Origin of the sequence: Rhodococcus sp. AD45-ID (assembly GCF_003023755.1) — a bacterium.
GTDB lineage: Bacteria > Actinomycetota > Actinomycetes > Mycobacteriales > Mycobacteriaceae > Rhodococcus_F > Rhodococcus_F globerula.
This window is the reverse complement of record NZ_PYHL01000001.1, coordinates 230212-460897: the sequence shown is the minus strand read 5'-3', so window position 1 is coordinate 460897 and position 230686 is coordinate 230212. Positions and strand designations below refer to the sequence as shown.

Annotated in this window: 222 protein-coding genes, 2 pseudogenes and 1 riboswitch (2 of these 225 running past the window's edge); of the genes and pseudogenes, 126 read left to right on the top strand and 98 right to left on the bottom strand. The window is 62.4% G+C overall.

Going from position 1 to position 230686, the window contains the following annotated elements:
• On the bottom strand, positions 1 to 57 hold the beginning of the coding sequence (locus C7T36_RS02080) for an META domain-containing protein (RefSeq protein ID WP_045070426.1). The gene continues 723 nt to the left of window position 1, outside the view; 57 of the gene's 780 nt are visible here — the first part of the coding sequence; its start codon is at positions 55 to 57; its stop codon lies off the left edge, out of view.
• A gap of 36 nt (positions 58 to 93) precedes the next feature.
• Entirely contained in the window at positions 94 to 693 is a 600-nt protein-coding gene (locus tag C7T36_RS02075) for a TetR/AcrR family transcriptional regulator (RefSeq protein ID WP_033231103.1), read from the bottom strand.
• A gap of 107 nt (positions 694 to 800) precedes the next feature.
• Between C7T36_RS02075 and C7T36_RS02070 the strand changes: the two genes are divergently transcribed.
• Positions 801 to 1367, top strand: coding sequence for an NAD(P)H-dependent oxidoreductase (locus C7T36_RS02070; RefSeq protein ID WP_033231102.1), 567 nt, complete (start codon positions 801 to 803; stop codon positions 1365 to 1367).
• A 75-nt stretch (positions 1368 to 1442) separates the two neighbouring features.
• On the opposite strand, the gene C7T36_RS02065 is transcribed toward C7T36_RS02070, so the two are convergent.
• Complete coding sequence (locus tag C7T36_RS02065) at positions 1443 to 2282, bottom strand: siderophore-interacting protein (protein WP_045070424.1); 840 nt, start codon at positions 2280 to 2282, stop codon at positions 1443 to 1445.
• 302 nt (positions 2283 to 2584) lie between these two features.
• Between C7T36_RS02065 and C7T36_RS02060 the strand changes: the two genes are divergently transcribed.
• The 3 genes from C7T36_RS02060 to nrdE all read left to right on the top strand — a co-directional run bounded on the left by C7T36_RS02060 (position 2585) and on the right by nrdE (position 5538).
• Positions 2585 to 2815: a redoxin NrdH gene (locus C7T36_RS02060; RefSeq protein ID WP_033231100.1), complete on the top strand. Its 231-nt coding sequence runs from the start codon at positions 2585 to 2587 to the stop codon at positions 2813 to 2815.
• 102 nt (positions 2816 to 2917) lie between these two features.
• Positions 2918 to 3397 carry a class Ib ribonucleoside-diphosphate reductase assembly flavoprotein NrdI gene (gene nrdI, locus C7T36_RS02055; protein WP_033231099.1) on the top strand — a complete coding sequence of 160 codons (480 nt, stop codon included), beginning with the start codon at positions 2918 to 2920 and terminating at the stop codon, positions 3395 to 3397.
• Positions 3355 to 5538: a class 1b ribonucleoside-diphosphate reductase subunit alpha gene (gene nrdE / locus C7T36_RS02050; protein WP_033231098.1), complete on the top strand. Its 2184-nt coding sequence runs from the start codon at positions 3355 to 3357 to the stop codon at positions 5536 to 5538. Before nrdI ends, nrdE begins: the two co-directional genes overlap by 43 nt.
• Positions 5539 to 5608: 70 nt before the next feature.
• Here the strand turns inward: nrdE and C7T36_RS02045 are convergent, their stop codons facing one another.
• A complete protein-coding gene (locus C7T36_RS02045; protein WP_020969285.1) occupies positions 5609 to 5821 on the bottom strand; it encodes a hypothetical protein in 213 nt (70 codons plus the stop codon).
• Between the two features lie 12 nt (positions 5822 to 5833).
• On the bottom strand, positions 5834 to 6751 hold the full coding sequence (locus C7T36_RS02040) for an SPFH domain-containing protein (RefSeq protein ID WP_033231097.1): 918 nt from the start codon (positions 6749 to 6751) through the stop codon (positions 5834 to 5836).
• 171 nt (positions 6752 to 6922) lie between these two features.
• Here C7T36_RS02040 and nrdF point away from each other — a divergent pair, with 171 nt between their 5' ends.
• On the top strand, positions 6923 to 7888 hold the full coding sequence (gene nrdF / locus C7T36_RS02035; protein ID WP_033231096.1) for a class 1b ribonucleoside-diphosphate reductase subunit beta: 966 nt from the start codon (positions 6923 to 6925) through the stop codon (positions 7886 to 7888).
• Between the two features lie 89 nt (positions 7889 to 7977).
• Here nrdF and C7T36_RS02030 read toward each other — a convergent pair whose 3' ends face one another.
• From C7T36_RS02030 to C7T36_RS02020, 3 genes are read right to left on the bottom strand one after another with little or no spacing between them, the layout of a single operon-like run.
• Positions 7978 to 8454: an NUDIX domain-containing protein gene (locus tag C7T36_RS02030; protein ID WP_033231095.1), complete on the bottom strand. Its 477-nt coding sequence runs from the start codon at positions 8452 to 8454 to the stop codon at positions 7978 to 7980.
• 4 nt (positions 8455 to 8458) lie between these two features.
• A complete protein-coding gene (locus C7T36_RS02025) occupies positions 8459 to 9523 on the bottom strand; it encodes an iron-siderophore ABC transporter substrate-binding protein (protein WP_045070418.1) in 1065 nt (354 codons plus the stop codon).
• Between the two features lie 37 nt (positions 9524 to 9560).
• A complete protein-coding gene (locus tag C7T36_RS02020; protein ID WP_045070415.1) occupies positions 9561 to 10553 on the bottom strand; it encodes an ABC transporter substrate-binding protein in 993 nt (330 codons plus the stop codon).
• A gap of 359 nt (positions 10554 to 10912) precedes the next feature.
• Between C7T36_RS02020 and ctaD the strand changes: the two genes are divergently transcribed.
• The 4 genes from ctaD (at position 10913) to C7T36_RS30710 (ending at position 15597) form a co-directional block, all read left to right on the top strand.
• Entirely contained in the window at positions 10913 to 12646 is a 1734-nt protein-coding gene (gene ctaD, locus C7T36_RS02015; protein WP_072782333.1) for a cytochrome c oxidase subunit I, read from the top strand.
• A gap of 150 nt (positions 12647 to 12796) precedes the next feature.
• Entirely contained in the window at positions 12797 to 14017 is a 1221-nt protein-coding gene (gene serB / locus C7T36_RS02010; protein WP_033231092.1) for a phosphoserine phosphatase SerB, read from the top strand.
• Entirely contained in the window at positions 14014 to 14787 is a 774-nt protein-coding gene (locus C7T36_RS02005) for a peptidyl-tRNA hydrolase (protein WP_106939682.1), read from the top strand. The genes serB and C7T36_RS02005 overlap by 4 nt, the downstream gene beginning before the upstream one ends.
• 120 nt (positions 14788 to 14907) lie before the next feature.
• A complete protein-coding gene (locus tag C7T36_RS30710; RefSeq protein ID WP_308811201.1) occupies positions 14908 to 15597 on the top strand; it encodes a membrane protein in 690 nt (229 codons plus the stop codon).
• Between the two features lie 14 nt (positions 15598 to 15611).
• Here C7T36_RS30710 and glgX (C7T36_RS01995) read toward each other — a convergent pair.
• Positions 15612 to 17552, bottom strand: a pseudogene (gene glgX / locus C7T36_RS01995) (glycogen debranching protein GlgX); the annotation flags it as partial.
• Between the two features lie 33 nt (positions 17553 to 17585).
• Here glgX (C7T36_RS01995) and C7T36_RS01990 point away from each other — a divergent pair.
• The 5 genes from C7T36_RS01990 to C7T36_RS01970 are packed head-to-tail and all read left to right on the top strand — an operon-like array spanning position 17586 to position 22294.
• Positions 17586 to 18437, top strand: coding sequence for an ABC transporter ATP-binding protein (locus C7T36_RS01990; protein WP_033231090.1), 852 nt, complete (start codon positions 17586 to 17588; stop codon positions 18435 to 18437).
• An 11-nt stretch (positions 18438 to 18448) separates the two neighbouring features.
• Positions 18449 to 19276, top strand: a complete 828-nt coding sequence (locus C7T36_RS01985; protein WP_033231089.1) for an NUDIX domain-containing protein — start codon at positions 18449 to 18451, stop codon at positions 19274 to 19276.
• A gap of 10 nt (positions 19277 to 19286) precedes the next feature.
• Complete coding sequence (locus tag C7T36_RS01980) at positions 19287 to 20066, top strand: enoyl-CoA hydratase/isomerase family protein (protein WP_045070404.1); 780 nt, start codon at positions 19287 to 19289, stop codon at positions 20064 to 20066.
• A gap of 52 nt (positions 20067 to 20118) precedes the next feature.
• Positions 20119 to 21132 (top strand): class I SAM-dependent methyltransferase, encoded by a 1014-nt coding sequence (locus C7T36_RS01975; RefSeq protein ID WP_372472364.1) that lies wholly within the window; start codon positions 20119 to 20121, stop codon positions 21130 to 21132.
• Positions 21133 to 21136: 4 nt separating this feature from the next.
• Complete coding sequence (locus C7T36_RS01970; protein WP_045070402.1) at positions 21137 to 22294, top strand: hypothetical protein; 1158 nt, start codon at positions 21137 to 21139, stop codon at positions 22292 to 22294.
• A 19-nt stretch (positions 22295 to 22313) separates the two neighbouring features.
• Here the strand turns inward: C7T36_RS01970 and C7T36_RS01965 are convergent, their stop codons facing one another.
• The gene (locus tag C7T36_RS01965; RefSeq protein ID WP_045070399.1) at positions 22314 to 23621 is read right to left on the bottom strand and encodes a PQQ-binding-like beta-propeller repeat protein; all 1308 of its coding nucleotides are present in this window, start codon (positions 23619 to 23621) and stop codon (positions 22314 to 22316) included.
• Between the two features lie 117 nt (positions 23622 to 23738).
• Here C7T36_RS01965 and C7T36_RS01960 point away from each other — a divergent pair, with 117 nt between their 5' ends.
• Both C7T36_RS01960 and C7T36_RS01955 read left to right on the top strand, forming a co-directional pair.
• The gene (locus C7T36_RS01960; protein WP_045070397.1) at positions 23739 to 24500 is read left to right on the top strand and encodes an acyltransferase; all 762 of its coding nucleotides are present in this window, start codon (positions 23739 to 23741) and stop codon (positions 24498 to 24500) included.
• A 28-nt stretch (positions 24501 to 24528) separates the two neighbouring features.
• Complete coding sequence (locus C7T36_RS01955; RefSeq protein ID WP_045070393.1) at positions 24529 to 25158, top strand: maleylpyruvate isomerase family mycothiol-dependent enzyme; 630 nt, start codon at positions 24529 to 24531, stop codon at positions 25156 to 25158.
• Here C7T36_RS01955 and C7T36_RS01950 read toward each other — a convergent pair.
• From C7T36_RS01950 to C7T36_RS01940, 3 genes are read right to left on the bottom strand one after another with little or no spacing between them, the layout of a single operon-like run.
• Positions 25144 to 26388: a glycosyltransferase family 4 protein gene (locus tag C7T36_RS01950; protein WP_033231082.1), complete on the bottom strand. Its 1245-nt coding sequence runs from the start codon at positions 26386 to 26388 to the stop codon at positions 25144 to 25146. The two genes, C7T36_RS01955 and C7T36_RS01950, sit on opposite strands and share 15 nt — an antisense overlap.
• Positions 26385 to 27944: a glycoside hydrolase family 57 protein gene (locus tag C7T36_RS01945; RefSeq protein ID WP_045070391.1), complete on the bottom strand. Its 1560-nt coding sequence runs from the start codon at positions 27942 to 27944 to the stop codon at positions 26385 to 26387. The genes C7T36_RS01950 and C7T36_RS01945 overlap by 4 nt, the downstream gene beginning before the upstream one ends.
• A 29-nt stretch (positions 27945 to 27973) precedes the next feature.
• A complete protein-coding gene (locus tag C7T36_RS01940; RefSeq protein ID WP_045070389.1) occupies positions 27974 to 28783 on the bottom strand; it encodes a bifunctional 2-polyprenyl-6-hydroxyphenol methylase/3-demethylubiquinol 3-O-methyltransferase UbiG in 810 nt (269 codons plus the stop codon).
• 247 nt (positions 28784 to 29030) lie between these two features.
• Between C7T36_RS01940 and C7T36_RS01935 the strand changes: the two genes are divergently transcribed.
• The 9 genes from C7T36_RS01935 (at position 29031) to C7T36_RS01895 (ending at position 38748) form a co-directional block, all read left to right on the top strand.
• The gene (locus tag C7T36_RS01935) at positions 29031 to 29831 is read left to right on the top strand and encodes an electron transfer flavoprotein subunit beta/FixA family protein (protein ID WP_033231080.1); all 801 of its coding nucleotides are present in this window, start codon (positions 29031 to 29033) and stop codon (positions 29829 to 29831) included.
• A 48-nt stretch (positions 29832 to 29879) separates the two neighbouring features.
• Positions 29880 to 30836, top strand: a complete 957-nt coding sequence (locus C7T36_RS01930; RefSeq protein ID WP_045070388.1) for an electron transfer flavoprotein subunit alpha/FixB family protein — start codon at positions 29880 to 29882, stop codon at positions 30834 to 30836.
• A 135-nt stretch (positions 30837 to 30971) separates the two neighbouring features.
• Entirely contained in the window at positions 30972 to 31802 is an 831-nt protein-coding gene (locus C7T36_RS01925; RefSeq protein WP_045070386.1) for a GNAT family N-acetyltransferase, read from the top strand.
• The gene (locus C7T36_RS01920) at positions 31799 to 32656 is read left to right on the top strand and encodes a 1-acyl-sn-glycerol-3-phosphate acyltransferase (protein ID WP_045070384.1); all 858 of its coding nucleotides are present in this window, start codon (positions 31799 to 31801) and stop codon (positions 32654 to 32656) included. The genes C7T36_RS01925 and C7T36_RS01920 overlap by 4 nt, the downstream gene beginning before the upstream one ends.
• 44 nt (positions 32657 to 32700) lie before the next feature.
• Positions 32701 to 33930: a cysteine desulfurase family protein gene (locus C7T36_RS01915; RefSeq protein ID WP_033231476.1), complete on the top strand. Its 1230-nt coding sequence runs from the start codon at positions 32701 to 32703 to the stop codon at positions 33928 to 33930.
• A complete protein-coding gene (mnmA, locus tag C7T36_RS01910; RefSeq protein WP_033231077.1) occupies positions 33930 to 35042 on the top strand; it encodes a tRNA 2-thiouridine(34) synthase MnmA in 1113 nt (370 codons plus the stop codon). The genes C7T36_RS01915 and mnmA overlap by 1 nt, the downstream gene beginning before the upstream one ends.
• Positions 35039 to 36061: a methionine synthase gene (locus tag C7T36_RS01905; RefSeq protein WP_045070381.1), complete on the top strand. Its 1023-nt coding sequence runs from the start codon at positions 35039 to 35041 to the stop codon at positions 36059 to 36061. The genes mnmA and C7T36_RS01905 overlap by 4 nt, the downstream gene beginning before the upstream one ends.
• A gap of 105 nt (positions 36062 to 36166) precedes the next feature.
• The gene (ligA, locus tag C7T36_RS01900) at positions 36167 to 38206 is read left to right on the top strand and encodes an NAD-dependent DNA ligase LigA (RefSeq protein WP_373557475.1); all 2040 of its coding nucleotides are present in this window, start codon (positions 36167 to 36169) and stop codon (positions 38204 to 38206) included.
• A 53-nt stretch (positions 38207 to 38259) separates the two neighbouring features.
• Positions 38260 to 38748, top strand: coding sequence for a GNAT family N-acetyltransferase (locus C7T36_RS01895; RefSeq protein WP_033231074.1), 489 nt, complete (start codon positions 38260 to 38262; stop codon positions 38746 to 38748).
• 55 nt (positions 38749 to 38803) lie between these two features.
• Here C7T36_RS01895 and C7T36_RS01890 read toward each other — a convergent pair whose 3' ends face one another.
• On the bottom strand, positions 38804 to 39454 hold the full coding sequence (locus tag C7T36_RS01890) for an ACT domain-containing protein (RefSeq protein ID WP_033231073.1): 651 nt from the start codon (positions 39452 to 39454) through the stop codon (positions 38804 to 38806).
• Positions 39455 to 39708: 254 nt separating this feature from the next.
• Between C7T36_RS01890 and gatC the strand changes: the two genes are divergently transcribed.
• The 4 genes from gatC to C7T36_RS01870 all read left to right on the top strand — a co-directional run bounded on the left by gatC (position 39709) and on the right by C7T36_RS01870 (position 43412).
• Positions 39709 to 40008, top strand: a complete 300-nt coding sequence (gene gatC / locus C7T36_RS01885) for an Asp-tRNA(Asn)/Glu-tRNA(Gln) amidotransferase subunit GatC (protein ID WP_033231072.1) — start codon at positions 39709 to 39711, stop codon at positions 40006 to 40008.
• Positions 40005 to 41486 (top strand): Asp-tRNA(Asn)/Glu-tRNA(Gln) amidotransferase subunit GatA, encoded by a 1482-nt coding sequence (gatA, locus tag C7T36_RS01880; RefSeq protein ID WP_045070375.1) that lies wholly within the window; start codon positions 40005 to 40007, stop codon positions 41484 to 41486. The genes gatC and gatA overlap by 4 nt, the downstream gene beginning before the upstream one ends.
• 195 nt (positions 41487 to 41681) lie before the next feature.
• Positions 41682 to 42809, top strand: coding sequence for an NDMA-dependent alcohol dehydrogenase (locus C7T36_RS01875; RefSeq protein WP_033231475.1), 1128 nt, complete (start codon positions 41682 to 41684; stop codon positions 42807 to 42809).
• 72 nt (positions 42810 to 42881) lie between these two features.
• On the top strand, positions 42882 to 43412 hold the full coding sequence (locus C7T36_RS01870) for a hypothetical protein (protein WP_045070373.1): 531 nt from the start codon (positions 42882 to 42884) through the stop codon (positions 43410 to 43412).
• Here the strand turns inward: C7T36_RS01870 and C7T36_RS01865 are convergent.
• The 6 genes from C7T36_RS01865 to C7T36_RS01840 all read right to left on the bottom strand — a co-directional run bounded on the left by C7T36_RS01865 (position 43386) and on the right by C7T36_RS01840 (position 48588).
• A complete protein-coding gene (locus tag C7T36_RS01865) occupies positions 43386 to 44075 on the bottom strand; it encodes a hypothetical protein (protein WP_045070370.1) in 690 nt (229 codons plus the stop codon). The genes C7T36_RS01870 and C7T36_RS01865 overlap by 27 nt on opposite strands.
• On the bottom strand, positions 44072 to 44704 hold the full coding sequence (locus tag C7T36_RS01860) for a hypothetical protein (protein WP_052683624.1): 633 nt from the start codon (positions 44702 to 44704) through the stop codon (positions 44072 to 44074). Before C7T36_RS01860 ends, C7T36_RS01865 begins: the two co-directional genes overlap by 4 nt.
• A complete protein-coding gene (locus tag C7T36_RS01855; RefSeq protein ID WP_045070368.1) occupies positions 44701 to 45492 on the bottom strand; it encodes an ABC transporter ATP-binding protein in 792 nt (263 codons plus the stop codon). The genes C7T36_RS01860 and C7T36_RS01855 overlap by 4 nt, the downstream gene beginning before the upstream one ends.
• Positions 45485 to 46570 carry an iron ABC transporter permease gene (locus C7T36_RS01850; protein WP_045070365.1) on the bottom strand — a complete coding sequence of 362 codons (1086 nt, stop codon included), beginning with the start codon at positions 46568 to 46570 and terminating at the stop codon, positions 45485 to 45487. The genes C7T36_RS01855 and C7T36_RS01850 overlap by 8 nt, the downstream gene beginning before the upstream one ends.
• Positions 46551 to 47714, bottom strand: a complete 1164-nt coding sequence (locus tag C7T36_RS01845; protein WP_045070363.1) for an ABC transporter substrate-binding protein — start codon at positions 47712 to 47714, stop codon at positions 46551 to 46553. Before C7T36_RS01845 ends, C7T36_RS01850 begins: the two co-directional genes overlap by 20 nt.
• Before the next feature lie 187 nt (positions 47715 to 47901).
• Positions 47902 to 48588, bottom strand: coding sequence for a GntR family transcriptional regulator (locus C7T36_RS01840; protein WP_033231065.1), 687 nt, complete (start codon positions 48586 to 48588; stop codon positions 47902 to 47904).
• A 171-nt stretch (positions 48589 to 48759) separates the two neighbouring features.
• On the opposite strand from C7T36_RS01840, the gene C7T36_RS01835 reads away from it, so the two are divergent.
• From C7T36_RS01835 to C7T36_RS01825, 3 genes are read left to right on the top strand one after another with little or no spacing between them, the layout of a single operon-like run.
• Positions 48760 to 49668: a sulfurtransferase gene (locus C7T36_RS01835; RefSeq protein WP_052683623.1), complete on the top strand. Its 909-nt coding sequence runs from the start codon at positions 48760 to 48762 to the stop codon at positions 49666 to 49668.
• 42 nt (positions 49669 to 49710) lie between these two features.
• Positions 49711 to 50553, top strand: coding sequence for a hydroxyethylthiazole kinase (gene thiM / locus C7T36_RS01830; protein WP_033231063.1), 843 nt, complete (start codon positions 49711 to 49713; stop codon positions 50551 to 50553).
• Positions 50553 to 51662: an LLM class flavin-dependent oxidoreductase gene (locus C7T36_RS01825; RefSeq protein WP_045070360.1), complete on the top strand. Its 1110-nt coding sequence runs from the start codon at positions 50553 to 50555 to the stop codon at positions 51660 to 51662. Before thiM ends, C7T36_RS01825 begins: the two co-directional genes overlap by 1 nt.
• A gap of 17 nt (positions 51663 to 51679) precedes the next feature.
• Here C7T36_RS01825 and C7T36_RS01820 read toward each other — a convergent pair whose 3' ends face one another.
• Positions 51680 to 52501, bottom strand: coding sequence for a helix-turn-helix transcriptional regulator (locus C7T36_RS01820; RefSeq protein ID WP_233365294.1), 822 nt, complete (start codon positions 52499 to 52501; stop codon positions 51680 to 51682).
• Positions 52502 to 52557: 56 nt separating this feature from the next.
• Between C7T36_RS01820 and C7T36_RS01815 the strand changes: the two genes are divergently transcribed.
• Positions 52558 to 52950 (top strand): VOC family protein, encoded by a 393-nt coding sequence (locus C7T36_RS01815; RefSeq protein ID WP_045070355.1) that lies wholly within the window; start codon positions 52558 to 52560, stop codon positions 52948 to 52950.
• 29 nt (positions 52951 to 52979) lie between these two features.
• On the opposite strand, the gene C7T36_RS01810 is transcribed toward C7T36_RS01815, so the two are convergent.
• From C7T36_RS01810 to C7T36_RS01800, 3 genes are all read right to left on the bottom strand, one after another.
• Positions 52980 to 53297 (bottom strand): hypothetical protein, encoded by a 318-nt coding sequence (locus tag C7T36_RS01810; RefSeq protein WP_146153421.1) that lies wholly within the window; start codon positions 53295 to 53297, stop codon positions 52980 to 52982.
• Between the two features lie 78 nt (positions 53298 to 53375).
• Positions 53376 to 53822 carry a hypothetical protein gene (locus tag C7T36_RS01805; protein WP_045071120.1) on the bottom strand — a complete coding sequence of 149 codons (447 nt, stop codon included), beginning with the start codon at positions 53820 to 53822 and terminating at the stop codon, positions 53376 to 53378.
• A gap of 32 nt (positions 53823 to 53854) precedes the next feature.
• A complete protein-coding gene (locus C7T36_RS01800) occupies positions 53855 to 54085 on the bottom strand; it encodes a hypothetical protein (protein ID WP_033231472.1) in 231 nt (76 codons plus the stop codon).
• Between the two features lie 155 nt (positions 54086 to 54240).
• Between C7T36_RS01800 and C7T36_RS01795 the strand changes: the two genes are divergently transcribed.
• Together C7T36_RS01795 and C7T36_RS01790 are read left to right on the top strand one after the other, a co-directional pair.
• Positions 54241 to 54498, top strand: coding sequence for a hypothetical protein (locus C7T36_RS01795; protein WP_239654802.1), 258 nt, complete (start codon positions 54241 to 54243; stop codon positions 54496 to 54498).
• 171 nt (positions 54499 to 54669) lie between these two features.
• Positions 54670 to 55128, top strand: coding sequence for a DUF5994 family protein (locus C7T36_RS01790; protein ID WP_033231058.1), 459 nt, complete (start codon positions 54670 to 54672; stop codon positions 55126 to 55128).
• Between the two features lie 27 nt (positions 55129 to 55155).
• Here C7T36_RS01790 and C7T36_RS01785 read toward each other — a convergent pair whose 3' ends face one another.
• The 3 genes from C7T36_RS01785 to C7T36_RS01775 form a co-directional block, all read right to left on the bottom strand.
• The gene (locus C7T36_RS01785; protein ID WP_045070349.1) at positions 55156 to 56148 is read right to left on the bottom strand and encodes an alpha/beta hydrolase family protein; all 993 of its coding nucleotides are present in this window, start codon (positions 56146 to 56148) and stop codon (positions 55156 to 55158) included.
• A gap of 197 nt (positions 56149 to 56345) precedes the next feature.
• Positions 56346 to 56675, bottom strand: a complete 330-nt coding sequence (locus C7T36_RS01780) for a DUF3349 domain-containing protein (protein ID WP_080711566.1) — start codon at positions 56673 to 56675, stop codon at positions 56346 to 56348.
• An 11-nt stretch (positions 56676 to 56686) separates the two neighbouring features.
• Complete coding sequence (locus C7T36_RS01775; RefSeq protein WP_045070347.1) at positions 56687 to 57925, bottom strand: inorganic phosphate transporter; 1239 nt, start codon at positions 57923 to 57925, stop codon at positions 56687 to 56689.
• 116 nt (positions 57926 to 58041) lie between these two features.
• Here C7T36_RS01775 and C7T36_RS01770 point away from each other — a divergent pair, with 116 nt between their 5' ends.
• On the top strand, positions 58042 to 58440 hold the full coding sequence (locus tag C7T36_RS01770) for a PPOX class F420-dependent oxidoreductase (RefSeq protein WP_045071116.1): 399 nt from the start codon (positions 58042 to 58044) through the stop codon (positions 58438 to 58440).
• On the opposite strand, the gene C7T36_RS01765 is transcribed toward C7T36_RS01770, so the two are convergent.
• A complete protein-coding gene (locus C7T36_RS01765) occupies positions 58441 to 58788 on the bottom strand; it encodes a nitroreductase/quinone reductase family protein (protein WP_045070344.1) in 348 nt (115 codons plus the stop codon).
• Between the two features lie 122 nt (positions 58789 to 58910).
• Here C7T36_RS01765 and C7T36_RS01760 point away from each other — a divergent pair, with 122 nt between their 5' ends.
• Positions 58911 to 60113 (top strand): LppP/LprE family lipoprotein, encoded by a 1203-nt coding sequence (locus C7T36_RS01760; RefSeq protein ID WP_106939681.1) that lies wholly within the window; start codon positions 58911 to 58913, stop codon positions 60111 to 60113.
• 10 nt (positions 60114 to 60123) lie between these two features.
• A complete protein-coding gene (locus C7T36_RS01755; RefSeq protein ID WP_045070342.1) occupies positions 60124 to 60729 on the top strand; it encodes a transglutaminase family protein in 606 nt (201 codons plus the stop codon).
• A 44-nt stretch (positions 60730 to 60773) separates the two neighbouring features.
• On the opposite strand, the gene C7T36_RS29980 is transcribed toward C7T36_RS01755, so the two are convergent.
• Positions 60774 to 60926: a hypothetical protein gene (locus tag C7T36_RS29980; RefSeq protein WP_155276671.1), complete on the bottom strand. Its 153-nt coding sequence runs from the start codon at positions 60924 to 60926 to the stop codon at positions 60774 to 60776.
• A gap of 695 nt (positions 60927 to 61621) precedes the next feature.
• Positions 61622 to 61885 (bottom strand): cyclic-phosphate processing receiver domain-containing protein, encoded by a 264-nt coding sequence (locus C7T36_RS30705; protein WP_033231055.1) that lies wholly within the window; start codon positions 61883 to 61885, stop codon positions 61622 to 61624.
• Positions 61886 to 62605: 720 nt separating this feature from the next.
• On the opposite strand from C7T36_RS30705, the gene C7T36_RS29975 reads away from it, so the two are divergent.
• On the top strand, positions 62606 to 62782 hold the full coding sequence (locus tag C7T36_RS29975; protein WP_162487763.1) for a hypothetical protein: 177 nt from the start codon (positions 62606 to 62608) through the stop codon (positions 62780 to 62782).
• Between the two features lie 403 nt (positions 62783 to 63185).
• On the opposite strand, the gene glnA is transcribed toward C7T36_RS29975, so the two are convergent.
• The gene (glnA, locus tag C7T36_RS01740) at positions 63186 to 64622 is read right to left on the bottom strand and encodes a type I glutamate--ammonia ligase (protein WP_021344608.1); all 1437 of its coding nucleotides are present in this window, start codon (positions 64620 to 64622) and stop codon (positions 63186 to 63188) included.
• A 215-nt stretch (positions 64623 to 64837) separates the two neighbouring features.
• Between glnA and C7T36_RS01735 the strand changes: the two genes are divergently transcribed.
• Entirely contained in the window at positions 64838 to 65311 is a 474-nt protein-coding gene (locus tag C7T36_RS01735; protein WP_033231048.1) for an RDD family protein, read from the top strand.
• A gap of 67 nt (positions 65312 to 65378) precedes the next feature.
• On the opposite strand, the gene C7T36_RS01730 is transcribed toward C7T36_RS01735, so the two are convergent.
• The 5 genes from C7T36_RS01730 to sucB form a co-directional block, all read right to left on the bottom strand.
• Positions 65379 to 66134 (bottom strand): DUF4191 domain-containing protein, encoded by a 756-nt coding sequence (locus C7T36_RS01730; RefSeq protein ID WP_033231047.1) that lies wholly within the window; start codon positions 66132 to 66134, stop codon positions 65379 to 65381.
• Between the two features lie 76 nt (positions 66135 to 66210).
• Positions 66211 to 67251 carry a lipoyl synthase gene (lipA, locus tag C7T36_RS01725; RefSeq protein WP_230589957.1) on the bottom strand — a complete coding sequence of 347 codons (1041 nt, stop codon included), beginning with the start codon at positions 67249 to 67251 and terminating at the stop codon, positions 66211 to 66213.
• Between the two features lie 51 nt (positions 67252 to 67302).
• Positions 67303 to 68064, bottom strand: a complete 762-nt coding sequence (lipB, locus tag C7T36_RS01720) for a lipoyl(octanoyl) transferase LipB (RefSeq protein WP_045070338.1) — start codon at positions 68062 to 68064, stop codon at positions 67303 to 67305.
• A 29-nt stretch (positions 68065 to 68093) separates the two neighbouring features.
• A complete protein-coding gene (locus C7T36_RS01715; protein ID WP_033231045.1) occupies positions 68094 to 68981 on the bottom strand; it encodes a TIGR01777 family oxidoreductase in 888 nt (295 codons plus the stop codon).
• A 108-nt stretch (positions 68982 to 69089) separates the two neighbouring features.
• Positions 69090 to 70823, bottom strand: a complete 1734-nt coding sequence (gene sucB / locus C7T36_RS01710) for a 2-oxoglutarate dehydrogenase, E2 component, dihydrolipoamide succinyltransferase (RefSeq protein WP_045070336.1) — start codon at positions 70821 to 70823, stop codon at positions 69090 to 69092.
• A gap of 355 nt (positions 70824 to 71178) precedes the next feature.
• Here sucB and C7T36_RS01705 point away from each other — a divergent pair, with 355 nt between their 5' ends.
• A complete protein-coding gene (locus tag C7T36_RS01705) occupies positions 71179 to 71529 on the top strand; it encodes a hypothetical protein (RefSeq protein WP_033231043.1) in 351 nt (116 codons plus the stop codon).
• A 56-nt stretch (positions 71530 to 71585) separates the two neighbouring features.
• Here the strand turns inward: C7T36_RS01705 and C7T36_RS01700 are convergent, their stop codons facing one another.
• A complete protein-coding gene (locus C7T36_RS01700) occupies positions 71586 to 73103 on the bottom strand; it encodes a leucyl aminopeptidase (RefSeq protein ID WP_045071114.1) in 1518 nt (505 codons plus the stop codon).
• A gap of 133 nt (positions 73104 to 73236) precedes the next feature.
• On the opposite strand from C7T36_RS01700, the gene gcvT reads away from it, so the two are divergent.
• On the top strand, positions 73237 to 74337 hold the full coding sequence (gene gcvT, locus C7T36_RS01695; protein WP_045070334.1) for a glycine cleavage system aminomethyltransferase GcvT: 1101 nt from the start codon (positions 73237 to 73239) through the stop codon (positions 74335 to 74337).
• Between the two features lie 32 nt (positions 74338 to 74369).
• The gene (locus C7T36_RS01690) at positions 74370 to 75473 is read left to right on the top strand and encodes a branched-chain amino acid aminotransferase (RefSeq protein WP_033231041.1); all 1104 of its coding nucleotides are present in this window, start codon (positions 74370 to 74372) and stop codon (positions 75471 to 75473) included.
• A gap of 91 nt (positions 75474 to 75564) precedes the next feature.
• On the opposite strand, the gene C7T36_RS01685 is transcribed toward C7T36_RS01690, so the two are convergent.
• The 4 genes from C7T36_RS01685 to C7T36_RS01670 are packed head-to-tail and all read right to left on the bottom strand — an operon-like array spanning position 75565 to position 78731.
• Positions 75565 to 76332, bottom strand: a complete 768-nt coding sequence (locus C7T36_RS01685) for an adenosylcobinamide-GDP ribazoletransferase (protein ID WP_033231040.1) — start codon at positions 76330 to 76332, stop codon at positions 75565 to 75567.
• Positions 76333 to 76334: 2 nt separating this feature from the next.
• The gene (gene cobT, locus C7T36_RS01680; protein ID WP_045070332.1) at positions 76335 to 77489 is read right to left on the bottom strand and encodes a nicotinate-nucleotide--dimethylbenzimidazole phosphoribosyltransferase; all 1155 of its coding nucleotides are present in this window, start codon (positions 77487 to 77489) and stop codon (positions 76335 to 76337) included.
• Between the two features lie 31 nt (positions 77490 to 77520).
• On the bottom strand, positions 77521 to 78072 hold the full coding sequence (cobU, locus tag C7T36_RS01675) for a bifunctional adenosylcobinamide kinase/adenosylcobinamide-phosphate guanylyltransferase (protein ID WP_033231039.1): 552 nt from the start codon (positions 78070 to 78072) through the stop codon (positions 77521 to 77523).
• Positions 78073 to 78074: 2 nt separating this feature from the next.
• Entirely contained in the window at positions 78075 to 78731 is a 657-nt protein-coding gene (locus C7T36_RS01670) for a DUF3043 domain-containing protein (protein ID WP_045070330.1), read from the bottom strand.
• A 101-nt stretch (positions 78732 to 78832) separates the two neighbouring features.
• Here C7T36_RS01670 and C7T36_RS01665 point away from each other — a divergent pair, with 101 nt between their 5' ends.
• The 3 genes from C7T36_RS01665 to C7T36_RS01655 all read left to right on the top strand — a co-directional run bounded on the left by C7T36_RS01665 (position 78833) and on the right by C7T36_RS01655 (position 81481).
• Positions 78833 to 79894, top strand: coding sequence for a glycerate kinase (locus C7T36_RS01665; RefSeq protein ID WP_045070328.1), 1062 nt, complete (start codon positions 78833 to 78835; stop codon positions 79892 to 79894).
• Positions 79895 to 80037: 143 nt separating this feature from the next.
• Entirely contained in the window at positions 80038 to 80388 is a 351-nt protein-coding gene (locus C7T36_RS01660; RefSeq protein WP_033231036.1) for an iron-sulfur cluster assembly accessory protein, read from the top strand.
• Positions 80389 to 80506: 118 nt separating this feature from the next.
• Positions 80507 to 81481: a carbohydrate kinase family protein gene (locus C7T36_RS01655; protein ID WP_033231035.1), complete on the top strand. Its 975-nt coding sequence runs from the start codon at positions 80507 to 80509 to the stop codon at positions 81479 to 81481.
• A gap of 68 nt (positions 81482 to 81549) precedes the next feature.
• Here the strand turns inward: C7T36_RS01655 and asnB are convergent, their stop codons facing one another.
• Complete coding sequence (gene asnB / locus C7T36_RS01650; protein WP_045070326.1) at positions 81550 to 83475, bottom strand: asparagine synthase (glutamine-hydrolyzing); 1926 nt, start codon at positions 83473 to 83475, stop codon at positions 81550 to 81552.
• Positions 83476 to 83796: 321 nt separating this feature from the next.
• Between asnB and C7T36_RS01645 the strand changes: the two genes are divergently transcribed.
• The 4 genes from C7T36_RS01645 (at position 83797) to C7T36_RS01630 (ending at position 86706) form a co-directional block, all read left to right on the top strand.
• Complete coding sequence (locus C7T36_RS01645; protein WP_033231033.1) at positions 83797 to 84861, top strand: cytochrome c oxidase subunit II; 1065 nt, start codon at positions 83797 to 83799, stop codon at positions 84859 to 84861.
• Positions 84862 to 84900: 39 nt separating this feature from the next.
• Positions 84901 to 85317, top strand: a complete 417-nt coding sequence (locus C7T36_RS01640; protein WP_033231032.1) for a cytochrome c oxidase subunit 4 — start codon at positions 84901 to 84903, stop codon at positions 85315 to 85317.
• Between the two features lie 109 nt (positions 85318 to 85426).
• On the top strand, positions 85427 to 85735 hold the full coding sequence (locus C7T36_RS01635; protein WP_045070324.1) for an antibiotic biosynthesis monooxygenase: 309 nt from the start codon (positions 85427 to 85429) through the stop codon (positions 85733 to 85735).
• Positions 85732 to 86706 (top strand): hypothetical protein, encoded by a 975-nt coding sequence (locus C7T36_RS01630; RefSeq protein ID WP_033231030.1) that lies wholly within the window; start codon positions 85732 to 85734, stop codon positions 86704 to 86706. Before C7T36_RS01635 ends, C7T36_RS01630 begins: the two co-directional genes overlap by 4 nt.
• Before the next feature lie 83 nt (positions 86707 to 86789).
• Here the strand turns inward: C7T36_RS01630 and C7T36_RS01625 are convergent, their stop codons facing one another.
• From C7T36_RS01625 to C7T36_RS01610, 4 genes are all read right to left on the bottom strand, one after another.
• Entirely contained in the window at positions 86790 to 88412 is a 1623-nt protein-coding gene (locus C7T36_RS01625) for a cytochrome bc complex cytochrome b subunit (RefSeq protein WP_204369004.1), read from the bottom strand.
• A 59-nt stretch (positions 88413 to 88471) separates the two neighbouring features.
• Positions 88472 to 89614 (bottom strand): ubiquinol-cytochrome c reductase iron-sulfur subunit, encoded by a 1143-nt coding sequence (locus tag C7T36_RS01620; RefSeq protein WP_033231028.1) that lies wholly within the window; start codon positions 89612 to 89614, stop codon positions 88472 to 88474.
• Positions 89611 to 90462, bottom strand: coding sequence for a cytochrome c (locus tag C7T36_RS01615; protein ID WP_080711563.1), 852 nt, complete (start codon positions 90460 to 90462; stop codon positions 89611 to 89613). Before C7T36_RS01615 ends, C7T36_RS01620 begins: the two co-directional genes overlap by 4 nt.
• Positions 90463 to 90525: 63 nt before the next feature.
• Entirely contained in the window at positions 90526 to 91140 is a 615-nt protein-coding gene (locus C7T36_RS01610; RefSeq protein WP_033231027.1) for a heme-copper oxidase subunit III, read from the bottom strand.
• Between the two features lie 128 nt (positions 91141 to 91268).
• On the opposite strand from C7T36_RS01610, the gene C7T36_RS01605 reads away from it, so the two are divergent.
• Complete coding sequence (locus tag C7T36_RS01605) at positions 91269 to 91757, top strand: hypothetical protein (RefSeq protein ID WP_045070322.1); 489 nt, start codon at positions 91269 to 91271, stop codon at positions 91755 to 91757.
• Between the two features lie 109 nt (positions 91758 to 91866).
• The gene (gene trpD, locus C7T36_RS01600) at positions 91867 to 92958 is read left to right on the top strand and encodes an anthranilate phosphoribosyltransferase (protein WP_033231025.1); all 1092 of its coding nucleotides are present in this window, start codon (positions 91867 to 91869) and stop codon (positions 92956 to 92958) included.
• 16 nt (positions 92959 to 92974) lie between these two features.
• Here trpD and C7T36_RS01595 read toward each other — a convergent pair whose 3' ends face one another.
• Entirely contained in the window at positions 92975 to 93250 is a 276-nt protein-coding gene (locus tag C7T36_RS01595; RefSeq protein ID WP_033231456.1) for an Lrp/AsnC family transcriptional regulator, read from the bottom strand.
• Between the two features lie 40 nt (positions 93251 to 93290).
• Complete coding sequence (locus tag C7T36_RS01590) at positions 93291 to 95072, bottom strand: DEDD exonuclease domain-containing protein (RefSeq protein ID WP_375128076.1); 1782 nt, start codon at positions 95070 to 95072, stop codon at positions 93291 to 93293.
• A gap of 524 nt (positions 95073 to 95596) precedes the next feature.
• Positions 95597 to 95774, top strand: a riboswitch (cyclic di-AMP (ydaO/yuaA leader).
• A 14-nt stretch (positions 95775 to 95788) separates the two neighbouring features.
• Between C7T36_RS01590 and C7T36_RS01585 the strand changes: the two genes are divergently transcribed.
• From C7T36_RS01585 to C7T36_RS01570, 4 genes are all read left to right on the top strand, one after another.
• On the top strand, positions 95789 to 96364 hold the full coding sequence (locus tag C7T36_RS01585; protein WP_033231024.1) for a C40 family peptidase: 576 nt from the start codon (positions 95789 to 95791) through the stop codon (positions 96362 to 96364).
• 425 nt (positions 96365 to 96789) lie between these two features.
• Entirely contained in the window at positions 96790 to 97758 is a 969-nt protein-coding gene (locus C7T36_RS01580; RefSeq protein ID WP_106939680.1) for a C40 family peptidase, read from the top strand.
• A gap of 69 nt (positions 97759 to 97827) precedes the next feature.
• Entirely contained in the window at positions 97828 to 99198 is a 1371-nt protein-coding gene (locus C7T36_RS01575; protein WP_239654801.1) for a hypothetical protein, read from the top strand.
• 75 nt (positions 99199 to 99273) lie between these two features.
• On the top strand, positions 99274 to 100401 hold the full coding sequence (locus C7T36_RS01570; RefSeq protein WP_033231021.1) for a glycosyltransferase family 4 protein: 1128 nt from the start codon (positions 99274 to 99276) through the stop codon (positions 100399 to 100401).
• 69 nt (positions 100402 to 100470) lie between these two features.
• Here the strand turns inward: C7T36_RS01570 and C7T36_RS01565 are convergent, their stop codons facing one another.
• Entirely contained in the window at positions 100471 to 102282 is a 1812-nt protein-coding gene (locus tag C7T36_RS01565) for a long-chain fatty acid--CoA ligase (RefSeq protein WP_045070318.1), read from the bottom strand.
• A 161-nt stretch (positions 102283 to 102443) separates the two neighbouring features.
• On the opposite strand from C7T36_RS01565, the gene C7T36_RS01560 reads away from it, so the two are divergent.
• The 8 genes from C7T36_RS01560 (at position 102444) to C7T36_RS01525 (ending at position 109008) form a co-directional block, all read left to right on the top strand.
• Positions 102444 to 102836 carry a polyketide cyclase / dehydrase and lipid transport gene (locus C7T36_RS01560; RefSeq protein ID WP_033231019.1) on the top strand — a complete coding sequence of 131 codons (393 nt, stop codon included), beginning with the start codon at positions 102444 to 102446 and terminating at the stop codon, positions 102834 to 102836.
• 79 nt (positions 102837 to 102915) lie between these two features.
• The gene (locus tag C7T36_RS01555; protein WP_033231018.1) at positions 102916 to 103353 is read left to right on the top strand and encodes an SRPBCC family protein; all 438 of its coding nucleotides are present in this window, start codon (positions 102916 to 102918) and stop codon (positions 103351 to 103353) included.
• Positions 103350 to 104567, top strand: a complete 1218-nt coding sequence (locus tag C7T36_RS01550) for an ArsA family ATPase (protein ID WP_072782407.1) — start codon at positions 103350 to 103352, stop codon at positions 104565 to 104567. The genes C7T36_RS01555 and C7T36_RS01550 overlap by 4 nt, the downstream gene beginning before the upstream one ends.
• Positions 104564 to 104980, top strand: coding sequence for a hypothetical protein (locus C7T36_RS01545; protein WP_033231017.1), 417 nt, complete (start codon positions 104564 to 104566; stop codon positions 104978 to 104980). Before C7T36_RS01550 ends, C7T36_RS01545 begins: the two co-directional genes overlap by 4 nt.
• Positions 104981 to 105051: 71 nt before the next feature.
• Positions 105052 to 106050 (top strand): ROK family glucokinase, encoded by a 999-nt coding sequence (locus C7T36_RS01540; RefSeq protein ID WP_033231453.1) that lies wholly within the window; start codon positions 105052 to 105054, stop codon positions 106048 to 106050.
• Between the two features lie 108 nt (positions 106051 to 106158).
• The gene (locus tag C7T36_RS01535; RefSeq protein WP_033231016.1) at positions 106159 to 106974 is read left to right on the top strand and encodes a 1-acyl-sn-glycerol-3-phosphate acyltransferase; all 816 of its coding nucleotides are present in this window, start codon (positions 106159 to 106161) and stop codon (positions 106972 to 106974) included.
• A gap of 66 nt (positions 106975 to 107040) precedes the next feature.
• Positions 107041 to 107532 carry a polyadenylate-specific 3'-exoribonuclease AS gene (locus C7T36_RS01530; RefSeq protein WP_033231015.1) on the top strand — a complete coding sequence of 164 codons (492 nt, stop codon included), beginning with the start codon at positions 107041 to 107043 and terminating at the stop codon, positions 107530 to 107532.
• A 90-nt stretch (positions 107533 to 107622) separates the two neighbouring features.
• Positions 107623 to 109008 carry a class II 3-deoxy-7-phosphoheptulonate synthase gene (locus C7T36_RS01525; protein ID WP_033231014.1) on the top strand — a complete coding sequence of 462 codons (1386 nt, stop codon included), beginning with the start codon at positions 107623 to 107625 and terminating at the stop codon, positions 109006 to 109008.
• Between the two features lie 94 nt (positions 109009 to 109102).
• On the opposite strand, the gene pknB is transcribed toward C7T36_RS01525, so the two are convergent.
• Positions 109103 to 111154, bottom strand: coding sequence for a Stk1 family PASTA domain-containing Ser/Thr kinase (gene pknB / locus C7T36_RS01520; protein ID WP_084703063.1), 2052 nt, complete (start codon positions 111152 to 111154; stop codon positions 109103 to 109105).
• Positions 111155 to 111291: 137 nt separating this feature from the next.
• Between pknB and C7T36_RS01515 the strand changes: the two genes are divergently transcribed.
• Positions 111292 to 111660, top strand: a complete 369-nt coding sequence (locus C7T36_RS01515; RefSeq protein ID WP_033231451.1) for an Rv2175c family DNA-binding protein — start codon at positions 111292 to 111294, stop codon at positions 111658 to 111660.
• A gap of 158 nt (positions 111661 to 111818) precedes the next feature.
• On the opposite strand, the gene C7T36_RS01510 is transcribed toward C7T36_RS01515, so the two are convergent.
• Both C7T36_RS01510 and C7T36_RS01505 read right to left on the bottom strand, forming a co-directional pair.
• Positions 111819 to 113375 (bottom strand): alpha-(1->6)-mannopyranosyltransferase A, encoded by a 1557-nt coding sequence (locus C7T36_RS01510; protein ID WP_033231013.1) that lies wholly within the window; start codon positions 113373 to 113375, stop codon positions 111819 to 111821.
• Positions 113376 to 113563: 188 nt separating this feature from the next.
• A complete protein-coding gene (locus tag C7T36_RS01505) occupies positions 113564 to 114676 on the bottom strand; it encodes a polyprenyl synthetase family protein (RefSeq protein ID WP_080711561.1) in 1113 nt (370 codons plus the stop codon).
• Between the two features lie 172 nt (positions 114677 to 114848).
• Here C7T36_RS01505 and C7T36_RS01500 point away from each other — a divergent pair, with 172 nt between their 5' ends.
• Positions 114849 to 115838, top strand: coding sequence for a methylenetetrahydrofolate reductase (locus tag C7T36_RS01500; protein WP_033231012.1), 990 nt, complete (start codon positions 114849 to 114851; stop codon positions 115836 to 115838).
• 9 nt (positions 115839 to 115847) lie between these two features.
• On the opposite strand, the gene C7T36_RS01495 is transcribed toward C7T36_RS01500, so the two are convergent.
• From C7T36_RS01495 to C7T36_RS01480, 4 genes are read right to left on the bottom strand one after another with little or no spacing between them, the layout of a single operon-like run.
• Positions 115848 to 116585, bottom strand: coding sequence for an LppM family (lipo)protein (locus C7T36_RS01495; RefSeq protein WP_033231011.1), 738 nt, complete (start codon positions 116583 to 116585; stop codon positions 115848 to 115850).
• A gap of 23 nt (positions 116586 to 116608) precedes the next feature.
• Positions 116609 to 117430, bottom strand: a complete 822-nt coding sequence (locus tag C7T36_RS01490) for a carotenoid biosynthesis protein (RefSeq protein ID WP_045071107.1) — start codon at positions 117428 to 117430, stop codon at positions 116609 to 116611.
• Positions 117430 to 119010: an NAD(P)/FAD-dependent oxidoreductase gene (locus C7T36_RS01485; protein WP_045071105.1), complete on the bottom strand. Its 1581-nt coding sequence runs from the start codon at positions 119008 to 119010 to the stop codon at positions 117430 to 117432. Before C7T36_RS01485 ends, C7T36_RS01490 begins: the two co-directional genes overlap by 1 nt.
• A gap of 5 nt (positions 119011 to 119015) precedes the next feature.
• Complete coding sequence (locus tag C7T36_RS01480; RefSeq protein WP_033231009.1) at positions 119016 to 119657, bottom strand: N-acetyltransferase; 642 nt, start codon at positions 119655 to 119657, stop codon at positions 119016 to 119018.
• A gap of 181 nt (positions 119658 to 119838) precedes the next feature.
• On the opposite strand from C7T36_RS01480, the gene C7T36_RS01475 reads away from it, so the two are divergent.
• The 25 genes from C7T36_RS01475 (at position 119839) to C7T36_RS01355 (ending at position 147928) form a co-directional block, all read left to right on the top strand.
• Positions 119839 to 120396 carry an SAV_6107 family HEPN domain-containing protein gene (locus C7T36_RS01475; RefSeq protein WP_239654800.1) on the top strand — a complete coding sequence of 186 codons (558 nt, stop codon included), beginning with the start codon at positions 119839 to 119841 and terminating at the stop codon, positions 120394 to 120396.
• 238 nt (positions 120397 to 120634) lie between these two features.
• Positions 120635 to 121081, top strand: a complete 447-nt coding sequence (locus tag C7T36_RS01470) for a DUF3040 domain-containing protein (protein WP_033231008.1) — start codon at positions 120635 to 120637, stop codon at positions 121079 to 121081.
• 532 nt (positions 121082 to 121613) lie between these two features.
• A complete protein-coding gene (gene mraZ / locus C7T36_RS01465) occupies positions 121614 to 122045 on the top strand; it encodes a division/cell wall cluster transcriptional repressor MraZ (RefSeq protein WP_033231007.1) in 432 nt (143 codons plus the stop codon).
• 158 nt (positions 122046 to 122203) lie between these two features.
• Entirely contained in the window at positions 122204 to 123217 is a 1014-nt protein-coding gene (gene rsmH, locus C7T36_RS01460) for a 16S rRNA (cytosine(1402)-N(4))-methyltransferase RsmH (RefSeq protein WP_045071103.1), read from the top strand.
• Positions 123214 to 123882 (top strand): hypothetical protein, encoded by a 669-nt coding sequence (locus tag C7T36_RS01455; RefSeq protein WP_045070315.1) that lies wholly within the window; start codon positions 123214 to 123216, stop codon positions 123880 to 123882. The genes rsmH and C7T36_RS01455 overlap by 4 nt, the downstream gene beginning before the upstream one ends.
• A complete protein-coding gene (locus tag C7T36_RS01450) occupies positions 123879 to 125822 on the top strand; it encodes a penicillin-binding protein 2 (RefSeq protein WP_233365276.1) in 1944 nt (647 codons plus the stop codon). Before C7T36_RS01455 ends, C7T36_RS01450 begins: the two co-directional genes overlap by 4 nt.
• Positions 125823 to 125975: 153 nt before the next feature.
• A complete protein-coding gene (locus tag C7T36_RS01445; RefSeq protein ID WP_045071101.1) occupies positions 125976 to 127607 on the top strand; it encodes a UDP-N-acetylmuramoyl-L-alanyl-D-glutamate--2,6-diaminopimelate ligase in 1632 nt (543 codons plus the stop codon).
• Positions 127604 to 129103: a UDP-N-acetylmuramoyl-tripeptide--D-alanyl-D-alanine ligase gene (gene murF, locus C7T36_RS01440; protein WP_045070313.1), complete on the top strand. Its 1500-nt coding sequence runs from the start codon at positions 127604 to 127606 to the stop codon at positions 129101 to 129103. The genes C7T36_RS01445 and murF overlap by 4 nt, the downstream gene beginning before the upstream one ends.
• Positions 129100 to 130182, top strand: coding sequence for a phospho-N-acetylmuramoyl-pentapeptide-transferase (gene mraY, locus C7T36_RS01435; RefSeq protein WP_033231003.1), 1083 nt, complete (start codon positions 129100 to 129102; stop codon positions 130180 to 130182). The genes murF and mraY overlap by 4 nt, the downstream gene beginning before the upstream one ends.
• A 2-nt stretch (positions 130183 to 130184) precedes the next feature.
• On the top strand, positions 130185 to 131702 hold the full coding sequence (gene murD, locus C7T36_RS01430; protein ID WP_375128069.1) for a UDP-N-acetylmuramoyl-L-alanine--D-glutamate ligase: 1518 nt from the start codon (positions 130185 to 130187) through the stop codon (positions 131700 to 131702).
• The gene (ftsW, locus tag C7T36_RS01425; RefSeq protein WP_045070311.1) at positions 131699 to 133075 is read left to right on the top strand and encodes a putative lipid II flippase FtsW; all 1377 of its coding nucleotides are present in this window, start codon (positions 131699 to 131701) and stop codon (positions 133073 to 133075) included. The genes murD and ftsW overlap by 4 nt, the downstream gene beginning before the upstream one ends.
• Complete coding sequence (gene murG, locus C7T36_RS01420) at positions 133072 to 134262, top strand: undecaprenyldiphospho-muramoylpentapeptide beta-N-acetylglucosaminyltransferase (RefSeq protein ID WP_045070309.1); 1191 nt, start codon at positions 133072 to 133074, stop codon at positions 134260 to 134262. Before ftsW ends, murG begins: the two co-directional genes overlap by 4 nt.
• On the top strand, positions 134259 to 135767 hold the full coding sequence (gene murC / locus C7T36_RS01415) for a UDP-N-acetylmuramate--L-alanine ligase (RefSeq protein ID WP_033231000.1): 1509 nt from the start codon (positions 134259 to 134261) through the stop codon (positions 135765 to 135767). The genes murG and murC overlap by 4 nt, the downstream gene beginning before the upstream one ends.
• Positions 135764 to 136570 carry a cell division protein FtsQ/DivIB gene (locus tag C7T36_RS01410; RefSeq protein ID WP_084703025.1) on the top strand — a complete coding sequence of 269 codons (807 nt, stop codon included), beginning with the start codon at positions 135764 to 135766 and terminating at the stop codon, positions 136568 to 136570. Before murC ends, C7T36_RS01410 begins: the two co-directional genes overlap by 4 nt.
• Before the next feature lie 226 nt (positions 136571 to 136796).
• Positions 136797 to 137984, top strand: a complete 1188-nt coding sequence (gene ftsZ, locus C7T36_RS01405; protein WP_033230999.1) for a cell division protein FtsZ — start codon at positions 136797 to 136799, stop codon at positions 137982 to 137984.
• Positions 137985 to 138128: 144 nt separating this feature from the next.
• Positions 138129 to 138884, top strand: coding sequence for a peptidoglycan editing factor PgeF (pgeF, locus tag C7T36_RS01400; protein ID WP_045070304.1), 756 nt, complete (start codon positions 138129 to 138131; stop codon positions 138882 to 138884).
• A gap of 9 nt (positions 138885 to 138893) precedes the next feature.
• Positions 138894 to 139652, top strand: a complete 759-nt coding sequence (locus C7T36_RS01395) for a YggS family pyridoxal phosphate-dependent enzyme (protein WP_033230997.1) — start codon at positions 138894 to 138896, stop codon at positions 139650 to 139652.
• Between the two features lie 82 nt (positions 139653 to 139734).
• Positions 139735 to 140385, top strand: a complete 651-nt coding sequence (locus tag C7T36_RS01390) for a cell division protein SepF (RefSeq protein WP_045070302.1) — start codon at positions 139735 to 139737, stop codon at positions 140383 to 140385.
• 189 nt (positions 140386 to 140574) lie between these two features.
• Positions 140575 to 140862 carry a YggT family protein gene (locus C7T36_RS01385; RefSeq protein WP_033231443.1) on the top strand — a complete coding sequence of 96 codons (288 nt, stop codon included), beginning with the start codon at positions 140575 to 140577 and terminating at the stop codon, positions 140860 to 140862.
• 117 nt (positions 140863 to 140979) lie between these two features.
• Positions 140980 to 141810 (top strand): DivIVA domain-containing protein, encoded by an 831-nt coding sequence (locus tag C7T36_RS01380; RefSeq protein WP_033230995.1) that lies wholly within the window; start codon positions 140980 to 140982, stop codon positions 141808 to 141810.
• 49 nt (positions 141811 to 141859) lie between these two features.
• Positions 141860 to 142123 (top strand): hypothetical protein, encoded by a 264-nt coding sequence (locus C7T36_RS01375; RefSeq protein WP_033230994.1) that lies wholly within the window; start codon positions 141860 to 141862, stop codon positions 142121 to 142123.
• Between the two features lie 280 nt (positions 142124 to 142403).
• A complete protein-coding gene (gene ileS, locus C7T36_RS01370; protein ID WP_275586645.1) occupies positions 142404 to 145517 on the top strand; it encodes an isoleucine--tRNA ligase in 3114 nt (1037 codons plus the stop codon).
• Between the two features lie 59 nt (positions 145518 to 145576).
• Positions 145577 to 145924 carry a TfoX/Sxy family protein gene (locus C7T36_RS01365; RefSeq protein ID WP_045070295.1) on the top strand — a complete coding sequence of 116 codons (348 nt, stop codon included), beginning with the start codon at positions 145577 to 145579 and terminating at the stop codon, positions 145922 to 145924.
• A gap of 36 nt (positions 145925 to 145960) precedes the next feature.
• Entirely contained in the window at positions 145961 to 147313 is a 1353-nt protein-coding gene (locus tag C7T36_RS01360; RefSeq protein ID WP_045070293.1) for a DNA polymerase IV, read from the top strand.
• Between the two features lie 132 nt (positions 147314 to 147445).
• Complete coding sequence (locus tag C7T36_RS01355; protein WP_239654799.1) at positions 147446 to 147928, top strand: hypothetical protein; 483 nt, start codon at positions 147446 to 147448, stop codon at positions 147926 to 147928.
• Positions 147929 to 148000: 72 nt separating this feature from the next.
• Here the strand turns inward: C7T36_RS01355 and C7T36_RS01350 are convergent, their stop codons facing one another.
• The 6 genes from C7T36_RS01350 to C7T36_RS01325 all read right to left on the bottom strand — a co-directional run bounded on the left by C7T36_RS01350 (position 148001) and on the right by C7T36_RS01325 (position 154488).
• Entirely contained in the window at positions 148001 to 149392 is a 1392-nt protein-coding gene (locus C7T36_RS01350) for a glutamate decarboxylase (protein WP_033230992.1), read from the bottom strand.
• 118 nt (positions 149393 to 149510) lie between these two features.
• On the bottom strand, positions 149511 to 149846 hold the full coding sequence (locus C7T36_RS01345) for a hypothetical protein (RefSeq protein ID WP_141484460.1): 336 nt from the start codon (positions 149844 to 149846) through the stop codon (positions 149511 to 149513).
• 186 nt (positions 149847 to 150032) lie between these two features.
• Positions 150033 to 151799: an NAD(P)/FAD-dependent oxidoreductase gene (locus C7T36_RS01340; RefSeq protein WP_045070289.1), complete on the bottom strand. Its 1767-nt coding sequence runs from the start codon at positions 151797 to 151799 to the stop codon at positions 150033 to 150035.
• Between the two features lie 19 nt (positions 151800 to 151818).
• Positions 151819 to 152661: a mycofactocin-coupled SDR family oxidoreductase gene (locus tag C7T36_RS01335; RefSeq protein WP_045070288.1), complete on the bottom strand. Its 843-nt coding sequence runs from the start codon at positions 152659 to 152661 to the stop codon at positions 151819 to 151821.
• Between the two features lie 127 nt (positions 152662 to 152788).
• The gene (locus tag C7T36_RS01330; RefSeq protein WP_052683651.1) at positions 152789 to 153547 is read right to left on the bottom strand and encodes a sensor domain-containing protein; all 759 of its coding nucleotides are present in this window, start codon (positions 153545 to 153547) and stop codon (positions 152789 to 152791) included.
• On the bottom strand, positions 153547 to 154488 hold the full coding sequence (locus C7T36_RS01325) for a hypothetical protein (protein ID WP_045070286.1): 942 nt from the start codon (positions 154486 to 154488) through the stop codon (positions 153547 to 153549). The genes C7T36_RS01330 and C7T36_RS01325 overlap by 1 nt, the downstream gene beginning before the upstream one ends.
• 78 nt (positions 154489 to 154566) lie before the next feature.
• On the opposite strand from C7T36_RS01325, the gene lspA reads away from it, so the two are divergent.
• The 5 genes from lspA (at position 154567) to dnaE (ending at position 161409) form a co-directional block, all read left to right on the top strand.
• Entirely contained in the window at positions 154567 to 155259 is a 693-nt protein-coding gene (gene lspA / locus C7T36_RS01320; protein ID WP_052683620.1) for a signal peptidase II, read from the top strand.
• On the top strand, positions 155256 to 156182 hold the full coding sequence (locus C7T36_RS01315) for an RluA family pseudouridine synthase (RefSeq protein WP_045070283.1): 927 nt from the start codon (positions 155256 to 155258) through the stop codon (positions 156180 to 156182). Before lspA ends, C7T36_RS01315 begins: the two co-directional genes overlap by 4 nt.
• A complete protein-coding gene (locus C7T36_RS01310; RefSeq protein ID WP_045070281.1) occupies positions 156179 to 156823 on the top strand; it encodes a hypothetical protein in 645 nt (214 codons plus the stop codon). Before C7T36_RS01315 ends, C7T36_RS01310 begins: the two co-directional genes overlap by 4 nt.
• Entirely contained in the window at positions 156820 to 157773 is a 954-nt protein-coding gene (gene rarD / locus C7T36_RS01305) for an EamA family transporter RarD (protein WP_045070278.1), read from the top strand. The genes C7T36_RS01310 and rarD overlap by 4 nt, the downstream gene beginning before the upstream one ends.
• A 99-nt stretch (positions 157774 to 157872) precedes the next feature.
• Positions 157873 to 161409, top strand: a complete 3537-nt coding sequence (gene dnaE, locus C7T36_RS01300; protein ID WP_033230986.1) for a DNA polymerase III subunit alpha — start codon at positions 157873 to 157875, stop codon at positions 161407 to 161409.
• 86 nt (positions 161410 to 161495) lie between these two features.
• Here dnaE and C7T36_RS01295 read toward each other — a convergent pair whose 3' ends face one another.
• Entirely contained in the window at positions 161496 to 161726 is a 231-nt protein-coding gene (locus C7T36_RS01295; RefSeq protein WP_033230985.1) for a hypothetical protein, read from the bottom strand.
• A gap of 172 nt (positions 161727 to 161898) precedes the next feature.
• Between C7T36_RS01295 and C7T36_RS01290 the strand changes: the two genes are divergently transcribed.
• Both C7T36_RS01290 and C7T36_RS01285 read left to right on the top strand, forming a co-directional pair.
• A complete protein-coding gene (locus tag C7T36_RS01290; protein ID WP_033230984.1) occupies positions 161899 to 162333 on the top strand; it encodes a nitroreductase family deazaflavin-dependent oxidoreductase in 435 nt (144 codons plus the stop codon).
• A 15-nt stretch (positions 162334 to 162348) separates the two neighbouring features.
• A complete protein-coding gene (locus tag C7T36_RS01285; RefSeq protein WP_045070276.1) occupies positions 162349 to 164124 on the top strand; it encodes a pyruvate dehydrogenase in 1776 nt (591 codons plus the stop codon).
• A 1-nt stretch (position 164125) separates the two neighbouring features.
• Here C7T36_RS01285 and C7T36_RS01280 read toward each other — a convergent pair whose 3' ends face one another.
• Positions 164126 to 164836 carry an IclR family transcriptional regulator gene (locus C7T36_RS01280; protein ID WP_045070273.1) on the bottom strand — a complete coding sequence of 237 codons (711 nt, stop codon included), beginning with the start codon at positions 164834 to 164836 and terminating at the stop codon, positions 164126 to 164128.
• 83 nt (positions 164837 to 164919) lie between these two features.
• Here C7T36_RS01280 and C7T36_RS01275 point away from each other — a divergent pair, with 83 nt between their 5' ends.
• A complete protein-coding gene (locus C7T36_RS01275; protein ID WP_045070271.1) occupies positions 164920 to 166167 on the top strand; it encodes a phytanoyl-CoA dioxygenase family protein in 1248 nt (415 codons plus the stop codon).
• 54 nt (positions 166168 to 166221) lie between these two features.
• Positions 166222 to 167577, top strand: a complete 1356-nt coding sequence (ilvA, locus tag C7T36_RS01270) for a threonine ammonia-lyase IlvA (protein WP_033230980.1) — start codon at positions 166222 to 166224, stop codon at positions 167575 to 167577.
• Between the two features lie 19 nt (positions 167578 to 167596).
• Here the strand turns inward: ilvA and C7T36_RS01265 are convergent, their stop codons facing one another.
• Positions 167597 to 168118: a TetR/AcrR family transcriptional regulator gene (locus C7T36_RS01265; RefSeq protein WP_033230979.1), complete on the bottom strand. Its 522-nt coding sequence runs from the start codon at positions 168116 to 168118 to the stop codon at positions 167597 to 167599.
• 141 nt (positions 168119 to 168259) lie between these two features.
• On the opposite strand from C7T36_RS01265, the gene C7T36_RS01260 reads away from it, so the two are divergent.
• Positions 168260 to 169804 carry an MFS transporter gene (locus tag C7T36_RS01260; RefSeq protein WP_033230978.1) on the top strand — a complete coding sequence of 515 codons (1545 nt, stop codon included), beginning with the start codon at positions 168260 to 168262 and terminating at the stop codon, positions 169802 to 169804.
• On the opposite strand, the gene treZ is transcribed toward C7T36_RS01260, so the two are convergent.
• Positions 169801 to 171522, bottom strand: coding sequence for a malto-oligosyltrehalose trehalohydrolase (gene treZ, locus C7T36_RS01255; protein WP_045071093.1), 1722 nt, complete (start codon positions 171520 to 171522; stop codon positions 169801 to 169803). The two genes, C7T36_RS01260 and treZ, sit on opposite strands and share 4 nt — an antisense overlap.
• A gap of 86 nt (positions 171523 to 171608) precedes the next feature.
• Positions 171609 to 173600: an MFS transporter gene (locus tag C7T36_RS01250; RefSeq protein ID WP_033231434.1), complete on the bottom strand. Its 1992-nt coding sequence runs from the start codon at positions 173598 to 173600 to the stop codon at positions 171609 to 171611.
• Between the two features lie 174 nt (positions 173601 to 173774).
• Between C7T36_RS01250 and C7T36_RS01245 the strand changes: the two genes are divergently transcribed.
• The 3 genes from C7T36_RS01245 (at position 173775) to C7T36_RS01235 (ending at position 175083) form a co-directional block, all read left to right on the top strand.
• The gene (locus tag C7T36_RS01245) at positions 173775 to 173963 is read left to right on the top strand and encodes a DUF1918 domain-containing protein (RefSeq protein WP_033230977.1); all 189 of its coding nucleotides are present in this window, start codon (positions 173775 to 173777) and stop codon (positions 173961 to 173963) included.
• A 78-nt stretch (positions 173964 to 174041) separates the two neighbouring features.
• Complete coding sequence (locus tag C7T36_RS01240; RefSeq protein ID WP_033230976.1) at positions 174042 to 174671, top strand: TetR/AcrR family transcriptional regulator; 630 nt, start codon at positions 174042 to 174044, stop codon at positions 174669 to 174671.
• A gap of 55 nt (positions 174672 to 174726) precedes the next feature.
• On the top strand, positions 174727 to 175083 hold the full coding sequence (locus tag C7T36_RS01235; protein WP_045070268.1) for a PLD nuclease N-terminal domain-containing protein: 357 nt from the start codon (positions 174727 to 174729) through the stop codon (positions 175081 to 175083).
• A 34-nt stretch (positions 175084 to 175117) separates the two neighbouring features.
• On the opposite strand, the gene C7T36_RS01230 is transcribed toward C7T36_RS01235, so the two are convergent.
• A complete protein-coding gene (locus C7T36_RS01230; RefSeq protein ID WP_045070266.1) occupies positions 175118 to 175711 on the bottom strand; it encodes a TetR/AcrR family transcriptional regulator in 594 nt (197 codons plus the stop codon).
• 55 nt (positions 175712 to 175766) lie between these two features.
• Between C7T36_RS01230 and C7T36_RS01225 the strand changes: the two genes are divergently transcribed.
• Positions 175767 to 176186 carry a PaaI family thioesterase gene (locus tag C7T36_RS01225; RefSeq protein WP_239654798.1) on the top strand — a complete coding sequence of 140 codons (420 nt, stop codon included), beginning with the start codon at positions 175767 to 175769 and terminating at the stop codon, positions 176184 to 176186.
• A 16-nt stretch (positions 176187 to 176202) separates the two neighbouring features.
• Here C7T36_RS01225 and C7T36_RS01220 read toward each other — a convergent pair whose 3' ends face one another.
• The 5 genes from C7T36_RS01220 to C7T36_RS01200 form a co-directional block, all read right to left on the bottom strand.
• Positions 176203 to 177132 (bottom strand): NADP-dependent oxidoreductase, encoded by a 930-nt coding sequence (locus C7T36_RS01220; RefSeq protein ID WP_045070263.1) that lies wholly within the window; start codon positions 177130 to 177132, stop codon positions 176203 to 176205.
• Between the two features lie 79 nt (positions 177133 to 177211).
• Entirely contained in the window at positions 177212 to 178024 is an 813-nt protein-coding gene (locus tag C7T36_RS01215) for a mycofactocin-coupled SDR family oxidoreductase (protein ID WP_045070260.1), read from the bottom strand.
• A 110-nt stretch (positions 178025 to 178134) separates the two neighbouring features.
• Entirely contained in the window at positions 178135 to 180489 is a 2355-nt protein-coding gene (gene treY, locus C7T36_RS01210; protein WP_045070258.1) for a malto-oligosyltrehalose synthase, read from the bottom strand.
• Positions 180490 to 180499: 10 nt separating this feature from the next.
• Entirely contained in the window at positions 180500 to 182854 is a 2355-nt protein-coding gene (glgX, locus tag C7T36_RS01205; protein WP_045070257.1) for a glycogen debranching protein GlgX, read from the bottom strand.
• A 61-nt stretch (positions 182855 to 182915) separates the two neighbouring features.
• A complete protein-coding gene (locus tag C7T36_RS01200) occupies positions 182916 to 184202 on the bottom strand; it encodes an adenosylmethionine--8-amino-7-oxononanoate transaminase (RefSeq protein ID WP_045070256.1) in 1287 nt (428 codons plus the stop codon).
• A 38-nt stretch (positions 184203 to 184240) separates the two neighbouring features.
• Between C7T36_RS01200 and C7T36_RS01195 the strand changes: the two genes are divergently transcribed.
• Positions 184241 to 185386, top strand: coding sequence for an 8-amino-7-oxononanoate synthase (locus C7T36_RS01195; RefSeq protein ID WP_045070254.1), 1146 nt, complete (start codon positions 184241 to 184243; stop codon positions 185384 to 185386).
• On the top strand, positions 185383 to 186099 hold the full coding sequence (gene bioD, locus C7T36_RS01190) for a dethiobiotin synthase (protein WP_045070252.1): 717 nt from the start codon (positions 185383 to 185385) through the stop codon (positions 186097 to 186099). The genes C7T36_RS01195 and bioD overlap by 4 nt, the downstream gene beginning before the upstream one ends.
• On the opposite strand, the gene C7T36_RS01185 is transcribed toward bioD, so the two are convergent.
• A complete protein-coding gene (locus C7T36_RS01185; RefSeq protein ID WP_033230967.1) occupies positions 186055 to 186861 on the bottom strand; it encodes a FadR/GntR family transcriptional regulator in 807 nt (268 codons plus the stop codon). The two genes, bioD and C7T36_RS01185, sit on opposite strands and share 45 nt — an antisense overlap.
• 96 nt (positions 186862 to 186957) lie before the next feature.
• On the opposite strand from C7T36_RS01185, the gene C7T36_RS01180 reads away from it, so the two are divergent.
• From C7T36_RS01180 to C7T36_RS01160, 5 genes are read left to right on the top strand one after another with little or no spacing between them, the layout of a single operon-like run.
• Positions 186958 to 188133, top strand: a complete 1176-nt coding sequence (locus C7T36_RS01180; protein ID WP_045070249.1) for an acyl-CoA dehydrogenase family protein — start codon at positions 186958 to 186960, stop codon at positions 188131 to 188133.
• Entirely contained in the window at positions 188130 to 189155 is a 1026-nt protein-coding gene (locus C7T36_RS01175; protein ID WP_084703023.1) for an acyl-CoA dehydrogenase family protein, read from the top strand. Before C7T36_RS01180 ends, C7T36_RS01175 begins: the two co-directional genes overlap by 4 nt.
• Entirely contained in the window at positions 189152 to 189934 is a 783-nt protein-coding gene (locus C7T36_RS01170; RefSeq protein WP_045070247.1) for an enoyl-CoA hydratase/isomerase family protein, read from the top strand. The genes C7T36_RS01175 and C7T36_RS01170 overlap by 4 nt, the downstream gene beginning before the upstream one ends.
• Complete coding sequence (locus C7T36_RS01165) at positions 189931 to 191109, top strand: acyl-CoA dehydrogenase family protein (protein WP_033230964.1); 1179 nt, start codon at positions 189931 to 189933, stop codon at positions 191107 to 191109. Before C7T36_RS01170 ends, C7T36_RS01165 begins: the two co-directional genes overlap by 4 nt.
• The gene (locus C7T36_RS01160; protein ID WP_045070245.1) at positions 191109 to 192206 is read left to right on the top strand and encodes an acyl-CoA dehydrogenase family protein; all 1098 of its coding nucleotides are present in this window, start codon (positions 191109 to 191111) and stop codon (positions 192204 to 192206) included. The genes C7T36_RS01165 and C7T36_RS01160 overlap by 1 nt, the downstream gene beginning before the upstream one ends.
• A gap of 57 nt (positions 192207 to 192263) precedes the next feature.
• Here C7T36_RS01160 and C7T36_RS01155 read toward each other — a convergent pair whose 3' ends face one another.
• The 3 genes from C7T36_RS01155 to C7T36_RS01145 are packed head-to-tail and all read right to left on the bottom strand — an operon-like array spanning position 192264 to position 196192.
• Positions 192264 to 193964 (bottom strand): class I adenylate-forming enzyme family protein, encoded by a 1701-nt coding sequence (locus tag C7T36_RS01155; RefSeq protein ID WP_239654797.1) that lies wholly within the window; start codon positions 193962 to 193964, stop codon positions 192264 to 192266.
• A gap of 28 nt (positions 193965 to 193992) precedes the next feature.
• Positions 193993 to 195192: a MaoC family dehydratase N-terminal domain-containing protein gene (locus tag C7T36_RS01150; protein WP_045070242.1), complete on the bottom strand. Its 1200-nt coding sequence runs from the start codon at positions 195190 to 195192 to the stop codon at positions 193993 to 193995.
• A gap of 16 nt (positions 195193 to 195208) precedes the next feature.
• On the bottom strand, positions 195209 to 196192 hold the full coding sequence (locus C7T36_RS01145) for an MDR family oxidoreductase (RefSeq protein ID WP_033230961.1): 984 nt from the start codon (positions 196190 to 196192) through the stop codon (positions 195209 to 195211).
• A 337-nt stretch (positions 196193 to 196529) separates the two neighbouring features.
• Here C7T36_RS01145 and C7T36_RS01140 point away from each other — a divergent pair, with 337 nt between their 5' ends.
• Positions 196530 to 197930, top strand: coding sequence for a GGDEF domain-containing protein (locus C7T36_RS01140; RefSeq protein WP_045070240.1), 1401 nt, complete (start codon positions 196530 to 196532; stop codon positions 197928 to 197930).
• 18 nt (positions 197931 to 197948) lie between these two features.
• On the opposite strand, the gene C7T36_RS01135 is transcribed toward C7T36_RS01140, so the two are convergent.
• The 4 genes from C7T36_RS01135 to C7T36_RS01120 all read right to left on the bottom strand — a co-directional run bounded on the left by C7T36_RS01135 (position 197949) and on the right by C7T36_RS01120 (position 202805).
• Positions 197949 to 199241, bottom strand: a complete 1293-nt coding sequence (locus C7T36_RS01135) for an acyl-CoA dehydrogenase family protein (protein WP_239654796.1) — start codon at positions 199239 to 199241, stop codon at positions 197949 to 197951.
• Positions 199238 to 200377 (bottom strand): acyl-CoA dehydrogenase family protein, encoded by a 1140-nt coding sequence (locus C7T36_RS01130; RefSeq protein WP_045070238.1) that lies wholly within the window; start codon positions 200375 to 200377, stop codon positions 199238 to 199240. The genes C7T36_RS01135 and C7T36_RS01130 overlap by 4 nt, the downstream gene beginning before the upstream one ends.
• 125 nt (positions 200378 to 200502) lie before the next feature.
• On the bottom strand, positions 200503 to 201279 hold the full coding sequence (locus tag C7T36_RS01125) for an SDR family NAD(P)-dependent oxidoreductase (RefSeq protein WP_233365225.1): 777 nt from the start codon (positions 201277 to 201279) through the stop codon (positions 200503 to 200505).
• Entirely contained in the window at positions 201276 to 202805 is a 1530-nt protein-coding gene (locus tag C7T36_RS01120) for a class I adenylate-forming enzyme family protein (protein WP_258190564.1), read from the bottom strand. Before C7T36_RS01120 ends, C7T36_RS01125 begins: the two co-directional genes overlap by 4 nt.
• Positions 202806 to 202882: 77 nt before the next feature.
• Here C7T36_RS01120 and C7T36_RS01115 point away from each other — a divergent pair, with 77 nt between their 5' ends.
• The 4 genes from C7T36_RS01115 (at position 202883) to C7T36_RS01100 (ending at position 207563) form a co-directional block, all read left to right on the top strand.
• On the top strand, positions 202883 to 204031 hold the full coding sequence (locus C7T36_RS01115; protein ID WP_045070235.1) for a CaiB/BaiF CoA-transferase family protein: 1149 nt from the start codon (positions 202883 to 202885) through the stop codon (positions 204029 to 204031).
• On the top strand, positions 204022 to 205266 hold the full coding sequence (locus C7T36_RS01110; RefSeq protein ID WP_045070233.1) for an acetyl-CoA hydrolase/transferase family protein: 1245 nt from the start codon (positions 204022 to 204024) through the stop codon (positions 205264 to 205266). Before C7T36_RS01115 ends, C7T36_RS01110 begins: the two co-directional genes overlap by 10 nt.
• Positions 205266 to 206051, top strand: coding sequence for an enoyl-CoA hydratase/isomerase family protein (locus C7T36_RS01105; protein ID WP_045070230.1), 786 nt, complete (start codon positions 205266 to 205268; stop codon positions 206049 to 206051). The genes C7T36_RS01110 and C7T36_RS01105 overlap by 1 nt, the downstream gene beginning before the upstream one ends.
• A gap of 120 nt (positions 206052 to 206171) precedes the next feature.
• A complete protein-coding gene (locus C7T36_RS01100) occupies positions 206172 to 207563 on the top strand; it encodes an HNH endonuclease signature motif containing protein (RefSeq protein WP_045070228.1) in 1392 nt (463 codons plus the stop codon).
• An 85-nt stretch (positions 207564 to 207648) separates the two neighbouring features.
• On the opposite strand, the gene C7T36_RS01095 is transcribed toward C7T36_RS01100, so the two are convergent.
• The 11 genes and pseudogenes from C7T36_RS01095 to C7T36_RS01045 form a co-directional block, all read right to left on the bottom strand.
• A complete protein-coding gene (locus C7T36_RS01095; RefSeq protein ID WP_045070226.1) occupies positions 207649 to 208227 on the bottom strand; it encodes a carboxymuconolactone decarboxylase family protein in 579 nt (192 codons plus the stop codon).
• A 38-nt stretch (positions 208228 to 208265) separates the two neighbouring features.
• The gene (locus tag C7T36_RS01090; RefSeq protein WP_045070224.1) at positions 208266 to 209009 is read right to left on the bottom strand and encodes an SDR family NAD(P)-dependent oxidoreductase; all 744 of its coding nucleotides are present in this window, start codon (positions 209007 to 209009) and stop codon (positions 208266 to 208268) included.
• Positions 209006 to 209842: a TauD/TfdA family dioxygenase gene (locus tag C7T36_RS01085; RefSeq protein WP_045070222.1), complete on the bottom strand. Its 837-nt coding sequence runs from the start codon at positions 209840 to 209842 to the stop codon at positions 209006 to 209008. Before C7T36_RS01085 ends, C7T36_RS01090 begins: the two co-directional genes overlap by 4 nt.
• Before the next feature lie 109 nt (positions 209843 to 209951).
• A pseudogene (locus C7T36_RS30425) lies at positions 209952 to 210068 on the bottom strand (SDR family NAD(P)-dependent oxidoreductase); the annotation flags it as partial.
• 13 nt (positions 210069 to 210081) lie between these two features.
• The gene (locus C7T36_RS01075) at positions 210082 to 211512 is read right to left on the bottom strand and encodes an aldehyde dehydrogenase family protein (protein WP_045070218.1); all 1431 of its coding nucleotides are present in this window, start codon (positions 211510 to 211512) and stop codon (positions 210082 to 210084) included.
• A 69-nt stretch (positions 211513 to 211581) separates the two neighbouring features.
• Positions 211582 to 213288, bottom strand: coding sequence for a thiamine pyrophosphate-binding protein (locus tag C7T36_RS01070; protein WP_045070216.1), 1707 nt, complete (start codon positions 213286 to 213288; stop codon positions 211582 to 211584).
• Entirely contained in the window at positions 213278 to 214204 is a 927-nt protein-coding gene (locus C7T36_RS01065; protein WP_045070214.1) for an SDR family NAD(P)-dependent oxidoreductase, read from the bottom strand. The genes C7T36_RS01070 and C7T36_RS01065 overlap by 11 nt, the downstream gene beginning before the upstream one ends.
• The gene (locus tag C7T36_RS01060) at positions 214197 to 216050 is read right to left on the bottom strand and encodes an NAD(P)/FAD-dependent oxidoreductase (protein ID WP_233365756.1); all 1854 of its coding nucleotides are present in this window, start codon (positions 216048 to 216050) and stop codon (positions 214197 to 214199) included. The genes C7T36_RS01065 and C7T36_RS01060 overlap by 8 nt, the downstream gene beginning before the upstream one ends.
• 45 nt (positions 216051 to 216095) lie before the next feature.
• Complete coding sequence (locus C7T36_RS01055) at positions 216096 to 217472, bottom strand: SRPBCC family protein (RefSeq protein WP_045070212.1); 1377 nt, start codon at positions 217470 to 217472, stop codon at positions 216096 to 216098.
• Positions 217473 to 217500: 28 nt separating this feature from the next.
• Positions 217501 to 218361: an SDR family NAD(P)-dependent oxidoreductase gene (locus tag C7T36_RS01050; protein WP_033230943.1), complete on the bottom strand. Its 861-nt coding sequence runs from the start codon at positions 218359 to 218361 to the stop codon at positions 217501 to 217503.
• An 8-nt stretch (positions 218362 to 218369) separates the two neighbouring features.
• Positions 218370 to 219968, bottom strand: coding sequence for an SMP-30/gluconolactonase/LRE family protein (locus C7T36_RS01045; protein WP_239654795.1), 1599 nt, complete (start codon positions 219966 to 219968; stop codon positions 218370 to 218372).
• 705 nt (positions 219969 to 220673) lie between these two features.
• Here C7T36_RS01045 and C7T36_RS29970 point away from each other — a divergent pair.
• The gene (locus C7T36_RS29970; RefSeq protein WP_165826276.1) at positions 220674 to 220832 is read left to right on the top strand and encodes a hypothetical protein; all 159 of its coding nucleotides are present in this window, start codon (positions 220674 to 220676) and stop codon (positions 220830 to 220832) included.
• 20 nt (positions 220833 to 220852) lie between these two features.
• On the opposite strand, the gene C7T36_RS01040 is transcribed toward C7T36_RS29970, so the two are convergent.
• From C7T36_RS01040 to C7T36_RS01030, 3 genes are all read right to left on the bottom strand, one after another.
• Positions 220853 to 221233, bottom strand: a complete 381-nt coding sequence (locus C7T36_RS01040; RefSeq protein WP_045070209.1) for a VOC family protein — start codon at positions 221231 to 221233, stop codon at positions 220853 to 220855.
• On the bottom strand, positions 221230 to 221640 hold the full coding sequence (locus C7T36_RS01035; RefSeq protein ID WP_045070208.1) for a VOC family protein: 411 nt from the start codon (positions 221638 to 221640) through the stop codon (positions 221230 to 221232). The genes C7T36_RS01040 and C7T36_RS01035 overlap by 4 nt, the downstream gene beginning before the upstream one ends.
• A gap of 91 nt (positions 221641 to 221731) precedes the next feature.
• Positions 221732 to 222292 carry a helix-turn-helix domain-containing protein gene (locus C7T36_RS01030; RefSeq protein ID WP_084703021.1) on the bottom strand — a complete coding sequence of 187 codons (561 nt, stop codon included), beginning with the start codon at positions 222290 to 222292 and terminating at the stop codon, positions 221732 to 221734.
• A gap of 64 nt (positions 222293 to 222356) precedes the next feature.
• On the opposite strand from C7T36_RS01030, the gene C7T36_RS01025 reads away from it, so the two are divergent.
• Together C7T36_RS01025 and C7T36_RS01020 are read left to right on the top strand one after the other, a co-directional pair.
• Positions 222357 to 223034, top strand: a complete 678-nt coding sequence (locus tag C7T36_RS01025; protein WP_045071069.1) for an AzlC family ABC transporter permease — start codon at positions 222357 to 222359, stop codon at positions 223032 to 223034.
• Positions 223031 to 223351: an AzlD domain-containing protein gene (locus tag C7T36_RS01020; RefSeq protein WP_045070207.1), complete on the top strand. Its 321-nt coding sequence runs from the start codon at positions 223031 to 223033 to the stop codon at positions 223349 to 223351. The genes C7T36_RS01025 and C7T36_RS01020 overlap by 4 nt, the downstream gene beginning before the upstream one ends.
• On the opposite strand, the gene C7T36_RS01015 is transcribed toward C7T36_RS01020, so the two are convergent.
• Positions 223337 to 223975, bottom strand: a complete 639-nt coding sequence (locus C7T36_RS01015) for a TetR/AcrR family transcriptional regulator C-terminal domain-containing protein (RefSeq protein ID WP_045070205.1) — start codon at positions 223973 to 223975, stop codon at positions 223337 to 223339. The two genes, C7T36_RS01020 and C7T36_RS01015, sit on opposite strands and share 15 nt — an antisense overlap.
• Before the next feature lie 139 nt (positions 223976 to 224114).
• On the opposite strand from C7T36_RS01015, the gene bioB reads away from it, so the two are divergent.
• Together bioB and C7T36_RS01005 are read left to right on the top strand one after the other, a co-directional pair.
• The gene (gene bioB, locus C7T36_RS01010; RefSeq protein WP_033230938.1) at positions 224115 to 225143 is read left to right on the top strand and encodes a biotin synthase BioB; all 1029 of its coding nucleotides are present in this window, start codon (positions 224115 to 224117) and stop codon (positions 225141 to 225143) included.
• Entirely contained in the window at positions 225140 to 225364 is a 225-nt protein-coding gene (locus C7T36_RS01005; RefSeq protein WP_033230937.1) for a hypothetical protein, read from the top strand. The genes bioB and C7T36_RS01005 overlap by 4 nt, the downstream gene beginning before the upstream one ends.
• 18 nt (positions 225365 to 225382) lie before the next feature.
• On the opposite strand, the gene C7T36_RS01000 is transcribed toward C7T36_RS01005, so the two are convergent.
• Positions 225383 to 226549 (bottom strand): TDT family transporter, encoded by a 1167-nt coding sequence (locus C7T36_RS01000; protein WP_045070202.1) that lies wholly within the window; start codon positions 226547 to 226549, stop codon positions 225383 to 225385.
• A gap of 121 nt (positions 226550 to 226670) precedes the next feature.
• On the opposite strand from C7T36_RS01000, the gene C7T36_RS00995 reads away from it, so the two are divergent.
• The 3 genes from C7T36_RS00995 (at position 226671) to C7T36_RS00985 (ending at position 229223) form a co-directional block, all read left to right on the top strand.
• On the top strand, positions 226671 to 227240 hold the full coding sequence (locus C7T36_RS00995; RefSeq protein WP_045070200.1) for a DUF2567 domain-containing protein: 570 nt from the start codon (positions 226671 to 226673) through the stop codon (positions 227238 to 227240).
• A gap of 50 nt (positions 227241 to 227290) precedes the next feature.
• A complete protein-coding gene (locus C7T36_RS00990) occupies positions 227291 to 228664 on the top strand; it encodes a DUF2252 domain-containing protein (RefSeq protein ID WP_045071068.1) in 1374 nt (457 codons plus the stop codon).
• Between the two features lie 226 nt (positions 228665 to 228890).
• Positions 228891 to 229223, top strand: a complete 333-nt coding sequence (locus C7T36_RS00985) for an SDR family NAD(P)-dependent oxidoreductase (protein ID WP_045070198.1) — start codon at positions 228891 to 228893, stop codon at positions 229221 to 229223.
• 15 nt (positions 229224 to 229238) lie between these two features.
• Here the strand turns inward: C7T36_RS00985 and C7T36_RS00980 are convergent, their stop codons facing one another.
• Positions 229239 to 229967: an NUDIX domain-containing protein gene (locus C7T36_RS00980; protein WP_033230933.1), complete on the bottom strand. Its 729-nt coding sequence runs from the start codon at positions 229965 to 229967 to the stop codon at positions 229239 to 229241.
• Between the two features lie 102 nt (positions 229968 to 230069).
• On the opposite strand from C7T36_RS00980, the gene nadA reads away from it, so the two are divergent.
• On the top strand, positions 230070 to 230686 hold the 5' portion of the coding sequence (gene nadA / locus C7T36_RS00975) for a quinolinate synthase NadA (protein WP_033230932.1). The gene runs 421 nt beyond the window's last position; 617 of the gene's 1038 nt are visible here — the first part of the coding sequence; the start codon lies at positions 230070 to 230072; its stop codon lies beyond the right edge, outside the window.

Genomic DNA, 230686 nt, shown 5'->3' with positions numbered 1-230686 from the left:
ACAGCCACTGACGGCTGCGATGGCGAGGAGGCCGAGGACGGCGGCTGCGATGCGCATTGGCTCAGACTAGGCGCTGGAATGTGTTCGAGGTCTTCAACATCGAGTAACGCGCCGGGCAAGATTTTCCCAACCGTCAGCGAGTCTTTCCGTCGTCATCCCGAGGTCGCGAACCTGGTATAGAACCAACGACGCTTCGAGTGGCGCCAATAGTGCCGAGGCGAGAAGTTCCAGATCGCCCTCGACGCCGGCCGTGCGGAGCAAACTGATCACGTGCGCGATGCTCAGCGAGCGGGCCGGGCCACCGAAGCGAAACTCCGGCGCGTTCTCGGCAGCGCGGAGAACGTCGCCCTGGACCTCGACCATGGCGATGCGGGCGCGACCGAAGGCGACCAGTCGGTCTATCGGCGGCGCGCCAGGCCCCAGTGGCGGCGGACCGAACATGAAGGCGTGCTGCAACTCTCGCTCGGTGTGGTCCAGGAGTGCTTGCATCAATCCAGCACGACTGCCGAAGCGGCGAAAGACTGTGCCCTTGCCCACACCTGCGCGGCACGCGACGGCGTCCATGGTGACGGCGTCGACTCCGCGTTCGGCCACGAGCAGCGCTGCGGCGTCGAGCAGAAGTGCCCGGTTACGTGCGGCGTCGCCGCGCTCGGCCGGTTGCGCGCCGATCTGGGGTAGGGGGATTGCGCTCACCCGGTCGAGGTTACATGGCTGCGGAATATAAGTGGACCGTGGTCCGTTTAGGGGGTATAACTTTCAACCAGAGCCGCCCACCGCACCAATCTCGAAGGAATCACCCAATGTCACAGAGCAATGTTCTCGTTCTCGTCGGAAGCCTGCGCGCCGGATCCGTCAACCGTCAGCTCGCCGAGACTGCAGTGTCCGCTGCGCCGGAGGGTGCTGCCCTGACGATCTTCGAAGGCCTCGCCGACGTTCCCTTCTACAACGAAGACCTCGACGTCGAAGGTGCATCGATCCCCGCAGTCGACGCCCTGCGGGCCGCAGCCGGCAATGCCGACGCCTTCCTGCTCGTCACCCCCGAGTACAACGGCACCATCCCCGCTGTCCTCAAGAACGCCATCGACTGGATCTCGCGTCCCTACGGCGCGGGTGCTGTCTCCGGCAAGCCCGTTGCAGTCATCAGCGCATCGCCCAGCGGCAACGGTGCGAAGTGGGCCAACGATGACACCGTCAAGGCTGTCGGCATCGCCGGCGGCAACGTGCTCAGCGATTCCGCTCTTGCTGTCGCCAGCACGTTCGACAAGTTCGGCACCTCGCACGCACGCGAGAACGCTGAGGTTGTCGCACAGGTGTCCAAGGTTGTCGCAGACCTGGTCGACGCCACGAAGACGCTCGTCAACGCATAATCTGTACCAGTTCTCGAACGAGGGTCACGCCGGACGGGCGTGACCCTCGTTTCATGTCAGCCGGGGTCGGCCGCGCTACAGGCCTTCGCGTTCCATGGCGGCGTCGACGGCATCACGAACGGACTCGAAGTCCTTGCCCGCCATCATTGCTGCGCCCATTGCCTCGTCGATTCGTTCCGCGGCGAGAGCATAGCGACGTTCCCAGTTCTCCTTCTCGGCGCGCCAGTAACCCATGGTGTGCATGGCGGTCGCGGGGATCTTCAGCGTGTGACGCAGGTAGGCGCGAACCTTGCGCGCTGCTGCGGCCTCGACTGCGCACCAGACGTATCCGGTGCCGGGAGGTAGGGGATCGGCGGCCAACTCGGTGAGAAGGGAGTCGGCGTCACCGATCCATCGGATGTCGGCGTCGGTCGCGGTCGTGAAGCTCTGCTGCTCGCTCGGATCGGGAATCTGCGCGATCACCTGTACGGAAATCCCGGCCGGCAGGCTCTCGAGAATTCGGCCGACTGCGGGGAGTGCGGCGTGGTCGGCGAGCAACGTCAGCCACTCGATGTTCTCGGGCGGGCGGAACCATCCGTTGGCGCTCGACAGGTGCACGGTGTCGCCGGGGATAGCCGTCTCGGCCCAGCGCGCCGCCCCGCCGTGTCCGTGCAGAACGAAGTCGATATCGAGCTCGCCGGTGGCCGCGCTCCAGCGGCGCACTGTGTAACTACGCGCGTGCGGGGGCTCGAGTGGGAACCGGACAAGCACCCGTTCGTCGGGTAGGTCACTTGATGCGAAGTCGGCCAGGCCGGCACCGCCGAAGGTGATTCTGCGCATCCCTGGCGTTATCTGCGTTGCCTCGAGAACAGTTGCCAGGTGGCGTGGGGCTTCGTCGCTGGGGAGGTCGATCGGGGGTGATTCCACGTCGCTCATGGTAGAGCTGCGGGGTGTTCGGAGACCCGGTCGAGTAGGCGGCGCGCATGTGAGCGCCGACACGCCGACACGGCGTGGAATTGGCGCGGAGTTATGGGTGCTGAGCTGGGTCGACCTGGGAATTTCATCTATGTGACTCACAACATCTTCGGTTATGTGATTCTGTCGGCCACTAGGTGTAGTGTCTTGAGCACTGAGAGACCACAACGCGGAACGCCTCGAGCGAAGCTCCGGCAATCGGTCGAATCGGTGCTGAACATCACTACATCGGCCTTTGTTGGCTAAGCGAAAGAGGGACTCTCATGAGCATCACCGTCTACACCAAGCCCGCTTGCGTTCAGTGCAATGCCACCTACCGCGCCCTCGACAAGGCCGGTCTCGAATACGACATCATCGACATCACCGAGGATGCCGAGGCACGTGACTACGTCATGGCGCTCGGATACCTCCAGGCACCCGTCGTGGTTGCCGGTGAAGATCACTGGTCGGGTTTCCGTCCCGATCGCATCAAGACGCTGGCCGTCGCTGCTTGAAGCGCGGCTGCGCCGGTGGCCGACGACGCTGTCGGCCCTGTAGTTGAAAGTGTTGAATAGTCGAAAAGTTCCGGGCACCGCATGAGGAAATGGTGACAACCGATGACTTCGCTGGTTTATTTCTCCAGCGTGTCGGAGAACACCCACCGATTCGTTCAACGTCTCGGACTGCCTGCGACACGCATACCCATCCATGACCGTGACGGCTCATTTCTCGTCGACGAGCCCTATGTACTGATCCTGCCGACTTACGGCGGCGGGGCAACAGTGACAGGCCGCGACACCAGCTATGTGCCCAAGCCGGTCATTCGTTTTTTGAACAATCCACACAACAGGTCGTTGATCAGAGCAGTGATCGCGGCAGGAAACACCAATTTCGGTGAATCCTTTTGTTACGCAGGAAACATCATTTCCCAGAAATGCCACGTTCCTTTTCTGTACCGCTTCGAACTCATGGGCACTGCCGAGGACGTCGAACGGGTACGAGAAGGCTTGGGGGAGTTCTGGAATCATCTCGAAGCAGAGAAGGAGAACGGGCAGTGGCGCCAACCATCACTGACACGATCGCGGCTGGAAGCGTAGAACGTGACGCACGCGGCGGTGATTCCACCAACGGTCTCGACTACCACGCACTCAATGCCATGCTCAACCTGTACGGCGCAAACGGCGAGATCCAGTTCGAGATGGATGTCGCGGCGGCCCGTCAGTACTTCCTGCAGCACGTCAACCAGAACACGGTGTTCTTCCACAATCTCGACGAGAAGCTCGACTACCTCGTCGAGGAAAACTACTACGAGCCTGAGGTTCTCGATCAGTACTCACGTACGTTCGTGAAGTTCCTGATCGATCACGCGTACTCCAAGAAGTTCCGCTTCCCGACGTTCCTGGGCGCGTTCAAGTACTACACGTCCTACACGCTCAAGACGTTCGACGGAAAGCGCTACCTCGAGCGTTTCGAAGACCGCGTGTGCATGGTGGCCCTGACGTTGGCTGCCGGCAACGAAGATCTGGCCGTCGAACTTGTCGACGAGATCATTGCCGGTCGCTTCCAGCCCGCAACCCCCACGTTCCTCAACTCCGGCAAGAAGCAGCGCGGCGAGCCCGTTTCCTGCTTCCTCCTGCGCATCGAAGACAACATGGAGTCCATCGGGCGCTCCATCAACTCGGCTCTGCAGCTCTCCAAGCGTGGCGGCGGAGTTGCGTTGCTGCTCACCAACATTCGTGAGCACGGTGCACCGATCAAGAAGATCGAGAACCAGAGCTCGGGTGTCATCCCGATCATGAAGCTCCTCGAGGACTCGTTCTCGTACGCAAACCAGCTCGGAGCGCGTCAGGGTGCCGGTGCCGTCTACCTGCACGCACACCACCCCGACATCTACCGCTTCCTCGACACCAAGCGTGAAAACGCCGACGAGAAGATCCGCATCAAGACGCTGTCGCTCGGCATCGTGATCCCGGACATCACGTTCGAGCTGGCGAAGAAGAACGAGGACATGTACCTGTTCTCGCCGTACGACGTCGAGCGCATCTACGGCGTTCCATTCTCCGACATCAACGTCTCCGAGAAGTACTACGAGATGGTCGACGACAAGCGAATTCGCAAGTCCAAGATCAAGGCTCGCGAATTCTTCCAGACCGTCGCAGAGTTGCAGTTCGAATCGGGCTACCCGTACATCATGTTCGAGGACACGGTGAACAAGGCCAACCCCATCGAAGGCAAGATCACGCACTCGAACCTGTGCTCGGAGATCCTGCAGGTCTCCACGCCGTCCGAGTTCAACGAGGACCTGACCTACAGCCACGTCGGCAAGGACATCTCCTGCAACCTCGGTTCGCTGAACATCGCGAAGACCATGGACTCGCCCGACTTCGCCAAGACCATCGAGGTCGCGATCCGCGGCTTGACCGCGGTGTCGGATCAGACGCACATCTACTCCGTGCCGTCGATCGAGCAGGGCAACAACGACTCTCACGCCATCGGTCTCGGCCAGATGAACCTGCACGGCTACCTTGCTCGTGAGCGAATCTTCTACGGCAGCGAAGAAGGCATCGACTTCACGAACATCTACTTCTACACCGTGTTGTTCCACGCTCTGCGGGCATCGAACCGGATCTCCATCGAGCGCGGTTCCTACTTCAAGGGCTTCCCGCAGTCGAAGTACGCGTCGGGTGAATTCTTCGACAAGTACACCGACCAGGTGTGGGAGCCGGCCACGGAGAAGGTTCGTGGACTGTTCGCCGCCGCCGACCTTCACATTCCGACGCAGGACGACTGGCGTGAGCTGAAGGCGTCGGTGCAGAAGCACGGCATCTACAACCAGAACCTGCAGGCCGTGCCGCCCACCGGTTCGATCTCGTACATCAACTACTCCACCAGTTCCATCCACCCGGTGGCATCGAAGATCGAGATCCGCAAGGAAGGCAAGATCGGTCGCGTCTACTACCCGGCGCCCTACCTGACCAACGACAACCTGGAGTACTACCAGGATGCCTACGAGATCGGGTACGAGAAGATCGTCGACACCTACGCTGCCGCAACGCAGCACGTCGACCAGGGCCTGTCCCTGACCTTGTTCTTCAAGGACACCGCCACCACCCGCGACATCAACAAGGCGCAGATCTACGCATGGCGTAAGGGCATCAAGACGCTCTACTACATCCGTCTGCGTCAGCTGGCACTCGAAGGCACCGAGGTCGAGGGCTGCGTTTCCTGCATGCTGTAAAGGGCTCCGCCCCCGTGCGCCTTTTTGGTAGTAACCACTACCGGAAAGGCGCACGGGGGCATTTTCTCTGCTAGGACGGCGGCCGGCCGGGACCATGCATCTTGCCGGCGTTCTTCGGCATTCGGCCGTGCTCGGTGAGCGCCCGTCGGAGTAGGAATTCGATCTGGGCATTGGTACTTCGGAGGTCGTCGGCGGCCCAGCGGGCAAGAGCGTCGTGCACCGCCGGGTCCAACCGAAGAAGGATCTTCTTCCGCTCTGATCTCGGAGCTGGATCCGTGGCCATGTGGCCTTCCCTTTACTGGTAGAGCGAACCGGTGTTGAGCACCGGTTGTGCGTCGCGGTCACCGCACAGCACGACCAGAAGGTTACTGATCATCGTGGCCTTGCGTTCTTCGTCGAGTTCGACGACGTGCTTTTCCTCCAGCTGCTTGAGTGCCATGTCCACCATCGACACTGCGCCTTCGACGATCTGAGTCCGGGCTGCGATGACAGCGCCCGCCTGTTGGCGGCGCAGCATCGCGCTGGCGATTTCCGGTGCGTAGGAAAGCCGGTTGATGCGGGTCTCGATCACTTCGACCCCTGCCGCCCGCACGCGGGCGTGAACTTCCTCCGACAGCGTCGTTGTAATGATGTCGGCGTTCTCCCGCAACGAGACTCGGCCTTCGGCGTCGTACGGGTAACTGCCGGCGATGTGGCGTACAGCTGCCTCGGTCTGAACCGAGACGAACTCCTCGTAGTCGTCCACCTGAAATGACGCGAGCGCGGTGTCGGCCACCTGCCAGACGACAACAGCCGAGATCTCGATGGGGTTGCCGTCGGCGTCGTTGACCTTGGACTGGCCGGTCTCGTGGTTTCTGATGCGGGTGGAGATGGAACGACGCACGGTCAGCGGGTTTGTCCAGCGCAGTCCAGGGGTGCGCAATGTGCCGCTGTACGAACTTCCAAGGAATTGCAGAACACGCGCCTGGTTCGGCTGCACCAGTGTCAGGCCGATCAGTGCGGGGAGTGACGCGAGGAACAGCACCACTCCGATGGGAATCAGCGCTATGAGTCCGAGGAGCCCTCCGACAACAGCCAGGGCGATTCCGCCGAGGAACAGAATCAATCCGCCGAGGAGCATCCAACTGCCCGACAGGTCCCAACCTGGGCGTTCGGCGATTGTGGTGGTGGCAACTCCGGTTGGTTTCTCGGCCACGGTGGGCGTGCTGGTCATGTGAGACTCGCTTCCTCATCGGTAAGTGATATTTAATTGATATCACATTTTTCGCGTTGGCGGGTGGGCGCGTACGACACATCTTGTTGTGTTGGCGTCTGGAGTCGGACACAACGGGTAGTGTTCAGGCAAGCCAACATTCGGCAGTATCTCTCGCGCTAGGTAGGAATCATGGTCAAGCTGGTCAGTCGCGTTTCCGCAATCAACTGGAATCGCGTCCAGGACGAGAAGGACGCCGAGGTGTGGGACCGCCTCGTCAGTAACTTCTGGCTGCCCGAAAAGGTGCCGGTCTCCAACGACATCCCGTCCTGGGGGACTCTGACCGCGCCTGAGCAGCAGCTCACGATGCGCGTATTCACGGGTCTGACGCTGCTCGACACCATTCAGGGAACCGTCGGCGCCGTCAGCCTCATCCCCGACGCCATCACCCCGCATGAAGAAGCGGTGTACACCAACATCGCCTTCATGGAATCGGTGCACGCCAAGAGCTACAGCTCCATCTTCTCGACGCTGTGCTCCACGCCCGACATCGACGACGCCTTCCGCTGGTCGGAGGAAAACCCGAACCTGCAACGCAAGGCTCAGATCGTTCTCGACTACTACAACGGTGAGTCGCCGCTCAAGCGCAAGGTCGCGTCGACCCTGCTCGAGAGCTTCCTCTTCTACTCGGGCTTCTACCTGCCGATGTACTGGTCCTCGCGGGCCAAGCTCACCAACACGGCCGACCTCATCCGCCTCATCATCCGCGACGAGGCCGTGCACGGGTACTACATCGGCTACAAGTACCAGAAGGGCCTCGAGCAGCTGTCCGAGGCAGAGCGCGAAGAGCTCAAGAACTACACGTTCGAGCTTCTCTTCGAGCTGTACGAGAACGAGGTCGAGTACACCCAGGATCTCTACGACGAGGTCGGACTGACCGAGGACGTCAAGAAGTTCCTGCGTTACAACGCGAACAAGGCGCTCAACAATCTCGGTTACGAAGGACTGTTCCCGAAGGACGAGACGGACGTCAATCCGGCTATCCTGTCGGCACTTTCACCCAACGCCGACGAGAATCACGACTTCTTCTCCGGCTCGGGCAGCTCCTACGTCATCGGCAAGGCCATCAACACCGAAGACGACGACTGGGATTTCTAGAGCGACGCGCTCAGGATTTCCAGTCCCTGACAACTGAGCCCGATTCCTGCGCATGCGGGAATCGGGCTTTTGTTGTCGGTAGGGGAGGGCTAGCTCGCCGAGAACCAGGCTTCTGCCTTGTCCTGCAACGCTTTTTCCAGACGCAGGCGCGACGTGTCGGTCAGATCCGAGGGCAAGTTGTCGGGCGCGAACCACGCAACCTCGAGATTCTCGTCGTCCGCGACATGCGCGTCGCCGCCCGTCCAGCGGGCCAGGAAACAAACGTCGAGATATTGCGTGATATCCCCGTTGGGGTACGTAATGGGTTCTGTGACATCAACACTCGTGATGCGAATCAACTCCGCGTCGACGCCCGTCTCTTCCTTGGCTTCACGAACGGCAGCCGACGCGGGTTCCTCGCCGGGCTCGAGAACGCCGGACACCACTGCCCACAATCCGTTGTCGGCGCGGCGAGTGAGGAGCACGCGGCCCTCGTCGTCGCGAATCACGACACTGACTCCGGACAGCCAGAGTGGCGCGTGACCGATTTTTTCGCGCAATTCGACGATGAACTCAGGGATCGGCATCGCGTCAGCTCGCGTAACCATTGAGCGTGTGCTGGAGATCGTCGAGAACGGCGCGCGCGGCAGTCATACCGTTGCCGTTCCAGATCTCGTCCTCAGCGACGAAGACGCGGTTCCCGGAGGGCGCTCCCAGATCGTGCCACTGGTCGCTCTTCATCACCTCGGTTCCGTACTTCAGTCCGTTCGGCCCGTCGAACAGCACGTAGATCAGATCACCTTCGGCAGCGCTGAGATCGTCGGCGGGAACCTCGGCGGTCACGGTGTCGGTGAGTCGTTGTGCCGGGGGCCGGCGCACCCCGACATCGCTCAGAATCTGACCGGAGAACGAGGCAGGCCCTTCGATGTTCAGCGAGTCCGAATCGAACCGCACCACAGATGCCTGCGTCTGCGCCGAATTGAGCGACTCGCCCAGTTCCCGAGCGTCCCGTTGGTAACCGTCCAGAGCGGCTGCTGCTGCGGCGGATCGGCCGAGAGCCTGGCCGGCCAGAGCGAACTGCGACTTCCAGTAGACCGGGTCGGAACCGGCAAACACTGTCGGGGCGATGCCGGTCAGTTGCCCGTACAAGTCCGCCGACGCCGGACTCGATCCGAGAATCAGATCCGGTGCTGCTGCCTTGATCGCAGCGACATCGGGCGCGCTGACCGGGCCGACGCTCGGAATCTCCGAAATGCCGAAACCGAGGTACGACGGCTGAGGTGAATCGACGCCCGTCGCGGCGCCCACCACACGTTCCCACAATCCCAATGCACACACCGCGTCCATCGACGCACTGTCGAGCACAACGATGCGCGCAGGATCCGAGGGAACCTCGGCCGTGCCGGCCGTGTGCGCGACCTGTCGCGTCACCGTGGGTCCGGCGCCGGCGTCGGCCGCTGTCGGGGTGGGGCACGCGCTCGCGGTATCGCGCGCGAGCCCCATGACACCGGCTCCGGCGATGGACGTCGTGGTCCGCACGATGCTGCTGGCAATGTCGTCAGAGGTATCCGACGAACAACCACTCAATACAAGGAGTGTGGCTGCGATGCCGAGTATCGAGACGCGGCGGAGAGTGGTGCGGGAGAGAACGGTCAAGTCGACGGCTTCCTGTGTGGGCGGGCGCCGCTTTAGGTTAGCTGCTCGACTTGTCCACTCCGAACGTGTCCGCGAGGTCGTCCAGAATCAGGTGCGCGCCCTGAATACTGACCGGAGACATCCACTCCGAATCGTCGACGTCGACGGTACGGCCACGCAGAGTTTGCCACAGCGGACTCGTGAGGAACGGCTTCGCGGCTTCGGCGCTCTTGCCCTCGGGATCCTGCCACGTGCTGACGAAGATGACGTCGGCGTCGGCCTCGTTGATCAGCTCTGGACTGATCTTCATCATGATATTGCCCGGGTCGGCAGGATCGGGGCCCTGGTTGCTCGGGCGGGCGAGGCCGGCGTCCTCGAGGACGATGCCGCTGAACGAGGTGGTGCGGTACAGGCGTGCTGTCGGTTCGCCGGCAAAGCGGACGACGGAGATGACCGGGTTGTTCGCGGCCTTGTTGACGGCGCTTCCGACGGCGGCGGCACGCGCTTCGTATTCGCCGATCTTCTGCTCGGCAAGATCTTCCTTGCCGAGGGCCTCACCGACGAGTCGGATGTTGGCCTTCCACGTCGGTCCCGTCGTCTGGGTGAACACGGTCGGGGCGATAGCGGAGAGTTGTTCATAGTTCTTGCCGTCGCGGACTTCGGCCGAGATGATCAGATCGGGCTGGAGTGCCGCGATCTTCTCGAGGCTGACGGCGCCGACTGTTCCGACGGAAATTGCGTCGGCTGCGAACTCGTCGCGGGTTGATCCGAGGTAGTCGGGCAATCCCGGCTCGCGGTAGTCGACGTATCCCACGAGGGGTGACTCGAGGAGCAGTGTGGCGTCGGTGAAGCTGTTGTCGAGCGCAACGATTCGCTTGGGCTGTGACGGAATCTCGGTGCTACCGCGGAAGTGTTCGATCGTGCGGGGAAATGCCCCCTGTTCGGTCGACGTCGCGGTGGTGTCCGGCTCGTCACTCGAACATGCGGGGACGATCAACGCCAGGGCGGCAACGACGGAAATCGCCGCGGTTCGGCGAGCAAAGTGTTTCACGGGTACTCCTGTACTAGGTTAGGCAAGCCAGACCTTAACAACCGGACCGAACAACGGGACAGTTCGGGCTTCGACTCCCTGGCGATGCGAAATCAAGGTGCGACACGCCGCAACACGAGATCACACTCGTCACTTCGGGAACATAAACCGCAGGTCGATCGTTTAGTGGGAGCCAAAACGGTCCCTCGAGTACGACGCTGAGTAGGACCGGGTCGCGAGGCGTCACGGTCACGGTCTACGATTCGATGAGCGCAAGCCAGAAGCCGTTTCCCGCACGCCGGGAAATGGACCCTGCGGCGCGACCAAAGGCTCTGTCGAAGGAGCCTGCGGAGCGACCAAAGGCACATTCAGGAGGATCAGTGACTGCCGTAGCGCCCCAGCCAGTCCCCGCGATAGCTGCAGCCAGGCCTTACCCGCCGCGGCAGGGACCCAAGGGCTCATTCATTTTCAAGATGATCACGACCACCGACCCCAAGGTGCTCGGAATCATGTACTTGGCGACTTCCATCGCCTTCTTCCTCATCGGTGGCCTCATGGCACTGATGATGCGTGCCGAGCTAGCTGTGCCCGGCATGCAGTTTCTCTCGAACGAACAGTTCAACCAGCTGTTCACCATGCACGGCACCATCATGCTGCTGCTGTACGCGACGCCGATCGTCTTCGGCTTCGCCAACTACATTCTTCCGCTGCAGATCGGCGCGCCCGACGTTGCGTTCCCGCGTCTGAACGCGTTCAGCTACTGGCTGTACCTGTTCGGTGCGATCATCGCGACGGCCGGATTCGTGACCCCCGGTGGCGCAGCCGACTTCGGTTGGACCGCCTACACCCCGTTGACGAATGCACTGCATTCTCCGGGCGTCGGCGCTGACCTCTGGATCATGGGCCTCGCTGTCGGTGGTCTCGGCACCATCCTCGGTGGCGTCAACATGATCACCACCGTGATCTGCCTGCGTGCACCCGGTATGACCATGTTCCGCATGCCGATCTTCACCTGGAACATCTTCATCACCAGCATTCTCATCCTGCTGGCGTTCCCGCTGCTGACCGCTGCACTGCTCGGCCTGTTCGTCGACCGACATCTGGGTGGTCACATCTTCGACCCGGCAACAGGCGGTGTGTTGCTCTGGCAGCACCTGTTCTGGTTCTTCGGTCACCCCGAGGTGTACATCATCGCGCTGCCGTTCTTCGGCATCGTCTCGGAGATCTTCCCGGTCTTCAGCCGTAAGCCGATCTTCGGCTACAGCGGTCTGGTGTACGCAACGCTCGCCATCGCAGCTCTGTCGATCGCCGTGTGGGCGCACCACATGTACGCAACCGGCGCAGTTCTGCTCCCGTACTTCTCGTTCATGACGTTCTTGATCGCAGTGCCGACAGGCGTGAAGATATTCAACTGGATCGGAACGATGTGGAAGGGGCAATTGACCTTCGAGTCGCCGATGCTCTTCTCGATCGGCTTCCTGATCACCTTCCTCTTCGGTGGTCTGTCGGGTGTCATCCTCGCGAGCCCGCCGCTCGACTTCCACGTCACGGACAGCTACTTCGTGGTTGCCCACTTCCACTACGTGGTCTTCGGCACCGTTGTGTTCGCCACCTACGCCGGTATCTACTTCTGGTTCCCGAAGATGACCGGCCGCATGATGGACGAGCGCCTCGGCAAGTGGCACTTCTGGACCACGTTCGTCGGCTTCCACGGCACGTTCCTCGTGCAGCACTGGCTCGGCGCCGAAGGCATGCCGCGTCGTTACGCCGACTACCTGCCGTCCGACGGCTTCACGTCGCTGAACACGGTCTCGACAATCTTTGCCTTCGTACTCGGTGCCTCGACGCTGCCGTTCATCTGGAACGTCTTCAAGAGCTACCGCTATGGCGAAGTTGTCACGGTCGACGACCCGTGGGGTTACGGAAACTCGCTCGAATGGGCAACCAGTTGCCCGCCGCCGCGTCACAACTTCACCGAGTTGCCGCGCATCCGCAGCGAGCGTCCGGCATTCGAACTGCACTACCCGCACATGGTTGAGCGGATGCGCGCAGAAGCGCACGTCGGCCCCGGCCACAACAGTAAGAACGACGCCCTCGAAGGCAGTTCTCACTAAATGAGCAACCCGACCTACACGTAGGTCAACGCCAAAGGCCCCGCCCGAACAACGGGTGGGGCCTTTCGCTTGTTCGATTGCCGATTGGCACAATAGGTGTCGACGCATGTCGATCACGACACGATTTCCAAGAAATGATCGGAGTTCTCGGTGGGTGCCTCAGACACCACTGTTCTGGTGACCGTGACCGGGCCTGACCGGCCCGGTGTCACCTCGGTACTGTTTGCCGCACTGTCGCGGCACAATGTGAGCCTGCTCGACGTCGAGCAGGTGGTCATCCGAGGTCGGCTCACGCTCGGCGTCCTCGTTGCATGCCCGAACGATCCGGAGGCGCTGCAAGAAGAACTCGAGCAGGCGATGGCGACGGTCGGCATGAACGTCGACATCGAAATCGGCGCAGATCCCGGTCGGCCCGCCGTGTCCACCCACGCCGTTGTCGTTCTCGGCAGTCCCGTGAATGCTCGCGCGATGCGCGGAGTGGCACGCGAGTTGGCCAAGCAGGGCGCCAACATCGATTCCATTCGCGGTGTTGCCGACTACCCGGTGACAGGCCTGGAACTCAGTGTCAGCTCCGCCGGCAGCGCCGACGCAGACGCGAAGTTGCGCACCGGTCTTGCCGAAGTCGCAGCACTCGAGAACGTCGACATCGCGGTCGAGCGCGCCGGTTTGGCAAGGCGCGCCAAGCGTCTCATCGTGTTCGACGTCGACTCGACGCTCGTTCAGGGTGAAGTCATCGAGATGCTCGCTGCCAAGGCCGGCGTCGAAGACGAGGTTCGCGCTGTCACGGAAGCTGCGATGCGCGGCGAGATCGACTTCACCGAATCGCTTCATCAGCGAGTGGCCACCCTCGCGGGACTGGACGCCTCGGTGATCGACGAGGTAGCTGCGAGCATCGAACTGACTCCAGGTGCACGCACCACCATCCGCACCTTGCGTCGTCTCGGCTTCCATTGCGGCGTTGTCTCCGGCGGATTCCGTCAGGTCATCGAAGGATTGGCACACGAACTCGAACTGGACTTCGTTCACGCCAACACCCTGGAAATCGTCGACGGCAAGTTGACCGGCCGAGTGATCGGCGAAATTGTCGACCGCGCCGCCAAGGCGGTCGCGCTCCGGAAGTTCGCCGACCAGGTCGGCGTCCCCATGGAACAGACCGTGGCCGTCGGGGACGGCGCAAACGACATCGACATGCTCAATGCTGCCGGCCTTGGTGTGGCGTTCAACGCGAAGCCGGCACTGCGCGAGGTTGCCGACGCGGCGCTGTCGCATCCGTTCCTCGACGCCGTGCTCTTCATCCTCGGTGTGACTCGCGACGAGGTCGAAGCAGCAGACGCGATCGACGGCGGCGTTCGGCGCGTGCCGATCCCATGATCGACGACCCCTGCGCCGCGGTGATGTCGGGCCCGGATGCGCTCTGGCGCGCCCGGCACGCCGTGCTGGCTGCGGGTTACGGTGGCCGGCCCGATCCGGCCGATCCCGCGCAGGTTTTGGCGATGCCGATGGTCCTGCATATTCCGAAAGCTGATCCGCCCCTGCGCAGTTCACTCCTGGAAGCGGCCGCATCGGCGGCGGTGGCTCTGTGTCTCGACGAGCGAGTCGGGTTGGCCGAGGACGGCGAACCCGGCCCGTGGCGAGGCAACTTCACGGCATGGGTGAGCGGGCGAATTCGTAAGGTGTCGCGCCGCGCGCGGGGAGCGCAGTGGTTGGCGGCGCAGGATGTCGCGGGAATCACTGTCGAGGTCGGCGGTGCCCAGGCCCGGGCTCTGGTGCCCGGACCGGTCGGGGAACTTGATCCGCGGATCAAGAAGATGCAGATCGGCGGCACCGATCTCGAACACGACAACCCGGGTCCGCCCATACCTGGACTGCCCGTGCTGTGGATTGACCCCGCGCTCGAGATGACCGTGGGAAAAGCATCGGCACAGGTCGGTCATGCGTCAATGCTGTTGGCGGCAGCCATGTCCGACGAGGAAGCCTGGCGCTGGGCTCAGACCGGATTCCGGTGTTCGGTTCGTGACGCGGACCCGGCGCAATGGGCGGATGCTGTGGCTCGGCTGAGTTCCGACGCCGTCGCCGTCAGGGATGCGGGATACACCGAAGTGGCGCCCGGGTCGATGACGGTGATTGCGGTTCCCGGCTAGACCAGTCCAGTATCGCCATCTTGGCTATGGGTTAAGTGTCCAGTGAGCCTGCAGGATGGCTGAGTGCTCATACGTAGATTTGCCTCGCTGTTCCTTGGCTTGTGGCTGTACGGCTTCTCGATGGCGATGATGATCGCCGCCGGGCTCGGCTTGGACCCCTGGGATGTTTTCCACCAGGGTGTGGCAGAGCGGTTCTCGTTGAGTTTTGGTGTCATCACCGCGATCACCGGTGCGCTTGTGCTGTTGTTATGGATCCCGCTACGTCAACGACCGGGTTTCGGAACCGTCGCCAATGTTGTTGTCATCGCCATTTCAGTGGATACCTCATTGGCCTTTTTGCCGGACTTTGATTCCATGCCAGTTCGAATCCTCATGCTGGTATCCGGTGTTCTTCTCAACGGGTTGGCCAGTGTCCTGTACATCGGAGCGGGCATGGGCCCCGGCCCACGCGACGGCCTGATGACGGGATTTGTCGCGCGCACGGGGCTGTCCGTTCGCCTGGTTCGGACCAGCATCGAGGTTGTTGTCCTTGCCGTGGGGTGGGCCCTCGGCGGCACGGTCGGTGTGGGAACCGTGCTGTACGCCTTGGGTATCGGGCCCACCATTCAGCTCCTGATCAAGGTGCTTCCCGACTCCATGACAGCGGCAGTGACAGGGACGCGTAAGGCCAGGACCGTCGGACCGCTCACCGTCAGCGTGGAACCTACTGCGACGGGGCCGGCCGAACCGGGTTCGCCGGTGGCGGTGGCCGAATCGAACACCGGCACCAGTGAACCGTCGAACCATTCCGGGGTTCCGACCGTGATCTGAGCCGGTCCGCCGGAATGCAGAATCAGTAGCCAGCTGCTGTCGCCGAGTGGTCGCCCGGCACGCGTATGCGAGCGGACGTCGGCGCCGTCTATCCACGCTTGCACTGTTCGGTTGCGCTCGTCGTACCAGGCGCTGTCGTCGAATTCGGTTCCGGTGGAGTCGAACCAGACGAGGTCGGGATGGTCGATGCGTCGGCGCCCCTCGAAGAACTCAGGTTGCCGGAGGGCAGGTGCCGATCTGCGCAGTGCAAGTGCTCGGGAGACAAAACTGACCAGGGTGGGATCCGCACTCGACCAATCGAGTGCCCACGACTGTGCCGGCGTTGCATGCGTGGGAACGCAATACGCGTTGTTGTTGCCGCCGAGGCTGCGTCCGAACTCGTCGCCCGCGGTCAGCATCGGTGTGCCGGTCGAGAGGACGAGTGTTGCCAGGAGTGCCCGGACGTGTCGGCGACGGGCTTCGATGACGTCGCTGTCGTAACTGGGGCCTTCGATCCCGTGGTTGAACGAATCGTTGTTGTCGGCGCCGTCACGGTTGTCCTCACCGTTGGCCTCGTTGTGTTTTGCGTTGTACGACACGAGATCGGCCGCGGTGAAGCCGTCGTGGGCGGTCACGAAGTTGATCGATGCCCACGGCCGCCGGCCGTTGCCGGCAAAGACGTCCTCCGAGCCCGCGAGTCGTGACGCAACTTCCCGGACGCTGGAATCGCCGTTCCAAAAGCGTCGAATACTGCTGCGGTACTTGTCATTCCATTCGGACCACTGCAGGCCGAAGTTGCCCACCTGATAGCCGTCGCCGGTGGCGTCCCACGGTTCGGCGATCAATTTTCGACGCGTCAGGACGGGATCGGACGAGATCGCCGAGAGCACGGCAGCTCGCGAATCGAAGGCGCCGCCGCGTGGTCGTCCCAGCGCGCTCGCGAGGTCGAAACGGAAGCCGTCGACGCCCATCTCATCGGCCCAGTAACGCAGGCTGTCGGTAATCATGCGCACCGAGGCAGGGGAGGAGGCGTCGACGGTATTGCCGCACCCGGTCAGGTCGATATCGCTGCCGTTTTCGCTCAGGAGGTAGTAGCCGCGCGCATCCAGTCCGCGCCAGCTGACGCTGATTCCGTCGACGCCTTGCTCACAAGTGTGGTTGTAGACGACGTCGAGAATCACTTCGATTCCGGCGTTGTGCAACGCGTCGACCATGAACCGGAACTCGGAGACCTCGTTGCCCGGGGTAGCCGCATATCCGGGGTGCGGCGCGAAGTACGACGCCGTCGAATAGCCCCAGTGATTGCGCATTCCGCGCGACCGAACGCTGTCTTCGGTCAGAAATGCCTGGACGGGAAGCAGTTCCACGGCCGTGACGCCAAGGCCGACGAGATAGTCGACGATGGCTGGGGCGGCAAGCCCGAGATATGTTCCGCGGTGTGCGATCGGTACGTCGGGATGAGTGGCGGTGAAGGCGCCGACGTGGAGTTCGTAGATCACCGTCTCCTCCCACGGTGTCTCGAGTCGATGGTGCGGCGGTGTCAGGCCGGCCGTCACGACGCAGACGGGGACGTGGCCGAGCGAGTCGACCGTCGACGGTTCGCCGAACGGATCGTGTTGGTAGTCGCGCAGCGCTGCAGCGTCGCCGAGGTCACCTTCGATGCGGCGCGCCCACGGGTCGATCAGAAGTTTGTGGGGATTGAACCGCTGACCTGTCCGCGGACTCCACGGTCCGTCGGCGCGGACGCCGTAACGTTGCCCGGCCCCGACGCCGTTGATCACTCCGTGCCAGATTCCGTACGTGTGTTGGCGGAGGTTCACACGCTGTTCTCGGCCGGCATTGTTGATCAGGCAGATCTGTACCGCGGTGGCGTCCGGCGAATGGACGGCAAACTGGGTTCCGCCGTCGACGACGGTCGCTCCGAGTGGGAACGGAGAACCCGGAAGTGGGGTGTGAGATTCATCTAGAGGCGACACGCAAGTAGATCCTGCCGTGGATGGCCGGAGAATGTGCGGGAAGATGGTCGGGTGCCAACACCTGATCCTGACCTGCTCATCGATTTCGACAACGTTCTCATCCGCCGCGGCGGGTCCACTCTTGTGGGTCCGGTGACGTGGAAGGTGGAGCTCGACGAGCGATGGGTGGTGCTCGGACCGAACGGTGCGGGCAAGACGTCGCTGCTGCGTATCGCGGCCGGCGAGGTGTTTCCCACCAGCGGTACCGCGCATCTGCTCGGCGAGGTGCTCGGCCGCGTCGACGTCAACGAACTCAAGCCGCGCATCGGCCTGTCGTCGTCCTCGCTGGCCAACCGGGTGCCCGCCGACGAGAAGGTCAGCGACCTTGTTGTCTCGGCTGGCTATGCGGTTCTCGGCCGCTGGCGCGAGGAGTACGAGTCGATGGACACATCCCGTGCCGTGGAGATGCTCGAGAGCCTCGGCGCCGAACATCTCGCGGACCGCACGTACGGGACTCTTTCCGAGGGCGAACGTAAGCGAGTGCTCATCGCGCGTGCCCTGATGACCGATCCTGAACTGCTGTTGCTCGACGAACCCGCAGCCGGCCTCGACCTTGGTGGCCGCGAAGAACTGGTCGCCCGCCTCGCTGTACTCGCGGCCGATCCCGACGCGCCCGCCACTGTCCTGATCACCCACCACGTCGAGGAGATCCCGCCGGGATTCACTCATGCCCTCCTGCTCAAGGAAGGTGGCGTCGTGGCTCAGGGGCTGCTCGAGGACGTCATCACCGCCGAGAACCTCAGCAACGCGTTCAGTCAGTCGATCACCCTCGATCAGGTCGACGGTCGGTACTTCGCGCGTCGTACGCGAGCATCCGGAGCACACCGGGCACCCGTGACGGTGTAGGTTCCCGAAACATGGCTAACGAGTTTGCGGACGCTGTCCCCACACCCAAGGACGCATCGACGGTGATTCTGGTGCGCGACGCGGAAAACGCGGCATCGGGCATCGAGATATTCCTGCTCCAGCGGGTGAAGGGGATGGCGTTTGCCGGCGGGATGACCGTGTTCCCCGGCGGCGGCGTCGACAAGTCCGACGGCACGGCCGAGGTCGAGTGGGCGGGCCCGTCGGCTCAGTGGTGGGCGGAGCGTTTCAGCACCGATGTCGCGCGAGCGAAGGCGCTCGTGCTGGCAGCAGTCCGTGAGACGTTCGAGGAATGCGGTGTCCTGCTCGCCGGGCCGAGTGCGGATACCGTCGTCGCAGACACGTCCGGCTACTCGGCGTCGCGGGTTGCTCTCGAGAACCACGAACTCACGTTCAGCGATTTCCTGAAGCAGGAGAATCTGGTTCTGCGTACGGATCTGTTGCGTCCGTGGGCGAACTGGATCACCCCGATCGGTGAGGCCCGTCGATACGACACTCGCTTCTTCGTGGCCGCCTCACCCGAGGGCCAGGTGGCCGATGGAGTTACCTCCGAGGCAGCCGAGGTTCGCTGGCAGAGTCCGCAGGACGCGCTGGACCATTGGCGCGCCGGCGACAGTATCCTGTTGCCGCCCACCTGGACTCAGCTGACGGAGTTGGCGAAGTACAACTCCGTTGCCGACGTCCTGGCGGCCGAACCCGAGATTCCGATCATCCTCCCGACGCTCTACCGCGACGAGACGACGTTCCGGATCGACTTCCCGAATCAGGATGACTACTACATCCCCGGGCCGCATCCTTGGGCTGCCCGGCCCGCCAAGTAATCTCCAGGGCATGTCTGAATTTGTAACTCTCGAGGTTTCCGACGGTATCGGCACGATCCGTCTCGCGCGCCCCCCGATGAACGCTCTGAACCGTCAGGTCCAGGACGAACTCGCGGTCGCGGCACGCGCGGCGGCAGTCGATCCGGCAGTGAAGGCCGTCATCGTCTACGGCGGCGAAAAGGTCTTTGCTGCCGGTGCGGATGTCAAGGAAATGGCCGAGATGGACTTCGCTCAGATCAGTGACGCGGTGGCCGGAATCCAAGCCGGAATCGGCGCCGTCGCCGCGATCCCGAAGCCGACCGTTGCAGCGATCACCGGCTATGCCCTTGGCGGCGGACTCGAAGTTGCACTCTCCGCGGACCGTCGTATCGCGGGAGACAATGCCAAGGTCGGCGTACCGGAGATCTTGCTCGGCATCATCCCCGGCGGCGGCGGCACCCAGCGATTGGCCCGTCTCATCGGACCGGCCAAGGCCAAGGATCTGGTGTTCACCGGCCGTTTTGTCGGTGCTGACGAGGCGTTGGCAATGGGCTTGATCGACGAGGTTGTCGCGCCGGACGACGTGTACACCGCTGCCCGGAAGTGGGCGTCGCAGTTCGTGGGCGGCGCATCGCGTGCGATTGCGGCTGCTAAGGCTGCTATCGACGAGGGCCTGAACACGGACCTGGAAACGGGCCTGAAGATCGAGCAGCATCTGTTCGCAGGACTGTTTGCGACCGAGGATCAGTCGATCGGCATGGCGTCGTTCATCGAGAACGGTCCGGGCAAGGCCGAGTTCACGGGCCGGTAGGCTTCCCTAAATTAGAACTTGTTCATCTCTTACCAGCGAGTAGGATAGCCGAATGACTGCCAGCCCCACTGACGACGACATTGCCACGCCGCCTGCTGCCGAGGAAGCAGTAATGGACCCCGCGCCGCGGCCGCACGCCACGGCCGAAGAGGTCGAGGCCGCTCGTAAGGACACCAAGCTTGCTCAGGTGCTCTACCACGACTGGGAAGCCGAGACCTACGACGACAAGTGGTCCATCTCGTACGACGAGCGCTGCATCGACTACGCCAGGGGCCGGTTCGACGCCGTCGCCGGTGATCAGCCGCTGCCGTACGAGCGGGCACTGGAACTGGGTTGCGGCACCGGCTTTTTCCTCCTCAACCTGATGCAGGGTGGGGTTGCCAAGACGGGTTCGGTCACTGACCTCTCGCCCGGCATGGTCAAGGTCGCGATGCGCAACGCCGAAAACCTCGGTCTGCCCGTCGACGGACGCGTCGCCGACGCCGAGACCATTCCCTACGAGGACAACACCTTCGACCTCGTGGTCGGACACGCTGTGCTGCACCACATTCCCGACGTGGAGAAGTCGCTGCGCGAGGTTCTTCGTGTCCTCAAGCCCGGTGGGCGCTTTGTCTTCGCGGGGGAGCCGACCACCGTCGGTAACTTCTATGCTCGCTGGCTCGGCCGCGCGACATGGGAAGCCACGACCACGGTGACCAAGCTGCCGTTCCTCGCCGACTGGCGTCGTCCACAGGAGGAGCTCGACGAGTCCTCACGCGCCGCCGCTCTCGAAGCTGTTGTCGACATTCACACGTTCGACCCGACGGACCTCGAGAACATGGCGAAGTCCGCAGGCGCCGACCAGGTTCACGCCGCCACCGAAGAATTTGCCGCCGCACTGCTCGGGTGGCCGGTTCGCACCTTCGAAGCCGCAGTTCCGCAGGAAAAGCTCGGTTGGGGCTGGGGGCGCTTCGCTTTCGGTGGTTGGAAGACCCTCAGTTGGGTCGACGAGAAGATTCTGCGCCACGTCGTACCGCGCGGCTTCTTCTACAACGTCATGATCACCGGCGTAAAGCCAGGCAACTGAAACATTGGGTTATGACTTCACCCTCGCTGACATCGCCTATCTGGAAAGTGACTCCGGCATAGCGGCATTGGCCGAGATGGAACAGTTCGAGCTGTCCACGCGTACGCGTCTGGCCGACATCGGCCGGGCGCGTACGCGTTTCGGCGACCACATGCCCGCGCTTGTCGACACGGTTCTGCTGCGCCGAAAGGCGGCTGCAAAACTCCCCGGCAGCGGGGGCTGGTTGTTCACCGACGACGCGATGCAGCAGGCCACCCCGGCGGCTGTCGCAGATCACCGTGCGCAGCGACTTGTCGGGCGCACGGTGCACGACGTGACGTGTTCCATCGGTGCGGAACTGCACGCCCTCACCGGCGTTGCGGATCGGGTAATCGGTAGTGACATCGACGCCGTCCGTTTGGCGATGGCCCGTCACAACGTGCCGTCGGCGGCGCTGTTGCGGGCTGATGCTTTGCGTCCGACAACGCGCGGCACCGTGATCCTTGCCGACCCGGCACGCCGTTCGGGTGGACGGCGAACACACGATCCGGCCGCATTGATGCCGCCGCTCCCGGATCTGCTCGATGCGTACGACGGCCGCGACATTGCCGTGAAGTGTGCTCCCGGACTCGATTTCGACAACCTCGGCTGGAACGGCGAGGTCGAGGTCGTCTCACTCGACGGCGGTGTCAAAGAGGCCTGTCTGTGGTCGGCGGGACTTGCCGAGGCGGGCGTGACGCGTCGGGCATCGGTACTGCGGTCCGACGGCACCGGGTGGTCGGTGACCGACGCCGAGGACGACACCATCCCCGAGCAGGAACCGGGGGAGTGGATCATCGACCCGGACGGCGCCGTCGTTCGCGCGGGCCTGGTGCGCCACTATGCGGCCAGACATGGTCTGTGGCAACTGGACCCACGGATTGCGTATCTCACCGGAAACAGCATCCCCGAGGGTGTTCGCGGATTCCGGATTCTCGAACAGATCAAGTACTCCGAAAAGCTGTTGAAGCAGACTCTCTCGAAGCGCGACTGCGGCGTCGTCGAGATCCTGGTTCGTGGTGTCGACGTCGATCCGGCAGTGCTGCGTCCACGGCTCAAACTCAAGGGTTCTGTGTCGCTGAGTGTGGTGATCGTGCGCATCGGACGCTCGGCGTCGGCCTTCATCTGTGAGGCGTCGCGCTAGCCCTGAGTCGTCGCACAGCTCACTTGAAGACGAACAGCTCACCGATTGCGCTGGGCGTCAACACTTCACCATTCGGGCCGATGGAAGTGCCGACGGTGAAGCCGACCGCGCCTGGCAGGGTGTTCTGAGCAACGGTTTCACCGGATCGGGTGTCGAACGTGATCAGGCTCAGCCCGTTGTCGCCTTCGCGGACGACGGTGTACCCGGTGTCCCCGGCAGTTTGAGCCGGAACACCCAACTGCAGTAGATCCTTGCGCTCCCAGACGAGTTCGGCGTGATCGCCCTTGTCCTGGACGGCAAGCAGGTGACCGTCGGCAGCTCCGGCGGGGATGATCAATCCGTCGTCGGAGGTGGAGGGACTACCCGCGGAGTTGAAGCCGATGTTGTAACTCCACACCGGGTCGCCGGTTGCGGCATCGATCGCCCACAGCGTTCCGTTGTTGTCGGTGGTGTAGACGGTCTTTCCGTCCTTCGACAGGTCCGGGCTCGACGCGGTTCCGCCGGGCAGTGCGTCGGTGGACCACTCCGGGGTGATCGAGGGATTGTCGCCGCCTGTGTACTTCATGGCGACCAGATCGGCGGCCTGGGAGTTGGGCCCGTAGAACGTGAAGTAGAACGTGCCGCTTTCCAGATCGATTGCGGGGGTGTTTGCCACCGGGCAGCCCGACGTGCCGAGGAAGCACTCGTCGAGTCCCTGGTTGTCGGGAATGAGTTCGGCGTTGGTCTGCTGCTCGAACGTCGGCGGCGGAATCAAATTGAACGACGAGACAACCTTTGCGCCGGTCTGGGGATTGAGCACGTTGATCTGACCGAGCTGCGTGATGAACAGCAGGTTGCCGTCGCCCGTGAACTGCGCCGACAGGGGAGTGCCGACAACGAGTGTGCGCCAACGCAACTGGCCGTTGCGGGTGTACGACGCCATCGCCCCGCTTTCACCCACGTAGACGTTGGTCGCGGTGTCCACGATGGGCGTCGACGCGGCAACACCGTCGTTCATCCGGGTACACCACACCTTGCGGCCGGTGTCGAGCTGAAACGAGAAGAGGTTGCAGCCGTTCTCGGCGCGCGCCGTCACGAAACTCTGGCCGTTTGCTCCCACGGATGCATATGCGGCAATGGGACCGCCGAGTGGACGAGACCACGCGAACTCGAGATCGCGCGAACCCGTGACCTCGCTGGTGTCGCTGTTTCGGGCGTCGGCGTGCATCGCCGGCCAACCGGCAGTTGCGTAGCGGTCGACGACGGAACTCTCGCTTCCGCACCCGGCAGCCATCACCGTAGCGATCGCCGCCATCACCATCACGGACGACCGTAGGACCCGCCGCATCTCACATCTCCCTGCCGCTTGCGAAAGTAGTTCGGACCAGAGACTATCCCGCCGTAGGCAACGTGACGGGGCACACCCCGAGGGTCGGTGCGTCGACTGCCCGTACTCTGAATACTCATGACGAGCATGTGGGGCGCACCGTTGCGCACTCGGTGGCGGGGATCACGCCGAAACGACAGCGATCAGGCCAAGTTCCTGACCGTCGATTCCCTCAAATGGGTTCTGGCGAACAAGGCATATACCCCCTGGTACCTGGTGCGGTACTACCGTCTTGCCAAGTTCAAGATGGCCAATCCGCACGTGATTCTGCGCGGCATGGTGTTTCTCGGCAAGAACGTCGAAATCCACTCGACTCCCGATCTGTCCCGCCTCGAAATCGGGCGCTGGGTCCACATCGGCGACGGCAACGCGATCCGCTGCCACGAAGGCTCCTTGCGCATCGGAGACAAAGTGGTCTTCGGCAAGGACAACGTCGTCAACACGTACCTCGACATCGAGATCGGCGCCTCGACGCTGGTTGCCGACTGGTGCTACATCTGCGACTTCGACCACCGCATGGACGACGTCAACACCCCCATCAAGGATCAGGGCATCGTGAAGGGCCCCGTGCGCATCGGTCCGGACACCTGGGTTGCCGCGAAGGTCACCGTCCTGCGTAACACCCGCGTCGGTCGGGGTTGTGTTCTCGGAGCGCACGCCGTAGTCAAGGGCGACATCCCGGACTACAGCATCGCCGTCGGTTCCCCGGCCAAGGTCGTCAAGAACCGTAAGGCCGACTGGGAAGCGGGCGCAGCGGACCGTGCCGAGTACATCGCGGCCCTCGAAGACATCGCGCGGAAGAAGGCAGCCGCCGAGGCGGATAAATCTGTCAGGAAGTAGAGCGTGACGCTCGGGAGGGGAGTGCGGCATGAGTGAACAGACACCCGATTGGGTTGTGGAGCACCGACGCGAGTTGGTGACCTTCCTGGACGGTCTCACCACCGCGCAATGGGACACACTCTCGCTGTGTGAGGGGTGGCGTGTGCGTGAAGTGGTCGCGCACATCACCATGCCGTACCGTTATCCCGCTTCGCGATTCGTACTCGAAATGGTGAAATCGCGCGGCAACTTCAACCGCATGTCCAACCGCCGTGCGCTTGCGGACGCACGCGATTTGACCGAGCAACAGCTGCTTGCCTCCCTGCGCGAGCACGTTGCATATCCCTGGAAGCCGCCCGGTGGCGGCTTCGACGGGGCGCTGTCCCACGACGTCATTCACGGCCAGGACATCCGCGTTGCCCTCGGCGACGACTACGTCGTACCGGAGGACCGCCTCAGTCGTGTTCTGGGCGGCTTGTCACCCAAGAACGTGAAGTACTTCGGCGCAGACCTCGAAGGCGTGCGTCTGCGCGCTGACGACCGGGACTGGGAATTCGGCGCAGGCGCCGAAGTGCACGGCGCCGCACAGGACTTGCTGATGGTGCTGTGTGGCCGCATCCTGCCGCCGGGCCATCTGCTCGGCGACGCGCGGATGCGGTTCACGTCAGCGTCCGGGTAGGGGGCGCTCCGGAATCACCGGGCGGGCCAGGGGATGGCGCACCCGACGCTTGGCTCCCGCGTACACGTGCGCGGTTTCCTCGGCCACTTGATGCCAGTCGAAGTCCGAGGTGAGGCGTGCCCGCGCTGCGACGGCTCGTTCCTGAGCGCCCGCCGGGTCGTCGAGCACTTCGCGTACGGCCGACGTCAGTCCCGCAACATCGCCGGGTTGGAAGGACATACCGGTTACGCCGTCGACAACGGCTTCGCCCAATCCACCTGCAGTAGAGGTAATCAGCGGTGTACCGGCTGCTGCGGCTTCGAGAGCGATGATGCCGAACGGTTCGTACCGTGACGGCAGAACTATGGCGTCGGCGCCGTGCAGCCAACTCAGAAGCTCGGAGTGGTCGAGGTTGCCGAGAAAGTTGACCGACCGCACGACGCGATGGGTGCGCGCCTGTTCGGCGAGCCAGCCGAACTGAGTGCCCTCGCCCGCGACAGCGAGTGTGGTGCCGGGATGGCTACGACGGATTCGCGGCAGCGCAGCAATAGCGTCCTGGACACCTTTCTCGTATTCGAGGCGTCCGACAAAGAGTAGTTTCGGTGGCCCCGACCTCGGTGCACGTTCGCGAAAGTTCCACGTGGTCAGGTCAATTCCGTTGCGGATGACCGTGAGCGGCGGTAGTGAAGGGCCGTAGAGCTCGGTAACCTCGTCCTGCATTGACGCGGAACATGTTATGAGAGCGTCGGATTCGTTGGCCAGCCACCACTCGACGGAATGGACCTGACGGTTGATGCGTCCGGAGATCCAGCCGCTGTGCCGGCCGGCTTCCGTGGCGTGGAGCGTGGAAACCAGTGGCACGTCGTAGAATTCGGCCAAGGCGATTGCGGGGTGAGCGACCAGCCAGTCGTGGGCGTGAACCACGTCAGGCTGCCAGCCTTCGCCGACGCCGGGCTTGTGCAGCGCCGTTCCGGCTCTGACCATCGCGTGCCCCATCGCGAGTGTCCAGGCGAGCATGTCCTCGCCGAACACGAAGTGTGCTGGGTCCTCGGCAACCGCGACGACAAGCACGCCTTCGGAGATGTGCGTGACCGTCGGGTGCGTCGACGCGTCGGTACCGGACGGACGACGCGACAGAACAACCACCTCGTGCCCGGCCGCGGCCAGTTCGGTGGCGAGATGGTGGACGTGCCGACCCAGTCCGCCGACCACAACCGGGGGGTATTCCCACGAAACGATGAGAATTTTCACGAGATGCTCCCGTTTGCCAGTTCGCTCTGGGGCGGACCGTCGAGTTCGCTCTGGCGCAGACGCCGTGCGTCGAGGCCGGGGAACAGGCCGTCCGCGCGATTCCAGCCGTCGGCGAGGCGGGTGGCAACCGCATCCCTGCCGGAGACCACGGCGTCGGCGATCTCCCTGGTTGCGTGAGCGTGCTTGTGTGCGCGTTCGCGCGCATACCCCGCTGCGGAATCCTTGCTCACCATGAACGCCCAATCGCTCGACACTGTCATCAGTGTCTCCCGAAGCACCTGATCGTTTACCCGGTTTCGCAGTTCCGGACGTCCGGGGACATTGTCGTGCCCACGAGACTTGTCCACCGCATTCAGTGCCGTGTCGACAACTTCGGTGTTGAGTTGCACGAGATCACTTACCTGATCGCCCGCCCACACTCGCCAGTCCTTACCTGATCCCCAAGACGAATCCTCCAGTTGCACAGGCTTACCCACGTATCCGGCGGCCTGCGCATCGCCTAGGGTTCCGACGCGGATGCCCGCCTCTGGTAGGGCGCGAAGAACCTTTTCGAGCCACTGCGGACCCTCGTACCACCAGTGCCCGAACAGCTCGGTGTCGAACGCCGCGACCACCAGTGCGTCGCGCCCGATGCGCGCGGATTCCGATCGCAATCGCGCACGGACGGCCTCGACGAAGTCGGTGACATGCTTGTCGACGGCGGCCGCTGCGAGGTCCGGATCGTAGGGAGCCTTGTCAGCGGAGTCGACCGTTCGGCCGGTGACCCGGGACGGTTTCAGGCCGGTCTCGTGGTCGTACGTGTGGAAATCGCGGTACGCGCCGTGGCCGGGATATCCGGATTTCGGAGACCAGACGCGGTAGCTGACCTGCAGGTCGCGGCCGAAGGCCACAACATCGGAGTCGCGGACCGGGCGGCCGAGGGTGGTGTCACCGCGCAGGGCAGGGCCGTCGACCATGAAGTGTGTGACGCCGGCTTCGGCGTACCCACGTTCCATTCCGGGGGTGTACCCGCATTCGGGTCCCCAAATGCCGGTGGGAGTGTGGTTCCACCGCGCCTGAGCATCGGCGAGGCCCTCGCGGAGGGAGAACGCGCGCAGCCGAGGATCGAGAAGCGGCTGGAACGGATGAGCCAGCGGGCCCCCGAGCAATTCGAAGGCGCCGCGGTCGATGAGATCGCGGAAAACCGGGGAAGCGCCGTGCTGCCAACGGGTTTCGAAGTCTTCCAATGCTGCGGCAGACGCACGGTGCTCGCGCGCGCCGAGTTCACGGTGCGCCGCGTCGGGCATCCCGGCCGCTTCGTGCGCGCGGATCTGCCAATTGCCGAGCCAGTGGTGCATCCCGGCGAGGCAGTGTGGATCGTCGAGCTGTGCCGCGAGTACCGGCGTGATTCCCAGCGTCAGAAGGTTGGATCGACCTTCGTCGGCGAGGCGTCGTAGCGCCGCGGTGAGAGGGAGGTACGACCCGGCCCACGACTGGTAGAGCCATTCTTCGCCGACGGGCCATCGCCCGTGGTTGGCGAGCCACGGCAGGTGCGAGTGCAGGACCAGGGCGAACATCCCCGGTTCTCGGACGGGTGTTGCGTTACTCACTCGGCAGGATCTTTCACTGCGGGGTCTTTGACAGCGGCGTCTTTCACGGCAATTGCGACGAGGTCGAGGCTTGCGTCGATGTCGGGGACGGCGAGCGTGAAGTCGTCCACGGTGATGCCTTCGACGTCGCGGGTCAGGTCCGCCGGCCATGGCTCACCGGCGAGGGCACGGTCGATCTGCGCATTGATGAACGATCCGCCGTGTTTGGCGTCGAGGTCCTTCAGTCGCGGGCCGTGATGGACACCCGTCATGAGTTGGACGCGGAATCCGGCGTCGACCAGGAGTTCCGTCATCTCGTCTGCGTTGAGTTCGCGGGTGTGAAACGGGTTGAGCGGTGTGTCCCGGCCCGGGGAGAAGGTGATCCGATTGGGGGTGCTGATGAGAAGTTCGCCGCCAGGAGCCAAGACTCGGAAGCACTCGCGCAGGAATTGTCCCTGGTCCCACAGGTGCTCGATTACCTGGAAGTTCACTACTACGTCCACCGAATTGTCTTCGAGTGGCAATTCGGCGAGATTGCCGTGGACCATCTCGACGCGGGGGTAACGAGCGCGGACGTGTTCGACGGCGGAGATGTCGTAATCGAGACCGGTGACCTTGGTGGCGACATCGGCAATCATGTTGGCGCCGTAGCCTTCTCCGGAACCGGCTTCGAGCACGCGGCGATCGGTGCAGCGTTCCAGCAACGCGCGGTAGACAACTTCGTGGCGCCGGAACCAGTAGTTCTCCTCGGGAATTCCCGGCACAGTTCGTTCGCCCGTCAGGGGCAGGGGTGCGTCCTCGTGGTTGCTGACACTTGTTTCACTCACCTCTGGGAGATTAGTGCCAAACGGATAGAACGTGTTCACGTGGTCCAGATCACAGCGATAATTTGCACTCCGTGCCGTTATGGTGAGGGTGGTTCCACGTTAAGTTACCGACGGGTAACTTAACGTGAGGTAATCTAACGCACAGCCGACGTGAGACGAGAAATCCATTTGCGGAATCCCTCGGCCTGCGCGTAGCAACACAGACGATTTATCAGGTGAAATACACACAGGAGGTCGACGAAGACCCATGACGAATATCGTTGTTTTGATCAAGCAGGTCCCCGACACATGGTCCGAGCGCAAGCTGACCGACGGCGACTACACGCTTGACCGTGAAGCCGCAGACGCAGTGCTCGACGAGATCAACGAGCGCTCCGTCGAAGAAGCACTCCTCATCAAGGAAGCTCAGGGCGGTGAGGTGACGGTGCTGTCCGCAGGCCCCGACCGCGCCACCGACGCTATCCGCAAGGCACTGTCGATGGGCGCCGACAAGGCTGTCCACATCAACGACCCCGCGCTGCACGGATCCGACGCCATCCAGACCGCGTGGACCCTCGCAGCCGCACTCGGACAGATCACGTTCGAGAACGAAGAGCCTGCAGACCTGATCATCGCCGGCAACGAGGCCACTGACGGCCGTGTCGGCGCTGTTCCGGCCATCATTGCCGAGTACCTGGGCATTCCGCAGCTCACGCAGCTGCGCAAGCTCGTCGTCGCTGACGGCACCGTCACCGGTGAGCGCGAGACCGACGAGGGCGTTTTCGGCCTCGAGGCTTCGCTGCCCGCAATCGTCTCGGTCACCGAGAAGATCAACGAGCCGCGCTTCCCCTCCTTCAAGGGCATCATGGCCGCGAAGAAGAAGGAAGTTCTCGTCTACACACTGGCCGACCTCGGTGTCGACCCGGAGACCGTGGGTGTTGCCAACGCCGGCACGACCGTGACCTCCTCCACTCCGAAGCCCCCCCGCACCGCTGGTGAGCGCATCGCAGACGAGGGAGACGGTGGCACCAAGATTGCCGCGTACCTCGTCAGCAACAAGGTCATCTGATCGCGCCCTTCTAGGCAACCAGCAGAAAAACTCAGGGAGAGTTAAGTCATGGCAGAAGTACTTGTGCTCGTAGAGCACGCAGAAGGTGCGCTGAAGAAGGTCAGCACCGAACTCATCACCGCTGCACGCGCACTCGGTGAGCCGTCGGCAGTTGTCGCCGGCCCCGCCGGCACCGCAGCCAAGCTCGCCGACGCACTGGCAGCAGCCGGCGCAGAGAAGATCTACGTCGCCGAGTCCGACGACATCGAGGGCTACCTCGTCACCCCCAAGGTCGACGTTCTCGCCGCACTCGTCGAGTCCACCAGCCCCGCAGCGGTCATCACCGCAGCCGGCACGGAGGGCAAAGAGGTTGCCGGTCGTCTGGCCGCACGTCTGGGCTCCGGTCTGCTGACCGACGTCATCGAGATCAAGGCCGACGGAACCGGCGTCCACTCCATCTTCGGTGGCGCGTTCACCGTCGAGGCCAAGGCAAACGGCGACGTCCCCGTCTACTCGGTTCGCCCGGGTGCAGTCGAAGCAGCTCCGCAGGCCGGCGCCGGCGAGCAGATCGCTGTCGAGGTTCCGGCTCAGGACGAGAGTGCCGTCAAGGTCACCTCGCGTGAGCCGATCGTCGGTGGCGACCGCCCCGAGCTCACCGAAGCCAGCGTTGTGGTTTCCGGTGGACGTGGCGTCGGCAGCGCCGACAAGTTCTCCGTCGTCGAAGAGCTCGCCGATTCCCTCGGCGCAGCAGTCGGCGCTTCGCGTGCGGCTGTGGACTCGGGTTACTACCCCGGACAGTTCCAGGTCGGTCAGACCGGTAAGACGGTCTCCCCGCAGCTGTACATCGCACTCGGCATTTCCGGTGCCATCCAGCACCGCGCCGGCATGCAGACGTCCAAGACCATCGTCGCGGTCAACAAGGACGAAGAGGCACCCATCTTCGAGATCGCCGACTTCGGCATCGTGGGCGACCTGTTCAACGTCGCACCGCAGCTCACCGAGGCTGTGAAGGCTCACAAGGGCTAAAAAGCACCACCTGCTGTGCGCCCTTATCAACCCCCAGCGGTTGATAAGGGCGCACAGTGCTTTATTCACCCGGCCTGCATCGGCGCGTCACTTTGCTGATGCCGCGCCGTCGCGTCCGGTCGATAAACCTGGCGCATGACAATTACGTCAGTCCTTCGCCCCGCGAGTGACAATCTCGGCCGTGAGGTCGCCGCGCCGAGATACTCCCTGATCGTCTCCTCCGACCGTGAACATCGAGTGGCCGCGCAGCGCCTTCGATACCGGGTATTCGTCTCCGAGCCCGGATTCTCGATTCCCGCTTCACCTTTCGAGCTCGACGCAGATGCGTTCGACGATTTCTGTGACCACATCCTGGTCTACGACGATCTCACCGGCGATTACGTCGGGTGCTACCGCATGCTCACCCCGGATGCCGCGGCCAGAGCAGGTGGGTATTACACCGCAACGGAATTCGATATCTCGGCTATCGATCCGGCGGCGCGCCGAGTGGTCGAGATGGGCCGCGCATGTGTCGATCCGGCGCATCGCAACGGATCGGTACTCGGACTCATGTGGTCCGGGATTCTGCAGTACCTCGAACTGACCGGCCACGAATGGGTGATGGGGTGCGTCTCCGTTCCGATCACCCCGCACCCCGGTGCCGTCCCCGGCGCGGATGTGCGCGGCGTCCGCGATTTTGTGTTGAACAAGCACGCCAGTCCGTTGGAGAGGCGGGCCGTTCCCCGAAATCCTGTCGTTCTCGGCGGCCGCACACTGGATCAGATCGCACCACCCGCACGCGTGACCATGCCACCGCTGCTGCGCGGATATCTGCGCATGGGCGCAGTGATCTGCGGTGAACCCGCCTACGATCCCGCGTTCGGCGTCGCGGATTTTGTTGCGCTGCAAGGTCTGCACTCGGCGAACAAGAGGTACCTCGATCGGCTTCGATCGGCGGCGTCTACCCAGCAAGGGCTCGCGGGATGACCCCGTACTGGGTGCCGTCGAGCCCCTGCGGCGACGGGTGTCTGCCGTCCGATCCGGCACGTGTGTCGAATGTCACGGTAGGGATTCGAGCGGTGATGGTCGGCTGCGCGTTGCTGACTGCGCCGATCCTGTCAGCGGGCTGGTTGCTGCCGCGAACCTGGCGGGCCCATCTGCAGCGTGCGTACTCACGCCTGCTGCTCCGCTGCCTCGGCATGAAACTGAGCGTCGACGATCAGCGATTGGGCAGGCCTGAACCGGACGGGGTAATGGTGGTCGCCGGCCATGTGTCCTGGACGGACGTACTGGTTGCGAGTGCCGTTGCGCCCGCGAACTTCGTCGCCCGGGCGGATCTGCTCGAGTGGGCGGTCCTTGGATCGCTGGCACGTCGGATGCGAGTTGTGCCGATCGATCGCGCTCGGCTGCGTGAGCTGCCCGAAGTCGTCGCAGCTGTGCGTGAGCGCCTGGAGCGAGGCGTGCGCATCATGGTCTTTCCGGAGGGAACGACCTGGTGCGGGCGGGCGTACGGCGGATTCCGCCCGGCGATGTTCCAGGCCGCGGTCGATTCGCAGTGCCCGGTCCAGCCCATGGCGATCCGGTACGCCAACGCCGACGGCTCCCTGTGTACCGGCCCGTGTTTTGTCGGCAGCGAGACGATCGGGCAATCCATCGGGCGAATCCTGCGTCAGAAAAGTGTGGAGGTCGAGGTCCGATTGGCGCCGCTCGAAGAGGCAGGGGAGTGCAGGCGCGAGCTTGCGGAGCGGTGTGAGCGGGCAGTACGCGGCACAACTGCTCTGGTGCCCGATCTGGAGATGCGGATCACCGCCGCGCCGGAAGATGTTCGCTCAGCCGGGTAAGCGGCGCGAAGCGAGCTGCCGTGCTGGGCTATCCTGGTCAGGCCATGACTCTGCCTGCACACCGTGTTGACACCGCATTTCCGGTGTACCTCGATCATGCCGCCACCACACCGATGACGGCAGCTGCTATCGAGGCGATGACCGATATCTTCACAACCGTGGGCAATGCGTCCTCGCTGCACGGCTCCGGCCGTGCTGCGCGCCGCCGTGTCGAGGAATCGCGCGAGTCGATCGCGGCCTGCCTGGGCGCTCGGCCGTCGGAGGTCATCTTCACGTCCGGCGGTACCGAGAGTGACAACCTCGCAGTCAAGGGAATCTTCTGGGCCCGCCGCGACGCCGACCCGAGGCGCAACCGAATCCTGGCGAGCTCGGTAGAGCACCACGCGGTTCTCGACACCGTGGAGTGGCTCGAAAAGCACGAGGGTGCCAAGGTCACCTGGTTGCCGGTGGACGCCAACGGAGTAGTCGACCCGCAGACCCTGCGAGACGAGTTGTCGGTGCACGCCGACGAGGTTGCACTCGTCACGATCATGTGGGCGAACAACGAGGTCGGCACCGTCATGCCGATTCTCGAATTGGCCGAGATATCAGCGGAATTCGAAATCCCGATGCACAGTGACGCAGTCCAGGCCGTTGCCCAGTTGCCAGTCGATTTTGCCGCGAGCAAGCTCTCTGCTCTGAGTATCGCGGCACACAAGTTCGGCGGCCCGCACGGCGTCGGCGCACTGCTGCTGGGACGTCAGGTTCCGTGTGTGCCGCTCCTGCACGGCGGCGGACACGAGCGTGATCTTCGTTCGGGAACCCCGGATACCGCGGGCGTGGTGGGCATGGCCGCGGCGCTGCGCGAGAACACCGCGCACATCGATTCCAGTGCACGGGAATTGGCGGAACTACGCGATCGTTTGATCGAGGGTGTTTTCCGGATTCTTCCCGAATCGGTACTCAACGGCCCGACCGGTTCGGACCGTCTGCCCGGCAACGCGCACTTCACTTTTCCCGGCTGTGAAGGGGACTCGTTGCTGATGCTCCTCGACGCTGCGGGTATCGAATGCTCCACCGGTTCGGCGTGCACCGCAGGTGTTGCCCGGGCCAGCCACGTGCTGATCGCGATGGGCGTAGAACCGTCGACCGCGCGGGGTTCCTTGAGATTTTCACTCGGACATACGTCGAGTGTCACCGATGTGGATGCGCTCATCGCAGCGCTGCCACAAGTAGTAGAGCGCGCTCGGGCCGCCGGTCTTGCCGGTGCCGGTTCGCGTGGAGGGGATCGCTGATGCGAGTACTCGCAGCCATGAGCGGAGGCGTCGACTCCGCCGTTGCCGCCGCCCGCGCAGTTGCCGCCGGCCATGACGTCGTGGGAGTTCATCTGGCGTTGTCGACGGCACCTGGCGCTTTGCGCACGGGTTCGCGTGGATGCTGTTCCAAGGAAGACGCGGGCGATGCCAGGCGCGCCGCCGACGTTCTGGGAATCCCCTTCTACGTCTGGGACTTTGCGGATCGCTTCAAAGAAGACGTGATCGACGATTTTGTGGCGTCGTACGCCGCGGGTGAGACGCCTAACCCGTGCTTGCGCTGCAACGAGAAGATCAAGTTCACCGCTCTCGCGGATCGCGCGGTTGCGCTCGGATTCGACGCCGTTGCCACGGGCCATTACGCCCGCCTCGAAGACGGCGTTCTGCGCCGCGCAGTCGACTCCGACAAGGATCAGTCGTACGTCCTGGGAGTTCTGACAGCAGCGCAGCTTTCGCGCGCTATGTTCCCGATCGGCGACACACCGAAGGAGCAGATCCGCGAAGAGGCCGCCGAGCGCGGACTTGCCGTCGCGAACAAGCCGGACAGCCACGACATCTGCTTCATCCCGACCGGTGACACCCGAGCATTCCTCGGCGCCCGGATCGGTGTTCGCCCGGGAAGCGTCGTCGACGCCGATTCGGGTGAGGTCCTGGCAGCACACGACGGCGTGCACGGCTTCACGATCGGTCAGCGTAAGGGACTGGGCGTCGAAGGTCCGGCGGTGGACGGACGCCCGCGGTACGTCACGTCGATCGAACCCGAAACCGGCACTGTCCGAGTCGGTTCGGCCAAGAATCTCGATGTGTGGGCGATCACGGCGCAGCGTGCGATCTGGACGTCCGGTCAGGCCCCCGAAGGCCCGGTCGAGTGCATGGTGCAGGTTCGGGCTCACGGCGGACTGGCGCAGGCAGTGGCAGAGGCAGTCGACGACGGCACTTCAGGCGGCGGCATCACGATTTCCTTGCGGGAACCGCTGACGGGTGTCGCGAAGGGGCAGGCAGTGGTTTTGTACCGTCCCGACAGTGAACTGGGCGATCAGGTACTCGGCAGCGGCACTATCGCCGGAACCGAATCCGAGCCGAACACACTGTGACACAGCAGGTTTCCATCGGTGGCCTGGTCACCGGAATCGGATCCTGGCCGGGCACGGATGCCCGGGAAAGTGCCGCCACCATCCTCGGTGAGCTCGGCGGGTTTCCGCACCTGGTGGAACTACCGGCACGCGGTCTCGGCGCAGACACAGTGGGCCGAACCGGTGCCGTCCTCGTCGACATCAACCTCGACGCGTCGACGCGCTCGTACCGGGTTGTGCCCCGGCGCGGCAACATCGCCAAGCGCGCCGAGGATTTCCTGAACCAGGATCTCGACGCTCTCGAGGAAGCCTGGGAAGCAGCGCGGCTGGTCGGCGGAGATCACGTGATCAAGCTGCAGGCTGCCGGCCCGCTGACACTCGGCGCCGAGATCGAGGTCGCAAACGGTTCACGTGTGCTCGTGGATCGCGGAGCACTGCGTGACATTGCCGAATCGTTGGGCGAGGGGTTGGCCCGCCACGCCGCCGAGGTGACCCGCCGCACGGGTGCCCGCGTGATCGTTCAGCTCGACGAACCGCAGATGACTGCTGTGCTCGCCGGGTCTTTGCCCGGACGCACGAGAATGGAAAGTGTTCCGGCACTCCCCGAACCGGAAGCCCTGGCGATTCTGGACTCGGCCATCGAGGGCTGCGGATTGCCGACCATCGTGCACAGTTGCAGCGCGGACCTCCCGTGGGATCTGCTGCGACGCAGCAAGGCGAGTGCCGTGAGCTTCGACCTGTCCCTGATTTCCTCGCGCGACTTGGACGGCATCGGCCAGTTGTTCGATGCCGGCAAGCAGCTGGCGTTGGGTCTGGTTCCCTCCACGGCGCCCGAGAAGCCGCTCACGTGGAAAGAACGCGCAATGCCTGCCGTGACGCTGATCGACCGTCTCGGGTTTTCGCGGGAGCTGCTGCAGACTCAGGTGGCGGTGACCCCGCGATGCGGTCTGGCCGGCGCCGGCCTCGACTACGCCCGCACGGCGCTGAAGGTGTGCACCGACGTCAGCAAGGCCTTGGTGGACGATCCGTCGGCATTCTGACTCGCGGTGCTTTTCTGTCGGTGAGAACCGATATTCTCTTGTCTTGTGAGTGAAACCACCGAGGGAACCGTGCAGCCTGCGCCCAACGAGGCGCGTGAGCAGTGGATGGAGCTGGCCGAGGAGGTCCGTCAGCATCAGTTCCGCTACTACGTTCGTGATGCACCGACCATCTCGGACGGCGCATTCGACACACTGCTCGGTCAGCTCAATGCCCTCGAAGAGCAGTATCCGGACTTGCGGACTCCTGACTCACCGACTCAGTTGGTGGGCGGCGGGTTCGCAACGGATTTCACCTCGGTCGATCACCTCGAGCGCATGCTCAGCCTCGACAACGTTTTCGACGAGTCCGAACTGCGCGGCTGGATTGCCAAGGTAGAGCAGGAAACCGGGCCGGATCTGCACTACCTGTGTGAAGTCAAGATCGACGGCGTTGCGCTCAACCTCGTCTATGAGAACGGCAAGCTCGTGCGGGCTGCCACCCGTGGAGACGGCCGCACGGGCGAATTGGTCACGCTCAACGCGCTCACCATCAACGACATCCCGGAATACCTCACCGCGACGGACGAGTACCCGATCCCCAGCGTGCTCGAAGTGCGTGGTGAGGTGTTCTTCCGCCTCGAGGACTTTGCCGCACTCAACGCGTCGTTGGTCGCGGAAGGCAAGGCGCCCTTCGCAAACCCGCGAAACTCTGCCGCCGGATCGTTGCGCCAGAAGAATCCCGCGGTGACGGCGCGTCGACGCCTCGGCATGATCTGTCACGGTTTCGGCCGCATGGAGGGCTTCGAGCCCGCGTCGCAGTACGACGCCTATGTCGCGCTCGCCGCGTGGGGTCTGCCGGTGTCGACGCACACGTCACGCGTTGTCGGGGCGGACGCCGTCGTGGACAAGATGAAGTACTGGGGCGAACATCGCCACGACGTCGAGCACGAGATCGACGGCCTGGTGGTCAAGGTCGACGAAATGTCGTTGCATCGCCGTCTCGGCACCACGTCACGAGCGCCGCGTTGGGCGATTGCGTACAAGTACCCGCCCGAGGAGGTCACGACCAAGCTTCTCGACATTCGCGTCAGCGTCGGACGAACCGGACGTGTGACGCCGTTTGCGTACATGGAACCGGTAACGGTAGCCGGTTCGACTGTGTCGTTGGCCACGCTGCACAACGGCAGTGAGGTCAAGCGCAAGGGTGTGTTGATCGGTGACACCGTGGTGCTGCGTAAAGCGGGCGACGTCATCCCCGAGGTTCTCGGACCGGTGGCCGACGTCCGCGACGGCACCGAGCGCGAGTTTGTCATGCCGACGCATTGTCCCGAGTGCGACACTTTGCTGGCGCCCGCAAAAGAGGGCGACGTCGACGTGCGCTGCCCCAATCAGCAGCACTGCCCGGCGCAGCTGCGTGAGCGGGTGTTCCATGTTGCCGGCCGCGGGGCCTTCGACATCGAGGTGCTCGGATACGAGGCTGCGACCGGTCTTCTCGAAGCGAAGGCCATCGACGACGAAGGTGATCTCTTCTCACTCGACGCCGACACTCTGATCGGTGTGCCGATCTTCCGGACCAACGCCGGAGCGCTCTCGGCAAACGGAAAACGCTTGCTGGCCAACCTGGATTCGGCCAAGGACAAGCCGTTGTGGAGAGTGCTTGTGGCACTGTCCATTCGGCATGTCGGTCCAACGGCGGCGCGAGCGTTGGCGGGGGAATTCGGTTCGCTGCAACGCATTCGGGAAGCGTCGATGGAGCAGTTGGCAGCTGTAGACGGCGTCGGTTCCACGATTGCCGCCGCAGTGGTCGAGTGGTTCACGGTGGACTGGCATCAGCAGATCGTGGACAAGTGGGCGGCCGCTGGAGTGCGAATGGAGGACGAGCGAGACGATTCCATTCCGCGCAACCTCGAGGGCCTCTCGATCGTGGTCACCGGTTCACTCGAGACGTACTCCCGCGATCAGGCGAAGGAAGCGATCCTCGTGCGCGGCGGTAAGGCAGCCGGTTCCGTTTCGAAGAAAACGGCGTTTGTGGTTGTCGGTGAAGCACCGGGTTCCAAGCACGACAAGGCGGTCGAATTGGGCGTGCCCGTGCTCGACGAGGACGGCTTCCGTCGGTTGCTCGAAGGTGGCCCGGACGCGGTAGCACCCACCGAATTGGACGAATAACTACTTCGCTTTGCGATTTCCGAGTTCGGTACGCAGGGTGCAATAGTGACGCCATGATCGAGATTCGCGAAATCCTCCCCAACGAGTTCGACACCGTAGGGGAGCTGACTGTGCAGGCTTACGTGGGTGGCGGATTTGTTGCCGAAGGAACCCCGTACGCGGAGCGTCTGCGCGACACGGCAACTCGGGCGCAGGACGGCCGAGTGCTGGTCGCGGTTCTCGCTGACCGCGTTGTGGGATCGCTCACCGTGGCAGAACCGGGAACGCCGTTCGCGGACGTAGCGCAGGCCGGCGAACTCGAATTCCGCATGCTCGCAGTCTCACCCGATGCTCGCGGATCGGGAGCGGGTACGGCTTTGGTACGCGCCGTGATCGCCGAGGCGTACGACCGTGGCGATCACTCGGTGGTCATGTCGACTCAACCGGAGATGGTCGATGCGCGTCGTATCTACGATCGCAACGGATTTGTCCCTGACCCGGACCGGGCGTGGGAACCGATCCGGGGCATGGAGCTGACCGTCTTGGTGCGCGACCTGGCCTGAGTAGTAACCCAGAGCTGTAGTAACCCAGAACGGTAATAACCCGGAACTGTAGTTGTCAGCTCAGAACTGTCGCGATGATCCCGGCGAGATAACCCAGCCGGGCAATCTCCGACGGCCGGAATTCCGGCCCGCCGGGGCGTCCGAGCATCAGGACTCGACCGCCCGAACCCAATGGTGCGGCGGCGAGGCTGGTGTCCATGTCGCGCCACACCTCGGGCACCCAGTCGGCTTCACCGTCGAGGACTGCCGGCTTCTCGAGGGGCATCCACGGGACCTCGGTGGCGTGAGTTTCGGGTGCGCCCGAGCTGCCGACCACCCGATATGCCCCTTGCGGGCCGATGTCGACGATGACGGACCAACCCACTCTCAGCACTCGCGGGGCGCCGTCAACGAGTACCTGGAGGCGATCGTCCTTTGCGGTGGCGACTGAGTCGATGAGTTCGAGCTCACGGTGGGTGTCGAGGATTCCCGCGTACGGACGGATGGAATCCACCGATACGCCGGGAAGATGCTCGGCTGCCGTGATGAGTGTGTCCGGTAGCGCTCCCGGTTCGACGTCGACAACAAGATCGTCGATGGCAAAACCGTCGCCTCGCTCTACGACGTCGAGGGAGAGAATGTCGGCTCCGACGGAACCCAGTGCGACGGCGAGTGCGCCGAGGCTACCGGGACGGTCGGGCAGACTGACGCGGAGCAGGTATGACACGTTCGTCCTTTCGCTTTCGGTTGTCGCCCGGGTCGTGGTGACTCGCGCTGTACGTCATCTTTGCACTTGTCGCCGTGTCGATGGTCGGCGCCGCGGCCCCGTCACGCCCGCTGTACGAGGTTGTGACATGACCGAAACACTTCGGTCGAACCGGACGTGGCGGTGGACACGCGAGGCGCGACTACAAGTGTGCTGAGCCGAGCAACTAGGCTGGACCGGCAATGAATACGTCCTCTTCCGAAAGGGGCCCCGCGGTGCCTGCCATCTCCCGTGACGAGGTCGCGCACCTCGCGCGGCTGTCCAGACTCGCACTGTCCGACGCAGAACTCGACGAGTTCGCCGGTCAGTTGGATTCGATTCTCAACCACGTCAAGGTGGTCACCGAGGTTGCGGCCGACGACGTTCCGCCCATGGCGAACCCCAATGCCGTCACCAACGTCACCCGACCGGACGTCATCGTGCCGGGGTTGACCCCGGATCAGGCGTTGTCCGGTGCACCCGCAGTCGAACAGGATCGCTTTGCCGTTCCGCAGATCCTTGGAGAGGGCGAATGACCGCCGACCTGACAACGCTGGACGCCTCGGTTCTGGCAGACAAGATCCATTCGCGTGAGGTGTCCTCCGTAGAGGTCACCCAGGCGCACCTCGATCGCATCGCTGCAGTCGACTCCGAGTACCACGCTTTCCTGCACGTCGCCGGCGATCAGGCGCTCGAAGCCGCTGCTGCCGTCGACAGCTCCCTGGCAGCCGGAAACGAGCCCGTATCGCCGCTCGCCGGTGTGCCGATTGCGCTCAAGGACATCTTCACCACCACGGACATGCCGACGACCTGCGCGTCGAAGATGCTCGAAGGATGGGTAGCGCCGTACGACGCGACCCTGACGAGCAAGCTTCGCGCCGCAGGCATTCCGATCCTCGGCAAGACCAACCTCGACGAATTCGCGATGGGTTCCTCCACCGAAAACTCGGCGTACGGCCCGACGCGTAACCCGTGGGACACCACGCGTATCCCCGGCGGCTCGGGCGGCGGTAGTGCAGCTGCGCTGGCGTCCCGTCAGGCACCGTTGGCCATCGGCACCGACACCGGCGGATCCATTCGCCAGCCGGCCGCAGTCACGGCAACCGTCGGCACCAAGCCCACGTACGGAACCGTCTCGCGTTTCGGTCTTGTCGCGTGTGCGTCGTCGCTCGATCAGGGTGGCCCGTGTGGTCGCACCGTGCTCGACACCGCGCTGCTGCACGAGGTCATCGCCGGACACGATCCGCGCGACTCCACGTCTATCGACGCTCCCGTGCGTCCGGTGGTTGCCGCGGCTCGCGAAGGTGCCAACGGAGACCTGCGCGGCGTCAAGGTCGGCGTCGTCAAGGAGCTGCACTCCGACAGCTACCAGCCCGGAGTCATCGCGTCCTTCGACGCGGCTGTCGAGCAATTGAAGGCTCTCGGCGCCGAGGTTGTCGAGGTCTCGTGCCCGAGCTTCGAGTACGCGCTCGCGTCGTACTACCTGGTGCTGCCCAGTGAGGTCTCGTCCAACCTCGCTCGCTTCGACGCCATGCGTTACGGCATGCGCGTCGACGACGGCAACATGAGCGCCGATCAGGTCATGGCAGCCACTCGCGCTGCCGGCTTCGGTCCGGAGGTCAAGCGCCGCATCATGATCGGCACGTACGCACTGTCCTCGGGCTACTACGACGCCTACTACGGCTCAGCCCTGAAGGTTCGCACTCTGATCGCTCGCGATTTCGACAAGGCGTACGAGCAGGTCGATGTTCTGGTCTCGCCGACCAGTCCGTTCACGCCGTGGAAGTTGGGGGAGAAGGTGGGCGATCCGCTCGCGATGTACCTCTCCGACCTCTGCACCCTGCCCACCAACCTGGCCGGCCATTGCGCCATGTCGGTGCCGTCGGGTCTCTCGGCGGACGACAATCTGCCTGTCGGTCTGCAGATCATGGCTCCGGCCATGGCGGACGAGCGTCTGTACCGTGTCGGTGCGGCGTACGAAGCAGCGCGTGGCCCGATCGGTACCGCTGTCTGAGCGAAGATCTCGTGCTTTCGACAATGCCGTCACTAGTTTCTCGGTGGCGGCATTGTCGCGTCTGAAGGTGATCGTCTGAGCGCCGATATTTTCGGCCCCCATCGGGCACACTCGTAGGTGGAGTGTGATCGAGGACACAAGTCCCGATTCGGTCCGTCGTCGTCCGTGCATCACGAATAATTTCGAGGAGTGCTGGTGAAGGTCAAGGCAGCAGTAGTCAAGGCGCCAGGTCAGCCGTGGGAAATCGAAGAGGTCGATCTGGGTGATCCGATTTCCGGAGAAGTGCAGATTCGGCTTGCCGCATCGGGGCTGTGCCATTCGGACGAGCACTTGCGGACGGGTGCAAGCCCGCTTCCCTTCTATCCTGCCGTGGGTGGGCACGAAGGTGCCGGAGTGGTGACCAAGGTGGGACCGGGCGTTACGAGCGTCGTCGAAGGTGATCACGTTGTACTGGCGTTCATTCCGGCGTGTGGACGCTGTCCGTCATGCGCAAAGGGATTGCAGAATATCTGCGACCAGGGTGCGGGTCTGCTTACCGGACAATCGATCTCGGATAATTCGTACCGAGTCACCCTCGATGGTGAGCCCGTCATTCAGATGTGCCTGCTCGGCACGTTCTCTCCGTACGTGACGGTCAACGAGTCCTCGGTGATCAAGATCGAGAAGGACATCCCACTCGACAAGGCAGCGCTGCTCGGCTGTGGCGTCGCGACGGGTTGGGGATCGGCGACGGCTATCGGCGGCGCAAAGGTCGGTGACACGGTCGTGGTTATCGGAGTCGGCGGTGTCGGCATCAACTCGGTGCAGGGTGCCGCGTCTGCGGGCGCGCGCTTTGTTGTTGCGATCGACCCGGTTGAATTCAAGCGGCAGAAGGCCAAGGAATTCGGCGCAACTCATACCTTCGCCTCGCTCGAGGAAGCTATCCCCGCGATCGGTGAACTCACGTGGGGCAAGATGGCCGACGTCACCGTGATCACTGTCGGAGAGATCCACGGCGACATCATTCAACCTGCCCTCAGCGCCACGGGTAAGGGCGGTCAGGTTGTTGTGGTCGGCATGGGCCACTACGCCGATTCGCAGGTGACGCTCAGCCTGTTCGAGCTGACACTGCTGCAGAAGCGCTTGCAGGGAGCCATCTTCGGCGGTGTCGGTCCGCGTTCCCAGATTCCGAAGCTGCTCGATCACTACCGCAGCGGCGCACTCAAACTCGACGAGTTGGTGACCAACACCTACAAGCTCGAGGAGATCAACGAGGGCTACGCCGACATGCTCGCGGGAAAGAACTTGCGCGGCATGATCATTTACACCGAGGACGATTACTGATCTTTCACTGTCCTTGACTCGGGCTCTCCGGCAGTGGTGCCGGAGAGCCCGATTTTCTGCAAGGATTCTGTCATGACCAACAGCCTCACGGTGATCGATCAGGGAACGACCTTGGACTTCACCTTCGCCGACGCCCTGCGCTACCACGGACCTTTGGCGCCCGGCGGTGTTGCCCACGCCTACAAAGTGCTCGAACGGGCACTCGGAGTCCTGGGGCAGGATGAGCCCGTCGAGCGGCGCGAGCTTGTTGTCACAACATCGCACGGTGGCCCTGGAGTGCGGGACACTGTCGAACTGGTCACTCGCGCAGTCACCGAAGGTCGATACACCGTCGACGGCTCCCTTGCTCGCCCCGAGCGGGGAATTACGCTGGAACTGTACGTATTCCAGATCGACTACCGCGATGAGAGTGTCACGCTGATCCTGCGTGAGGGCTTCGTCGTGGACGAATTCATCGAGCTGTCACGCACTCCCAGCCGAAGCGCCGAAGCAGAGGCCCGGTTGGTGGTGCTCAAGCAGGAGATGACTGATCGAGTTATGGCGCAACCGGCCGACGAGGTCTACGACGTAGTGCCGTCAGGTGTGATCGACCCACCGCAGTAGCGCGTAGAGGAATCGCGTCGAACCCGGCATGAAGTTGTTGCCGTGGTGGTACGTCGGGTCCAGCGTCGTGGCGATGATGCGGCCGGGAGTCGAGGTGGTGTCCTCGAACAGCATCATACCGGCGTCACAGGGGTTGCCCTCCGCGTCGGGTTCTTCCGAGATCAGCAGTGGCACAACGTCCGCGTCGGTGTGAAGCAGGCCGTGGTGGTGCCAGATCACAGACTTCGTGGTGAGATATTTCCACGATTCGTGATCGTGGCTGCGTGTGCGGATCAACGGGTCCTCGCCGGTTCGCCACCACCAGAAGTTGGTGGGACGCGGGCTCCAGGTCACACCGGGAAGCCATGTGTGCGCGGCATTCTCACCGAGGACGACGAGGGTGCCACCGCGTTCGGCGACAGCGAGGAACTCGGCGGCGTGCTTGCGGAGAAGCTCCGGATGCAAACGATCGGCCAGGATCAGCGTCGTGACGTCGTCGAGATCGCCGGGCTGCAGATCAGCGAGGTAATGGAAATCCGGCTGGTGCGCGACAACGGCCGGATCCTCGAGGGTCTGCAGATGAAAATGCGAGCCGCCGTGCACCAGAGCGAGATTGCGCGTGGACAGGGGAGCGCGGTCGGTGCGGTTGAATGCTTCGAGGGCGGTTTCGTTGAGTATGGTCATCGGTTTTCCGTTCGGTCGAGCTGGGCAAGCCAGGACAGCAACTGGGGGTAGACGCGTGCCGACGTATTCGGATCGGACTGGAACACCGCCAGATCGATTCCTCCGTGCACCAGCACCTCGCCCTTGCCCAGTGGGTAGACGTAGTCGACCGGCAGTCCGTGGCGGCCGATGTAATTGGTGACGATGGCGTTGTCCGGAAGTTTCTGGCTGTAGCCACGCCCGTAGAAACCGGAGACTTCCTTGCGGAAACTGAGATCGGCCGGGTCGACACCTGCCCACACGGGGTGCGGGCTTCCGGCGGAGATTGCCAGATCTTTGGGGCCGGAGTACTGCAATTTGCGCCACTGTCCCAGGCCGGGAAGGAAATCCGTCAGGGGATGCCCCATGATCGCGATCCGGCCGCCGGCGGTGACGAAGTCCGTGAGGACGTCCTTGCGTCGTTCCAAGTAGATCTGATCGCAGTTGCCGTTGACGATGAGTCCGGAAACAGAAGTCAGGTCCAAGGCGTCGAGTTCGTAGAGGTCTACGTTGCGGACGACATCCGTGTCCGACGTGCCGCCGGCCATGCCGGCGTTGGACCCCATCACGAAGTGCAGAACCGGAGTTGTTGCGTGTAGCGCGGCGGTCATGTGAGTGAGCTTTCTGTGAGGCGAAGGTCGTTTCCGGCCGCCGCAAAATTGTCGTAGCGGGTGTAGACCACGGTGCGCGGATTCCCGCGGTCGTGGACCGTGTCGGTGGCGACATCGATGCCGTAGAGCCGAGAGAGGGTCTCACCGGTAACGAGGGTCGCTACCGGACCGACGACGATCTCTTCGGGACTGAACATCACTACGGCGTCGCCTCCCAGATGAAGTGGGTGATCGGGATGGTGGGTGGTCAGTAGGATGCCCATGCCTTCTGACGCGAGTTCGCGCAGAAGCTGGAGGACGTGCGCTTGGTTTCGCAGGTCGAGCGCCGAGACGGGTTCGTCCAGGATCATGAAGGTGCAGTCGGTGTTGAGTGCGCGCGCGATCAGGACCAGTTGCCGTTGTCCGCCGGACAGTTCGGTGAAGTTCGATGTCGCGAGGTGATCGATGCCGACTCGCTCGAGTACCGTACGGGTCTGGGCCACATCGGCTTTGCTGGGAACCCCGAAGGTCGACACCTTTTTCGCTCGGCCCATCAGCACCATGTCGAAGACCGAGTACGCAAAACTCGACGAGGTAGCTTGCGGAACGTAACCGATGTTCGGGTCGCGGACAACGCGGCCTTCCTGAGCGGTATTCAGCCCGGCAATGCAGCGCAGCAAGGTGGTTTTGCCCTTGCCGTTCGGGCCAAGGATCGAGGTGATCGAGCCCGACTCGATGGTGAGATTCGTGTGGCGAAAAACCCAGTCCCGTCCTGAATACCGAAACCCGAGGTCGATGAGCTCAAGCATCGATGAAGGCCCTTCTGCTCGAATTGCGAAGGAGAACAACAAAGACCGGTGCACCGATGATGGCCGTCAAGATGCCCAGTGGAATCTCGCCCGGACTGATCGTGCGTGACAGCGTGTCGATGACGGTCAGGTAGGCGGCGCCGAGAACAAACGTCGTCGGCATCGAGACCCGGTGATCCGGGCCGACCCACAGCCTGGCCAGATGCGGTACAACCAAGCCGACCCAGCCGATCACACCGGACACCGCCACTGCGCCGGCCGTCATGAACGCCACCATGACCAGCAGCAGCATGCGCAGGCGGTGCGGTTTCACGCCGAGTGACGCGGCATCGTCGTCGCCGAGCGAAAGGATGTTCACCCGCCATCGCAACCCGAGAATGACCGCGCTGCCGAGAAGGATGGGAACAGCGGCGATTGCCACCTTGCCCATGTCTGCGGTGGCCAGGGAACCCATGAGCCAGAACACGATTGACGGCAGCGTGCTGTACGGATCGGCGAGGTACGTGATCAACGAGACAAGCGCCGAGAAGAACGCACTGGTCACCACGCCACCGAGCACGATCATGAGAATCGAACTGCCGGAACGGGTCTTTCCGATCGCCATCACCATGATCAGGGCGGCGATACCGAAAATGAATGCACCGCCGACCAAGAAAGCTGAACCGAGACCGAGCATCAGGACAAGGACTCCGCCGAAGGATGCGCCGGACGAGACGCCAAGGACCTGAGGGCTCACCAAGGGGTTGCGGAATACGGCCTGCAGTGCGGAACCGCACAGTGCAAGACCGCCACCGACAAGCATTCCGAGCAGAAGTCGCGGGAATCGTACGCCGAGAACAACTTGCGACTCGACATCGGTCCACGTCTGCTCGAGCGGGATGACCCGATCGATGAGGATGCGGGCGACCTCGTTGACGGGGATCGTGTAGCGGCCGATGGCCAGAGCTGCCAGACCGATAGCGAGGATGCCGAACGTCAGGATCAGCGGAACGGTGAAAGCCCGGTACCGGGAGGGCCTTCCGGCAGTTTTCTCGCTACCGGAAGGTACCGCGTCCGACTCAAGCGCGGAACGAGTCATATCCGGCGCTCACCTGGTTGGACTCGAGGTGCAGGATGCGATCGATCTCGGCGTCGGAAACGTCGTAGGCGTACAACGAGGTGTACGTCTGACGAATACGATTACGCAGATCGAGATCGAGTTTCGCTTCGGGATAGAAGATTTCAGCGACCCAGAGCCACATCAAGTTCGACTCGTTGCACGGCGGGTCCCACGAGAATCCGCCGATGGGCGCCTTGTAGACGCGCTTGTTCTTCACGGCGCTCAGGGATGCCCAGTTGGGGTCGTCGTAGATATCCTGCGGGATTGCTGCGTCGAAGTTTCCGAGAACCAGGACCTCGGGATCCCACGTGAGGATTTGTTCCTTGGTGACGGCGACGCTGGTTCCCTTTCCGGCGCCCCTGGCAACATTCTTGCCACCGGCGAGGGTGATCCAGAAGTCCATGTACGTGTTGTCGGCCGAGACCTTGGTTTCAGGGGTGCTGTAGAAGTACATCGCTCGCGGCGCCGTGGCGGTGTTTGCAGCGGCAATGGATTCGACGGTCTTGCGGTCGGTTGCCATGCGCGCGAGGATTTCCTGCGCTTCGGCTTTCTTGTCGAGGAGGTCTCCGAAGATGTTGATCCAGGCTTCGAGGTCTTCCTGCGTTCCGTACTTTAGGAGGATGACTTTGAGACCCGCGTTGCGCAGCGGCGCCACGATGTCGTCGCCCTTGTCGCCCCACTGGATCACGACATCCGGGTTGAGTGAGAGGATCTGCTCGACGTTCGGAACGAAGTCGGGTCCGGAAACAACTGGGGTATTGAGGAATTCGGGGAACATCACCCCGAGCATGCCGTTCTTGGCCAGCGAGATCGCACTCGAGTTGACGCCGACATTGCGCGAGATCGACTGATCGGAGCCGGCAATCATCGACGGAACCGGAATGATCGCGGACGCGATGCGGCCGACCGGGGTGTCGAAGGTGATCGTGTTCTGGTACTGATCCACGACGGTGAACGGACCGCTTGTGGCGCCGGTCGACGCCGTCTCGGATACCGGTGCCCGAGAGGAGCAGGCGGTAATACCAAATGCGCCGAGTGCTGCCGCTGCGATGCCCATCGAGCGGATGAGTTGGCGCCGCGTCAGGGCACCGGCAAGAGGGGAGGGGGTGTGCTTCGGGGGCATGGTTTCTCCGAAAAGACTTGGCGTGGTGATGGTTATCGAAAACTGAAACAATTTCTAACAGGAATTAAGCTAGCATATCCTTACTAAGGGTTGACTTGCCTAATTATGTGGCGCGATAGACATGGCAAAGACCGCCCGGTCCGTCCGATGGACGGTCGAGCGGTCGTGGTGTCGGTAGTTTCTCCGGTCAGCGACCTGCAAACATCTTGATGCGCTGCTCGCGACTACGTTCGAGGTGAGCCCGCATATGTTCACGGGCGGACTTCTCGTCGCGACCTCGTATTGCCGTCAGGATGTCTTGGTGCTCGGAATTCAGTAGATCGGGTTCACCGTAGTTGGAGGGCGGTCCGCTGTCGTAGATCCGCAGTTGGGTGGTCAACCTGATCAGGAGTGACGTGATCGTCGCATTGTGTGCGGACTGCCAGAGTGCTTCATGGAACTTGAAATTGCCGGCCCGAATCGCTGCGCCGTCAGTGGCTGTGCAGCACTGGTCATGAAGACCTTCGAGGCGCGCAAGGTCCAACTCGGTGTGTCGCAACGCAGCTGCCCCGGCGGCCTCGGACTCCAAAGCCACTCGCGCAGCATAGATTTCGATGACGTCTTCGGGTGTTCCGGATCGCACCCGGAAGCCGCGGGCGGCGCGCTCGAGAAGTCCGTCGTGCGCAAGCCAATTGAGGGCTTCCCGGATAGGTGTGCGCGAGGCACCGTAGGTTTCGCACAATTGCGTTTCGTGAAGCGGGGCGCCCTGGGCAAACTTTCCGTCGAGGATGTCGGCCCGCAACCGAAGGTACTGGCGGGAAGTCTGGTCGGAACGTCCCAGTGCCGCCTCGGGCACCAGTAATTCTGCGCTGGTCGTGGTTTCCTCGACGCCCATGTTTCCCCGTTCCTTCTCCGTGAGTGAAGCGCGTTTGATTATGCCACCGACAACGCATGAGTACTTGCGTATACGCTAGTACTCACTTAAGTTCGTGGGCGTTGGTTTCAGTTCGCTTGGTTCAGCTTGCTTGGTTCTACTTGCTTGGTTCAACTACGGAGAGGTGCTTCGGTGACACAGACATCGGTCACGCCGTTGATCGGCAGTGAGGCGCTTGCGCAGCTGCTGACTGGCAGCGACGTCGTAGTTCTCGACGTCACGGTGCATTTCCCGCCTGCACGATTCGACGGTGATTACCGCCCCGAATCGGGCTACGCAGGCTGGGTCGACGCGCATATTCCCGGATCTCGCCACGTAGATCTCATGACAACGTTCTCCGACCGCGATGCGTCATTGCACTTCACGAAGCCCACGGCCGAGCAATTGTCCCTCGACCTGGCCGCTGCCGGGATCGGTGTGGGCTCGACAATCGTCCTGTACGACCAAGGCTCGATGACCTGGGCCTCGCGGCTGTGGTGGGTGCTGCGTAATGCGGGAATCGACGCGCGGGTTCTCGACGGCGGATTGGCGGCCTGGACGTGGCACGGGTTTCCCGTCGAATCAGGGGATGAAGGAGCACCTGCACACTCTGTTGCGCCGTGCGGCGTTGTCGATCTGGACCTGTGGGCGGATCGAGACGATGTCGCCGCGGTCTCTGCAGGCACCTCGTCGGGCACCCTTGTTTGTGCGTTGTCACCTGAGCAATTTGCCGGAACCGAGAAAACGAGATACTCGCGTCGTGGGCACATCCCGGGAAGCCGGAATCTGTCGGCCAAAAGCCTGCTGGACGACAACGGATTGATGCTCCCTGCCACGGATGTCTCCGTCCGTGCGCGGGAACTGTCGGCGAGCGCCGCACCGATCATCATCTATTGCGGCGGAGGCGTTTCCGCGTGTCTGAGCGCGCTCGGACTGGTGATCAGCGGCTACGACGCCATCAAGGTGTACGACGGTTCTCTCGAAGAATGGACCGCCGACCCCACTTTGCCGATGGTCACGGGAATCGAGCCCGCCGAAGGCGATCGATGTCGCGAGTCCTGATCGCCCGGCCCGTACCGACCTCACATTCTCGAAGGAAAATCCATGTCTGACGTCTCTGCTGACACCGTTGCCTCGGCGCTCGAAGCGCTTCGCGCGCAGGTGCCGCTCGTTCAATCACTGACCAATATCGTCTCTGCCAACTTCCTGACCAACGTTCTCTTGGCGGCAGGCGCGAGCAATGCGCATATCGACAATGTCCACGAGGCGGCCGGATTTGCGGCGATCGCCGGGGGAGTTCTGGTCAATCTCGGAACTCCGGATGACGCGACCGCAGCGGCTTTCCGAGTTGCAGCCGAAGCAGCACAGAGCGCAGGCACACCGTGGGTTCTCGACCCGGTCGGTGTCGGCGGATTGCCCTGGCGCAGTGAGATTGCCGTGGACCTTCTCCAGTTCCATCCGACCGCAATCCGCGGAAACGCGTCGGAGATCATCGCGCTCGCCGGTCTCGGTGGCGATACCCGCGGCGTCGACAGTGCATCCGATTCGATTGATGCTGTTCCGGCGGCGCTTGCACTGCTGAAGTACACGGACGCGGTATCTGCCTCGGGCCCAGTTGATTACGTCGTCGGACGTGATCGTGACGGCGTCGTGGTCGGCGTCAAGATTTCGGGCGGCAGCGCACTACTTCCCCGTGTCACCAGCACCGGATGCTCCCTGGGTGGCCTTGTTGCTGCGTATCTTGCTGTGGCACAGACGCCGCTGGAAGGACTTGTTGCAGCCCACACTCACGTTGCGGTTGCGTCCGAGATCGCCGAGGCGAACTCCACCGGCCCCGGATCGTTTGCGGTTGCCTATCTGGACGCGCTCTATGCCGTCGATGCCGACACCGTTCGGGCGCGGGCCCGCGTCGAATCCTTCGAACTGCCGGCTGGAGTGCAGAACTGATGAGCGTCAAAACTTTCTGGTATCTCACCCAGGCCGACGGCGACTACCCGTGGAGCCCCGGTGGGTTATACCCGGTGGACGGCGCGCGCCAGATCGAACTTGCGAAGACGATCGACGACGGCGGATTCGAAGGTGCACTGGTAGCGACCTGGCCGAACGATCCGTTCATTTCCGCGACGTGGGCCGCAGCCCACACCAGTCGCATGAAGTTCCTGGTCGCGATTTACGCGAACATGACGCCGGCACGATTGCTGGCCGAAAAGGCGCTGACCTTCGACGCTTTCAGTGGTGGCAGGTTGATGATCAACTCGGTCAACGGCCGCGAGAACATCCTGACCAAGTACGACATGAACGTCGACCACGATCAGCGGTACGAACTGGGCGAGCAGTACTGGGCTGATTTCCGACGCATCTACGCCGAGGGCACCGAGTCGAACTTCCCCAACACGCCGTTGCGGATCGACGCGCCGGTGGGACACCAGGTTCCGCTGTGGGGAACCGGGGATTCGCCTGCAGGCCTGGCAAATTCAGGCAAGGTGCTCGACACGTACCTGGCGATGCTCCGTGAAACGTCCTTCATCGAGGAGAAGTTCTCGGCTGCAAGGGATGCGGCAACTGCCGCTGGACGCGAATTCACAGACTTCGGTGCTTTGACCGGCGTGATCGTCAGGCCTACGAAAGGCGAAGCCCTCGAACGATTCCGGTCGCTGTTCGAGAAGACAGGCATCGAGCAGATTGCAGATGTTCTCGACAACGCGGTGCGTCGACGCACACACGGCGCGCAGGATCTCAAGACCTTCACCGCCCGCGACTCGCAGCGCCAAGGGTGGGTCGATGCAATCGCAGCGGGTCGGCTCCCTGAACCTGAAGACTTGTATGTCGGTGACGGGCTCTATGCCGGCATTACCGCGTGGTCGCCGCTCGATATCTTCGGAACCGGTTCGTCGGCGGTCTACTACGTCGGCGACCCCGATTCGATCACCGATTCGGTGCGTACCCTTCGGCAGCGCACCGGGCTGACCGCCCTCATTCTCGCCGGGTGGCCACTCATCGAAGAAGCAAAATGGGTGTCGGAGTATCTGATTCCGCGGTTCGACGAACTGGACTGATCTGTGCGGCACTCGCGTTAGCGGCGGTGCTCGCGCAGTAGCTGGGTCGGAGTGACGCCGGTCAGTGCCTGAACATCTCGAGACAGATGGGCCTGATCGGCGTATCCGGCGTGCACCGCAAGGTCTGCCAGTGACATGTGCGCGGATGTGTTCGTGCCGCGGGCCAGCATCAGCACGTTCTGCATACGTTGGACTCGCTGGATCGTCTTCGGAGAGAGCCCAGTCGACGCAGCGATTGTGCGGCGGAAATGTCTCTCGGAAACCCCGAGATCCGATGCCACTTCGCGGACCCGTATTTCGGGCGACGCGGTCAACGCTGCGTAGCCGATCTGGGCCGTATCATCGGGACAGATACTCGGCCAGAGGTTTTCGAGGAGTGTTGCGTCGACGCGTGTGCTTCGCAGCGCGTCGGCCAGTATCCGGGCCTGGCGTGACGAGAGAACGTCGCCGAAATCGATTTTGGTGTCCTGCACAATCTCGGCGTCGGTTCCGAGTATCGAACGTAGCGCCGGGGGATTGATACGAACTCCCCACCGGGTCACTCCAGGTGCCGTCGTGACGAGATCTGCGACGGTTGCCGGGCCGACCAGCCAGGCTTTGCCGGTGCTGTCGACGATGAAGTCTGCGCAGAGATCCGGAATGATCCGGTGCGTTGCGACGGGTTCCTCGGATGCCGTGGTCGTCGGCGTCGATTCGGCTGCAGATGATGTGCTTGTCCACAGGCAACTGAAGAAGTCCGTGCCCGTGATGCGTTGTTCGGTGTATGTGTGGCCGTTTTGTTCAAGACCGGATTCTGCACTGCGACTACCGTGTGTGGTGCGAGCGTCCGTGGCAGTCATCTCTTGATCGTCACACACTCGTCGACTACTTTTCGAACCGAAAACAGGAGAACACAGTGTCGGTTTCACCCCGTCTCGACCTCGTCGGAATTGTCACTACCGATCTCGATCGTTCCCTGGCGTTCTACCGCAGTCTGGGCCTCGACATCCCCGAAACGCCGTCCGATGCCCCACACGTCGAGTTCACCTTCGGCAACGGGTTGCGACTGGCGTGGGATGCAGAGTCGACGATCAAGAGTTTCGACCCTGAATATGCGACGGTCGCGGGCCGACACCCCGTGGCTCTGGCTTTCGATTTCGGCACCCCCGAGGCCGTCGACGAAACGTACAAGCGGATCACCACAGACTTTCCCGGGCACAAGGAACCCTTTGACGCCGTGTGGGGGCAGCGCTATGCGGTGCTACTCGATCCGGACGGAAACACCGTCGATCTGTTTGCCGCGCTCTGACCCAATCATTTTGAGCGCGAGGCATCTTGTCAGAACTCGAGAACGACGAGTGCCACCAGCAGGTTGAGTAGCGTCGCCGATACCGCGAATGCGACAGCGCCGGGTGTCAAAGTTCGAAAGCGGGCGGCGACGAGTGCCGGCAGCACAAGTGTAATTACGACGGCGGTCACGAATATGACGATCCCGGATTGAAAAGGCAGCGCTTGCCAGAGAGCTCCAGCAGCGATCAGGCCTAGCGGCAGGCCGATGACGATCTGAGCCACGGATCCCATGAGGCGTTGGCGTCGATCACGTTTGGGTATGTCAGTTGCCATTGCTCCGTCGACCGCTTCCAGTAGGTGCCGCATGCTGTGACTATGGGAACAGTATGTGGCAGCGCCTGGCAAGCTCCTGTCGCGACCCGGGCGACTCGCGCCGCTGGGTCGCTAAGGCGCTGCAGGACATACGAATTGGCGAGACGCATTCCAGAACGGGAAGAGGTCGGTCGTGCTGGCATCGGGGTGGTCCACCTGGGCCAGGTCGTTGAAGTCGAGGACGGTTCGGCCCGTGGTGTTGCTGACGCCACATGCCTGCAGGCTCAGCTTCGCGGCGGGGACAAATCCGATGCTGCGGGCGTAGGGTCCGAGCAGTCCGGAGTTCACGAAGCTTTCGATCGCCCCGCCCCACTGGTTGTACTCGGTTTGCAGGTCGAAGCTGCACGTCGCGCCGAACAACTCGGTGCACGTCGTCGGTTGCCCGTCGATAATGGCTGACGTATCGGCGAGTGGGCGCGACGTGTCGCCATGTGGCGATCTCTGGGTAACGAGATAAACACCCACGGCCACGACGCACACAACCACGACGCTCGTCAGTATTGCCGGCAGTGCCTTCATGATCACGTCCGTCGGCGGTCGCGTTCGCGGGCCTACGTCGACCTGTCCGACCACGCAGCGGCAATCTCCGGGTGAGCGCTCATGATCTCGTCGATGTGCTTGGCGTCAGCTGTGTCAACCTCCGCCCGATGCCGTTGTGCTGTGACGAGTAGCCCGTCGGGATGGCCAGGGGGACCTTGCGCAGGCGCTGGTGCATCCGCTTCCAAGTCTCTGATCAACTCGTCCAAACGTGTCGCGAGGAATAACTGCTTTTCCGTGCTCATAGCCGTCACGTCCATTCGTCTTCGCGCTGTACTCGATCGCTGTGCCCGGTCACCGGCGTTGCGAAACCGGAATTCTCGGCTCTGATTTCGAGTCACTGTCAGTGGGTACCTACTGGATGCCCAGGTGTGGTGTTGTCGACGCGAAAGAGATGCGCATGAACGATCTGACTGTGACTGCCGAACACCTGCGCGCTCTTCTCCGGAGCAACCCGCACGCGGAACTGGTGGCCGTCGACGGCGGTATCGCAGTCTACGAGCCGCACGAGGAAGGATTCCAATCCGACGGAATCTCAATCGTGACGCGCGAGCAACTCAGCGAGCGACTGCCGTCCGGCGGAAAATCGCCGGTCGAAGGTGAATTGACATTGGCTGCCGCGTCATTGAGTCAGATGATCGCCGAATTGGGCGGCTGACCACCGCTCCGGGTTCGCGGTGGATCTCGAGGGCTCCCGGACGTTGAGCTGGATCGCCATCGCGGCAGGAGATTTCGGACAGCCCGGGCGGCGTACTCTGGATGACATGGGTCTCATGATCCGGCGTATGCCTGACGGTCCCATGAACGTTTGATCTAAGGGGCGTCCGTCATGGCGCACACAAACACCATCGACTTCGGGATGGAAACGCAACCGCGACACCCCGGTCAACCATTTCCTTCGCCTACTCGAACACCACGGTTCCTACTGCGGGGTCAGGGCGCGGTGAAGTCGCATGTCGACGGTGCTTGGTTCCCCTGGACCACCAACGTCACAGCGGAGCTACACGATCTGATATCGGCACTCTCGTTGCGTCTAGGGCCGATTACCCGGGTTGCGTTCGACTGGAACACGGTGAGCACTGCGCAGCGTCGTATCGACGAGGTCGACGGCCTCGAAGTTCGAGGTCCGTATCCAGGTCAACCCGTAGATTTGATGTATCTCGACGACATCTACGGTCGGCAACTTGTGTTGATGATGATTCCGCCATACGTCGATCCGGATCGGGCGTACGACATCATGCGCCGTCTGGTGGATCCTACGTGTGGAGACACCTATCGAGTGCCGTGAGTCGGGGTCTGTGTCACAGGCAGCCGCTCACCAGGCGTTGAGTGTGTCGAGGATCTGACCGCGTGCCTTCCATAGCTCAGAACCCCAGTACGGCCACGAATGGGTTCCGTTGGACGGGAAGCTGTACGTGGCAGAAATGCCGAGTGTGTTGAGGCGTACCTGGAATGCTCGGGTGTTGAGCAAGGCGAGTGCTTCGAGTCCGATTGCGCTACCGGTGTTGACGAAGTCCACTGGTCGTCGGGGTTTGTCGAATTCTCCCGGCAATCCACTCGCCGCCGAGATATACATCGACAGGCCCCTCAGCTCCGGTGCAAAAACGAGGGGATCGTTACGCAACCACGCCGGGTTCCACGGTGGGCCCCACATTGCGTCGACGTTGAAGGATCCGGCGCTGATCATCGCAACCCGGATCGCTTCACGCATGCCGGGCGCGGAGATATTGAGGTATCCCGAGAATGATCCAGCGAACTTGAACTGGTCGCGGTGGTAGGCGGCCAGGGTCAGTGCTGCGCTGCCGCCCATCGAGAGGCCGAGGACACCGTTGTTGGTCCGCGAGACGCCACGAGTATCGAGGTAAGCAGGAAGTTCCTGGGTGAGAAATGTTTCCCATTTGTATGTGACTGGTTGGCGGTTGAGATTGCTGGTCGAATACCAGTCGGAGTAGAAACTCGACTGGCCACCGACCGGCATCACCAACGTGATGTTGTTGTCGCGGAACTGGTCGAATGCATTTGTCTCGAAGCTCCAGGCGTTGCGGTCATTGCGAGCGCGGAGCCCGTCAAGCAGGTACAGGGCAGCGTTGCCGCCGCGAGATGCCCACTGGATCTGAACCTTGATGGGACCCATCGAGGAGTCGACAAAAACTTCTTCGTAGCCGCCGGATTGTGCGGTTCGTGCCGGTGCTGCGGCGGCCACCGAGGATCCGATCAGTCCAATCGCCAACGGAAGCGTCAGGGCGAGTGCCGCGGTTCCCGACCAACGACGTGTCCTGGACTTGACTTGTCGAATCTGTTTTGTCATCCCTCGTTGGAAAAATCGCATTCGCGCCACTCCCGCCCCTTTAGTGGTGTGCTCGAGAAATCTGGCAGAGCCCCCGAGTTACTGCATTCTCGCGAACTGTCCGGGGGCGGAGTCAATCAATTGCGGATCTGTTACTGCATTGATACCGAAGCGGTTGGTTTGCCGCTACTAGTTCATAGGGGTCGGTCAAGAGGAGATCATCGGCCTGCGTCGAGGTCGGCGAGCGGCCATCCCGCCGCCGCCAGGACTGCTGCGACGCGTGCGATGTCCTGGTCGGAAGCGCTTTGGCTTGTCACATCGGAGATTTGGGCACTGATCTCGTCACCTCTGATTACCTGGTCGCTGCTGTCGTCGATCAGTTCGGCCAGTGCAGTACCGATTGCGATTTCGCGAACCTCCGCGTCGGTGAGTCGGCGGCGAAGCAATGCCATGAGAGGGATTCGGTCCTTCGGTGGGATCCCTTCGGGATAACCGACGCGTAGCCACGTAAGGATCGACTGTGCCAATGATGGGATCGGTGCAGGCAATGTGATGACTTTCAGTTCGGTAGGTGCAGGGTTTTGGTTTCTGTGGGGACGATGGTTTCTGTGGGGACGATGGTTTCGGTGAGGACGCTGACGTCGGGTCCCGGAACTTCGGCGGGAACCAGAGCGCCGTCCCAATCAGCGTTGACGTTGCTGGGATCGATGGGTTCCTTGCGGGAGCGTATGTACATCCAGGCGGCCATTGCGATGAGAATCGCAAAGACCACGAGCACTCCGGGCAGTCCACCGACGACATTCACCAGGCCCCAGCACGCGGCTCCCACGAGTGCAGCGGAGGGGAGCGTGATCAACCACGCGATACCCATCCGTCGTGCGACGCTCCAGCGGACTTCGGCGCCTTTGCGCCCGAGTCCGGTTCCGAGGATCGAACCCGTTGCCACGTGGGTTGTAGACAGCGGGAGACCGAGGTGGCTGGAGGTGAGAATTATTGCAGCGGAAGACGCTTCGGCAGCCATTCCCTGAGGTGCGGCAATCTCGACAAGGCCCTTGCCGAGTGTGCGGATAACCCGCCACCCGCCCAGGTAAGTGCCCGCCGCAATCGCGAGCGCACAGGTCAACTTGACCCAGAACGGCATCGGAGCGTCGGCGGAGATGGTGCCGTGTGCGACCAGAGCCAAGAAGATGACGCCCATGGTCTTCTGAGCGTCGTTGGTCCCGTGAGCGAGAGAAACCAGTGAGGCTGAACCGATTTGGCCCAAGCGGAAGCCTCGCTCCTTGGTGTTTTCGCGGACGTTCGACGTGATTCGGTAGACAAGCCATGTGCCTGCTGTTGCTACCAAGCCGGCAACGAGCGGTGCCAGCGCTGCCGGAATAACTACTTTGCTCAGGACGCCGCTCCACGCGACGCCATTCATGCCCAGCGACGCAACTGCTGCGCCGATCAAGCCGCCGAACAGTGCATGAGAGGAACTCGACGGGATACCGAGCAGCCAGGTGGCGAGGTTCCAGATGATGCCGCCCACAAGGCCCGCGAACACTATCGTCAGGAGCGCTTGGCCACCGACATTTCCGAGGTTCACCACACCTTTGGCTACCGTTGCGGCCACCTCGACGGAGAGGAAAGCTCCGACGAGATTGAGCGATGCGGATAGGGCCACTGCTGCCTTGGGGCGTAACGCTCCGGTAGCGATCGAGGTGGCCATCGCATTTCCGGTGTCGTGAAAACCATTCGTGAAGTCGAACCCGAGCGCGGTGACAACAACAACCAGGAGAACGATCAGTTCCGCATTCACGTGTATAGATATTCCCTGACGAGCGGTCGGTGAAACGGACTTGGCCGCTGGTGTTCGAGCGCTCTAGCCGAATTGTTTCTGTGGTCACTTCGACTGAACAGGAATACGCTCGATCGATGTCCCTCGGTGAAGAGAAAACGATCTCGGTAACTACCTTCAGGAAGAGCGGCGATGGCGTTGCGACGCCCACCTGGGCTGTGCCGCTGTCTGACGGACGAATCGGATTCTGGACGTCCTCGAGATCCGGCAAGGCAAAACGGTTGCGCAACAATCCACGGGTGACCGTTGTGCCGTGCAACAACCGTGGGAAGCCGGCGCCCGGTGCTGTGCCTGCCGCTGGGACCGCTACCTTGGTGAGCTCCGGTCCCGACTTCGACGAGATTCAAAGCAAAGTGAAAGCGAAATATGGTGTGATGGTGCCGATTTCGAAATTTTTCAACAAGCTCGGCCATATCGGCAAGGGTTCGTTTCCCTATGGCGACGTGGGCGTCGTTGTCGCCGTAGGGTCGTTGTAATCAGCCGACTGGGTCCAGGGTCACCTTCACGGATACGTTGCCTTTGTCGTCTCGGGTGCTGACTGCGTGCCCGGTGCGATCGATTCCCCGAATTTTGACGTGCATCCGATCGCCCTCGTTGAGGAAATTGCGCCACCAGTTCTTTTTCTGGGGAAGTGCAACTCCGATGAACAGTTCGTCGTTCTTCTGGCGGTAGGAAACAGGCAAAGTGAAGGTCTTTCCGGATTTGCGTCCGGTGTAGGTGATCTGGGCCGTCGAACCGCCGATGAGCTTTTCGACAAGCGGCACGCGCATCGCGGCCAAGACCACCTTGTTGATGGCCGCCGCAGACTTCTGGAAGGTGTTCATAGGTCTATCCTCGATCATCTCGATGGTGCCGTCTCGAAATTCGTTCGCCAGCTTAACCCCGATTACCTCAACGGGACTTTTATGATTCTCGGGTATCTCCGGTGATCGGATCAGGGGGCAATGTGAGAACCAAGTTGGCTGTTTTTGTGTGTGCGTCGGCGGTAGTAGTACTCACGTCGTGTGGATCGGAATCGATCGACGGTGCGGCGCAGGTGGGGGAGAGCACGGAATTCTCGACGTCGACGGAAACATCCGTGCCCGACGTCTGTGCGGGGAGGTTGCGCTGCGTCGATGTGGCGCTGGCGGACGTCGATGGGGACGGCCTGGACGATTCGATCGGCCGAGTCGACGATCAGATAGTGGTTCTCACGATGGCCGGCACCGAAGCCCAGGTGGCGGCGACCGAGTCCACCATGCTCGCGGATCCGGCGATTCAACGAACAGGCGGATTTGTCGGAGCGTGGGACATCGACGGGCGTCCGGGGGCTGAAGTAGTCATCGCCACATCCGATCTCGGAGGTAGCGCCGCGTACAAGGTCTGGTCCTGGGAGGACTCGACACTCGCGGTGATGTCGCCGCCGGTCTCGCTGTACGAAGGCAACCCCGTTGAGTGGAAGCTGCACAGCGGCGAGGGTTACGACACTGCGGTCCGCTGCACCGGCGACACCGATAGCCCGATCGAGGTGTGGAAATTCATCTCGCCGTACGGCGGATCTACCGCCCGGCCGTCGATGAAGGTCACCTCCTACACGTATGACGCTGCCAACGCAGGCGGGTCTGGGGACGGCTCGATGTTCGGTGAAGAGGAGACCTTCAGTGCGGAGCCGCAGAATCTTCGGCAGCTGACAGGTTGGCCCTGGCTGTGTGGCGACAATGCTGTCGATCCCGCGACGGCGTCAACACTCCAGTGCGGTAACGCTTCCCAGAACACTGCGATCACGAATGCCGTCGCGCAAGTTCCTGCCGATGCCAGGATCCCCGGGATCGAATGGATCTTCATGGGGGACACGAACTTCGATCCGTGTGCCGACCTGAGCTACGCCGTTGTCGAAACCAAGGGCGGCACGGGCAGTTCGCCGGAGCACGTGATGTTTTTCCATCGAGGTGAGTACCTCGGAACTGCGACGTCATGTGCGTTCGGATTCACCACCGTTGTCGATGGCACCAGCGAGAGTGCAACGGTGCAGTACAGGTGGCCGCGCGGTATGGACTCGAATGCAAATCCGAGCGGCTTGGCGACCGCTACTTTCGTCTGGGACGGGAACGAGGTCGTCATGCAGAACGATCTGCCGGCCGAGCTGCTGAATATGAGCGGCTGTAACTAGGGTTCTGGATATGGCGACTGAAAAACTCTTGCTCGAGGCGGGAGCTCCGCAGAACTACCTGGGGCACGACGAGATCATCCAAGTTGCCGACCCGGCTATCCGATCCTTGGCGCAACAGTTGCGTCAGGAGTCGGACACCGAGAGTGCGTTCTCCAAGGTCGCATTCGAATGGGTGCGAGACAATGTCGGGCACTCCAACGATGTTCAGGATCCGAGAGTGACGTTGACCGCGACGGAGGTTCTCGAAGCGCGGGTCGGGCTGTGTTACGCAAAGTCCCACTTACTGGCCGCACTGTTGCGATCCGAGGGCATTCCGACTGGGCTCTGCTACCAGCGACTCGTGGATCGCGACGGTTTCGTGCTCCACGGATTGGTCGCGATCTATCTCGAAGGATCCTGGCATCGCCAGGATCCGCGCGGAAACAAGGCCGGGGTGAACGCGGAATTCTCACTTGGCTCGGAAAGGCTTGCCTGGCCGGTCGATCCGGCGCTGGGGGAGATCGACTACCCGCAGGTATTTGCGTCAACTGCGGCGTGCGTTGCCGATGCACTTCGCGGTGCGACCAACGTTCTCGACCTTCTGGGCGGAGGCTTGCCAACGGCCCTGGATACGTGAGTCTTCTGTGCCGGTGGCTACGTGATGAGACTTGAACTGTGGCATTAGCTTGGCTGCGTCTCGGCACGATAGGTAATGCGTCCAGACTTGCGGCGAGCCCGGACAATTCGGCCGAGGAAAAACATCGCGGTAGCCCACACAGTGATGCCCAGGGCAGGAACAGCGACGGCGATGATGCCGACATCGAGTGGGGTCATCGTCCGATGCTACGAGAATTTGGTGTACCTACACCAGGCGGAGGTGGGCTCTCATGCTGGCTAGCTGTTTAACCAGCACGAGTCGACGCTCTGAGAGTCGCCGAATGGCGTCGACGTCACCTGCGAGTTGGGCACGGTTCAGTAGAAACTGACACGTGTCCAGTTGATCCCTGAGGTTCATCCGTTGCCGCCACCTTCGATCACGTTGTAGGTACGTTTTGACACTGTCAGTGGAAGGCGTGATGTGCGCGGGCAGAATTACCTACATAGGTACCTACTTTTTCTGATCCTGCGCTCGCAAAATCAGGAATCAGTTTGTGCGTCTCGGTGAGCCGCGTTACATCGTTATTCGATCTGTAGTTACATATGTTGGTCATGTGTCACAATCGCGACATGTTGATTGTTGAAATTTTGACGGGCTGGACGGCAACCGCCGCGTTCCTTGCTGTTTGGTTAGGCCGCGCTATCAATCATGCTGATGCGGAAGGAGCGCTCCGCGCCTGGCGGTGATCAAACTTGGCGGTGGGCTACCGCAGCGCCCGGTATGCGATCCAAAATATCAAATGCCTTCTTGCTCATACGAATTGAATTTTCGTATGTAGACGAATCCGCCAGCATCGATGAAGTTCAACCCAGTCGCACCAAACCCGTTCCCGATTCATCGGGGGCGGGGCATCGAGCAATTCTGGGCGGAGTTACTTGCGATACCGGTCGATGAATCTGGTAAGCAATTCGACACGTACAGGGTTGATGCAATGCACGTGGATCTCCCTCGGCCACACACTGTTTTCGCGCATCCAGCGAATGACCGAGCGTGTGGTGTCATCGCCGCCCAGGTTGTAATCAAGAGAGACTCGTTCCACCATGCCGAAACAGAGTGCGTCGATAGCTCCGGAACTGGTCTTTGCCCACGTCCACCCATCTGGCGGTTTCCGTAAGTTGTCGACCCAGAGGTTCATTGTGTATCCGTGGCTATGTTCGGTTGCATTGCTAACCATCTCCCGAAACGGGGGCGAAAGTCCAGCACCTAAGGTGGGCGAGTCGCAAGTGCTGTCAGTCCCGAAGTCTGTGGGGTGTTAGTCGGTCGAGGTAAGCGACCTAAGGAATTCCTCCCAACAGTCGCTGCGTGTGAGCAACTCTGGGCAGCCTGCAAATACGAATCGGCTGCCATCTGTCCCGATCGTCTTGTTCGGAAACCTGGCACGAACCTGTGCGCAGGCCTACGGTTAGGAATGCGAGGCAAGACATGAGGGGTCAGCTCAGCACGGAAAGAGGGTCCCCACGTTGTGTGCTCAACGCGGATGACGACAAAGGCCCCCACCCTCAGCGACTGAGAGTGGGGGCATCGTTCATTGAAGCGAAATCCCCCGACATGGAAGAAGTCCCGAACGACATCGGTTCCTGTGGGCTGTGTGCTCAACCGGCAAGAACCTGAACCGCGCGGTTGCGAGGCCGCATGCTCGCCCCGGCCGTCGCGGCCTGCGAGTCATGTACCCACTTGGCCGTGATCGAAACGAGACCTATGCAGCCCTGCCCGCTAGTTGCCCTGCGTGAGCAATTCTGTGCGGTGGGCTCTTCCAATCCCGTGCGCCCCGGTCGGGTGAAACCGGGGGTGAACCCGCCACCAAAACTGGACCACAGTCCGACAGAGCCAGACAACCCATGGCACACTCCCAGCTATGTGGTGGATTGTCGGAATTGTCGCCGTTTGGATCGTCGTAGGCGCGTTGTCCGCGGTCTGGATTGGCCGCGCAATCAGCCACACCGACCTCGAAGAATCAGCCGCCGAACTGCGGCGAGCAGAAAGGCGTGAGATGCGGCACGCCGGATGCGACAAGCCCCGCCAGGGTGACTAAGTTCGAACCTTGGATCTGTGCCCACGTCGCGCCGGTTCACATGAGCGTAAGTGACTCTCCCACAGCGCTCAGTGCCCTATTTGTCGCATCGGACATCAAAGTGCGACCAGACGTTCCATGCTGAACCGTGAGCCCGGCATTGGCCGCCGACACGTAAGCGAGTGCCGCGTTGGCATACGAGGTGACTTTCGACGGCCTAGACAGCGATGAGCTACCCGCGTTCGGGTTCTCCGACGGATAGCGCAAAGCAACCCTCGATGTCTACGGGCACGGCCCGACGCAGACGAGTCCACCCGCTCTGCGATCGATGCTGGGATCGCGAAGCGGGTGGACTCGGCTAAAGGTACTGCGGACGGAGGGCTAGACCTGCGAACTGCTGTGCAGGCCAGCCACTCCACCGGGATCACACGTCGTAGTAGAGCTCGAACTCGTACGGGTGCGGACGCAGGTTGACGGGAGCGATTTCCTGCTCGCGCTTGAGCGAGATCCAGGTCTCGATCAGGTCGGTGGTGAAGACGCCACCCTCGGTCAGGTACTCGTGATCTGCTTCGAGGCGGTTGATAACCGTCTCGAGGCTGGTCGGAGCCTGCGGGATGTTGCGAGCCTCCTCCGGGGGAAGCTCGTAGAGGTCCTTGTCGACCGGAGCCATCGGCTCGATCTTGTTCTTGATGCCGTCCAGGCCGGCCATCATCTGTGCAGCGAAGTTGAGGTACGGGTTACCCGAGGAGTCGGGTGCGCGGAACTCGAGACGCTTGGCCTTCGGGTTGTTGCCCGTGATCGGGATACGGACAGCTGCCGAGCGGTTGCGCTGGCTGTACACGAGGTTGATGGGAGCTTCGTAGCCCGGCACCAGACGGTGGTACGAGTTGATGGTCGGGTTGGTGAAGGCCAACAGCGACGGAGCGTGGTGCAGGATGCCGCCGATGTAGTGGCGAGCCATGTCCGAGAGGCCTGCGTAGCCGGACTCGTCGTGGAAGAGGGGCTTGCCGTCCTTCCACAGGGACTGGTGGACGTGCATGCCCGAACCGTTGTCACCGAAGAGCGGCTTCGGCATGAAGGTGGCGGACTTGCCGTGCTGCCAGCAGGTGTTCTTGACGATGTACTTGAAGAGCTGCAGGTCGTCAGCAGCTGCAAGCAGCGTGTTGAACTTGTAGTTGATCTCCTGCTGTCCGCCGGTGCCGACCTCGTGGTGGCCGCGCTCGAGCTCGAAGCCCGCGTTGGTCAGGTTGGTGGAGATTTCGTCGCGCAGGTCCACGTAGTGGTCGTACGGAGCGACGGGGAAGTAGCCACCCTTGGCGCGAACCTTGTAGCCGAGGTTGGGGGAGCCGTCGGCGTTGGTCTCGGCGCCGGTGTTCCAGGAACCGGAAACCGAATCCAGCTCGTAGAAAGCGGAGTTCATGCCGGAGTCGTAACGAACCGAGTCGAAGATGTAGAACTCGGCCTCGGCGCCGAAGAATGCGGTGTCCGCGATGCCGGTGCTGACCAAGTACTCCTCGGCCTTGCGGGCAACGTTGCGCGGGTCGCGGCTGTAGGACTCACGGGTGAACGGATCGTGGACGAAGAAGTTGATGTTGAGGGTCTTCGCCTTGCGGAAAGGGTCGATCTGGGCCGTGGTGACGTCAGGGAGCAACATCATGTCGGATTCGTGAATCGACTGGAACCCGCGGACGGACGAACCGTCGAACGCAAGGCCGTCTTCGAACACGTCCTGGTTGAAAGCAGACGCGGGAATCGAGAAGTGCTGCTGCACGCCAGGCAAGTCGCTGAAGCGAATGTCGACGTACTCGATGTTCTCGTCCGCGATGTACTTTATGACCTCTTCGGCCGTGGTGAATGCCACGCTTGTGCTCCTTAAGTCGCTTCAGCCAACTGTTATGAAAGGTTGAATCCGTCGAGCCAGACGGTAGGTATCTGGTGTTGCCCGCTCGTCAACCCTTTGTTTCGGCAGTGTTACACGTCGTATTGTCCTGGGGATTTCCGAAATCTGTGTGATCAGCTGCACAGTTAAAACACGGCAATCTGGACTACGGTGCTACGACGCCTATCCTGGACAGCATGGCACGTATCACCGGAACTTGGCTCTCGGGGCCGCAAGCAGCTTTGCCGAAGAACGCCGACGGACGTGAGCAGGCGTACCGCGGCGAGAATCTTGGCTTCCCGCAGGACGGCCCGGGATCGCTTGTCGGCTCCGGCCGACGACTCGGCGCGCTCATGATCGACTGGGTGATGGCGGTCGGCGTTGCCTCACTGATCACCGGAGATTTTTTCGACGGCCAGACGTCGACCATCACCTTGATCGTGTGGTTCATCGTGGGCGTGCTCACGGTAACCCTGTTCAACTTCACTCCCGGGCAATTTGTCATGGGCCTGCAGGTGGCGCGAATCGAAGGACCCATCCGGGTCGGCTTCGTTCGAGCTCTCGCTCGCCAGGCGCTCCTTGTGTTTGTCATCCCGGCAACTATCACCGACATCGACGGACGCGGAATGCAGGACCGAGCGACGGGCACGCTTCTGGTTCGCTCGCGCTGACAATTCGATCGAACAAAAAATGACCCGAGTCCATGACGGACTCGGGTCATTTTTTGTATGCGCGGAATCAGCGGCGACGAATCGTGCGCTGCATACCCTTCATCTTTGCGCCGCCGGGCATCGGGCCCTTCGGCAAGGCTGCTCCGCCGCCGCGTGCGCTCAATGCTGCGAGGCGGCCCTCGATGTTGTCCATGCGCTTGGTATCGATGTTGCGCGGCAGCTTGTTCAGGTAACGCTGCAACTGCGAGAGCGGAACCTGGCCCTCGTCGTTGCCGATGATGATGTCGTAGATCGGGGTGTCGCCGATGAGGCGGGCAGTCTTCTTCTTCTCCTGCGCGAGGAGGCTCTTGACGCGTTGCGGAGAACCCTCGGCGACGAGGATGACGCCCGGCCGTCCGACAACACGGTGAACGGCGTCGAGCTGGGTGGTGCCGGCGACGGCGTTCGTGACGCGCCACGCGCCCTGCATGTTGTCCAGCGCCCAGGCAGCTGCGCCGGCCTGGCCTTCAGCCTTCTTGTACACCGATTTCTGCACGCGGCGACCGAAGATGATGAAGGCACCGAGAATGCCGAGAACGAGGCCGATCGGCAGCAGGAACCACTCGATGCCCCAGATGAGACCGACCAGGAAGAAGACCAGAGCAGCACCCACCAGGGTGCCGATCATCAGCGGCAGAAGGAGCTTGTCGTCCTTGCGCTGCATCTGGAATGCCTGCCAGAGCTGGGTTCTGCGTTCCTTGGAAGCCTGCTTGCGGGCAGCCTTCGCTGCAGCCTTTGCCTCTTTGGTGGGTTTGCCCTTACCGGATTTGCTGCCGTTCGCCATGTGACCAGGATACGTCCATTGCTGTGCGCCTTTACTAACCGCCCGCGGTTAATAAAGACGCACAGCAAAAAGTGGATCAGCGGGCCAGGCGCGCCATGAGTGAACTGGCTTCCTGGGAAGCGTCTCCGCCCTCGGTGAGATGGCGCTGTGCCTCGGGGAGTTCGCGGCCGTGATGGGCCATGGCCTGCGCGTACAGACGTCCGGCGCGGTACGACGAGCGGACGAGCGGCCCGGCCATGACGCCGGCGAAACCCATCTCTTCTGCAGCCTTGGAGTGCTCGACGAACTCTTCGGGCTTGACCCACCGCTCGACGGGGTGGTGCCGCGGTGAGGGACGCAGGTACTGGGTGATGGTGAGGATGTCGCAACCGGCAGCGTGCAGATCGGCCATCGCTTCGGTGACCTCTTCGGGGGTTTCGCCCATGCCGAGGATGAGGTTGGACTTGGTGACCAGTCCGTACTCGCGGGCGGCGGTGATGACGTCGAGGCTGCGCTGGTACCGGAAGGCCGGGCGGATCCGCTTGAAGATGCGGGGGACGGTCTCGAGGTTGTGCGCGAGTACCTCGGGACGCGAGGCGAATACCTCGTCGAGCAGTTCGGGTTTGCCGTTGAAGTCGGGAACCAGGTTCTCGACGCCGGTGCCCGGGTTGAGTTCGTGGATCTTGCGGACGGTTTCGGCGTAGAGCCAGGCGCCGCCGTCTGGGAGGTCGTCGCGGGCGACGCCGGTGATCGTGGAGTATCGAAGTCCCATGGCCTGAACACTTTCGGCGACGCGACGTGGTTCGTCGCGGTCGAGGGCGTCGGGCTTGCCGGTGTCGATCTGGCAGAAGTCGCAGCGGCGGGTGCACTGCTCGCCGCCGATGAGGAAGGTGGCTTCGCGGTCTTCCCAGCATTCGTAGATGTTGGGGCAGCCTGCTTCTTCGCAGACGGTGTGCAAACCTTCGCGCTTGACCAGGCCCTTGAGCTCCGAGTACTCGGGGCCCATCTTTGCTCGGGTCTTGATCCAGTTGGGTTTGCGTTCGATGGGTGTCTCCGCGTTTCGGATCTCGAGGCGGAGCAGCTTACGGCCTTGTGGGGCGAGCGAAGCAACGGGGGGATTACCGGGGGCGATAGTCACGGGGACGATCCTACGCCCGGTGATTACTGCAACAGGGTTCGGGCGAGCCCGTCAGCTGTACTGAACGGTAGTAAAAGTCGGGGTAGGTGAGGCTTTCTCGAAGGTGACACGTTCGATGTCGCGCACTGTGACGGGCAAGTTTCCGTCCAGGGCGGCGATGATCGCTTCGGTGATCGCCGGAGTGACCTCGGCGACGGTGACGTCTCGGCCGAGTTCCTGCGACAGTGTCGTCACTCCGGCGTCGCGAATGCCACACGGAATGATGTTGTCGAATCCGGTCAGGACCGAGTTGCAGTTCAGCGCAAAACCGTGCAGTGCGACGCCACGTTGGACGCGCACGCCGATGGCGGAAACCTTGCGTTCGGGCTTCCACTGGCCGCCAGACAGTTCAGCGGGTAGCCACACACCTGAGCGGCCGTCGATTCGGCCACACGTCAGGCCCATGTCGGTGCAGACCGTGATCAGCGCTTCCTCGATGAGTCGGACATACCGCACGACGTCGACCGGTTCGGCGAGCTTCACGATCGGGTACCCGACCAGCTGACCAGGCCCGTGCCACGTGATTTTTCCGCCGCGATCGACATCGATGACGGGGGTGCCGTCGACGGGACGATCCGCGGGTTCGGTACGTCGTCCCGCCGTGTACACCGGAGGATGCTCGAGCAGGAGCAGTGTGTCCTGTCCGATGTCGTCTGCGCGCTCCGCAGCCAATTCGCGTTGGCGATCCCACGCTGCTGTGTAGTCGATCAATCCGAGATTGTCGACGGCGATCGGCAGTTGCGACAATCGTGCGGATCCGGCAGCGCTACTCATGGCACTAGAGATTACGCCCGATTGCCAACTCAATTCAGCGCGGCCGCCAGTGCTTCGCCGATTGTGTTGTGGCGGAACGTGAATCCCGCATTTTCGAGCACCGACGGTATAGCCCGTTGGCCGCCCAGGATGCCACTTTTCGCGAACTCGCCGATCAGAGCTTCGAGGGCGAACCCCGGCACGATCCACGGCGCCGGCCGATGCATGATCCGCGACATCGCGTCGTTGAACTGTGCATTGGTGACCGGTGCCGGTCCGGTCAGATTGACAGGACCGGAGAGCGCGGGATTGGTGAGAGTGAATTTGATTGCGTTGCACTCGTCTTCGAGTGAGATCCACGGAAAGTACTGGCGGCCGTTGCCCAACCGTCCACCGAGGCCGAGTGAGTAGATCCGACGCAGACGCCCGAGCATTCCGCCATGCGGCGACAGGACTACACCCGACCGCAGGTTCACCACCCGAGCGCCGCCTTTGCCGGCCGGTTCGGTGGCGAGTTCCCAGTCACGACACGTCGTCGCGAGGAAATCGGTGCCTGCGGCCGAATCCTCGTCGACGATGCGGTCGCCGGTATCGCCGTAGTAGCCAACGGCGCTGGCATTGGCGAGAACCGGAATCTTGGCCGTCGCGACGGCGTCGGCCAACACGTCTGTCGCACTGATGCGACTGTCACGAATCTCCTGCTTGTAGGAACCGGACCACCGTTTGTCGCCGATCCCGACGCCACAGAGATTGACGACGGCATCAGCGCCGTGCAGCACTGACGTGTCGAGGCGGTCACGATTGGGGTCCCATCGGGACTCGTCGGGACCGGTGGTCGGGCGACGCACCAGACGCACCACATCGTGGTTGTCCGAGCGCAACGAGGACACCAAGGCCGTTCCGATCAGACCGGACGAACCGGCGACGACTACTCGCATTCGGAAAATGCCTCCTTCGATCCAGCGGGGTTCTCTCTCCGACCGTACTGAAAAAGCCGAGGCGCCACCTCCTGATGGAGATGACGCCCCGGCCGGAACAACAGTTGCTTACAGACCCAGGTCAGCTTCGAACGAGGCTTCTTCCAACCGCTGCTTGACAGTGGTGAGGAATCGGCCGGCGTCGGCGCCGTCCACCAGACGGTGGTCGTAAGTCAGCGGCAAGTAGATCATCGAACGAACGCCGATGGACTCGTTGCCGTTTTCGTCGGTGACCACCATCGGGCGCTTCACAATCGCGCCGGTTCCGAGCATGGCTGCCTGCGGCGGGACCAGGATCGGGGTGTCGAACAGCGCGCCCTGGCTGCCGATGTTGGTGATCGTGAACGTTCCACCCGACAGCTCGTCCGGCTTCAGGCCGCCCGAACGTGCGCGCTTCGCGATGTCCGCGATGGCGCGAGCCAAGCCGGCCAAGCCGAGGTCACCTGCATTGTGGATGACGGGGGACAGCAGACCCTGATCGGTGTCGACTGCGATTCCGAGGTGCTCGGAGTCGTAGTACGTGATCTGCTTTGCCGTCTCGTCGTAGCTGGCATTGATGTTGGGATGCGACTTCAACGCCTCGACAACAGCCTTGGCGAAGAACGGGAGGAACGTCAGGTTGACGCCTTCACGCTCGATGAAGCCGGCCTTTGCACGGGCACGCAGCGCGACGATCTTGGTGACATCCACCTCGAAGGTCTGCGTGAGCTGCGCGGTGGTCTGCAGCGATTCACGCGTCTTGGTGGCCGTGATCTGGCGGATCCGATTGGCCTTCTGCGTTGTTCCGCGCAGATGAGCCAGCTCGGGGCGGACGCCTGCAGTTGCCTTCGCTGCCGGAGCAGCTGCAGCAGCGGCGGGTGCTGACGGGGCAGCAGCGGCCGGAGCCTTCTTGGCTTCTGCGGCGGCAAGAACATCCTGCTTACGGATGCGTCCACCGACGCCGGTGCCGGTAACAGTGGCGAGGTCGACGCCGTTGTCGTTGGCAAGCTTGCGGACCAGCGGGGTGACGTACGGGCTGCTGTCACCCGATGCTGCGGGGGCTGCCGGTGCGGCTGCGGGAGCTGCGGGAGCCGGAGCTGCCGGTGCTTCGGCCTTGGGTGCGGGAGCGGCCGGTGCTGCCGGTGCTTCGGCCTTGGGTGCGGGAGCGGCGGGTGCTGCCGGTGCCGGTGCTGCGGGTGCCGCCGGTGCTGCAGCTGCGGGAGCGCCGGATCCGATAACGGCCAGCTGGCCACCGATGTCTACGGTGTCGTCCTCGTTGGCGCTGATCTCGAGAAGAATTCCGGCAACAGGCGACGGGATCTCCGTGTCGACCTTGTCGGTGGAAACCTCGAGAAGCGGTTCGTCGACGGCAACTTCGTCGCCCACGGCCTTGAGCCAACGGGTGACGGTTCCTTCGGTGACAGACTCGCCGAGGGCGGGCATCGTCACGGGGGTGCCTTCGGCTCCGCTGCTGGGAGCGGCTGCCGGTGCTTCAGCTGCCGGTGCGGGAGCTGCTTCTGCTGCGGGCGCCTCTGCGGCCGGCTCTTCAGCGGCGGGCGCCGGTGCTTCTTCTGCGGGTGCTTCACCAGCTTCGCCGATAACAGCGAGCTCGCCACCGATATCCACGGTGTCGTCTTCCTGCGCGACAATCTTGGTCAGGACGCCGGCGACCGGAGATGGAATCTCGGTGTCGACCTTGTCCGTGGAGACTTCGAGCAAGGGTTCGTCGACTTCGACCGTGTCTCCTTCCTGCTTGAGCCACCGTGTGACAGTTCCTTCGGTGACGCTCTCACCTAGGGCTGGCATCTGGACGGAGAAGGCCATGTCTTTTGACTCCTCGACAGTTGTGTTCGGGTTGTTTTATTTGTCGACTTGTGGTCGTTAGTGCATTGTGCTCGAGTTGCGCGCGACGTGCGGCTACTTGTAGCTATTTTGTGCCGATGTCGACGCGCGGGCGCGGCGTCACCGTCGTTCATCTTTCCATTGATACGCCGGGCGCGTCCGCTGAGGGGGATGCCACCGGGTTTCGGTGGGTCGCTACTCGTCAGTAGGTGGAGCGTGTAACGCGCGTATGGGACCAAACGGTATGTCTTGTGCCGGTGACAGCAGTTGAATGCTGGCAAACTTGACATACGGCCGGGGTTCTTCCGCGGTCTCGGCACCGAGGAGGGATCCACGCGTGGGGTTGTTCGATCGATTCAAACGCCGACCCAGTGCAGGGCAACTGGCAGCCCAGAGCGACGCAGAGCATCTGGCCAACTGGGCCCATGAGCACGAAGGCGTCGAGGCCTTCGTGGAGCCGGAAACAACCGTCACCGAGGTCACTGTCGTCCTGGTCGACAAGTCCGGGGAATGGACGCGTCGCCGGGTAGGTGGTGAGCGTGGTGCCCGCAAACTTGGTCAGGATCTGAAAATTCCCGTGTACGACGTCCGTAAAACGGGATATCCGCAGCGCATGCGCGATCACGACGAGCGTCTGCGCATCGAACGCAAACGTGCTCGCACGCAGGAATTGCGGGACGGGAGCTGACCGGCTGTGCGCCTTGATTGGCCGCGGGAGGTTAATCAAGGCGCACAGCGAAGAGGTCAGCCGTTGACCGAAATGTCCTCGAGGACCGAGATCATCGTGCGAACCGGAACACCCGTGCCACCCTTACCCGTGTAACCCCACGGGCCGGAGGTGTTGTAGGCCGGGCCGGCAACGTCGATGTGCGCCCACTGCACGCCCTCGGGAACAAATTCCTTCAGGTAGTGAGCTGCCGCGAGCATGCCGCCCCAACGGTGCGGAGTGACGTTCGCCATGTCGGCAACCTTGGAATCGAGATCGCCGCGCAGTTCCTCCGGCAGCGGCATCGCCCAGGCGTTCTCGCCGATGCTCTGCGAGATGGATGCAACACGGTCGCGGAATTCGTCGGTTCCCATGACACCGGGAGTGCGGTTGCCGAGGGCGACCATCTGCGCACCCGTCAGCGTGGCGGTGTCGATCATGTAGTCGGGGTTGTCTTCGCCGGCGCGAACCATGGCGTCGGCGAGGACCAAGCGGCCCTCCGCATCGGTGTTGATGACCTCGACGGTGATTCCGCCGTACTGCGTCAGCACGTCGCCGGGACGCTGGGCGGTGGCCGACGGCATGTTCTCCGCCATCGGGATGTAGGCGACGACGTTGACGGGCAGGCCGAGCTTCGCGGCGAGAACCACAGTCGCGATGACGGCCGCTGCACCGCCCATGTCGGAGGTCATGTTCTCCATGCCTGCGGCCGGCTTGATGGAGATTCCGCCGGTGTCGAACGTGATGCCCTTGCCGACGAGCGCAACCTTGGACGCGCCGCGCTTCTTCGACGCGTACTCCATCCGGACGAGACGAGGCTGTCGTGACGATCCCTTGCCCACGCCGAGGATTCCGCCGTAGCCGCCCTTGGCGAGTGCCTTCTCGTCCAGAATCTGGACCGTCAGACCGGCCTCGATGCCGAGTGCCTTGGCGCGGTCCGCGAACTCCGCCGGGTAGAGGTGGCTGGGGGGAGTGTTGACGAATTCGCGTGCGGTTGCGACTGCCTCGGCGATAGCGGCCGAACGAGTCAGGGTTGCTTTGGTTTCCTTGGCGCGCGGCGACGTGACAAGAAGTTCGACGCGGGCGAGGGGTTGCGCGTCGGGTCCGGGCGCGGACTTCGACGACTTGAATTCGGTGAAGGTGTACGCGCCGAGCGCAAAGCCTTCGACTGCGGCGGTGAGGTCGAGGACGGACAGCGTCGTCGCTGCTGTGTCGATTCCCGATAGTGCGCGTGCAGCGGCGCCGGCCGACTTACGGATCTGCTCGCTGCCCAGCTTCTCAGCCGAACCGAGGCCGACGGCGAGAACGCTGACCACGGGGAGATCGCTCGGCGCGGGGATTCGAGTGAGCTGCTCCGGCTTGCCCGTTGCGCCGACGGCGATGAGGCTGTCGAGTACTTCGGCCAGAACATCCTCGTCGACGATGCCTTCGCTGAGTGCGAGTTCGGGGCCGTCGGGACCCGATGTGAGACCGACCACCAATACGTCGGCGCGCTTGCCGAGCTTTCCGGCGAGAACCAGGTCGGGTCCCAATGATCGGGCTGTGCGAGTGCTCAAGATGTCTCCTGCGTGGTGAGTGTGCGATGCGTCCGGTTCGGGCGGACGCCTGAGTTGATGGTAGGCCCAGAGCCCCCGGTGCGTGTCTGCGGCGAACATGTTTCGGTGACGGAAGTCCGATAGGTTGTGGGCCATGACCGACGAACAACTCTTGCAGGGTCCGATCCACGCTGTGCACGTCGAACTGGGTGCGACGTTTGCCCCGTTCGGTGGCTGGCAGATGCCGGTGTCGTACGCCGGCGTAGTAGCCGAACACACTTCTGTCCGTGAGAATGTCGGCCTGTTCGACGTCAGTCACCTGGGCAAGGCCGTGGTGCGCGGTGCCGGTGCTGCGGAGTTCGTGAACTCGGCGCTGACCAACGATTTGGGCAAGATCGGTCCGGGCAAGGCGCAATACACCTTGTGCTGCAACGAGTCCGGTGGAGTTATCGACGATTTGATCGTCTACTACGTCAGTGACGAGGAGATCTTCCTCGTGCCGAATGCGGCAAACACGGCAGATGTTGTTGCCGCAATGGTGGCGCTCGCGCCGGACGGAATCACCGTCGAAGATCAGCATCGTGAATACGGCGTGTTGGCCGTGCAGGGTCCGAAGTCGGTTGACGTTCTGACTGCGCTGGGCTTGCCTACCGACATCGAGTACATGGCGTTCGAGGACGCTACGTGGAATGGTGTTCCGGTTCGCGTGTGCCGCAGTGGCTACACGGGCGAGGTCGGTTACGAACTTCTGCCGCGCTGGGCCGACAGCGAGCCGCTGTTCCGCGCGCTTCTCGAGGTTGTCGAAGCTCAGGGTGGGCAGGCCGCTGGGCTCGGCGCGCGCGACACCCTGCGTACCGAAATGGGCTATCCGCTGCACGGGCATGAGCTTTCGCTCGAAATCTCACCCCTCGAAGCTCGCTGCGGATGGGCTGTCGGCTGGAAGAAGCCCACGTTCTGGGGCAAGGAGACCCTGGTCGACGAGAAGGCGGCAGGCCCGGCGCGCAAGTTGTGGGGAATCAAGGCACTCGATCGTGGTGTGCTGCGTGCGGGGCTGAGCGTTCTGCGCGACGGCGAACCCGTCGGGGAGACCACGTCCGGAACGTTCTCGCCGACGCTCAAGGTCGGAATTGCGTTGGCGCTCCTCGATTCCGGTGTGGGAATCGCGGCCGGTGACGAGATCGAGGTCGACGTCCGCGGACGTGCGCTGCGGTGTGTTGTCGTGTCGCCGCCGTTTGTGGAGACCAGCACCAAGTAAGGGGATTGTGCGCGTTCGATAGGATTGCCGCCATGACTGGTGCCGCCAATTTCGTTCGTGTCCAGAGCTCGACCCCGAAGTCCGACGCCGAGCGCCGCGACATCTTGGCGGCGCCCGGTTTCGGGAAGTACTTCACCGATCACATGGTCTCCATCGATTACGCCGAGGGTAAGGGCTGGCATAACGGTCAGGTGTTGCCGTATGGAAACATCGAGCTCGACCCTGCGGCGATGGTCCTGCACTACGGTCAGGCCATCTTCGAAGGGCTCAAGGCTTACCGCCAGCCGAGCGGCGACATCAGCTCCTTCCGCGTCGAGGCCAACGCCGAGCGGTTCGGGGCTTCGGCCCGTCGCCTCGCGATGCCCGAGTTGCCGACCGAGATGTTCGTGGACTCCATCACCGAGCTGGTCGACGTCGACATCGAGTGGGTTCCGGCAGCGGGCGGCGAAGACGCCTTGTACCTGCGTCCGTTCATGTTCTCGACCGAAGCCGGCCTCGGTGTGCGTCCCGCCAAGGAATACCGCTACCTGCTGATCGCATCACCTGCCGGCGCGTACTTCCCGCGTGGCGTCAAGCCGGTCAGTGTGTGGCTGTCCACTGAATACGTGCGCGCAGCGCCCGGCGGAACGGGCGCTGCCAAGTTCGCAGGCAACTACGCAGCTTCACTCCTGGCCCAGGCTCAGGCTGCTGACGAAGGCTGCGACCAGGTGGTGTGGCTCGACGCCATCGAGCGCACGTATGTCGAGGAAATGGGAGGCATGAATCTGTTCTTCGTCTTCGGTTCCGGCCCCGATGCTCGCCTTGTCACTCCGTCGCTCTCGGGTTCGTTGTTGCCGGGTATCACCCGTAACTCACTGCTGACACTGGCAGCCGATTCGGGCTTTGCCGTCGAAGAGCGCAAGATCAGCACCGACGAGTGGCGCACCAAGTGCAAGAGCGGCGAGATTACCGAGGTATTCGCTTGCGGCACAGCGGCAGTCATCACGCCGGTCGGTCGCGTCAAGTCCGCCGAGGGTGAATTCACCATCGCCGACGGTGAGCCCGGCGAGGTCACCATGGCGCTGCGCGACACCCTCACCGGCATTCAGCGTGGCACGTTTGCCGACACCCACGGCTGGATGACCAAGCTTCACTAGTTCATTGCTCGCGCGGCGAGACGACTTCATTGCTCGCGCGGCGAGACGACGGCAGAAGAAACGCCGTAATCTCGTCGCGCGCAGCGATCGTTCAGATTCCGAGAGTTAGCCCGACGGCAGTGATCGTGACCGTCAATTCCAGTGCAAATCCGAGAACATCACCGTTGAGGCCACCGAACCGGCGGACGCAATGACGCACGCAGACAACGCTGATCAGTAGCGCAACGGCGGCGACAAGTGGTCCGAGCCACCATCGGTCTGTCACCAGAACCGACGCGGCAAGCAGGGGAGCGGTCCAGGCGGCAGCCGCCCACCACGGTTGCGAATCGGCAACCAGCGCACCGAATCCGGTAGTGCTCGACGCGGGAATCCCTCGGCGGCAGGCAAAAACGACGGCAACTCGTCCCGCGGCGACGGCGACAACCACGCCTGCCCACTGGGTGGGAGAGTCCGCTGCAGCCAAAACGCCGAACGATACTGCTTGCAGCCCAAGGAATATGAACAGCGCGGCCACCCCGAACGGCCCCGCGCCGCCACTGTGCATGACCTCTCGTGCACGCTCAGGGGGGCCGTAGCACCCCAAGCCGTCGACGGTATCGGTGAGGCCGTCGACGTGCATGCCGCGGGTTCCCAGTGCGAGCGCACCCACGGTCACAATGCCCGCTAGGTACGGGTTGAGGCCGATACTGGTCGCGCCCCACAAGATTGCGACCGCAAAGACTCCGAGCGCGATCCCGGTGAGGGGCGCGGCCGCGATAGCGCGCCGGCCAGCGGTGCGGTTGATGTCCGACGGACCGCGTACCGGCAGTACCGTCAGCCAGGAAAATGCCAGTGGCACACCGGAAAGCGCGCCAGCCACGGTCAGTCCGCCGTGTCTGTCTTGGTGAGCTCGACCGCCTCGGGTTCGGCGGCGGGCTTGCTGCCCTCGGTGCTCACGCCCGCTTCGCTGAACGTAGCCATCTTCGCAAGGATGGCCACCGCACCCTGCAGGATCGGCAGCGCTGTCACCGCACCGGAGCCTTCGCCGAGTCGCATGTCGAATTCGACGATCGGGGTCAATCCCATGCGCGTCAAGGCAATGGTGTGTGCTGGTTCGGTGGAGCGGTGTCCGGCCACCCACCAGTCCCGGGCGCCGAAAGCCAACTCGTCCGCAGCCATGGCCGCAGCGGTCACGACAACGCCGTCGAGGATGACGGGAGTGCGACGCGATGCTGCCTGGGCGAGGAAGCCGGCCATCGCGGCAAGATCTGCGCCGGAAACCGTTCGTAGCAGTGCGACGGTATCGCGGACGTGCGGCCGGGCGCGGCGCAGTGCGTCGCGGATGGCTGCGGTCTTGCGGATCCAGCCTGCGTCGTCGATGCCGGTGCCGCGGCCGACTGCTGCGACAGGCTCTGTGTCTGTCAGTGCCGCGATCAGTACCGTGGCGGGCGTCGTGTTGCCGATACCCATGTCGCCGGCAATGAGAAGGTCTGCGCCCCCGTCGATTTCCTCGTCGGCAATAGCTCGGCCGGCTGCGATGGCCTGCAGAGTTTCCTCATGGGTGAGGGCGTCTTCGCGATCGATCGAACCGGAGGAACGGCGCACCTTGTAGTTCGAGACCGCAGGATCGGTATCCACTTCCACCGCGATGTCGACAACGCGCACGGTTGCGCCGGCAACCTCGGCGAGTACGTTCACCGCTGCGCCGCCGCCGAGGAAGTTGGCAACCATCTGCGCGGTAACTTCAGGTGGATAGGCAGATACGCCGTTGCGGGCGATGCCGTGGTCGCCCGCGAACACGACCACGCGGGGACGGGCGAAAGCATGTGGGGGACAAACACCTTGGCAGGCTGCAGCCCAGCCGGCCAGTGCTTCCAGCCGGCCAAGCGATCCGGCGGGCTTGGTGAGGTCGAGCTGGCGAGCATCGGCGAGAGCCCGAACGTCGCGATCCGGCGGAGTAACCGGCTCGAACTCCGCGTTACTGACAGCCGCGCTACTGACAGCCGCGCTACTGGTGGAGTTCGCTTCGGTGCTCACTTCGTGCCTTCCGGTTGTGCAACAGTAATTTTCACGCTGAGGGCTCTTTCAAGACGAGTGGTAGTCCTGCGACCACCAGCACAACACGATCGCACACCGCTGCGACGCGGGCATTGAGCGAGCCGATTTCGTCGCGGAACAACCGGCCCGATCGGGTTTCCGGAATGACTGCCAAGCCGACTTCCGGGCTGACCAGGACCAGTGATCCGCGGTAGTCGCGCACACTCTTGATCAGCGCATCGACCGCGGGCGTGATGGTGCCGCGCGGTGCATCCCAGGCACCGCGTCGATCGAACTCGCCGGTCAGCCAGGTACCGAGATCATCGACCAGGGTATCCGTCGAATTGTCGTTGCGGAGCGTGCGCTCGAGATCGCCATCAGCTGCAGTTTCGACGGTCGACCAGTGCGCCGGTCGCCGGACGCGGTGCTGGTCGATGCGGCTTTCCCAGTCGGTGTCGGTGTGGTCGCGCCGGGCTGTGGCGACGTAGCGAACCGGCGATCCGGGAGAAAACAAAGCCTCGGCGTGCGCGGACTTACCAGACCGCGCGCCGCCGAGGACCAGAGTTCTGACAGGGTTCGACACGCTCAGATTGCGTCGCCGGGTCCCACGCGAGGCTTCGGTGCGCGAAGTTTGCGGATCTGCGACGCGCGGACAAACGCGTACCAGCCGAGCTTGAACCCTCCGTCGGTGCTCTCGGGGAAGCGCTCCGCGACGCGGTTGTTGATCATGCGTCCGAGCCAGATGCCTTCACCGACCATGAACAGCATCATCACGAGCATGGCGAGCGTGACAATCGCCTGCAGCTGCGGCGTCACGAACATCGTCATGATCAGGACGAGGGCCAGTGGCATGAACAGGCCGACGAGGTTGCGGCGGGCGTCGATGAAATCGCGAACGTACGCGCGGACGGGTCCCTTGTCGCGGGGGAGGAGGTACTTGTCCTCACCGGCGAGCATGCGCGCGCGACGGTCTGCCGACGACGCACGGCGCTCGGCAGCTTCGACTTTGCGCTCCTCCTTGGAGCCGCGTGTCGCTTTTCGGCGTGCGCGGGCTTCCTTGGACGTCAGCGGAGCGGGCGCGACCGGTCCGCGCTTCTTGGCTTCGGCGTCGCGACGCTTGGGTGTGGGGCGACCCTTGCCCACCTGCTCGGTGGACGCCTCGTCAGAGGCTGAGGACGCCTCAGTGACCTCGACGTCATTTTTGTCGGAGTTGTCTGAGTCACCGCGGCGTAGCAATTTCACCCCTCCAGGCTATTGGATAAGTGCGTCCTCTGGGAAACCGACCTCGGTATTTCTGCTGATTGTGAAACATCGGCGACACCGACCGCCCCTACACTTCGCCCATGCGGGTAATTGTTGCTCCTGACTCCTTCGGTGACACCTTGACTGCTACCGCCGCCGCACACGCGATTTCCGACGGTTGGGGACGGGCGCGATCCGGCGACGAGATCATCTGCGCACCACAGTCCGACGGTGGCCCCGGATTTGTCGATGCGCTGGCAGTTTCTGGTGGTGAGATCCGGAATGCGCATGTCTCGGGCCCACTGGCGACTCCGGTTGATGCTCGTTGGCTCCTCGACTCGGACACCGCATACATCGAGTCCGCTCAGGCCTGTGGACTTGCCCTACTTGCAGGCCCGCCAACCAGGGAGAGCGCGCTCACGGCGCACAGTCGCGGTGTCGGAGACTTGATCGTCGCAGCTCTGGACGCGGGTGCGACGAAGATCGTGATCGGCCTCGGTGGGAGTTGTTGCACAGACGGTGGACGCGGGCTTGTCGACGCATTGGGCGGGGTGCAGTCTGCCCGCGCCGCACTCCGAGGCGTCGAACTGGTCGCTGCCACCGACGTCGAGAACCCACTATTGGGCGAGATCGGCGCGGCCGGGGTATTCGGACCGCAAAAAGGAGCAGACGGAAGTGCTGTCGAGATCCTGGAACAACGGAACCGGGAGTGGGCGTCGACTCTGGGGAGTGGAGCCGGCCGATCCGTGGCGGAGTTGCCCGGTGCGGGCGCGGCCGGAGGAATCGGCGCCGCGCTCTTCGCTCTGGGCGGGGACCGCCGCTCCGGTGCGGAAGTGGTGGCGGAGCGGACACGTCAGGCGGAACTTCTCGAGGCCGCCGACCTGGTCATCACCGGCGAAGGAAAATTCGACAGTCAGTCACTGCGCGGGAAACTGGTCACATCCCTCGCCGCCGCAAGTGCGTCGTACGGCGTCCCGACGCTTGTTCTGGCCGGTCAGGTCGAACTCTCGGCGTCCGACTACGAGAGGTTCGGGATAGTCGGCGCGGAATCCGTCACCGACTTCGCCGGATCGATCGAGGACGCCATGCGCGACGCATCGATCCACCTGCGCGGACTGGCCGAAGAGACAGCGCGCGAGTGGAGCATCTGGCGACGCGGGTGAACGCTGCCGAGGCGTCGTTGCCGACGGGCGTGGAAAGGTTAGGATGAAGACGAATCGCACACGGTAGTGAACTGGCGGGAATAAGTCGGCAGAGGCGTACCGTTGAAGCGTTCACGGGTTGGTATGAACATTAGGGAGAGCCCATGACTGTGCAGAACGAGACCGCCACCCACGGCGTCACGATGACCGAGTCCGCGTCCGCGAAGGCGAAGGCACTCTTCGATCAGGAAGGTCGCGACGACCTCGCACTGCGTATTGCAGTGCAGCCGGGCGGCTGTGCCGGACTGAAGTACCAGCTGTTCTTCGACGACCGGAGCCTCGACGGCGACCTCACCGTCAACTTCAACGGCGTCAACCTGGTTGTCGACCGGATGAGTGCCCCGTACGTCGAAGGTGCATCCATCGACTTCCTCGACACCATCGAGCAGCAGGGCTTCTCGATCGACAACCCCAACGCCACGGGCTCATGCGCCTGCGGCGACTCGTTCAACTGAGTCGAGTCGATCACAATTTCAGACATAACAACTGACGCGGAACCGGTAATCGGTTCCGCGTCAGTTGTATGAATTCTTCATTCAACGTCCACTCACTTTCGCTGAAAGGCCTCGATCCGTGACTATTGCGGTAACCGGTTCCATTGCCACCGACCATCTGATGCGTTTCCCCGGCCGCTTCGCGGATCAGCTGCTCGCCGACCAGCTTGCGCATATCTCGCTCAGCTTCCTGGTGGACGACCTCGTGATTCGTCGCGGTGGAGTCGGTGGAAACATCGCGTACGCGATGGGTGTTCTCGGTGGATCGCCGCTGCTGGTCGGCGCGGTGGGCGCCGACTTCGCCGAGTACCGCACCTGGCTCGAGGACAACGGCGTCGATTGCAGCGCGGTCCGGATCTCCGACAAGGCGCACACTGCGCGTTTTGTGTGCACCACGGACGAGGACATGGCCCAGATCGCCTCGTTCTACCCCGGAGCGATGAGCGAAGCCCGTGAAATCGATCTCGCGTCGGTAGCCAAGACGGCCGGTGCCCTCGATCTGGTATTGATCGGTGCAAACGATCCCGAGGCGATGGTCCGCCACACCGACGAATGCCGCGAGCTCGGAATTCCGTTTGCCGCGGATCCGTCGCAGCAGCTTGCACGCCTGTCGGGAGAGGAAGCCAAGGCACTCATCCACGGTGCCAAGTATCTCTTCACCAACGAATACGAGTGGGGACTCCTCCAGCAGAAGACGGGCCTGAGCGAGGAGGAGATTCGCGCACAGGTGGGTATCCGCGTCACGACGCTCGGCTCGAAGGGCGTCGAAATCGTTGACGCCGAGGGTAATTGGGTACGCGTCGACGTGGTGCCCGAAACCGGCAAGGTTGATCCGACTGGTGTCGGCGACGCCTTCCGTGCAGGCTTCCTGCTTGCCCACGGTGCGGGTCTGAGCTTCGAGCGCGCCGCGCAGCTGGGTTCACTCGTGGCTGTGCTGGTCCTCGAGACCGTCGGAACGCAGGAGTGGGTCTTCAATCGCGACGAGGCGCTCAAGCGTCTCACCGACGCCTACGGCAGCGCCGCCGCAGACGAGATCGCGACGATTCTTCCCTAGGGGGCTACGCCCCCTGTGCGCCTTTCTGGTAGTGCGAACTACCAGAAAGGCGCACAGGGCCGAAGGCCCTAGATGTTGACCGGGTACACCGGTTCCTGGATCTGCGGAACAATCCGCTTCTCCACGAAGATTCCGTGCCACACCATGAAGGTCAGCACGGTCCACAGACGACGGCTGTGATCGGAAACGCCGTCGCGGTGGTCGTTGAGCATCTTCACGACCGCTGCCTTGTCGAAGATGTGATCGGTGCCGGACTCGGCAATCTGCAGATGTGCCCAGTCGAACAGTTCGGTTCCGCGCAGCCAGTGGCGCAGCGGTACGGGGAATCCGAGCTTCGCGCGATGCAGAACATGATGCGGCACAATGCCTTCGAGGGCCTGACGCAGCGCGTACTTCGTGGTGTCCTTGGTGATCTTCTGATCCAACGGCACCCGCGACGCGACGTCGAACACCTCGTTGTCGAGGAACGGCACTCGCAGTTCGAGTGAGTTCGCCATCGTGACCTTGTCAGCCTTGACGAGGATGTCGCCGCGAAGCCAGGTGAACAGGTCCAGGTGCTGCATACGGGCAACTGGATCCCAATCGCGAGACTGCGCGTAGATCGGCGCGGTGACGTCCTGATGCGTCCACTCCGGGCGGAAATCGCGCAGAACGGCGCGCAACTGGGCGTCGTTGAAGCTGCGCGCGTTGCCGTAGTACCGCTCTTCGAGGGTCAGCGAACCGCGGTTGAGCAGGCTCTTGCCGCGCGTGCCATCCGGGATTCGCTCGGACAACTTGCCGGCCGCCCGGCGCAATCCCTTGGGGAGGTACTCGAAAGGCTTCAGCGACAACGGTTCACGGTAGATCGTGTATCCGCCGAACAGTTCGTCCGCGCCCTCGCCGGACAGTACTACCTTGACGTGCTTGCGCGCTTCCTTCGCGATGAACCACAGGGGGATCAACGCGGGGTCCGCGACGGGGTCGTCGAGATACCAGACGATTTCGGGGATCGCGGCAGCGAACTCGGCGGGGGAGACCACCTTCACGATGTGCTTCGCGCCGATCGCGGCGGCCGACTCGGCCGCCACGTCGACCTCCGAGTAGCCCTCGCGCTCGAAACCGGTGGTGAAGGTTATGAGGTTCGGGTTGTGGCGCATGGCCAGCGCGGCGATCGCGGTGGAGTCGATACCGCCGGACAGGAACGAACCGACGGTCACGTCGGCACGCATGTGCTTGGCGACGGAGTCCTCGAGCGCCTCGGCGATTTCCTGGTAGCGAGCCTTCTCCGTGCCCGGCGCAAACGGCTTGGCCGGGAACTTGGGCGTGAAGTATCGCGTGATCTGCGGCTGCTCACCCGGACGCACCCGCGCGAAACTGCCGGATTCGAGCCGACGAATCTCCTTGTGCAGCGTTTCCGGCTCCGGAACGTACTGCAGGACCGTGTAGTGCTCGATCGCACGCGGATCCAATTCGGTGCCGATTCCGATCAGATCGGTCAACTCGAGCAGGCTCTTCTTCTCACTGCCGAACGCCGTGCCGCCGGTGCCTGTCGCGATGAACAGCGGCTTGATGCCGAAGGGGTCGCGAGCGATGAACAGCTCGCGCGTATCGGTATCCCAGATCGCGAATGCAAACATTCCGCGAAGGCGTCGTACCGCGTCCTCGCCCCAGTAGTGGAACGCGGCGACGATGGCTTCGGAGTCGCCTTCGGTGAAGAACTTCGCGTCGTGATCCTTCGCGAGCTCCGCGCGGATCTCGAGGTAGTTGTAGATCTCACCGTTGAACGTCAGGGCATAACGCTCCGGATTCTCCGGCGGGCCCCAGCGCAGCGGCTGATGCGAGTGCGCGATGTCGATGATCGACAACCGATTGAAACCGAACACGAGATGGTCGTCGTGCCACGTCCCCTGTTCGTCGGGTCCGCGGTGACGCAGGCAGTGCAGTGCCTGGTCGACCTGTGCGACGGCGTCGTCGCTGGTTCCGCCAGATGTCAGTAGCCCGAGCAGTCCACACACAGCGTCCGGTTCCTCGATTCAGAATTTTTTATTGCAGAAGGCTCCCGGACGTAAGCATCGGGGAGAGGTCAACGAACTCTTCCTGGAAAGTATGCCGCAGATCCGTCTCTGCGCCGATCACAGACGAACGAATCGCAGTGATGTAGGTCGCTGACGATGCCTGACCTGTTCCTGAGCTGCGCCTGAGAGATTTGTGTGACGTCCGACGCGACACGGTGAAGGACCCGGGGATGGATACCGCCCACCTTTGGTCTACGCTGCGTAGTAATTGGGCCTTCCATTCGAGGTGCCCTAGTTGAATTTTGCGGCGATCAGGAAGGCGTGAACGTGGCGCAAGGTCGGATCCTTCGGCGAGCTGGGCTGGCAGTATCTTTGGGCATTGCTGCCTTGCTGCTGTCGGGTTGCTCCATCGACAATGAAGTGCTTCGTTTCGGGTGGCCCTCGGGCATCACTCCTGAAGCGACGCGCATGCGAGAACTGTGGACGTGGTCGGTTGTCGCCGCCCTCTTCATGGGTGTGCTGGTGTGGGGACTGGTCTTCTGGGCAGTTATCTTCCACCGTAAGAAGAAGGACTCACCGGAGTTCCCGCGTCAGACGGCATACAACGTGCCGCTCGAACTCGGTTACACGGCAGTTCCGTTTGTGATCATCGCGGTTCTGTTCTACTTCACCGTTGTCGTCCAGAACCATGTTCTCGAGCGCACGGAGAACCCGGACGTCGTCGTCGACGTCACTGCGTTCCAGTGGAACTGGAAGTTCGGTTACCGCTCCATCGAGTTCGGTGACGGTACCGCCAAGTACAACGGCATCGATCTCGAAGCCGAAGAGGCAGCCAAGGCCGAGGGCGCGACTGTCGACGCCCACGGCGAAGAGGTTCCCGGCCCGATCCACGGAAACAGCGTCCAGGATCTGAGCTACCTGCACTACGACAAGATCGAGACCGTCGGAACCAGCTCCGAGATCCCGATTCTCGTTCTTCCGACCGGTAAGCGCATCCAGTTCGAACTGGCCTCCTCCGACGTGATTCACGCGTTCTGGGTTCCCGAGTTCCTGTTCAAGCGCGACGTGATGCCGAACCCCAAGGAAAACCACTCCGACAACATCTTCCAGATCAGTGAGATCGAGAAGGAAGGCGCATTTGTCGGGCGCTGCGCCGAAATGTGCGGCACGTTCCACGCGATGATGAACTTCGAGGTCCGTGCGGTTTCGCCCGAGGACTTCGCCAAGTACATCGAACTGCGCAAGGGTGACGATCAGGGCAACGGCGGTCTCAGCACCGCTGAGGCATTGTCGGCAATCGGTCAGTCGCCGGTGGCTACGTCGACCACGCCGTTCAACACCGACCGCGAGTACCGTCAGGCAACAGTCGCCACCGCAGGCAACTGAGCCGGCCAGCCTCCTCACTGAACAAGGACAAGTGCTGATATGAAGATCGAAGCCAAGCTCTTCGAGATCCTGACGCTGTTTTTCATCCTCGTCGCGATCATCTACGGTGTGTTCACCGCTCTGTCCCGTACGGGAATCGAGTGGGCCGGACTCACGGCCATCGTTCTGTCTGCGGGCCTGACGCTCATCGTCGGAACCTACTTCCGCTTTGTCGCCCGTCGTCTGGACACTCGTCCCGAGGACTACGACGACGCTGAAATCTCGGATGGTTCAGGCGAGTTGGGCTTCTTCAGCCCCGGTAGCTTCTGGCCCATGCTGCTGGCTGCTTCGGCTGCCATTGCCGCGGTGTCACTGGCGTACTTCCAGCCCTGGATGATCGTGGTTGGAGTTGTCCTCATCATCGCGACCGCAGCCGGTCTGGTGTTCGAGTACCACGTCGGACCTGAGAAGCACTAGCACAAACGCTCTCGACAAAGAGGCGCCGAACCCTTCGCGGGGTTCGGCGCCTCTTGCGTTGGGGCGGGGGAGCGCAAGAGACCGCGTCGTCCTCTGCGACACTCGACACATGATCCTCGAACATGCACTGCTCCACGTTGATCCGGCTCTGTCCGAAGAATTCGAGAAGGCGTTCGGTACAGCAAAGTCCATCATCTCCGCGGTGCCCGGCTTTATCCGTCTGCATCTCTCGCACTGCATGGAATCGCCGCAGCAGTACCTACTGCTCGTGGAGTGGGAGAGCCTCGAAGCGCACACGGTGGGCTTCCGGCAGTCCGACGGCTACCAGCGGTGGCGCGAGCTTCTCCATCACTTCTACGACCCTTTCCCGGTTGCCGAGCACTACGAGACGGTGGTCGAGGAAGGGTCCCCGACATGAACCGAACTACCGAACTGGCAGAATTCCTCGACATCGCCTTACGTGGTCGGATCGAGAGCGTCGCCGAGCTTGCCGAAGTGACGGGCGGTTCGATGGATACGACCGAAAAGACAGTGGCGCGGCTCGAAGAGTTCGGATTCCTTTCTGTCGCAGACGGCGTCATCACCTACCGACGCCCCGACGCCACCGTCGCCGATGTCACGCAGCACATCCTGGCCGGTGTGGCGCACGACCTCGAGTCCGGTATTGCCAGGACACAAGGGATACTCCAATCGCTTCCCAAGTTGTTGCAGGCCTGGGAGCACGGTGACTCCGATGTCCACGGTCTGCCCATCGACGTGATGCACGGGCCGTTTGCCGCCCCGGACATGTACAAAATTCAGGCTTCACGTTCGAAGCCCGTCGCGTCGTACGCATGTATGCCTGACACAGTGCCTCTGTACACGGTGCTGGCCGAGAAGAAGCCGGGCTCGTACTGGGAGGAAAACGGTGGTCCCAACCACGACATCCGTCTGATCGTCAGCACAGTCGACGCGAACACCGAGTTGGGGCGCAATCAGATCACGCATGAAATCAACGCAGGCTCCCAAGTTCGGATGCACCCGAATCCACCGAGTTTCTTCTGGATACTCGATCACACGAGTGTCGGAATCCCCTTCACTTGGGGAGAAGCGTGGCCGAGCAGCATGATGTCCATCCAGTCCCCGACACTGGCGGGCATCATGACTTGGATCTACCACCGGGTGTGGGAGGAAGCAGTACCGGTCGCTGACCACGGTCATTCGTGGGAGAACCCGTGGGATCCGATATTGAAACTGATGAATTCAGGCTTGACGATGGAATCCGCATCAATTGCCCTGGGATTGACTCCTAGGACGGGCAGGCGTCGGGTCGCCGACGCCATGCGTCATTACGGTGTGTCCAGTCAATTCTCACTCGGCGCTGCCTGGAGCGCCTCGCGCGGACACTAGCGCACGAAAAAGACACGGTCGCCGCAACCTCTCTTTCGAGAGTGTTGCGGCGACCGCGTCTTTTTCGTGTTGCTGCTGACGATCTAGTGGAGTTCTCCAGTGGAATCGTCGGCCTTGCCGTTGCCACTGCCATTGCCGTGGATGCGGTTCTGGTAGTCGAGCAGAATCTGAAGCTGCTCATGCTCACCGGCATGCTGTGCGGCTTCGAGAGCTGCGCTCTCCTCCACCGGGTCTGCCTTGGTGAGGCTGCCGGTGCCGGGCTTGCCGGCCAGGCCGAGCTTGTTCATCTTCTTCGGAACAGCTGCACCCTGGTACTCGAGGGGGATCGGGTGACCGTGATCGTCGACGGGTCCGAGCGGCTGGTGGATTTCGATGTACTGGCCGTTCGGCATCCGCTTGATGATGCCGGTTTCGATACCGTGCTCGAGCACTGCACGGTCACTGCGCTGCAAGCCGATGCAGAAGCGGTACGTCACGAAGTACGCGAGCGGCGGAAGCACGATCATGCCGATGCGGCCGATCCACGTCATTGCGTTCAACGAGATATGCAGGTGGTACGCGATGATGTCGTTGATGCACGAGATCGTCAGGACCGCGTAGAACGCGATAGCCATTGCACCGATTGCGGTACGAACCGGAACGTCGCGGGGACGCTGCAGGATGTTGTGGTGAGCGTCGTCTCCGGTGAGGCGCTTCTCGATCCACGGGTACGCGAACAGCATGGCGAAGACGAGGCCCATGATCAGGGCGACGGCAAACACTGCGGGGATCGTGTACCGGTCGAACAGGTAGATCTCCCAGGCGGGCCACAGTCGTGCGAGTCCGTCCGTCCACATCATGTAAATGTCAGGCTGAGAACCAGCGGAGACCTGAGATGGGTTGTACGGACCGATGTTCCACACGGGGTTGATCTGGAACAGACCACCGAGCAGTGCAAGCACGCCGAACGTGATGGCGAAGAATGCGCCACCCTTCATGGCGAAGACCGGAAGAATACGAACGCCGACGACGTTCTCTTCGGTACGGCCGGGGCCGGGGAACTGCGTGTGCTTCTGGTACCAGACCAGCGCGAGGTGGCCGGCGATCAGCGCGAGGATGATGCCAGGGAAGAGCAACACGTGAGCGACGTAGAGACGCGGGATGATGAGGTCGCCGGGGAAGTCACCGTCGAAGATCATCCAGTGCATCCAGGTGCCTACCACCGGGATACTCATCGTGATACCACCGAACGCGGCGCGGAGGCCGGTGCCGGAGAGCAGGTCGTCAGGAATGGTGTAACCGAAGAAGCCTTCGAACATCGCCAGGACCAGCAGCAAGCAGCCGATGACCCAGTTAGCTTCACGCGGGCGTCGGAACGCACCGGTGAAGAAGATACGTGCGAGGTGCACGATGATCGACGCGGCGAACATCAATGCGGCCCAGTGGTGAATCTGGCGTACGAAGAGACCGCCGCGAACCTCGAACGAGATGTTCAGGGTGGTCTCGTATGCGCGTGACATCGTCACACCACGAAGAGGCTGGTATGCGCCCTGGTAGGTGACGTGCGCCATCGACGGATCGAAGAACAGCGTCAGGAACACACCTGAGATGAGCAGGATCAGGAAGCTGTACAGCGCGATCTCGCCGAGCATGAAGGACCAGTGCGTCGGGAAGACCTTGTTGATCTGACGACGCATACCCGCTGCGAGGTGGTAGCGCGAGTCCATCGCCTCCGCTTGACCTGCTGCAGCAGCGGCGATCTTTGTCGGTTTTGTGGTGGTTGTGGTCACGGTCGACGCTCCCAAAATGCCGGGCCGAGTGCTTCGATGAAGTCACCGTCGGCGACTAGGAAGCCCTCTTCGTTCACTGTAATAGGCAACTGCGGAAGTGCGCGAGCAGCGGGACCGAAAATCGGCTTGCCGTACTGCAGTGCATCGAACTGCGACTGGTGGCAGGGGCAGAGAATACGGTTGCTCTGCTGTTCGTAGAGCGAGGTGGGGCAACCAAGGTGCGTGCAGATCTTCGAGTAGGCGAAGTAATCGCCGTAGTTGAAGCTCTCCTGGCCCTTGCGCTTGGTGACCCGCTCGGTGTCTTCCGTACGCAGACGGATGAGCATGACCGAGTTGCGGATACCGCGCAGCGCAGCGAGCAACGCGTGCTCGTCACCACGATCGGATTCACGGAACGGGAAGACCGTTTCCATGGAGCCGGCGTCGAGGTCCTCCGGGCGGACGAGAACGATGTCCTCGGGGCGTCCGGTGTCACGACGAAGGTAGATGGTCTCGCCGGGGTAGTTCGGGGTCCAGCCGGACACCCAGAGCGGAGATTCGTCGCCCTTGGCCCACGGGTTCTTGATGAGGCCGCCGAGAGGCATGATCATCATGACGCCGAGTGCGCCACCACCGAACATCAAGCTGCGCTTGATGGCCTTGCGGCGGGGGAAGGTGGACGTCTCCAACGTGTCACTGAGTTCGGCGACGATCGTCCGGCGGTCAACCTCAGCGGATCCACCGTCGTGGCGGTCCTGGATGGACACCTCTTCGGGGATGAACTTCTTGGTGAACTGGACCGCACCGATTCCGACACCGAGGATCGCGAGACCCATGGTCAGACCGATCAACGGTGTGTACAGGCTGTACTTGCCGTAGTTCTCGTCACCGGCGCCGGCGTACTGCCAGGGCCAGAACAAGTAGATCGCGATGAATGCGATCGCCGAGACGCCGGCGAGGCCGAACCAGAACGCAACATTCCGCTCGGCGCGCTTCTCTGCCTTGGTGCCTTCGACGGCCCAGCGGTCGCGACGGTAGACAACGTCGACGCCGTCGAGATTGGTGCCGAGGGTGACCAACTCGTCGCGAGTCATCGCTTCGAGTTCCTCATCCGTGTACTTCTTTGGCGTATCGCCGCCCTGCTGGCCAGCGTCGCTCATGACCTTGCTCCGATCCACAATGCTGCACCAACGACAGCGACGATTCCGGCGGCCCACATGAAGAGACCTTCAGAGGCCGGACCGATGCCGCCGAGACCGTAACCACCGGGGTTCTTGGCCTCTCCGGACGACTTCACGTAGGCGATGATGTCTTTCTTTTCCTCGATCGAGAGCTGACGATCGGAGAACTTCGGCATGTTCTGGGGGCCGGTGACCATAGCGGCATAGATCTGCTGCTCGTTGGCGGGGTCCAGGACCGGTGCGTACTTGCCCGAGGACAGTGCGCCACCGCGGCCGGTGAAGTTGTGGCAAGACGCGCAGTTCAGGCGGAACAGTTCGCTGCCTCGGCCGATGTCGCCACCGCGAAGCGAGGACTGAGCGATTTCGCCGTTCTCGTCACGAATGAGCGTCGGGCCGCCACCGTTGGCCTGGATGAAAGCACCCAGGGCATCGGTCTGTGCAGCGTCGAACTTGGGGTCCTTGCGCTGAGCCTGTGCCTCGTTGCGTGCTGCAGGCATACGACCGGTCGAAACCTGGAAGTACACTGCCGCCTCGCCGACACCGATCAGGCTGGGACCGCGGTCCGCGACACCCTGAAGGTTGGCTCCGTGGCACGTGATGCACGACGTGTCGTACAACTGCTTGCCTTCACGGATAAGCGCGGCTGAATCGTCGCTTGCAGTAGCGACCTGCGGAGCGGGTGTCAGTGCCGAGGCGAGGAAACCTGCGCTGATCAATCCCATCATCAGTACGAGCGCTCCGGTGACACGCCGGCGGATCTTCCGCTGGCGACGCGTCTTCGCGGCGGTCGCTGTTGTATCGGATGTGGGAGGGGGGGATGAACTCATCTGTATCCCTTTGGTATGTCGGGACGGACTGGACGTCAGGGGCTGCCTGTGGCGTTCAGCTGATTAACGGATGAAATAAATCGTTGCGAACAGCGCGATCCACACGATGTCAACGAAGTGCCAGTAATACGAAACGACGATCGCTGCGGTTGCCTGAGCCGGCGTGAACTTGCTGACTCGGGTGCGTGCGATCAAGAAAACGAAGGCGATGAGACCGCCGATGACGTGCATGCCGTGGAAACCGGTGGTCATGTAGAACACCGAGCCGTAGACACTGCTGGCGATTGTGGTGCCCTCATGCACGAGGTGGTAGTACTCGTAGCCCTGGCCGGCGACGAAGAACGCCCCCATGACCAAAGTGATGGTGTACCAACGTCGAAGTCCGAAGACGTCGCCCCGCTCGGCCGCGAACACGCCCATCTGGCAGGTGAATGAGGATGCGATCAGCACCAACGTCACCGGTACAGCCAAATAAAGGTTCAATTCGGTAGGCTCCGGCGGCCAATTGCCCTCCGGTGCCTGCGCCCGTGCCACGAAGTACATGGCGAAGAGCCCTGCGAAAAACATGAGCTCACTGGACAACCACACGATGGTGCCAACGCTGACCATATTCGGCCGGTTCAGCGAGTGCACGCGTTGGGTGATTGCCGATCCTGAAGTCCCTACTGCGCTCGTCACAGACAGAAGTATGACGCTTCGTCGTAAGAGACGGCCACTCGGGTCCGTCATCGGCGCGTCGTAAGGCTCGAGTTCGCGATTTCGGTCGGCGTACGCGCAGGTGGCGACACTTTGAATATGCTGACGCGATGGCAGCTACACACCAGAGTAGACGTTGGTACCTGAGAATTTTCAGCAGAAAAGTTTCGCCTCCGCTGGATCCGTCGAGAGCCGACCTCGAGATCGTCGTCGAAGGTTTCGACGACGTGGAATCGTGCTCGACCGCTTTGGAGCGAGGGGCCTCCGCGCCGCCTCGTTGGCGACCGGATTCGGAGGCGGTGCTGCGCCACCATCTCGACCTTCCGGAGGCGGCACTCGGAGAGGCCGAGTCGATCGTCGCTCAGGACGGATATCGGCGCTCGGTGACAGCCGCGCATAGCGCGTCGAGCGATGGCAACGGTGTGGTTCGGGTGGTGTTCGAACGCGTCCAGCTTCTGGACGCGCTGCACTGCTCGCAGGAGCGATCGCGGATGGCAGGTTTGGCTCAACGGTTGGGTGGGTCAGTCGCGGGATGGGACGCGCTGCAGCCGGGGGATGCGGCGCAGTCAGGCCCGGGCAAGGGCCGACGATCAGTGTGAGCGGACCGATTCGCGACTGCCGCACGGTGACTGACTACGCTACGTATGTCAGATACATCGCGATTTGATTCGACTGAACATTTCGACTGAACATAGGGGACCGAAGTAGATGGCCGGCACCGACGCAACCAACGCTGTGAACTCCGATTCGAGCGGTGTCGTGCGGTCCTGGCCGATGATTCTCGGTCAGCTCACCGATGGTTCCGATTTGTCGAGCGACGATTCCCGTTGGGCGATGAGCGAAATCATGTCCGACAACGCAAGTTCGGCGCAGATCGCCGCCTTTGGTGTCGGGTTGAAGATGAAGGGCGAGACACCCGCAGAGTTGCAGGGCCTTGCCGACGCGATGCTCGAACACGCTAAGGCGGTGCCGGTCGATTCCGATGTGGTCGACATCGTCGGAACCGGCGGCGACCGCTCCAACACCGTCAACATCTCGACCATGGCTTCGATTGTGGTGGCCGCCTCGGGAATTCGAGTGGTCAAGCACGGCAACCGGGCAGCATCGTCGAAGAGTGGCGGCGCCGATGTGCTCGAAGCACTGGGTGTTCGGATCAATCTGGGCCCGGAAGACGTGGCTCGGTGCGTAGACGAGGTCGGAATCGGTTTCTGCTTTGCGCCCGTATTTCACCCGGCCCTGCGATTTGCGGCAGTGCCACGGAAGGAAATCGGCATCCCGACGGCCTTCAACGTGCTCGGTCCCTTGACCAATCCAGCTCGGCCGCGTGCCGGATTGATCGGGTGTGCCTTCCCGAAGCTGATCTCCGTTGTTGCGGGAGTTCTTGCGCAGCGCGGTAATTCGGCATTGGTCGTTCGCGGCGACGACGGACTCGACGAACTGACGACATCCACGACGTCGACGGTGTACATCGTTGCCGACGGAGCGGTTCGAACCGTCACACTGGATCCGCGAGATCTGGGTATCGCTCGGGTACCACTGGACGAATTGCGAGGCGGCGACGCGGACGTGAACGCTCAGGTCGCGCGCACCCTGCTGTCCGGTCAGCCTGGCCCCGTCCGGGACGCGGTGCTACTCAACGCGGGCGCGGCGATCGCGGCCTTCAACGGAGTCGGTGACGACCTGGAAGGTGCGATTGCCGCGGGAATGGCCTCGGCCGCTGTCGCAATCGACAGCGGCGCAGCTGCGGAACTGCTGCGGAGGTGGGCGTCGCTCACCACCGCGCTGACCGAAGGCGCCTGACCGAGGCGCCTGAGAGTCATTCGCCGAGCGAGAACCCAGCTTCGACGTCGGCGCTGGAGAAGGACTGGAACGCAATGTGAGTGGCGGTTCGCGTCACTCCGGGAACCTTGTTGATCCGGCCGGTGATGACCTCTGCGATCTGGGCGTGGTCACGGACCCGGACTACCGCGATCAGGTCGACGTCCCCTGCGCAGGAGTACACCTCGCTGACTCCGGGGATGTCGGCGACGGCCTGAGCGGTCTCCGGGATTCGGGCCGATTCGGCGTGAATCATGACGATCGCATTGATCATGTCGCTCCTCTGGTTGCGCGGTGCTGTGCTGTGGTCGAGCTTATGTCCTCGCGTCGCCGCGCCCATTCCAGGCATCACGATGGTTCTCTGCACGCTCGGATTCGTTTCCAGCCTTGGCGAGGTGGCACCAGTCTTCCCACCGCCCCGCGCCGCACGCCGGCTCGGTGTAGCCCGATGTAGCGGAGACGATCCTGATTCCGTCCGATCCGAGCCAGCGGACGACGAGCGCCAGTTCCTCCGGGGGCGCTCCGCGCAGCGGTGTGTTGTCGGGAAGTGCGGTTTCGGCCGATGCGACGAGGGCGTCGACCACGGGCATCGGGTGAGTCCCGGCTCGGGCAAGGCCGGCCGAGGCGAGCCTGCCGGCGCGGATCACGGCCAATTCCCAGCCGCCGTCCGGCGCGGGGCGCGCCAGTACCAACTGATCGATGGCGGCGACGGCGGCGAGCTTTTGAGTGCGTCGTACTGCTACTGCAACTGCGGCAGTTCGGTCGCGCAGTCTGGCCGCGTTCTCGAACAGTGCGGTGGCAGCGAGTTGCTCGATGCGCGCTTTCATTCGTTGAAGCGGCATGTCGTGCACGCCGGCGAAGAACTCCCGAACGTCGGCGACTGACACCGCATAGCGCTCCGCGGTGTCATCTCGGGCTGCCGGGCACGAGCCCAGTTCGCGTGCGGGGCAGGCAGGCCCGTGCACGGCGCCAAGAGGTATCCGCTTGGTGCAGGTACGCAGCCCGGTGAACTCGCACACGGTCTCTGCAATCTCCTGCGCGCTCGCGCGGGACGTAAACGGTCCGATCGAGTGCGGCGCCGGGCTACGCACCACGGATAGCCGGGGGAAGGCCTCGTCCGTGAGAACGATCCACCATCCGCGTTTGGGAAACTTGGAGCGGCGGTTGTACGGCGGAGTGTGTGCCACGAGGAGTCGGAGTTCGCGTACTCCGGCCTCCAGGGCGTGAGCACACTCCACATGATCGACCCGGGTGGCAAGGGCCACCATCTCCTTCATGCGCCCACGCGTCTCGGAACCGGTGAAGTAGCCCCGGACGCGGCGGCGCAGGTCCACTGCCGTCCCTATGTACAGCGCTTCGTCGGACGGGCCGCGAAAGAGGTAGACGCCCGGCCTTCGGGGGAGGTCTGCGGCGAAGGAGCGTTTGGCGCGTTGATGAGCCGAGATGTTGGGGAGATAGTCGATCAGCTCGCTGTAACTGTGTACGCCTTGGTTGCCGACCCGATCTATCAGGCCGTGGAGCACGTCGACGGTGGCTCTGGCGTCGTCGAGCGCTCGGTGCGTCGGTTGGGTGGAGACGCGGAACAGATGCGCGAGCGCAGAGAGCTTCACCGACGGTGCTTCGTCGCGGGTCAGGACACGCCTGGCGAGTTTGACGGTGCAGAGAACCTGGAACGGTGGCCAAGGCCGGGCCGTGCGGGAAGCTGCCGCCTTGAGGAATCCGATGTCGAAGGGCGCGTTGTGGGCAACGAGTACGGAACCCTTCGCGAACTCGAGGAACGCGGGTAGAACGCGATCGATGCGCGGAGCGTTGATCAGCATGGCATCGGTGATGCCGGTCAGTTCGACGATGTACGGCGGGATCGACCGCCCGGGATCGACCAGAGTTGCCATCTCGCCGAGCACCTGGCCGCCGCGAATCTTGACGGCACCGATCTCGGTGATCGAATCGTTGTCCGCGCTTCCGCCGGTGGTCTCGAGGTCGACGACTACAAACGTCGTCTCGCTGAGCGGAGTGTCCAGCTCGTCGAACGACAGTTGACGGCCGATATCCGGATCGGCGTCAACGGCGGCCTTGACAGCGTCGGCATGACTCACAGCGCAAGACAGTAGAGGGAGGGGCCGACAGGAATCGGTCGCTTCGGCGCGAGGACCAAGAGAAGTTGAATTCGGGACTAACGGGCATCGCACGCACCCCGGCATTTGGTCGCCCGTGACCTAAAAGAGACGAGCGTCACAGTTGGGCGATTTTCAACGTGCGTCGGCGCCTTCGGTGTCGCACTCGGGTGGAGTGGATCTGGCTGCGTTGCCTGGCGTGTGCCGACTCGTAATCCACCTCGGGTGAAAAGGGGCCTACCGGTACGTAACTGGTGCTGATCTGGGGTAAGTCACGGATTGCCGGGCCGGATCGAATCGGGTCGACTCACGAGAAATGGTTCACGACGTTACGGAAACCGGACGTATCGTTATCCCGCTGTGACCGTTTTGGCGTATCGAGCGCGACTGCGCGGAAATTCGGATGAATCGCACGCGAAATTGGCGATGCGGTCGACATCGCCGCGATCATTTCGTAATCTTCCTGAGACCTAACGAAGTCTTGCCGGGCCACAAAGGACCGGCTTCGTCAGGAACCGCCTAATCGGGATCTCCGCGAGGAACCCGAACCGGGAACCCAAGTTTCACTGGGGTGAATCCCGCCTGGGGCGTAGCCAGCGTCATCGCTACGGACCATGCGGGTAGGGCTGATCTTCCCAGCCCGAACCCGTCAGCTAACTCGGTCGGCGGACGAATGGAAGAAATGGAGCACCCCTTAAGTGGCGTCACAAAGTTTGAAGCGTTCGGCAACACTGGTTGTCGCCGGCGCACTTGCAGCCGGAGCCTTTGCTACAACCGCTGCGCCTGCCTCGGCAGACCCCATCACCATCCCCGGTGTCGGTACGTTCGACATCCCGGGCGTCTCGATCCCCGAACTTCCCGTTATCCCCGGTGTCACGGACAACCCCGCGTTTGCGCCGATTGCACAGGCTGCACCCGCCGCTCCCATCTCCACCCTTGGTGAGCAGGCTGTTCGCGCCGCAGAGAGCAAGCTGGGCGCCCCGTACGTGTACGGCGCGGCAGGCCCGGACGCGTTCGACTGCTCCGGTCTGATCCAGTGGGCTTACAAGCAGGCCGGCCTCAACATCCCCCGCACGAGCTACGACCAGGCTGCAGCCGGTGTCGCAGTTGCACAGTCCGATCTCCGCGTCGGCGACGTCATCTCCTTCTACGGCGGATCGCACTCGGGCATCTACGCGGGCAACGGAAATGTCATCCATGCTTCGACCGCGGGTCAGCCCGTGAAGCTGGCACCCGTGTCGTCCATGCCGTACGACGGTGCTCGCCGCTTCTGATCCGGTGTCACCGATCGGGTACCTGTGAAGGTCGACCTGATCCACTGGAAAAGGGGCAGTTCCACTCTGTGCAGATGTGGGCCTCGAATCAACTGATTCGAGGCCCACATCTGTTTATCCGGGTGAGTTCCGGGCGTTCCGAGGGGTTCACACTCGCTTCGCTCCCGTTACACCTACCGACGAGTAGACACAAACGTATGCCATTCCGTAACCTTATCGAGACATTAGGTGCCGCCGGCAGGTAGTGTGGGTAGTTGACATCCAGCTAACAGATCCTGACGGGCATCGGCAGGCATCACAAAAACTGAGACGGAGAGTCGCGTTCCGTGGTTTCATCTAGATCGTTTTCATCGAGAAAGTACAGCCGGGTCCGCATCGCGCTCACAACAGGCGTATTGGCAGTTGGGCTTGTCGCGTTGCCATCGATGCCGGCGGCCGCCGACCCGGTGATCACGAATCCCACCGAGGCGCTCGAGAAGCTCGGCGAACTCGCCCGAGTGTCCGAGCAGACCAACGAGGCTTTGCACAACGCGCAGATCGATCTCGATGCAAAGACGTCCGTGCAGCTCGACGCTGAAGCTCGACTTGTCGAGGATCAGGGACGCTACGACGTGGCAAAGGCCAAGGTCGCCGAGGTTGCGCCGGCTGTGAATCGAATTGCTACGGCCAATTATCAGGGCGCGCGGACCAATCGGCTCTTTGCCTTGATGGTCAGCGATTCACCGCAGCAGCTGCTCGATCAGATGTCTGCACTCGATGTCATCTCCAACGACGCGGCGGTGCAGGTCCGCCAGTTCAACGAAGCGACGCTCGACGCTCGCCAGGCAGCGGACTCGTCGCAACAATCCGCGGATGCTGCACGGGTTGCGGCCGATCAGGCGAAGGCGCTGAGCGACGATCTGCAGCGCAAGCAGAGCGAACTTCAGGCTCAGGTTGCCGAGGTGACCAAGGCGTTCGACGATCTGACCGAAGCCGAACGCGTGCAATTGAGTGGGTCGACATTTCCAGAGGGTGTCGACGCCAGCAAAATTCTGGCTAATCTGACTCCAGGGTCGGGCACCGCGGCACTACAGGCTGGTTTGACCCGCATCGGCGACCCATACGTTTGGGGAGCTACCGGGCCCAACGAGTTCGATTGCTCCGGGCTCGTCGTGTGGTCGTACAAACAAATCGGTAAAACACTGCCGCGGTCCAGCCAGGCGCAGGCAGCGGGTGGTACGCCGATATCCCGTGACCAGTTGCAGCCGGGCGACATCGTCACGTTCTACAGCGACAATTCGCATGTCGGTATCTACGCCGGCGATGGCAACATCCTCCACGCGTCGACGTTCGGCGTACCGGTGAAGGTCGAGTCGATGGCAGGGATGCAGTTCTCGACTGCTCGCCGTTACTGACCAGCGCATCGTCACAAGTGGCTCGGCCGCTGCGACTGGGGGTCCCCTCCGTCTCCTACACTCGGCATCGTGTCGAGTGACCCCATGACGTCCCCCGCAGCCGGGACGAACCGTAAGCGCCGCTGGGAGTACCCAGCTCTCATTGCGCTCGGGTGTGCCGTTGTGGTGATCCTCGGACTGACCGTTGTCCTGACTGACGCTCCGGGCTCGTCCCAGCAGTCCGCTGCGGAAGCGGATGTTGCGCGTGTCAGCGAGGTTCAAGCGCTCCTCGATTCGTGGGCACGCGCTCAGATGTCCGACGATCCGACATCGCTGGCGCAGTTCGTAGATGCTGCCGCCGCACCGGGGTTGCTCGACGCAGAGATTCGGCGCGCCACAGCTGCCGGTGCACTGAGTTTTTCGGATTGGGCGTACGAGGTCTCGCCGGGAACACTTGTCGAGGCTGCCCGAACGGGGTCGCCCGACGGCGTCACATTGTGGGGCGCTCAGGTGAACCTGCGTTATGCACTCGACGGTGTGGATGCGGCGCCGACGCGTAAGACTGTCTTGATGACTTTTGCGGAACGTGACGGTTCGTGGTTCGTATTCGCTGACGGTTCGATTGTCGACGTGCTGGGCAGCGGCTCGACCGGTTCGCAGTTGAGCGTCGACTCGTGGCACGGTCCATGGGATTTCGGTCCACTCGCGGTTTCGACCAACGCGGCCGAGGATTCGATAGTCGTCGGGCACCCGGGCCAGCAGGCATTCGTTGACGCGTTGGCCGCCGACCTCGACGGCGCTGTGAAGAATACGACGCAGTTGTGGGGCGACGGTTGGTCAGAGCGGGCAGTCGTGATGGTCGCCGGTTCGCCCGAGGAATTCACGGCGATGGTCGGTTCGCAGCACGACGGATCGTCCATAGCGGCTGTGTCGGTGGCGGATACGGTGCGCGATGGTGCCAGTGACGTGAGTGGGCAGCGCATCATATTCTCGCCGGCCGCCGCATCACGCTTGACTTCGACGACGCGGCAGGCGGTGCTTCGCCACGAGATGATGCATATCGCGGCGCGATCCCAGACCCGGGACGGGTCGCCCATGTGGGTGCTCGAAGGGTACGCGGAGTATGCCGGCAACCGTGGCTCCGGGCGGGCGGCGCGGGAGATTGCGCCGACACTTGCGGCCGCTGTTCGGTCCGGTGACGTGCCATCGGAGTTTCCCGAGGATTCACAGTTCGGGGGCGTGCCGGTGGTGAGTTCCCTTGCGTACGAATCGGCGTGGTCGATCAATGCTTATATTGCGGATCGTTTCGGCGAGTCCGAGCTGACGGAACTATTCCGCGCCTTGGCTGTGGGGCCGTCGACACCGGAGGAGATCAACCGGCGCATCGTCGACGTACTTGGTGTGAGTATCGACGACCTGCGCGACGGCTGGGTGGATTGGCTGCACCGCACACTGGGTTGATTGGCTGCACCGCACACTGGGTTGATTGGCTGCACCGCAGCGTGGGTTGATCGGCTCGTGCTTTACGGTGGACGAATGCGCCGGACCCTTTTGGTGACCAATGATTTTCCGCCCCGACCGGGCGGAATCCAGTCGTATCTACATACGTTCGCGAAGCATCTTCCGGCCGACAAGTTGGTTGTCTATGCGCCTCGTTGGCGTGGTGATTCGCACAAGAAGTTCGATGCCGCTCAACCTTTCGAGGTCGTGAGGCATCCCACGACATTGATGCTTCCGACTCCGTTTGTCGCCAGACGGGCCGCGAAACTGGTCAAGAAGCATGACTGCGAGTCCGTGTGGTTCGGCGCGGCGGCGCCCCTTGCGTTGTTGGCGCCGGTGGTCCGCCGGGCAGGTGCGTCGCGGGTGATCGCGAGTACTCACGGTCACGAAGTGGGTTGGTCGATGATTCCCGGTGCGCGGCAGTCGTTGCGGACAATCGGTGAAAACACGGATACGGTTACCTTCGTCAGCAAATACACCCGAGGCCGGTTCGCGGCGGCTTTCGGGCCGCAGGCTGCGCTGGAGCATCTGCCGTCGGGAGTGGATACGTCTGTCTTCCATCCTGATTCGGCTGCTCGCGCAGAATTGCGGGCACGGTACGGACTGGGGGAGCGCCCGACAATTCTCTGCCTGTCACGGCTCGTGCCGCGCAAGGGGCAGGACATGCTGATCAAGGCACTGCCGACTATCCGTGCGAGCATCGACGGCGCTGTACTTGTCATCGTGGGGGGTGGGCCGTACGACGAGAAACTGCGTGAGCTCGCCCACAAGACGGGGATGGACGATCACGTCGTGTTCACGGGCACCGTCCCGGCGGCGGAATTGGCCGCCCATCACACCATCGCCGATGTTTTTGCGATGCCATGCCGCACCCGCGGTGCGGGACTCGACGTCGAAGGTCTCGGGATCGTGTACCTCGAGGCGTCGGCAACGGGTGTTCCCGTGATCGCGGGTCGCAGTGGCGGTGCCCCGGAAACGGTGCAGCAGAACAAGACCGGGCTAGTGGTCGACGGTACGTCGGTTGCCGACGTTGCCGCCTCGGTGATCGAGATCCTGTCCGACCGTGATCGAGCTGCCGCAATGGGCGCCGCCGGTCGCGACTGGGTGGCGACCGATTGGAAGTGGGACACGCTCGCGTCGAAGTTGCAGGCGCTGCTCGGCTGAGCCTCGAGCATCAAGCACTGTGGCCGCCACACCTTTTCCAAGGTATGGCGGCCACAGGTGTGCGCGGTGTTACTTCGTGTAGATCATCTCGATCTCCGCGGCAAAGCTGGCGTGGACGACGTTGCGCTTGAGCTTCATCGTCGGGGTGAGTTCGCCTGTGTCCTCGGAGAAGTCGACCGGCAGGATCTTGAACTTCTTGATTGCCTCGGCATGGGAGACCAGCTTGTTGGCCTCGTCGATCGCGTCCTGGATATCGCCGACAAGTTCGCCGTCGCTGACCAGATCAGCCGCGGTGGTGCCGGCTGCCTTGTTGTTGCGCTCGTTCCAGGCGGGCAAAGCTTCGGCGTCGATGGTGATCAGTGCGCCGATGAACGGCTTCTGATCGCCCACGACGATTGCCTGGCTGATGAGCGGATGTGCGCGCAATGCGTCCTCGAGCTGGGCAGGGGAGACGTTCTTTCCGCCTGCCGTGACGATGATTTCCTTCTTGCGTCCGGTGATCGTGATGAACCCGTCCGCGTCGACGGTTCCGAGGTCGCCGGTGTGGAACCAGCCGTTCTCGATCGACTCGGCGGTTGCCTTCTCGTTGCGCCAGTATCCGGTGAAGACCACGGGTCCGGAGAGAAGGATCTCACCGTCGTCGGCGATGCGAACAGAGTTGCCGGCCAACGGTTTTCCGACGGTTCCGACCTTCTGGGAGCCGATGGTGTTGACGGCAAATGCGGCGGTGGTTTCGGTGAGGCCGTAGCCCTCGTAGATCGTGACACCGATGCCGCGGAAGAAGTGGCCGAGCCGCGCACCGAGCGGGGCGCCACCGGAAATGGCGAGCTGGCACTGTCCGCCGAGGGCTGCCCGCAGCTTGGAGTAGACGAGTTTGTCGAACAACGCGTGCTTGGCCTTGAGGACGATACCGGCGCCACCCTTGTCCTTGGCCTCGCTCCACGCGACAGCGGTCTCCGCGGCCGCGTCGAAGATTTTGCCCTTGCCCTCGCCGTGGGCCTTTGCGCGGGCGCTGTTGTAGACCTTCTCGAACACTCGCGGTACCGACAGGATGAAGTCGGGCTTGAATTCGCCGAAGGTGGGGACGAGGTTCGGAATGTCGCTGGTGTGCCCGAGGGTGGCGCCGGCGTCGAACGAGGCGATGCTGACCGCGCGCGCCAGGACGTGAGCGAGGGGCAGGAACATCAGCGTGCGCACGCCTGGCGTCTTGAGCAGATCGCCGAGGTTGGAGTCGAGGATGCCCTTCGACTCCGCAATGAGGTTGGAGTGTGTCAGTTGGCAGCCCTTGGGGCGGCCCGTAGTGCCGGAGGTGTAGATCAGGGTTGCGGGATCGGAGGCCTTCAGCGCGTTGATACGCGTCTGGACCTCGTCGTCGGAAATGTCGGCGCCCAGGGCAGAGAGTTCCTCGACGGCGCCGCGTCCGCCTGCGGGGGTCTCGATCTGGTAGACGGTGCGCAGCGACGGCGACGCTTCTGCGACGTCCTTGACGGTGGCTGCGTGGACGTCGTTCTCGACAACGAGGTCGATGGCTTCGGAATCCTCGAGAATCCAGCGAACCTGCTCGGCGGCGGATGTTTCGTAGATCGGAACGGTCACGCCGCCTGCGGCCCAGATCGCGTAGTCGATCAGTGGCCACTCGTAGCGAGTCGCGGACATCAGCCCGACGCGATCACCCTGCTTGACGCCGATCGCGATCAGACCCTTGGCAACTGCGGTTACCTGGGCGGCGAACTCGCCGGCAGTGACGTCGACCCATGCGGAGCCGACCTTTCGCTTGTAGACGACGGCCGCAGGCTTCGTCTTCGCGAATGTGAACACCGAGTCGACCGCAGAGGCATCCTCGGGAATCGTGAACGTCTGGGGTGCGCTGTATTCAGGCACAAAATACCTCCGACACTGCGAAATACTGACGAGTAGGGTTTGACGCTATTCACTGTAGTCGCACGTCCGGCATAGTTGTGGCCCGGCTTACAGTCTGTCCGTTTCGCAGTGGTGTGGCACCGTTCGCTCACTCGTCGACGCGATATGTGAAGCTAACTGTCGTGAGCAGCATTCAGGTCGCAGACCAGACTTTCATCGCGGCACCGCCCGAGCGTGTCGCCGAACTGTTGTCTTCGCGTGCGCAGTGGCGCCGGTGGTGGCGAGATCTCCAGCTCGAGGTGCGCGAGGACCGCGGTCCCGCAGGCTTCCGGTGGGGCGTGTCCGGCAGTCTCGTCGGCACCATGGAGGTGTGGCTCGAACCGGTCATGGACGGCGCCATCGTTCACTACTTCCTGCACGCGGAACCAGTGGGTGTGTCGCCGTCAGGCCTGGCTGATCTCGACCTGGCCGCCATGAATCGCGCACGGCGCGTCGACGGCAAGGTCATGTCCTTTGAACTCAAGCGCGAACTGGAAGCGGGGCGCCCGGCAGGTGTGGCGCCCGAATCTGTGTGACGTGGCAGGAAGTTTTCAGGCCCGTGTTCGGGGAGAATTACGGGGACCATGAAGTTTCGAGGGAAGGAAGAGTAGTCGGATGGCCGAGAAAACCAAGGGGTTGATCAGCATCGACGCTCAGCCTGACGCCGTCATGGCCGTGATCGCCGATTTCGAGGAGTACCCCGCGTGGGTTGCGGCGGCCAAGTCCGTCGAGGTTCTGGAAGTTGGCGGCAACGGCCGCGCGAACCGGGTGCGGTTCGTCCTCGATGCCGGGATGGTGAAGGACAAGTACGAGCTGGCGTACACGTGGGCGCCCGACGGAATGTCGGTGAGCTGGGAACTGGTGAGCGGGGAGATTCAGAAGTCCCAATCCGGTTCGTACACTTTGCGTTCCGAGCCGGGCGGCAGTACGTCCGTCACCTACGAGCTGACGGTCGATCTGACTATCCCGATGATCGGGTTGTTCAAACGCAAGGCCGAGAAGATCATCACGGACACGGCTTTGAAGGAACTGAAGAAGCGAGTCGAGGGCTGAACGCCGCGCGGGCCCGTCTTCAACTCTTCATCGGCAGCGGTGGCAGTGGAACGACGACGCTGGCGTCTGCCGCAGCGCTGTCGGCGGCGACTGCCGGTTCCAAGGTTCTGCTGATGTCGATCGATCGGCTTCATTCGCTTGCGGATGTGCTGGCGATTCCGGTTCCGCGTGTAGTGACCCCATTGTTCGACCGGATGGATGTCTGGCAGGTCGATACGCTGACGCTTGTCGAAGACAAGTTCCGTGGTGTGTCGGCGCTACTCGATGCGGCGGGTTCCCATGAACACGGATCGTCGCTCCAGACTTTGGAGCCCGAGGAACTCACGGGTTCGCTTGGCATCGCGGACATTCTGGCGCTTGCCGAGGTCGTCGGGATGGCATCGAGCGGCGAATACGACGTCGTGATCGTGGATTGCCCGCCGTCGCCGGAGGCGTTGCGGATCCTCGGCGCGCCCGCGATGGTGTCCGAGTACCTCGAGCGGCTGTGGCCGCGTCACAGGCGGCTTGCGGCGGTGGCGGCTACCGACGTGCGGTTGATGCTGTTGGTGTCGATAATCGAACGCATTGTCTCGTCGGTCGACGAGATCGCAGCGTGTATCGCCGACACTTCGCACACGGAGATTCATCTCGTGACGTCGGCGCAGGGATCGGCGGCGCTTGCGACTCGGCGCACACTGTCCGGTCTTGCGCTCTCAGTGCTGCCGGTTGCTCGGATAATCGTCAATAGTGTTGTTCCGCAACCCGTTTCGCAGAGTTACGCAGATGAAGATATGTGCTGGTTGTCCAACGTTCGCGCGGCCCAGATGTCGGTGCTCGCGGGAGTTCGCGAGGCCGCCGATGGGATTGCCGTCACGGTTGTCGAACATGTCGGCACCGAACCGGTAGGGTTGGCGGCCCTGGGCGACATTGCAGTTGCGCTGGGCGAGGGGGCCGCTGCGCAGCCGCACCGCCATCCCGACCCGATAGCGGTGACGCTGGAATCGGGGACGGGGTTGGAGTCGGTCTACGCGATGCGGATGTATCTGCCGCTCGTCGATCCGTCGTCACTGACGTTGGGTCGGGTCGAAGACGATGTGCTGGTGGGAGCGGACGGGGTGCGACGGAGAGTGAGACTTGCGTCGGTGTTACGGCGATGCGTCGTGACCGGTGCCGAACTCGACGGTGCCTATCTGATCATTCGATTCTCGCCGGATCCCACGGTGTGGCCTGTATGAACGACGATCACACCAAGCTTCTCGCCGAGTTTCGGGTGTTGGCCGATTCCGTCCTCTCCCGGATCGAGCCGATTGTGGCGCAGATGGCGGAGGGGCGCACGAACGCAGCGGCGGATCTCGAGACCTCGGAGGAATTGCCTGCATTCAGCGGCTGCAGTTGGTGCCCGGTGTGCGCTGTTGCAGCCTTGATGCGGGGTGAACATCACGAGTTACTTGCAATCCTGGCAGGGCATGCTGCCGTCCTCCTGGCGTTGCTGCGTGAGCTGCTGGACGAGTTTCTCGGCGGGCGCGCCCCATCCGACGGGAAGCCGGACGGTGGTCCAGGGGGTGGGGCGCCGACGCCCGACGGTACCTCGTCGCCGAAGCCCCGATCGCCTGCTTTCGTTCCGATTACGGTGACTGTCAAGCGGTAAACGCTGGTACTTCGGTGCCATCGGTGGGCACAATCGTCAAGAACGCATACCGAGTGTGGAGTGTGGACCGGATGATCACCAATCGCAGTGCAAATGCCGACATCCTGACCGTCGGAATAGATGTGGGCGGCACCAGTATTCGAGCGTCGGTGGTCGACGTCGACGGGCAAGTGCTCGATACCATGCAGGCTCCGACGCCCCAGTCCGCGCGGTCGCTCGAGGATGCGCTCGATCGGGTGGTGCGTGAACTGGTCAGTCGGCACAATGTGGCCGCAGTGGGTTTGGCGGTAGCCGGGTTCGTCACCTCGGATCACGGGATCGTGCTTTTTGCTCCGCACCTGCCGTGGGTGAACGCGCCGGTCGGCAAGGACCTGAGCGTACGGCTGGGGTTGCCGGTTGTTCTGGAACACGATGCCAATGCGGCGGCGTACGCGGAGTATCGGTTCGGTGCTGCGGCTGGTGGCCGGAACGTCGTCACGGTGGCGATCGGGACGGGCATCGGTGGCGCGTTGCTGATCGGCGGTGAGCTGTACCGGGGTAGTTACGGTGTTGCGCCGGAGTTCGGCCACGTCCAGGTCGTGCCGGACGGACGCCCGTGCGCGTGTGGCAAGCGCGGCTGCTGGGAGCGGTACTGCAGCGGAACTGCGTTGGTGGACACAGCAATTGAACTTCTGGCCGAAGATCCGGCCGCGTCAACAGTCCTGGCGCGAGAAGTTGCCGTCGACCCGGGCAGCTTGACCGGGCGTCGAATCGCCAATGCCGCGTACGACGGTGACCCACTCGCGCTGGCGACGATGGCTGAGTTCACGCATTGGCTGGCAGTCGGCCTGGCGATGGTCGCCGACGCCTACGACCCGGATGTCGTGGTGATCGCCGGCGGCGTCGCGAGTTCGGCTCCACTGTTTCTCGATGACGCCCGTGAGCAGTACGCAACGTTGTTGACGGGTGCGAAATATCGACCTCTGGCCCGGATTCGCACTGCCCAGTTGGGGGAGGCCGCGGGGATGGTGGGGGCGGCGGCGTTGGCGCGTTCGGCGGTTCCAGGCATCATTTCGCCTGCCAGGCGTTGAGTCGCACTTGTGGTCACGAGGTGGCGGTCGGGGCATGTGTAGCGAGGGTAACCGGCGCGCAGTAAGGTCGTGCACAAGGCAATTCGGGTTGTGAATGGGAGGGACGCCGTGTGGTATTGGCTCTTCAAGTATGTGTTGTTGGGGCCGATTCTCCTGCTGCTCGGGCGTCCGACGATCAAGGGGCACGAGAACATTCCCACTGACGGTGCGGCGATTCTCGCCAGCAACCATCAGGCAGTTCTGGATTCGTTCTATCTTCCGCTGCGCTCGAACCGTCGAATCACGTTCCTCGCAAAAAGTGAGTACTTCACGGGCAGCGGACTCAAGGGTGCGTTCCAGCGGTGGTTCTTCACGGCTGTCGGCCAGGTGCCCATCGATCGCACCGGTGCGGACGCAGCCCAGGACGCGCTCAACGCTGGTCTACGGGTCCTTGATGCCGGCAAGCTGCTCGGTATCTACCCCGAGGGCACTCGCTCGCCGGATGGTCGTCTGTACAAGGGCAAGACCGGAATGGCTCGTCTGGCACTCGAATCCGGTGTCAAGGTGATTCCCGTAGCGATGGTCGGCACCGACAAGATGAACCCCATCGGTTCGAGGATGTGGCGTCCGGCCAAGGTCACCGTCATCGTCGGTGAACCTATCGACTTCTCGCGTTTCGAGGGGATGGGCGGCAACCGCTTCGTGGAGCGGGCTGTGACCGACGAGGTCATGTACAAGCTGATGAAGCTGTCTGGCCAGGAATACGTCGACATCTATGCGGCGAGTTTGAAGAACCCGAAGCCGGTCAAGGCGGAGGAGTCCCCGTCCGACGAGACCCACCAGCTCGGGGAGTCCGACGAGGCTGCCGCTCCACTTGCGGCCGTTGTCGACCCCGATGCCGAGCAGACTGATGGGCCGCACGTCCCGGACACGCGCGCCAGTTAGAGATTTCCCACAGCTGCCGGGCGTGCATTAGCTCTCGGGACCGGCGGTGCGGCATAGTTTTGAGCCGTGCGCTACTTCTACGACTGTGAATTCATCGAAGACGGTCGAACCATCGACCTCGTGTCCATCGGCGTCGTCTGCGAGGACGGCCGCGAGTACTACGCCGTCTCGACGGAATTCGATCCGGCGCGGGCCGGCAGTTGGGTGCGCAAGAATGTTCTGCCGAAGCTTCCTGCGCCGTCGTCTCCGCTCTGGAAGTCGCGCGACAAGATCCGTGACGACCTCCTGAAGTTCTTCGTACCGCGGCCGATGGTGGTTCCCGAACTGTGGGCATGGGTCGCGGCGTACGACCACGTCGCGTTGTGCCAGCTGTGGGGCGACATGACCGAACTGCCCCAGTCGTTGCCGCGCTACACGCGGGAGTTGCGCCAGTTCTGGGAGGACAACGGCAGCCCGGCTCTGCCGCCTGCACCGTCCGACGCGCATGACGCTTTGGCGGACGCACGACACAATCTGGTGAAGTTCGACGCGATCGCCCGAGTCCGGTCACTTCGTTGACCTGCTGTGACGCCGAACTCGGTTAGACGAGACCGCGCGCTAACGAGAGCCTGTGTGACGCGCGGGTAGGTGAGCGAATATCCTGTACTAGTGAACTGGACTGTCGACGTGCCGATCGACCGCTTGCCCGAACTTCCGCCGCTGCCCGCCGGACTGCGTCAGCAGCTCGACGAGGCCCTTGCGAAACCCGCCGCGCAGCAGCCTTCATGGCCCGCTGACCAGGCGGCTGCGATGCGCACTGTGCTCGAGAGCGTGCCGCCGATCACCGTGGCCAGCGAAGTCGAGGCATTGTCGGATCGCCTTGCGCAGGTAGCGCGCGGCGAAGCCTTCCTGTTGCAGGGCGGCGACTGCGCCGAGACGTTTGCCGACAACACCGAGCCGCACATCAAGGGCAATATCCGCACGCTGCTGCAGATGGCTGTCGTCTTGACGTACGGGTCTTCCATGCCGGTGGTCAAGGTGGCACGTATCGCGGGTCAGTACGCCAAGCCTCGATCAGCCGACATCGACTCGTTGGGCCTCAAGTCCTACCGCGGCGACATGGTCAACTCGATTGTCGCCGACGAGGCTGTCCGCGCCCACGACCCGTCGCGGTTGGTACGGGCGTACGCAAATGCCAGTGCCGCGATGAACCTGGTTCGGGCGCTCACCGGCGCCGGAATGGCCGACCTGCACAAGGTCCACGACTGGAACCGCGAGTTCGTGGCAGCGTCTCCGGCCGGAGCACGCTACGAGCAGCTCGCGTCGGAAATCGATCGTGGCCTGCAGTTCATGAACGCCTGCGGCGTGACCGATCCGAGCCTGCACCAGGCGCAGATCTTCGCGAGCCACGAAGCCTTGGTCCTCGACTACGAGCGTGCGATGCTGCGTCTCGACAACGACAGCGATCACCCCAAGCTCTACGACCTGTCGGCTCACTTCTTGTGGATCGGCGACCGTACTCGTCAGCTCGACGGCGCGCACATCGCCTTTGCCGAGTTGGTGTCCAACCCGATCGGTCTGAAGATCGGTCCCACGACCACTCCGGAGATGGCCGTCGAATACGTCGAGCGTCTCGACCCGACAAACAAGCCAGGTCGCCTGACGCTGATCTCGCGGATGGGCAACGGCAAGGTCCGTGACCTCCTTCCTGCGATCATCGAGAAGGTCCAGGCCACCGGCCATCAGGTCATCTGGCAGTGCGATCCCATGCACGGCAACACGCACGAGGCGTCCACCGGTTACAAGACGCGTCACTTCGATCGCATCGTCGACGAGGTTCAGGGATTCTTCGAGGTCCACAACGGACTCGGCACCCACCCGGGTGGAATTCACGTCGAATTGACCGGCGAGAACGTCACCGAGTGCCTCGGTGGCGCGCAGGATATTTCGGACGGCGACCTGTCGGGTCGTTACGAGACTGCCTGCGATCCTCGCCTCAACACCCAGCAGTCGTTGGAGCTCGCGTTCCTCGTCGCAGAAATGCTGCGCGGCTGACGCTTAGCTGTTGTATCGAACGCCCTCATTCGCCGTGCGCGGGTGGGGGCGTTTTACGTTGTCAGGCTGTTGGTTCGATCAGGCACTGCTGCGATCAGGGAATGGCAACAACGGTGACGTTGGAGCCTTTCTCCACACGATCGTTCTTATCGCTCTGACTGACGATCAGCGAGCTGTCGTTCTGGGTCAGTTGGCGGACGGTGAGGGTGAGACCGAGGCGGGTCAGTTCCTCGCGAGCGGAGGCGACGCTACGTCCCAGCAGGTTGGGGACCTTCACGGAGCTGGACACGAGAAGGGCAACGGACGTTCCGGCGTTCACAGACGAACCCGCAGCGGGGTCGGTGCCGATGACCTTTCCGCCGTCGACACCGTCGTCGAAGGCAGATCTGGTTTCGCTGACGGTGATGCCCAGTTTGTCGAGGGCAGCCCGGGCCGCGTTCTCCGACATGCCCTTTACGTCGGGAACATCAACGGGCGGTGATCCTTTGGACGTGACAACTTTGACCGAGGAGCCAACAGGCACGGTGGTTCCCGGAGCCGGGTCCAGAGCGGCGACACCGCCGATGGGGATCTTGGAACTGAACGTCTCACCGCCGTCGACGGCAACGAGGGTGCGCGCAGTGAGCTGATCTCGGGTGGCCTCGACGGCGCCGCCCGCTGGTATCGGCGGCACAGTCGGACGCCCGAGCGACGTGAACAGGACAACACTCGATCCGCGCGAAATCCGCGAGCCCGCTTCGGGATCGGTGCCGGTCACGGTGTCGAGAACCTCGGTGTCCGAGTACGTTCCACGCACTTCCGGCGACAGTCCGGCATCCTGAAGTGCCGTGACTGCCGCATCCTTGTTCAGGCCACCGATCTGGGGGACCGCGGTGAATCGGCCAGAGCCCATCCACCATCCGCCGAACCCCAGCGCAAGCGCAAGCAACGCGATGACAAGAAGCCAGACGAGAGTGGTCCGGCGAGAGCGTCGTCGTGCTTGCGAAAAGTGGTCGTGTGGATCGATGTCGGCAGAGTCGTCTTCGTGCTCGTCCGTCTCGGCGACGGGCGGACGCACGGTTTGTGCGGTGACCGCGCGGGTGTGCTGAATGCCGTCCGGTGGTGCGTGCGGCGCCAGCGCGGTTGTAGGCGGCGCCGCAGCTCCGGCCGCAAATGCCGTGGTGGCGGCGCCGACTGGTGCACCGGCGCCACCGATAACGGTGGTGGCGGGCGAACCGGGGGCCGCGGGACGGGGTGTTGCCGGCCGGGGCGTCGGCGCCGGTGCGGCGGCGGCACTGTGATGCTGCGCGGATCGCCGCGGCGCGGGCACACGATACGCGGGCAGTTCGAGTTGTTCGCACACGATGCGCAGGGCGGCTGCCATTTCACCGGCATCGGTAAACCGATGCGCAGGTTCACGATTGGTGGCCTGCGTGACGAGGCGGTCGAACTGCGCCGGTACGCCCGCGATTCGTGAACCGGGCGGCGGAACGTCGTCGTGAATTCTCTGGTATGCGATCGAGAGAGAGGTGTCCCCGGTGAAAGGTGTTGTACCGGTGAGGAGTTCGAACATGAGGACGCCGGTGGAGTACACGTCGCTGCGCGGATCGGCCACTCCGGAGGTGACCTGCTCCGGGGAGAGGTAGGCGGCGGTGCCGAGAATGACGCTGTTGGACGTTGTTGTCGCGGCAGCAGCGGCGCGCACCAAACCGAAATCGGCGATCTTCACTTCACCGGCGTCGGAAATCAGGATGTTCTCCGGTTTGACGTCGCGGTGCACCAGGCCGGCCCGGTGTGCAACTGCCAACGCGTCGAGTACCGGCCCGACTACGGCGGCGACAGCGTGTGGCGGCATCGGGCCGCGCTCGCGCAGCAATTCACGCAAGGTGCCGCCGTCGACCAATTCCATGACGAGGAAGGCATGACCGCGATCGCTGCCCTGGTCGTACACGGCAACCAAGGCAGGGTGCTTGAGGCGGGCGACTGCGCGCGCCTCGAACTCGAAGCGGGTGAGAAAAGCGGGATCGGCGGCAAACTGCGGATCCATGACCTTGATAGCGACAGGCCGATCCAACCGCGTATCGAGGCCTCGATACACAGTCGACATTCCGCCGCGTGCGATGGGCGCATCCACGCGATAGCGGCGTTCGAGCATTTCGCCGATCAACCCTTGACCTCCGTTGTGAAAATCTGTGGTGCAGTAATAATCTGTGGTCGCATCCGCCTCGTCCATCGTAGCCAGCGCTGCCGACGGAAAGTTCCACCCACGTGCCGGGCGACAAGCCGACCCGATAAACTTCCGTGGTGAGCGCGATTCCTTATTGTGATGATGTCCTGGATTCTTCGGTATCCCTGTTCCAGTTGGCCGATGTAGCGAAGAGCGTCAGGTTGCCGGTCGCGAAGGTGCACCAGTTGCTCCGCGATCGCAAGATCATCGCAGTCAAGCGCAACGGGGTACTCGGGGTTCCCGAGGAATTCTTCGACGAAGACGGCCAGATCGTGAAATGGCTTCCCGGTTTGCTGGCAGTTCTGCACGATGGCGGATACAGCGATGTAGCGTCGCTGCGCTGGCTTTTCCAGTCTGACGAGTCCCTCCCCGGACGCCCCGTCGACGCCCTGCACGGGCACCTCGCCCGCGAGGTTATCCGCCGTGCACAGGCAATGGCTTTCTGAGTCTGATTGATTCTTCCGGCCTGACGTAGCTCGCCGACCGGACTGGAGCCGGTACGGCGAACGTCAGGCGCGTGCGGTGGTGGACGGTCACCCGGCGGTCGAGAATGTGGTCGAGAATGCGATAGCCGACTGACCCCACCCCGTGCGGAGCACCGAATTCATCGTGCCGTCGACGTCGCTTCTGCCGGGACTTTCTCCGGTGCGTGTCCCCGTAGACGCAGTGGGTCTTCCGTCCGGAGTGTCATCGCCGCGACGACGGAGGCAAATGTTGCCAGTACCACGTGCGGGAACGAGTACATGCCGATCGATCCGTCGGGCTGGAATATCAACATGAGCCAGCTGGACAGCCCCACCAGTATGGCCAGGGTCGTCGGGGAGAGTGCAAAGCCGGCAGCTACGGCCAACGGCCACGAGTAGTACCAGGGGAGCGCCGCCGGGGAGAGAATCACGATGGCAACCATGACAATCACGATGCCCATCACGGCGTCGCGTTCGGTGGTGCGGAATCGCCACCAGACAAAAGCGATGATTCCGATGAGCACGACTGCGCTGACAAGCCGGGTCACCTGGAGTATGTCGTCGAAGTGATTGCCGGTGAGCCACGATGTCGCGGCGGTGGACAGTTCGGCGACGAGGGTCGGCAACGACAGCCAGTTGATGATCTTGTTGGAGCCGGAGAGCGCCGTCGTCCAGCCGAGTCCGACACCGGCAATCAACGACGTCGAACCGAGGACAACAACGAACATCGCAAATCCGCTACCGGCGGTCTTGATAAAGGATCGGATCGGATTCGGTGCTTCCGTTCCCTGCGCTGCGGCGTCTTCACGTTCGTGAATCATCCAGATCCAGACGATGAACGGCAGCGCCACCCCGGCAGTGGCCTTGATGGCAACGGCAAAGGCGATGAGACCGATTCCGAACATGTGCTTGCGTTCGAGGGCCAGAGCGATGCCGGCGACCATCAGGCCGACCATCAGCATCTCGTTGTGCACGCCGCCGATCAGATGGATCAGGACGAGTGGATTGAGGACCGCGAGCCACAAGGCTATCGCCGGGTTTCCACCGAGTTTGCGCGCGAGGTGGGGGACACCCCACACCATCAATGCCAGGCCGGGCAGCATGGTGATGCGCAGTAACATCGTGCCCGCGATGACGTTGTCACCGGTCAGGCGAACAATGGCATCAGTGAGCAGGAGATGAACCGGACCGTACGGGGTTGTTGTCGTCGTCCAGACATTGGAGACGTTGTCGAGCAGGATGCCGGGATTGACCACCGGCCCCACTTCGTACGGGTCGAAGCCGTCACGCAGCAGAGCGCCCTGCGCAAGGTAGGAGTAAGCGTCACGGCTGAACATCGGAACGGCAAAGAGCAGGGGGAACGTCCACAGCGGCACGATGAATCGCAGCCCGCGCAAACCGACGTCACCGCGCAGCGCCGAGCGACCCAGTCGCGCCCACGCGCCGATCATGCACAACACGCCGATCCACACGATCGCCGCCGACAGTATCGACCCGTGCCCGAATCGGAGCCAGGACAGATGCATCGACTCGAGCAACGGGTCCTCGCGCCGGACGCTACCTGCGCCGAATCCGCCGAACATGATCATGGCGGCGCCCAGGAATCCGAGCAGCGCGCTGTGTCCTTCGGGAGTGCGAAGGAAATCAGCGGCCCTTCGATGCCACGCTGGTGTGGTGGCTGCGGCAGAGGGCGTCATGAGTGCAGTTTCCTCCCCCGAGATGTTCGGATGCGGTAGCGCGTACGTGGTGAATTGCTGGCGAATAGTCGGTTACGAGGGGACAGTTTAGTTGCTCCGGAGACCGAACCCTGCCGTCGACTCGTTTGCGCGCGCCGGTGACAGCCGGTTCGGTGCCCAATAGTGACGGATCACTCATGAACAGTCTGTCAGTACGTGCGCGACGTGGCTGCGAGGGCCATCTCGCGCAGCCGTGTCTTGGCCTCCGCGGTGGCGCTGCTCGATTCCAGTGCGGCCGCGGCAGATTCGACCAGGGTGGCGATGCGTGCTTCCGCGTCGTCCACTGCCCCGAGGTCGGTGATCAGGGTGCGTAGCGTATCGACGTCGTTGTCGGTCAGTTCTGCGCCGATTCCGGATCGGAGTTGTTGTGCCGCAGCAGGATCAGTGTCATCGGCGCGCGCAAGTGCGGCAGCGAACAGTGTTGTCCGCTTACCGGTGCGGAGGTCGTCGCCGGACGGCTTGCCGGTCACCGACGGATCGCCGAAGACGCCGAGCAGGTCGTCCCGGAGCTGGAATGCGATACCGATGTCGGTGCCGAACTTCCGGTACGCGTCGATCAGTGGCGCGTCTGCCCCGAAAAGGGCAGCACCGAGGTGCAGGGGGCGCTCGATCGTATACGCCGCAGTCTTGAACCGGTTGACGCGCATAGCTGCCTCGACGCTCTCGTCGCCGCGAGCTTCGTTGCTGATATCGAGGAACTGACCGCCAAGCACTTCGGTGCGCATCGCCGACCACACGGGGCTGATCCGAGCGGCGGCGTCGGCGCCGATTCCGGATTCGCGGATCATGTCGTCTGCCCATGCGAGCGCAAGATCGCCGAGCAGAATTGCGACAGCCTCACCGAAGTGGGCGCCGTCGCCGTTCCAGTTGTCAGCTCGGTGCAGGTTCTCGAACTCGACGTGCACGGTGGGAAATCCGCGACGCGTCGTGGAGGCGTCGATGATGTCGTCGTGGACCAGCGCGCATGCCTGGACCAGTTCGAGTGCCGTGCAGGCGCGCATGACGCTGTCGGCGTCGTCGCCGTGAGGGTCGCCGCCGGCGCCGAGCCAGCCCGTCCACGCAAAGGCCGGTCGCACGCGCTTGCCGCCGCGCAGAACAAAGCTCTCGAGAGTGTCGACGGCGGTTTCGTATCCGCCGCCGATGGTTTCCACCGCTTCGCGCCTGGAGGCAAAGAAGTCACGCAAGCTCTGTTCGAACAAAGCCGGCAACTCGAGCGAGGACGGATAGGCGGCGTCGGTTCGAGCAGACAGGATGGCCTCCAAGGTCGGTAACTTCTCATACCGGCGAACAGGGCCAGGCAGTGAGCGTAGAGTCCAGCTTAGTGGGGTCCCTACCGATGTCCGGTGTGGGCCGTGAACTGCACGATCCTGGCATCCGGGACGTATTCACGGACGCGATGCTCCGTTCGGCGTTGACAAAACATATGCTTACCTCGTGACATTCGATGCAGTCAGGGGACGCTCCAGCGATGGCTGGGCCAGCCGAACACCATCGATCGTCGATCGGATCACATCTTCCACAGGGAGTCGGATTCCGTTCTCGGTCGAGTTCTCACCGCCGCGCGACGCAGAAGCCGAGGCGCGTCTGTGGCGTGCCGTGCGCACATTCGAGAGGCTCGGTCCGGCTTTTGTCTCCATGACGTACGGCGCCGGTGGTTCGACTCGTGACCGCACCGTTCGGGTCACAGGAGAATTGGCCGAAGAGACCACGTTGCTGCCGGTTGCACACCTCACTGCGGTGTCCCACAGCATCGACGAACTCCGATCCATGGTCGGCGCCTATGCCGATCGCGGAATCAGCAACATCCTCGTTCTGCGCGGCGACCCCCCTGGCGACCCCCTCGGCGAATGGAAGAAACATCCCGATGGCGTCGAGTACGCCGAAGAGCTTGTCCGGATGGTCCGCGATCTCGGTGACTTCCACGTCGGCGTGGCATCGTTCCCGGAAGGACATTACCGAGCACCTGACCTGGCCCACGACACGAAGTACCTCGTCTCGAAGTTGCGCGCCGGAGCCGAGTACTCCATCACGCAGATGTTCTTCGACGTCGACGACTACCTGCGTCTGCGTGATCGCGTGAGCGCGTTCGACCCCGAGCAGGGCGCCAAGCCGATCATCCCCGAAATCATGCCGGTCACCTCACTGCGGTCGGTGCGGCGCATGCTCGAACTGTCCGGATCGTCGTTGCCGCCCGCCCTCGAGCGCCGGTTCGACGCCGCCGCCGGTTCGGGTTCTCAGGAGAATCGGGCAGCGGTGCGTGAACTCGGGATCGACCTCGCTACCGAAATGGGCGAGCGATTGATCGCTGAAGGCGCTCCGTGCCTGCACTTCATCACGTTGAACTTCGCACGGGCCACGAGCGAGGTTCTTGAACGTCTGGGGCTGACGTCGGATGTGTCGACCGATTCGCAGGCGAGCGTCTAGCACTCCCGCTCAGTGCGTGTCACTCTTTGCCGATTGTGGACTCTTCGGTGCCTGCGAGACGGGTGCGCGATTGCGCACCATCCAGGCCATCGCACCGACGATAATCGCGACACCGAGTGTGAGGCCGGCCATGATGCCTGCCCATCCCGCAAAGCTGCGGGTACTCGGATCGGCGTAGTTCACTTCTGCGCGCACAGTCGATACCTCGCCGGCCGGCAGAGTCCACGAGACCCGGGAATCGCCGTCTCGGTTGCCGTTCGTCGTGGAGATGCGTGCCGGGAAGGCGATGCTGAATTGGATGTCGGAGCCCTGGGCGGGCAGGGCTTTGAGGTCGGCCTTTCCATCCAACGCGACGGTGTCGCCACTGCGCTGAAGGGTGAGCTGGAACGAACCGGCGCCTTCGTCCGTCATGGCAGCCAGTTGCGAGACGTCACCGAAGCTGAGATCCCAGAAGAACACCTGTGATCCGACGTAGCCGTCCTTCTTGTATTCCTGAACCCGGATGTTCTCCGCGAGCGACGTCGGCGGTACCAGTTGTGGCCCGGGATCGGCTTCGTTCTCCGGAATCACGGCGGCGACGATCTGCCCTGACACGCGATCATCGGCCGAGACACCCATCGAGACCTGGACCCGTAGGCAGCCGGCGAGCAGCGGCACCAGCATCAGTACGAGAGCCGTCGTGGCAAGGAGTTGCTTGCGACGTCGCGGCCGCGTGGTGTCATCCGTGGACTGTTGCACAGTCGTCATCGTGCCAGCCGCTGCATCGGTAGTCAGCTACGAGGGGGTGTGTCGGCGTGGGAAGTCCGAGACCGGGCGAACGCGACGCCGAAGGTGGCAAGAAGCCAGACCCCGAGAATTCCCATCACGACAAACCCGTACATGGCCGAGTAGCGCAGCTCGGGTGCACTGAGGAACACGGCGTGCGCGAGGGCAGAACCGAGCCACGTCCACAGAAACAGGCCGTAGGGAACGGCGTCGGAGACCGTCGGCTTTTCGTATCGACTCGCGATCGCTTCCATGATCGATGCCATGATCAGACCGATCGCGATCCACCCCGCGTAGTTTGTCAGGGGAATGTGAGCGATGCCGGAAAGTCCCGCGTTGTCGACACACCATGCCCATTGATCGTCGGCCACCATCTGTGGATCGAGATACAGATCCCAGCCGACCAACCCTGTGACTGTGAGCGCGACGCGGCCGACTCGCCGTGAGGCCGGCGTGAACCGCCGAACCAGGCGAGTGGCCACACACCAGATCGGATAGAAGCCAGCAGTCCAGGCGAACGGCACGATCAGCGGCACACCGGACAACGCCGGACCGAGTCGGTCGACGCTGTACCCGTAACAGCCGTACGGCATTCCGGTGGCAGTACCCACTATCTCCGACGCCAGCCCGACCCCCGCGGTGACTGCGATCAGCGCGGCGGTCCACACAACGCCACGGTTGATCGCCGCGTGGCTGATTGACGCGGCTGCCAGTAAACCCACCACGGCGATCGTCACGGCATCGCGAGAGCTGCCGTCCACCAACGGATACACGATCTGCGCGCCGATCGCTGCCAACGCCAGAATCAGCGGAACACGTTGGCGGATCACGTCCTTCGACGTATCCGGCGCAGCAACGACGTGCCGCGCCGCTCGGACAGTGCAATGCGCGCAGCGCTGCGCCCACTCGCTCCGGACACACCACCGCCGGGGTGCGTCGACGCGCCGGTGAGGTAGAGGCCCTCTGCGCCGGGGACGCGGTGCGCTGACAGCTCGGGCAGTGGGCGCCACATCATCATCTGATCGAGGGACATCTCGACGTGCATGACGTTGCCGCCGATCAACCCCATCTCGGACTCGATGTCGCGCGGAGTCTGGATGTGCCGCTGGCGGATGCTGTCGGTGAAACCGGGCGCCGACGCCTCCATCTCGGCGACCACGCGATCGGCTTCGGACTCCGCGAGCGACGCCCAGTCGCGATCTGCGCTCAGTCGATACGGCTGCCACTGTGACCACAAAGTCACTTGATGCTCGTTCGGGGGAGCGATACTCGGATCGATCCCACTGAAACTCATACCGAGAACCGCGGGGCGCGGGGGAAGTTCGCCGCCGAGCGCTGCTCCGTGAGCAGTCCGTAGGTGTGCGCGATCGGACACCAGAAGTTGCAGGCCGGACGTGCTCTCGGTAATCGACGCCGACGGGTACCGCGGAAGCGCCGATGTTGCCAATCGCAGGACCATGCCGATTCCCGGGCCGACGCGTATCCGCCGACGCCACCGATCCAGTGTGGCTGCGTCGAAGCCTCCGTTGCCCAGTAGATCCAACGTCGTCAAGATGTGGCAGCCGGCGATGACGGTGCGAGCCCGAACCTGGTGTCCACCGGCAGTTCTCACGGTCCAGTGATCGCCGTCGCGGGTCAGCGACGTCACGGCGTCGCCGAGGTCGACGGTGGCTCCGTCGACCTTCAGCCTCGAGATGAGGGCGGCGCTGAGTGCGCCGCTGCCCCCAACGGCGCGCCCCGGCGGCAGAACGTGCATGAGCGCGGCAAAACCAACCATCGGCGCGGTGCCCGGCTCCGACATCGGTGGTCCTGATTGCGCTCCGAACCAGGCGAGGGCGGCTTTGAGTGGTTCGCTGTCGAAATACTCGTCCAGGAGCGCGTCACCGGTCGCGAGGAACTGGCGCGCGAGATCGCTCCCGCCGCTCCCGGTGTCGAGGCCCCAGAACGACGACAGCAGATTGGGTCCGGTGGGTGGGGTGGAAAATGCCCGCATCACCCGCGCGCTGCGCCCCGACCAGATATTCACGAACCTGCGGTAGGCGTCGGCATCACGTGTGCCACATGCTTGTTCGATCGATTGGCAGGTCGCGTCGAGGTCGCGGTGGAACACGATTCCCGGGCGATCCGAACCTGCGGGAGGTGGTGCGTACGCCCAGGGATCGCAATCGATGTACCGAAGTCCGTGGGCCGCAAGCCCGAGTTCCTCGATGATTCCGGTGTGCCGAATCATGATGTGCGCGGACGAACCACGATCGACTTTGTGTCCCGGAAATCGTTCGATCGTCGAGACGGCCCCGCCGGGGACGGTGTCTTTCTCGAGCACCTGGACCGACCAGCCTTCGCGTGCGAGGTAGGCCGCCGAGACCAGCGCGTTGTGCCCGGCGCCGACAACTACTGCGTCGAGAATCGCGGTCACAGCGGCAGTCCTCGTCCGAGCACGGCAAACGGTCGACTGTCTCCGGCAAAGCGGAATCGCCTGAGCACGTCCTGAAATCCCAGTCGCCGATACAACCGCCACGCGCGGTTGTCCTCGTCGTACACCTCGGGAGTGGACAGGAGGACGGAGCGCTCCGTCCGATCTCGCAAGAGATGCCGAAGCAGGGATTCACCCAGGCGATGTCCCTGGCCACTGGGATGGACGTGGAGTTCGGTCAGTTCGAAGTAATCGTCGAGAATGGCCGAGATCTCGGACTGCGGCCGACCGCTGCGACGTAATCCGTGCAGCACCTGTTGGTGCCACCACTGGTCCGAACTTCCGCGATAGCCGTAGGCGATTCCGATCAGGGGAGCAGAAGTGTCTACAGGAGCAACAGAGTTTTCCGGAGCAACAGAGTTCGCAGTGGGTTCTCGTCCGGCACAGGCGCCGACGGCTTTCCATCCCGGCCTGGTCGAGTGCTCCGTCCACATCGGCGCGCGGTGGAACTCGGTGCCACGTGGATAGTCCATCGCGGTGACGTACACGGACAGTGCCTCGTGCAGTCGATTCGCGAATTCCTCGCGGTCGAGGTCGACCGTGTACGGAGTCCAGGCGATCTGCGGGTCGACTGGTCTCACCTCTTCTCTTGACTACTTGTCGGTGGGTGCAGTTATATTGAATAGGTCGAACGAATGTTCGATAAGGGTGATCTGGAAATGACACCCGAGGTGGGGATGCCCGAAGGGAAGCGGGCATCCCCGCCGCACCAGATTTCGATCCTTGTGAATGCAATCCCCTTTGGCGCGGGAGGTGCCCCGGATGTCCGATCGAGCGAAGTCCGAAAGAACACCGAAGTCCGAAAGGGCGCTGCCGGCGGAACTGGCGTGCCCCTCGCGGTCGGCGCTGTCACGGCTCCCGAAGTCAGCGAAAATGCCGGGGCGAGTGGCGCGATCGTCCGCCGCCGAGTTCTCCGGAAGTGGGTCCGCAGGCGGACTCGCGTGGAATCTGTTGGGGAAGGCCGATTCATTGTTGGCGGAGTCCGTCGGAGCAGGAGACGCGTCAGAACGCTTTCGATGCGCCTATCTGGCAGCGTTGCGCGGCGCTGGAGCAGTTCTGGCTGTGGGTGCGACGGGAAGTGGACGGCGTAAGAAGAGCGGGAACGCATGGACCCGGTTGGACGCGGACGCACCCACTTTCGGCGCGTGGTCGAGTTACTTCGCCGGCTGGTCGAACACCCGGGCGGCGGTGGAAACAGGCATGCAGGTGGATCTCAGCGACGCTGATGCCGATGGATTTTCTGTCGAAGTAGGCCGATTTCTGACTGCGGTCGAAGATTTTGTCGGTCAGGCTCGTCGAATCGACCTGAGAGCATCCTGAAATTTTTGATGTCTGAGATGGCCGAATTCAGAGAAAATGCAGGTTCTGTGGCCTGATGGGGCCTGATTTACGGTTCGGCCGGGCAAATACGTACGCTTGTGGCATAACTCGTACCCAGAGTTGGTGGTCCGCGACCTAAACTGCTCGTAGTATAAAAAGCAGGTAGTCGTTCACGTTGACTACCCGCCACCTCACACCGTGGGGTGGTTGCCTAACTTCCAGTGCCGGGGGAGGTACCGTGCCACTCTCCGAGCACGAGCAGCGCATGCTCGATCAGATCGAGAGCGCTCTCTATGCCGAAGACCCCAAGTTCGCCTCCAATGTGAGGGGCGGCCGTATGAGGGCGCCGTCGAGTAGACGGCGTTTTCAAGCTGCGGCGCTCTTTGTTGTGGGCTTGATCCTGTTGATTGCAGGCCTTCAAGTCCTCAAACTGGGCTCATTTCCGATTCTCAGCTTGGTCGGGTTCCTGTGTATGTTCGGCGCCGGCGTCATGCTCTTGTGGGGCGGCGGTCGACGGACTGGGACACCAACTGCGGACGGCGCTCAGGCCGGTGAACACCAGTCCGGGCCTCCAGGCGCGGGTGGGTCGAGCGGCGGCCGAGGGCATTCACGCGGTCGACGATCAGGTGGGGGATTCTCTTCCCGAATGGAAGATCGATTCCGTCGCCGGTTCGAGCAGGACTAGCTCTGACGCAAGCTGATGATCCCGTCGGCCAGTTCGGCGGGAGAGTCACGGTGGTCAATTTCACCTGAATTGTTCCACCTGTGCGGGTGGCGCGTGCGCCCTCGCAAGCGACATAACTCATAACAAAACATGACGGTCGGCAACCACTGGTTGCCGGCCGTCTGTCGCGTTATCGGGGGACCATGGTCCCCTCCACTTTCCTCCCCTGCTATGGGTAGTTCTGGCGTAAAGATGGGCGCATGGGGCTGCGGCAATCCGCCGTACTCGTTGAGCTGGACTTATAGGTCGAATGTGGGCCTGTGTGACGTAGGGCGGAGCACGTCGGTGATGTGCGTGGGGACACTGCTGACGAAAATTCCCCAACTTTCCCCACCTGCTTTGAGCTGCTAATACTCAGCAAATCAGCCCGGTTAGTGCCCGGTAGCTCCTTGTGTGTGGGGGAAAGTGGGGTACTGTGGGTGCGGGCGGAGAGCTTGAAGCCGTATTTCGCCCAAACGGGAGGGTTTCGGCGAAAGCTCGCAGGAGGTGTCGAGTGTTCCTCGGAACCTTCACGCCGAAGCTCGACGACAAAGGCCGGCTCACCTTGCCGGCCAAGTTCCGAGAAGAGTTGTCAGGAGGGTTGATGATCACCAAGAGTCAGGATCACAGCCTTGCTGTCTATCCCCGGGACGAGTTCGTCAAGCTGGCTCGTAAAGCAGCGGCAGCTCCACGTAATGATCCGGCCGCACGAGCGTATGTTCGCGCTCTGGCAGCCGGCACGGATGAACAGCACGCCGATGCCCAGGGGCGAATCACCCTCTCGGCTGATCATCGGCGTTACGCAAACCTTTCCAAGGAATGCGTAGTGACCGGGTCTGTCGACTACCTCGAAATCTGGGATCTCGAAGCCTGGGAGAGGTATCTCGGAGACAACGAAGAGGACTATTCCCAAGCAATTGGCGAATCTCTCAGCGAGATCGTCTAGGCGGATAGTTTGTGGCGAATGCCACGAGGCCTCTGCCCGGAAAGGCCCTGACGCACTTCCCCAGCGCCAGGTTCTCCTTCGGGCAGGGACCTCGGAGCATTCGCCCGTTCGAGCAGTCATTCTTCATCGGAATCATGAAAGTAGGAGCCGGAGCACACATGGTTGATCGCGAGGTGAACGAACCCTCGGACACCGACGGCTTCGCGCACGTTCCTGTTCTTCTGCACCGCGCAGACGACCTCCTCGGTCCCGCTATCACTGCGGTCGGTGACGGCGGCGCCGGCGCTGTCATGATCGACGCGACACTCGGCCTGGGTGGGCATTCCGAGTTCTTTCTCGGAAAGTACCCGGGACTGCACCTCATCGGTCTCGATCGCGACACCAATGCGCTGGCAATCGCGTCGGAGCGTCTTGCTCCCTTCGCTGACCGAACGACGTTCGTACACACCACCTATGACGGCATCGAAGATGCGCTCGAGCAGGCGGGCCTGCCGACGACGGAGTCGGTTCATGCGATTCTCTTCGACCTCGGTGTTTCCTCGATGCAGTTGGACGAAGCTGATCGTGGTTTTGCGTATTCGATAGACGCACCGTTGGACATGCGGATGGACCAGACCGTCGGGCTCACCGCGGCCGAGGTTCTCAATACCTACAGCCACGGCGATCTCGCCCGAATTCTGAGTACGTACGGCGAAGAGCGTTTTGCGGGAAAGATTGCGTCCGAGATACTTCGGCAGCGCGAGAAGGAGCCGTTCACCACCAGCGCCGCTCTGGTCGAACTCTTGTATCGGACCATCCCTGCGGCCACCCGTCGCACCGGCGGGCATCCGGCAAAGCGCACGTTCCAAGCTCTGCGGATCGAGGTAAACGCCGAATTGGATTCCTTGCGTGCCGCAGTACCGGCAGGATTGGACGCCCTCGCAGTTGGTGGCCGAGTTGTCTTCATGTCGTACCAGTCGCTCGAGGATCGAGTTGTCAAGGCCGAGTTGGTCCCTCGCTCCAAGTCGACCAGCCCAGAGGGGCTTCCGGTCGAGCTTCCCGGTATGGGTCCGGAGTTCAAGATCCTCACCCGGGGTGCCGAGCGAGCTTCGGAGCAGGAAATCGAGGAGAACCCACGAGCAGCTCCGGTGCGCTTGCGTGCCGCTGAACGCATTGCCAGGAGGCGGGCATGACGAAGCAGAGCACCACCGGGGACGAATCTTCACGTAAGCGCCGTTCGGGTGCGGCGCAGCGTGCGTACGAAAAGCGAACGGCTCGGGCACTCGGGCACAGCGGGGTGGGTGCCAGTGGCACCGCACTCTCTCGAGGCGGCGAGTTCAAGGCCCGAATTCCGTTTGTAGTCTCCATCATCGGGCTGTTCTCCATCGGACTTGCCGTGACGTTGCTCCTGACGACCCGGTCCGCCGAGGACTCGTATCAACTCAGCGATGCCCGTGAGTTCAATCAGTCTTTGGTGGAGCAGAAGGCTGCTCTCGAGCGCGATTTCCAGTCGCGTAACTCCGCACCGGAGCTTGCCAATCAGGCGAGCGCGCTCGGCATGGTTCCGGCCAAGGATCCGGCCCGCCTTGTTGTCCACCCGGACGGTAGCGTCGAGGTGGTCGGTACACCGGCGCCGGCGAGTGCCGAACCGTTGCCGCCGCTCGACGCACCTGTCGTGGCGTCGCCGCCCAGGGTGGCAACCACCGCACCTTCGGCGCCCCCGGCTGCGCGGACGACTGCGCAGGCTCCACTCAACCCGCAAAACCTCGCTCAGAGTGAGCAATTGATCCCCGTCACGTCCGCTCCTCCGTCCCCGACCACGACGGTGGTGCCGTCTCCGACTGAGGACCGTCGGTGAATCGGGACCCACACTACGACGCGCGCCGACGAGATCCCCAGTACGACGCGCCTCGGCGAGATCCACGTCGTCAACCTGCCGGGCAGCGGGCTTCTCGGGGTCCTCGCGGATCGAAGTCTGCGACCTTCCCGTTTCGTCAGCGTGTAGGTCGGTGGACGATGTGTGGGGCGCTTGCCGTTGCAGCGCTGCAGCTGTTGTGGATTCAAGGCGTCGACGCTCCGAGCCTCGCTGCGGAGTCGGCCAATCAGCGCACGACGACTCAGATCGATCCGGCGGTTCGAGGATCGATCACGGATCGGAACGGCACGACGCTCGCATTCACGATGGAAGCGAAGGCGCTGACGTTCCAGCCGAAAGCCGTTCGCAAAGAACTGGAAGAAGCCCGGACCAAGAGCATCGAAGCGGGTGTCGAACCAGATCAGCAGGCACCCGAAGTGTCGACTCGGCTGGCCGAGATCGCGGCCGGAGTCCACGCGAAGCTGGGTGATGCAGCCCCGGAAAAGGACATTCTCGCGAAGTTGAACAGCGAGGAGACGTTTGTCTATCTGGCGCGGAGCGTCGATCCGGCTGTTGCAGCGGAGATTTCGGACAGCTTCCGTGAGGTCGGCCTCGAACGCCAGGATATCCGCGAGTATCCGGGCGGCTCACTCGCGGCCAATATGGTCGGTGCAACCGGGTGGGATGGGCACGGACTACTCGGCCTCGAGGATTCGATGGACTCGACCCTTGCCGGTATAGACGGTTCCCAGACCTACGACCGCGGTAGTGACGGCGCTGTGATTCCGGGCAGTTGGCGCGACAAGCAGCCTGCCGTCAACGGCTCCGGAGTTCAGCTTACGATCGATTCCGACCTCCAGTTCTTCGTTCAGCAACAGGTGCAGATTGCGAAGGACAAATCAGGTGCGAAGAACGCGTCGGTTGTCGTCCAGGACGTTGCGACCGGTCAGGTTCTGGCAATGGCCAATGACAACACGTTCAACCCTGGGATCGGTCTGGAAAATAATCTGCGGTCGGTCGAGACCGGCAATCTGTCGGTCACGAGCCCGTTCGAACCTGGTTCGGTGAACAAGATCATCACCGCGGCGGCGGCCGTCGAGGACGGATTGACCACACCGGACGAGGTTCTGCAGGTTCCGGGAAGCATCACGATGTCGGGGGCGACGGTCAAGGACGCGTGGGATCACGGTGTGGTTCCGTACACCTCTACCGGTGTGTTCGGGAAGTCGTCCAATGTCGGAACGCTCATGCTCGCCGAGCGGATCGGCGAGGATAGGTTTGCCGAGATGCTCGACAAGTTCGGTTTGGGACAGCGCACCGAGGTCGGGCTTCCCGACGAGAGTGCCGGCTTGGTCCCCAGCCGCGACCAGTGGTCCGGTGGCACGTTTGCCAACTTGCCGATCGGTCAGGGCTTGTCCATGACTTTGCTGCAGATGACTGGCATGTACCAGGCGATTGCCAATGACGGCGTTCGTATTCCGCCGCGCATCGTCAAGTCCACCGAGAACTCGTCAGGGGAGCGAACCGAAGCGCCGCAGCCTGACGGTATCGAGGTGGTGAGCCCGGAAACAGCGGCGACAGTTCGGGACATGTTCCGATCGGTCACGCAGGACGACACCGGAAATCAGCGCGGCACGGGTGTGGCTGCGGGCGTAGAGGGCTATCAGGTCAGCGGCAAGACCGGCACCGCACAGCAGATCGATCCGGCGTGCAAGTGCTACTCCAACTCCAACTACTGGATCACGTTTGCGGGCATCGCACCGGCAGACAACCCGCGGTTCGTGATCGGAATCATGTTGGATGCTCCCGTGCGGGGTGTCGACGGCGGCGGCGGACAATCGGCCGCACCGTTGTTCCACAACATCGCGTCGTGGATGCTGCAGCGTGACAGTGTGCCGATGTCCCCGGATCCGGGTCGTAAGTTGGTGCTGCAGGCGGACTGATCGAGCGGATCACGATCCACAGTTTCGTCAGGGATCACGATCCACGCGGTCTTCGGGGTGTTCCTGCACGCGGTAATCTCATACGTCGCAGTTTTCGGTTGTCCGAATCTGCGACTGCCATGACCAACGACAATCGCCAGGAGTCGAGTGACAGTGCCGAATCGTTCGCAATCGTCAGAGCCGGGTGTAGCGGTGAACGCACGACCGGCGAATCCGATTGAGACGGCGATCACGGCCTTGGCGGAGTTGTCCGGAGCCCGACTCGACTGGCTGCACGCGGAATGGTCGGGTGCCGGGAAGGCCGCCACCGTCGTATCGGGTGTCGACCTGCGTGCGCAGGACATCGTCGCCGGTGATTTGTTTGCCGCGCTGCCGGGCGCACGCTCGCACGGCGCGCAGTTCGCCGGTGACGCATTGGCCAGTGGAGCTGCCGCGATCTTGACCGACGACGACGGGTTGGCGTTGTTGCGCGCGTCGAACCCGAGCGTCGACCGGCCGGTGATGCTTCTCGTTCACCCGAAGCCTCGGGATGTCCTCGGCGAGATCTCGGCTGAGATTTACAGCCGACCGTCGGAGAAGATGCAGGTCATCGGCATCACCGGTACGTCGGGGAAGACCACAACGTCCTACCTGTTGGAAGCGGCGTTGGTCGGTGCGGGACGAAACCCCGGTCTGGTCGGCACCATCGAGACCAGAATCCATGGACGGCGGGTTCCGAGCGCTCTCACCACGCCTGAGGCCCCACACCTCCATGCCTTGTTTGCCGTGATGGCAGAGCAGGGTATCGATACCGTTGTGATGGAAGTGTCGAGTCACGCGCTTTCCCTCGGACGCGTCGACGGCATCCGATTCGACATCGGAGCGTTCACCAACCTTTCGCAGGATCACCTGGACTTTCACCGAGACTTCGAAGAGTACTTCGCGGCGAAGGCTCGTTTGTTCGATCCGGCGTCCACAGTTCACGCCGATAGCGCCGTCATCTGCGTCGACGACGGGTGGGGACGTCGGATGGCAGAAGTGGCGTCCGCAGGCGACGTGACAACGGTGGCGACCACGGAAGCCGAGTCCGACTGGAAGGTCGGTTCGGTCGAGGTTGCAGCCGACGGTTCCCAGTTGTTCGACCTTTCCGGACCGAATGAGCAGTCATGGCCGGTGTCCTTGCGACTGCCGGGTCGATACAACGTGGCAAACGCCGCGCTGGCCCTGACGGTGAGCGCGAAAGCCGGTATCGACGTGCAATCGGCGGTGGCGGCGGTGGGATCGGTGGATGTTCCTGGTCGCGTTCAGCGAATCGACCGCGGTCAAGATTTCCTCGCCGTGGTCGACTACGCGCACAAGCCCGCCGCGCTCGAGGCTGTCATCGCGACGCTGCGTAATCAGGTTTCCGGACGCGTCGGGGTTGTTGTCGGTGCCGGCGGTGATCGCGATGCGGGTAAACGCGCTTTGATGGGGGAGGCCGGCGCGAGAGGCAGCGATCTGCTGATCGTCACCGACGACAACCCTCGGACCGAAGTACCTGCCACGATTCGCGCAGCAGTGATGGCCGGGGCGCTCGCGGTCCCGGAATCCGAGCGTGGGGTTGTGCTCGAGGTCGGGGACCGAGCGGAAGCGATCGAACAAGCCGTTCGTTGGGCACAGCCCGGCGACGTAGTACTGGTGGCCGGCAAGGGCCACGAAACAGGTCAGGAAATCGACGGGGTCAAGCACCCGTTCGACGACCGCGAGGTGCTGGGAGACGCGATCGACCGGATCGCGATCGACACAGCGCATGGAGGCACGAAATGATCCCGATGACGCTCTCTCGGATTGCCGAGATCGTCGGAGGAACTCTGCACGACGTCGACGATCCGTCGGCAATGGTGACAGGGACCGTCGAATTCGATTCTCGCAGAGTAGGTCCGGGTGGACTGTTCCTGGCGCTGCCAGGCGCCCGCGTCGACGGTCACGAGCACGCCGAAGCAGCGGTTGCGGCCGGCGCGGTGGCTGTGCTCGCCGCGCGGCCGGTGGGAGTACCCGCCATCGTGGTGGCGCCGACGCAAACGAGCGGTCCGAGTTCGGTCATGGCGCTCGAGCACGACGCAGACGGTTCCGGTGCGGCAGTGCTGAACGCATTGGGGCTATTGGCGCGCGCGGTAGTCGATACGTTGTCGGCGCAGAACGGTCTCACTGTTGTCGGGATCACCGGATCGGCCGGCAAGACGTCCACCAAGGATCTTGTTGCTGCGGTATTGCGTGGTTCGGGCGACGTTGTTGCTCCGCCCGGTTCGTTCAACAACGAATTGGGTCACCCCTGGACCGCCCTTCGCGCCGACGAGCAGACCAAATTCCTGGTATTGGAAATGTCGGCCCGCGGCCTCGGTCACATCGCGGAGTTGGCGCGGATCGCTCCGCCCAAGATCGGCGTCGTCCTGAACGTGGGTACGGCGCACCTCGGTGAGTTCGGCTCCCGTGAGGCGATCGCAGCCACCAAAGGTGAACTGGTCGAAGCACTTCCGTCGGCGGCCGATGGCGGAGTCGCCATCCTCAACGCCGATGATCGTATGGTCGCGGCCATGGCGTCGCGGACCGCAGCGCGGGTGGTGTTGGTTGGTCAGTCCGAAGGTGCGCACGTGCGCGCGACGGACGTGACCGTCGATGATCAGGCTCGTGCGAGTTTCACCCTGAACTCGGAGAAGGGTTCTGCGCGAATCCGTCTCGCGGTTCACGGTGAACATCAGGTCGGCAACGCGCTTGCCGCGGCCGCCGTTGCACTCGAGAACGGCGTGGAGGTCGCCGAGATCGCCCGCATCCTCGAAGACACCAAGGCCGCGTCGGCCCGGCGCATGGACGTCAGCGACCGCAGCGACGGCGTCACCGTGATCAACGACAGTTACAACGCCAATCCGGACTCGATGCGCGCAGCGCTCAAGGCGTTGGTGTCGATGGCCAGATCGGACCGTCATTTCGGCCGTCGCAGCTGGGCTGTGCTCGGTGAGATGGCGGAACTCGGTCCCGAGTCGGTAGTCGAGCACGATGCGATCGGCCGATTGGCCGTGCGGCTCGACGTCACGAAGCTCATTGTTGTCGGCACCGGTCGTCCGGCCCGCGCGATGCACCAGGGCGCAGTGATGGAGGGCTCATGGGGAGACGAGTCGATGGTTGTCCCGGACGCTGCCGCGGCCTTGAAGGTGCTCGAGGCGGAACTGGAGCCAGGTGATCTGGTGCTGGTCAAGGCTTCACAGTCGATCGGACTCTGGACGGTCGCCGAGGCGGTCCTGGCGCAGAAGCAGGTGTCGGAGTGATCCAGATTCTGCTGGCCGCGGGCATCGCTCTCGCGGTCTCGATCATGCTCACGCCGATTCTGATCAAGGCGTTTGCAAAACAGGGATTCGGCCAGGAGATCCGCACCGAAGGCCCGGCCAGTCACCAGGCGAAGCGCGGCACACCCACAATGGGCGGCGTCGCTATCCTTGCCGGAATCTGGGCGGGGTACTTCGGAACGCATCTCATCGGAATGGGCATCGACGGGGCGGAGGGCCCGACCGCGTCCGGGTTGCTGGTTCTCGGTCTGACAACGGCGCTCGGCGGCGTCGGCTTCCTCGACGACTTCATCAAGATCCGCAAGCAGCGCAATCTCGGTCTGAACAAGACGGCAAAACTGGTGGGGCAGTTTGTCGCGGCCGTGATCTTCGGAATCCTCGCGTTGCAGTTCCGCGGCGCCGACGGTCTCACGCCGGGCAGCGTCCACCTGTCCTACGTGCGTGACATCGCCACGGTGTCGCTCGGTTCGGTCGTCTTCATCGCGTTCTGCTACTTGCTGGTCAGTGCGTGGTCGAATGCCGTCAACCTCACCGACGGCCTCGACGGACTTGCGGCGGGCGCAATGAGCTTCGTTCTCGGCGCCTACGTCATCATCACGTTCTGGCAGTTCCGCAACTCGTGCGAAACCAGTCCGGTCAAGGGTTGCTACGACGTGCGTGACCCGCTCGATCTGGCCTTGATCTGCGCTGCCGGCGCCGGAGCGTGTATCGGATTCCTGTGGTGGAACGCCGCTCCCGCAAAGATATTCATGGGTGATACCGGTTCGCTGGCCCTCGGCGGCATGCTTGCCGGACTCTCGATCACCACCAACACCGAACTCTTGATGGTTGTCATCGGCGCACTGTTCGTCGCTGAGGCTGCGTCGGTGGTGATCCAGGTAGCAGTATTCAAGTCCAGCCGTCGACGGGTATTCCGAATGGCACCGTTCCACCATCACTTCGAACTTGCCGGGTGGGCGGAAACCACGGTCATCATCAGATTCTGGCTGCTCGCCGCGATTGCGTCGGCGATCGGGCTTGCACTCTTCTACAGCGAATTCCTCGCAGCTATCGGAGGCTGACCGTGACCGAAGCTGGAGCGAACGACCTGAGTTGGCTACGCGGACAACGCGTTCTGGTGGCCGGTGGCCGGGTATCCGGCCAGGCCACCATCGAACCTCTGGTCGCACTTGGTGCTTCGGTGACCGTCGCCGATTCCACCTTGGATTTTGCCGATCGTTGCGCCGAACTCGGTGCAGACACCACCGTCACGACCAGTTCGATCGAGGAAGATCGTGGTTTGATCACGCAGTTCGCGCTGGTCGTCACGAGTCCCGGGTTCCGGCCGGACGCCCCGATTCTGGCTGCCGCCGCAGGACACGGGATTCCTATCTGGGGCGACGTCGAACTGTCCTGGCGCATCGACCACTGCGGTCTCTACGGTCCGCCGCGAAAGTGGTTGGTGGTCACGGGCACGAACGGTAAGACGACCACTACGTCGATGCTCGCGTCCATCCTCGACGCTGCGGGTCTCGAAGGGCGGGCGTGCGGCAACATCGGACTTCCAGTGCTGTCTGCGCTGTCGGACACGTCGCCGCGAGTCGATTACCTGGCCGTCGAACTGTCGTCGTTCCAGTTGCACTGGGCGCCGTCGGTGCGCCCGGACGCCGGTGTTGTCCTCAACGTGGCCGAGGATCATCTCGATTGGCACGGCGGGATGGCCGCGTATGCCGAGGCCAAGGCTCGGGCTCTCAGTGGCAAGGTCGCGGTAGTCGGACTCGACGATGCGATTGCCGCAGAGCTCGGTGCCGGCGCCGAGGCCGACATCGTGGTGGGGTTCCGGTTGGGCGCTCCGGCGCCCGGCGAGTTGGGTGTGTCGGACGGCCATCTGGTCGACAACGCATTCGGCGACGGCCTGCAGTTGGCCGAGGCCGCGGACATCGATCCGCCTGGCCCCGCCGGTGTCATGGATGCGCTTGCCGCAGCGTCCCTCGCGCGGGCTGTGGGAATCGAACCTGACTCTGTGCGGGCCGGATTGACGGCTCACAAGGTCGGACCGCACCGCGGCGCAGTTGTCGGTGATGTCGGGTCGGTGCTGTACGTCGACGATTCCAAGGCAACCAATCCGCATGCTGCCCGCCCGTCGATCCTGGCTCACGATCGAGTCGTGTGGGTGGCCGGTGGTCTGCTCAAAGGGGCCAGCGTCGACGAGTTGGTGACAGAGGTCCGCAGCCGACTTGCCGGCGCGGTGTTACTCGGACGCGACGCGGGCGACATCGAGCAGGCATTGACGCGACACGCGCCCGAGGTCCCCGTAGTCCGCGTGATGACGGGGGACGATGCAGACGTGAGTGAAAATCTCAGCTCGTCGACGCAGGTGATTCGGCTGCCATCCGGGTCCGATGCGGACGCCGTGATGGCGGCGGTGGTGAATCAAGCCGCTGCGCTGGCGTCGCCGGGTAGCGCGGTGGTTCTTGCTCCCGCCGCGGCGTCGTTGGACATGTTCGACAGTTACGGCCACCGCGGCGACAGTTTTGCCGCGGCTGTCGGTGCACTGTCGGATCCGCCGGAACGCGCGAACAAGGCTGGGATCGCGGAATGACCAAGGGTCCCAAGACCCGAATCGGTGCCTGGCTTGCGCGGCCGTTGGCGTCATTTCATCTGGTAGTAACCGTCGCAGTGATGTTGACGGTCTTGGGACTTGTGATGGTTCTCTCGGCGTCGAGCGTCGAGGCTTATGCCGAAAACAAGTCGGCGTACTCGATGTTCTTGAAGCAGGCGATGTTCGCCGTTGTGGGATTTGTGTTGTTCTACGTCGCGTTGCGGTTGCCGATTCGTTCGATGCGCGCGATGTCGTTCCCGGTGTTCGTCACCACGGTTGTGCTGCTTGTCCTGGTTCTCATCCCGGGTATCGGGACCGAGGCGCAGGGCACCCGCGGGTGGTTTGTCATCGGTCCGCTGTCGGCGCAGCCGTCCGAGTTGGCCAAGATTGCGTTTGCGATCTGGGGAGCGCACGTGTTGGCGTCGCGCCGCGGCGAGATCACAACCATCAAGGAACTTCTCGTACCGTTGGTTCCGGCAGCGCTTGTGGTCTTCGTGTTGATCATCCTGCAGCCCGACCTCGGCACAACCGTCTCGCTCATCATCATTCTTTTTGCGCTGCTCTGGTACGGCGGATTGCCGATCAAACTATTCCTCGCGATTCTCGGAACCGGCGTGGTGTCGGTGGCGATTCTCGCGTTGACGGCGGGTTACCGCTCAGACCGAGTGCGCGCCTTCTTCGATTCGGATGCAGATCCGCAGGGCACCGGGTACCAAGCTCGTCAGGCTATGTACTCGCTGGCCGACGGTGGAATATTCGGTCGTGGACTCGGCCAGAGCGTGGCCAAGTGGAGTTACCTGCCTAACTCGCACAACGACTTCATCTTCGCGATCATCGGTGAGGAACTCGGATTTGTCGGCGGCGCTGCCGTCATCGGTCTCTTTGCTCTGTTCGTCTACACCGGCCTACGGATTGCGGCGCGGTCCTCGGATCCGTTCCTGCGAATCCTGACCGCGACGGTGACGACCTGGATCACCGGGCAGGCGTTCATCAACATCGGATACGTCGTGGGGCTACTGCCCGTCACGGGACTGCAGTTGCCTCTCGTGTCGGCGGGTGGAACGTCGACGGCGACCACGCTGTTCATGTTCGGCGTCGTCGCCAATGCCGCACGTCACGAGCCGGAAGCGATCGCCGCCCTGCACTCCGGTCAGGACGGTAGGATTTCCAAGCTGCTGCGGCTACCGATGCCGGTGCCGTTTCAGTCGGTCAGGCCGAGCCGGCCTCGCGGCAGTGCGGAATCGAGCCGCTCGCGCGGCAGTGCAGAATCGAGCCGCAAGGCCCCAGCAGGGCAGAATGGACGACGTCGGCAGGCGCCGACGCGCAAGACACACGATGCACATGAAGTTCGAGAGCGAGGAATTCGTAGGTGAGCGGCATTAATTCAGCTCTGTCGGTAGTGGTGGCAGGTGGAGGAACCGCTGGTCATATCGAGCCTGCTCTGGCAGTTGCGGACGCCGTGAAGGCGCTGGCACCCGACACCACCGTCACCGCGTTGGGAACCGCCCGCGGGCTCGAGACGACACTTGTTCCCGCCAGGGGGTACACACTCGAACTGATTCCGCCGGTCCCGTTGCCGCGTAAGCCGACGATGGACCTGGTGAAACTCCCACTACGCATTCGAGCGTCGGTGCGTAAGACACGTGAGGTGCTCGACGCAGTCGACGCCGACGTCATCGTGGGTTTTGGTGGGTATGTGGCACTGCCCGCGTACCTCGCCGCTCGCGGTGGGGTGTTGCGCCGCCGTCGCACCATTCCCATTGTCATCCACGAGGCCAACGCCAGCGCCGGCATCGCGAACAAGATCGGTGCGCGGCTGGCAACGCGTGTCCTGGCTGCAGTCCCCGGGTCAGGGGTGAAGAATCGCGGCGCGAGCGACGCGGACATCGTGGGTATTCCGGTGCGGGCATCCATCGCGAACTTCGACCGGGCCGGTTTGCGGGCGCAGGCGCGTGAATATTTCGGCCTTCCGCTCGATGGTCCGGTTCTGCTCGTATTCGGCGGATCGCAGGGGGCCAAGTCGCTCAACGACGCGGTGTCAGGCGCTGCCCGGGAATTGGCAGACGCGGGAATCTCGGTGTTGCACGCACACGGACCCAAGAACACGCTCGACGCCGCGCAGTTCTCGGAGGCTGCGCCGTACGTTGCCGTGCCGTATCTCTCGCGCATGGATCTTGCGTATGCCGCGGCCGACGCCGCAATCTGTCGCTCCGGCGCGATGACTGTGGCTGAGGTGTCCTCCGTCGGACTGCCGGCCGTCTACGTTCCGTTGCCACATGGAAACGGTGAGCAGGAGTTGAACGCAAAGCCAGTCGTCGCAGCAGGTGGTGCGGTGATCGTCAGCGACGCCGACCTGACTCCGGCATTTGTCGCGGACACCGTGGTGCCGTTGCTCACCGATTCGCCGCGACTGCAGGCGATGAGCGCGGCGGCTGCCGGTGTCGGGCACCGGACCGCGGCGACCGAGATCGCGCGGATCGTTCTGGACACTGCCCGGAAAAGCAACACAGAAGCACGTAACAACACCGCAGTACGCAACACAAATAGGGGAAACCGATGACCGCGCTGCCCGCCCACCTCGAGCGAGTACACATGGTGGGTATAGGTGGTGCCGGCATGTCCGGCATCGCACGAATTCTGTTGTCCCGCGGCGGACTTGTATCAGGATCCGACGCCAAGGAAAGTCGCGGCGTGTTGGCTTTGCGGGCACGCGGAGCGCAGGTCCGGATCGGCCATGACGCCGACGCGTTGGATCTCCTTCCCGGCGGCCCCACTGTTGTCGTCACCACGCACGCGGCCATTCCCAAGGACAATCCGGAACTGGTCGAAGCAGCGCGTCGTGGGATCCCGGTGATTCTCCGGCCGGCGGTTCTCGCGTCGTTGATGGAGGGAAACCGCACGTTCCTGGTGTCGGGAACCCACGGTAAGACGTCGACCACGTCGATGTTGGTAGTCGCTCTGCAGCATTGCGGATTCGATCCGTCGTTTGCAGTGGGAGGCGAACTCAACGAGGCCGGAACCAACGCGCATCACGGTAGCGGCGACGTCTTCGTGGCAGAAGCCGACGAGAGTGACGGCTCGCTGCTGCAGTACGACCCCGACGTGATCGTCGTAACCAACATCGAAGCCGATCACCTGGACTACTTCGGAAGCGTCGAGAACTACGTGCAGGTCTTCGACGATTTTGTGGGCAAACTGGCTCCCGGTGGTCTCCTGATCGCCTGCCTCGACGACGCGGGTTCGGCGGATCTGGCCAAGCGGATCGTAGCTTCCGGCCGGGGCGATATTCGAGTCATCGGCTACGGCAGTGCAGATGCGGGAGATGCGGCGTTCGAGCCGGTCGACGGGGTCGAGGTGGGTGTGCGACTGCTCGATTTCCGGGCGCACGACGTCGGCGGAGTCCTGCAGTTCCAGTTGGCGGGGGAAAAGGCTGCGCGGACGGTTCGGATGGCTGTTCCCGGTCGTCACATGGCGTTGAACGCGCTGGCTGCGCTGTTGGCTGCGCGTGATGCCGGTGCGGAGATCGACGAGATCGTCGAAGGGCTCGCCGGATTCGGGGGAGTGCACAGGCGGTTCCAGTTCACGGGTCGTGAGCGCGGTGTGCGTGTGTTCGACGATTACGCCCACCATCCCACCGAGGTGCGAGCAGTTCTCGGCGCAGCCGCGGATCTTGTTCGACCACAAGATGTTTCATCGGTTGCGAACTCTGCTGCCGGTCGCGTGATCGTGGTTTTCCAGCCGCACCTGTATTCACGCACGGCGACGTTTGCCGACGAGTTCGCGGCAGCGCTGGACCTTGCAGACGAGGTAGTCGTTCTCGATGTCTACGGTGCGCGTGAAGAACCGTTGCCCGGTGTCAGTGGGGCATTGGTTGCACAGGCTGTCACGAAACCCGTTCACTACCAGCCTGATCTGTCGCTCGCGCCGCGTCAGGTAGCCGGCCTGGCCGGTCCCGGCGACATCGTCATCACGATGGGTGCCGGTGACGTGACCATGTTGGGCAAACAGATCCTCGACGCGTTGCGCGCAGTTCCTCATCAGGCTTCGCGCACGCAGACGCGATGAGTTCGGACGCACGTAGCCGCCGCGGTCGTCGTGATCCGGCGGCCCGGCGTACCGCAGGCGCCAGAGCGCGGAGTACCCGCACAGAATCGCGATACTCGACCCGCGCTACTGCGCCGAAGCCGCCGCCGACACCGAAATCGCCCTGGTACAAGCGGCCGGTGGTGATGGCGCCGCTGGCGGTCGTTGTTGTTGTCGGACTCGTTCTGACAGCGTGGTTGTCACCAGTTCTCTCGGTTCGCGGTACCGAAGTCAGGGGAGCGTCGACGGTATCCGAGGAGCAGATCCTGGAATTGCTGGCAATCCCTGCCGGTACGCCGTTGATGCGCGTCGATGCAGGTTCGGCAGCGGCACGTGTCGCGGCTATTCCGAAGGTTGCATCTGCGCGTGTACAGCGGATGTATCCGTCGACAATTCGGGTGACGGTAACCGAGCGAGTCCCCATGGTGTTCGTGGATTCGCCGGAAGGCACCCATCTGCTGGACGAGAAGGGCGTCGACTTCGAGATCGGCGTCCCGCCGCCCGGCGTGCCCCGACTGGTGACGGCGACACCCGGATGGAACGACCCGCCGACCTTGGCTGCGCTCGAGGTGCTCGCGGCATTGCCGCCGGAGTTACGGATGCAGGTGGGAGAGGTTGCTGCCCGGTCCATTTCGGATGTCTCGATGACGTTGGTCGACGGGCGTGTCGTCAACTGGGGTGGCGTCGAGAAGTCGGATCGCAAGGCCGCGGTGACGCTGCCGCTGTTGACGCAGCCGGGCCAGACGTACGACGTGTCGAGTCCCGACCTTCCGACGGTGCGTTAGTTCAGGCGCGGAATGTGCGAACTCACGTCAAATACTTCCCGAAGTTTCGGCGCGCCTAATGGCGGATCGTGATGTCGATGCATAGCGTTTGGTTTCAGATCGAATACTTGACATAACTCTAACCCTGTGGTTGAGGTTGAGAGTTGAGATTCACCCGCTTTACCCAGTACCTGCTTTACCCAGCAATAGACAACAGCGCGTAATACGACACGGAAGGCGAGAGCCGATGACGCCCCCGCACAACTACCTCGCCGTAATCAAGGTCGTCGGCATCGGCGGCGGCGGCGTGAACGCAGTCAACCGCATGATCGAACAAGGACTCAAGGGAGTCGAGTTCATCGCGGTCAACACGGACGCGCAAGCCCTCCTGATGAGCGACGCCGACGTCAAACTCGATGTCGGTCGTGAACTGACCCGAGGCCTCGGCGCCGGTGCAGATCCCGAGGTCGGCCGCAAGGCCGCCGAGGATCACAAGGACGAAATCGAAGAGGTCATCAAGGGCGCTGACATGGTGTTCGTGACCGCCGGTGAGGGTGGTGGAACCGGAACCGGTGGTGCCCCTGTCGTCGCCAGCATCGCCCGGAAGTTGGGCGCCCTCACCGTTGGTGTCGTAACCCGGCCGTTCTCCTTCGAAGGCAAGCGTCGTGGTGGCCAGGCCGACACGGGCATCCAGGCATTGCGTGAGTCGTGCGACACGCTCATCGTCATCCCGAATGATCGGCTCCTTCAGCTCGGGGATGCGGCTGTCAGTTTGATGGACGCATTCCGCAGCGCCGACGAGGTTCTGCTCAACGGCGTTCAGGGCATCACCGACCTGATCACCACTCCGGGACTGATCAACGTCGACTTCGCGGACGTGAAGGGTGTCATGTCCGGTGCCGGTAGCGCACTCATGGGCATCGGCTCCTCGCGCGGCGAAGGTCGGGCGATCAAAGCTGCTGAGTCCGCTATCAACTCACCGCTTCTCGAGGCGTCGATGGAAGGCGCCCGCGGCGTTCTGCTGTCGATCGCCGGTGGCAGCGATCTTGGTCTGTTCGAGATCAACGAAGCGGCTTCCCTCGTGCAGGAAGCCGCGCACATCGATGCCAACATCATCTTCGGAACGGTGATCGACGATTCACTCGGAGACGAAGTTCGTGTGACGGTCATCGCTGCCGGTTTCGACGGGGGAGCGCCTGCGCGTCGCCCCGTCGAGTCCGCGGCACCCGGCCGAGGGGCTATCGGAGCAGGGCGCGCCGGCGAGGTCGGACGTTCACCGGTAGCTGCGGAACCGCCTGTGGAGCAGCAGGTTCCGGTTGCGCGCGAGCCGATTGGTTCGGGCTCGCTGCCGCCGATTGCTCCGCCGCGCCATGTTGCGCCACAGGAGGACGACGGCGATGACGACGTCGACGTTCCCGTCTTCATGCGTCGCTGAGTAGAGCGCCGCGCACGCTTTCGAGAGCAGGGTATCCAGATTTTCTGGGTACCCTGTTCTTGATTGATCCCTTATCTCTGTCCGGAAGCTGCCTCGGGATCATGTCCCGTGCAGCAGTGAACATTCGACGTTTGTGAGCACAAAATTTTGAGTACCGAGAACTCGACCGCCAATTTCCGAGTCCGCCGTGTCGTGACCAGTCGCGCTGGCGGTGTTTCGGAAGCGCCGTACGACTCGTTCAATCTCGGTGATCACGTCGGCGACAACGCCGACGCCGTCGACGCAAACCGTCGACGCCTCGCACGCGAAATCGGCGTCGAGCCGAATCATCTTGTCTGGATGGAACAAATCCACTCGCGCAACGTAACCGTCGTTACCGAGCCGACGGACGAGGTCATCGAGGTGACCGACGCCTTGGTCACTACTGTCCCCGGGTTGGCACTGGCCACGCTCAGTGCCGACTGCGTTCCGGTGCTGCTGTCCGACGAGCAGGCCGGCGTCATCGCCGCCGTGCATGCCGGCCGGATCGGTGCGCGCCTCGGAATCGTGCCGCGGGTTCTGGCCGAGATGGTTCGCCAAGGCGCTGACGTCTCTCGGATCGGCGCCTTCCTCGGTCCGGCAGCCAGTGGCCGGCAGTACGAAGTGCCTGCCGAGATGCGTGCCGACGTCGAGAAGCATCTGCCTGGCAGTGCAACTCGTACCGCGAAGGGCACTCCCGGTCTGGACCTGCGGGCCGGAATCCGCAAACAACTCCTTGATGCCGGTGTTACGGGTGTCGCCGAGGATCCTCGTTGCACGATCGAGGACCGCGCACTGTTCAGTCACCGCCGCGATTCCCTCACCGGGCGTCAGGCTGCGGTGATCTGGATGGATCCGATCGTCGCTGTGGAAGACAACTAGGCCGATTGCATGAACGCCGACAATTCTGGACGCGTGGCCGAGATCTCGGCGGCACTCGATTCGGTGCGGTCCCGCCTCACTGCGGCGTGCGCCGCGGCAGGGCGTCCGGCTTCTGCCGTGACACTTCTCCCGGTTACCAAGTTCTTCCCCGCGTCGGATGCGCGAATTCTGTATGAATTGGGTTGCCGCGAGTTCGGTGAGTCGCGCGAGCAGGAAGCGATAGCCAAGGTTGCGGAATTCGCCGCAGCGGCCGCCGGTGGTGCAATCGACGGGGCGGATCCTGTTCGGTGGCACATGATCGGTCAGTTGCAGCGAAACAAGGCACGTTCGGTCGCGAAGTGGGCCTACGCGATTCACTCGGTCGACAGTGCGCGGCTCGCGGACGCTCTCGATCGGGCCGCGCTCGATGCCCTCTCCGCCGGTGATCGCGCTGCACCGTTGCGAGTTTTGATTCAGGTGAGCCTCGACGCCGATCCGACGCGTGGCGGCATCGCGCTCGACGAGTTACCGGCACTCGCCGCGCGGATCGCGACGGCCGACGGTCTGGAACTGGCCGGGCTGATGGCCGTTCCGCCGCTGGGTTCGGACGCCGACGAGCAGTTTGCTCGCCTGCACGAGGTCCATCGGACCGTCCTCGAGTCGCATCCGCATGCGGTCGAGTTGTCGGCCGGAATGACCGGAGATCTCGAGGCTGCGGTTCGCCACGGATCGACTTGCGTGCGTGTCGGAACCGCACTGCTCGGCTCACGACCAGTAATCTCGAAATGATCGCTCTGGTGATCGCCCAACCCGTCCACACCGCGACCGGCCGCAGTCGGAAACAATCCGCCGCGCCAAGGAAGGTCGATCAATGAGCAACCTGCACAAGTTCAAGGCATATTTCGGCATGGTTCCCCTCGACGACTACGAGGACGAGTACGTAGAAGAACCCGATCAGGCTCGTCGCGCACCTCGTCGTAGCCATGACGGCTATGCCGAACGCGATGACCGCGAGTTTGCCGAGCCGGCTTTCTCGAAGGCTGGCTACGCGCCCAGCCGTCGGGATGAGGAAGAAGCCGAGTTCGATCGCTACGAATCACGTCCGAGAATGGACACGGTTGCCTCGCGTGCACCCCGTCCGTCGATGGCGCCTCGTCCCACCAGCCGGGGAAATCTTGCAGTTGACGCCCGCGCAGAGCGCCCTGAGGTTCGCCGCGCGCCCGCAGTCGACGACGGCGGCCCGCTGGCCAAGATCACGACTCTGCGTCCGCAGAGCTACGCCGAGGCCCGCACGATCGGCGAGCGCTTCCGCGACGGCACGCCGGTCATCATGGATTTGGTCGACATGAGCAACGCCGACGCGAAGCGACTGGTCGACTTCGCCGCGGGTCTGGCTTTTGCTCTGCGCGGCTCGTTCGACAAGGTCGCCACCAAAGTGTTTCTTCTCTCACCGGCCGACATCGATGTTTCCGCCGAGGAGCGTCGTCGTATCGCGGAGACGGGCTTCTACAGTCAGAAATGATGCTCTCGATCGTAGATAGCTCCTTGAACAGCCGAAATGCTGGACATTCTGTTGTGCTGGGGCCTGTGCAGGGGTCGCATGCCAGGGGTGTTCACGGTCTCGGCTCGGTGAGTTCGCAGCCTCGTAATCCGGCCTCGGATGGCGAGTGTCTGTTTTGGACGCGACGCAGAAGTCAGGCAGAGTGAGGGTGTGAACGCGCTTTTCGATGTGATCTACCTCGTGCTGGTTGTGTTTTGGCTTTTGCTGATCGGCAGAGTGATTGTCGAGTTCGTTCGTTCGTTCGCCAGAGACTGGCGTCCGTCGGGAGTGGTCGCCATCATTCTCGAAACCGTTTTTACGATCACCGATCCGCCGGTGAAGCTTCTCCGTAGGTTGATCCCCCCGATCAACCTGGGTGGGGTTCGCTTGGATCTATCCATCATGGTCTTGCTTTTCATCGTCATCATCCTGATGTCGGTTGTCGGCTCGGCCCGGTAATTGAGTGGGGTGTGCCAGAATGGAACCCATAACTCGCGTAGTGGTTAGCTGCTACGCACACCGTGCTGTAACTGAATGCTTGCTTGACCGCCAAATGACGCGTGAAGGGATCCTTCCATGCCGCAACTGACTCCAGCTGACGTGCACAACGTTGCGTTCAGCAAGCCGCCTATCGGCAAGCGTGGCTACAACGAAGACGAGGTCGACGCATTTCTTGATCTCGTCGAGCAGGCGCTCTCGCAGCTCATCGAGGAAAATGCAGATCTGCAACAGCGAGTAAGCGAGCTGGATCAGGAACTTGCTGCTGCAAAGAAGGCGCCGGCACCGGCTGCCAATGCAGGTGCCCCGGTAGCCCAGCCCAAGCCAGAACCGGCTCGCGTGGTCGAGGCTCCCAAGCCCGCTCCCGTCGTGGCACCGGTTCCCGTGGCTGCTGCCGCACAGGCTCCGCAGAGCGGCGACACCCACATGCAGGCAGCCAAGGTTCTCGGCCTGGCTCAGGAGATGGCAGATCGCCTCACCGGCGATGCCAAGGCAGAGTCCGAGCAGCTGCTCGGAAGTGCCCGCACCAACTCCGAGCAGCTGATGAGCGAGGCTCGCAGCAAGGCTGACGGCATGATCGCGGACGCTCGCAACAAGTCGGAAGCAATGCTCACCGATGCGCAGACCCGCTCGGAGACCCAGCTTCGCCAGGCTCAGGAGAAGGCCGATGCTCTCAAGGCAGACGCCGAGAAGAAGCACACCGAGATCATGGCGACCATCAACCAGCAGCGATCCGTCCTTGAGGGCCGCATCGAGCAGCTCAAGACGTTCGAGCGCGAATACCGGGTGCGCCTCAAGTCCTACCTGGAATCGCAGCTCGAAGAGCTCGAACAGCGTGGTTCTGCGGTTCCGGTCGACGGTGGGCAGGAGTCCTTCAGCAGTCCGTCGTTCGCAAAGGGAAACAGCTGACCGAGGGATACTCGCCAGGTCAGCGCCGACATCGGGTAGAGGTTGACACGTGCTGGTCGTGACGATAGGACTCGCGGCGGCAGGATTTGCTTTCCTGATTATCGCGCTGACCACCGGGTCGATTATCTGGGCGTGGGCGTGTATTGCAATTTGTTTGGCGGGTGCCGTCCTCCTGCTGGTCAGTGCGCTGACCGGTAAGAGGGCGGTTCTGCCGTTGGACGAGCCGGATACAACCGCCGACGTCGACACACCGGACAACACGGATTTTCCGGGAAACCACGGTGGGTCGGCAAACGAAAACGGCGAGCATTAGACTGTTCGTCAAGAACAGGCTATTCACGAATTACAGGCGATGAACCGGCAATCACCGGGGAGCCTTCGGAAGAACGGTGTTCAGCCAGGCTCGGGCCTGTCAGGCACTCAGTAGAACCGAACGGGTGAGCCCGTCACAGCTCGCGAAGAGTGGCAACACGGAAGGCCTGGCAGAGTTTTTTGCCGGATTCACGTGGTGCAAGCGGGGTGGTACCGCGGTACGTACGCAGATGCGCACGTATCGTCCCCGTGCCGAGTAGTACAGGCACGAGGAGATCGCAGTGGCGAATAACGGGTATCCCAAAGTCGATTACGGCGTCCCCGCCGACACCGGAGTCAAATTTCCGGCCCTGGAACAGAAGGTTCTGAAAGAGTGGGCCGACGACGACACGTTCCGGGCATCGGTCGACAATCGTGACGGCAACGAGGAGTTCGTCTTCTACGACGGCCCTCCGTTTGCCAACGGCTTGCCGCACTACGGTCACCTTTTGACGGGGTATGTCAAGGACTTGGTGCCCCGCTTCCAGACAATGCGCGGACGCAAGGTGGAGCGCCGGTTCGGTTGGGATTGCCACGGCCTGCCCGCAGAGCTCGAGGCCGAGAAGCAACTCGGCATCAAGGACAAGTCCGAGATCGACGTCATGGGACTTGCGAAGTTCAACGAGTACTGCAAGGCGTCGGTGCTCAAGTACACCGACGAGTGGCGTGAGTACGTCACCCGGCAGGCTCGCTGGGTCGACTTCGACAACGACTACAAGACCCTGGACCTCGACTTCATGGAGTCGGTCATGTGGGCATTCAAGGAGCTGCACGAGAAGGGCCTGATCTACCAGGGCTTCCGCGTTCTCCCGTACAGCTGGTACGAGCAGACACCGCTGTCCAACCAGGAAACTCGTCTCGACGACGCGTACAAGATGCGTCAGGATCCGGCGGTCACCGTCGAGATGCCGCTGGTTGCGCCCGGCTCACCGCTCGACGGTGCCAATGCCATCATCTGGACCACAACGCCGTGGACGCTGCCATCCAACCTCGCTTTGGCTGTTCATCCCGACATCGACTATGTCCAGGTTCTCGGTCAGGGCGGCAAGCGCTACGTGCTCGCCGAAGCTCGGGTTGCTCACTACGCCCGCGAGTTGGGGGACGAGCCCGAGGTCGTTTCCCGGCACAAGGGCAGCGACCTGGTCGGCCTGTCGTACACACCGCCGTTCGACTTCTTCGTCGGGCACCCGAACGCCCATGTCGTGTTGTCGGCCGATTACGTCACCACCGATTCGGGTACCGGAATCGTCCACCTCGCACCGGCTTTCGGTGAAGAGGATATGGATGTTGCAACCGCCAACGGCATCGAGGTCGTTCAGCCCCTCGACCCCGGTGGAAAGTTCACGTCGATGGTGCCGCCGTACGAGGGTCTGATGGTGTTCGACGCCAACCCCGTCATCATCAAGGATCTCAAGGCTGCCGGAAACCTGTTGCGGCACGAGACGATCGAGCACTCGTACCCGCACAGCTGGCGCAGTGGTCAGCCGCTGATCTACATGGCGGTTCCGTCGTGGTTCGTGGCCGTCACCAAGTTCCGTGACCGCATGGTCGAACTCAACCAGGACATCACCTGGGTTCCCGAGCACATCCGCGACGGTCAGTTCGGCAAGTGGCTCGAAGGTGCTCGCGACTGGAACATCAGCCGAAACCGCTACTGGGGCAGCCCCATTCCGGTGTGGGTCTCCGATGATCCGCAGTACCCGCGTACCGACGTCTACGGTTCCCTGGATCAGTTGGAGGCAGACTTCGGTGTGCGTCCGACCGACCTGCACCGTCCGATGATCGACGATCTGGTACGCCCGAACCCGGACGACCCGACCGGCAAGTCGATGATGCGTCGAGTTCCCGAGGTTCTGGACTGCTGGTTCGAGTCCGGTTCGATGCCGTACGCCCAGGTGCACTACCCCTTCGAGAACCGCGACTGGTTCGAGAGCCACTACCCGGGTGACTTCATCGTCGAGTACAACGGTCAGACCCGTGGCTGGTTCTACACCCTGCACGTTCTCGCGACGGCTCTGTTCGATCGTCCCGCTTTCAAAACCGTTGCAGCACACGGCATCGTTCTCGGTGACGACGGGCTCAAGATGAGTAAGTCCAAGGGTAACTACCCGGATGTCAAGGAGGTGTTCGACCGCGACGGCAGTGATGCCATGCGCTGGTTCCTCATGTCCTCGCCCATCCTGCGCGGTGGCAACCTGGTCGTGACGGAGCAGGGCATCCGCGAAGGTGTGCGTCAGGCTTTGCTTCCACTGTGGAATGCCTGGAGCTTCCTGCAGCTGTACGCGCCGGAATGTGGTGTGTGGCGCACGGATTCGGAGAACATCCTCGACAAGTACATCCTCGCGAAGCTGGCGGGCACGAGGGACGTCATCACCGATGCCCTCGAGGCGAACGACATCGCGGGAGCTTGTGACGAGCTCCGGTTGTTCTGTGATGCACTCACCAATTGGTATGTGCGACGGTCGCGTTCACGCTTCTGGGACGAAGATCGTGATGCCATCGACACTCTGCACACTGTGCTAGAGGTTGTGACGCGTCTGGCTGCGCCCTTGCTGCCGTTGGTGTCCGAAGTGATCTGGCGTGGATTGACCGGGGAACGCTCGGTACATCTCGCCGATTGGCCGACGGAGTCCGAGTTGCCTGGCGATCCGGAACTCGTTGCCGCCATGGACGACGTGCGCACGGTGTGCTCGACAGTGTTGAGCTTGCGTAAGGCGCAGAACCTGCGTGTCCGTCTGCCGCTGCCAGAGGTTACGGTCGCGGCGCCGGACGCCGAGCGTCTGCGTCCGTTCCTCGGCCTGATCGCCGACGAGGTCAACGTCAAGAAGGTCGACCTGACCGAGGATGTCGACGTTCACGGTCGGTTCGAGATCGCGGTCAACGCGCGTGCTGCAGGTCCGCGTCTGGGCAAGTCTGTTCAGACCGTCATCAAGGCCGTCAAGGCCGGCGATTGGACCGAAAACGCAGACGGTGTAGTGGTTGCCGCGGGCATCGAGCTCTTGCCCGAGGAATACACGCAGAAACTGGTTGCAGCCGAGCCTGATTCGACGGCAGCGCTTCCCAATGGTGCAGGTCTTGTCGTGCTCGATTCCGTCGTGACGGAAGAGCTCGAGGCCGAGGGTTGGGCCAAGGACCGGATCCGCCAATTGCAGGATGCGCGCCGCGCCGCGGGACTCGACGTCTCGGATCGCATCAACGTTGTGCTCGAGGTGCCGGAGGATCGCAAGGACTGGGCCGATCGTCATCGCGACTTGATCGCCGGTGAGGTTCTGGCCACGTCGTTCACGATCGGCGAGGCCGGGGACGGTGCCGTCGATCTCGGCGACGGTATCCGTGCTGCAATCACGAAGGTCTAGTAGCTGACAACTACTCCGGTGCCCCGAAATATGTCGGAGCACCGGAGTAGTTTGCTCTCATGAGCACGAACAAGGACACCGTGGCGCGCATTCTCGAGCAGTTGGAGCCGCTCGATGTCCGTGCGCGGGCTATGTTCGGTGAATACGGCCTGTACTGCGACGAGAAGGTCGTTGGCTTGATCTGCGGTGACGTTCTGTACGTCAAGCCGACCGAGATCAGTGCGGAGTTCGGATCGGACGCAGACCTTGCGCCGCCGTACCCGGGCGCAAAGGAGTATTACCGGGTCCCGGAGGAGCGGTTTCACGACGTGGATCGGCTGCACGCATTCATTCAGCGAACCGCCGACGCGCTTCCACTGCCCAAGAAGAAGCCACCGAAGAAGGCCAAACCGAAGGTCCAGAAGTAATCCATTGCTCGCCGAGATCGAGAACTGTTACCGCCGATGAACCAGGGTGATCCCACACGAAGCCGCCGGTGGGTGCTTCATCTCGATATGGATGCCTTTTTCGCCTCCGCTGAGCAATTGACCCGACCGACGTTGCGCGGACGTCCCGTCATGGTGGGCGGTCTCGGTGGCAGGGGCGTGGTTGCCGGCGCAAGTTACGAGGCTCGCGCCTTCGGTGCTCGGTCCGCCATGCCGATGCATCAGGCAAGGCGCTTGGTGGGCGGCGGGGCAGTGGTCCTACCGCCGCGCATGTCGCTGTATTCGGTACTGAGTAAAGGGGCGTTCGAGGCGTTGCGTCTGCGCATGCCGGTGCTCGAACAGTTGTCGGTGGACGAAGCGTTTGGCGAACCGGCCGAGTTGGCAGGAGCCGGTGCGGACGAGGTGCGGACGTTCTGCGAGGACCTACGGTCCTTGGTACTGGCAGAGACCGGGATGGTTGCGTCCATCGGCGCGGGTGCGGGCAAACAGGTCGCCAAGATTGCGTCGGGGCTGGCGAAGCCGAACGGTGTCGCGGTGGTGCCGCCGGGTCAGCAACACGAACTCCTCGATTCCCTTCCGGTTCGCAAGCTGTGGGGAATCGGCCCGGTGGCTGAGGAGAAGCTCAAACGGTTGGGGATCGTGACTATCGGGGGGTTTGCGCGCACTCCGATATCGGAGGTCGCGTCCATCCTCGGTACGACGGTAGGCCCTGGCTTGCATCGTCTGGCGCAGGGTATCGACGATCGTCCCGTGGCCGAGCGCGCGGACTCCAAGCAGATCAGTGCGGAATCGACGTTCGCGAGCGACATCGTCACGTTGGGGCAGTTGCGTGCGGCGGTGGAGAACAGCGGTGGGGCGGCGTTCTCACGGTTGGAGAAGGACGGCCGCGCGGCGCGCACGGTCGTGCTCAAGCTGAAGAAATCCGACATGAGTGTGCTGACCAGGTCGGTGACGTTGCCATATGCCACCCTCGACCGGGCGATCCTGATTGCCACCGCGCAGAAGCAGGTGATCGATCCGGTGGAATTGGGGCCGATCCGGTTGGTGGGGGTGGGATTTGCCGGGCTCTCCACAGTGCGTCAGGGATCGCTGTTTCCGGAGTTGGATCAGGATGTGCCGGGATATCCGATGGACACTCTCGCGGAGGATCTCGACGAGAGTCCCATTCCTGCGCGGGTTCCGGAACGATACTGGCATCCCGGTCTGGATGTGAGTCATCCCGAATTCGGACACGGTTGGGTGCAGGGCGCCGGTCATGGTGTCGTGACCGTTCGATTCGAAACCCGTTCCACGGGAACAGGAATCGCTAAAACCTTCACCGACGACGATGCGTCACTTCAGGTGGCGGATGCACTCGACAGCCTTCTCTAAGGACACCCTTAGACTTTTTCGGCTTACCGTTGGGTAATGTTGTGGCGGACCGCGAGCGATGCACGTCAGTGCTGACAACGCTCGTATGTGAAAACCGGAATGGATAGGACTGAGAAGTTGAAGCTTCGTAACATGACCGTCGCAGCCGTCGCGATTGCAGCGGCCCTGACGATGACTGCCTGCAGTTCCGAAGAGGCCGAGCCCACCAAGACCACCACCTCCGCGAAGGCTACGACCACCACGGTCGAGGTTGAGGTTGCGCTCCCGACTGCTGCTGAGCTCAATGCCAAGATCGCGACGGCACTCGACGAGAGCGTTCCGTCCTCCGAGAAGGTCAAGTTCGTCGAGGGCGCAGACGCCGATCCCGAGCTGATCAACCAGGTCGCCGCGGCTGCCAAGGCTGCCGGCGCACAGGTCGAGGTTGTCGACCCCGTCACCGATTCGGGCAGCGACACGGCTACCGCACCGCTCGCCATCGTTATCAACGGCCAGCCCCTTGCCGGCGGCATGAACGCTGTCTTCGTGAACCTGGACGGCGAGTGGGCACTGTCCAAGACCACCGCTTGCCAGATCGTCAGCTTCGCTCAGCTGACCACCCCGGCTTGCGCTGCTTGATTTCAGCTAGCTGACAAAGCGGCCGCCGAACCCTCACGGGTTCGGCGGCCGCTTTTGTTTGTTCAGGTTCGCTTAGTGGTGGAATCCCTCGGTGACACGAGGCTTGGGCATCGGGCTGGATAGTTCGTCGAGGAACGCGGTTTCCTCTTCGATGACACCCAACAGGTTGGCAGCCAAGTCCATGCTCAGACCGTTACGCACGACAATGCGTTGCACGGTGAGGTCGGTGAGGTTGTCCGGCATGGGATAGGCCGGCACGAGCCAGCCCTTGGCGCGTAGTCGATCCGACAGGTCGTACAGCGTCCAATTCTCGGTGTGCCCGGCCTTCAGGCGCCACGCGAACACCGGAATATCGCTGCCGTCGTTCCAGAGTTCGAAGGCGTCGAGCTTGCCGATTCCTTCGGCGAGGAATTTCGCGACGTCCTGCGAGGACTGCTGGATGGAACGGTAACCGTCGTGGCCTAGCCGCAAGAACATGTAGAACTGCAAGATCACCTGGGCGCCGGGGCGTGAGAAGTTGAGTGCAAAGGTCGGCATGCTGCCGCCGAGATAACTGACTTTGAACACCAGATCCTCGGGGAGCAGGTCCTCCGAGCGCCACACCACCCAGCCAAGACCTGGGTACACCAGCCCGTATTTGTGCGCCGACGTGTTGATGGAATGAACTCGGGGGAGCCGGAAGTCCCATTCGATTTCCGGTTGGAGGAACGGTGCGATCATGGCGCCGGACGCTCCGTCGACGTGGATCGGGATGTCGAGTCCGGTCTTCTTCTGGATCGCGTCGAGTGCATTGGATATCTCGAGCACGGGTTCGTACATGCCGGTGTAGGTGACACCCATGATTGCGACGACACCGATGGTGTTCTCGTCGACGTACTTCTCGAGGTCGTGTCCGTCGAGTGTGCGATGTTCCTCGCTGATGGGGACGTATCGCGCTTCGATGTCCCAGTAGTTGCAGAACTTTTCCCAGCACACCTGCACGGCTGAACTCATCACCATGTTCGGGCGGTCCACCGGCTTGCCTGCAGCGCGCCTGGCGTGCTGCCAGCGACGCTTGAGAGCGAGTCCGCCCAGCATGCAGGCTTCCGACGAGCCGATGGTCGACGTACCGATCGCGTCTTTCGGAGACGGTGCGTTCCACAGGTCGGCGAGCATCCGCCAGCAGTATGTTTCGATCGCGGCCGTCTGCGGGTACTCGTCCTTGTCGATCATGTTCTTGTCGAACGACTCTGAATACAAGCGCGTGGCGTGGTCGTCCATCCACGTGCCGACAAACGTCGCGAGATTCAAACGGGCATTGCCGTCCAGCATCGTTTCGTCGTGGACGATTTGATACGCGGTTTCGGGAAGCATGCCATCAGGTTCGAGAGTGTATTTCGAGGCAACCGAATCTTCTCCTGGTCTGGAGAAGATAGGATTCGCGGCGACGTAATCGGTGTGTTCGGCTCTTCGCGGCTCTGGCATGAACTTCTGCTCCTCACAACGGTATTTCACGGTGGTCGGTGTCCTGATTGTTCGTATCCAGCTACCCTTACCGTCCATTGCGGGAGGGAAGTTGTCAAAGGGAACTGTGATCAGTCGATCAGGCAGTCTGTGGCCTGAGCCTGCGCGCATCGTAGAACGCCGCGAAGTAACACAAAGTCGTGACAATCAGGAGTAAACCCGCAATGCGGGCGAAGGCGCGGTCGTCGAATGCCAGGATTGCCGTGCCCGATACCCCGAGAGTGAGGACATAGACCAGCTTGGCCACCTGCCAACGCGGCGAGTCGGGACGGATCGCAGAAGGCTTGCCTCGCACGGTGATCCGCCAATCGAAAAGCAAGGGCAGCACCACCGCGACCCAGACGGCCGTACCGAAATCACCTTCGAGAATTCCGGCGACGGCGAGGAATACAGCACTGAGTACGAGAGTGGTCACCACGAGCACCTGCAGTTGTGATTGTGCAGTCACAGGAACCGTCATGCCTGTGTATACCCAGAGAAGGCGGCTGTATGCGGTTAGCGCGCAGCCGTTCTCAGGCCGGGCAGAGTTCGGGTGGTTTCCGCCTCGAACGGCGTCCCCGCGGGGACGCCGTTCGACATCTGGCCGGGCGACATCTGATCGTCAGGTCAGCGTTGGTAATTCGACGCCCGTCAGGTCTGCCTTGATCTGCAGCGCGAGGTACTTGCTGTAGTTACGCACCAGCATGAAGTTCCCACCGTGGATCCAGAACCGGTCGTGCCCGGACGCCCGCCACACCGACTGAAGCTCGCCCTCGTCGTCCAGATCCCAGACCGGACCGCAGGCGTCGGCGACGGCATCACCGAGGACGCGTCGTGCGGTGTCGAGAATGCCACGGAACCCGGTGGCGCACACGATCGTGTCGGCCGGGACGTGGGTACCGTCCGACATGATCAGCCCGTCCGGGACGAGTCGCTCGACGGTCGGACCCGATACCAATGCGATGCTGCCGTCAGCGATAAGCGGGGAGGCGCCGACGTCGATGTAGTAACCGCCGTTGCGGGTCAAGAACAGCATCATCACTCCGGTGCCGTCCACTCCGTCGGCGAGCGCGAATCCCTTGGCAGCGAGAGCGTCGAGCAGCTCGCGGTCGTCCTCGGCCATTGCGGCGGAACCGTACTTCAGAGCTGCAAGAAATTGTGGATCGAGGCGTGCCGACGACGCGTCGAGCAGATCTGCCACGTCCGTGGAGGTGTGTTCGCCGTAGCGCATCCGGCCTCGATCAGACAGGGTATGCCCGCTCACCACGTGGGTGGGCCCACGCTGGATCAGTGTCACCTGCGCACCCGATTCGTAGAGATCCTGCGCGATGTCGTGGCCGCTGTTGCCGGTTCCGATCACCACGGTGCGGGTTCCCTTGCGTGCCGGTTCGGTGCGATACCGGCTCGAATGCAGCAGTTCGCCGGCAAAATCCTCGGCGCCCGCAAATTCTGGAAGGACAGGTTCGGTACCGCTGAGACCTGTCGCGAGAACCACGTGGTGCGGACGAAGTGTGCGCCGTGTGCCGTCACGATCGACGAAGACGGTCCAGCGCCGCTCGCCTGGATCGAATGTGGATTCCACAATCTCCGACCGCGTCCACACGTTCAGATCCATCGCACGTGAATATATTTCGAGCCAGTCGCCCATCTTGTCCTTGGGCGTGAAAACCGGCCAGGACGATGGGAATGGCATGAGCGGAAGATGATTCGACCAGACCGCGTCGTGTAGCACCAACGAGTCGTAGCGCCCGCGCCAGTTGTCGCCGACTCGATCACCGCGGTCGATCAGAAGAGTCCTGACTCCGAGCACGCCGAGTTGAGCGGCCAATGCCAGGCCCGAGTGGCCGGCACCGATTACGAGAACATCCGGATCGGCGTCGTGGCACTCGACTTCGCGGCTGCGCCGTGCCGACCAGTACTCCGGATGATCCCCCGTGCCGTCCGGTCGATGCTCGCCGGTGGTCGGTTCGTGGCCTGCCAGGGTATCCAGTGCGGTGAGGAGATTCCGGGCCCGCCAGGTGCCGTCGTCGAGGATCAGCCTGGCAACACCCCGCACGTGGCCGAGGTCGCTGTCGAACCGGAACAGTAGTTGGATCGTGGATCCGGACAGTGTCGGAACCAATGCTGGTGCGGCAACCGGGTCGAGGCGTTCGCCGTGCACGCGTTGCTCCAACGCGGACGCGATGACGGCATCGATCGGTGCGCTGCCGTTGAGACTGCGTAGGTCACCGGAGAAGGCGAGCAGATCGCGCCACCACACGTCGGGGTGTAGAACCATCTCAGCACCCACTCCGGAGCGGAGGAGGTCGGCAAAATCGGAGAGCCACTGTTCTGCCGTCGCCGCAACTGCGACCGTGTCGAGGTCGGCGGAATCCAATTGTGTTGTCATATACACACTTTCCGTGAAATCAGCGGGTGGTGAAGCCGGCGTCGACCTTCAGTTCGGTGCCAGTGACGTAGCGCGCCTCGTCAGAAGCCAGGAACAGGACCGCATTGGAGACGTCGATCGGATCGGCCCAGGGGACAGGCAAGGCGTTGGTTCCCGCGAAGAGCGGTGCCACCTGTTCCTTGGTCGGGTTCCGGGTGCCGGGCAGGAAGAGGTTGAAGCAGCGATCGTTCATGATCATGTCGGTATCGGTTGCGCCCGGGTGGACGGTGTTCGCGCGGATGCCGTGTTCGCCGAGTTCGCTGACGAGCGTTCGCATCAGGCCGACGACCGCATGCTTGCTGGCGGCGTAGGCGCCGGCGTTGCGTGTGCCTTTGATTCCGGCTGTCGAGCTGGTGATGACGATCGACCCTCCGTCACCCTGCTCGATCAGGTGCGGTACTGCGGCTTTGCAGGTGTGCCACACGCCCTTGAGGTTGACGTCGAGTACGTCGTCCCACTCGTCTTCGGTAATCCGGTGTGCCGGTTCGCCACTGATGAAGATCCCGGCGTTTGCGACCACGATGTCGACACGACCGAGTTCCGCGACTCCGCGGTCGAGAAGCGTGCGCACCGAGTCGAAGTCGCGTACGTCGGCAATCCCGGCGTGGATGCGACGGCCGATCTTCTCGACTCCCCGAACTGTTTCGGCGAGGTCGTCCGGCGTGGCGGGAGGGTAGAACCGAGTGACCGTATCGATGCCGTCTGCGAGATCGAGGGCGATGATGTCGGCGCCTTCTTCGGCGAGCCGGAGCGCGTGACTGCGTCCCTGGCCTCGCGCTGCGCCGGTGATGAAGGCAACTTTTCCAGCTAGCCGTCCGGGCATCCTGCTCCTTCTGTCCGACGTCGTTGTCGTCCGGAAGGTAACGAGGATCACAGAAGCGTCAGCGCGGCACTCCCATTCAGTAGGACGGAGTCCGGGGGGCTCGCGAGAGTGTCTCCGGCTGAAGTGATTACGAGGACGGAGTGTGTAGACGCTCCACAGCCGTGCTGGCCATCGATCCCAGAACCTCGGGCGCGATGGGCGTCGGCGCGGTGGCGGAGAGTTGAGTCAGGTTGGGTCCCACTGCCGCGACGACTACATCGGCGACAAGTGTGAAACCTTCACTCGCCGTCGTGATTCGGTAGGAGAACGACGCGTCGCCTACGGGCGGCTGATGCCCCGCGCCGACCTGATAGGTGATGTTGATGCCGTCGGCGTCGGTACCCGAGAATTCGCCGCATCCGGCAACCGTGGCCTGCATACTCGCGAATGCTGCTGTGGCCGCGGCGCCGTCGGCGTACGAGGCGCTGTCCTGATCGATGCTCGTGAAATCGGGTCCGGTGAACATCTTCGAGATCGAGGCGACTGAACCCGGAACCTGGGTGGCGATCGGTGCGAGCACGCCGGCACAAGCGGCGGGGTTGGTGCTGGACTTGTCGGATTCCGATGTGGCGGGTGCGGGAGCGAGGCCCAGATCCTCGACCGGATCCGGCACGATGTCGAAACCAGCTGGTAGTTCGCTGAGTGTGAGTACGGTCTGCGTCAGCGCTGCTTTGTCCAGGGGAGTGCCGGTGAGGCCGGTCGGGACAGGCGCAGTGCTGAACGGAGCGAGGGCAACATCGGGTACCGGCGAGGCATCCGACGCTGTGGGAGAAGATGTTTCAGAACCGCATCCGCCGACGAGGAGAACGGTCACCACGCTGAGCCCGGCGACAGCGCGACGCGACATCACGATGTCCACCGAATGTTGTTGGTAATGCTCTGTCGGATGACCGATGTGCCGTCCGGGTCGCTGTAAGCCTGGTCGCCGCCGACCGAAAGTTCGCCGCTGACGGGAAGCGGCAGATTCAGGTCGACGATCATGGTTCCCGACCCGGCCATGACGTACTGATCGATGTCGAGAGTGCCCGCCCCGCCCGCGAGATTCCAGATGTTGCTCTGCGGAGTCTGTGACAGTTCTACGGCGAGGGTGAGACGGTCGCCGTCACGCGCGGTCACGGTGACGGTGGTTGTCTGATCGAGTTGGATCTCGCTACTGACGTCTTGCTTCACCGTCCACCGGGCACCGACTCCGACGGGCTCTGTCGGTAGTGCAACTGCACGATATACCGCTTGGCCGAAGGCCTGTTCGATTGCCGCGCGGGCCGCATTTGCCGACCCGGCCGACGGGCGTAAGCGCAGCGCCGTGACAGCACCGGATTCTGTAAAGGTCAACCCGGCTCCTGACCCTTCGGCGCCACCGAGGGCGGCTTGGAGCGTCTCGTCCGGCGTAGTCATGCCAGACAGGGTGAGATCAACCACGGTTGTCGGATTCTGGGGAGTGGCGGCCGTCGCCACGACGGCATTGAGCGGAATGGTCACTTCAGGCGAGGAAATGTCCTGAACCGGCTGCTGGTCGATCTGCTGGCGCACATCGGTCGACGTCACCAGGGTTGTTGCCTGAGTGGTTCCGGCCGGCAGGTTCATCCGCAGGCTCTGCCTGGGCTCACTTCCGGCATCGAGCACCTCGACGGTCGCAGCGGTGACTGGGACGGTGAACTCGGCTGGAGTCGCCGAAGGCGTATCAGGCGACTGCTCGGCGTAGCCGCATGAGGTGAGAACGGTGACGAGAGCAAGGGCGGCGGCGAACACATACGGAACGCGCCGGCCGGAGATAGACAACTGTGGCACGCGCTCCAGGCTAACCGCTTCGCCGGAGTGCCCGGTCGGGTCGGGGAGCGCGTGCGTGCAGAGCAGCAGACATAGGGGATGATGGTGGGCGTGAGTACAGACCACCCAGACCGAGATCTCAGCGCGGAGGATCAGCCGATTACCGATTTGTCGAAGTCCGCATCACCGACACGGCCAAAACGGTTGGCGATGCTGATCGCCATCGCGGCAGTCATCCTGATCGCGGACGTCTTGACCAAGATCTGGGCTGTTGCGGCGATCACGCCCGGCAAGCCGATCGAAATCATCGGCGACGTCGTCACTTTCACGTTGGTCCGCAATCCCGGAGCCGCATTCTCGATGGCAACGTCGATGACGTGGATCCTCACGTTGGTTGCAATCGGCGTCGTGATCGGAGTGATCAAGATCGGTCGCACTCTGCGGTCACCCTGGTGGGCGCTGGGTCTGGGTCTGGTGCTCGGCGGCGCACTCGGCAACCTCATCGACCGATTGTTCCGCGCCCCGGGTTTCATGCGCGGACACGTCGTCGACTTCATGTCCATCGGTTGGTGGCCTGTGTTCAACATCGCTGATTCTGCGATCGTGTGCGGTGCAATCCTGTTGGTCGTCTTGACGCTGTTCGGGTTCGAACCCAACGGCGAGCGCCTGCGCAGTGACAAGGACACGGGCGAGGGCCCGGGCAGTGACAAGGACACGGGCGAGGGCCCGGGCAGTGACAAGGACACGGGCGAGGGCCCGGGCAGTGACAAGGTCACGGGGGAGAGCAAATGAGGGAATCGCGTTCGATGCCGGTACCGGACGGACTCGACGCGATGCGTGTCGACGCCGGATTGGCACGACTACTCGGTCTCTCTCGAACCGTCTCGGCCACCCTTGCAGAAGAAGGTTCGGTACTGCTCGACGGTGTAGCTGTCGGGAAGTCCGATCGGTTGACCGCGGGTTCGTGGCTCGAAGTTGTACTGCCCGAGCCGCCGCGTCCGCTGACCGTGGAAGCCACTCCCGTCGAGGGCATGGAAATTCTCTACGCGGACGACGACGTTGTTGCCGTGGACAAGCCGGTCGGCGTTGCCGCGCACGCGAGTGTGGGGTGGACGGGTCCGACGGTCATCGGCGGCCTGGCCGCTGCAGGTTTCCGGATTTCGACGTCGGGCGCGCACGAGCGTCAAGGCATCGTTCACAGACTTGATGTCGGGACGTCCGGTGTCATGGTCGTTGCGACGTCCGAGCGGGCGTACACCGTACTCAAGCGGGCCTTCAAGCAGCGCACTATCGACAAGAGGTACCACGCGCTGGTCCAGGGGCACCCGGACCCGAGTAGCGGAACGATCGACGCTCCGATCGGGCGGCACCACGGGAACGACTGGCGTTTTGCCGTGACCGCCGACGGTAAGGCAAGCGTCACGCATTACGACACTATCGAGGCATTTCAGGCGGCAAGTCTGTTGGATGTGCACCTCGAAACGGGGCGGACACACCAGATTCGGGTGCATTTCTCCGCGCTGCGCCACCCGTGCTGTGGCGACTTGACGTACGGAGCGGACCCCCGCCTCGCCGAGCGGTTGGGACTCGAGCGGCAGTGGCTTCATGCAGTGTCACTCGGGTTTGCACATCCGGCGGACGGGCGCTGGGTCGAGATCAAGAGCAAGTACCCGAAAGACCTCGAACATGCGCTAGAGGTTCTTCGATCCGCATGAGCGCGCGAGCAGTCGGTTCCGCGCTGGCGGGAATCGCAGTTGTTGCGCTCGTCGTTGGAGCCGGCCTGCTGAATCCGGTTCCCACCCCGCCGGTGGGAACCGATTCGCTCGGCCCGGACAGTGGTGAACTGGTATCCGATTATCTCGACCGTGCGCGAGAATCACTCGACGCGGTCGAGGGCTCGGCGTGGGCCCTCGCATCGTTTGCCGCTCCGATGACTGCCGACGACGTTATCGCGGCCACCCCGGGAGTTCGGGTGTCCGAGGTGTTGTTCCGAGTGCCGTTGGATCGGGTTCAGACTCCGATGGTCGCGATTGCAGTACCGGACAACAACGACGCGATTCGACGGGCACCTGGAGCTGCGGCGACGCGACTCGCCGCCATGACGGGGGTCGACGAACGGCAGAAACGCGTCGCGGAAGTGTCGAGTCGGCTGTTGTCGCAGGGGTGCGCGTGTGCGATCGGCGCGGTAGTGCACGGCACTGCGCAGGAACTTGCGACATTGGCAGGTGCTCCATCGATCCGAGCGCTCGAAGCCTTGCCGGAAGACGGCACTCCGTGGCGCGCAGCGGTTCGGCCGCTGCTGCCGGAGTATGTGGACGTGGTTCGGGTAGGACCGGATGACGGACCAGTTCCATGAGCACCGATGACGGACGCGAGATCACGCTGTCGAAAGTGACCAGGTCCGGTTCGAGTTCGGGCATCGCGTTCGGTGCCGGCGCCTTCCTGATCTGGGGCGCATTCCCCGCGTTCTTCGGTTTGCTCGATTTTGCCGACCCGCTCGAAATTCTTGCTCATCGAGTGGTGTGGACACTCGTGCTGATGCTGATCGTGTTGGCGGTTCTCGGTCGACTTGCCTCGCTTCGCGGCATCAGCGGGCGTACGTGGTTGCTGGTGACGGCAGCCTCGGCGGCAATCGCTGTCAACTGGGGAACCTACATCTACGCGGTGGCGTCGGGGCGAGTGGTGGAAGCCGCGCTCGGATATTTCATCAACCCGTTGGTGACTGTCCTGCTCGGTGTGGTGATCTTCCGAGAGCGGCTTCGACGCGCTCAGATCGTGGCGCTGGCGCTGGCCGCAACAGCGGTGGTGGTGATCACCATCGATTACGGCAAACCGCCGATCGTGGCACTCGTCCTGGCGGGGTCTTTTGCGACGTACGGACTGATCAAGAAGGTGGTTCCGCTCGACCCACGAACCAGCTTGACGGCTGAGGGCGTCGTTGCCGCTCCGTTCGCGGTGGGATATCTCGTATTTCTCGGTCTGACCGGCGCCGGTGCTTTTGTCTCCGGCGGCACCGGCCAAAGCCTGCTCCTCATGGCGGCCGGCCCCGTGACGGCGTTGCCGCTGTTGCTGTTCGGTGTTGCCGCGCAGCGAGTGAAACTCTCCACAATGGGCATGTTGCAGTACCTGACACCGGCGCTGCAGATGTTGTGGGGCGTCGCGGTGATGCGTGAGGACATGCCTGCGTCGCGGTGGATCGGGTTTGCCTTGATCTGGCTGGCACTGGTGATCTTCACGACAGACATCGTCCGCGCTAATCGGCGTTCACAGGGGTCGACGTCGTCCAAGCAGGAGCCGGTCACGTAACTATCGTCGCGCCGCCTGCCGGTCACATCGATCGGCCGCCGACTCTGTCGGTAGCGGGGCATACACTCGACCAAGCTCCCAGACATCAGAGAGGCGCACGTGGCTGACTCGTTCGTTCATCTTCACAATCACACCGAGTACTCGATGCTCGACGGCGCGGCCAAGGTCGGCGCCATGTTCGAGGAGGCCACTCGGCTCGGCATGACCGCCGTCGGTATGACCGACCACGGAAACATGTACGGCGCCAGCCAGTTCTACAACGAAGCGGTCAAGGCCGGGATCAAGCCGATTATCGGTATCGAGGCGTACATCGCGCCGGAATCCCGGTTCAACACCAAGCGTGTGTTGTGGGGCGATCGCAGCCAGAAGTCCGACGACGTCTCCGGTAGCGGCGCGTATACGCACATGACGATGGTCGCGGAAAATGCGACAGGCCTACGCAACCTCTTCAAACTGTCTTCGCTTGCGTCCATCGAGGGCCAGTTGGGCAAGTGGCCCCGTATGGACGAGGAGCTCATCGCCTCGCATGCCGAGGGCATCATCGCCACCACGGGTTGCCCGTCCGGTGAGATCCAGACGCGCCTGCGACTGGGGCATGATCGTGAAGCCCTCGAAGCGGCAGCGAAGTGGCAGGAAATCTGGGGCCCTGACAATTTCTTCCTCGAAGTGATGGACCACGGTCTCTCGATCGAGCGTCGGGTGCGTGAGGGTTTGCTCAATATCGGTCAGCAGCTCGGCATTCCGCCGCTCGCGACCAACGACTGCCACTACGTCACCAAGGACGCAGCCGAGAACCACGAGGCGCTGCTGTGCATCCAGACCGGTAAGACGCTCTCGGATCCCACGCGCTTCAAGTTCGACGGCGACGGTTACTACCTCAAGTCCGCGGCCGAGATGCGGGCTATCTGGGACAGCGAAGTTCCCGGAGCCTGCGACAACACAGTGACAATCGGTGAGCGCGTCCAGTCGTACGAGGACGTGTGGAAGTTCCACGACCGGATGCCGATCTTCCCGGTACCCGAAGGACATACGCAGCAGACGTTCCTGCGCGCCGAGGTCATGCGCGGCTTGGATCGACGTTTCCCCAGCGGCCCGCCCGAGGAGTACCTCGCGCGTGCCGACTACGAGATCGGTGTCATCAACGAGATGGGCTTCCCGGCCTACTTCCTGGTGGTCGGTGACCTCATCAACCATGCAAAAGAAGTGGGCATCCACGTCGGACCCGGTCGTGGATCCGCTGCAGGTTCGTTGGTGGCGTACGCGATGGGTATCACCAACATCGACCCGCTTCCGTACGGTCTGCTGTTCGAGCGATTCCTCAACCCCGAGCGTGTGTCGATGCCTGATATCGATATCGACTTCGACGATCGCCGTCGCGGCGAGATGGTGCGTTACGCCACCGAGAAGTGGGGCGATGACCGCGTCGCGCAGGTCATCACGTTCGGAACCATCAAGACCAAGGCTGCCATCAAGGACTCCGCTCGCGTGCAGTTCGGTAAGCCCGGTTTTGCTATTGCCGATCAGATCACCAAGGCATTGCCGCCGCCGATCATGGCCAAGGACATCTCGGTATCCGGTATCACCGATCCCAAGCACGAGCGGTACAAGGAAGCTGCCGAGGTTCGCTCACTCATCGACTCCAGCCCGGACGTCGCGAAGATCTACAAGACCGCAGTCGGTCTGGAAGGTCTGATCCGCAACGCGGGTGTCCACGCCTGTGCCGTGATCATGTCGTCCGAGCCGTTGATGGATGCGATTCCGGTATGGAAGCGCGCGCAAGACGGCGCGATCATCACGGGCTGGGATTACCCGTCGTGTGAGGCCATCGGTCTACTCAAGATGGACTTCCTTGGTCTGCGAAACCTCACGGTCATCGGTGACACACTCGAGAACATCAAGGCCAACCGCGGTATCGACATCGACCTCGACACGTTGCCGATGGACGACCCGGCTACGTACGAACTCCTGGCGCGCGGCGACACTCTCGGCGTGTTCCAGCTCGACGGTGGCGGTATGCGTGAGCTTCTGAAACTGATGCAGCCCACCGGTTTCGGCGACATCGTGGCCGCACTGGCACTGTACCGGCCGGGTCCGATGGGTGTGGACGCCCACATCTCGTACGCCAAGCGTAAGAACGCGCTCGAAGAAGTCAGCCCCATTCACCCCGAGCTGGAAGAACCGCTCGCGGAGATCCTCTCGGAGACGTACGGCCTGATCATCTACCAGGAGCAGATTATGCAACTGGCGCAGAAGGTGGCCGGGTACACCCTGGGACAGGCCGACTTGCTGCGCCGCGCTATGGGTAAGAAGAAGCTGTCCGAACTGGAGAAGGCGTACGCCGGATTCCGTCAGGGCATGTTGGACAACAACTTCAGCGAAGCCGCCATCAAGGCACTTTGGGATACCGTTCTCCCGTTCGCCGGCTACGCGTTCAACAAGTCGCACTCCGCCGGCTATGGGCTCGTCTCGTTCTGGACCGCGTACCTCAAGGCGAACTATCCGGCCGAGTACATGGCCGGTCTACTCACCTCGGTCGGCGACGACAAGGACAAGTCCGCTGTCTATCTCGCCGACTGCCGCAAGATGGGCATCACGGTGCTGCCGCCTGACGTCAACGAGTCGCGGGTCGACTTCGCGACGGTGGGGGAGGACATCCGCTTCGGTATGGGGTCCGTCCGCAATGTGGGCGCAAATGTCGTGGCATCCATCATCAAAGCGCGCACGGAGAAGGGTAAGTTCACCGACTTCTCCGACTATCTCGGCAAGATCGACGCGATGGCATGCAACAAGAAGGTCACTGAATCCCTCATCAAGGCAGGCGGATTCGACTCTCTCGAACATCCGCGCAAGGGCTTGATGTTGGTGCACGCCGACGCTATCGATGCCGTCATGAGCACCAAGAAGGCGGAGGCCATCGGCCAGTTCGACCTGTTCGGCGGGTCCGAAGTGGACGAGTCCATCGCGTCGGTGTTCGACGTTCGCATTCCCGAAGAGGAATGGGAAACCAAACATCGCCTTGCACTCGAACGAGAGATGTTGGGGCTGTACGTTTCCGGGCACCCGCTCAACGGCGTCGAACATATCCTCAAGCAGCAGTCCGATACCTCGATTGCCGCAATCCTCGACGGTGGTGTCCAAGACGGTGCGCAGGTCACATTGGGAGGCATTATTGCGTCGGTCGATCGCCGAGTGAACAAGAACGGCCTCACCTGGTGCATCGTGCAACTTGAGGATTTGGTCGGCGGTATCGAGGTGCTGTTCTTCCCTCAGGCATACGCCGTGTACGGCATGGACATCGCGGAGGATGCAATCGTTCTGGTGAAGGCACGCGTGTCTATTCGGGATGACCGTATGTCGTTGATCGGCAACGATCTTGCGGTGCCGGATCTTTCGGCTATCGGTGTGGCACGCCCGCTCTCGGTGTCGTTGCCGTTGCGTCAGTGCACCAAGGACAAGCTGGGCGCGCTCAAGCAAATCCTGACCCGCCACCCGGGCACGTCGGACGTGCATGTCCGTTTGATCGGAAGCAACGAGATCACGATGTGGAAGGTCGACGACGTTCTGCGGGTAGAGCCGTCGTCAGCTCTGATGGGCGATCTCAAGGCGCTCCTCGGGCCTGGCTGCCTGGCGGTTTAGGGCCTCATACAACAAACGTCTCGTTCACCTGGGAAGCCAAGTGAACGAGACGTTTGTGTATGTCCTGAAAGAGCGAAGCGAGAGACTTAGCTGCGGGAGTAGAAATTTCTGCGAACCCACCACGTAACCACCGTCGCGGCGGCGGCGATGAGGACTGCCGGCTGCATGGACGTGGTGATAGCAAGGGTGGCAACAAAGACGACCAGACCGATTGCCAGCGCTTCGAGTTTGTACAGCGGCCACAGTGTGCCGGCGATGTCGACGCTGTTGTCGGTGCTCCGACGTGACACGCGGGTGTCGAAACCTGCGGTTGTCATGAGGTCACCCACCGTCTCTGTCGTCTCTGTGGTCCGTTCTGGACTTTAAGGGTATCCAGATAGCTGGTTTCGGGCAAGCGAACTTTATTGATGGGTGCATCACTGTATCGATCACCGTGCAGTGTGCGTGTTGCGGTGGCCAAGGTCAGACAGTCGGTGTTCACTTGTACCCATGCCAATTACAGGTGAATACGAACCCAGTCCCGCTACGTGGGCAGCAGATCAGGTCGAGCAGATCGAGAGCTCCGGTGGCACCGAGGGGAACGAACTCAACGGGATGGCCGTTGTCATCCTCACGACCATCGGCGCAAAGTCCGGCAAGGTGCGCAAGACGCCGTTGATGCGTGTCGAGCATGACGGGAAGTACGCCGTTGTGGCGTCCTTGGGAGGCGCGCCCAAGAACCCCGTCTGGTACTACAACGTCAAGGCAAATCCGAATGTCACGTTGCGTGATGCGACGCAGGTCTTCGACATGGTTGCGCGTGAGGTAACGGGCGACGAAAAGGCGATCTGGTGGGAGCGCGCAGTTGCGGCATTCCCCGACTACGCGAACTATCAGAAGAAGACCGACCGAGAGATTCCGGTGTTCGTGCTCGAACCCAAGTAGATCTACGGAGGCCCGATGAGTCCGAAATCTGTTGCAGATCAATTGGTTCAACAGCTCGTGGATGCCGGGGTTTCCCGGATCTACGGCATCGTGGGAGACAGTCTCAATCCTGTGGTGGACGCCGTGCGGCGCACCGGTGGCTCTACCAAGGGTGGTATCGACTGGATTCATGTTCGTCACGAGGAGGCGGCCGCGTTCGCGGCTGCGGCCGACGCCCAGATCACCGGCGAGTTGGCCGTGTGTGCGGGCTCGTGTGGACCGGGAAATCTGCACCTGATCAACGGGCTCTACGACGCACATCGCTCGGGCGCGCCGGTCCTGGCGATTGCGTCGCACATTCCGAGTGCTCAGATCGGCATGGGTTATTTCCAGGAAACCCATCCTGAGCGAATTTTTATCGAGTGTTCCAGCTATACCGAGCTGATCAGCACAGCGGCGCAGGCGCCGCGTGTTGTTCAGTCCGCAATCACGCACGCGGTCGCCCGAAGCGGCGTATCCGTGATCGTTCTCCCCGGTGATATCGCCGACTGCCCGGTGGAGGGTGAACCGCCGACGCTGGTCGCAACTCGTCGTCCGACGCTGGTGCCAGACGCGGGTGACGTGCGCGCCCTGGCAGATGTGATCAACGCGTCGCGGAAGGTGGCGATCTTTGCCGGAGCCGGCGTGCGAGGTGCCCGCGACGAAGTGCTCGCGCTGGCCGAGGCGGTCGGCGCTCCGATCGGGCACTCCCTCCGCGGTAAGGAGTGGATTCAGTACGACAATCCGTATGACGTGGGCATGACCGGGCTGCTCGGGTACGGCGCGGCGCACGACGGTATGCACGGGGCCGACTTGTTGCTGCTGATCGGCACAGACTTTCCGTATGATCAGTTTCTGCCGCACACCGTTCGTACTGCTCAGATCGATTCTGCCGCAGAGAAATTGGGGCGTCGAACCAGCCTGGATCTTGCGGTGCACGGAGATGTCGCTGCGACACTGGCAGCGTTGATACCCCAGGTGGAGCGGAAGTCGGATCGAGCGTTCCTCGACGACATGCTCGAGGTGCACAGAACATTGATGACCAAAGTTGTCGGCGCGTACACCGATCCGGTGAAACAGCGCACCCCGATTCACCCCGAGTACGCGGCATCGATTCTCGACGATCTTGCCGCCGAGGATGCGATCTTCACCGCGGACACCGGTATGTGCAACGTGTGGACGGCGCGGTATCTCACTCCCAACGGATCGCGGCGATTCCTGTCGTCGGCCCTGCACGGTTCCATGGCTAATGCGTTGCCACACGCGATGGGTGCGCAGTGGGCGAGTCCTGGGCGACAGGTTATTTCGGTCTCCGGTGACGGCGGTCTGTCGATGCTGTTGGGCGAGTTGGTGACTGTGGCGATGTACAAGTTGCCGGTCAAGATCGTGGTGTTCAACAACTCCACGCTCGGTATGGTCAAGCTCGAAATGCTGGTGGACGGCTTGCCTGATTTCGGAGTCGACGTTCCCGCTGTCGACTATGCGGGCGTCGCGGCTGCGCTGGGAATCTACTCGCGACGGATCGAGAATCCTGCTGACATCGAATCAGGTTTACGTGAGGCACTCGATCACGACGGTCCGGCGTTGGTCGATCTTGTGACGGATCCGTTGGCATTGTCGTTGCCGCCCACCATAACCGGCGGTCAGGTCAAGGGCTTCGCTCTCGCGATGTCGAAGATGGTGATGAACGGTGGCGTCGGCGAGGCCGTGCAGATGGCAAAGTCGAATCTGCGGAATGTGCCGCGTCCGTCGCAGTTCAACCCGAGAGGGTAGGTCAGCGTCCGGCTTGCCAGGATTCCGCAAGCCGCGCGACCAATTCTCCGTGTTGCTGCATCAACTCGGGTTGAAAGCGGCTGGCCGGGGCGCACAGCACCAGCGCTGCAACCGGTAGGCCGTCGGAGCGCCGCAAGGCAGCCCCGACGGCTCGTGTGCCGTCGAATCCCTCGCCGTCGTTCTGTGCCCAGCCGCGCGCTCGGACTGCCGCGAGGGCAGAGTCGGTCAGGCTGGGATCAATGCGCCGCCACGGCTCTACCTCTTCGGCGGGTAGGTGGGCGGCGATAGCGCGCAGCGCCGAACTGGTACGCGCGGGCATCTCGGTCCCCACGGTTACGGACGCTCTGAGAGTCTGTCGGCTTTCGGCGGAATCGACGATCATCAGGCGATCGCCGTCTGGCACGACGAGCATCGACATTTCCCCGGATTGGTCACGAGCTGCCTCGAGTAATGGGCGTGTACCGGTCACAAGAGTTGTGGCTGCGGACTCCCGGAAGGTGGGGAGTATCGCCGGCGAGATGCTCCACCGGCCGTCTTCGGTGCGCTCGAGCCACCGAGCGGAGTGCAGCGTGATCGCCAATCGGTGCGCGGCACTTTTGTCGATCCCAATGTCGCGAGCGAGGTCGCTGACTCCGACGGGCTGCATGCGAGCGATTGCCTCGAACAAGCGGCATGCGTTATGGACGGACTGGATTTCCTTGACGGAGGACATGAAACCACCCTAAGGTCACTATATAACACAATCGTGTTGCAGAGTAACACAGGTCGAAGAAAATGCTGCCGAGAGGGGTGCTTGTGGGTACGGACAAGCTGGGAACCGGCCTACCGTGGGTCGAAGCGATTGCGGATTCGTTCCCGCGCTATTCGTGTGAGACGTTCCATACGGTCGAGCTACCAGCGCTGAACGCAGAAAACGGCAGGCTGGTTGTCGACGACTTGGCCGATGTGCCCCCGCTGGCCTTCCGCGTAGACGGTCTGACATTTACGTGGATCGCCACGGCGGACGGCATCGAAGCGGTCGAAGGTGACGCGAATGCCGCGACGCTCGTCGAACTCGACGAGTCGACGTTCTCCGCATTTCTGCATGAACTCCTGACGGCCAGTGGGTCGGTTCGTACCGGCCGGGCAAAGGTTGTGCGGGGCACAGTGGCGAGCTGGAAACGATGGGAACCGGCAACGCGGGCATTGATAACAGGTCGACCGATCTACACCGAAGCCGTCTGGGACACGTTGATCGATCGCGACGGCACTCCGCTCGATCTGCATCGACGGTTCCCGGTGGACGGTGATCGCGACGAAATGCGCCATTTTCTCGCCACGGCGGGGTTCCTCCATGTCAAAGGGGTGTACACGCCGGAGGAGATCTCGACGCTGCGCGACGAAGTCGAATTCGTGCGGTCCAAGACAACCCCAGGGGATCCGTTTTCGTGGTGGTCCGTCAACGCGGATGGCGAAGAAGTGGTTACTCGCGTCAACTACCTCGGTCGCTATTCGCAAGTGCTGCAAGATCTTTGCTTCGAACCTCGACTGACCGAGTGGGCGCGCTTGGGAAACCCAGCTTTTCGCGTGTGTGACGACCGCCTGGACGGGCCGATGGTTTTCATCAAATCGTCCAACGTGGTCAAGGGTGACGGAGACCTCGGCTGGCACGTCGACGACGGTATCGGTGGGCATCCGGTTCTGTGTCCTCTCATCCAAGGCGGAATTCAGCTCGACTACGCAAATCCCGAGAATGGTCAACTCATGGTCCTGGCGGGATCGCATCGTTACGCCAACCATTGGCGCAAGTGGGGAGAGGAAGGAAACCTGCCGGTGATGAAGCTCGAAACAGAGCCAGGCGACCTCACACTTCACTTTGGCGACGTCATGCACAGCACCCCGCCGCCCACCGGTCCCGACGCTGGTCGGCGGGCTCTGTACTACAAGTTCTCCGAGGAGAAGACCTTCCGATGGGTGCCCTCGCGATGTCACTACAACGACGCACTGTTCCGTGCTGACGAGGACGGGACGGTTTCAGCGCGCGCGGCCACCCAACGCACATGAGGGGGGAGGTGACCGCGATGGAAACCTTGCGCTCGGACGTGCAAAAATGGCGGAGTGTCTAACTCGCCCGATGTCGTAGCTACCAAGTCCACTCTGCCCGCGCTCGATGCGCGGGAAATTGACGCGGCCATCGAGCGAATTCAGAACGTTATTGCGGCTACACCTCTGCAGTACAGCGAGCGTCTGTCCGCGCTGACCGGTGCCAAGGTCTACCTCAAGCGTGAGGACCTGCAAGGTGTTCGCTCGTACAAGATCCGCGGTGCCTACAACCTCATGTCACAGCTGACGGAGGCGGAACGAGCCGCCGGTGCCGTCACGGCCAGTGCTGGAAATCATGCACAGGGTGTTGCGTACGCGTGCCGCACAATGCAGATCCGCGGACGGATCTACGTTCCGGCTAACACTCCGAAGCAGAAGCGTGACCGAATCCGCGCTCACGGCGGTGATTTTGTCGAGCTCTTCATGGTGGGTGAAACGTACGACGCTGCCGCCGCAGCTGCGGCCGAGGATGTCGCCAGGACCGGTGCCACGATGGTTCCGCCGTTTGACGATGTGCGTACCGCTGCGGGTCAGGGAACTATTGCCGCCGAAATCCTGCAGCAACTGGACGCCCCCCTCGACGCGATTGTTGTTCCGGTTGGTGGCGGTGGGTGCATCGCCGGTATTGCCACGTACCTGCACGAGCGTTCGCCGAAGACGTCGATCGTGGGTATCGAACCTTCGGGTGCGGCGTCCATGACAGCTGCTCTGGTTGCCGGTGCGCCTGTGACGCTGCCGGTGGTCGATCCGTTTGTGGACGGTGCGGCGGTCAAGCGGATCGGTGATGTTCCGTTCGAGGTCGTATCGAGGCTCGGCGCTGCCGTGGTCTCTCATGCGTCGTTGCCGTTGGTCGCCAAGCAGTTGTCCGCGATTCCCGGGACCGGATCATTTGTCGTGAACCAGATCGACGAAGGTGCCATCTGCACGGCGATGCTCGAGATCTACCAGAACGAGGGCATCATCGCCGAACCTGCGGGAGCGCTTTCCGTTGCGGCCCTTCAGAATTTGACGCTCGAACCTGGTTCCACCGTGGTGTGCTTGATCTCGGGTGGCAACAACGACGTTTCCCGTTACGGCGAGATCCTCGAGCGCTCGCTGGTGCATCTGGGTCTCAAGCACTACTTCCTGGTGGACTTCCCGCAGGAGCCGGGGGCGTTGCGTCGTTTCCTGTCCGAGGTACTCGGCCCGGACGACGACATCGCGTTGTTCGAGTACGTCAAGCGCAACAACCGTGAGACGGGTGCTGCCTTGGTCGGTATCGAACTGGGCTCGGCCGACGGTTTGGCGTCGTTGCTCGAACGGATGGAGCGGGCGCCGATGCAGTCCGAGCGACTAGAGCCGGGTAGCCCGGCTTATCGGTATCTGACATAACACTTCATGCGCCGGGTGGTCAGGGCAGTAGACGCTCGACCACCTGGCGATGGAGTTCGGGATCGGGCTGGGGGAGTCCGAGCATTGCGGCGAGGTAGAGGCCATCGCCCACGAGGCGGATGATTTCGGCTTGAACGGGATCGGAGATCTCGGCTTGCAGTCCCTGATCCCAGCTGCGCATCACGTCGGTGACGGCTTTCTGGATTTCGTCGTGCTGTCCGTCGACAGTGCGTAGTGCAGCGATGATCGATCGGAAAAGTGATAGTTCTTCGTGTTCGGTTGCTTCCGGGATCTGGAGGTAGAACTCGCTTGCCGAGGTTCCGCCGGCAACAGCATCCGCAAGTTGCTGATCGGAGCGTTCGCCGAGTCTGCGAACCATGGCCGCGAGGAGAGCTTCCTTACTCGGGAAGTGGTAGAGAAGCCCGCCCTTGGACACTCCTGCTTGTGCTGCGACTGCCTCGAGGGTGACCTGTGCGACCCCGTTGACCAGCAGTAACTTCTCCAGTGCGTCGAGAATGCGATCGCGTGTGCCTTCAGCCATGTGATGAAACTGTACCGGGAAATAACTTTACCGCCCAGACGGTTGACTGTTAGTGTTGTCATCACTGTACCGGCTGGACGGTTCAGTGAAATTCTGTTCAGTGAATGCGTAGTCGACTCACGGAAAGTTGCGAGAAGAGCCATGTCAGTGTCGGCAGATCACACGTCTGCAATCAATCCCGAGGACGTTCGGGCAACAAAACGTGACTGGGCAGGACTGGTGGTCCTGGCCTTTGCCGTGTTGCTCATCGCGGTGGACGGCACAGTGCTCGATCTTGCGCTCCCGTTCATCAGCGCGGACCTTGAACCGAGCAGCACACAGTTGCTGTGGATCATCGACGTCTATTCGTTCATCCTTGCCGGTCTCCTGATCACGATGGGTACACTCGGCGACCGCATCGGACGGCGAAAGCTGTTGCTGATCGGTGCTTTCGGCTTTGGTCTGGCTTCGGTCGTCGCGGCCGTTTCCACAAGTCCGGAGATGCTGATCGGTGCCCGCGTGCTGCAGGGTATTTCCGGTGCGACGCTCATGCCCGCGACGCTCGGTCTGATCCGCACCATTTTCGTCAACCCGCGCCAGCGCACCGAAGCCATCGGCATCTGGGGCGCGATGGCCGGCGGTGGTACGGCAGCCGGACCACTGATCGGTGGGTGGATGCTCGAGCATTTCTGGTGGGGCTCGGTGTTCCTGATCAACATTCCGGTCATGATCGCACTTCTCGCGCTCGGCCCGATTCTGATCCCGGAGTCCAAGGATCCCAACCCGGGTCGATTCGACCTGGTCAGCGCCGCATTGTCGATGGCCACGATGCTTCCGCTGGTTTACGCGGTCAAGGAATCCGTGGTGCACGGTATCGATCTGACGATGCTGGGAATTGCCGCGTTCGGTCTTGCCGCGGGTGTTGCGTTCGTCCGTCGTCAGCGCAGTCTGAAGGATCCGATGCTGGATCTGAAACTGTTCTCCAACCCGTCGTTCACCACGGCGGTTCTGACGAACCTCCTCTCGATCTTCGCGCTGGCCGGTGTGCTGTTCTTCGGCTCGCAGTACCTGCAGTTGGTCCTCGGCAACGGTGCGTTCGACGCAGGTCTGCTCATGCTGCCCGGCATGTTGCTCAGCGCCTTTACCGCCGTCGCCGCAGCCTGGCTGGTTCGACGTTGGACAGTGACGCAGGTGCTCAGTGCCGGTCTCATTGTCGCTGGTATCGGCGCGGCGATGCTGCTGGCACTCGGTGTCGACAGCGGGCCACTGGCATTCGTTGCGGGCTTCGGACTGGTTGGCGCGGGTGTCGGTGTTGCACTGACGCTCACCTCCGACCTGGTGGTCAGTTCTGTTGAGCCGGAGCGAGCCGGTGCAGCCTCGGCAGTGTCGGAAACTGCATACGAACTGGGTATTGCACTCGGTGTCGCGATCCTCGGCAGTGTGGTCATGGCGATTTTCCGTAAGGGAATCGACACGTCCATGCTCGACGCGGATCAGGCGCATGCGGCGCAGGGCACACTCGGCGGCGCCATTCAGGAAGCCGCTCACCTGCCTGGCGACGCGGGCTCGGTGCTGGTCGATTCCGCGAAGTCGGCCTTTGTCGACGGTATGCATGTGGCGACCGGTGCGACAGCGCTCGTACTGTTCATCTGTGCGGCGCTGGTTCTGCGGATGCTGCGGAGTACACCAGAGAACGCGAAGCGTTAGTTCTCCAGAACGACAAACGAATATCCAGGTACCACTGTTGCGGACGCGGTCTCGTCCTGTGTCGGTCGATCCCACCAGAGAATGGGGGTTCCGCCGGCCGGGACGTGGGCCGCGTCCGGTCCAAGATTGCAGGCAATCTGTAAGGTGCCGCGGCGCAGCGTTATCCACCGCTTGTCCTCGTCGTAGTCGACATGAAGGTGCCCGAGCCACGGGTCGGTGAGGTCACTTCGGCTCTTGCGCAACGCAATCAGATCGCGGTAGCACGCCAGGATTCGAGTGTGTGGCAGCTCGGTAAGTTCGTCCCAGTTCAGTTTCGATCGCAGGAAGGTCTGGGGGTCTTGCGGATCCGGGATATCGTCGGTGTTCCAACCGTGGGCCGCGAACTCCGCTTTGCGTCCCTTGGCGGTTGCCTCGCCCAGTTCGGGCTCCGGATGCGAGGTGAAGAACTGGAAAGGCGTTGATGCACCCCATTCTTCGCCCATGAACAGCATCGGCGTGTAAGGGGAGAGCAACACGAGCGCGGCCTTGACGGCCAGCTGTCCTGGCGTCAGGTAGGCGCTCGGACGGTCTCCGAGTGCACGGTTTCCGATTTGATCGTGCGTGCACGTGTAGGCCAGCAGCGCACTTGCCGGCTGATGCGTGATGTCGATGGGGCGGCCGTGGACCCGTCCGCGGAATGACGAGTACGTGCCCGCGTGAAAGAAACCGAGGCGCAACGTGTTCGCGAGTGTTTCCAGTGAACCGAAATCCGCGTAATAGCCCTGACGCTCACCGGAGACTGCCGTGTGGATTGCATGGTGAATGTCGTCGTCCCACTGTGCGCTGAGGCCGAAACCTCCCGCCGCCCGCGCGGTGATCAGGGTGGCGTCGTTGAGGTCGCTTTCGGCGATCAGTGTCAGCGGCCGGCCGAGATGGGTGGACAGCGTTTCGGTACGGACGGCAAGTTCCTCGAGGATGTGGGTGCCGGTGTGATCGACCAGCGCGTGGACGGCGTCGAGGCGGAGGCCGTCGATATGGAATTCACGCATCCAGCGCAGTGCGTTCTCGGTGATGTACTCGCGTACTTCACCGGACTGCGGACCACCGATATTGATGGTGCGCCCCCATGTGTTGGCTCCGTCGGTGAGGTACGGGCCAAAGCGTTCGAGATAGTTGCCCGACGGGCCGAGGTGGTTGTAGACCACGTCCAGGAGAACGCCCAGTCCGCGCTGATGTGCTGCATTCACCAAGCGCTGCAACCCATCCGGGCCGCCGTACGCCTCGTGGACGGTGTACCAGAGCACGCCGTCGTAACCCCAGTTGTGAGTTCCGTTGAAGCCGTTCACCGGCATGATCTCCAGGAACCCGATTCCCAGATTCACCAGGTGATCGAGGCGCTCGATCGCGGCGTCGAATGTCCCCTCAGGAGTGAAGGTTCCGATGTGAAGTTCGTAGACCGACGAGCCTGCGAGTTGACGCCCTGTCCAGGCGCTATCGGACCACGCAGCGTGGTCGAGGGTATGCAGTTGTGAGCGTTGGTGAACCCCGTCGGGTTGGCGCGGGGATCGCGGATCGGGAAGGGTTGCCCCTTCGACGACAAAGCCGTAGCGAGCATTCTCGGTGCAATCGACAGCGGCGCGCCACCAACCATCGGAATCCCGTGTCATCGCGTGAACTACGCCGTCGACGTCGACCTGTACTGATTCCGGAGTGGGCGCCCAGACCTCGAATGTGTGCACGGCATCAGCATGCCTGGTTTTGCCCGGTTGTGCCGCGCACTCAGATTTGACTGTGCCGCGCACTCGGATTTGACTGTGCCGCGCACTCAGACGCGACTCGGTACCGGGACCTGTTCCAACGGCACGTCGAAGTCGACGGACGTCGATTGCGCGATCACGGCAATCTGTCTGGCTTGCGAGCCTGCTCCGTCGTCGGCGAGTGCCGTGAGGATGTACCGGCCAGACGAGGGGAGCGCGATTCCGTACCGTCCGGCGTGGTCGGTGAGCGTGGAGGCCACAAATTCGCCGGTCGGTTTGGTCAGCGTGATCACGGTTCCGGAGGTCAGTAGGCCGGCAATGGTGACCTGTCCGGAGATGGTCAGTCGTTCGCCCAACATCACGGTATGTGTTGATTCCGCATTATCGAAGCGTATGACCTGCGACGTCGGTGACCATCCGTCAGCACTGGTCACCACGAGATAGCGCCCGGGTTCGGGCAATGCCAGTGAGAAGACTCCCTCGTTGTCGGCGCGACTCCAGTCCACGGGCGACCCGGCCATGTCCATGACGGTGACGACGGCTTGCTTGACCGGGCGCTTGTCGGCACGAATCACACGCCCTGCCACGACGATGTCGTTGTCGGTGGAGGGGATTTCGAAGCCCTCGGGCGTGACGGGACGTACGGCAGATTCGGGCTTGGCGCCGTAACGCGGAATGAAGGCGGCTGCGGCCAGGGCGGCGACGGCAGCAAGGGCAGCGAGCCAGAAGATGTTCTTGAATGCGTCGAGCGACGGCAGTCCGGCGCCGGGACCGGACGGGATCACCAATGCTGTGAGCATCGCGGCAACTACTGCGCTCGACATCGAGGTGCCCACGGAACGCAGGAGCGAGTTGAGTCCGTTCGCCGACGCGGTTTCCGTGATGGGCACCGACCGCATGATCAGCATGGGCATCGCGGAGTAGGCGATGGCCGTGCCGATGCTGACGACGGCGGCACTGATCACGATCAGCGGAATAGAACCGGTGAGGAAGACGCGGGCCACATACGCTCCGGCGAGCACCACTGCGCCGACCATCAGCGTTGTCTTGGCTCCGAATCGTTTGGTGATTTTCGCGGACACCGGTGCGAAGAAGACCATGGCGAGACCCGCTGGGATCATGCAGATTCCGGCTGCCATTACACCGAGTTCGAAGCCGTAGCCGGAGATTTTCGGCATCTGCAGTTGCTGCGTCGTCGACAGATTGTTGGCGTACATGGAGAAACCGACCATGACTGACGCGAGGTTGGTCAGCAAGACCGGGCGTTTGGCCGAGGTCCGCAGGTCGACCATGGGTTGTGTCACGCGAAGCTCGTAAGGGAACCACAGCGCCAGAACGGTGAAGCCGAGCACGAACATCAGGATTGTCGGCTCGCTGGTCCATCCCCACCGCGCTCCCTTGGAGATGGCAAGGAGGAGTGCTGCCAGGGCAACGGACAGCATGACCGCGCCCAGGAAATCGAATTTTCCGCGGGTGCGCACGCTGGATTCGGGAATGACAAGCGCCACTGCGACTATCAGCATCACGCCGACAGCAGCGGAAAGCCAGAATATCGCTTCCCATCCGAACTGTTCGAAGATCAATCCCGATAGCGGCAGGCCTAGCGCGCTGCCGATTCCGAGGGTGGCGCTCATCAGTGCCGTGGCCGATGCGACCTTGTCCTTGGGTAGCTCGTCTCGCATGATGCTGATGCCGACAGGAATCATCGAGATGGCAAATCCCTGCAATCCGCGTCCGATGAGCAGTGTCACAAACGTGCCGCCGGCAGCCGCGATCAGCGACCCGAGGACGATCATCGCCATCGAAATCAGCATCATCCGTCGTTTTCCGAACATGTCGGCCAGGCGCGAGACGATGGGTGTCGCGATCGCACTTGTCAACAGTGTGATCGTGACTAGCCACGAAGCGTCGTCGGAACTGATGCCGAGAATTTTCGGGAAATCGGGGAGGAGCGGAATGACCATCGTCTGCTGTAGGGCGACCACAGTTCCGGAGAGGCAGAGGATTCCGGTGATGAGTCCGCTGGAACGGCGGGCGGCAGGTGCCGAGTGCAGAGCCAAGGTGGGGGCCTTCCTTGACGAGGTGAATGTGCGTTCACCATAGAGTGAACCACTGTTTACCTCGCTGACGCCACGTAATCCGGTGTGGATTTTGTCACCGCGCCGCATCGGGGTTATTCGACGACGCGGTGGGGAACCCGAATTCCGAGTACTCGTCTCGAGGGAGGAATTCACATGCATGCCCAGGTAGGTGATCGTCTACATGTGCAGGGTCGAGTGGTGGGTCAGCCCGAGACGTCGGCCGAGGTGATCGAGGTGCACGGCGAGAACGGCGCTCCGCCGTATCTAGTGCGCTATGACGACGGACATGAAGTTCTGGTGTTCCCGGGCAGTGATGGTTGGATCGATCATCCGAAAAAATAGATCATGACCTGCAATTATTTTATCTGCATCCGCACTGCATTCAATGCAGTTGGTGGAAAGGGCCGCTAGAGTTCTTCTGTGATCGAGAAGCGGCACTATCAATCGAAGGTTCGCGGCGACGCGGCCCGGCGCACGCGTGAATTGATCCGGGATGCCGGTGCTGCGCTCTTTGTCGACAAGGGCTACGTCAGCGCGACGGCCAAGGATATCGCCGACGCCGCGGGTGTCGCCCCTCGCACTGTCTTCACCGCATTTCCCGGGGGCAAGCTCGAGATCTTCGAGGCGGCATTCAGTCATGCGCTCGAAGCGGAGTCGGGCGACGACAGTGCGCCCGTGCGCCGTGACCACTCTGATCCCGACGACGTCCGGAGGTTGGTTGCGCAGATCGTGGAACAGAGCGTCGGTCTGCTCGAACGGGCCGGTCCACTCATGATGACGGCGGTCCAGTCGTCGGGCGCCGACGCCGATATGCGTCGACTGGCCGCGGAATCTTCGGAACAGTCCTTTGCCAATGCCACGTCGATCGCGGAAGGTCTTTCCGAACACGGACTGTTGCGCAATGACATTTCGGTGGACAAGGCGTCGGGCGTTCTCGCGGCCCTGGTCTCGCCGCACGTGCACCAGCAACTGCGGTCGATCGGAGGCTGGAATGTCAACGATTACCGCGAGTGGCTCGAATTCGCGATTCGGACGAATCTAATGTACTAATCGGTCTGTTTTAGCTAGCATGGCGGGAGTTTTCGAATCTGGGAGGAAATCCAGCGTGCCTTACGCCTTGTTCGGACTCATCACGATGCTGTTGTGGATTTTCTGCATCGTGGACGCCATCACTCGCGACGACGCGTACATCCAGCACCTACCCAAGGTGGTCTGGATTCTGGTGATCATCTTCCTGCCGACGCTCGGGTCGGTGCTGTGGCTGATCGTCGGGCGCGGACATAACGCACCGGCGGGGTACGTCGGATCGACCGGGTACGGCGAATACGAGCGTCCCGGGCGGGCAGTTGCCGCCGATCCGGCCGCGGACGAGGAATTCCTCCGACAGTGCCGTGCCCGCGCCGAGGAGCAGCGACGGATCGCGAAGCAGCAGCGTGGCGACGGCGACGCCGGCCGGATATGAGCCACCGATAGCGCTCTCGTTTCCGGTGTCTCGCTCAGGGCACCTTCGCCGCGGCAATCGCGCCATCGAACAGGTCTGCCACCTCGCCGAGGGAGTCGATAATCGGCTGCCCTGATTGTTCGACACGAGCCCGTACCAGTGAACCCTCGAGTGCCGATACAGCCAGTACCGCAAGCCGTTCCGCTCGAGTGTGTGCGACACCTGAGGCAATCAACGAGTCACTCAGTATCGACGACCACTGTCGGTAGACGGCCTGTCCGGCGGCGGTGACGCTCTCCGAATCGGGGGCAAGTTCCAACAGCACCGTCGTGATCGGTGAGCCTTCGTGGAAGTCTGAATCGCTCACCCATCCGACGAGTAACCGGGAGTACTCGCGCAGCAGTGAGCCGGCGTCCGGGTTGTTGTCGGCGAGTTCGGTGAGGGTGTTGGCCACCAGCTGCCCGCCGACACGGACGACCTCCGTGCCGATCTGCTCTTTGCCGCCGGGAAAGTAGTGGTAGAGCGAACCTTTCGGGGCTCCGCTCGACTTTAGGATCTCGTTGAGACCGGTCGCCGCGTACCCCTGGCGTCGAAACAGATCGGCCGCTGCTCGAACTAGTGCTTCGCGGTGTTTCGGGGGAGTCGCCACGAGTTGGAGCTTAAACACCCCGGCGATCCACCACAATCTATGTAGACTGGTCTACATGAAGAATTCCGAGATGCTCGAGCAGTTGCGGGCGGTCAACGCGTCGGCAGCTTTCAACCGGTGGGCCGGATTCGAGGTCGCGGAGGCTGAACCGGGTCGCGTGAGTCTGCGACTCGAGTGGCGTGAGGATCTTGGGCAGTACGCCGGACATCTGCACGCTGCACTGGTTGCGGGGCTTATCGACACTGCGTGCGGATTTGCTGCTTTCACGCAAGTGGGCGTAGTGGCGGCGTCCAACTGCGCGGTCAATTTCGTGAGTCCAGGGGTCGGAACTGCGTTTGTCGCCACGGCACGCTCGGTCAAGACCGGGCGCAAGCAGGTATTCGTCACCGCCGAGGTTCATGCCGAACGCGAAGGCGAATCCGTGCTCGTCGCGTTCGGCACCACCCTGTTGGTTCCACTCGCCGCTCAGGCTTAGGGAACCTCGGGCAACCTCAGGGAATGAGGATGAACTTCCCGGCGGGATGGGAACTCTGCAACTCGGTGTGAGCGAGTGCGACGTCTGCGAGCGGGAAGGTCTTGGCGATCTTCACGGTGAGGTGTCCGGACCCGGCTTGTTCGACCAGTTCGGAGCGAGCCTTCAAACGTGCTTCGGCACTTGCCGGATTGCCTCCGCCGACAGACGCGAAGCCGTCGGTCTGCGCGCGTCCGAACGCGACGATGGTGACGATACGGCCCTTGTCGGCGACCAATGCCAAAGATGTATCGACGGCTTCGTCAGTTCCGGCGGTGTCGAAAGCGGCGTCGACACCGTTCGGTGCGAGTTCACGAACGCGGGCTTCGAGGCCGTCGCCGTAGAGCACCGGCGTGGCGCCGAGCGAGCGCACGTAGTCCTGATTCGATGCTCCCGCAGTGCCGATCACGGTGGCACCGCGTGCTGCGGCGAGCTGAACCGCAATAGCGCCGACGCCGCCGGACGCGCCGTGGATGAGGACGGTGTCCCCGGAGCCGACTCGTATGGTGTCGAGGGCGTCGACTGCAGTTCCGCCGACGAGAAGGAGTCCGGCCGCCTGCTCCCAACTGATCGAAGAAGGTTTTGGCGTGACGGACGACGAGGGAACCACAACCTGTTCGGAGTACAGGCCACTTCCCGGGCTGACGATCACTTCGTCGCCGACGGCAACTGTCGTGACATCGGGGCCGATCGCTGACACAACTCCGGCAGCCTCACCACCGAGATGTATCGGCAGTTTGCTCGGATCGGTTCCCCACGCACCGCTGTAGAGCTTGTAGTCGAAGGGATTGACGCCGATTGCTTTGACGTCGACGCGTACTTCTCCGCGCGCCGGCGGCGGAACCTCCACGTCGATCAGCTTCAGAACATCGGGGCTTCCGTATTTCTGCGCTATCACTGTTTTGGTCATGTGTGGCGCAACGGGCCTCGGTGGAACGATATTCCCGAGACCCGCTGCACATTCATTGATTTTGTTCGGTGTGACTCGATCAGCGAAGCAAGGTTCCCAGGTCGAGCGGCATGGCAATTCCGGTGATGTGGTGCGCTTCGTCCGATCCCAGGAATGCGACCGCTGCGGCGATGTCTTCCGGCTGGCTGACCGGATCGGGCAGGGTCTGCATGAAGATCGGTCCGAGTGTGTGAGCGTGTTCCGCGATGAGGGGTTGCATATCCGTCATCTGCATCCCGGTGGCCACACCGTGTGGGTGGATGGTGTTGACTCGAATGTTGTACTGCCCCAACTCCGACGCCATGGTCTTCGCGAGACCGGTGATGCCGTGTTTGCTGGCGACGTAGTGGCCGAGAAACGGAAGCCCGCGCAGGCCGGCCACGGAACTGGTGAAGATGATCGAGCCGCCGGTGCCCTGCTTGATCAGGTGCGGGATTGCGGCTTTCGCGGTGTAGAAGACGCCGGTGAGGTTGACGTCGAGCGTTTCCTTCCACTGCTCGGGCGTGATCTCCCAGGACATGTTCGCGGAACAGATTCCGGCATTGGCAACTACGACGTCGAGGCGGCCGAGTTCGGCGATACCGGAGTCGAGTGCGGCCGAGAGCGCGTCGAAGTCGCGGACATCGGTCTTGGTGGCGACAATTCGGCGGTCGAGTGCCTTGACCAGTTCGACGGTCTCGGCCAAGTCGTCTTCGGTTGCTCCGGTATACGAGGTGGAATTGAATTGGACGCACGCGTCGACGGCGATGATGTCGGCGCCTTCCTCGGCGAGCCGAACTGCTTCGGCGCGGCCCTGACCGCGAGCGGCTCCCGTGATGAATGCGACCTTGCCGGTGTAGCGACCTGTGGACATAGTGTGCAACCTCTCGATGGTCCTGTAGTGCTGGTACCAAGAAAGTTAGCGTGGGAAAGTGTGTTGCAGGACACGTAACCCGCTCACCGGAATACACGGGCAGGCCCGGTTCACGGTGATTCGGTCTCGCGAATCAGTAGAGCAGTAGGACCGCCGCGGAAAATATCGCCGGCACGAGACGACTCGATGACGTTGCCGGTTGCATTGTCGGTCCAGCGGCCCTCCGGTAGCCCGATCACCGTGTCACCCCAGCCGTGATCTGCGAGGACCATCGAATGCCGGGTAGCTAGTGCAACGACGGCGGCCTTCCCACCTCGAGGACCGCGCGAGAATCCGACGACGTGCCCTGAGCTCTCACCGGATGCCAGAACCGGGAGATAGGTGCCGCCGACAAACCAAGAGGGGTACTCGCGTCGCAATGTCAGCGCGGTGCGAACTACATGGAGTTTTGCTGCGCCGGTCGCGTCGACGGAGGTTTCGGTGCTGTCAATCAGCCCGCGACGGACATCGAAGTCGATCAATCGACGGTTGTCCGGGTCCACCAGCGAATCTTCCCAGAGTTCGGTGCCCTGGTAGATGTCCGGGATTCCCGGTCCGCAGATCTGAAGTAGTTTCTGTCCCAACGAGTCAGACCAGGCATGTCGGGCGATGCGGGAGACAAGTTGTGTGATCGATGCGGCGACCGGGCCGTCGATGACGTTGTCGATCCAGGTGTGGACTGCCGTCTCGAATGACGAATCCGGAGAATTCCACGAGGTCGCGAGCGCGGCCTCGCGAATTGCCTTCTCGGCGTATGCGTGCAGACGTGAGCGGAAGTCGGGGGCAGCCTCACCCACCGGCCACACGCCGACGATGTTCTGCCAGAGGAACAATCCTGTCATCGGTTCGGGGCTGGGTTCCACCTCTTCCCAGTCTTGCACCAGCCTCGACCACACTTCCGGCATCTGCGACAGGACGTTGATCCGGGCGCGAACGTCTTCGCCGCGTTTGGTGTCGTGGGTGGACAGGGAGGTCATCGCTGCGGGCCACAGTCGAGCCCGATCGGAATTGGCGAGGTGGAACTCGGCAACTGAAATGGAGAACGCGGCCGGATTGCCCCCGACTTCTTGCCGCGAGATCAATCGCGCAGTCCGATAGAACAACCGGTCCTCGACGGATTTTGCCATCACTGCGCCGCACACCTGCTGGAAGCGGACCGCCGCCTCGCCGCCGCCGGACAATGCCTGCGCCAGGGCGTTGAAGGCTTCTTCGTGGCCAGGAGCAAGTTCGTGGATTCCGCCGACAATCCGAGCCGTCAGACCGGCAAGGGGGCTGTAGTCGGAGCGGTACACCGGCATTCGTGCGATGACAACCACAACTGCGTCATTGAGCGCCTTGTCGCTGCATCGGGTTCCGGTTTCGCTGCGAATAGCCCGCACCAGGCGACGGATTTCAGGGGCGAGTTCACCGCGCGCCGTCTCACGTTTGAACTGACGTTCTGTGTGATGTAGCCAGGTGCTGTCGCCGTCGTTGCCGGTCAAGGCGCCGGACAGTTCGGAAAGCTCGTGCTCGCCGCTGGGATCGACAAATACTCCGCCCAGTTGGTTCAGAGCGTCGTACCCGGTGGTGCCGTCGACGGGAAGTAATGGATCGAGTGGTTCGCTGTGCCCGAGAATCTTCTCGATCACGATCCACTGATCCGGTCCCAGCAACGATCGAAGGCGTTCGAGGTATTCCACCGGATCGGCAAGTCCGTCGGGATGATCGATCCGAACCCCGTCGATCAGGCCCTCGTCGACCCACGATTTCAGTTCACGGTGGCAGAGTTCGAAAACCCGCGGATCTTCTTGGCGCAATGCCGCGAGTTCGTTGACGGCAAAAAATCTCCGGTAAGTGATGATTCCGGCGTCCCACGGAACAAGCCGGTACGACTGACGGGCGTGGATTTCCTGAGCCGATCCCGTGCCTGTTCCCGGGGCGATGGGGAACCGATGTTCGTAGAATGCGAGAAGCGGTGTCGCGGTGGCGTGATCGACGGTGAGGGAGTCGAGATCAGCGGGCTTTCCCAACACCGGGAGAGCTAGCTTTCCGTCCGCCCCGTTGTCCTTGTCCCAGTCGATGTCGAAGAAGTCTGCGTACGTAGATGCCCGCCCGTACGTGAGAACATCCCACCACCAAGCATTTTCGTGGGGTTTGGCCACTCCGACGTGATTGGGCACCAAATCGACGATCAGTCCCATGCCGCGTTCTCGGCACACGCCCGACAGCTTCACCAGTGCCTCTCGGCCACCGAGACCCTCAGCGACGGTGGTGGGGTCGGTGACGTCGTACCCGTGGGTCGATCCGGACGTCGCCGTCAGGACGGGGGAGAGGTAGAGATGTGAAACTCCCAGAGTGTCAAGGTAATCGACGATACCGGCCGCGTCGTGGAGCGTGAACGCGTCTGGTCGCAGTTGCAGGCGGTACGTGCTGGTGATCGGCGTCATCGTTGTCTCCTCAGGCCGTTCTGCGAAGGACCATCAATGCACGAGCGCGGACGCCCAGAACCGTTCCGGCTTCAATCACCACATCGCTTTCGCCGGTGGGCATCGAGGTGTCGAGTACCACCGTCCACTCCGCCGCATAGTCGGCATTGGGAGTGGAGAATTCCATGTCTTCGTAATGGGCGTTGAAACACAACAGGAATGAATCGCCCACTACGCGCTCGCCGCGGTAGTTCGGCTCGGGGATAGCTTCGCCGTTGAGGAACACGGCTAACGATTTACCGAAACCGCTGTCCCAATCCGCCGGTGTCATTTCCTCGCCGGCGGGAGTGAGCCACGCGATGTCACGGCTCTGATCACCACTGCGGATGGGCCGACCCTCGAAGAACCGTCGACGCCGGAACACGGGGTTCTTGGCGCGCAACGCGATAGCGCGTTTGGTGAACTCGACGAGGTCGGCGTTGGTCTCCGCCAGTGACCAGTCCATCCAGGACAGTTCGGAGTCCTGACAGTAGACGTTGTTGTTACCCAGCTGAGTTCGGCCCATTTCGTCGCCGTGTGCGAGCATCGGGGTGCCCTGACTCAGCATCAGCGTGGCAAGAATGTTGCGACTCTGGCGTGCGCGGAGTTCGAGGATCTCGGGGTCGTCGGTGGGGCCTTCGACGCCACAGTTCCAGGACCGATTGTGTGATTCGCCGTCATTGTTGTTCTCGCCGTTGGCTTCGTTGTGCTTCTCGTTGTACGAGACGAGGTCGTGGAGAGTGAAACCGTCGTGAGCGATGACAAAATTGATGCTGGCGCCGGGACGCCGACCGGTGGCCTCGTACAGATCGGACGATCCGGTGAGCCTGGACGCGAATTCGCCGAGTGTTGCCGGTTCGCCGCGCCAGTAGTCACGAACCGTGTCGCGGTATTTGCCGTTCCATTCGGTCCACAGTCCGGGGAAGTTGCCGACCTGGTAGCCGCCTTCTCCGATGTCCCACGGCTCGGCAATCAGCTTGACCTGACTGACAACCGGATCTTGTTGCACCAGATCGAAGAACGCGGACAGTCGGTCGACGTCGTGCAGTTCGCGGGCCAGTGTGGACGCGAGGTCGAAACGGAATCCGTCGACGTGCATTTCGGTGACCCAGTAACGCAGCGAGTCCATGATGAGTTGCAACGTGTGCGGATGACGGGCATTGAGGCTGTTTCCGGTGCCGGTGTAGTCCATGTAGTGCGCTTCGTCGCCGTCGACCAGGCGGTAGTAGGCGGCGTTGTCGATTCCGCGGAAGCTGATGGTCGGCCCCATGTGGTTTCCCTCGGCAGTGTGGTTGTAGACCACGTCGAGGATCACCTCGATACCCGCCTGGTGGAAGCTGCGCACCATGGCCTTGAATTCCGCCACGGCCGCATCGGGTTTGGCGGCCGAGGAGTAGTCGGTGTGTGGAGCGAGAAAGCCGAAGGTGTTGTAACCCCAGTAGTTTCGCAGTCCCTGATCGAGCAGCACCTGATCGTGCATGAATTGGTGCACCGGCATCAGTTCGATGGCGGTGACTCCGAGGTTGGTCAGGTGGTCGATGATCACCGGATGTGCCAGTCCGGCATAGGTTCCGCGCAGCTCCTCCGGAATTCCGGGATGCGCGGCGGTCATGCCCTTGACGTGCGCCTCGTAGATCACGGTTTCGTGGTACGGGCGCCCGGGTGAGCGGTCCGACGCCCAGTCGAAGAATGGGTTGATCACTACGGTAGACATCGTGTGACCGAGCGAATCATGCTGCGGGAAAGAGATAGTCGAGGGTTCGTCGACCAACTCGTCGTCTTCGATTGCGGTGTCGCCGGTATCGACGGTGTCGTCTTCGGGTGTTTCTTCGACCTGGGTTGTTTCGGCAACTGTTTCGTCGATGCCTGTTTCTTCGCCGGTAGGTTCTTCGGCAGCAGTTTCCTCGAGTTCGCCGGTGTCAGGAATCGTGTTGCCGTCGTTCGCTTCAGCCATGTCGGCCGCATCGATGTCGTAGGAGAACAGCGAACGATCGCCGTCGAAGTCGCCGGCAAAGGCCTTGCCGTACGGGTCGAGCAACAATTTGCTGGGGTCACAGCGCAGTCCGGCAGATGGATCGTACGGACCGTGCACCCGGTAGCCGTAGCGCTGACCGGGGGATACCGAGGGCAGATAGGCGTGCCAGACGTATCCGTCCACTTCGTCCATCCGGATTCGGGTTTCGGTTCCGTCCTTGGCGATCAGGCAGAGTTCGACGGCGTCGGCAACTTCGGAGAACAGGGAGAAGTTCGTCCCTGCGCCGTCGTACGTCGCGCCCAGAGGATATGCGCTGCCCGGCCACACGGCGATCGGTGTGCTGGCAGGTTTGTCTGTCGGCGACTGCTCCATGAACGAACCCTATCGCCCACGTCGGACACCCTCTTGTCGGACCGCTTTCCCTCCAACCCTGTCAGGCCTGGCTGCGGGCGACTTCGAGCATTGCGGCTGTGATCTGTTCCACCTCGTGGGCGGAGCAGAGATACGGCGGCATCGTGTACACGAGGTTGCGGAACGGGCGCAGCCACACACCTGATCTGACCGCGGCATCGGTGGCACTGCGCATGTCGACCGGACGGTCGAGTTCGAGAACTCCGATACCGCCGAGAACTCTGATGTCCTTCACGCCTCGGATCGACTGTGCGTCCGCGAGTCCTCGATCGAGTCCCTCGGTCAGTCTCGTCACGTCGCGTCGCCAGTCCATCGCCAGCAGGAGTTCGGTGGACGCGACTGCGATTGCGCAGGCCAGTGGATTGCCCATGAACGTCGGCCCGTGCATCAGGCCGCCGCCCTCGCCTGCGGTGATGGCCTCGGCCATGTCGGTGGTGCACAAAGTGGCTGCCAGGCTCAAATATCCACCGGTCAGAGCTTTGCCGACGCACATGACGTCTGGGCTGACGCCGACGTGATCGGCGGCAAACAGTTCACCGGTTCGGCCGAAACCTGTCGCGATTTCGTCGAAGACCAGAAGGACGTTGTACTTGTCGCAGAGCGCTCGAAGGTCGACCAAGTAGGCGGGGTCGTGGAATCGCATGCCGCCTGCGCCCTGAACAACAGGTTCGACGATGACCGCAGCCAGTTCGTGGTGATGCGCCGCGAGCAATCCGTCGAGATGCCGGACGTACTCGGGGTGATACTCGGTTGGCGGTGCGTCCGCAAAAACCTGAGCGCGGAGAACGTCGGTCCAGAGGGAGTGCATGCCGCCGTCGGGGTCACAGACGCTCATCGGGGTGAACGTATCGCCGTGGTATCCACCGCGCCACGTCATCAGACGATTCTTCGACGGTTTTCCGAGACTGCGCCAGTACTGCAGACACATCTTGACGGCAACTTCGACGGCGACGGAACCGGAGTCCGAGAGAAAGACCTTCTCGAGCCCCGCCGGGGTGATATCCACGAGGAGTTTTGCGAGTGTGGCCGCGGGTTCGTGAGTGAGTCCGCCGAACATGACGTGACTCATCTTGCCGAGTTGGGATACCGCGGCGGCGTCGAGAACCGGATTGCGGTAGCCGTGGATCGCAGCCCACCACGAACTCATGCCGTCGACGAGTTGGGTGCCGTCCGACAACGTCAAGGTGGCGCCATGTGCGCTGTCGACGACCAGTGGTTCGGTTGTTGCCGGAAACGCTCCGTACGGATGCCAGAGGTGCGCGGCGTCGATCGCGGAGACGGTGGCTGATTCCTGTCCGAGTGTGTGCACACCTGCACCATAGCGACATGCTTGAACGGCGTTCAAGTATGGTCGGAAATGTGACTACCTCGTTGAACTGGCTCACTGCCGTCGAAACGGAACGCCGCGCCGCCGGATTGCGCCGTGACGTGCGCCCGCGAACTGCCGACTCGCCGCTGATCGACCTCGCGTCCAATGACTACCTCGGATTGGTGCGTCATCCCGAGGTGATCGCCGGCGCCATGGCCGCGTTGGAGAAGTGGGGCGCCGGTGCGACGGGTTCGCGACTCGTGACGGGAAGTACCACCGAACACGAATTACTCGAACTCGAGCTCGCAGAGTTTGTCGGGTCCGATTCCGCCTTGGTCTTCTCGTCGGGCTACACCGCCAATCTCGGTGCGGTCACGGCATTGTCAGGGCCGGGGTCGTTGATCATTTCCGACGCCGGTTCGCATGCGTCGTTGGTCGACGCGTGTCGTCTCTCGCGGGCGCGGGTGGTGGTTGCTCCGCATTCCGACATCGACTTCGTCGCGGCGCAGCTCGAGTCACGAACCGAGGAGCGCGCGCTGGTGGTCACCGATTCGGTGTTCAGTGCCGACGGTGATCTGGCCCCGCTTCGCGAACTGCACGGTGTCTGCCGCGAAAACGGTGCATTGTTGCTGGTCGACGAGGCCCACGGTATCGGTGTCCGGGGGAGCGGTGGGCGCGGTCTGGTGCACGAAGTCGGTCTTGCCGGTGAACCGGACGTAGTGGTGACTGCAACGTTGTCCAAGTCCCTCGCAAGTCAGGGTGGGGTTGTCTTGGGGCACAGTAAGGTTCGCGCACATTTGATCGATTCGGCACGGACGTTCATCTTCGACACGGGGCTGGCGCCCGCAGCGGTGGGTGCGGCGCGGGCAGCGCTGACGGTTCTACGTCGGGAGCCGTCGCGCGCGAAGGACGTATTGGATCGTGCGTCGGAGCTGGCCGCGATCACCGGCGTCGGAACGCCTGAATCTGCCGTCGTGTCAGTTGTTCTCGGTGATCCGCAACGGGCGTACGACGCGGCCGCCGAGTGTCGTCGGCAGGGGTTGCATGTCGGTTGTTTCCGGCCGCCGTCGGTTCCCGAGGGAACGTCGCGCCTGCGACTCACCGCTCGCGCTTCCCTGTCGCGAGCCGAGATGGACCAGATCGGTCAGATTCTCGGAAATGTCCTGGCGGAGGCCGCGGTATGAGCATTCTTGTGGTGACGGGGACGTCGACGGACGTCGGAAAGACCGTGGTGACGGCGGCATTGGCGTCGTTGGCGCTGCAGTCTGGGCGCTCGGTTGCTGTCCTCAAGCCGGCGCAGACCGGCGTCGGACTCGGTGAACCCGGGGATCTGGCCGAGATCGATCGTCTGACCGGCGGCGGCGTCACGCTGGCCGAATTGGCGCGGTATCCCGATCCGTTGGCGCCCGACACCGCCGCACGGCGCAGCGGTCTTCCGATGCTCACGATGGGCGCGGTACTGGCCTGCGCGCGAGAGTTGGATGCCGCTCACGACCTGACGCTGATCGAAGGTGCCGGCGGAGTCCTGGTTCGCCTGGGTGCAGGCAACTTCACGGTGCGCGATGTCGCAGCGGAACTGGGGGCGCCTGCCGTCCTCGTTGCCGCTGCCGGGTTGGGAACGCTCAACCACTGCACGCTCAGTGTGGAAGCGTTGGCACACAGGGATGTTCGGTGCTCCGGTCTGGTGATCGGGTCGTGGCCGGACGAACCAGGGCTGGCTGAGCAGTGCAACCGCGACGATCTTGTGTCGGTGACCGGTGTTCCGCTGCTCGGATCGCTGCCTGCTGGTAGCGGTTCATTGGAGCCGCGGGAATTCGCTCGCGTTGCGTCGAGCGAACTTGGGTCAAGTTGTCTAGGTGAGTCGCGATCGCCTGTTGGAGTGGATTGCTTGCCGTGACATGGCAACCGAGGCATTGACGACCGTCTCGCCGAAGCGCTCGAGAACCAGTGACTGGGTAGCCGCGAGGTGAACGCGCGCCAGGCGCTCCGCTTCGGCGGATCGTCCGGCCGCGATTTCTTCGACTATGCGGCGATGCGTGCGAACCGCTTCCTCCGCTTCGCCCTCTGACGGATACTCCCCACGAACCGTGAGTGCCTCCGCCCAGGCTTCTTCCTGCGCGGACCACAGGGCAACATAGCTACTCACCGCATAGCGAATGGTGGCATTCGGGGTGAAGGACACGACAAGATCGTGAAACTCGCGCGCCGCGTGAGTGAAGGCGACGCCGTCGCCGATCTTTCGCGCAGATGCGTCGATGGACGCGGTCAGTGCCGGTACTACGACGCGGTTGCGGTCCGCCCGCTTCGCACATTCGGATGCGCAGAGGGGTTCCAGCATCTGGAGGCCGGATGCGAGGTCGCGCAACGTGACTCGCGCGGCTTGAAGGGAGAGACCAAGGTGGTAGGCGGCCGAAACTTCGTCGGGGCGATGCACGTCGGCGCCGCCGACATTGCCGCGCCGTACCGTCACCAATCCCTCGGTCTCGAGTATGCGCAGTGCTTCCCGGATGGACGGGTAGCTGACACCGAAGTCTTTGACCAGCTGTTCCTGGGTGGCGAGTCGGTAGTTGTCGTCGGCGAGGATGTGGTCGCGAAGTTCGTCGGCAACTGTTTCTGCAATGCGGCGCTGCGGGACGCGGCCGCGCCCGCCGGTATTCACACGGGCACCTTTTTGCTCATGGGGTGAATCCTAGACGGAGAATCTCGCACCTCCAAGTATTGCTATCCTTATTAGGATTGAACTAATGTAATTCCCATGGACTTCACGATGAGTGAGGCCGCGACGGCGTTCCGAGGTGAGCTGCGCCAGCTGGTGAAGGAGCACGTTCCCGAGGATTTCCGCGGGGCCTTCACAGATGACCCGGCTGATCTTGATGTGGCCCAGCGGTTCTGCCGCATTCTTGCCGACCGCGGACTGCTGTGCATGGCATGGCCCGAGGAGTTCGGCGGTCGCGGCGCCACGGTGTGGGAGCAAACGGTGGTTCGCGAGGAGATGTGGGCGCTTCACGAACCGCGCGGCGCGCAATACATGGGCGTCAACTGGGTGGGGCCCACCATCATGCGACACGGAACGCGCACGCAGCAGAGCCTGCACCTCCCACCGATTGCCCGAGGCGACGTCATCTGGTGCCAAGGATTCAGTGAGCCCGAAGCCGGTTCCGATCTGTCCTCGCTGCGTACTGCCGCACGCCGTGACGGCGATGGTTGGCTCATTTCCGGCCAGAAGATCTGGACGTCCTACGCCACGATGGCGCAATGGTGCTTCCTACTTGCCCGGACGTCGACCGGTGAGCGCCGGCAGCAAGGCCTGACGGTATTTCTCGTACCGATGTCCGACCCGGATATCGAGGTCAGGCCGATCCGCGCCATGCTCGGACCGCACCACCTCAACGAGGTGTTCTTCAACGATGTGCGGGTTACCGAGGAGAACGTGCTGGGTCAGGTGGACGAAGGCTGGAGCCTGGTTCAGGAAGTGCTTGCCTTCGAGCGCGTCGGCATCGCTCGCTACGCGCGCTGTGAACGGCTGTTGCACGACGCCGCAACGGTTCTCGGGGACAGCTGGGACAGTGTCCCGGAAGGATTGCGAAACCGGTGGGCGCGAATGCTGACTCATTGTCGGCGCGCTCGACTGCTTGCCTATCAAGTCGTCGCGTTGCAGAGCCAGGGAACAGTTCGCCCGGGCGACGCCGCCGCATACCGCATCGCTGTGACCACACTCGATCAGGACAGTGCCGAAGTGCTGACGGAACTCGCGGCCTTTGTACACTCGTCGGACACTGCAGGGGGCGTGGTTGTGGATAACGCAGACGCGCAACGATTCTGCCGCGATGTCGAGGAACATTGGCGCTATTCGCAGGCCGCGACAGTGGCGTCGGGAAGCATCGAGATGCAAAGAATTCTCCTTGCTCGGTCACTTCTGGCGGCCGCATGAAGCTTGAATTAAGTAACGAGGCAATCGAATACGGTCGAACGGCCTTACGTGCCTTCGAGTCTGCGGGTGGTGATCAACTGATTCAGCGGGGCGAGCGGGATCCGGTGCGTCGGGGAAGTGTTGTGGCACCGGTGTTGGCCGACCTCGGCGCGTGGGATCTCGATCCTCGCGGTGACGGGGACGAACTCGAAGCGGCGGCCGCACTGTGTCACAGTGCTGGCTACTGGGCTGTGCCGTATCCAGTGGCTGAGCGGCTGGCGAGGCCGGTTGACCTTGCCGTCGACGGGTTGATCGTTGTTGCCGATCGCGCCCCTGCCGGCCCGGTATCCGGCATCGATCTACGCTGGGCCGCAGTGACATTGGGCGGCCGTCGTAGCTCCGTTGTCGTCCGCCCGTCGCAGGACTCACCGCGCACAACAGCATTCGTCGCGCAGTTCGACACGAACTTCGTCGACGACAACGGAGCGAAGGATGTGGCGCTGGCGTTGCTGTTGCCCTGTTGGACGCTACTCGGGATGCTCGATCGGGCGATGGACCTGACCCGCGCACATGTGTTGCTGCGCGAGCAGTTCGGGCAACCGCTCGCGAAGCTGCAGAGTGTGCAGTTCCAACTCACCGATGCACAGGTGCAGCGCAGTGGCCTCGAGGTGCTCGCGAAGTACGCACTGTGGAGCGTCCAGACCGATAGCAGTGAGGCGCTCGACGACGCACTTGCGCTGCGGTTGGCCGCAATCGAAGCTGCCGAGATCGTGTTCCGTGTTGCACATCAATTGCACGGGGCGAGTGGCTTCTGCGACGAGACCACGCTGTCGTGGCTCTCGCGGTACAGCCTTCCACTGCGGCGGTTACCGCTCGGCTTGTCGGCGACGGGTAGCGCATTGACGCAGCGGATCGGCCGTCGCGGCCTTACCGGACTATTCAGTGACACAGCATCTATCAGTGACACAGCATCTATCGGTGGTGCAGCGTCTATCGGTGGTGCAGCGTCTATCGGTGGTGCAAGGGAAGTGGCAACACTGTGACCTACGACCTTCCTGAAGAGCTGACGGTCGAGTGTGACGGCCCGATTCGACTTGTCACGATAAATCGACCGGCCGAACGCAATGCCGTGAACAAACCTCTGCACTGGGCTCTGGCGAACGTGTGGCGACAGTTGGCCGCGGATCGTGAGGCGGCTGTGGTGATTCTGACCGGGGCCGGCAAAGCCTTCAGTGCTGGTGGCGATCTGGACTGGATCTCTTCGTTCCTCGACGATCCGGTTGCCCGGGACGAAAGCATCCGTGAGGGTGCAGAAGTCATCGACGAGATGCTGAGATTTCCGCTTCCCGTGATCGCCGCGGTCAACGGTCCGGCGGTAGGCCTCGGGTGCAGTGTGGCTGTCCTGTGTGACGTCGTACTGATGTCGGACACCGCTTATCTTGCCGATCCGCACGTTGCCGTCGGCCTGGTTGCAGGCGACGGCGGGGCTGCCTTCTGGCCGCTACTCACCCCGATCATGAGATCGCGAGAGTTCTTGTACACGGGTGATCGAATCTCCGCTGCTACGGCAGTCGAGTTGGGGCTTGCCAGTCGAACCTGCGCGCCCGAGGACTTGGTTGGGGAGGCGAGACGCCTTGCTGTGCGATTGGCGGCGCAGCCGCGCGAGGCATTGCAGGGGACTAAACGCATCGTCAACATGTACCTATCCCAGGCACTCGGTGGTCCCATGCAAGCCGGTTTTGCTGCGGAGGTTGCCACCATGAGCTCTCCCGAGCATCGGCAGCGTCTTGGCGCCATGCGATCGACGGCCGTGACCCGATGACGGTGCTCGCTCCTGGTGGCACGCTCGACGAATTTCGCGAGAACGTGCGGGACTGGTGCCGCACCCATGTGCCGACAGACTGGCGAGCCGAGCAGACCGGAGCGTCGGACGAGGAGTTCGTTCGGTTCCAGAAGGCATGGATGCAGGAACTCCGCACTGCTGGTCTGGCGGTGCCGCACTGGCCGCAGGAGTGGGGCGGCGGGATGTCCACCCCGCGGCAAATCGTCCTGTATCAAGAGCTTGCGGCCCATGACGCGCCGCGCCTCGTGCTGCCGTTCGTCTCGATCCATCATGCAGCGTCGACGCTGCTTGCGGCGGGGACGGACGAACAGCGGCGTCGTCATCTACCGGCGATCCTCGACGGCGAAATCTGGTGTCAGGGTTTCTCCGAACCGGGAGCAGGATCGGACATGGCGGCACTGAAGACGACAGCGCGACGGGACGGGGATGCCTACGTCGTCAAGGGACAAAAGCTGTGGGCGAGTGGCGCGATGTACGCGGACTGGTGCCTTCTCCTGGCTCGCACCGACCCGAACGCACCGAAACGGCAGGGCATTTCGTACTTTCTGATGGATATGAAAACCCCGGGAATCGAGGTCCGGCCGATCCGGCAGGCCACCGGCGAGTCGCACTTCTGCGAGATATTTCTCGACGACGTTGTCATCCCGGCGTCGCAACTGGTCGGACGGCCCAACGAGGGCTGGCAGGTTGCGCAGGAAACGCTTGGCGCCGAACGTGGGATGACTATGCTCGAGCTTGCAGAGCGCCTGGGCTCGAGCGGGTTTCGGTGGCTGGTGGAGTTGTGTTCGCGTCACCGCGGCGATGCTCTGGTGGCAGATGAACTGGCGTCACTCGAGATCGAACTGACGGGATTGCGCGCGCTGTGCGCAGACTTTGCCGGTAATCCCCGGCCTGGTCCGGCGGATGCATCCATTGTGAAGTTGCACTACAGCGAACTCCTGCAACGGATGACGGATTTCGGCGCCGACATCGCGGGCCTTTCCGCGCACACCGTGCTGCGCAAACCTTTGTCGAGTGGGTGGGAATCCGGTGCGTGGGTTCTGGACTTCATCGGCTCGTGGGAATGGACGATCCCCGGTGGAACCAGCGAAATCCAACGCACCATTATCGGCGAGCGCGGCCTCGGCCTCCCTCGCGAACCGAGAGGCCACTGATGTCGTCGTCGCTTACAGAACTTGCCGAAGTACACGCAGAGCTGCGTGCAATGGTGCGTGAGATTCTGGCAAAGTCCGGTAGTGAGGCGGTGAACGGGGAGGTGGACTGGGGACTGATTGCTCGCTCCGGTGCAGTTGGTCTCGAGGTGCAGGCGGAATTCGACGGCGCCGACGCAACGTTCGGGGAGGTCGCGCTAGTCCTGCAGGAAATCGGTCGTACGGCTTCACGCACCCGATACGTGACTGTTGCGGCACTTGGCGTCGGCGCGCTCAATCTGCTGGAATCGCGGCCGGAACGAGATCGGCTGTTGTGCGATACCGCCGCCGGATACGCGGCTCCGATTGTTGTTCTCGGTGGTGAAACGTTGGGGGAGAGCACCTTCCGTATCGACCAGAATGCAGATGGTTACCAACTGAGCGGGCACGCGAGCTTTGTGCTCGATGCGAGCGCAGCGGACAGTTACCTTGTGCCTGCACGTGAGGCTGACGGGAACCTCGTTGTTGTCAACATCGACCCGCGGGCTGCCGGACTGACTGTGACGGAGCAGGAAGTTCTCGATGCCACGCGCAACTTCGGGTCCGTGACAGCCTCGTGCGTGGTCGTCGGCCCGGAATCGGTGTGGCGTGTGCGCGATGATGCGTCGAATGCTCTTACCCGACTGTGTGATCGGGCTGCGGTTGCAGTGGCGTGTGACAGCCTCGGGCTGAGCGAGGCCATGTTGGAGGCGACCGTCGACTATGTCGGAGTGCGTGAGCAGTTCGGACGTCGGATCGGTTCGTTTCAGGCCGTCAAACATGCGTGTGCGGACATGCTCGTTCAGGTGACGATTGCCAGGTCTCTGGTCGCGGCGGCGGTGCGTGCTTTAACCCAGGACACGTCGGACGCTTCCGTCGCAGCCGCGATGGCGAAGTCGTACGCGTGTTCTGCGGCAGTTGATATTGCCGGGAAGGCAATGCAACTCCACGGCGGCATGGGCTACACGTGGGAGAGCGGGATACACGTCTACCTCAAACGTGCGACGCTCAATCGTTCCCTGTTCGGGTCTCCGGCTGCGCACCGAACGCGGTTGGCTCAGAGGTATTTTCAGGAGTCGTAGATTTCGCTGGGTGTACCGGCTGATCAACCCGGTAGCTATCGATCAGCCGGTACACCTTCACGCCTTCAACAGTTGTGCAGCGCGCTCTCGAATTTCACTGGATTTGATTTTTGCACTGCCGGTGAGAGCGATTTGGTCCTCGTCGAAAAACAGCACATGACGCGGAACCTTGTAGCTGGCGAGGCGTTCTCGCAGGAAAGTGCGAATTTCTTCTTGATGCAGATCGGTGCCCTCGTGCGCAACGATGCAGGACACGACGACCTCGCCAAGCGTCTCGTGCGGAACACCAACAGTGCGGGTGACCTTCACTCCGGGATGGCTGACCAGAGCCTCGTCGACTTCGAGCGGTGAGACGTTTGCGCCACCGGTCTTGATGATGTCGGTGAGGCGGCCCTCCCAGAACAGCCGGCCGACATCGTCGAGATATCCGCCGTCGCCGGTGTGGAAGAAACCTTCGGCGTCGACGGTCTCGCTGAGCGGTGTGCCGATATACCCGAGCATCAGTGTCGGACCCTTGACACAAATTTCGCCGCGTTCGCCGATCGGGAGAACATCGCCGGTGAGCGCGTCGACAACCTTGACGGTTGTTCCGGGAAGCGGCTCACCGCTGCTGCCCCCCGTTACGTCGTCCGGCGTATTGGCCGGGAAACAAGTTGAAATGGTGAAGGTTTCGGTGTTTCCGTACGCATGGCCGGGTTCGAACCATGTGGCCGTGACGCTGGGGTGACGGGCTACCGGTGTGTTGAAATCGACGTACGACAAGCTACTCAAATCCGCGCCGGTCCAGTTGGGTGCGGATTCGAACTGTGCCCATTGGTGCGGCCACGCAAACGGAAAGTTGACTTGTTCCGACTCGATGAGCCCGATTGCCTCTGCTGCGTCGAACGTCGATTGCAGTACCAATGAGCCACCGCTCGCGAAGGTCGTGCCCAGCGCCATCGCAAAGTTGCCTGACCAGAAAAATCCGTTGGCCGACCAGCATCGGATGTTGTCCTCGGGGTTGAAACGATACATGCGCCGAAATCGCCACATCTGAATGCTGACACCACGATGTGCGCTGAGAATGCCTTTGGGTTTGCTTGTCGTCCCTGACGAGAAGAACAGCACAGCAGCATCACTCGGGCGCACAGCCGCCGCGATGGATTCGATCAACCCCCTCGATTGGTCGACGCCTCGCGAGCGGAATGTGTCCCACGTGTCGATCGCCCCGATTGCTTCTCCGTCGCCGACCATGGCCAGATGACGAAGAAAAGGGAATCGCGGCGACTGCACTGTGCCGGGAGCTGCAGTGCCGAACTGTGGTTCGAGCGTGGTCAGCACCTCCGCAAGGTCCTTACCGAGTACGGTGCGCTCGAACAGCAGAACCGAGACTGCAGAATTCTCCAGCAGGTAGTCCAGTTCCGCCGCTGTTGAGAACGTGCTGAGTGTGACCGCTACACCGCCGGCGAGGGCGGTGCCGAACACCGACGCGATCCACTCCGGACGGTTGGTCATCAAGACGCCCACCCGGCCGTCCTTGCCCAGACCGATACCCCGCAGAGCTTGGGCGACTTCGATTGCGCGCTCCCACAATTGTGCGTAGGACCAGCGGACGACACCGTCATCGGAGCGCATGACCAGAGCTTCGCGATCGTCGTACATCTGCGTCACTTCCCGGAGGAATCCGGGAAGAGTCAGTGCGCCGAGGCCTGGTTCGTCGAGCAGTGGTACACCGTGCGCGATTGAAACAGCTGGTGCCGCATTCACATCGGTGGTCAAGGCTTGCCTCTTTCATGTCGAGGGAGAGTCAGGAGAACGGCAGTTCGACCTCGGCCGTGCAGGACACCAGAACGTCGCCGTCCTGATTTGTCAGACGCAGCTTGATCTGGACAAGCGGTACGCCCCAGGCTGATTGAGCTTCCTTGCCAACGACCTCGGCGTCGAAGTACGTCACGTCGCCCTCGAATGCGGGTGTGCGGAAGTCGGCCTTGGTATGGCGAACCATGCCGTTGTGACCTGCCCAGTTGGCGAGGAAGTCGGTGCACCAGGCGCCCATCGTCGCGCCGTAACCGTAGGCCCTGGCCATCCCGACTTCGCTGGCCTTGTCGCTGTCGATGTGGCCGCGAGACGGACCGACGTACAGGCCGTCGCGCTTGCGCGGGTCGATCTTGGCTCCTTCCTCGTCGTAACCGAAGCCCTCCACCCAGCCCGGATCCTGGTAGACCCAGGGATCTTCGACGCCTTCGGGTGCAACCCAGTGGAAGGTGCCCCAGATGTTGAAAAGGAATGCGCGGTACTCCGTGGTGAAGCTTGCGATGCTGTGCGGGCCGATGACGCGTCGCTGCAGTGTGTCGCCGATCTCGACCTCGTCGAAGCGCGGTGAAACACCCATGCGGTTGGACATGAGCCATTCGTGGCGCAGGTTCTCGACCTCGATGAGTTCTGCGTTGGTCCACCGTTTGACGGCCCCGACATTGTTGTTGTACATGCCGCGCTTTGTTGCCTCGTCGGCCAGGTAACGGATGGCTGTCGACCGTTCGAGTGCAACCTTGGAGCCGTGCTGGTTGGTGTGGAGCGTGTCGCCGCGCGAGAACATCGTGGGACCGGCGAACTTCGTATCGGCAACCTTGTAATCGTGGAAGCGTCGTTCTTGGAACAACGTGTCGCCGGGACGCACCGGCGTTCCGTAGAACCACCATTCCTCGCCGCCGAAGATCAAGTGGCTGTTCGGAATGTGTCCGACGCACGCCGGCTGAGCTCCGTGCCCGTAGTCCAGACCTACTGCGATGGACTGCGGTGCGATCAGACCGCCGAACTTACTGGCACGGGCAAATTCCTCATCCCAGTGGATCGGGTTGGGGTTGTCCATCGCCATGACCCAACGCCGCACGTCGGTGGTGCTGCACGGATCCCACAGCTGCCCGCCGCCGACAGGTTGGCCTACACGGTGGTCTACATCGGACAGATCGAGTTCGACGGTTTCCGGTTCGGTTAACTTCGTATTCATCGTCTCTGGCTCCCGGCTATCGATTGACGTCGACGACGATGCGTCCACGCACCGTGCCGTCCATGAGTTTTCTTGCAGCAGTGATCGATTCGCCCAGTGCGATGTCGTGGGCGATTGACTCCAGTGCCTCGGCATCCAGATCACGAGCCAGGCGATCCCAGGTGGCCAGGCGACGAGACTTGGGTGCCATCACGCTGTCGACACCGAGCAGTGACACGCCGCGGAGAATGAACGGCGCAACCGAGCCAGGGAAATCCATCCCCTGAGCGAGGCCACAGGCTGCGACAGCACCGCCGTACCGGGTTTGCGCGCACGCGTTCGCGAGGGTGTGACTGCCCACCGAATCGACGACGCCCGCCCAGCGTTCCTTCTGCATCGGCTTGCCGGCACCGGAGAGTTCGGCGCGGTCGATTACCGTTGTTGCGCCAAGGCTTTGGAGGTATTCCGCTTCGTCGACCTTGCCGGTCGACGCAGCGACGGTGAAGCCTGCCTTTGCCAGTAGGGCGATCGCGACACTGCCCACTCCGCCGGATGCTCCGGTCACGAGTATCTCGCCCTGGTCGGGCGATACACCGAAGTCGACGAGAGCGTCGACGCACAGGCTGGCGGCATAGCCCGCAGTGCCGATAGCCATGGCGGCATGGGCGGTGAATGCCGCGGGAAGTGGTATCAACCAGTCGCCGTTCAGGCGCGCGCGCTGGGCGAGTCCACCCCAGTGGGATTCGCCGACGCCCCAACCGTTGAGTACGACGCGATCGCCGGCTGCCCAGTCTGCGTGTGAACTCTCGGTGACTGTTCCGGCGAGGTCGATTCCGGGGACCATCGGGAACTTGCGCACTACTGGAGACGAACCGGTAATGGCCAGAGCGTCTTTGTAATTGAGAGTTGAATAGTCCACGTCGATGCTGACATTTCCGTCGGGTAGATCAGCTTCGTCGAGACTGGTGCAGGCGACGCTTTGTCCCGTGTCGTTCTTCTCGATGACTATTGCCGAAAACATCAGAAATGAATTCCTTCCTCAACCGGTTCGGAGCGCGTTCGCGTCCTGAAATCCGTGGGTGATGCACTGCAGATCGCGGTGTCCACCGTTAGCAGGGCCGAACTGCCGGGACTGTACTGCGCAGTAGCTGTCGTACAGGTCTTTTCGCACAGTACGTCAATCCTATCAATGATGGCAATACTTGACATTTACGCAGATCGGAATGTACTGACGGATGTCCTTGATTTGACAGCTCTAAAAGGGATAATTAGCGCAATTCGTCGGTTTCCAGCGCACGTTTTCCGCTGTATGTCCGATCGCCTCTCACAATTGATCCAAAGATTAGGTAGGTAGGGCGGTGGATGCGGTGGAAAACTCGACGTCAGCTGCGGCGCTACGCCACAGCCTGCTTATCGGTCTTTGCGTTTTTGTCGCGTGCTTGATCGGGACTTTCAGCCGGCTTCCCGGTACCCTTGCCGTGTTCTGGCCGGCAAACGCACTGTTGCTCGGTCTGCTTGTTCGATCACCCCGTTCGGCAACCGTTCCGACGTGGTTCTGTGCGGCGACCGCCTATATTTCCGCGGATCTGGTCACCGGCGGTTCCGTCGAATCAGCTTTGTGGCTCGGTGCAAGCAACATCATCGGCGTTGTCGGTGGGTTCTACGCATTTCGATGGGTCTGCGCGGAAGATCGAAGGCTTTCGAGTATCCGCTCGGTGGGTTACTTCGTATCCGCGACCATGGTCGCGGCGGCGCTGACAGGATGTGTCGGAGGAGCTGCGAATGTGGCACTTTTCGGCGGCACATGGCCGGACGGCTGGATTCTCTGGTTCTCGGGCAACCTCGTCAACTACATGACGATTGTTCCGCTGGTACTGACTTTTCCGTCGCTTCGACCTGAGGACCGAGACCCTGAGGCCGTGTCCAGGATCCTTCGGCTGTCCGTGATTCCGGCCGCATTGTTGGCGTTGTGCATTCTGCTCCAATGGGTCATCGGCGGCGCCGGTGCAATTGCGTTTGCCATGCCTGCTCTTGTCACCGCCGCACTGCTGACCAATGTCTTTGTCACGTCACTGATGACCGCCATATCGACCGTATGTACGTTGGTCTTGACAGCCGACGGGCACTTGGGAACAGCTGTCGAAGGTTTATCCGCGGTCAGCGTTTCCGTAAGGATCGGATTGGCTCTGTTGGCAACTGCGCCCCTCGCGGTTGCCTGCGTGATCTATGAACGTCGACGCGCTCTCGCTGCTCTGACTGAAGCTGTGATGCTCGACGACCTGACTGGAGCGCTGCGCCGGGACGAATTCATGCGAAAAAGCATCGGCGCCGTCGGATCTCTTCAGTCCGGCCTGCCAGTCAGCGTCCTGATGATGGACCTGGACCACTTCAAGAAGGTCAACGACACCTTGGGCCATCGGACCGGGGACACGGTCCTTGTTGCGTTTGCGGATCAAGTGCGGCGCCATCTCGACGACACAGCGCTGTTTGCGCGCCTGGGCGGTGAGGAGTTTGTCGTTCTGTTGATCGACACGGATCTGGACGAGGCAACGCAAATAGCCGAAATAATTCGGGTGGCACAGCAGGAGCAATCGAGGACAACGCTCGGAGAACTCGGCCCGACTGTCAGTATCGGTGTGGCGTGTTCGCCGTCCGGTGACGCGGACGTGAACAGCATGATCGATTGCGCCGACGAAGCGCTGTATCTGGCAAAGAAGTTCGACCGTAACTGCACCGTGTCCCTGACCGCGAGAAGCTGATGTCCTGACCGCCGGAAACTAGTGACTGCCGGAAGTTGATCGGCTTTTCGGAATGTCCCGGAAGGCGATGTTCTGCTCGTGTGTGCGTTCACGCGGCATACCGAGGACTCGCTCGCTGATGGCGTTGCGGGCCATTTCGGTGGTCCCGCCGGCGATGCACCACACCTGTTGGCCGAGATAGTCCGTGGCGCAGTCGCCGACCGTACCGTCGTCGTCGTCCCACGCTGCCCCGGCAGGCCCGGTGAATTCGTAGATGATCGTCACCAGACGGGTAGACATCAGACCTGCCATCAATCGGGCGATACTCGCGGCCTGATCGGACATTGCGCCGGTGGTGATGCCCTGGACAACCCGATGCTGTAGTGCGTTGTTGGCCAGTTCCAGCATGCGGGCCTCACCGATGAGGTCACGGCTGACGGGGTCGTTCAAGCGACCCGCATCGCGCGCGACTGCAAGCAGTTCCGGCATCTTCGTTCCTCGTTGCGTGCTTCCGGCTGCCATGGTCGCGTACGGCGAGTTCGACAGCATTCGTTCGTGGAACATCCAGCGTGTGCCGACGGTCCAACCGTCGTTGATTTCGCCGATGCGGTCGCTGTCCGGAACCCTGACGTCGGTCATGAACTCTTGACAGAATTCCCGCGACCCACTGAGCAACTCGATGCGGTTGACTTCCATGCCGGTGCGATCGAGCGGCACCATGAACACGCTCAGCCCCCGATGCTTGGGCACGTCCCAGTTGGTTCTGGCAAGACAGAGCGCCCAATCGGACCACCAGGCGCCGGTAGTCCAGATCTTCGATCCGTTCAGTACCCAGTCTTCGCCGTCTCGAACAGCGGTGGTGACCGCGCCGGCGACGTCGGAGCCGCCGCTGGGCTCGGAGAGCATTTGCATCCAGATCTCTTCGCCCTTCAAGATGGCGGGGATGTGGCGTTGCTTCTGCTCCTCGGTGCCGAATTCGAGAAGCACTGCGGCGCAGGGCACAAAGGTCGGAGATTGTAGACGTTCGGCGTACTTGTAACCGGCGAGTTCCTCGTTCAATGCCCGCTGGTGAGCATGAGTGAGGCCTTGCCCGCCGTACTCCTGAGGGAAGCAGATCCCGGCAAGGCCCGCATCGAACAGTCGTCGCTGAAGTGTGCGTTGCTCCGCGACGTCGGTGAGTTCGTCCTCGTCGGGTCCTTCGGCGCGCATGACACCGATGTTTGCCTTCGGGTCGCTGGGGCCGAGGTTGTTTCGGATCCAGGTGCGTGCCCGAGTGCGAAACTGCTCGACCGATTCCATGTCGACGACGGTCTGGGGTGCCTGGGTGCTCAACGGATGCTCTCCTGACGTACGGCGATGGCGGCGATCAATTGGCGGTGCTCTGCGGGAGTGCCGTAGCTCGAGCGATTAGCTGCAGCCCGCCGCATGAACAGGTGTAGATCGTGCTCGAATGTGACGCCGATCCCGCCGTGGATCTGCACACAATCCTGGAGTAGCTCGCCGCCGCGATCGCCGATGTATGCGTGTGCGGCGCTGGTGAGTTCAGCGGCGTCCGGGCTTTCCGCAGCAACTGCGGCTGCTGCCGCGTCGGCGAGACCGTGGCTGGCTTCGAGCCAGGTCTTCATGTCTGCGAAGCGGTGTTTGAGTTCTTGGTACGACGCAAGGGGGCGTCCGAACGAGTATCGGTCGAATGCCCACGCAACGGTGAGGTCGAATGCCGCTTGCATCGCTCCGACGGATTCGGCGCAGCCCAGCACGATGGCGAGTTGCCGACAACGCTCGACGTCACGAGCCGCATCGCGTGTGTCTCCGATCATGGCGCTCAGGGGGAGACGTACGTTGTCGAACGTCACCGCGGCGTAGCGCCGTGTCAGATCGATTGATCGCAACGGCTTTACGTGCACACCGGGAGTATCGGTGGGCACCAGGACTTGCGCGACGGAGTCGCCGTTCTGGCCGGTGACGAGAAGGACATCGGCGGTCTGGGCAGCTTCGACGGGGCGTTTTGTGCCGGACACAATTACGTCGTTGCCATCGACGCGAATCTCCAGTGGTGGAGTGCTCACGAGACTGTTCGCTTGTGGCTGGGTGAAACACCATGCTGCGGTGGAAGTTCCGGCGAGTAGTTCTGCAAGAACTTGGTCTGTGGTCTCGCTGGAGTAGTTGTTGAGAAGTGCGGCAACGACGTTGGTCGGGGTGAGTGGGCCGGGCGCGGCGGTGCGGCCGAACTCGTACGCGACAAGTGTGAGGTCGACGAGTCCGCGATCGCTGATTGTGCCCCCACCGTGCTTTTCGTCCACCAGGAGGCTGGTCCAGCCGAGTTCTGCTCCGCGCCGCCAGTATTCGGAGTCGAAGCCCATGGGGTTGTCGCGCAGAAGACGCACAGCTGAGCTGGGCACCTGTGTGTTCAGGAACCGGGCTGTGGTGTCCCGGAAGAATTCCTGGTCCGGGGTCAGCTCCAACAACATGTTCGCCCTCTCGCCCTGCGGTTAGAAATCGCAATCAGAGTATGAAACTCTCTATTATGAGAATAGCATTTTCAATGTCGAAATTAAAGCGAACTCGAACTGAGATCGGCACCCGTGTCGAACACTCAGCGTGCCGTCCAACCACCATCGACAACTATGGTCTGGCCTGTGACGTAACTTCCTGCGTCACTTGCGAGCCAGAGAACAGAGCCGACAACATCGTGCGGCGTCCCTTCGTGCGGAAGTGGAGTGTTTCGTCGCAGATACTCCGCCGATCGGTCATCGGTGTACAGCTGATCAGTGATTTCACTCCGGAAGAATCCGGGAGCAACTGTGTTCACCCGGATCGAGTGCCGCGCCCACTGGATCGCGAGTTCTGCGGTGAGTCCTGATAATCCGGCCTTACTTGCGGCGTATGACGCCTGCGGGATGCCCGGTATTCCCACCCGGCCGCTGATGGACGAGATGTTGACGACAGTGCCGCGGCCGATGGACTGCATGTGGGGGAAAGTGGCCTGCGCCAACAAGAACGGAGCGATCAAATTCAGATCCAAGGTCTTGCGGACGGCATCGAGTGGCTCGGATTCGGCTCGTTCGTAGGTGAACATGCTGCCCGCTGCGTTGATCAGAATTTCGGGCGGCCCAAGGCTTTCGACCACGGCGGGTACAACAGAGCCGACCTGGCCGGCCTCGGAGAGATCGCACTCGATGGCGGTGCCGTTGATCCGCTCGGCGAGTTCGGCTAGTTTGTCGCGGCGGCGCGCGACGACGGCAACTCGGGCGCCGAGTGAGGCAAGTGCCTCGGCTATGGCAGCGCCGAGGCCTGATGAAGCGCCCGTCACGATGGCTACCCGGCCGTCCAAGCCGAACATCCGTGCGGCGGTATCGCGGTGTGTTGTCACCGGAGACCTCGCTGCGGTGCCCTGACGGCGGAAGTGGTGAGTTCTGCGAGTCCGGCCCGCTGGATTTTTCCCATGGCGTTGACCGGCAGTGCGTCGACCTGTGACCAGAATTCCGGAACCTTGTAGGGCGACAGCTCGTTCCGGCAGAGGTCGGCAAGGATGCCGAACTCCATCGGAGGTCCGACACTTTCGACAATCGCGGCAACCCGCTGACCGAGTCGGTCGTCGGGTACCGGGTACACGGCGACCTTCGCGACATCGGGGTGCGTCGCGATGACTCGTTCCACTTCGAGCGGGTAGACGTTTGCACCACCGCGAATTATGACCAATTTCTTGCGGTCCAGGACTGTGAGCCAACCGTCGGCGTCGACAGTTCCGATATCCCCAGTCGCGAGAGGGCCGGGTTCAGTCGAAGTGACACCGCCGTGCTCCCAATGGCCGAGCATCGGCGTCCACGAGCCCGCCCATTGACCTGACCTCGCTGCTCTGACGCGCAGTTCGCCCAATTTTCCTGCAGGCAGCGGGCTTCCGTCCTCGCTGTAGGCTGCAACCTCGTACTGTGGCAGTACCTGCCCGCTGGTCCCGGGGTGCCATTCGCGCCCGGGAGGATCGATCGATACGACGGTCGGTGCTTCGGTCAGGCCGTACGTGACGCGGGGGACGAGGCCGTGCGCGTCGGTGAACGCCTGGCGCAATCCGTCCGGTGTATCGCCGCCGCCGCACCAGATCTCCTGGAGTGAACTGAGGTTGACGTCGGGACGTCGCGCGAGGTCGTACAGTTGCGCGGGGGCGCCGTTCCACACTGTGACACGCCGCGAGGCGATCCATTCGGCAACCCCGTCGACGTCGCGCCGGTTCATCACGACTGAGCACCCGCCGGCCTGGGCCGTAAGTAGCGTCGACAAGACCATGAGATTGAGGATGGTCAGCGGGAAGCTGTCGCCCTTGCGTAGTTCTGGCCCCCATCCTCTGGTCGCGCACAGGACGGCGCCGGGGAGGAGTAGGTTTCGTTGACTGTGCACCACAGCTTTGGGCTGACCCGAAGTGCCACTGGTGAAAGCGATTCCGGCGGGAGCGTCGATATCCAACTCGACCGAAGGGGCGGTCTCGTCGCGCCCGCACAATTCTGCCCACTGAGCCTCGCTGACGCAGTCGAGAGGGTCCAGCCGACAGTTCGGTCCGGCCAGGACAACACTCGGCTTGCACAGAGTTTGTAATTCTTGCTGCTCACTGGATGACAGCGCTTCGCCGATTCCCACCCAGATCGCACCGATCCGCTGAGCGCCGTGAAATGCCGCGACGATGCCGAGATCGTTGGGCAGGCATGCCGCGACACGATCGCCTGGTCGCACGCCCAGTGACCACAGCGCTCCGGCGCAGCGCCTTGCCTGTGTGTCGAGTTCGGCATATGACCAGATCCCAGATACGGCTTCCACGGCCGGGGCCTGCGGGTTTGCCGCCAGTGCCGCATCGAGCACCGTCGCTATCGTGCCGAGGACGGCGGTCCCGTTGGATTTCTTCACCACTCACTAATACCACTATCCTTGTAAAGATTCACCTGATAGCGTCGAATCGTTCTGAAGAAAAGTGGAGGTTCATTCTGATGAAGCACTCGGGTCCGTTGACCGGGGTTCGGATCGTCGATCTCACGGCGATGGTGATGGGTCCCTACTGCACGCAGATCATGGCCGACATGGGGGCTGATGTTCTCAAGATCGAAAGCCCCGCCGGCGACAACACCCGCTACATTTCGGTGGGTCCGGAACCGGGATTGGGCGGTGTGTTTGTCAACGTGAATCGTGGAAAGCGCAGTGCGGTACTGGATCTGCGAACCGATGAGGGTGCAGGTGTACTGCGTGACTTGATCGCCGATGCGGATGTATTCATCCATTCCATGCGAGGCTCGGCAATCGCAAAACTTGGTTTTGGCTACGACGACGTGGCCGCCGTCAATCCGTCGATCGTCTACACCAACTGCTACGGATACGGGCGTCGCGGGCCGGATGCCGATTTGACGGCCTACGACGACACAATTCAGGCCGAATGCGGCTTACCGCACGTGCAGGAACAGTTGACCGGCGAGAGTGGTTATGTCGGAACCATTATCGCGGACAAGGTTGCCGGCCTCACTGCCGTGTACGCCACCACGATGGCCCTCTTTCACCGCGAACGTACTGGAGAAGGCCAAGAGGTGGAGGTTGCCATGTTCGAGACGATGGCAGCTTTCATGCTGGTCGAACATGCAAATGGGGCACTGTTCACCCCGGCGCTGGGTCCGGCGGTGTATCCCCGTGCTGTGGCACCGAATCGGAAACCGTACCGGACCAAAGACGGCGAGATCTCGGCCATGGTGTACAACGACAAGCAATGGGCGGCTTTCGTCGACGCAGTCGATCCACCTTGGGCGGGTGCACATTTCGCGACTCTCGAACAACGAGCCCGTCAGATCGACACGGTGTACGCGCTGCTGGGTGAAACCTTCCTCGAACGCACGACGCAGGAATGGCTGGATCTGCTCCGATCTCACGATATTCCGGCCGCTCCGGTGAGGACACTGGACGAGTTGTTGAACAACGAGCACCTCGATGCCGTGAACTTTTTCGAAGACGTCGATACTCCCTACGGCTCAGTGCGTTTCCCTGGTCCGCCGACATGGTTCTCGCGCACGCCCGGTCGTATTGCCCGGCCGGCCCCTCGACTCGGTGAGCACACCGAGGAAGTCCTGAATGAGGTCGGTCGAGCGTGGAGTTGAATCGGTTCCTGAATCGGGGAGACCGTATTGTCATCGGACAGGCGTGCGGCGAACCGACAACGTTGATCGAAGCTCTGATCGATCAAGGGGCAGACATTGGCGGACTATCGGCATTTGTCGCAACGAGTTTCTCAGGAGTCTTCAATGCCGAAGCAAGTGAGAGCTTTTCGCTCTCCAGTATGGGGGCGATCGGAACGCTGCGATCGTTGACCAAAGTGCACAAGCTCAGTGTGATTCCGTGCCACGTCAGTCAAGTTGCGCCGATGATCGAGGCCGGGTTGATCGGGTGCGACGTTGCCTTCGTACAAGTAAGCGCTGCGGATGGGAACGGCAATCACAGCTTCGGATTGATCAGTGACTACGTTCAGGCGGCTGTGGCGAAAGCGCGCGTTGTCGTGGCGGAAGTGAATGATCAAGTCCCGTTCACCTGCGGGGAACTGTTACCGGCAGCGAAGATCGATTACGCCATCGAAGTATCCAGACCTCCGGTTACACTGGCGCCGGCAACAATTGGACCGACCGATCATGCAATTGCCGAACATGCCGCTGCGTATATCGAGGACGGTGCGGTCATCCAGGTGGGGATCGGAGCCGTGCCGGATGCGTTGCTTCGGCTGATTCGAGACCGGAAAGATCTGGGTGTTCATTCGGGAATGGTGGGCGACGGCCTCGTTGATCTGGTGGAAGCAGGCACGGTGACCAACGCACGCAAACGAATCGACACGGGAGTGTCCGTCACCGGCGCACTCATCGGCAGCAAGGAACTGTACGCGTTCGCGCACCGTAACCAGGCAATTCGCATGTGTGCGACGTCGTACACACACGACGCGGCAGTTCTGGCTCAGCTCGACAAACTGGTGACAGTCAATTCCGCACTCGAAGTTGATCTCACAGGGCAAGTCAATGCGGAGCAAAGCGGTTCGGCGTATCTCGGTGGCACGGGTGGTCAGGTGGACTTCGTCCGGGCCGGTTCGCGTTCACCGGGCGGTCACGCGATCATGGCTCTCCCCGCCACGGCCAAGGGGGGAACCGTCAGCAGGATAACCGCGCACCTGTCAGGGCCTGTCACGACGGCGCGTAGTGACATCGATGTTGTGGTCACCGAATTCGGTGCAGCCGAGCTACGAGGACAGAACCTCGCGGAACGAGCGCGACGTTTGATCAATATTGCCCATCCGGATTTTCGCGAAGAGTTGATGCGCGAAGCGCATGCAATCAGGCAGAGGGGATTCTGATGAGTGATGCTGTGTTTTCGAATGACGCCGTGTTGTTCGACGCGCGCGACGACGGCATTGCTGTCATCACGCTGAACCGACCGGAGTCCCGAAACTGTCTCGATCGAGACGTTCGCGAGGGATTACGCGACGCCTGGAACCGATTCGAATACGACCCAGCGTTGCGGGTAGCGATACTCACCGGTTCCGGCGACGAAACATTTTGTGCAGGTGGCGATCTCAAAGAGATGGTCAATACCGCAATGGCGGTACCGCCGCGCGATATGTTTGCACTTCCCTACGACACGGTCGAACTGTCAAAACCCACCATTGCCGCGGTCAACGGCGTTGCCTACGCCGGTGGTTGGATGATTGCTCAGGCCTGTGACCTGTGTGTCGCCAGCACCACCGCGAAATTTGCGGTCACGGAGGTCAAGGTGGGGAGAAGCTCGCCGTGGGCGTCGCCGCTGATTCACATGATTCCGCAGCGCATCATGATGGAAATCCTGCTCACGGGTAAGCCGATATCTTCTACGCGCGCTTACGAGATCGGTCTCGTCAACCGACTTGCCGAGCCTGCGGATCTGATGGCGACGGCTCTGGACCTGGCAACCGAAATACTCTCCGGTGCACCTCTTTCCGTCAAAGCGGCGAGAGAAACTGTGATGCTGTCGACGGAGATGGGTCGTTCGGCCGCACTCAAGGCCGCACGCCACGTATCCGAGCACTGCTACAACAGTGACGACGCACAGGAGGGGCCGGCTGCATTTGCGGAAAAGCGTCGCCCGCAGTGGATGGGGCGCTGACTGGCTCATGTGACTCGTGGACGTCGCATTGCAAGAACGTGGGGGAACGAAATGTGCCCGGTATGTCCCTTGAATCGAATAGATGTTCGAGTATAATTAGGTCAGGGTGGGGAGGCCTTGATGACTACGGTTTGCGATTCAACTTTGGTGGGGGATGTTGTAGCGGGTTCGGCTGTGGGTGTGCGGGGCAGGTTGTGGCGATTGCGACCGGCCGAGGTTCGAGACGTTGCAGTCTGTGTATCTGCGGAAATTCTTCGGCTGGAAGCGATTCGAGTTGCCGCGGTCGACGAATTGGCGCTCAATCCGGACGAGCAGGTGCTCTGTTACCGCGGTGTGGGGCGGTGGCTGGCGGCGAACACGATGCTGCAGAACGCGGCCGGTAACAAGATCGCCGCCCTCGGTGCCGCACTGCGGGGGTTCCCGGATATTACTGCCCAATTCGAGGCCGGCGATCTCTCGCTCGATCATGCGGCAATGATCGTCGCGTTCTGTGAATCTCCACCAAAAGGAATGCCGGACAGGGCGTTACCGTCCTGTATGAAGACTCTGTTGGCTGCGGCATCCGGGGTGGAGGCGACCACTATCAAGCTGCGGTATGCGATTGCGGTTTTGGAGCGGATTTTCGAATCCGATGAGATCCCGCCCGGTGAGGATGATGATCTCAATGTGTTGCGGATTTCGCCGACGCTCAACGGGCGCGTGGCGATCAAGGGTGATTTCGACGCGTTGACCGGTGAGATGTTGTTGTCGGCCCTCTCGGGGTTGTCGATGCCGAAACCGGCCGCGGACGGAACCCCGGATCAGCGGTCGGCTGCCAAACGCACCGCCGACGCGTTCACGGAACTGATTCGCCGCTATCTCGACAATGCCGTCACCGGTGTTGATGGTGGTCAGCGTCCGCACGTGAATGTGCACATCACCGCGAAAGACCTTGCCGAGCATCGGGAATGCACCACCACGCGCAGCGAAACAGCATCAGACTGTGCAGATGCCGACGTCAGTGATGGCGAGTTCTACGGCAGTGCCTTCGATGGCGATGAGCCTGATTTCGAAGATCTTGATGTCGGGTACCTGCCGTGGATGGGCCCGCTCAGTGTGAGCCTGACCCGGATGCTCGCCTGCGATTGCATGCTCTCCACAGTGTTGATGGACGGCAACGGGGCACCGCTGGATGCGACCCCGCACAAACGCCTCGTCACACCCGAGCAACGCACCGCTTTGATCGCCCGGGACAAAGGCTGCGCCTTCCCCAACTGCGATGCCGTACCTGCTTGGTGCGACGCCCACCACATAAAACCGTGGTCGGTCGGCGGTTTGACGGTGATGGACAATCTCACCCTCCTCTGCCGTAGCCACCATCGGTTGATTCACAGCACCAGCGGGTTCCGCGGGATCTGGGAAATCAAGATGGGCGACGATCACAAACCGTGGTTCATCCCACCGTCGGCAATCGACCCGAAACAACGACGCCGACGCTCCACAACCCGCCAAGGTCCAGTTCACCGAGACTGAATCCGGCTCCGCCGGAAACTGAACACCGCGTGCAAGCTTCGCATCACGAGCTAAGACGATGCGAAGCCAACACGCATGTGTCCATTTACCGAACGGCAGGGAGGTACGGAGCAAGCTCCGGTTCAGGATTCACGTCGAATGACCGCAGTGCCATGGCGAGCATCGAGTAGCAGCCAACTGTGAACACCATATCCATCAGTTGCTCGGTGTTGAACTCCTCGGCCAGCGCCGACCAGGTCAGCTCACTTACCATGCCGTCCGCCAGCAGTTCGTCTACAGCACTGAGCAGGGACCGTTCCAGTGATGACCACTCGGATGCACCCGGGCCGTCCGCGACGCGAAGGATTTCGTCTTTCGTCATGCCGGCAGTTTCGGCAAGGATGACGTGCTGGGCCCATTCGTAATCGGATCGCCGAACCGACGCGACGCGGAGTACAAGCAGTTCCCGTTTCCTGTCGGTAAGCGAAGTCCCAGAAAGCAAGTGCGCGTTGAAGGACAGGAATGGCATCGCCAATGCGGGATATCGGGCCAGGGTCCCGACCAAGTTAAGTCCAGCCTTGCCGGCCCGTTGCGGATCGGCAGCAACGGTCGTTCGGAAGCCGTCGAAGAATTCCCTCATCTCGGGCGTCCATTGTTGTGGTGTTGCAGGCGAAATTCGAGCCATCGGCTGTAAATCCTCTCGGGTAGCGAACGTGCTTTCGATCAGGTGTTCCGGCCACCGTTGACACCGATGCTCTGCCCGGTGACGTAACCGGCTTCCTCGCTGGTGAGGAACGCACAGACAGCCGCCACATCCTCTGGTTGGCCGATCCGGCCGACGGGTGTTCTTGCTGTCTGCTGGTCGAGGTCGATGAATCCTTTCTCGACTGTGTTGCGCAGCATCGGGGTGTCGATGAATCCGGGAGGAACCGTATTGACGGTGATTCCGAATTTGGCGAATTCGAGCGCCAGCACTTTGGTGAGGCCGACAACTCCTGATTTGGCGGCCACGTAGCCGGCCAAGCCGGGGGCACCGCTGTGAATGCTCGATGACGAGATGTTGACGATCCGGCCCCAGCCTTCTTCGATCATGTCTGGCAGCACAGCCTGGCAACAGTCGAACGTGCCGGTCAGGTTGATCGCGAGTGAGCGGTTCCACGTTTCGGCAGTGATCTCGAGGAAGGGGCCGTCGATGCTCAATCCGGCGCTGTTCACCAGGATGGCTGGTCGTCCTAGACGTGCACGCGCTTCGTTCAATCCTGCGTCGATCGCGGCGCGGTCGGTCACGTCGACGGTCAATCCGATGGCTTTGCCGCCCGACAATTCGATCGATGACGCCAACGCCTCGGCGGCACTGCCGTCGATATCGAAGATCGCCACCATCGCGCCGTCAGAGACGAGTCGCCGGCTGATCGCTGCTCCGATTCCCGATGCCCCACCAGTGACTACCGCGGTGCGATTGCTCACTTGATGCTCTCGTGGCCGACCAGGGTTGAGCGATGCATGCGGCGCGGCTCGCTCCGGTCGAACTCGCAGGCCCGGTGGACGAGGCCGGAGTTGTCCCAGATCACCAGGTCACCTTCGGACCACGTGTGCCGATACACCAGTTCTTGTGTTGTGGCACGCTTTTCGAGATCGTCCAGGAGCGCACGACTTTCGTCGAAGTCCATTCCGACGACGTGCGATGTTGTCGCCCCGAACACGAGCGATTGCCGACCCGATTCATGCTGCCACACCAAGGGATGTTCCACTTCACGGCGCGAGGCCCATTCCTTCAATTGAGTCGGTGTCGGATCTGGGTACGTCAGCCGCTGAATTGCCGCGAAGGTGTGGACTACGCGCAGATCGGCGAACAGTTTCTTCTCGTCGTCTGATAGCGCCTCGTATGCGGCGTAGGTACTGGCGAATTCGGTTTCACCACCGCGGTCGGCCGTGACGCGGGCACTCATCACGGACGCCTTCGGTGCGATCTTGTCGAGTAGGCCGTCGATGTGCCAGAAGTCATTACTGGCAAGGTATTCCGCATTGGGGTTGGAGGGGTCGAAGCTGATCTCCATCACTTCTTCCGCGTCGTACGGTGGGAAGCGGGAGAAGTTGATCAGTGTTCCGAGTTTCCGGCAGAACTCGACTTGCGTGCGATCGTCGACATTGATCTTGCGAAACAGCAATACGCCATGTTTTTCGAGTGCAGTCATACACGCGTCTGCGAGACCGTCATCGCGGAGTAGCCGATCGGTATCGACGCCCAGAACCTCCGCACCGAGATTGTTGCCGAGTTTCTTGATGTCAAGCGTGGTCATGGCTACTCCTGGATCAGTCGGGGACATGCGGATTCCGCATGTTCGTCAGTGGTCGTTGGTACGACGGGTCTGTTGTGCTGCGCGACGGGGCGCCGTTGACGTGAATAACCGTGCGTCCCGTGACGTAGACGACGGCGCCCTGCTCTGCGAGCGCCAGCGCGATTCCTTTCCCGATACCGCGACTGGCGCCCGTGACCACAGCAACTTTGCCCGACAGAGAACTCATCTCCCGTGCTATTTCAGGAAGCGTCAGCGGTGTAGCCGAGCATGCCCTTGATCTCCAGGTAGTCGTGGAAACCGAACCCGCCCCACTCACGTCCGTTGCCGCTCTTCTTGTAGCCGCCGAACGGTGCGGCGAAGTCGAATCCGTCATTGATGGCGACGGACCCGGCGCGGATCCGTCGAGCGACGGCGCGAGCTTGCTCGAGGTCCGCGCCGGCAACAAATCCGGCGAGGCCGTACTCGGTGTCGTTTGCGATGTCGATGGCGTCGTCGATGTTGTCGTAGCCGAGAATCGTGAGAACCGGTCCGAAGATTTCCTCGCGGGCGATGGTCATGTTGTTGGTGACGTCGGCAAAAACGGTGGGGCGGACGTAGTAGCCCGTCGGCAAGTCGTCCGGACGTCCGAGGCCGCCCGCAACCAGCGTCGCACCTTCGCCGATCCCCTTGTCGATCAGGGACTGGATCTTCTCGAACTGGGCCTCGGACACTACGGGGCCGATTGCAGAATCGCCGCCCGGATCACCCACGGTCACCTGTGATGCTGCCTCTTGCGCGGCGCTGATGGCTTCTGCCATCCGGGAATTGGGCACAAGCATGCGTGATGGTGCGCTGCACGTCTGTCCGGAGTTCATCATCATGGTTGCCACACCCTTGGCGACGTTCTCGGCGAAGTCGCCGTCGTCGAGGATGATGTTGGGGCTCTTGCCGCCGAGCTCCTGCGAGACTCGCTTGACGCCGGGTGCGGCGTTGGTGGCGATGTCGATGCCGGCGCGGGTGGAGCCGGTGAACGAGATCATGTCGACGCCCGGGTGTGCGGACAGTGCTGCCCCGACAGTGGGTCCGTCGCCCTGGACGAGGTTGAACACGCCGGCGGGAACTCCTGCAGCGTCGAGGATTTCGGTGAAGATCTGGCCGGTGAACGGTGACTTCTCCGAAGGTTTGAGCACCATGGTGCAACCAGTTGCCAGTGCGGGGAAGACTTTCACGGCAATGAGGCTGATCGGCCAGTTCCACGGGGTGATCAATCCGCAGACTCCGATCGGTTCTTTGACGATCAGTGAATCGCCCTGCTGCTCCTCGAAGACGAAGTTCTCGAGCGCATCGATCGCGGTGGTGAGATGACCGGCACCAAGGTTCACCTGGAAACCGTTGGCCAGCGCGTTCGGTGCGCCCATCTCCTCGGTCAGAGCTGCAGCGAGGTCGCCCATCCGGTTCTGATACTCGGTGAGAATGTTTCGCAGAATCGTGAGTCGTTCCTCGCGGCTGGTTGCAGACCAACTCGAGAACGCGTCGCGTGCTGCTGCAACGGCGCGGTCGACGTCTGCCGGTGATCCTGATGCTACTGTGCCGCAGACCTTCTCGGTCGCAGGATTGACAACCTCCAGTGTGCTGGACTCCGCTGGATCGACCCATTGTCCGCCGATGTAGAACTTCAGATATTCACGCATGACTGTTCTGGTCCCTTTCGCAGTGTTCGTGAGTACTCGTCGAGCCGGGCATGATGCGAGCTGGAATGTTCACTGAGTGCCTTCTGCGTACCACGTTCGGAACTCGTCGTAGCTCGGCATTTCCTCGGAATTCGCCTTGGGGTCGACGGCAACGTGGATGACGCCCGGCTTACCGCTGGCGTAGGCGCGCTTGATCGCCGGCGCGATATCCTCGTCGCGGTCGACGTACTCCCCGTAGCAGCCGAAGCCTTCGGCAACCTTGTCGAGCCGCGTATCTGTGCTCCAGTGAACACCGGTCTCGAGTGATCCCTGGCCGTAGGTGCGTTTGTAGACACCCACCTCGAGTCCCCACGCGTAGTCGACGGCAACTACGCAGACCAGCGGCAGGTTGAGTCGCGCAGCGGTTTCCAGTTCTGCGATATGGAATTGGAACGACGAGTCGCCGGTGATCAACATGATGGGGCGTTGGCCGCCGTCAGCTACACCGGCGCCGACGGCATACGGGAGCCCGGTGCCGAGGTGGCCGAAGTTCTGATTCCACATCACGTCGTGGGGTTTTGCCTGTGAGTACGTCCAGCCGAAGATAGTGGTGGCGCCGCCGTCTCGGACCATGATGCCGTCGCTCGGGAAATCCTTGGTCGCCTCGACAATCAGACGAGCGGGATGCACCGGAGTCATACCGGACGGCGCGGTTTCGGCAAGTTCCGCCAGCTGCGCCGCATCCTGTGTGATCCAGCCGTCGAGCTCGGGGGTTGCCGTGCGCGGTGCATCCCACAGCGCGTCGGAGAGTTGGGGAACAATCGCGCGGAGATCGCCGACGAGGGGCACGTCGATCCTGCGGTTGACGCCGATCGCCTCCGGATCCTGTTCGACGAGGATCCATTTCCGGTTCGCTTCGTTTGCGATCCAGTGCCGGCCCCGGCCGTAGTGGACCGGCTCTCCGAGTTCGGTGCCGATTGCCAGGCACAGGTCGGATTTCACCACGGCGTCGACAGCGGCGGAGGAGAAGCCGTATGGAAAGGTGCGGTTCTCGAGTCCTTCGATGAAGGAGGTGCCCCCTGAGGTCTGAATGACAGGGCAGGCCATGGCATCTGCGAGTGCCTTGACGGATTCGCCGGCGCGGGAGGTGTGGACTCCGTGCCCGATGAGCAGAATGGGTTGCTGGGCCGCTTGGATCAATTTCACCGCTTCGGCAACGAAGTCTGGACCCGCAGTCTGTCCGACCATGCGATACGCATTGGGGGGCAACGGGTCTGGCACGTCCAGCTCTTCCTGGATGATGTGGGAGGGGTATTCGATGTACACGGGTCCAGGGGTGCCGGACAGCGCTTTCCGCAGTCCTTCGCGGATAATTTCGTCCGTCTGATCGGCGTATTCGATACTGGCACTGTATTTTACGGATGCTTCGAAGAGGTTTGCCTGTTTGACGAATTGAATGCGCCCACGTCGAACGCGCTGTTCGGTGATGCGGGCGCGCTGGCCACCGAGGAAGATCACCGGTGAGTTCTCGACTTTGGCGCACATCATGGCGCCGGCCAGGTTTGCGACGCCGGGGCCAAGGGTGCCGATACACACCGCGGCCTTGCCGGTCATGCGCGATACGGCCTCAGCCATGAATCCGGCCGACTCTTCATGGTGCGGCGCAACCACATTCCATCCGCGTTCATCGGCGAGGTGGAACATGTGCACGAAGTTCGGGTCGGGGATTCCGAAAATCGTGTTGATGCCCTCGGCTTCGAAGAGCTGCAAAATGCGTTCGTAAACCTTAACTGACATGTGCGTTGCCCTCCATGGCTATCGCAAAACTCCTGGTGATGTGGTCGACGTGAGCTGACGGGACGACAGGCAGGATCCACGGATCGCGGATGTCGCGGATGGCGTCGATCTGCCTTCCAACCTCCTCGATCGACCATGACGGTTGGTACACCCCGGGGGTTTCGGCGATGAATGCCCGAGCAACGCGGCCGCCGATTGTCACCAGCATTTCGCCGGTGATGGAACAGGATTCGTGAGCCAGCCAGGCGGCCGTCGGGGCCGTGAGTTCCGGTCCCATGGGCGGGTACGACGACGTGTCGAGCCCGTCGGCCAACCGCGTGATCGCTGCGGGAATGACGACGTTGGACAAGACGCCGTGGTCGGCACCCTCGATTGCTGCCACGTTGGACAGTCCGATGATGCCGGCCTTGGACGCCGCGTAGTTCGCGATGCGGTTGTTTCCGTACAGACCGCCGATCGACGAGGTCAGCACGATCCGGCCGTATCCGGCGTCGCACATCAGCGGGAATGCCGGCCGCAGTGCGTGAAATGCGCCGCGGAGGTGAACGTCGAGAACTGCGTCGAAATCCTCGTACGTCATCTCCGTCAGCGGTGCGTAGCGGTTGTTTCCGGCGTTGTGGATGAGGATGTCGATACGTCCGTAGTGCTCGATGGCCGCGTTGACGATCGCCTGGCCGCCCGGTGCGGTTGCAACGGAGGCAGTGCTCGCGACTGCATCGCCGCCGGCAGCAGTGATCTCCGCGACGACCGCACTGGCGACTCCGCTATCTGTATTCTCACCGCTGATCCCGACACCGGGATCGTTGACGACCACTTTGGCCCCTTTGGACGCGAGTAGTAGTGCGTACTCACGTCCGATTCCTCTGCCGGCGCCGGTAATGACGGCAACACGACCGTCGAAGCGGGCCTCAGACATCGAGTTTCAGGCCTTCCAATGTGCCTGTGTCCCGCCAGGTTTGAAGGATTTCGCCCAGTTCGTAGAAGCCGCCCCAGAACGGGTCGCCGAGGAATGAGCGCCCGTTCGGCTCGCCTTCGCTGTTGTAATAGCCGGGGGTGCATTCCGACGTGAACGTGCTGTTGTCGATCGAGTGGGCCCGGATGGTCTGGATCCAGCCTTCTTCGGCTGCCGCGGTGGGTTCGACATGCGTGGCTCCGCGCGCCTGGGCCTCTTTGATGATGTACGCGATATGGTCGGCCTGCTGCTCGAACATCAGCGTTGTCGATGCGGTGACTCCGCCTTGAACGAAGCCGGTGGCGAAGTGGTTGGGGAAGCCGTGCGCCATGACACCGTGCAGGGTGCGGAATCCCTTGCCCCAGTGGTCGTAGAGGGAGGTTCCGTCGCGACCGGCAAACGGCGCGATGTCGAACTGGCGGTCGAGCGCGGTGGTGATCTCGAACCCACTCGCGAACACGATCGCGTCGAACTCGAGCTCGACGCCGTCGACCATCACGCCCTTCTCGGTGATCCGTTCCACGCCTTTGGTTTCCGACACATCGATCAGAGTGACGTTCGGGCGATTGAAGGTCGGGAGATAGTCGTCGTTGAAGACGGGACGCTTGCACATGTTGCGGTAGTACGGCTTCAGTAGTTCCGCAGTGTCCGAGTCGTCGACGATCTCCTCGATCCGTCGGCGGAGCCGCTCCATCGATCGGTAGTCCTCGATCTCCTTGAGTTCCATGAACTTCACCGGATCGGCGAGCGCAGCCCAGCCGTTGGTTTCGGTCAGTTTCGCGGCCATGTTGCGCGACACTTCGGTCCAGCCGTCGCAAATGAGATCCGGCTCGCCGGGGGAGTAGAAGGCAAAGGCGGCATTGTGGAAGTTGCGCTGACGTGCTGCCCGCCAACCTGGCTCTAGACTGTTCACCCATTGAGGATCGGTCGGGTAGTTGGCTCGCTCGAAGATGTACGACGGTGTCCGCTGGAAGACGGTCAGGTGCTTCGCGCCTTTTGCCAGGTGAGGGATCGCCTGAATACCACTCGATCCGGTGCCGATGACGGCGATTCGTTTGTCGGCGATCTTGTCCAGCCCGCCGTGCAGGTCGCCGCCGGTGTAGTCGTAATCCCAACGAGCCGTGTGGAATGTGTGTCCCTTGAAGTCCGTGATCCCGGGGATACCCGGAAGCTTCGGCCGGTTGTATGGGCCCTGTGCCATGACGACAAAACGAGCACGGATCTCGTCGCCGCGATTGGTACGGATCTGCCAGCGATTGATCTCCTCGTCCCATTCCAGCGAGCGGATCAAGGTATGGAAGATCGCATTGTCGTAGAACCCGAAGTGCTTACCGATGCGCTGAGCGTGCTCGAAGCACTCGTCGCCGTGCGAGAACCGCTCCTTCGGCATGTAGCCGGTTTCCTCGAGCAGCGGGAGGTAACAGTAGGCGTCCGAGTCGATCTGGATTCCCGGGTAGCGGTTCCAGTACCAGACGCCGCCGAAGTCGCCACCGAGTTCGACGATCTTGAAGTCTGTGACGCCCGCCTGCTGAAGGCGGTGCGCGGCAATGAGGCCGCAGAATCCACCGCCGAGGACTACGACCTCGATGTCGTCGGTGATGGGCTCGCGCGGTTCGACGGGCAGGTGCGGATCGCTCTCGTAGAAACCCGCGAATTCGTCGGCGGCCTCCACGTACTGCTGCTGACCTTCGGGACGAACACGCTTGTCGCGTTCGAGGAGGTACTTCGCCCGGAGAGCGTCGATGTCGACTTCGGGAGTGTGTGTGGGCGCGCAAGGCGTCATGGCCGTAGCTTGGGTCGGTGCGGTCATCGGATCTTCTTTCGTCAGAGCAAGTCAGTACACGAATGTGAGGAGTCAGGCGAAATCCACCGGCGCACCGGTACCCATGTACGTGGCTAGGTTGTGGTGGAGGTTGACGATGCTGCGTTCGCGGTACGGGTTGGGTTTCGGCCCTGAAAAGCCTTGCGACTTCATACCTTTCTGGACCGCAGCCATGTTCACGAAGTCTTGTGGCAGGACGGTTCGCCAGGCCGGATCCTCCGGCGGGGTGAACTCCCATTCGGTTTCCGGTTCCTCGCCGGCGGGGAAGAGTTCGTAGACAGCGGCCTCGAAGATGCACTTGTTCGGATCGTCGCCGTATGGCCGGGCGCTGTAGCAGAGCATGTTGTTCAGGGCGTGCCCGATTTGGAAGTTCGGGAAGATCTGCCACGCTGTGCCACTTGCGGCGACAACCTGTGGGTCGACGGTCGGCCAGATCACGCCACGCGCTTCGTCGTCGCGCCTGGCCGAATCCAGCCAGTGACGCAGAACCTGATCCGATGGGGTGCCCTCGGGGAGTTCGTCGATCAGTCGCTGGGCCGCATCGACGAGGGTCCGAGTTGTATTGGTGTTTGCATTTTCCCACGTGAAGTTCTGCATTTCGATGGTCGACTTACGGGGGTCCGCGCCGCTGCCGATGCGCAGTTTTGCCTGGTTTTCTTCCATGCCCTTCGGTGCGTCGTAGCCGATGTTGCTGTGCTTACCTTGGGCGCGGGACCAACCGAGAAAATTCCCGAAGTTCATGAACTCCGGGTGGGTGTACGGAACATGGTAGGTCTCCATGAACGCTTCGAGCGCAACTTTCCAGTTGCAGTCGAAGACAAGCCATTTGCGCCAGCGGTACCGCATGTTCTCGAGGTGGAAATGATCGAGAAGTGAAGCCGCGGGCTCGAGATAGTCACGCAGAGGTTCGCAGCCCGGATCCATGTTGATCCAGATCCATCCACCCCAGGTGTCCACGGTGACACCACGCAGCTTCGTTGATTCCTCGGTCAACCCACACGGCCAGTCCTGACGTTCGGCGGCGAAGGTGTTCTTGCCGTCGAGGTCGTACCGCCAGCCGTGAAACCCGCAGATGAATTGCCTTGCCTGGCCGCGGGCTTCGTGGGCACCGGGCGGCGTGTCGACGAGTCGGCGACCGCGGTGGGAGCAGACGTTGTGATAGGCACTGATCGTGTCCGGGGTCGAGCGCACGATGATGACCGATTCATCGAGAATTTCGTAGGTGAGAAAGTCGCCGACCTTGGGAATTTCCTCCACCCGACCGACCTGCTGCCATACTTTCGACCACAGCTTGTCGCCCTCGGCGCGGGCATACGTCTGCGAAATGTATGCCTCCACACCGATGGTGAGTGGTGTGGAATGTGACTCGGTTACAGTCGATTCCGGAATGCTCTCGGCGGTGTCGGTCATGGTGTCTCCTCTTCACATCGGTTCTGTGTCAGTGCGTTATCGCGTCGCGGAACGATTCGTCCTTGAGAAAAAGTGACGTGTGATCTGGGCCCATGTGCGTCCACTTGAGATTCAGTCCGCCGTCCACGAGCAATGTCTGTCCGGTGATGTAGGTCGAGAGATCCGACAGCAGGAAGAGAATTGCACCGGCTTGCTCCTCAGGGCGGCCGCGTCGACCCATCGTGATGGCGCGGCGATCACGCTCGGGATCGTCGTCGACGTAGGTGGAGGACGCAGGGGTGGCGGTCACGCCGGGAGCGATGGCGTTCACTCGAATACCGACTTCGGCGAGTTCCACGGCCATCGTGCGGGTTGCCGCGACCAAGGCGGCTTTTGCACTGCCGTAACCGATATGAAAAGGCGCGGTGTTCATTCCGCTGATCGACGAGATCGACACGATGGAACCCGGACGGCTCTGCGCCTTCAATTCCGACGCGACCATCTGGCTCATGAAGAACATCGTTTCGAGATTTGCCGTGAACAATTCACGCCAGTCCGCTCGGGTGACGCGAGTGGACGGCATCCAGGTTGCAGGGGCAGCGCCGCCGGCGACGTTGACCAATCCGTGCAGTTTGCCGTCGGTGCGTCGAATCTGCTCCCGCACGATGGCAATACCGTCGTCGGTGGACGCATCGGCCGCGAGTGGGATGATCGAAAGACCCTGCGCGATAAGTGGTGCGATGTGGGTGTCGAGGTTTTCCTTGGAACGGCTCACGGCGATCACGGTTGCTCCGGCGCGGGCAAGCATGCTCGTTACCGACGTGCCGATCCCGCCGCCTGCTGCGCCCGAGACAACCACGATGCGTCCGTCCAGACCGACAAAGCTGTCGCCAACTTGGCTGTTGCTCATGGCGCGGCTCACACTGCCTTGCGTAGTGCCAGGACGCTGCCCTCTGCATCTGCGGAGACGTAGATTGTTCCGTCCGGTCCGGCCGCGATGCCGGCGAACGGGCCCTGAGGACCGGAGAACGGCGCTAGTCCCAGCAGCGGCTTGGGGGTGACACCCTCGGGTGCGCCCACCGGCAGATTGCCGGCAACTCGCTGCTGAATCTTGGTCGACAGATCGAAGCTGATCAGGGCTTTTGTTCCGACATCGACGATGTAGAGCACGCCGCCCCGAACAAGAATTCCCTGCGGGTTCTCGAGTCCGTCGACGATCGTGTCGACGCTGGAGCCGTTGATCGCGACGATTCGTCCGGCGCCGGCTTCGGAGACCAGGCAGGTACCGTCCGCGGTGAAGGCCACGCCCATCGGGTCGTGCAGTCCCGAGGCCAATTCTTCAACCTGCCCGCTCGACCCGACGGCAACAACTTTGCCTGCTCCCAGGTCGGCAACCGCGATGGTTCCGTTCGCGGAGACCGCGACACCGTAGAGTTGGTCGAGTCCTTCGGCGAGGACCTCACTTTCAGCGGTGACGGCGTTGTAGCGCGAAACGGTTCCGTTGCCCGCGACGATGAATTCGCCGTCGCCGACGGCCGTCATTCCGCGGATGTAACCGGGGTATCCTGGGCTGAAAAGCATTCCGAGAGTGCGGAGTTCGCCGCTCGGTTCGAGTGCGAGCAAGAAGGTGCCATCGGCGATGTACAACGTGCCGTCCGGGCCAACGGTCAAATCCAGGGGCCAAGTCAAACCGTCGGCCAAGGCGGTGCGGGTTCGGCCACCATCGAGGATCTCCGTGATCTGGCCGGTGAAACTCGATACGAACAGTCGATCACCTACGAAGGTGAGGTTGTCGAGTCCGGGATTGAGGCTTGCCAGTACGGTGCGATCGCCGTTGCGGGGATTGATCCGCAGCACTTCGCCCGACGCCACCTGGGTGGAGACGATGAAGCCCTCGGAGTCGAACTTGACTGCGTCCGGGACGCCGAGATCTGCTGCGACGCGTTCGGGTTCACCGTTGCCGTCGGGGTCGATGCGCCAGATTTCGTTGGTCCCGAGCACCGGGTAGTACAGCTTCCCGTCGGGACCGACCTCCATGCCGTTGGGCATCGGGAGGTTTTCGAGAAGTATCCGGGGTGCGCCGCCGTCGAGGCTCAGTTCCATCAACCGGCCACCGATGCGGCACTCGTTGACGAACAGTCGCCCCTGGTGGAACGTGATTCCGTTGACTCCGGGGAGGTCGTCGCGCAAAAGCCGCGTGCTGCCGCTTGATTCGCGCACGCTGACCCGGCCGTCGTAGTACTCGGTGATGTACAGGTCACCGGTGGGATCGAAGGCGACGTCGTCGGGCGCAACGATGTCGCTGCCCATGGCGCTGATGGTCTCGAGGTTGCCGGTGTTGATGTCGAGCGCGCTGATCTGGCTGCCTGCCACCTGTGCCACGTAGACGCGGCCGTCCGGTCCGGTGCGGAGTCCGTTTGCGCCGAACAGCCTGCTCGGGGGAGTGAGCCGGGTGAGATTCCAGCCCTCGGCGAGGGTGAATTGCGCTGGGCTGGTGTAGCGGGCCGCCTGTGTCAAGGAGTGCCTCCTGTGGTGAGGAGAGATTTTTGGGGGTGAGTAGACGGGCCTCGACTGACCGATTGGGTCGTGACGTGCGCCACTCTTCGTTGATCGTGAGCTAATCACGGAACCCTAAGCATTTCAAGTATTGCAATCCTTAGGAGGATGGAAGTACGATTCTCGCTATATGTGTGTCTGATTTCCGGTTTTGACGCAGCACTGATCGTGGGCAGTACTGATGACCGCCATGTGCGTATGTGCAGTACGGCGGTTTGTTCGCTGTGAGTCCGGCGCTGCTGGCCGGCGGGCAAGGGGTTTTGACTGTCCTTGGTGGACAGCGACTTTCGTTCGCCCTGACCTTCGAGCAATCCGGCACACTTCGGCTATATGCCGGACGGAGGCATGATCGAGACCGTAAGTCCAGGTGCTGATCTGCCCGAAGGCGGGTTAGCGCGCGACTACCTTTGGGCCGGCCTCGGCGTCACGCGATGCGGTCACTGCATTGCCTACATCCGCGAAGGCATCCACGATTCGTGCGTGGTTGGCCCGCTCTGCGATCACTTTCCACCCTCCTCTGGACGCAACCGTGGATACCGTTTATTCCGGTAACGCGATGGCGTGCAAGACTGGTGGATGAACCGCTGAGTCATCCGTTCCGGATAGGTGCCGTTTCTACGGCAATAGGGTGAAAATCGCGGCGGGTGAAAATCACAAGGGTGGCAAATGTACGAATCGAATTTGTTCTCCGACTCCAGTGCGACGGAGTCGGCCGAGATCGAAAAAACTGCAGAGGAATTGGCGTCCGAACGCACCGCATCTGTGGCGGAACGTTCCAACGCCGACACCGCTGAACAGCGCCAGTCGCAACTGTTCAGCGGGTAGTTTTTCGGCGCCGAGACGGGTCAGGATTCTTTCAGGACGGAGATCACGTTTCCGGCCGGGTCGGTAAACCAGGCGATATCGGGGCCGTTGCCTCGCATGATGCCGTTCTCCTCCTGCGGGAAGCCGTCGTATTTGACGAACTCCACTCCGCGGCCGGTCAGTTCGTCGACCGCACTGTCGATATCGTGCACGAGGAAATTCAGGATCGTGTACGACGCGGGTTCGTGATTCGGCTTGGGATAGACGAGTATTTCGGTCCCACCTGCTAGGTGCAGGCGGATAATTCCCATTTCCTCGTCTGTGACCTTCAATCCAAGGGTTTCGCCATAGAATTTCTTGGCTGCGTCAATGTCGTCGACAGAGAATCCGCTGATGGCCTTTGTGCTTCCGAGTGCGCTCATTTCTTGTCCTCACTCATGGTCGACTCCATCTCTGCTCGGGCTGCCTCGCTGAACTCGATAATCTGGATGTAGTTGCCATCGGGATCGATCGCAGTGGCAAACCAACTGCCGCCGCGGTCTTCGAGCGGGGCGAACCAGGCTCCGTCGAGCGCATCGATCCGCTTCGCAATTGCGCGCGCATCGTCGGTCTCGATATTGAGGAACATTCGGCCGGGTTCTTTGTTGGTGTCGCCGATGTCGTCGCGTTTGTCGATCATCACGTAGAAACCGTTGAAGTCGAGGACGTCGTAGCCGGGTTCTCCGGGTGTTCGGTCGACTTTCGGCGCAAATGCCTGCGCATACCAGTCGCGCAGCCGATCTGGGTTGGTGCTGGAGAGCAAAATGCTCCCGATGCTGGATCCGGACATGCTTCCTCCTGCTGGTAGCCGTACGGGCGAGTCGAGAAGGACTGCCTAGATTTATAGACTGCCCACTTCCGCAAAAGTCATCGCACGATACTCAGATATGTTCGGACACCAGGATTGCCGTCGTGCCGGGTTCGAGCGCTCGGAAGATATGTTCTTCGTCGCCGGGGTAGGAGAGGTAGTCACCCGGGCCCAGTTCGACGGGGTCGGTAGTCGGTCCGACTTCGGCTCGACCATGACCGATGACAACGTGTTCGGTGGTTCCGCGTGCATGCGGCGTGGATATGCGCGGTTCGCCCGGCTCGGCGACTATCCGGTAGAGGTCGCGCCGGGCATTCGGTGGGCTGGGAGCCAGAAGCGTCGCAATGTACGACGCGTTTGCAGACCCAATGGCCGGGCCGTCACCGGCGCGAATCAACTGGACAGGGTGCGACGGAGAGTCGACGAGTTGCGCGAACGGAACGCCCAGCGCGTTTCCGAGAGCCCACAACGTTTCCAGGCTGGGGTTTCCCAGGCCGGATTCGAGTTGTGAGAGTGTCGATTTGGCGATGTCGGCCCGTCGTGCGACTTCGGAGATGCTCAGTCCGGCTCGGGTGCGCTCTCGTTTGAGCGCACGCGCAACCAGTTGCTGAGGTGTGCTGTCCCCACTCACCATTGTTCGATGCTCCGATCATTCGTTCGCCTTGACGAACGGTGTCAGTTCGTTCAACATAGAATACATGCGTTCTCTATGGCGAACACTTGATCGTGACACTGTCCGGGTGGCCGCGTTGATTTGCGCGTCTGTGGCCGTGGTGGGGGTGTCCTACGGCGTCACTGCCGGGTCTGCCGGATTCTCGCTCTGGCAACTGCTTGTGCTTGCGATCCTGGTGCTCGGGGCATCGTCGGAGTTTCTGTTCATCGGGATCATCGCCGTCGGCGGAAGTCCGGTCGCGGCGGTTCTTGCCGGGTTGCTGATCAATTCACGAAATTTTGCCTACGGATTATCTGTCGGCTCATTCCTCGGCCAAGGCTGGCGGCGAGTGGTGGGCGCGCACCTGGTCAATGACGAATCCGTGGCGATTGCCACCGCTCAGTCCACTCTCGCGCGAAAGCGAGCGGCCTTCTGGCTGTGCGGAATCGGAATCGCGATCTGCTGGCCGCTCGGTGCGTTGACGGGCGGAATTCTCGGCTCGGTGGTCCAGAATCCGGCGACGCTCGGACTGGACGCCGCGTTTCCGGTCGTGATTCTCGCGCTGGTGTTGCCGGCATTGAAGGAGAGACTCACGTTGATTGCGGCGTCCGTCGGCGCGGTTGTAGCGGTGGGCACTTCGACCTTCTTGCCATCGGGAATGGCCCCACTTGTGGCCTTGTTGGGGATGGCTGCTGTCCTCCCGTTTCGGGAGAACGCCCGATGAGCGCACTGGGCGTGAGTGTTGCGATCATCGTATTTGCCTGTGGCACTTATGCCTTGCGGGTCAGTGGAGTTCTACTCCGGGCTCGGGTTGCACTGTCCGCTGGGGCGCTTGCGTCGCTCGATCGCAGTATTGTGTGTCTGCTGGTTGCCGTAGCGCTGACGTCGATGCTATTCGACGGCAACGATTTTGGTGGGCCCGCACGTGTTATCGGCGTGAGCGCCGGCGCGATTGCTGCGTGGTTCAAAGCTCCACTGGTTGCGGTGGTGTTCGTCGCGGCGGGCGTCACCGCACTGCTGCGGTTGTCAGGAATTGCGTAGCGCAGCGTGCGGGTTTGTCAATCGTGCGCGTATTCCGTCGATGAACAGGTCGAGGCCGAACTGGAAGCGGACGGTGGGATCGCCGGCGAGGAGATCGTCGTCGGATCCGCCGCCGATGATCTCCGGGGCGTCGGGGGAGATGGGAGCCCTGGTCAGGGCGCCGAGTTCTTCCATTTGGGCGCGAGACTGTTCGTCGACGGTATGCCCGAGGACGTAGTACAGGACTGCGTAGGCTGCGAGTTCGGCATGTTCCCGTGACAGGCCTGACGTGAGTCCGGCAGTCACGAAGTTCTCGCGCACCTCGCTTGTCGTCATCCGTGACGCGAAGGTGGCGCTCACCAACTCGGCGCCGTCGCGGTGCGCCAGCAGAGCGGACCTAAGTCTGTGTGCCAGTTCGGAATAGGATTCTTCCCAGTTCTCGGCGTCGATCGGGGTGTCCACGCCCTCGAGGATCTTGTCGACCACCGCGCCGAGCAAAGTCTGCTTGTTCGGGAAATGCCAGTACAGGGCGCCGGGCTGAACGCCGAGAGACGTGGCGAGTCTGCGCATCGTGAGGTCGGCCAGGCCGAATTCGTCGAGGATCGCCATAGCGCCGTCCAGAACGTCTCCGCGTCGCAACTGCACGTGTTTGCCCCTCGTTCTCTGTGGATCGAACCGATGGCCTCATCGGAGCTTGCCTTTGACAGTATTCCACCTCGTCTCTAACGTGAACACCGTTCAACTTGTACGGTGTTCAATTTTCCAGTCTTGAAGGAGACTCCCGGTGACTCCGACCTCGGTAAGCACGGCGCCCGCTTCGATCGACATCCTCGACCTCGCCCGCGAGCAGGTCCTCGAACGCGGCGAAGGCCTGAGCGAAAGCCAGGTGCTCGACGTACTTCGATTGGGCGACGAACGCCTGGAGGACCTGCTGGCCCTCGCCCACGATGTGCGTATGAAATGGTGTGGGCCCGAAGTCGAGGTCGAAGGCATCATCAGCCTCAAGACCGGCGGTTGCCCCGAGGACTGCCATTTCTGCTCGCAGTCCGGGCTTTTCCAATCTCCCGTGCGTGCGGCGTGGCTCGATATTCCCAGCCTGGTGGAGGCTGCCAAGCAGACGGCCAAATCGGGTGCCACGGAATTCTGCATCGTTGCCGCCGTCCGTGGGCCGGACGCGAAGTTGCTGGCGCAGGTCGCGGCCGGAATCGAAGCGATCCGCAATGAGGTCGACATTCAGATCGCCTGCTCGCTCGGCATGCTGACGCAGGAGCAGGTTGATCAACTCGCCGCGATGGGAGTGCACCGGTACAACCACAACCTGGAAACCTCGAAATCGCATTTCCCGAACGTGGTCACCACTCACACGTGGGACGAGCGGTGGAACACGTTGCGCATGGTTCGCGAAGCGGGCATGGAAGTGTGCTGTGGCGGAATTCTGGGAATGGGCGAGACGTTGGAGCAGCGAGCGGAATTTGCCGCGAACCTCGCTGAACTGGAGCCAGACGAGGTCCCGCTCAACTTCCTCAATCCGCGTCCGGGAACGCCGTTCGGCGATCTCGAGGTCCTTCCCGCAAGCGAGGCGCTGAAGTCCGTGGCGGCATTCCGCCTCGCATTGCCGCGCACCATCCTGCGTTTTGCCGGTGGGCGTGAGATCACGCTCGGTGACCTTGGTGCCAAGCAGGGAATCCTCGGCGGCATCAATGCCGTCATCGTCGGTAACTACCTCACGACGCTCGGCCGTCCAGCCGAAAGTGACCTCGATTTGCTCATCGATCTGCAGATGCCGATCAAAGCCCTGAACGACACGCTGTGACCGAGTCGGTCACGGACGAGCGATACAACCCGTACACCGGGCGTCGACTCGTCGAGGGCGTCGAAGACCCGACGCCGGCCGCTGCGTCGCTCGGACTCGAACCACCTCGGTTCTGCGAGCACTGCGGTCGGCGCATGATCGTGCAAATCAGCCCAGACGGGTGGTGGGCAAAGTGCTCACGTCACGGAGTGGTCGACTCGATCGACGCAAAGCTCAGGTAGCGCGCGGCAGGTGGCAACTCACGTCGGAGGCGTTGTCACCGGTGGGAATTTGTGTGCCTTGATCGCCCCAGTCGTCGGAGGCGGCAGGAACAGATTTCCGCGAAGGCTGCCGCGGGCAGTTCGGACTGCCACCAGGCACCACGTGCCCAATAGCCCGACGTAGGCGATGGCAGCGGCGTATCGGAAAGCCGGCAATTCGGTATGCAACGCCAATTGTGTTGTGCCAGTGACAAATGTTCCGACCGGAAAAGTCAAACTCCACCACGTCAGGGCAAACGGCATTCCCTGGCGTGCGGTCCGGACTGTCAGCGCTGTGGCCAATCCGATCCACAACACCGCGAATCCCCACACGGGAACTCCGAACAGGATCGAAAAGATTCCCATCCCCGATGCCAACTGCGGTGAAACGGCAAGATGCGCGTTCGCTCCGAGCAGGCCGACCGCGGTGATGGACTGGCCCAGCGGACCCAGGACGATCCACAGAGTCGGCACACGAGCGGTTCCGGAGGTGCCGAAGTGGGCGAGGCGACTCCACACCATCGTGATGATGATGAACGACGCGAACAACGACAGGCCGAACATGGCGTAACAGCCGTAGAGCATCGTCGTGCGTCCGGTGCCGGGCGGCATATGGGGGATGAGCAGCGCGCCGGTCGCGGCGGAGACCATGGGCGGAACGACGGGCATCAGCCACCCGCCGAAGGCCGCGTCCGCTTCGACCTTGTGCTGAGTGAACATCAGATAAGGGATGGTCATTGCGGTAAATAGTCCGCCGATGGTTCCCATCGTCCACAGTGCCGCGTCGAGGCCGACAGCAGCGCGTTCCCCGATGAGAGACTTTCCGACCAATAGCGCTCCGGCTCCCACTGTCAGAAATGCCATCGGTGCGGCGCCGTAGAAATGCGCCATCTGTGGGTTGTGTGCATGGCTGCGAGCCACCGTCGGATGGCGTACCCAATGCGCCACCACTGCGACGACGAGAACCACGAGCAAAATCGCGGCGAGTGTCCACATCACCTGTGCAAACACTTGCTGACCCCGAACTTGCACGGGGAGTGTTGCTGCTGCCGTCGCGACAATTCCGGTGCCCATGACGGACGCGAACCAGTTCGGCCCGAGATTGCCGAGGATCTGCCCGGGCGATTGCAGTGAGGAAAGTAACCACGGCTGGTGCGGTGCAACCACGATTGCTCCTCGCTCAGGGCGCCAATTGATATGAAATGGTGCGTCAGGTCAGCGTAGCGGCGCCGGCACTGATTCCGAGAGGTTCTCGACTGATGGACGGGGGAAGGTAGCGTCACACAATGTGATTTCTCTTCGGCGGACTCGACTACGCACTGCCCTTCTCATCGGTTGCTCAACGGCAGCGGTCAGCGCGCTGATCGGAGTGCTGTGGGCGTTCCTGGTGCCGGCCGAGCATCTGTTGGTTGTCGCCGAGGGCCGCGGAATTGCGCTGACCGGGGAGAGTCTTCATCAGTTCGATGCGGTCGCGATCTTTTTCCTGCTTGCCCTGATTCTCGGTGTTCTCACCGGGGTGGCCGCGTGGCTCGCGAGACTCAGCCGAGGGCCGTACGCGCTCGGCGGGTTGATCGTCGGTTCAGTGCTCGGTACTGCACTGATGGCTGCAGTGGGCACCGGCATCGCGAAGTTGCGATTTCCGTCCGTCGACAATCCGGCGGTGGGGGAGATCATCGCGCGGGCGCCCGGCATCGGCACGTTGCTGGTGCTGATCGTTCAGCCGTTGGCGGCGTGCATCACGACATTGGTTCTTGTGGCACTGAGCCCGTACGACGACCTCGGGGTTGCCGACCATGCGGACGACGCGGACGTCGAGGCTGATGTGTTGTCGGAGCCCGCGACGCAGGAATTGTCCTGACGGTTGGTCTAGCAGACGCCTAATTGTCCGTTGTCGTTCATACTCAGCGCGTGCCTGTATTCGAAGCTGACATCGCCCGTCCGCGCGCCACAGTAACCACTCCTGAGGTGTTGCTGGGTGGTAGGTCTGCTCGCAAGGTTGTGACCCGCTCGCAACTAGCGCTGTGGAACGACGCCGAGCGGGGTCACGATTCGCTCGCAACGATACTGGCGCAGAACACGATTCGGGCGCAGGACTTGCTGCCCATCCGGCATGGCCGAATGGCGGCATCTCCGTGGACGTACTTCCGGGGCGCGGCCGCGGTCATGGCCGCCGATCTCGGATCGGCGCCGAACACAGGCATCGGGGTGCAGTTGTGTGGAGATGCCCATGTGCTGAACTTCGGGCTCTGGGCCACCCCGGAACGCAACTTGTCCTTCGATCTCCGCGACTTCGACGAAACCGTTCCGGGCCCGTTCGAGTGGGACGTCAAGAGACTCGCCGCAAGCATCGTTGTCCTCGCCCGTGAGAACGGAGTTTCCGAGGACCGTGCAGAAGCGGCGACGGTGGCAGCAATGAGGGCCTACCGAGACAAGATCGAGTCCTACGCTGCAACCCCCGAAATCGACATCTGGTACGACCGCATCGACGTCGACCGTCTACTGGGTTACTTCACCCCGGATACTGCCCTGCGCGCCGGGAAAATGATCGAAAACAAAGCTCAGAGTCGAACCAGTCGGGGAGCGTCACGCAAGCTCACGGAGATTGTCGACGGACGGCGACTTATCCGTGAAGAGCCACCGTTCCGCACCCACGTCGGCGACAGTCAGGTCGAACTTGTCACCGAGGTCGTGGCCGGTTACAGCACTTCGGTTCCGGACCATATCTGGAGTCTGCTCTCGCGATATCGGGCATCGGACGTGGTGCGGCAAGTGGTGGGTGTCGGCAGCGTCGGGATGCGTGTTTATCTTGCACTTCTCGAAGAGCGTCGGACCGGCGATCCGCTTTTCCTCCAGATCAAGCAGGCCGGGCCCTCGGTGTACGAGGGAAACGTCGAACCGAGCAGATACTCGAACTGCGGTGAGCGAGTTGTCCAAGGGCAACGCATGCTTCAGAGTGCGACTGACATGTTCGTCGGGTGGACCAGTGTTGGCGGCATGGATTTCTACGTTCGACAATTCCGCGACATGAAGGTCATTCCCGACGGCGCAACCATCGGACCGTACCTCGCCGAATTCGCAAGTGCGTGTGGGGAAGTGCTGGCTCGTGCTCATGCCCGCAGCGGTGACGCGAGCGCGATCTCCGAATATCTCGGCCAGTCGGACAAAGCCGTTGTGGCTTTGGCGAAGTTCGCGCGCCGGTACGCGGATCAGAACGAGCGCGATCACGCACAGTTGGTTGCGGCGATTGCCCGTGGATCGGTGGCGCGTGCTCCCGGTTGGTGATGGTGGACCGCGCGAGCCAGGCCGAGGACGCTCAACGGGTATTTTGCGAACTCGCTGCGAAACACGACGTTGCCGTGGCTTTGGTCAGCGAAAGCCCCATGCCACCGATCATTCGTCCTTCCTAGGCCGAATCCCCAGAGTTCTCACAGAATGAGCACAACGGCAGCACAAGATTGTGGGCTTACATAGGAGTCACAGTGATTGATTCCTCGAAGGAGATGCCGCAATGAGTGCTCACACAGTTGTTCTCGACCGGGGAGTGGTGTTGGTGACCGATATCGGCCGCGATCACGGAACGCGTGTTGCCGCCGAGTTCCTTGCTGCCGGCTGGAATGTGGCAGTGACGGCTCGGAGCGTTACGGAACTGGTTCGGATCATGGCTGGCAAGCCGGCGCATCGGTTCTTCGCGGTTGTCGCGGATCCGACGGATCGTTGGCAGGCGGATCGCATTCTCGACCGGGTGGGTGCACGTTTCGGCACGATCAACCGCGTGGTCGATCCCACCGGAACCGTCGCCGCAGCATGGATGATGAGAAGTGATGTCGATGCTGTTGCCTGACTGTAATATTCGCAGTCAGCTTGGTGGTCGTAGAGCCGCAAACTCGTCCGTCACGCGCAGCGTGGAGTCGGTGAAGCGGTAGAGCGCCGGCGGACGGCCACCTGATTTCCCGGACGGCGCCGTGTTTCCGGTGGCTGTGAGCACACCGCGTCGGCAAAGGACTCGATGCAGATTGGTTGCATCCACCTGATATCCAAGTGCAGCGCAATAGATTTCACGCAGAGTCGACATCGCGAACTCGTCTGGAGCCAGGCCGAAGCCGATGTTCGTGTAGGAGAGCTTGGCGGCCAGTCGGTTGCGGGCGTGCCGAACAACAGTGCCGTGGTCGAAAGACATCTCCGGCAGCTGCGACACCGGGTGCCACGCAGTGTCGGACGGAAGTTGAGGGTCCGCGCTCAAGGGAACCAGTCCCAGGAAGGTCGACGCGATGCGGCGCCCACCCGGAACGCGCTGCGGATCGCTGAAAACGGACAGTTGTTCGAGATGTGCGACCTTACGCAGATCGACCTTGTCGGCGAGGAGTCTGCGAGCCGACGTGGTGAGGTCCTCGTCGTCACGCAGGGTGCCGCCGGGCAGTGACCATGTGCCCTTCTGTGGATCGAGCGCGCGCTGCCACAGCAGGACGGCAAGTTCTTCACGTTCATCGGTGCTGTGAGCGCCGTCACCTGCGGTGATGTCAGTGGGAAAGGCTCGAACCTGGAACACCGCTGTGAGCACTTCGTGGGTGGTGTTACTATTGGGCACGTTTTCGATCGTAAGTCGAAAACCTCGATAACGGAAATCCGGGCCAGCCCGTTCGGATTTGAACTGGGTGATGAGCCTGGGTTCACGGTGAAGGAGAACGCCATGACGACCACGACGTTGTGGGAGGGATCGACCTCGCAGATTCACGACGGCCCCGGCGGTTACGCAGGAGTCGAAGCGACCCCCGAGTGGGCTGCCGAGGTCAAACGTCTGGCTCGCGAACGCGGTGCCACGATTCTGGCGCACAATTACCAGCTTCCCGCTATTCAGGATGTCGCCGACCACGTCGGTGACTCTCTTGCCCTCTCGCGTATCGCGGCGGAGGCCCCCGAAGACACGATCGTGTTCTGCGGCGTCCACTTCATGGCCGAGACCGCCAAGATTCTGTCGCCGTCCAAGACGGTGCTGATTCCGGACGAGCGCGCCGGTTGCTCGTTGGCTGATTCCATCAACGCGGAGCAACTTCGCGAGTGGAAGGCGGACAACCCGAACGCCCTCGTCGTGTCATATGTCAACACCACGGCCGAGGTCAAGGGCCTGACGGACATCTGCTGCACGTCGTCCAATGCAGTCGACGTGGTCAACTCCATTGATCCCGACCGGGAAGTTCTCTTCCTCCCGGACCAGTTCCTCGGAGCCCACGTCAAGCGCGTCACAGGCCGCACCAACATGCAGATCTGGGCCGGTGAATGCCACGTCCACGCGGGTATCAACGGTGA

Coding starts and splice junctions, on each gene's coding strand:
- nrdI (WP_033231099.1), top strand. CDS start 2,918: ATGACTTCGCTGGTTTATTTCTCCAGCGTGTCGGAGAACACCCACCGA.
- C7T36_RS01915 (WP_033231476.1), top strand. CDS start 32,701: ATGACTCTGCCTGCACACCGTGTTGACACCGCATTTCCGGTGTACCTC.
- C7T36_RS01640 (WP_033231032.1), top strand. CDS start 84,901: ATGAAGATCGAAGCCAAGCTCTTCGAGATCCTGACGCTGTTTTTCATC.
- C7T36_RS02045 (WP_020969285.1), bottom strand. CDS start 5,821: ATGGCCACGGATCCAGCTCCGAGATCAGAGCGGAAGAAGATCCTTCTT.
- C7T36_RS01355 (WP_239654799.1), top strand. CDS start 147,446: ATGACCGTCGCAGCCGTCGCGATTGCAGCGGCCCTGACGATGACTGCC.
- C7T36_RS01960 (WP_045070397.1), top strand. CDS start 23,739: ATGACGAGCATGTGGGGCGCACCGTTGCGCACTCGGTGGCGGGGATCA.
- C7T36_RS02070 (WP_033231102.1), top strand. CDS start 801: ATGTCACAGAGCAATGTTCTCGTTCTCGTCGGAAGCCTGCGCGCCGGA.
- C7T36_RS01160 (WP_045070245.1), top strand. CDS start 191,109: ATGTCGTCGTCGCTTACAGAACTTGCCGAAGTACACGCAGAGCTGCGT.
- glgX (WP_045070257.1), bottom strand. CDS start 182,854: ATGGAGCAGTCGCCGACAGACAAACCTGCCAGCACACCGATCGCCGTG.
- C7T36_RS01225 (WP_239654798.1), top strand. CDS start 175,767: ATGAAGAATTCCGAGATGCTCGAGCAGTTGCGGGCGGTCAACGCGTCG.
- C7T36_RS01785 (WP_045070349.1), bottom strand. CDS start 56,148: ATGACAAAACAGATTCGACAAGTCAAGTCCAGGACACGTCGTTGGTCG.
- gatA (WP_045070375.1), top strand. CDS start 40,005: ATGACCGCCGACCTGACAACGCTGGACGCCTCGGTTCTGGCAGACAAG.
- C7T36_RS01660 (WP_033231036.1), top strand. CDS start 80,038: ATGACTGTGCAGAACGAGACCGCCACCCACGGCGTCACGATGACCGAG.
- C7T36_RS01935 (WP_033231080.1), top strand. CDS start 29,031: ATGACGAATATCGTTGTTTTGATCAAGCAGGTCCCCGACACATGGTCC.
- C7T36_RS01985 (WP_033231089.1), top strand. CDS start 18,449: ATGGCTAACGAGTTTGCGGACGCTGTCCCCACACCCAAGGACGCATCG.
- C7T36_RS01350 (WP_033230992.1), bottom strand. CDS start 149,392: ATGCCAGAGCCGCGAAGAGCCGAACACACCGATTACGTCGCCGCGAAT.
- C7T36_RS01765 (WP_045070344.1), bottom strand. CDS start 58,788: ATGAACACCTTCCAGAAGTCTGCGGCGGCCATCAACAAGGTGGTCTTG.
- C7T36_RS01065 (WP_045070214.1), bottom strand. CDS start 214,204: ATGTCTGAGGCCCGCTTCGACGGTCGTGTTGCCGTCATTACCGGCGCC.
- C7T36_RS02065 (WP_045070424.1), bottom strand. CDS start 2,282: ATGAGCGACGTGGAATCACCCCCGATCGACCTCCCCAGCGACGAAGCC.
- C7T36_RS01870 (WP_045070373.1), top strand. CDS start 42,882: ATGACCAACAGCCTCACGGTGATCGATCAGGGAACGACCTTGGACTTC.
- C7T36_RS01825 (WP_045070360.1), top strand. CDS start 50,553: ATGAGCGTCAAAACTTTCTGGTATCTCACCCAGGCCGACGGCGACTAC.
- C7T36_RS01840 (WP_033231065.1), bottom strand. CDS start 48,588: ATGGGCGTCGAGGAAACCACGACCAGCGCAGAATTACTGGTGCCCGAG.
- C7T36_RS01265 (WP_033230979.1), bottom strand. CDS start 168,118: ATGGCTGAAGGCACACGCGATCGCATTCTCGACGCACTGGAGAAGTTA.
- C7T36_RS01390 (WP_045070302.1), top strand. CDS start 139,735: ATGAGCAACCTGCACAAGTTCAAGGCATATTTCGGCATGGTTCCCCTC.
- trpD (WP_033231025.1), top strand. CDS start 91,867: ATGGCCGGCACCGACGCAACCAACGCTGTGAACTCCGATTCGAGCGGT.
- C7T36_RS01735 (WP_033231048.1), top strand. CDS start 64,838: ATGGCACGTATCACCGGAACTTGGCTCTCGGGGCCGCAAGCAGCTTTG.
- C7T36_RS01290 (WP_033230984.1), top strand. CDS start 161,899: ATGCCAATTACAGGTGAATACGAACCCAGTCCCGCTACGTGGGCAGCA.
- C7T36_RS01095 (WP_045070226.1), bottom strand. CDS start 208,227: ATGGCTCGAATTTCGCCTGCAACACCACAACAATGGACGCCCGAGATG.
- C7T36_RS01165 (WP_033230964.1), top strand. CDS start 189,931: ATGACGGTGCTCGCTCCTGGTGGCACGCTCGACGAATTTCGCGAGAAC.
- C7T36_RS01260 (WP_033230978.1), top strand. CDS start 168,260: ATGTCAGTGTCGGCAGATCACACGTCTGCAATCAATCCCGAGGACGTT.
- C7T36_RS01865 (WP_045070370.1), bottom strand. CDS start 44,075: ATGACCATACTCAACGAAACCGCCCTCGAAGCATTCAACCGCACCGAC.
- C7T36_RS02040 (WP_033231097.1), bottom strand. CDS start 6,751: ATGACCAGCACGCCCACCGTGGCCGAGAAACCAACCGGAGTTGCCACC.
- C7T36_RS01615 (WP_080711563.1), bottom strand. CDS start 90,462: ATGAGTTCATCCCCCCCTCCCACATCCGATACAACAGCGACCGCCGCG.
- C7T36_RS01310 (WP_045070281.1), top strand. CDS start 156,179: ATGAGCGCGCGAGCAGTCGGTTCCGCGCTGGCGGGAATCGCAGTTGTT.
- C7T36_RS01060 (WP_233365756.1), bottom strand. CDS start 216,050: ATGACCGCACCGACCCAAGCTACGGCCATGACGCCTTGCGCGCCCACA.
- mnmA (WP_033231077.1), top strand. CDS start 33,930: ATGCGAGTACTCGCAGCCATGAGCGGAGGCGTCGACTCCGCCGTTGCC.
- C7T36_RS01860 (WP_052683624.1), bottom strand. CDS start 44,704: ATGACCGCCGCGCTACACGCAACAACTCCGGTTCTGCACTTCGTGATG.
- C7T36_RS30705 (WP_033231055.1), bottom strand. CDS start 61,885: ATGAACCTCTGGGTCGACAACTTACGGAAACCGCCAGATGGGTGGACG.
- C7T36_RS01455 (WP_045070315.1), top strand. CDS start 123,214: ATGACGAAGCAGAGCACCACCGGGGACGAATCTTCACGTAAGCGCCGT.
- lspA (WP_052683620.1), top strand. CDS start 154,567: ATGATGGTGGGCGTGAGTACAGACCACCCAGACCGAGATCTCAGCGCG.
- C7T36_RS01850 (WP_045070365.1), bottom strand. CDS start 46,570: ATGACTCGTTCCGCGCTTGAGTCGGACGCGGTACCTTCCGGTAGCGAG.
- C7T36_RS01105 (WP_045070230.1), top strand. CDS start 205,266: ATGAGTGATGCTGTGTTTTCGAATGACGCCGTGTTGTTCGACGCGCGC.
- C7T36_RS01285 (WP_045070276.1), top strand. CDS start 162,349: ATGAGTCCGAAATCTGTTGCAGATCAATTGGTTCAACAGCTCGTGGAT.
- C7T36_RS01175 (WP_084703023.1), top strand. CDS start 188,130: ATGAAGCTTGAATTAAGTAACGAGGCAATCGAATACGGTCGAACGGCC.
- C7T36_RS01495 (WP_033231011.1), bottom strand. CDS start 116,585: ATGACGACTGTGCAACAGTCCACGGATGACACCACGCGGCCGCGACGT.
- C7T36_RS01180 (WP_045070249.1), top strand. CDS start 186,958: ATGGACTTCACGATGAGTGAGGCCGCGACGGCGTTCCGAGGTGAGCTG.
- C7T36_RS01145 (WP_033230961.1), bottom strand. CDS start 196,192: ATGTTTTCGGCAATAGTCATCGAGAAGAACGACACGGGACAAAGCGTC.
- C7T36_RS01475 (WP_239654800.1), top strand. CDS start 119,839: ATGTCCGATCGAGCGAAGTCCGAAAGAACACCGAAGTCCGAAAGGGCG.
- C7T36_RS00985 (WP_045070198.1), top strand. CDS start 228,891: ATGAGTGCTCACACAGTTGTTCTCGACCGGGGAGTGGTGTTGGTGACC.
- treY (WP_045070258.1), bottom strand. CDS start 180,489: ATGACGCCGATCACCAGCACGTACCGCCTGCAACTGCGACCAGACGCG.
- C7T36_RS01510 (WP_033231013.1), bottom strand. CDS start 113,375: ATGACGCCCTCTGCCGCAGCCACCACACCAGCGTGGCATCGAAGGGCC.
- C7T36_RS01245 (WP_033230977.1), top strand. CDS start 173,775: ATGCATGCCCAGGTAGGTGATCGTCTACATGTGCAGGGTCGAGTGGTG.
- C7T36_RS01595 (WP_033231456.1), bottom strand. CDS start 93,250: ATGATCAATGCGATCGTCATGATTCACGCCGAATCGGCCCGAATCCCG.
- C7T36_RS01540 (WP_033231453.1), top strand. CDS start 105,052: ATGATCACCAATCGCAGTGCAAATGCCGACATCCTGACCGTCGGAATA.
- C7T36_RS01820 (WP_233365294.1), bottom strand. CDS start 52,501: ATGACTGCCACGGACGCTCGCACCACACACGGTAGTCGCAGTGCAGAA.
- C7T36_RS01055 (WP_045070212.1), bottom strand. CDS start 217,472: ATGACCGACACCGCCGAGAGCATTCCGGAATCGACTGTAACCGAGTCA.
- C7T36_RS01805 (WP_045071120.1), bottom strand. CDS start 53,822: ATGAAGGCACTGCCGGCAATACTGACGAGCGTCGTGGTTGTGTGCGTC.
- C7T36_RS02030 (WP_033231095.1), bottom strand. CDS start 8,454: ATGCCGATCCCTGAGTTCATCGTCGAATTGCGCGAAAAAATCGGTCAC.
- C7T36_RS01800 (WP_033231472.1), bottom strand. CDS start 54,085: ATGAGCACGGAAAAGCAGTTATTCCTCGCGACACGTTTGGACGAGTTG.
- C7T36_RS01635 (WP_045070324.1), top strand. CDS start 85,427: ATGATCCTCGAACATGCACTGCTCCACGTTGATCCGGCTCTGTCCGAA.
- C7T36_RS30710 (WP_308811201.1), top strand. CDS start 14,908: ATGGCGATGATGATCGCCGCCGGGCTCGGCTTGGACCCCTGGGATGTT.
- C7T36_RS29975 (WP_162487763.1), top strand. CDS start 62,606: ATGTGGTGGATTGTCGGAATTGTCGCCGTTTGGATCGTCGTAGGCGCG.
- C7T36_RS01945 (WP_045070391.1), bottom strand. CDS start 27,944: ATGTTCGCCCTGGTCCTGCACTCGCACCTGCCGTGGCTCGCCAACCAC.
- C7T36_RS01335 (WP_045070288.1), bottom strand. CDS start 152,661: ATGCCCGGACGGCTAGCTGGAAAAGTTGCCTTCATCACCGGCGCAGCG.
- rarD (WP_045070278.1), top strand. CDS start 156,820: ATGAGCACCGATGACGGACGCGAGATCACGCTGTCGAAAGTGACCAGG.
- C7T36_RS01220 (WP_045070263.1), bottom strand. CDS start 177,132: ATGACCAAAACAGTGATAGCGCAGAAATACGGAAGCCCCGATGTTCTG.
- C7T36_RS01085 (WP_045070222.1), bottom strand. CDS start 209,842: ATGACCACGCTTGACATCAAGAAACTCGGCAACAATCTCGGTGCGGAG.
- C7T36_RS01980 (WP_045070404.1), top strand. CDS start 19,287: ATGTCTGAATTTGTAACTCTCGAGGTTTCCGACGGTATCGGCACGATC.
- C7T36_RS01665 (WP_045070328.1), top strand. CDS start 78,833: ATGCGGGTAATTGTTGCTCCTGACTCCTTCGGTGACACCTTGACTGCT.
- C7T36_RS01605 (WP_045070322.1), top strand. CDS start 91,269: ATGGCAGCTACACACCAGAGTAGACGTTGGTACCTGAGAATTTTCAGC.
- C7T36_RS01790 (WP_033231058.1), top strand. CDS start 54,670: ATGGCGCACACAAACACCATCGACTTCGGGATGGAAACGCAACCGCGA.
- C7T36_RS01115 (WP_045070235.1), top strand. CDS start 202,883: ATGAAGCACTCGGGTCCGTTGACCGGGGTTCGGATCGTCGATCTCACG.
- murF (WP_045070313.1), top strand. CDS start 127,604: ATGATCCCGATGACGCTCTCTCGGATTGCCGAGATCGTCGGAGGAACT.
- C7T36_RS01380 (WP_033230995.1), top strand. CDS start 140,980: ATGCCGCAACTGACTCCAGCTGACGTGCACAACGTTGCGTTCAGCAAG.
- bioD (WP_045070252.1), top strand. CDS start 185,383: ATGAGCATTCTTGTGGTGACGGGGACGTCGACGGACGTCGGAAAGACC.
- C7T36_RS01920 (WP_045070384.1), top strand. CDS start 31,799: ATGACCCCGTACTGGGTGCCGTCGAGCCCCTGCGGCGACGGGTGTCTG.
- C7T36_RS01360 (WP_045070293.1), top strand. CDS start 145,961: ATGAACCAGGGTGATCCCACACGAAGCCGCCGGTGGGTGCTTCATCTC.
- murC (WP_033231000.1), top strand. CDS start 134,259: ATGACCGCGCTGCCCGCCCACCTCGAGCGAGTACACATGGTGGGTATA.
- C7T36_RS01030 (WP_084703021.1), bottom strand. CDS start 222,292: ATGGTGAGTGGGGACAGCACACCTCAGCAACTGGTTGCGCGTGCGCTC.
- thiM (WP_033231063.1), top strand. CDS start 49,711: ATGTCTGACGTCTCTGCTGACACCGTTGCCTCGGCGCTCGAAGCGCTT.
- C7T36_RS01975 (WP_372472364.1), top strand. CDS start 20,119: ATGACTGCCAGCCCCACTGACGACGACATTGCCACGCCGCCTGCTGCC.
- C7T36_RS01025 (WP_045071069.1), top strand. CDS start 222,357: ATGCGTTCTCTATGGCGAACACTTGATCGTGACACTGTCCGGGTGGCC.
- C7T36_RS01040 (WP_045070209.1), bottom strand. CDS start 221,233: ATGAGCGCACTCGGAAGCACAAAGGCCATCAGCGGATTCTCTGTCGAC.
- C7T36_RS01020 (WP_045070207.1), top strand. CDS start 223,031: ATGAGCGCACTGGGCGTGAGTGTTGCGATCATCGTATTTGCCTGTGGC.
- C7T36_RS01630 (WP_033231030.1), top strand. CDS start 85,732: ATGAACCGAACTACCGAACTGGCAGAATTCCTCGACATCGCCTTACGT.
- ligA (WP_373557475.1), top strand. CDS start 36,167: ATGGAGCTGGCCGAGGAGGTCCGTCAGCATCAGTTCCGCTACTACGTT.
- C7T36_RS01130 (WP_045070238.1), bottom strand. CDS start 200,377: ATGTTGTTGGAGCTGACCCCGGACCAGGAATTCTTCCGGGACACCACA.
- C7T36_RS01035 (WP_045070208.1), bottom strand. CDS start 221,640: ATGTCCGGATCCAGCATCGGGAGCATTTTGCTCTCCAGCACCAACCCA.
- nrdF (WP_033231096.1), top strand. CDS start 6,923: ATGGTCAAGCTGGTCAGTCGCGTTTCCGCAATCAACTGGAATCGCGTC.
- C7T36_RS01340 (WP_045070289.1), bottom strand. CDS start 151,799: ATGACAACACAATTGGATTCCGCCGACCTCGACACGGTCGCAGTTGCG.
- C7T36_RS01315 (WP_045070283.1), top strand. CDS start 155,256: ATGAGGGAATCGCGTTCGATGCCGGTACCGGACGGACTCGACGCGATG.
- C7T36_RS01395 (WP_033230997.1), top strand. CDS start 138,894: ATGAACGCCGACAATTCTGGACGCGTGGCCGAGATCTCGGCGGCACTC.
- C7T36_RS01075 (WP_045070218.1), bottom strand. CDS start 211,512: ATGCGTGAATATCTGAAGTTCTACATCGGCGGACAATGGGTCGATCCA.
- C7T36_RS01280 (WP_045070273.1), bottom strand. CDS start 164,836: ATGTCCTCCGTCAAGGAAATCCAGTCCGTCCATAACGCATGCCGCTTG.
- C7T36_RS01955 (WP_045070393.1), top strand. CDS start 24,529: ATGAGTGAACAGACACCCGATTGGGTTGTGGAGCACCGACGCGAGTTG.
- C7T36_RS02005 (WP_106939682.1), top strand. CDS start 14,014: ATGATCGACGACCCCTGCGCCGCGGTGATGTCGGGCCCGGATGCGCTC.
- C7T36_RS01810 (WP_146153421.1), bottom strand. CDS start 53,297: ATGCGGCACCTACTGGAAGCGGTCGACGGAGCAATGGCAACTGACATA.
- C7T36_RS01625 (WP_204369004.1), bottom strand. CDS start 88,412: ATGGACTCGCGCTACCACCTCGCAGCGGGTATGCGTCGTCAGATCAAC.
- C7T36_RS01730 (WP_033231047.1), bottom strand. CDS start 66,134: ATGGCGAACGGCAGCAAATCCGGTAAGGGCAAACCCACCAAAGAGGCA.
- C7T36_RS01925 (WP_045070386.1), top strand. CDS start 30,972: ATGACAATTACGTCAGTCCTTCGCCCCGCGAGTGACAATCTCGGCCGT.
- C7T36_RS01150 (WP_045070242.1), bottom strand. CDS start 195,192: ATGAATACGAAGTTAACCGAACCGGAAACCGTCGAACTCGATCTGTCC.
- sucB (WP_045070336.1), bottom strand. CDS start 70,823: ATGGCCTTCTCCGTCCAGATGCCAGCCCTAGGTGAGAGCGTCACCGAA.
- C7T36_RS01930 (WP_045070388.1), top strand. CDS start 29,880: ATGGCAGAAGTACTTGTGCTCGTAGAGCACGCAGAAGGTGCGCTGAAG.
- C7T36_RS01715 (WP_033231045.1), bottom strand. CDS start 68,981: ATGCGAGTAGTCGTCGCCGGTTCGTCCGGTCTGATCGGAACGGCCTTG.
- C7T36_RS01690 (WP_033231041.1), top strand. CDS start 74,370: ATGACTGGTGCCGCCAATTTCGTTCGTGTCCAGAGCTCGACCCCGAAG.
- C7T36_RS01100 (WP_045070228.1), top strand. CDS start 206,172: ATGACTACGGTTTGCGATTCAACTTTGGTGGGGGATGTTGTAGCGGGT.
- C7T36_RS01070 (WP_045070216.1), bottom strand. CDS start 213,288: ATGTCAGTTAAGGTTTACGAACGCATTTTGCAGCTCTTCGAAGCCGAG.
- C7T36_RS01050 (WP_033230943.1), bottom strand. CDS start 218,361: ATGAGCAACAGCCAAGTTGGCGACAGCTTTGTCGGTCTGGACGGACGC.
- C7T36_RS01855 (WP_045070368.1), bottom strand. CDS start 45,492: ATGCTTGAGCTCATCGACCTCGGGTTTCGGTATTCAGGACGGGACTGG.
- C7T36_RS01555 (WP_033231018.1), top strand. CDS start 102,916: ATGGCCGAGAAAACCAAGGGGTTGATCAGCATCGACGCTCAGCCTGAC.
- C7T36_RS01570 (WP_033231021.1), top strand. CDS start 99,274: ATGCGCCGGACCCTTTTGGTGACCAATGATTTTCCGCCCCGACCGGGC.
- C7T36_RS01795 (WP_239654802.1), top strand. CDS start 54,241: ATGAACGATCTGACTGTGACTGCCGAACACCTGCGCGCTCTTCTCCGG.
- C7T36_RS01365 (WP_045070295.1), top strand. CDS start 145,577: ATGAGCACGAACAAGGACACCGTGGCGCGCATTCTCGAGCAGTTGGAG.
- gcvT (WP_045070334.1), top strand. CDS start 73,237: ATGACCGACGAACAACTCTTGCAGGGTCCGATCCACGCTGTGCACGTC.
- C7T36_RS01215 (WP_045070260.1), bottom strand. CDS start 178,024: ATGTCCACAGGTCGCTACACCGGCAAGGTCGCATTCATCACGGGAGCC.
- C7T36_RS01965 (WP_045070399.1), bottom strand. CDS start 23,621: ATGCGGCGGGTCCTACGGTCGTCCGTGATGGTGATGGCGGCGATCGCT.
- C7T36_RS01895 (WP_033231074.1), top strand. CDS start 38,260: ATGATCGAGATTCGCGAAATCCTCCCCAACGAGTTCGACACCGTAGGG.
- rsmH (WP_045071103.1), top strand. CDS start 122,204: ATGGTTGATCGCGAGGTGAACGAACCCTCGGACACCGACGGCTTCGCG.
- C7T36_RS01330 (WP_052683651.1), bottom strand. CDS start 153,547: ATGTCGCGTCGCGCTGTCGCCGGGCTCAGCGTGGTGACCGTTCTCCTC.
- C7T36_RS01845 (WP_045070363.1), bottom strand. CDS start 47,714: ATGCCCCCGAAGCACACCCCCTCCCCTCTTGCCGGTGCCCTGACGCGG.
- C7T36_RS01755 (WP_045070342.1), top strand. CDS start 60,124: ATGGCGACTGAAAAACTCTTGCTCGAGGCGGGAGCTCCGCAGAACTAC.
- C7T36_RS29970 (WP_165826276.1), top strand. CDS start 220,674: ATGTACGAATCGAATTTGTTCTCCGACTCCAGTGCGACGGAGTCGGCC.
- C7T36_RS01770 (WP_045071116.1), top strand. CDS start 58,042: ATGTCCCTCGGTGAAGAGAAAACGATCTCGGTAACTACCTTCAGGAAG.
- C7T36_RS01620 (WP_033231028.1), bottom strand. CDS start 89,614: ATGAGCGACGCTGGCCAGCAGGGCGGCGATACGCCAAAGAAGTACACG.
- C7T36_RS01195 (WP_045070254.1), top strand. CDS start 184,241: ATGGTCGGAAATGTGACTACCTCGTTGAACTGGCTCACTGCCGTCGAA.
- C7T36_RS29980 (WP_155276671.1), bottom strand. CDS start 60,926: ATGACCCCACTCGATGTCGGCATCATCGCCGTCGCTGTTCCTGCCCTG.
- C7T36_RS01410 (WP_084703025.1), top strand. CDS start 135,764: ATGAGTTCGGACGCACGTAGCCGCCGCGGTCGTCGTGATCCGGCGGCC.
- lipB (WP_045070338.1), bottom strand. CDS start 68,064: ATGAGTAGCGCTGCCGGATCCGCACGATTGTCGCAACTGCCGATCGCC.
- ftsZ (WP_033230999.1), top strand. CDS start 136,797: ATGACGCCCCCGCACAACTACCTCGCCGTAATCAAGGTCGTCGGCATC.
- ftsW (WP_045070311.1), top strand. CDS start 131,699: ATGACCAAGGGTCCCAAGACCCGAATCGGTGCCTGGCTTGCGCGGCCG.
- C7T36_RS01295 (WP_033230985.1), bottom strand. CDS start 161,726: ATGACAACCGCAGGTTTCGACACCCGCGTGTCACGTCGGAGCACCGAC.
- C7T36_RS01580 (WP_106939680.1), top strand. CDS start 96,790: ATGCCGGCGGCCGCCGACCCGGTGATCACGAATCCCACCGAGGCGCTC.
- C7T36_RS01545 (WP_033231017.1), top strand. CDS start 104,564: ATGAACGACGATCACACCAAGCTTCTCGCCGAGTTTCGGGTGTTGGCC.
- C7T36_RS02060 (WP_033231100.1), top strand. CDS start 2,585: ATGAGCATCACCGTCTACACCAAGCCCGCTTGCGTTCAGTGCAATGCC.